195 protein-coding genes, 1 tRNA gene and 3 pseudogenes (2 of these 199 cut by a window edge) are annotated in these 230,686 nt (G+C 61.0%); 107 read left to right on the top strand and 92 right to left on the bottom strand.

The window, feature by feature from the left end; genetic code table 11:
• Positions 1 to 913 carry the 3' portion of a transporter gene (locus EGM97_RS04915; RefSeq protein ID WP_238961158.1) on the top strand. The gene continues 110 nt to the left of window position 1, outside the view, so the window shows 913 of its 1,023 coding nt (coding positions 111-1,023); its start codon lies beyond the left edge, outside the window; its stop codon occupies positions 911 to 913.
• Between the two features lie 30 nt (positions 914 to 943).
• Here EGM97_RS04915 and EGM97_RS04910 read toward each other — a convergent pair whose 3' ends face one another.
• Both EGM97_RS04910 and EGM97_RS04905 read right to left on the bottom strand, forming a co-directional pair.
• On the bottom strand, positions 944 to 1,648 hold the full coding sequence (locus EGM97_RS04910) for a methyl-accepting chemotaxis protein (protein ID WP_371259561.1): 705 nt from the start codon (positions 1,646 to 1,648) through the stop codon (positions 944 to 946).
• Positions 1,649 to 1,876: 228 nt separating this feature from the next.
• A pseudogene (locus EGM97_RS04905) lies at positions 1,877 to 1,987 on the bottom strand (hypothetical protein); the annotation flags it as partial.
• Between the two features lie 920 nt (positions 1,988 to 2,907).
• On the opposite strand from EGM97_RS04905, the gene EGM97_RS04900 reads away from it, so the two are divergent.
• The 3 genes from EGM97_RS04900 (at position 2,908) to EGM97_RS04890 (ending at position 4,616) form a co-directional block, all read left to right on the top strand.
• The gene (locus EGM97_RS04900) at positions 2,908 to 3,051 is read left to right on the top strand and encodes a hypothetical protein (protein WP_238961156.1); all 144 of its coding nucleotides are present in this window, start codon (positions 2,908 to 2,910) and stop codon (positions 3,049 to 3,051) included.
• A gap of 32 nt (positions 3,052 to 3,083) precedes the next feature.
• Complete coding sequence (locus EGM97_RS04895) at positions 3,084 to 3,314, top strand: hypothetical protein (protein ID WP_238961155.1); 231 nt, start codon at positions 3,084 to 3,086, stop codon at positions 3,312 to 3,314.
• A 102-nt stretch (positions 3,315 to 3,416) separates the two neighbouring features.
• Positions 3,417 to 4,616 (top strand): MFS transporter, encoded by a 1,200-nt coding sequence (locus tag EGM97_RS04890; RefSeq protein ID WP_238961154.1) that lies wholly within the window; start codon positions 3,417 to 3,419, stop codon positions 4,614 to 4,616.
• On the opposite strand, the gene arfB is transcribed toward EGM97_RS04890, so the two are convergent.
• Both arfB and EGM97_RS04880 read right to left on the bottom strand, forming a co-directional pair.
• Positions 4,613 to 5,026, bottom strand: a complete 414-nt coding sequence (gene arfB / locus EGM97_RS04885; protein WP_053147169.1) for an alternative ribosome rescue aminoacyl-tRNA hydrolase ArfB — start codon at positions 5,024 to 5,026, stop codon at positions 4,613 to 4,615. The two genes, EGM97_RS04890 and arfB, sit on opposite strands and share 4 nt — an antisense overlap.
• 260 nt (positions 5,027 to 5,286) lie before the next feature.
• On the bottom strand, positions 5,287 to 6,708 hold the full coding sequence (locus EGM97_RS04880; protein ID WP_238961153.1) for an amino acid permease: 1,422 nt from the start codon (positions 6,706 to 6,708) through the stop codon (positions 5,287 to 5,289).
• Positions 6,709 to 7,354: 646 nt separating this feature from the next.
• Between EGM97_RS04880 and EGM97_RS04875 the strand changes: the two genes are divergently transcribed.
• Both EGM97_RS04875 and EGM97_RS04870 read left to right on the top strand, forming a co-directional pair.
• Complete coding sequence (locus EGM97_RS04875; RefSeq protein WP_003178782.1) at positions 7,355 to 7,492, top strand: hypothetical protein; 138 nt, start codon at positions 7,355 to 7,357, stop codon at positions 7,490 to 7,492.
• Between the two features lie 91 nt (positions 7,493 to 7,583).
• Positions 7,584 to 8,549, top strand: a complete 966-nt coding sequence (locus tag EGM97_RS04870; RefSeq protein WP_238961152.1) for a M29 family metallopeptidase — start codon at positions 7,584 to 7,586, stop codon at positions 8,547 to 8,549.
• A 225-nt stretch (positions 8,550 to 8,774) separates the two neighbouring features.
• Here the strand turns inward: EGM97_RS04870 and rluB are convergent, their stop codons facing one another.
• From rluB to EGM97_RS04845, 5 genes are all read right to left on the bottom strand, one after another.
• A complete protein-coding gene (rluB, locus tag EGM97_RS04865; RefSeq protein ID WP_238961151.1) occupies positions 8,775 to 9,992 on the bottom strand; it encodes a 23S rRNA pseudouridine(2605) synthase RluB in 1,218 nt (405 codons plus the stop codon).
• Positions 9,993 to 10,268: 276 nt separating this feature from the next.
• Entirely contained in the window at positions 10,269 to 11,204 is a 936-nt protein-coding gene (gene scpB / locus EGM97_RS04860) for an SMC-Scp complex subunit ScpB (protein ID WP_238961150.1), read from the bottom strand.
• An 11-nt stretch (positions 11,205 to 11,215) separates the two neighbouring features.
• Positions 11,216 to 11,914: a segregation and condensation protein A gene (locus EGM97_RS04855; RefSeq protein WP_238961178.1), complete on the bottom strand. Its 699-nt coding sequence runs from the start codon at positions 11,912 to 11,914 to the stop codon at positions 11,216 to 11,218.
• Between the two features lie 132 nt (positions 11,915 to 12,046).
• On the bottom strand, positions 12,047 to 12,676 hold the full coding sequence (locus EGM97_RS04850; RefSeq protein WP_238961149.1) for an L-threonylcarbamoyladenylate synthase: 630 nt from the start codon (positions 12,674 to 12,676) through the stop codon (positions 12,047 to 12,049).
• Between the two features lie 13 nt (positions 12,677 to 12,689).
• Positions 12,690 to 13,553 (bottom strand): PHP domain-containing protein, encoded by an 864-nt coding sequence (locus tag EGM97_RS04845; RefSeq protein WP_238961148.1) that lies wholly within the window; start codon positions 13,551 to 13,553, stop codon positions 12,690 to 12,692.
• An 87-nt stretch (positions 13,554 to 13,640) separates the two neighbouring features.
• On the opposite strand from EGM97_RS04845, the gene EGM97_RS04840 reads away from it, so the two are divergent.
• From EGM97_RS04840 to EGM97_RS04815, 6 genes are all read left to right on the top strand, one after another.
• Complete coding sequence (locus tag EGM97_RS04840; protein WP_238961147.1) at positions 13,641 to 14,237, top strand: septation protein A; 597 nt, start codon at positions 13,641 to 13,643, stop codon at positions 14,235 to 14,237.
• Position 14,238: 1 nt separating this feature from the next.
• On the top strand, positions 14,239 to 14,538 hold the full coding sequence (locus EGM97_RS04835; RefSeq protein WP_053147152.1) for a YciI family protein: 300 nt from the start codon (positions 14,239 to 14,241) through the stop codon (positions 14,536 to 14,538).
• Between the two features lie 123 nt (positions 14,539 to 14,661).
• Positions 14,662 to 15,072, top strand: a complete 411-nt coding sequence (locus EGM97_RS04830; protein WP_238961146.1) for an SH3 domain-containing protein — start codon at positions 14,662 to 14,664, stop codon at positions 15,070 to 15,072.
• A 7-nt stretch (positions 15,073 to 15,079) separates the two neighbouring features.
• Positions 15,080 to 15,757: a response regulator transcription factor gene (locus tag EGM97_RS04825; protein WP_053147148.1), complete on the top strand. Its 678-nt coding sequence runs from the start codon at positions 15,080 to 15,082 to the stop codon at positions 15,755 to 15,757.
• Positions 15,758 to 16,021: 264 nt separating this feature from the next.
• A complete protein-coding gene (locus EGM97_RS04820; RefSeq protein WP_238961145.1) occupies positions 16,022 to 16,456 on the top strand; it encodes a Spy/CpxP family protein refolding chaperone in 435 nt (144 codons plus the stop codon).
• A gap of 65 nt (positions 16,457 to 16,521) precedes the next feature.
• A complete protein-coding gene (locus tag EGM97_RS04815; RefSeq protein ID WP_238961144.1) occupies positions 16,522 to 17,862 on the top strand; it encodes a sensor histidine kinase in 1,341 nt (446 codons plus the stop codon).
• 19 nt (positions 17,863 to 17,881) lie between these two features.
• Here EGM97_RS04815 and EGM97_RS04810 read toward each other — a convergent pair whose 3' ends face one another.
• The gene (locus tag EGM97_RS04810; protein ID WP_238961143.1) at positions 17,882 to 18,316 is read right to left on the bottom strand and encodes a multidrug/biocide efflux PACE transporter; all 435 of its coding nucleotides are present in this window, start codon (positions 18,314 to 18,316) and stop codon (positions 17,882 to 17,884) included.
• 91 nt (positions 18,317 to 18,407) lie between these two features.
• Here EGM97_RS04810 and EGM97_RS04805 point away from each other — a divergent pair, with 91 nt between their 5' ends.
• The 6 genes from EGM97_RS04805 to EGM97_RS04780 all read left to right on the top strand — a co-directional run bounded on the left by EGM97_RS04805 (position 18,408) and on the right by EGM97_RS04780 (position 27,330).
• Complete coding sequence (locus tag EGM97_RS04805) at positions 18,408 to 19,262, top strand: LysR family transcriptional regulator (RefSeq protein ID WP_238961142.1); 855 nt, start codon at positions 18,408 to 18,410, stop codon at positions 19,260 to 19,262.
• 100 nt (positions 19,263 to 19,362) lie between these two features.
• Positions 19,363 to 20,790: a di-heme oxidoreductase family protein gene (locus EGM97_RS04800; RefSeq protein ID WP_238961141.1), complete on the top strand. Its 1,428-nt coding sequence runs from the start codon at positions 19,363 to 19,365 to the stop codon at positions 20,788 to 20,790.
• Between the two features lie 29 nt (positions 20,791 to 20,819).
• Positions 20,820 to 21,884 carry an imelysin family protein gene (locus EGM97_RS04795; RefSeq protein WP_232776330.1) on the top strand — a complete coding sequence of 355 codons (1,065 nt, stop codon included), beginning with the start codon at positions 20,820 to 20,822 and terminating at the stop codon, positions 21,882 to 21,884.
• Between the two features lie 2 nt (positions 21,885 to 21,886).
• Entirely contained in the window at positions 21,887 to 22,984 is a 1,098-nt protein-coding gene (locus EGM97_RS04790) for a DUF1513 domain-containing protein (protein ID WP_238961140.1), read from the top strand.
• Between the two features lie 154 nt (positions 22,985 to 23,138).
• The gene (locus EGM97_RS04785) at positions 23,139 to 24,287 is read left to right on the top strand and encodes an efflux RND transporter periplasmic adaptor subunit (RefSeq protein WP_238961139.1); all 1,149 of its coding nucleotides are present in this window, start codon (positions 23,139 to 23,141) and stop codon (positions 24,285 to 24,287) included.
• A gap of 13 nt (positions 24,288 to 24,300) precedes the next feature.
• Positions 24,301 to 27,330 carry a multidrug efflux RND transporter permease subunit gene (locus tag EGM97_RS04780; RefSeq protein ID WP_238961138.1) on the top strand — a complete coding sequence of 1,010 codons (3,030 nt, stop codon included), beginning with the start codon at positions 24,301 to 24,303 and terminating at the stop codon, positions 27,328 to 27,330.
• A gap of 50 nt (positions 27,331 to 27,380) precedes the next feature.
• On the opposite strand, the gene EGM97_RS04775 is transcribed toward EGM97_RS04780, so the two are convergent.
• The 5 genes from EGM97_RS04775 to colR form a co-directional block, all read right to left on the bottom strand.
• On the bottom strand, positions 27,381 to 27,608 hold the full coding sequence (locus tag EGM97_RS04775; protein WP_238961137.1) for a hypothetical protein: 228 nt from the start codon (positions 27,606 to 27,608) through the stop codon (positions 27,381 to 27,383).
• Between the two features lie 2 nt (positions 27,609 to 27,610).
• Positions 27,611 to 28,321: a lipopolysaccharide kinase InaA family protein gene (locus EGM97_RS04770; RefSeq protein ID WP_238961136.1), complete on the bottom strand. Its 711-nt coding sequence runs from the start codon at positions 28,319 to 28,321 to the stop codon at positions 27,611 to 27,613.
• Between the two features lie 4 nt (positions 28,322 to 28,325).
• Positions 28,326 to 28,994 carry a class I SAM-dependent methyltransferase gene (locus tag EGM97_RS04765; RefSeq protein ID WP_238961135.1) on the bottom strand — a complete coding sequence of 223 codons (669 nt, stop codon included), beginning with the start codon at positions 28,992 to 28,994 and terminating at the stop codon, positions 28,326 to 28,328.
• A 141-nt stretch (positions 28,995 to 29,135) separates the two neighbouring features.
• The gene (locus EGM97_RS04760) at positions 29,136 to 30,413 is read right to left on the bottom strand and encodes a sensor histidine kinase (protein WP_238961134.1); all 1,278 of its coding nucleotides are present in this window, start codon (positions 30,411 to 30,413) and stop codon (positions 29,136 to 29,138) included.
• Complete coding sequence (colR, locus tag EGM97_RS04755; RefSeq protein WP_025215158.1) at positions 30,403 to 31,086, bottom strand: two-component system response regulator ColR; 684 nt, start codon at positions 31,084 to 31,086, stop codon at positions 30,403 to 30,405. The genes EGM97_RS04760 and colR overlap by 11 nt, the downstream gene beginning before the upstream one ends.
• A 199-nt stretch (positions 31,087 to 31,285) precedes the next feature.
• Between colR and EGM97_RS04750 the strand changes: the two genes are divergently transcribed.
• Entirely contained in the window at positions 31,286 to 32,029 is a 744-nt protein-coding gene (locus tag EGM97_RS04750; protein ID WP_238961177.1) for a phosphatase PAP2 family protein, read from the top strand.
• A 188-nt stretch (positions 32,030 to 32,217) separates the two neighbouring features.
• Here EGM97_RS04750 and groL read toward each other — a convergent pair whose 3' ends face one another.
• The 4 genes from groL to EGM97_RS04730 all read right to left on the bottom strand — a co-directional run bounded on the left by groL (position 32,218) and on the right by EGM97_RS04730 (position 35,724).
• Positions 32,218 to 33,864 carry a chaperonin GroEL gene (groL, locus tag EGM97_RS04745; protein WP_238961133.1) on the bottom strand — a complete coding sequence of 549 codons (1,647 nt, stop codon included), beginning with the start codon at positions 33,862 to 33,864 and terminating at the stop codon, positions 32,218 to 32,220.
• Positions 33,865 to 33,913: 49 nt separating this feature from the next.
• Positions 33,914 to 34,207 (bottom strand): co-chaperone GroES, encoded by a 294-nt coding sequence (locus tag EGM97_RS04740; RefSeq protein WP_053147119.1) that lies wholly within the window; start codon positions 34,205 to 34,207, stop codon positions 33,914 to 33,916.
• Between the two features lie 242 nt (positions 34,208 to 34,449).
• The gene (locus tag EGM97_RS04735) at positions 34,450 to 34,926 is read right to left on the bottom strand and encodes an FxsA family protein (RefSeq protein WP_053147117.1); all 477 of its coding nucleotides are present in this window, start codon (positions 34,924 to 34,926) and stop codon (positions 34,450 to 34,452) included.
• Positions 34,927 to 34,992: 66 nt separating this feature from the next.
• Positions 34,993 to 35,724 (bottom strand): HugZ family pyridoxamine 5'-phosphate oxidase, encoded by a 732-nt coding sequence (locus EGM97_RS04730; protein ID WP_238961132.1) that lies wholly within the window; start codon positions 35,722 to 35,724, stop codon positions 34,993 to 34,995.
• A gap of 75 nt (positions 35,725 to 35,799) precedes the next feature.
• Between EGM97_RS04730 and EGM97_RS04725 the strand changes: the two genes are divergently transcribed.
• Positions 35,800 to 36,558, top strand: coding sequence for an SDR family oxidoreductase (locus tag EGM97_RS04725; RefSeq protein ID WP_238961131.1), 759 nt, complete (start codon positions 35,800 to 35,802; stop codon positions 36,556 to 36,558).
• Between the two features lie 125 nt (positions 36,559 to 36,683).
• Here the strand turns inward: EGM97_RS04725 and apbC are convergent, their stop codons facing one another.
• Positions 36,684 to 37,778 (bottom strand): iron-sulfur cluster carrier protein ApbC, encoded by a 1,095-nt coding sequence (gene apbC, locus EGM97_RS04720; protein WP_238961130.1) that lies wholly within the window; start codon positions 37,776 to 37,778, stop codon positions 36,684 to 36,686.
• A 180-nt stretch (positions 37,779 to 37,958) separates the two neighbouring features.
• On the opposite strand from apbC, the gene metG reads away from it, so the two are divergent.
• The 8 genes from metG to EGM97_RS04680 all read left to right on the top strand — a co-directional run bounded on the left by metG (position 37,959) and on the right by EGM97_RS04680 (position 44,708).
• Positions 37,959 to 40,004 (top strand): methionine--tRNA ligase, encoded by a 2,046-nt coding sequence (gene metG, locus EGM97_RS04715; protein WP_238961129.1) that lies wholly within the window; start codon positions 37,959 to 37,961, stop codon positions 40,002 to 40,004.
• A gap of 121 nt (positions 40,005 to 40,125) precedes the next feature.
• On the top strand, positions 40,126 to 40,698 hold the full coding sequence (locus EGM97_RS04710) for an Rnf-Nqr domain containing protein (RefSeq protein WP_238961128.1): 573 nt from the start codon (positions 40,126 to 40,128) through the stop codon (positions 40,696 to 40,698).
• On the top strand, positions 40,695 to 41,690 hold the full coding sequence (rsxB, locus tag EGM97_RS04705) for an electron transport complex subunit RsxB (RefSeq protein ID WP_238961127.1): 996 nt from the start codon (positions 40,695 to 40,697) through the stop codon (positions 41,688 to 41,690). The genes EGM97_RS04710 and rsxB overlap by 4 nt, the downstream gene beginning before the upstream one ends.
• Positions 41,677 to 42,663 carry an RnfABCDGE type electron transport complex subunit D gene (locus EGM97_RS04700; protein WP_238961126.1) on the top strand — a complete coding sequence of 329 codons (987 nt, stop codon included), beginning with the start codon at positions 41,677 to 41,679 and terminating at the stop codon, positions 42,661 to 42,663. Before rsxB ends, EGM97_RS04700 begins: the two co-directional genes overlap by 14 nt.
• Complete coding sequence (locus tag EGM97_RS04695) at positions 42,660 to 43,262, top strand: RnfABCDGE type electron transport complex subunit G (protein ID WP_238961125.1); 603 nt, start codon at positions 42,660 to 42,662, stop codon at positions 43,260 to 43,262. The genes EGM97_RS04700 and EGM97_RS04695 overlap by 4 nt, the downstream gene beginning before the upstream one ends.
• Entirely contained in the window at positions 43,259 to 43,783 is a 525-nt protein-coding gene (locus EGM97_RS04690; protein ID WP_238961124.1) for an Rnf-Nqr domain containing protein, read from the top strand. The genes EGM97_RS04695 and EGM97_RS04690 overlap by 4 nt, the downstream gene beginning before the upstream one ends.
• Positions 43,780 to 44,418, top strand: coding sequence for an endonuclease III (gene nth, locus EGM97_RS04685; RefSeq protein ID WP_238961123.1), 639 nt, complete (start codon positions 43,780 to 43,782; stop codon positions 44,416 to 44,418). Before EGM97_RS04690 ends, nth begins: the two co-directional genes overlap by 4 nt.
• Before the next feature lie 107 nt (positions 44,419 to 44,525).
• Positions 44,526 to 44,708 (top strand): PA3496 family putative envelope integrity protein, encoded by a 183-nt coding sequence (locus EGM97_RS04680; protein WP_238961122.1) that lies wholly within the window; start codon positions 44,526 to 44,528, stop codon positions 44,706 to 44,708.
• Positions 44,709 to 44,763: 55 nt separating this feature from the next.
• On the opposite strand, the gene EGM97_RS04675 is transcribed toward EGM97_RS04680, so the two are convergent.
• Positions 44,764 to 45,390: a response regulator transcription factor gene (locus tag EGM97_RS04675; protein ID WP_053147095.1), complete on the bottom strand. Its 627-nt coding sequence runs from the start codon at positions 45,388 to 45,390 to the stop codon at positions 44,764 to 44,766.
• A gap of 473 nt (positions 45,391 to 45,863) precedes the next feature.
• Between EGM97_RS04675 and EGM97_RS04670 the strand changes: the two genes are divergently transcribed.
• Entirely contained in the window at positions 45,864 to 46,364 is a 501-nt protein-coding gene (locus tag EGM97_RS04670) for a hypothetical protein (RefSeq protein ID WP_238961121.1), read from the top strand.
• A 90-nt stretch (positions 46,365 to 46,454) separates the two neighbouring features.
• Here the strand turns inward: EGM97_RS04670 and EGM97_RS04665 are convergent, their stop codons facing one another.
• Positions 46,455 to 47,672 carry an argininosuccinate synthase gene (locus EGM97_RS04665; RefSeq protein ID WP_053147088.1) on the bottom strand — a complete coding sequence of 406 codons (1,218 nt, stop codon included), beginning with the start codon at positions 47,670 to 47,672 and terminating at the stop codon, positions 46,455 to 46,457.
• A 127-nt stretch (positions 47,673 to 47,799) separates the two neighbouring features.
• Positions 47,800 to 48,825: a flagellar protein MotY gene (locus EGM97_RS04660; RefSeq protein WP_238961120.1), complete on the bottom strand. Its 1,026-nt coding sequence runs from the start codon at positions 48,823 to 48,825 to the stop codon at positions 47,800 to 47,802.
• 187 nt (positions 48,826 to 49,012) lie between these two features.
• Here EGM97_RS04660 and pyrC point away from each other — a divergent pair, with 187 nt between their 5' ends.
• Both pyrC and rnt read left to right on the top strand, forming a co-directional pair.
• Positions 49,013 to 50,059 (top strand): dihydroorotase, encoded by a 1,047-nt coding sequence (gene pyrC / locus EGM97_RS04655; RefSeq protein ID WP_238961119.1) that lies wholly within the window; start codon positions 49,013 to 49,015, stop codon positions 50,057 to 50,059.
• Positions 50,056 to 50,733, top strand: a complete 678-nt coding sequence (rnt, locus tag EGM97_RS04650; RefSeq protein ID WP_238961118.1) for a ribonuclease T — start codon at positions 50,056 to 50,058, stop codon at positions 50,731 to 50,733. Before pyrC ends, rnt begins: the two co-directional genes overlap by 4 nt.
• 92 nt (positions 50,734 to 50,825) lie before the next feature.
• Here rnt and EGM97_RS04645 read toward each other — a convergent pair whose 3' ends face one another.
• Positions 50,826 to 51,428 (bottom strand): peroxiredoxin, encoded by a 603-nt coding sequence (locus tag EGM97_RS04645; protein ID WP_238961117.1) that lies wholly within the window; start codon positions 51,426 to 51,428, stop codon positions 50,826 to 50,828.
• A gap of 297 nt (positions 51,429 to 51,725) precedes the next feature.
• Between EGM97_RS04645 and EGM97_RS04640 the strand changes: the two genes are divergently transcribed.
• Positions 51,726 to 51,944, top strand: coding sequence for a bacterioferritin-associated ferredoxin (locus EGM97_RS04640; RefSeq protein WP_003178704.1), 219 nt, complete (start codon positions 51,726 to 51,728; stop codon positions 51,942 to 51,944).
• 198 nt (positions 51,945 to 52,142) lie between these two features.
• Positions 52,143 to 52,616: a bacterioferritin gene (gene bfr, locus EGM97_RS04635; RefSeq protein ID WP_041020241.1), complete on the top strand. Its 474-nt coding sequence runs from the start codon at positions 52,143 to 52,145 to the stop codon at positions 52,614 to 52,616.
• 142 nt (positions 52,617 to 52,758) lie between these two features.
• On the opposite strand, the gene grxD is transcribed toward bfr, so the two are convergent.
• The 3 genes from grxD to EGM97_RS04620 all read right to left on the bottom strand — a co-directional run bounded on the left by grxD (position 52,759) and on the right by EGM97_RS04620 (position 55,723).
• Positions 52,759 to 53,097, bottom strand: a complete 339-nt coding sequence (grxD, locus tag EGM97_RS04630) for a Grx4 family monothiol glutaredoxin (RefSeq protein WP_238961116.1) — start codon at positions 53,095 to 53,097, stop codon at positions 52,759 to 52,761.
• A 99-nt stretch (positions 53,098 to 53,196) separates the two neighbouring features.
• The gene (locus EGM97_RS04625) at positions 53,197 to 55,305 is read right to left on the bottom strand and encodes a molybdopterin oxidoreductase family protein (RefSeq protein WP_238961115.1); all 2,109 of its coding nucleotides are present in this window, start codon (positions 55,303 to 55,305) and stop codon (positions 53,197 to 53,199) included.
• Positions 55,306 to 55,435: 130 nt separating this feature from the next.
• Positions 55,436 to 55,723 (bottom strand): hypothetical protein, encoded by a 288-nt coding sequence (locus tag EGM97_RS04620; protein ID WP_238961114.1) that lies wholly within the window; start codon positions 55,721 to 55,723, stop codon positions 55,436 to 55,438.
• A 401-nt stretch (positions 55,724 to 56,124) separates the two neighbouring features.
• Between EGM97_RS04620 and argF the strand changes: the two genes are divergently transcribed.
• Positions 56,125 to 57,045: an ornithine carbamoyltransferase gene (gene argF, locus EGM97_RS04615; RefSeq protein ID WP_238961113.1), complete on the top strand. Its 921-nt coding sequence runs from the start codon at positions 56,125 to 56,127 to the stop codon at positions 57,043 to 57,045.
• The gene (locus EGM97_RS04610) at positions 57,042 to 58,151 is read left to right on the top strand and encodes an ABC transporter ATP-binding protein (protein WP_238961112.1); all 1,110 of its coding nucleotides are present in this window, start codon (positions 57,042 to 57,044) and stop codon (positions 58,149 to 58,151) included. The genes argF and EGM97_RS04610 overlap by 4 nt, the downstream gene beginning before the upstream one ends.
• Before the next feature lie 71 nt (positions 58,152 to 58,222).
• Here EGM97_RS04610 and EGM97_RS04605 read toward each other — a convergent pair whose 3' ends face one another.
• Entirely contained in the window at positions 58,223 to 59,005 is a 783-nt protein-coding gene (locus EGM97_RS04605; RefSeq protein WP_238961111.1) for a PhzF family phenazine biosynthesis protein, read from the bottom strand.
• A gap of 147 nt (positions 59,006 to 59,152) precedes the next feature.
• Positions 59,153 to 59,623, bottom strand: coding sequence for a Cys-tRNA(Pro) deacylase (gene ybaK, locus EGM97_RS04600; RefSeq protein WP_238961110.1), 471 nt, complete (start codon positions 59,621 to 59,623; stop codon positions 59,153 to 59,155).
• Between the two features lie 322 nt (positions 59,624 to 59,945).
• On the opposite strand from ybaK, the gene EGM97_RS04595 reads away from it, so the two are divergent.
• The 11 genes from EGM97_RS04595 to EGM97_RS04545 all read left to right on the top strand — a co-directional run bounded on the left by EGM97_RS04595 (position 59,946) and on the right by EGM97_RS04545 (position 72,352).
• Positions 59,946 to 60,797: an MIP/aquaporin family protein gene (locus EGM97_RS04595; protein WP_238961109.1), complete on the top strand. Its 852-nt coding sequence runs from the start codon at positions 59,946 to 59,948 to the stop codon at positions 60,795 to 60,797.
• 69 nt (positions 60,798 to 60,866) lie between these two features.
• The gene (gene glpK / locus EGM97_RS04590; RefSeq protein WP_238961108.1) at positions 60,867 to 62,372 is read left to right on the top strand and encodes a glycerol kinase GlpK; all 1,506 of its coding nucleotides are present in this window, start codon (positions 60,867 to 60,869) and stop codon (positions 62,370 to 62,372) included.
• Between the two features lie 83 nt (positions 62,373 to 62,455).
• Positions 62,456 to 63,211: a DeoR/GlpR family transcriptional regulator gene (locus tag EGM97_RS04585; RefSeq protein WP_238961107.1), complete on the top strand. Its 756-nt coding sequence runs from the start codon at positions 62,456 to 62,458 to the stop codon at positions 63,209 to 63,211.
• A 261-nt stretch (positions 63,212 to 63,472) separates the two neighbouring features.
• Complete coding sequence (glpD, locus tag EGM97_RS04580) at positions 63,473 to 65,011, top strand: glycerol-3-phosphate dehydrogenase (protein ID WP_238961176.1); 1,539 nt, start codon at positions 63,473 to 63,475, stop codon at positions 65,009 to 65,011.
• A gap of 343 nt (positions 65,012 to 65,354) precedes the next feature.
• Entirely contained in the window at positions 65,355 to 66,269 is a 915-nt protein-coding gene (locus EGM97_RS04575; RefSeq protein ID WP_238961106.1) for a glutamate/aspartate ABC transporter substrate-binding protein, read from the top strand.
• Between the two features lie 193 nt (positions 66,270 to 66,462).
• Entirely contained in the window at positions 66,463 to 67,209 is a 747-nt protein-coding gene (locus EGM97_RS04570; protein WP_238961105.1) for an amino acid ABC transporter permease, read from the top strand.
• Complete coding sequence (locus EGM97_RS04565; protein WP_238961175.1) at positions 67,209 to 67,880, top strand: amino acid ABC transporter permease; 672 nt, start codon at positions 67,209 to 67,211, stop codon at positions 67,878 to 67,880. The genes EGM97_RS04570 and EGM97_RS04565 overlap by 1 nt, the downstream gene beginning before the upstream one ends.
• The gene (locus tag EGM97_RS04560; RefSeq protein ID WP_053147048.1) at positions 67,877 to 68,611 is read left to right on the top strand and encodes an amino acid ABC transporter ATP-binding protein; all 735 of its coding nucleotides are present in this window, start codon (positions 67,877 to 67,879) and stop codon (positions 68,609 to 68,611) included. The genes EGM97_RS04565 and EGM97_RS04560 overlap by 4 nt, the downstream gene beginning before the upstream one ends.
• Before the next feature lie 158 nt (positions 68,612 to 68,769).
• The gene (aauS, locus tag EGM97_RS04555; RefSeq protein ID WP_238961104.1) at positions 68,770 to 70,671 is read left to right on the top strand and encodes a two-component sensor histidine kinase AauS; all 1,902 of its coding nucleotides are present in this window, start codon (positions 68,770 to 68,772) and stop codon (positions 70,669 to 70,671) included.
• Positions 70,668 to 71,996 (top strand): two-component response regulator AauR, encoded by a 1,329-nt coding sequence (gene aauR, locus EGM97_RS04550; RefSeq protein WP_275300514.1) that lies wholly within the window; start codon positions 70,668 to 70,670, stop codon positions 71,994 to 71,996. Before aauS ends, aauR begins: the two co-directional genes overlap by 4 nt.
• A 26-nt stretch (positions 71,997 to 72,022) precedes the next feature.
• Entirely contained in the window at positions 72,023 to 72,352 is a 330-nt protein-coding gene (locus tag EGM97_RS04545; RefSeq protein ID WP_238961173.1) for a GlpM family protein, read from the top strand.
• A gap of 173 nt (positions 72,353 to 72,525) precedes the next feature.
• Here the strand turns inward: EGM97_RS04545 and EGM97_RS04540 are convergent, their stop codons facing one another.
• A complete protein-coding gene (locus EGM97_RS04540; protein ID WP_238961103.1) occupies positions 72,526 to 73,140 on the bottom strand; it encodes an NAD(P)-dependent oxidoreductase in 615 nt (204 codons plus the stop codon).
• Between the two features lie 72 nt (positions 73,141 to 73,212).
• Positions 73,213 to 74,091 (bottom strand): MBL fold metallo-hydrolase, encoded by an 879-nt coding sequence (locus EGM97_RS04535; RefSeq protein ID WP_238961102.1) that lies wholly within the window; start codon positions 74,089 to 74,091, stop codon positions 73,213 to 73,215.
• 107 nt (positions 74,092 to 74,198) lie between these two features.
• Here EGM97_RS04535 and EGM97_RS04530 point away from each other — a divergent pair, with 107 nt between their 5' ends.
• From EGM97_RS04530 to EGM97_RS04495, 8 genes are all read left to right on the top strand, one after another.
• Positions 74,199 to 75,104 (top strand): LysR family transcriptional regulator, encoded by a 906-nt coding sequence (locus EGM97_RS04530; protein WP_238961101.1) that lies wholly within the window; start codon positions 74,199 to 74,201, stop codon positions 75,102 to 75,104.
• 204 nt (positions 75,105 to 75,308) lie between these two features.
• A complete protein-coding gene (locus EGM97_RS04525; RefSeq protein WP_238961100.1) occupies positions 75,309 to 76,817 on the top strand; it encodes a sigma-54-dependent transcriptional regulator in 1,509 nt (502 codons plus the stop codon).
• 338 nt (positions 76,818 to 77,155) lie between these two features.
• Entirely contained in the window at positions 77,156 to 77,539 is a 384-nt protein-coding gene (gene gcvH, locus EGM97_RS04520) for a glycine cleavage system protein GcvH (RefSeq protein WP_238961099.1), read from the top strand.
• A gap of 10 nt (positions 77,540 to 77,549) precedes the next feature.
• Entirely contained in the window at positions 77,550 to 80,399 is a 2,850-nt protein-coding gene (gene gcvP / locus EGM97_RS04515) for an aminomethyl-transferring glycine dehydrogenase (RefSeq protein ID WP_238961098.1), read from the top strand.
• A gap of 103 nt (positions 80,400 to 80,502) precedes the next feature.
• Complete coding sequence (locus EGM97_RS04510; protein ID WP_238961097.1) at positions 80,503 to 81,879, top strand: L-serine ammonia-lyase; 1,377 nt, start codon at positions 80,503 to 80,505, stop codon at positions 81,877 to 81,879.
• A 31-nt stretch (positions 81,880 to 81,910) separates the two neighbouring features.
• Complete coding sequence (gcvT, locus tag EGM97_RS04505; RefSeq protein WP_238961096.1) at positions 81,911 to 83,035, top strand: glycine cleavage system aminomethyltransferase GcvT; 1,125 nt, start codon at positions 81,911 to 81,913, stop codon at positions 83,033 to 83,035.
• A gap of 394 nt (positions 83,036 to 83,429) precedes the next feature.
• Positions 83,430 to 83,642 carry a cold-shock protein gene (locus EGM97_RS04500; protein WP_238961095.1) on the top strand — a complete coding sequence of 71 codons (213 nt, stop codon included), beginning with the start codon at positions 83,430 to 83,432 and terminating at the stop codon, positions 83,640 to 83,642.
• Between the two features lie 94 nt (positions 83,643 to 83,736).
• Entirely contained in the window at positions 83,737 to 84,225 is a 489-nt protein-coding gene (locus EGM97_RS04495; RefSeq protein ID WP_238961094.1) for an RDD family protein, read from the top strand.
• Positions 84,226 to 84,282: 57 nt separating this feature from the next.
• On the opposite strand, the gene nadA is transcribed toward EGM97_RS04495, so the two are convergent.
• Complete coding sequence (nadA, locus tag EGM97_RS04490) at positions 84,283 to 85,341, bottom strand: quinolinate synthase NadA (RefSeq protein WP_238961093.1); 1,059 nt, start codon at positions 85,339 to 85,341, stop codon at positions 84,283 to 84,285.
• A gap of 333 nt (positions 85,342 to 85,674) precedes the next feature.
• On the opposite strand from nadA, the gene EGM97_RS04485 reads away from it, so the two are divergent.
• The 6 genes from EGM97_RS04485 to EGM97_RS04460 all read left to right on the top strand — a co-directional run bounded on the left by EGM97_RS04485 (position 85,675) and on the right by EGM97_RS04460 (position 92,357).
• The gene (locus EGM97_RS04485; RefSeq protein WP_238961092.1) at positions 85,675 to 87,507 is read left to right on the top strand and encodes a copper resistance system multicopper oxidase; all 1,833 of its coding nucleotides are present in this window, start codon (positions 85,675 to 85,677) and stop codon (positions 87,505 to 87,507) included.
• A gap of 10 nt (positions 87,508 to 87,517) precedes the next feature.
• The gene (locus EGM97_RS04480; protein ID WP_238961091.1) at positions 87,518 to 88,429 is read left to right on the top strand and encodes a copper resistance protein B; all 912 of its coding nucleotides are present in this window, start codon (positions 87,518 to 87,520) and stop codon (positions 88,427 to 88,429) included.
• 57 nt (positions 88,430 to 88,486) lie between these two features.
• Positions 88,487 to 88,873, top strand: coding sequence for a copper homeostasis periplasmic binding protein CopC (copC, locus tag EGM97_RS04475; RefSeq protein ID WP_238961090.1), 387 nt, complete (start codon positions 88,487 to 88,489; stop codon positions 88,871 to 88,873).
• 1 nt (position 88,874) lies between these two features.
• Complete coding sequence (gene copD, locus EGM97_RS04470; RefSeq protein ID WP_238961089.1) at positions 88,875 to 89,786, top strand: copper homeostasis membrane protein CopD; 912 nt, start codon at positions 88,875 to 88,877, stop codon at positions 89,784 to 89,786.
• A gap of 341 nt (positions 89,787 to 90,127) precedes the next feature.
• Positions 90,128 to 91,315: a cyanate transporter gene (locus EGM97_RS04465; RefSeq protein ID WP_238961088.1), complete on the top strand. Its 1,188-nt coding sequence runs from the start codon at positions 90,128 to 90,130 to the stop codon at positions 91,313 to 91,315.
• A gap of 130 nt (positions 91,316 to 91,445) precedes the next feature.
• The gene (locus EGM97_RS04460; RefSeq protein WP_238961087.1) at positions 91,446 to 92,357 is read left to right on the top strand and encodes a DMT family transporter; all 912 of its coding nucleotides are present in this window, start codon (positions 91,446 to 91,448) and stop codon (positions 92,355 to 92,357) included.
• Between the two features lie 7 nt (positions 92,358 to 92,364).
• Here the strand turns inward: EGM97_RS04460 and EGM97_RS04455 are convergent, their stop codons facing one another.
• From EGM97_RS04455 to EGM97_RS04430, 6 genes are read right to left on the bottom strand one after another with little or no spacing between them, the layout of a single operon-like run.
• Entirely contained in the window at positions 92,365 to 93,780 is a 1,416-nt protein-coding gene (locus EGM97_RS04455) for an amidase (protein WP_238961172.1), read from the bottom strand.
• A 2-nt stretch (positions 93,781 to 93,782) separates the two neighbouring features.
• Positions 93,783 to 95,123: an aspartate aminotransferase family protein gene (locus tag EGM97_RS04450; protein ID WP_238961086.1), complete on the bottom strand. Its 1,341-nt coding sequence runs from the start codon at positions 95,121 to 95,123 to the stop codon at positions 93,783 to 93,785.
• On the bottom strand, positions 95,101 to 96,225 hold the full coding sequence (locus EGM97_RS04445; RefSeq protein WP_238961085.1) for an aminotransferase class III-fold pyridoxal phosphate-dependent enzyme: 1,125 nt from the start codon (positions 96,223 to 96,225) through the stop codon (positions 95,101 to 95,103). The genes EGM97_RS04450 and EGM97_RS04445 overlap by 23 nt, the downstream gene beginning before the upstream one ends.
• A gap of 8 nt (positions 96,226 to 96,233) precedes the next feature.
• Positions 96,234 to 97,115: a TauD/TfdA family dioxygenase gene (locus EGM97_RS04440; protein ID WP_238961084.1), complete on the bottom strand. Its 882-nt coding sequence runs from the start codon at positions 97,113 to 97,115 to the stop codon at positions 96,234 to 96,236.
• Positions 97,090 to 98,652 (bottom strand): AMP-binding protein, encoded by a 1,563-nt coding sequence (locus tag EGM97_RS04435; RefSeq protein WP_238961083.1) that lies wholly within the window; start codon positions 98,650 to 98,652, stop codon positions 97,090 to 97,092. The genes EGM97_RS04440 and EGM97_RS04435 overlap by 26 nt, the downstream gene beginning before the upstream one ends.
• The gene (locus EGM97_RS04430) at positions 98,649 to 99,266 is read right to left on the bottom strand and encodes a thermostable hemolysin (protein ID WP_238961082.1); all 618 of its coding nucleotides are present in this window, start codon (positions 99,264 to 99,266) and stop codon (positions 98,649 to 98,651) included. The genes EGM97_RS04435 and EGM97_RS04430 overlap by 4 nt, the downstream gene beginning before the upstream one ends.
• A 171-nt stretch (positions 99,267 to 99,437) precedes the next feature.
• On the opposite strand from EGM97_RS04430, the gene EGM97_RS04425 reads away from it, so the two are divergent.
• On the top strand, positions 99,438 to 100,373 hold the full coding sequence (locus tag EGM97_RS04425; RefSeq protein WP_238961081.1) for a LysR family transcriptional regulator: 936 nt from the start codon (positions 99,438 to 99,440) through the stop codon (positions 100,371 to 100,373).
• A gap of 119 nt (positions 100,374 to 100,492) precedes the next feature.
• Here the strand turns inward: EGM97_RS04425 and EGM97_RS04420 are convergent.
• From EGM97_RS04420 to EGM97_RS04335, 18 genes are all read right to left on the bottom strand, one after another.
• Positions 100,493 to 100,568: transfer RNA gene (locus EGM97_RS04420), tRNA-Lys, on the bottom strand.
• Positions 100,569 to 100,631: 63 nt separating this feature from the next.
• The gene (queC, locus tag EGM97_RS04415; RefSeq protein ID WP_238961080.1) at positions 100,632 to 101,324 is read right to left on the bottom strand and encodes a 7-cyano-7-deazaguanine synthase QueC; all 693 of its coding nucleotides are present in this window, start codon (positions 101,322 to 101,324) and stop codon (positions 100,632 to 100,634) included.
• A gap of 1 nt (position 101,325) precedes the next feature.
• A complete protein-coding gene (gene queE / locus EGM97_RS04410) occupies positions 101,326 to 101,973 on the bottom strand; it encodes a 7-carboxy-7-deazaguanine synthase QueE (protein ID WP_238961079.1) in 648 nt (215 codons plus the stop codon).
• 162 nt (positions 101,974 to 102,135) lie between these two features.
• Complete coding sequence (gene ybgF, locus EGM97_RS04405) at positions 102,136 to 102,969, bottom strand: tol-pal system protein YbgF (protein WP_238961078.1); 834 nt, start codon at positions 102,967 to 102,969, stop codon at positions 102,136 to 102,138.
• A 6-nt stretch (positions 102,970 to 102,975) separates the two neighbouring features.
• Entirely contained in the window at positions 102,976 to 103,476 is a 501-nt protein-coding gene (gene pal, locus EGM97_RS04400; protein WP_053146989.1) for a peptidoglycan-associated lipoprotein Pal, read from the bottom strand.
• A 52-nt stretch (positions 103,477 to 103,528) separates the two neighbouring features.
• A complete protein-coding gene (gene tolB, locus EGM97_RS04395) occupies positions 103,529 to 104,830 on the bottom strand; it encodes a Tol-Pal system beta propeller repeat protein TolB (protein WP_082339636.1) in 1,302 nt (433 codons plus the stop codon).
• Positions 104,827 to 105,888, bottom strand: coding sequence for a cell envelope integrity protein TolA (gene tolA / locus EGM97_RS04390; RefSeq protein WP_238961077.1), 1,062 nt, complete (start codon positions 105,886 to 105,888; stop codon positions 104,827 to 104,829). The genes tolB and tolA overlap by 4 nt, the downstream gene beginning before the upstream one ends.
• Positions 105,888 to 106,340 (bottom strand): protein TolR, encoded by a 453-nt coding sequence (gene tolR, locus EGM97_RS04385; protein ID WP_172679583.1) that lies wholly within the window; start codon positions 106,338 to 106,340, stop codon positions 105,888 to 105,890. The genes tolA and tolR overlap by 1 nt, the downstream gene beginning before the upstream one ends.
• Before the next feature lie 23 nt (positions 106,341 to 106,363).
• Complete coding sequence (gene tolQ / locus EGM97_RS04380) at positions 106,364 to 107,059, bottom strand: protein TolQ (RefSeq protein WP_053146980.1); 696 nt, start codon at positions 107,057 to 107,059, stop codon at positions 106,364 to 106,366.
• Complete coding sequence (gene ybgC, locus EGM97_RS04375) at positions 107,049 to 107,516, bottom strand: tol-pal system-associated acyl-CoA thioesterase (protein ID WP_238961076.1); 468 nt, start codon at positions 107,514 to 107,516, stop codon at positions 107,049 to 107,051. The genes tolQ and ybgC overlap by 11 nt, the downstream gene beginning before the upstream one ends.
• Before the next feature lie 128 nt (positions 107,517 to 107,644).
• Positions 107,645 to 108,706 carry a Holliday junction branch migration DNA helicase RuvB gene (gene ruvB / locus EGM97_RS04370; RefSeq protein WP_238961075.1) on the bottom strand — a complete coding sequence of 354 codons (1,062 nt, stop codon included), beginning with the start codon at positions 108,704 to 108,706 and terminating at the stop codon, positions 107,645 to 107,647.
• Positions 108,707 to 109,315 (bottom strand): Holliday junction branch migration protein RuvA, encoded by a 609-nt coding sequence (gene ruvA / locus EGM97_RS04365; RefSeq protein ID WP_238961074.1) that lies wholly within the window; start codon positions 109,313 to 109,315, stop codon positions 108,707 to 108,709. It lies immediately after the preceding gene.
• 114 nt (positions 109,316 to 109,429) lie between these two features.
• Positions 109,430 to 109,954, bottom strand: a complete 525-nt coding sequence (gene ruvC, locus EGM97_RS04360; protein WP_238961073.1) for a crossover junction endodeoxyribonuclease RuvC — start codon at positions 109,952 to 109,954, stop codon at positions 109,430 to 109,432.
• Between the two features lie 258 nt (positions 109,955 to 110,212).
• Positions 110,213 to 110,959: a YebC/PmpR family DNA-binding transcriptional regulator gene (locus EGM97_RS04355; RefSeq protein WP_039591693.1), complete on the bottom strand. Its 747-nt coding sequence runs from the start codon at positions 110,957 to 110,959 to the stop codon at positions 110,213 to 110,215.
• Positions 110,960 to 111,075: 116 nt separating this feature from the next.
• A complete protein-coding gene (gene aspS, locus EGM97_RS04350; RefSeq protein ID WP_053146967.1) occupies positions 111,076 to 112,851 on the bottom strand; it encodes an aspartate--tRNA ligase in 1,776 nt (591 codons plus the stop codon).
• Between the two features lie 75 nt (positions 112,852 to 112,926).
• Positions 112,927 to 113,148, bottom strand: a complete 222-nt coding sequence (locus tag EGM97_RS04345; RefSeq protein WP_042728755.1) for an FmdB family zinc ribbon protein — start codon at positions 113,146 to 113,148, stop codon at positions 112,927 to 112,929.
• 175 nt (positions 113,149 to 113,323) lie between these two features.
• Positions 113,324 to 113,695, bottom strand: coding sequence for a ribbon-helix-helix domain-containing protein (locus EGM97_RS04340; RefSeq protein ID WP_053146966.1), 372 nt, complete (start codon positions 113,693 to 113,695; stop codon positions 113,324 to 113,326).
• Positions 113,696 to 113,970: 275 nt separating this feature from the next.
• Positions 113,971 to 114,444, bottom strand: a complete 474-nt coding sequence (locus EGM97_RS04335; RefSeq protein WP_053146964.1) for a Dps family protein — start codon at positions 114,442 to 114,444, stop codon at positions 113,971 to 113,973.
• 376 nt (positions 114,445 to 114,820) lie between these two features.
• Between EGM97_RS04335 and EGM97_RS04330 the strand changes: the two genes are divergently transcribed.
• On the top strand, positions 114,821 to 115,426 hold the full coding sequence (locus EGM97_RS04330; RefSeq protein WP_275300511.1) for a cold-shock protein: 606 nt from the start codon (positions 114,821 to 114,823) through the stop codon (positions 115,424 to 115,426).
• Between the two features lie 74 nt (positions 115,427 to 115,500).
• Here EGM97_RS04330 and EGM97_RS04325 read toward each other — a convergent pair whose 3' ends face one another.
• Complete coding sequence (locus EGM97_RS04325) at positions 115,501 to 115,707, bottom strand: SlyX family protein (protein WP_053146960.1); 207 nt, start codon at positions 115,705 to 115,707, stop codon at positions 115,501 to 115,503.
• 3 nt (positions 115,708 to 115,710) lie between these two features.
• Positions 115,711 to 116,136, bottom strand: a complete 426-nt coding sequence (locus EGM97_RS04320) for an HIT domain-containing protein (protein ID WP_238961072.1) — start codon at positions 116,134 to 116,136, stop codon at positions 115,711 to 115,713.
• 865 nt (positions 116,137 to 117,001) lie between these two features.
• Between EGM97_RS04320 and EGM97_RS04315 the strand changes: the two genes are divergently transcribed.
• On the top strand, positions 117,002 to 118,348 hold the full coding sequence (locus EGM97_RS04315) for an OprD family porin (RefSeq protein ID WP_238961071.1): 1,347 nt from the start codon (positions 117,002 to 117,004) through the stop codon (positions 118,346 to 118,348).
• A gap of 71 nt (positions 118,349 to 118,419) precedes the next feature.
• On the opposite strand, the gene EGM97_RS04310 is transcribed toward EGM97_RS04315, so the two are convergent.
• Both EGM97_RS04310 and EGM97_RS04305 read right to left on the bottom strand, forming a co-directional pair.
• Entirely contained in the window at positions 118,420 to 119,262 is an 843-nt protein-coding gene (locus tag EGM97_RS04310; protein WP_238961070.1) for a mechanosensitive ion channel family protein, read from the bottom strand.
• 70 nt (positions 119,263 to 119,332) lie between these two features.
• Complete coding sequence (locus EGM97_RS04305) at positions 119,333 to 119,818, bottom strand: YajQ family cyclic di-GMP-binding protein (RefSeq protein ID WP_053146954.1); 486 nt, start codon at positions 119,816 to 119,818, stop codon at positions 119,333 to 119,335.
• 153 nt (positions 119,819 to 119,971) lie between these two features.
• Here EGM97_RS04305 and EGM97_RS04300 point away from each other — a divergent pair, with 153 nt between their 5' ends.
• Genes EGM97_RS04300 through EGM97_RS04290 form a run of 3 tightly spaced genes read left to right on the top strand, consistent with a single transcriptional unit; the run spans position 119,972 to position 123,555 of the window.
• Positions 119,972 to 120,889 (top strand): putative 2-dehydropantoate 2-reductase, encoded by a 918-nt coding sequence (locus EGM97_RS04300; protein ID WP_238961069.1) that lies wholly within the window; start codon positions 119,972 to 119,974, stop codon positions 120,887 to 120,889.
• A gap of 45 nt (positions 120,890 to 120,934) precedes the next feature.
• On the top strand, positions 120,935 to 122,971 hold the full coding sequence (locus tag EGM97_RS04295) for a sensor histidine kinase (RefSeq protein WP_238961068.1): 2,037 nt from the start codon (positions 120,935 to 120,937) through the stop codon (positions 122,969 to 122,971).
• 2 nt (positions 122,972 to 122,973) lie between these two features.
• A complete protein-coding gene (locus EGM97_RS04290; RefSeq protein ID WP_238961067.1) occupies positions 122,974 to 123,555 on the top strand; it encodes a cob(I)yrinic acid a,c-diamide adenosyltransferase in 582 nt (193 codons plus the stop codon).
• Positions 123,556 to 123,692: 137 nt separating this feature from the next.
• Here EGM97_RS04290 and EGM97_RS04285 read toward each other — a convergent pair whose 3' ends face one another.
• From EGM97_RS04285 to secA, 3 genes are all read right to left on the bottom strand, one after another.
• Positions 123,693 to 124,637 carry a Nudix family hydrolase gene (locus tag EGM97_RS04285; RefSeq protein WP_238961066.1) on the bottom strand — a complete coding sequence of 315 codons (945 nt, stop codon included), beginning with the start codon at positions 124,635 to 124,637 and terminating at the stop codon, positions 123,693 to 123,695.
• A 171-nt stretch (positions 124,638 to 124,808) separates the two neighbouring features.
• The gene (argJ, locus tag EGM97_RS04280) at positions 124,809 to 126,026 is read right to left on the bottom strand and encodes a bifunctional glutamate N-acetyltransferase/amino-acid acetyltransferase ArgJ (protein ID WP_053146943.1); all 1,218 of its coding nucleotides are present in this window, start codon (positions 126,024 to 126,026) and stop codon (positions 124,809 to 124,811) included.
• Between the two features lie 121 nt (positions 126,027 to 126,147).
• On the bottom strand, positions 126,148 to 128,889 hold the full coding sequence (gene secA, locus EGM97_RS04275; protein WP_238961065.1) for a preprotein translocase subunit SecA: 2,742 nt from the start codon (positions 128,887 to 128,889) through the stop codon (positions 126,148 to 126,150).
• A 306-nt stretch (positions 128,890 to 129,195) separates the two neighbouring features.
• Here secA and EGM97_RS04270 point away from each other — a divergent pair, with 306 nt between their 5' ends.
• Complete coding sequence (locus tag EGM97_RS04270) at positions 129,196 to 129,651, top strand: DUF721 domain-containing protein (RefSeq protein ID WP_238961064.1); 456 nt, start codon at positions 129,196 to 129,198, stop codon at positions 129,649 to 129,651.
• A 127-nt stretch (positions 129,652 to 129,778) separates the two neighbouring features.
• On the opposite strand, the gene EGM97_RS04265 is transcribed toward EGM97_RS04270, so the two are convergent.
• Positions 129,779 to 131,266, bottom strand: coding sequence for a helicase HerA-like domain-containing protein (locus EGM97_RS04265; RefSeq protein ID WP_238961063.1), 1,488 nt, complete (start codon positions 131,264 to 131,266; stop codon positions 129,779 to 129,781).
• A 186-nt stretch (positions 131,267 to 131,452) separates the two neighbouring features.
• On the opposite strand from EGM97_RS04265, the pseudogene EGM97_RS04260 reads away from it, so the two are divergent.
• From EGM97_RS04260 to EGM97_RS04240, 5 genes and pseudogenes are all read left to right on the top strand, one after another.
• Positions 131,453 to 132,484, top strand: a pseudogene (locus tag EGM97_RS04260) (HAMP domain-containing protein); the annotation flags it as partial.
• Between the two features lie 93 nt (positions 132,485 to 132,577).
• Positions 132,578 to 133,342, top strand: coding sequence for a methyl-accepting chemotaxis protein (locus tag EGM97_RS04255; RefSeq protein ID WP_371259560.1), 765 nt, complete (start codon positions 132,578 to 132,580; stop codon positions 133,340 to 133,342).
• Between the two features lie 215 nt (positions 133,343 to 133,557).
• Entirely contained in the window at positions 133,558 to 134,679 is a 1,122-nt protein-coding gene (locus tag EGM97_RS04250) for a glycosyltransferase family 4 protein (RefSeq protein ID WP_053146934.1), read from the top strand.
• A 15-nt stretch (positions 134,680 to 134,694) separates the two neighbouring features.
• On the top strand, positions 134,695 to 135,462 hold the full coding sequence (locus EGM97_RS04245) for a DUF2334 domain-containing protein (RefSeq protein ID WP_238961061.1): 768 nt from the start codon (positions 134,695 to 134,697) through the stop codon (positions 135,460 to 135,462).
• Positions 135,459 to 136,454, top strand: a complete 996-nt coding sequence (locus EGM97_RS04240) for a lysylphosphatidylglycerol synthase transmembrane domain-containing protein (protein WP_238961060.1) — start codon at positions 135,459 to 135,461, stop codon at positions 136,452 to 136,454. Before EGM97_RS04245 ends, EGM97_RS04240 begins: the two co-directional genes overlap by 4 nt.
• Before the next feature lie 12 nt (positions 136,455 to 136,466).
• Here the strand turns inward: EGM97_RS04240 and EGM97_RS04235 are convergent, their stop codons facing one another.
• A complete protein-coding gene (locus EGM97_RS04235) occupies positions 136,467 to 136,637 on the bottom strand; it encodes a hypothetical protein (RefSeq protein ID WP_238961059.1) in 171 nt (56 codons plus the stop codon).
• Between the two features lie 87 nt (positions 136,638 to 136,724).
• Positions 136,725 to 137,573: a formyltetrahydrofolate deformylase gene (gene purU / locus EGM97_RS04230; protein ID WP_238961058.1), complete on the bottom strand. Its 849-nt coding sequence runs from the start codon at positions 137,571 to 137,573 to the stop codon at positions 136,725 to 136,727.
• Between the two features lie 310 nt (positions 137,574 to 137,883).
• Between purU and mvaT the strand changes: the two genes are divergently transcribed.
• Complete coding sequence (mvaT, locus tag EGM97_RS04225; protein WP_477788777.1) at positions 137,884 to 138,258, top strand: histone-like nucleoid-structuring protein MvaT; 375 nt, start codon at positions 137,884 to 137,886, stop codon at positions 138,256 to 138,258.
• An 80-nt stretch (positions 138,259 to 138,338) separates the two neighbouring features.
• Here mvaT and sbcB read toward each other — a convergent pair whose 3' ends face one another.
• The gene (gene sbcB, locus EGM97_RS04220) at positions 138,339 to 139,766 is read right to left on the bottom strand and encodes an exodeoxyribonuclease I (RefSeq protein WP_238961056.1); all 1,428 of its coding nucleotides are present in this window, start codon (positions 139,764 to 139,766) and stop codon (positions 138,339 to 138,341) included.
• A 198-nt stretch (positions 139,767 to 139,964) separates the two neighbouring features.
• On the opposite strand from sbcB, the gene EGM97_RS04215 reads away from it, so the two are divergent.
• From EGM97_RS04215 to EGM97_RS04190, 6 genes are all read left to right on the top strand, one after another.
• Positions 139,965 to 140,690, top strand: coding sequence for an RDD family protein (locus EGM97_RS04215; RefSeq protein ID WP_238961055.1), 726 nt, complete (start codon positions 139,965 to 139,967; stop codon positions 140,688 to 140,690).
• Positions 140,687 to 141,661: a stage II sporulation protein M gene (locus tag EGM97_RS04210; protein ID WP_238961054.1), complete on the top strand. Its 975-nt coding sequence runs from the start codon at positions 140,687 to 140,689 to the stop codon at positions 141,659 to 141,661. Before EGM97_RS04215 ends, EGM97_RS04210 begins: the two co-directional genes overlap by 4 nt.
• Positions 141,648 to 143,186, top strand: coding sequence for a DUF4129 domain-containing protein (locus tag EGM97_RS04205; RefSeq protein WP_238961053.1), 1,539 nt, complete (start codon positions 141,648 to 141,650; stop codon positions 143,184 to 143,186). The genes EGM97_RS04210 and EGM97_RS04205 overlap by 14 nt, the downstream gene beginning before the upstream one ends.
• Positions 143,183 to 144,346, top strand: coding sequence for a DUF4350 domain-containing protein (locus EGM97_RS04200; RefSeq protein WP_238961052.1), 1,164 nt, complete (start codon positions 143,183 to 143,185; stop codon positions 144,344 to 144,346). Before EGM97_RS04205 ends, EGM97_RS04200 begins: the two co-directional genes overlap by 4 nt.
• A complete protein-coding gene (locus EGM97_RS04195) occupies positions 144,343 to 145,347 on the top strand; it encodes an AAA family ATPase (RefSeq protein WP_238961051.1) in 1,005 nt (334 codons plus the stop codon). The genes EGM97_RS04200 and EGM97_RS04195 overlap by 4 nt, the downstream gene beginning before the upstream one ends.
• Positions 145,348 to 145,516: 169 nt before the next feature.
• The gene (locus tag EGM97_RS04190; RefSeq protein WP_238961050.1) at positions 145,517 to 146,848 is read left to right on the top strand and encodes a DUF58 domain-containing protein; all 1,332 of its coding nucleotides are present in this window, start codon (positions 145,517 to 145,519) and stop codon (positions 146,846 to 146,848) included.
• Between the two features lie 18 nt (positions 146,849 to 146,866).
• Here EGM97_RS04190 and EGM97_RS04185 read toward each other — a convergent pair whose 3' ends face one another.
• The 4 genes from EGM97_RS04185 to EGM97_RS04170 form a co-directional block, all read right to left on the bottom strand.
• The gene (locus EGM97_RS04185; RefSeq protein WP_238961049.1) at positions 146,867 to 150,925 is read right to left on the bottom strand and encodes an Ig-like domain-containing protein; all 4,059 of its coding nucleotides are present in this window, start codon (positions 150,923 to 150,925) and stop codon (positions 146,867 to 146,869) included.
• Positions 150,922 to 155,028 carry a Tc toxin subunit A-related protein gene (locus EGM97_RS04180; protein WP_238961048.1) on the bottom strand — a complete coding sequence of 1,369 codons (4,107 nt, stop codon included), beginning with the start codon at positions 155,026 to 155,028 and terminating at the stop codon, positions 150,922 to 150,924. Before EGM97_RS04180 ends, EGM97_RS04185 begins: the two co-directional genes overlap by 4 nt.
• A 69-nt stretch (positions 155,029 to 155,097) precedes the next feature.
• Positions 155,098 to 158,682, bottom strand: coding sequence for a Tc toxin subunit A (locus tag EGM97_RS04175; protein WP_238961047.1), 3,585 nt, complete (start codon positions 158,680 to 158,682; stop codon positions 155,098 to 155,100).
• Positions 158,683 to 158,696: 14 nt separating this feature from the next.
• The gene (locus EGM97_RS04170) at positions 158,697 to 161,906 is read right to left on the bottom strand and encodes a hypothetical protein (RefSeq protein ID WP_238961046.1); all 3,210 of its coding nucleotides are present in this window, start codon (positions 161,904 to 161,906) and stop codon (positions 158,697 to 158,699) included.
• Between the two features lie 453 nt (positions 161,907 to 162,359).
• On the opposite strand from EGM97_RS04170, the gene EGM97_RS04165 reads away from it, so the two are divergent.
• A complete protein-coding gene (locus EGM97_RS04165; protein WP_238961045.1) occupies positions 162,360 to 162,704 on the top strand; it encodes a DUF6124 family protein in 345 nt (114 codons plus the stop codon).
• A 191-nt stretch (positions 162,705 to 162,895) separates the two neighbouring features.
• Here EGM97_RS04165 and EGM97_RS04160 read toward each other — a convergent pair whose 3' ends face one another.
• The 3 genes from EGM97_RS04160 to EGM97_RS04150 all read right to left on the bottom strand — a co-directional run bounded on the left by EGM97_RS04160 (position 162,896) and on the right by EGM97_RS04150 (position 164,657).
• A complete protein-coding gene (locus EGM97_RS04160; RefSeq protein WP_238961044.1) occupies positions 162,896 to 163,270 on the bottom strand; it encodes a hypothetical protein in 375 nt (124 codons plus the stop codon).
• Between the two features lie 358 nt (positions 163,271 to 163,628).
• Complete coding sequence (locus EGM97_RS04155) at positions 163,629 to 163,988, bottom strand: PilZ domain-containing protein (protein WP_238961043.1); 360 nt, start codon at positions 163,986 to 163,988, stop codon at positions 163,629 to 163,631.
• Between the two features lie 294 nt (positions 163,989 to 164,282).
• On the bottom strand, positions 164,283 to 164,657 hold the full coding sequence (locus EGM97_RS04150; RefSeq protein ID WP_238961042.1) for a tetratricopeptide repeat protein: 375 nt from the start codon (positions 164,655 to 164,657) through the stop codon (positions 164,283 to 164,285).
• A 257-nt stretch (positions 164,658 to 164,914) separates the two neighbouring features.
• Between EGM97_RS04150 and pyk the strand changes: the two genes are divergently transcribed.
• Positions 164,915 to 166,366, top strand: coding sequence for a pyruvate kinase (gene pyk, locus EGM97_RS04145; protein WP_238961041.1), 1,452 nt, complete (start codon positions 164,915 to 164,917; stop codon positions 166,364 to 166,366).
• 210 nt (positions 166,367 to 166,576) lie between these two features.
• On the opposite strand, the gene EGM97_RS04140 is transcribed toward pyk, so the two are convergent.
• Positions 166,577 to 167,512: an iron-sulfur-binding ferredoxin reductase gene (locus EGM97_RS04140; RefSeq protein WP_238961040.1), complete on the bottom strand. Its 936-nt coding sequence runs from the start codon at positions 167,510 to 167,512 to the stop codon at positions 166,577 to 166,579.
• Positions 167,505 to 168,611: a GGDEF domain-containing protein gene (locus EGM97_RS04135; protein WP_232776403.1), complete on the bottom strand. Its 1,107-nt coding sequence runs from the start codon at positions 168,609 to 168,611 to the stop codon at positions 167,505 to 167,507. Before EGM97_RS04135 ends, EGM97_RS04140 begins: the two co-directional genes overlap by 8 nt.
• 591 nt (positions 168,612 to 169,202) lie before the next feature.
• Here EGM97_RS04135 and EGM97_RS04130 point away from each other — a divergent pair.
• The 7 genes from EGM97_RS04130 to EGM97_RS04100 all read left to right on the top strand — a co-directional run bounded on the left by EGM97_RS04130 (position 169,203) and on the right by EGM97_RS04100 (position 187,222).
• Positions 169,203 to 170,726 carry a fumarate hydratase gene (locus tag EGM97_RS04130; RefSeq protein WP_053146885.1) on the top strand — a complete coding sequence of 508 codons (1,524 nt, stop codon included), beginning with the start codon at positions 169,203 to 169,205 and terminating at the stop codon, positions 170,724 to 170,726.
• A gap of 195 nt (positions 170,727 to 170,921) precedes the next feature.
• Complete coding sequence (locus EGM97_RS04125) at positions 170,922 to 175,379, top strand: SpvB/TcaC N-terminal domain-containing protein (RefSeq protein WP_238961039.1); 4,458 nt, start codon at positions 170,922 to 170,924, stop codon at positions 175,377 to 175,379.
• Between the two features lie 3 nt (positions 175,380 to 175,382).
• On the top strand, positions 175,383 to 178,223 hold the full coding sequence (locus tag EGM97_RS04120; RefSeq protein ID WP_238961038.1) for an RHS repeat-associated core domain-containing protein: 2,841 nt from the start codon (positions 175,383 to 175,385) through the stop codon (positions 178,221 to 178,223).
• A gap of 126 nt (positions 178,224 to 178,349) precedes the next feature.
• Complete coding sequence (locus tag EGM97_RS04115) at positions 178,350 to 181,079, top strand: RHS repeat-associated core domain-containing protein (RefSeq protein ID WP_238961037.1); 2,730 nt, start codon at positions 178,350 to 178,352, stop codon at positions 181,077 to 181,079.
• A gap of 146 nt (positions 181,080 to 181,225) precedes the next feature.
• Positions 181,226 to 184,033 carry an RHS repeat-associated core domain-containing protein gene (locus tag EGM97_RS04110; RefSeq protein WP_238961036.1) on the top strand — a complete coding sequence of 936 codons (2,808 nt, stop codon included), beginning with the start codon at positions 181,226 to 181,228 and terminating at the stop codon, positions 184,031 to 184,033.
• Positions 184,034 to 184,113: 80 nt separating this feature from the next.
• A complete protein-coding gene (locus tag EGM97_RS04105; RefSeq protein ID WP_238961171.1) occupies positions 184,114 to 185,880 on the top strand; it encodes a sensor histidine kinase in 1,767 nt (588 codons plus the stop codon).
• Positions 185,873 to 187,222, top strand: coding sequence for a sigma-54-dependent transcriptional regulator (locus tag EGM97_RS04100; RefSeq protein ID WP_238961035.1), 1,350 nt, complete (start codon positions 185,873 to 185,875; stop codon positions 187,220 to 187,222). Before EGM97_RS04105 ends, EGM97_RS04100 begins: the two co-directional genes overlap by 8 nt.
• 43 nt (positions 187,223 to 187,265) lie before the next feature.
• Here the strand turns inward: EGM97_RS04100 and EGM97_RS04095 are convergent, their stop codons facing one another.
• On the bottom strand, positions 187,266 to 187,598 hold the full coding sequence (locus tag EGM97_RS04095; protein ID WP_238961034.1) for a helix-turn-helix domain-containing protein: 333 nt from the start codon (positions 187,596 to 187,598) through the stop codon (positions 187,266 to 187,268).
• Between the two features lie 329 nt (positions 187,599 to 187,927).
• Between EGM97_RS04095 and EGM97_RS04090 the strand changes: the two genes are divergently transcribed.
• The 7 genes from EGM97_RS04090 to EGM97_RS04060 all read left to right on the top strand — a co-directional run bounded on the left by EGM97_RS04090 (position 187,928) and on the right by EGM97_RS04060 (position 196,215).
• Positions 187,928 to 188,680: a hypothetical protein gene (locus EGM97_RS04090; protein WP_238961033.1), complete on the top strand. Its 753-nt coding sequence runs from the start codon at positions 187,928 to 187,930 to the stop codon at positions 188,678 to 188,680.
• Positions 188,681 to 188,773: 93 nt separating this feature from the next.
• Positions 188,774 to 189,271, top strand: coding sequence for a CS1 type fimbrial major subunit (locus EGM97_RS04085; protein ID WP_238961032.1), 498 nt, complete (start codon positions 188,774 to 188,776; stop codon positions 189,269 to 189,271).
• A 71-nt stretch (positions 189,272 to 189,342) separates the two neighbouring features.
• Complete coding sequence (locus EGM97_RS04080; protein WP_238961031.1) at positions 189,343 to 192,030, top strand: TcfC E-set like domain-containing protein; 2,688 nt, start codon at positions 189,343 to 189,345, stop codon at positions 192,028 to 192,030.
• The gene (locus EGM97_RS04075; protein WP_238961030.1) at positions 192,027 to 193,172 is read left to right on the top strand and encodes a CfaE/CblD family pilus tip adhesin; all 1,146 of its coding nucleotides are present in this window, start codon (positions 192,027 to 192,029) and stop codon (positions 193,170 to 193,172) included. Before EGM97_RS04080 ends, EGM97_RS04075 begins: the two co-directional genes overlap by 4 nt.
• A 279-nt stretch (positions 193,173 to 193,451) precedes the next feature.
• Positions 193,452 to 194,771, top strand: a complete 1,320-nt coding sequence (locus EGM97_RS04070) for an MFS transporter (protein WP_238961029.1) — start codon at positions 193,452 to 193,454, stop codon at positions 194,769 to 194,771.
• 358 nt (positions 194,772 to 195,129) lie between these two features.
• Positions 195,130 to 195,447, top strand: a complete 318-nt coding sequence (locus EGM97_RS04065) for a hypothetical protein (RefSeq protein WP_238961028.1) — start codon at positions 195,130 to 195,132, stop codon at positions 195,445 to 195,447.
• Positions 195,448 to 195,594: 147 nt separating this feature from the next.
• A complete protein-coding gene (locus EGM97_RS04060) occupies positions 195,595 to 196,215 on the top strand; it encodes a flavin reductase family protein (protein WP_238961027.1) in 621 nt (206 codons plus the stop codon).
• Positions 196,216 to 196,224: 9 nt separating this feature from the next.
• Here EGM97_RS04060 and EGM97_RS04055 read toward each other — a convergent pair whose 3' ends face one another.
• A complete protein-coding gene (locus EGM97_RS04055) occupies positions 196,225 to 196,458 on the bottom strand; it encodes a hypothetical protein (protein ID WP_238961026.1) in 234 nt (77 codons plus the stop codon).
• 42 nt (positions 196,459 to 196,500) lie between these two features.
• A complete protein-coding gene (locus tag EGM97_RS04050; protein WP_238961025.1) occupies positions 196,501 to 196,854 on the bottom strand; it encodes a putative quinol monooxygenase in 354 nt (117 codons plus the stop codon).
• Positions 196,855 to 197,180: 326 nt separating this feature from the next.
• Here EGM97_RS04050 and EGM97_RS04045 point away from each other — a divergent pair, with 326 nt between their 5' ends.
• Positions 197,181 to 198,110: an AraC family transcriptional regulator gene (locus EGM97_RS04045; RefSeq protein WP_238961024.1), complete on the top strand. Its 930-nt coding sequence runs from the start codon at positions 197,181 to 197,183 to the stop codon at positions 198,108 to 198,110.
• Positions 198,111 to 198,252: 142 nt separating this feature from the next.
• On the opposite strand, the gene EGM97_RS04040 is transcribed toward EGM97_RS04045, so the two are convergent.
• Complete coding sequence (locus EGM97_RS04040; protein WP_238961023.1) at positions 198,253 to 199,884, bottom strand: 5-guanidino-2-oxopentanoate decarboxylase; 1,632 nt, start codon at positions 199,882 to 199,884, stop codon at positions 198,253 to 198,255.
• 115 nt (positions 199,885 to 199,999) lie between these two features.
• Here EGM97_RS04040 and EGM97_RS04035 point away from each other — a divergent pair, with 115 nt between their 5' ends.
• On the top strand, positions 200,000 to 200,881 hold the full coding sequence (locus EGM97_RS04035) for a LysR substrate-binding domain-containing protein (RefSeq protein ID WP_238961022.1): 882 nt from the start codon (positions 200,000 to 200,002) through the stop codon (positions 200,879 to 200,881).
• Positions 200,882 to 201,100: 219 nt separating this feature from the next.
• Here EGM97_RS04035 and EGM97_RS04030 read toward each other — a convergent pair whose 3' ends face one another.
• Positions 201,101 to 202,120 carry an alpha/beta fold hydrolase gene (locus tag EGM97_RS04030; protein ID WP_238961021.1) on the bottom strand — a complete coding sequence of 340 codons (1,020 nt, stop codon included), beginning with the start codon at positions 202,118 to 202,120 and terminating at the stop codon, positions 201,101 to 201,103.
• A gap of 242 nt (positions 202,121 to 202,362) precedes the next feature.
• Positions 202,363 to 204,675 carry a 5-methyltetrahydropteroyltriglutamate--homocysteine S-methyltransferase gene (metE, locus tag EGM97_RS04025; protein ID WP_238961020.1) on the bottom strand — a complete coding sequence of 771 codons (2,313 nt, stop codon included), beginning with the start codon at positions 204,673 to 204,675 and terminating at the stop codon, positions 202,363 to 202,365.
• 107 nt (positions 204,676 to 204,782) lie between these two features.
• Here metE and metR point away from each other — a divergent pair, with 107 nt between their 5' ends.
• Entirely contained in the window at positions 204,783 to 205,700 is a 918-nt protein-coding gene (metR, locus tag EGM97_RS04020) for a transcriptional regulator MetR (RefSeq protein WP_238961019.1), read from the top strand.
• A 108-nt stretch (positions 205,701 to 205,808) separates the two neighbouring features.
• Here the strand turns inward: metR and EGM97_RS04015 are convergent, their stop codons facing one another.
• The 4 genes from EGM97_RS04015 to nosR all read right to left on the bottom strand — a co-directional run bounded on the left by EGM97_RS04015 (position 205,809) and on the right by nosR (position 208,958).
• Positions 205,809 to 206,306, bottom strand: a complete 498-nt coding sequence (locus EGM97_RS04015) for a GNAT family N-acetyltransferase (protein WP_238961018.1) — start codon at positions 206,304 to 206,306, stop codon at positions 205,809 to 205,811.
• Positions 206,303 to 206,941, bottom strand: coding sequence for a LysE family translocator (locus EGM97_RS04010; protein ID WP_238961017.1), 639 nt, complete (start codon positions 206,939 to 206,941; stop codon positions 206,303 to 206,305). Before EGM97_RS04010 ends, EGM97_RS04015 begins: the two co-directional genes overlap by 4 nt.
• Positions 206,938 to 207,387 carry an NUDIX hydrolase gene (locus EGM97_RS04005; RefSeq protein WP_238961016.1) on the bottom strand — a complete coding sequence of 150 codons (450 nt, stop codon included), beginning with the start codon at positions 207,385 to 207,387 and terminating at the stop codon, positions 206,938 to 206,940. The genes EGM97_RS04010 and EGM97_RS04005 overlap by 4 nt, the downstream gene beginning before the upstream one ends.
• Positions 207,388 to 207,590: 203 nt before the next feature.
• Positions 207,591 to 208,958, bottom strand: a complete 1,368-nt coding sequence (gene nosR / locus EGM97_RS04000; RefSeq protein WP_238961015.1) for a response regulator c-di-GMP phosphodiesterase, NosR family — start codon at positions 208,956 to 208,958, stop codon at positions 207,591 to 207,593.
• 224 nt (positions 208,959 to 209,182) lie between these two features.
• On the opposite strand from nosR, the gene EGM97_RS03995 reads away from it, so the two are divergent.
• From EGM97_RS03995 to EGM97_RS03960, 8 genes and pseudogenes are all read left to right on the top strand, one after another.
• Positions 209,183 to 211,465 (top strand): GGDEF/EAL domain-containing response regulator, encoded by a 2,283-nt coding sequence (locus EGM97_RS03995; protein WP_238961014.1) that lies wholly within the window; start codon positions 209,183 to 209,185, stop codon positions 211,463 to 211,465.
• Positions 211,466 to 211,476: 11 nt separating this feature from the next.
• Positions 211,477 to 213,351, top strand: a complete 1,875-nt coding sequence (locus EGM97_RS03990) for a GGDEF and EAL domain-containing protein (RefSeq protein WP_238961013.1) — start codon at positions 211,477 to 211,479, stop codon at positions 213,349 to 213,351.
• A gap of 42 nt (positions 213,352 to 213,393) precedes the next feature.
• Entirely contained in the window at positions 213,394 to 214,353 is a 960-nt protein-coding gene (locus tag EGM97_RS03985) for a cytochrome-c peroxidase (RefSeq protein WP_238961012.1), read from the top strand.
• Positions 214,350 to 216,152: a DAHL domain-containing protein gene (locus EGM97_RS03980; RefSeq protein ID WP_238961011.1), complete on the top strand. Its 1,803-nt coding sequence runs from the start codon at positions 214,350 to 214,352 to the stop codon at positions 216,150 to 216,152. Before EGM97_RS03985 ends, EGM97_RS03980 begins: the two co-directional genes overlap by 4 nt.
• A gap of 590 nt (positions 216,153 to 216,742) precedes the next feature.
• Positions 216,743 to 216,829: pseudogene (locus EGM97_RS03975) on the top strand (hypothetical protein); the annotation flags it as partial.
• 57 nt (positions 216,830 to 216,886) lie between these two features.
• Positions 216,887 to 217,555, top strand: coding sequence for an ATP-binding protein (locus EGM97_RS03970; protein WP_477788776.1), 669 nt, complete (start codon positions 216,887 to 216,889; stop codon positions 217,553 to 217,555).
• Between the two features lie 169 nt (positions 217,556 to 217,724).
• Positions 217,725 to 219,377, top strand: coding sequence for an OpgD/OpgG family glucan biosynthesis protein (locus EGM97_RS03965; RefSeq protein WP_238961009.1), 1,653 nt, complete (start codon positions 217,725 to 217,727; stop codon positions 219,375 to 219,377).
• Between the two features lie 5 nt (positions 219,378 to 219,382).
• Positions 219,383 to 221,695 carry a glycoside hydrolase family 3 N-terminal domain-containing protein gene (locus EGM97_RS03960; RefSeq protein ID WP_238961008.1) on the top strand — a complete coding sequence of 771 codons (2,313 nt, stop codon included), beginning with the start codon at positions 219,383 to 219,385 and terminating at the stop codon, positions 221,693 to 221,695.
• A gap of 284 nt (positions 221,696 to 221,979) precedes the next feature.
• Here EGM97_RS03960 and EGM97_RS03955 read toward each other — a convergent pair whose 3' ends face one another.
• Entirely contained in the window at positions 221,980 to 223,401 is a 1,422-nt protein-coding gene (locus EGM97_RS03955; RefSeq protein ID WP_238961007.1) for an amino acid permease, read from the bottom strand.
• Positions 223,402 to 223,863: 462 nt separating this feature from the next.
• A complete protein-coding gene (locus tag EGM97_RS03950; RefSeq protein ID WP_238961006.1) occupies positions 223,864 to 224,322 on the bottom strand; it encodes an REP-associated tyrosine transposase in 459 nt (152 codons plus the stop codon).
• Positions 224,323 to 224,749: 427 nt separating this feature from the next.
• Here EGM97_RS03950 and EGM97_RS03945 point away from each other — a divergent pair, with 427 nt between their 5' ends.
• Positions 224,750 to 227,857 carry a transglycosylase domain-containing protein gene (locus EGM97_RS03945; RefSeq protein ID WP_238961005.1) on the top strand — a complete coding sequence of 1,036 codons (3,108 nt, stop codon included), beginning with the start codon at positions 224,750 to 224,752 and terminating at the stop codon, positions 227,855 to 227,857.
• A gap of 25 nt (positions 227,858 to 227,882) precedes the next feature.
• On the opposite strand, the gene EGM97_RS03940 is transcribed toward EGM97_RS03945, so the two are convergent.
• From EGM97_RS03940 to EGM97_RS03925, 4 genes are all read right to left on the bottom strand, one after another.
• A complete protein-coding gene (locus EGM97_RS03940; protein WP_238961004.1) occupies positions 227,883 to 229,151 on the bottom strand; it encodes a hypothetical protein in 1,269 nt (422 codons plus the stop codon).
• A gap of 18 nt (positions 229,152 to 229,169) precedes the next feature.
• The gene (locus tag EGM97_RS03935; protein WP_238961003.1) at positions 229,170 to 229,652 is read right to left on the bottom strand and encodes a CS1 type fimbrial major subunit; all 483 of its coding nucleotides are present in this window, start codon (positions 229,650 to 229,652) and stop codon (positions 229,170 to 229,172) included.
• A 34-nt stretch (positions 229,653 to 229,686) separates the two neighbouring features.
• Positions 229,687 to 230,430, bottom strand: a complete 744-nt coding sequence (locus tag EGM97_RS03930; RefSeq protein ID WP_238961002.1) for a molecular chaperone — start codon at positions 230,428 to 230,430, stop codon at positions 229,687 to 229,689.
• A gap of 73 nt (positions 230,431 to 230,503) precedes the next feature.
• Positions 230,504 to 230,686, bottom strand: partial view of a TcfC E-set like domain-containing protein gene (locus EGM97_RS03925; RefSeq protein WP_238961001.1) — the final stretch only. It continues 2,340 nt past the right edge of the window; 183 of the gene's 2,523 nt are visible here — the last part of the coding sequence; the start codon falls outside the window, past its right edge; its stop codon occupies positions 230,504 to 230,506.

Here is a 230,686-nt window from a genome sequence, read left to right as displayed (position 1 = left end):
CCTGCAATGCCTGGAACAACCGCAGGACAGCGAAGAATTCCTCTGGCTGCATCTGAACCTGGCCCATGCGGCGTGCGAGCGCTGGATGAAAACCCATCTACGCCTGCCACAGGAGTTCTTCGAAGCCTTGCATGAAGGCTCGCGCTCGACCCGCATCGAGCATGTGGATTCGGCGCTGCTGGCGGTGGTCAACGACGTCGTATTCAAGCTCAGCAGCATGGTTTCCTCGGATGTCTCCACCTTGTGGGTTTGTGTGCACAGCCGGCTGATCATCAGCGCACGCTCGCAACCCCTGCATTCAGTGGACAAGCTACGCTCATCGGTCAAGGCCGGTGAGCGCTTTCGCTCGCCGCTGGAATTGCTCGTGCATTTGCTGCGTGACCAAGGCGAAGTGCTGACCCAGATCGTGCGCAAGACCAGTCTCAGCGTCGATCAGGTCGAGGATGAGTTGCTGTCCTCCCGGCTGTCCACCAACCGCGCCGAGCTGGGCGCCAACCGTCGGGTGCTGGTTCGCCTGCAACGCTTGCTGGCCCTGGAACCGGGTTCGTTACTGCGCCTGCTCAACCGTCCGCCGCAATGGTTGCAGAAAGAGGACGTCAAGGAACTGCGCAAATCCACCGAGGAGTTCGCGCTGATCATCAACGACCTCACCGCATTGAGCGAGCGGATCAAACTGCTGCAGGAAGAAATCGCCGCCAATCTCAACGAACAGACCAACCGATCCCTGTTCACCCTGACAGTGGTGACGGTACTTGCCTTGCCCATCAACATCATCGCCGGTTTCTTCGGCATGAACGTCGGCGGCGTGCCCCTTGCCAGCGATCCGGAGGGTTTCTGGATCCTGGTGGCGCTGGTGGCAACGTTCACACTGATCGCCGGTCGGTGGGCGTTTCGCAAACGGCGCGACTACTGACCGTTCCACCTTCCGGCGAGCGAGTATTCGTCAGGCGCTCAAGCGCGCCGTCACCTCGTTCAACTGCCCCGACAAACCATGCAGATCCCGACTTGCCGTTTCGGTGCGTTGCACGTTGTCCAGGTTGGTACTGGCAATACAAGTGATCTCCGTGAGGTTGCGGGAAATGTCTTCGGCAACCGACGTCTGCTCTTCCGCGGCCGTGGCGATCTGTCGGTTCATGTCGCGGATCGCTTCGACAGCCTGAGTGATACGTTCGAGCATGGCCCCGGCCTGAGTCACCTGCTCGACGCTTTCCTCACTGCGCGACTGGCCGCTTTCGATGGCTTGGGCCGCGTCGACCGCACCGGTTTGCACAGTCTGGATGATCTGGTTGATCTCGATGATGGACGAAGCCGTGCGCTGGGCCAGGCTGCGTACTTCATCGGCGACCACTGCGAAACCGCGTCCGGCTTCACCGGCACGGGCGGCTTCGATGGCGGCATTGAGGGCCAACAGGTTGGTCTGCTCGGCAATCCCGCGGATCACTTCGAGCACCTTGCCGATACGACCGCTGTCGGTTTCCAGGCGACGAATAACCGTTGCGGTGTTGGCGATTTCACCGCGCATGCGGGTAATGGTGTGAATGGTCCCTTGCATGACCTTCTCACCCTGTTGGGCCGAATGATCGGCATCGTCGGCCGCACGCGCCGCGTCGGCGGCATGGCGGGCAACTTCCTGGGCCGTGGCGGACATCTCGTTCATCGCGGTCGCCACCTGGTCGGTACGTTCGAACTGCTCATTGGTGCCCTGGCTCATCAGGCCGGCGATGGCATTGAGCTCGCCACTGGCACTGTCCAGCTCCGAGGCACTGCGCTGCAAGCGCGTGAAGGTTTCGGCCAGGAAGTCGCGCAGGGTGTTGGCCGCCAGGGCCAGGTCGCCCAGCTCATCCTGACGCGTGCTGACCACACGTTCGGCGAAACGGCCTCGACTCAGTTGGGTCACGTATTCAATCAGGCTGCGGATCGGTTGCACCAGGCTGCGATTGACCAGCCACAGGCTGAACAAGCCGACCAACAGGCCGGAAACCAGCATCACCGCAACGCCCAGCATGATGGTGTGGTCAGCCCCGGCGCTGATCAGCGCCGATTGCTCGTTGCTCGACTTGCGCAGGTCGACTACCAGCTCACTCATCTGCTCGCTGGCCGCACGGTCCACGCCCTTGACCGCCGCATCACCCGCCGAAGGGTCGCCGCCTGCTGCGACAAAAGCATCCCGGCCCTTCTGGTAGGCCGCCCCCAACTGACGGTGTTCGTCTCGCAGACGTTCGATGCGCGACTTGATCTGCGTCGGTAGATCTTTTTGTCCGATCAGTTCCCCCAGAATGCCCTGAACATCTTGCTGACGCCCTTCGAACTGCTTCCAGTATTTATCCAGGTCAGCCGGCTGCTTACCGCGCAGCAAGACGTTCTTCCACTCCTGAACCTGCTCTTTGAACCGCAGATTGGCCTCGTCGATCAACTGCGACGCGCGCAATGGCCCGTCGATCAGGCTTCGATAGTTCTGGATGCCGTTGGACAGGAAATGAAAAGACGCCAGGGCGATCAGCAACATCGCCAACAGGCTACCGCTCAGCAGGGCGAGAATCTGGGCTCGCAGGGATTTTTTCAGGAACATCAAGGAAGCTCTCTAGGAGGTAAAAGCCAAGCCCACGGACTGACACGTCCAGACCTTCCCTGTCTCGCGCAAACGACTTCATGGCGTGAATGTGCGGCATATCACTTGCCATCGGCCCACAAGCCGCGTTCTTGAGCCCTGGTGGCCGCCGTTCGTCCGGTCACCAGCGCCTTGGCGGAGCCTCTCGATGTACTTGCCTGGACCTGTACGGACAACCCCTTTTGTCGGCGCAAAGGGATTTAAAAGTCTTTTTGTCATCTCTCCTGCGGTATCCTGCCCCGGCTTTGTACAAGCGAGGATCTACCAGATCTACCAACAGACTTTGCGAGGAGCGCGATATGCACGAGATTCCTAATCTCCCCTTCCCAAGCCTGCACGACACTGAGCAGACGACCACGCTACAAGCCGCAGGGCAATCCGAGGCCCGGCAACCAGAGCCCAAGCAAGACGCTGAACGCCGTCAGGCCGACAGCGAAGACTGAACGCAACACCAGACCGTGTGGAAAGCGCTAAGATGCGCTTCCCACACTGCCTGAACCCCGAGCCCGCCATGACCGATGACACGTCCCCTTTCAGCGATGCCCAGGCCAACGTATTGATCGGCGCTGCCGAGAAAATGGTCGACATCTGGACGCGTCTCTCTCCCGAAAAGCAGGCCGCCCTGCTGGCCCGTTTCGGCACTGAAGAAAATGCCATCGCTGCCCTGATCACTACCCAGTTGCTGGCCGCGCAAAACGACAACTAAATGGCCATTCGGCAAATAGTTTTACTTTCACGCGTCTTATTACTCCGTCCGCCGTTATCATAAGCAGCCTATCTATTTCGCTGTTCCGTGGACCCTTTCCCCATGTCAGATTCCCAGCGCCCCCTGACGGTCACGCTGCAAGTCGTTTCCATCGTCCTGTTCACCTTCATTGGTTATTTGAATATCGGCATCCCCCTGGCCGTGCTGCCCGGCTTCGTCCATGGTGAGCTGGGCTTCGGCGCCGTCATCGCGGGGCTGGTGATCAGCGTCCAGTACCTGGCCACTCTCCTCAGTCGTCCTTACGCGGGGCGGATCATCGATAACCTGGGTAGCAAACGCGCGGTTATCTTCGGCCTTGCCGGGTGCGGACTCAGTGGTGTGTTCATGCTCATCTCTGCCTGGACCCATGAGCTGCCGACCCTGAGCCTGATCAGCCTGCTCATTGGACGGCTGGTACTGGGCAGTGCCGAAAGCCTGGTGGGTTCGGGTTCGATTGGCTGGGGCATCGGCCGGGTCGGCGCCGCCAATACCGCCAAGGTGATTTCCTGGAACGGCATCGCCAGCTATGGCGCGCTGGCGATTGGCGCCCCCCTGGGGGTGTGGCTGGTCAAGGCCCTGGGGCTGTGGAGCATGGGCGTCAGCATCATGCTGCTGGCCGTGCTGGGGGTAGCGCTGGCCTGGCCGAAAACCGCCGCACCGATCGTCGCCGGCGAACGGCTGCCGTTCATGCATGTGCTGGGGCGCGTCCTTCCCCATGGCAGCGGCCTGGCCCTGGGCTCCATTGGTTTTGGCACCATCGCCACGTTCATCACGTTGTATTACGCGACGCAACACTGGGATAACGCGGTGTTGTGCCTGAGCCTGTTCGGCGCCTGCTTTATCGGGGCGCGCTTGCTGTTCGGCAATCTGATCAACCGCCTGGGCGGTTTCCGCGTGGCAATTGCCTGCTTGTCGGTGGAGACCCTGGGTCTGCTGCTGTTATGGCTGGCACCGGATGCCCACTGGGCACTGGCAGGCGCGGCATTGAGCGGTTTCGGTTTTTCCCTGGTATTCCCGGCCCTGGGGGTGGAAGCGGTCAACCTGGTGCCAGCCTCCAGTCGCGGCGCAGCGGTGGGTGCCTATTCGCTGTTCATCGATCTATCGCTGGGGATCACCGGACCGTTGGCCGGCGCGATTGCCGCGGGTTTTGGCTTTGCCTCGATCTTCCTGTTCGCCGCCCTGGCGGCCCTGGGCGGATTGGCCTTGAGTCTCTACTTGTACCGGCAGGCGCCGAGATACCGTGAGGAACGGGAAAGAACCTAGAAATCCACCTTGCCACGCCCGGCCTTGATCGAGCCACGTTTGCTCTTTGAGTCCAGGCGACGGGTTTTGGAACCCAGGGTTGGTTTGGTCGGACGGCGCTTCTTCTCGACCTTGATGGCTCCCAGGATCAGCGCAGTCAGACGCTCCAGCGCGTCGGCCCGGTTCTGTTCCTGCGTGCGGTACTGCTGGGCCTTTATGATCAACACGCCATCGCTGGTGATGCGGCTGTCACGCAGCGCCAGCAAACGTTCCTTGTAGAATTCAGGCAGGGACGAGGCCGGAATGTCGAAACGCAAGTGCACGGCGCTGGACACTTTGTTGACGTTCTGCCCCCCGGCGCCCTGGGCGCGGATGGCCGTCAGCTCGATCTCGGCGTCGGGGATGTGCACGTTGTTGGAAATCGCCAGCATAAGAAGTGTCCGCAAACAGGATCCACAGAATACCGCGAATCCCCCGGACAACACCTCACCCCTGTGGGGTGGTGTATGCAGTTCCACTGAACACCAACGATCAAATGTGGGAGCGAGCCTGCTCGCGATTGCAGTGTGCCAGTCCCCATGGCGTTACTGACCCGACGCCATCGCGAGCAGGCTCGCTCCCACAGGGTCATGCGTATATCTGGAAATAACAAACCCGGCACTTGGCCGGGTTTGTCGTTCATCAGCGAGGCTTACTTGGCAACCGCCGCCACGGGCATCCCATGCCGGGCGCTGCGCTTGTTCTTGATCACGTAGCAGACCCACATGAACACCACCCAGACCGGGATCGCGTACACCGATACCTGGATGCCCGGGATCAGCAGCATCACACCCAGGATGAAGACCACGAACGCGAGGCAGATGTAGTTGCCGTAGGGATACCACAGTGCCTTGAACAGCGGCGCCCGACGGGCCTGGTTCATGTGCTGGCGGAACTTGAAGTGCGAATAGCTGATCATCGCCCAGTTGATCACCAACGTCGCCACCACCAGAGACATCAGCAGCTCCAACGCATGCTGCGGGATCAGGTAGTTCAGCAGCACAGCCACCAGCGTGACCGCCGCCGAGGCGAGGATCGAAAGCACCGGCACGCCACGCTTGTCGATCTTCGCCAGGGCCCGTGGGGCATCGCCCTGCTCGGCCATGCCCAACAGCATCCGGCTGTTGCAGTAGGTGCCGCTGTTGTACACCGACAGCGCAGCGGTCAGTACCACGAAGTTGAGGATGTGCGCCGCGGTGTTGCTGCCCAGCATCGAGAACACCTGCACGAACGGACTGCCGCTATAGGCGTCACCGGCGGCATTGAGCGTGGTCAGCAGGCTGTCCCAGGGAGTCAGGGACAACAGCACCACCAGGGCACCGATGTAGAAGATCAGGATCCGGTAGATCACTTGGTTGATGGCTTTCGGAATCACGGTTTTCGGTTTGTCGGCCTCAGCCGCGGTGAAGCCGAGCATTTCCAGGCCACCGAACGAGAACATGATGATTGCCATCGCCATTACCAGCCCGCTCACGCCGTTCGGGAAGAATCCGCCGTGGGTCCACAGGTTGGTCAGCGAGGCTTGCGGCCCGCCATGACCGCTCACCAGCAGGTAGCTGCCCAAGGCGATCATGCCCACGATCGCCACGACCTTGATGATCGCGAACCAGAACTCGGCCTCGCCAAAGATTTTGACGTTGGCCAGGTTGATGGCGTTGATCAGGATGAAGAACGCTGCCGCCGAGGCCCAGGTCGGGATATCCGGCGCCCAGTAGTGGATGTACTTGCCCACCGCAGTCAGCTCGGACATGCCCACCAGGATGTAGAGGATCCAGCAGTTCCAGCCCGACAGGAAACCAGCGAAACCACCCCAGTATTTATGGGCAAAGTGGCTGAAGGAGCCGGCGACCGGCTCCTCGACGATCATCTCGCCCAGCTGGCGCATGATCATGAAGGCGATGAAGCCGCAAATGGCATAGCCAAGGATCATCGACGGACCGGCGGACTTCAGGACCCCGGCAGAGCCAAGGAAAAGACCGGTGCCGATTGCGCCGCCGAGGGCGATCAACTGGATGTGGCGATTTTTCAGGCCGCGTTTCAGCTCGCCTGAATGCGTATTTTCTACAACGGTCATGCGTCACCTATTTGTTTTTATCTGTGACGAAATCGAACCCGACACGCTCGTGGCGTGGCGGAGTGAACAAGGCGGATAACCTTGAAAGTGCGTGGGTACGCGAAGGGTCACAGTAAAACGCGGCGCATTGTACACCGCCATTCTGCTGCTACCAGACACCGCCGGATCAGCGTCGCCCCCTGCTTTTCAGGTCTGGCGGGCATCTGACCCTTCCTGACAGTTTGAAACAAGCGCTGCCAAGTGTCGGAAAACCGCTCAAGCCGGCTGATTCGGCAGCTTTTTCTTACACTCTTTCCAGACACCAAAACCCACCGCCTCGACAGGTCGAAATCGTCAGGATTTTTTTACAAGCCGTAACGCAGACTTGCCATGTACGAATTTTCTGAAAGCCGCCTGCAAATTGACGGTAGCTAGCTACCTAATGAAAAAATGCCCTAGACGGCTGTTTTTGAATGAGTAATTCCCCCTCTATAAAATGGAATAAAAAGTTCATACGCAAAAAATAAAAATTTTATTTTGCATTCCAAAAAACCCTCGACTAGGTTTTAGCGACTTGCCCAAGCATCCTGCCGGCAAGCCTTGCGAGGCCGTTTTCACTCACCGAAGCGCCCGCAACTTTCCGTAAAAGTCATCTAGGAGATTCACTATGCAAGCACTGGACAAAGACTTGGAAACCGAACTGCAACTGGACGAATGGTTTGAAGCGCCAACCCATGAAGCCGCCGTTGAAATGATGCAAGCCGACGCCGTCGTTCCGTTCGGCACGGCGATGTGGCCTCTGTAGGCATAATCCGGCGGAGGCGGTCCGGCCGGTCGACTCCGCCACTATTGCCCGTTGTCAGGGACGCAGATTCATTTGTCAGGGAAGAATAAGCATGGACACACAACGAGCCATCTCACATTTCCTTTACTACCTCGAACATCACCCCGCCCTGGCCGGTATCCAGCCCGCCAAGGTGCTGCTCGGCCACACCGCTGACTACGAAGCCCTGACCGGCGCCATTGCCGAACAGGCCGACAGCGGCTCGCCCTTCCGGTTCAGCGCCATGCGCCTGGACCTCGAACCCACGGAACGCCTGTCCCGGGCCATTGCCGACAGCGATCTGTACATTTTCTTCTATGATTCTTCCACCCTGCCCAACCCACGTCCCGACGGCCCGGACTTTGTCCGCGCGCTGCAAGGCGTGATGGCGGAAAACTGGAAGAAGTCGCTGCTGTTCAAAGACTACGGCGATTATTTCTACGACACCTTCAGTGTCATTCCCCAACGTATCGCAGGGCTCAACAGCCATCTGATCCGACGCATCTCCCAGGCCACCACATTGAGCTTCCAGGACGATCACGGCTCGTATTTCGACACGCCCCTGAGCAGTGTGAAGAAGTGGACCGACATCAATGGCGTCGGCAACTACGACCTGGCGCCGGGTGAGATCGCAACCCACAGCGACACGATCAATGGTCGCGTGAATTTCGTTGGCACGTTTCTCAGCACGATCCCGTTCGCTCGCAAATATGGCGTGCTGCAAGCGCCGCTGGAATTGTGGATCGAGGACTCCACCATCCAGAAAATCGCCACCGATGTGCCGGGCCTGGAACACGACTTCAACAAATATCTGGACGCCAACCCGTCCAATCGACGCATCGAGGAGCTGGGCATTGGCACCAACGAAGGGGTCAAGAGCCTCTATGCCCGCAACGCCGGTTTCGAAGAGCGCCATTGCGGCCTGCACCTGGGATTGGGTGGCGGAGCCAAGGGCAGTCACCACCTGGACCTGATTTTCGAAAGTGGTGTGCTGGCGCTGGACAATGAGCCGATGTTCGATGGGCGGTTTGTGCTTTAGGCCAGGATTGGCGGTGGGGCTACTGGCGCCTCGCGAGCAGGCTCGCTCCCACAGGGGACGGTGTTGAACACAGGTCATCCATTCACCGAAGATCCTTTGTGGGAGCGAGCCTGCTCGCGATGGCGGACTCATCTGCACTGCATCACTAAAGCCGGACAAAAAAAAACGCCAACCCAACGGTTGGCGCTTCTTCTTGCCGCTTGCCGCTAGCCACTCACAGCGGCCTCACTCCGGCTTACGTCGCCCAAATCCTGGACGCTGGCCCGATCCGGCCGGCGCGCCACGGCGCTTGCCCGACGGCGCGTCGCGATCTACCAGGGAAATGCCGGGGCGCTTCTTCGACGCTGGCTTGGCCGGACGCTTGACGTCAGCCGGGCGCTCGGCCACTGGCGTGCCACGCCCTTCACCGCGTTCAGTCCGACCATTGGCCGGACGTGGCGTACGTGGGCCGCGTTCGCCGTCCTGGCGAGGCGCAGGCTTGCGGGCCGGGCGTTCGCCTTCAAGCTGCGGCTCGCGAGGTGCACGTGGACCGGCCGCCGGGCCATCGACCGCAGGACGCAACGTACGCACACGCTCGGTCTTGCCCATTGGGCGCGAGGACTTGCGCTGCATCCGCTCCAGCTTGTCCTTGCTCTTGGCCGTCATCTGCGGCATGGCCACAGGCTTGAGGCCCACTTCGGCTGCCAGGATATCGACTTCCTGCTGGCTCATTTCGCGCCAGCGGCCCATCGGCAGGTCGGAGTTGAGGAACACCGGACCGAAACGCACGCGCTTCAGACGGCTGACCACCAGCCCCTGGGATTCCCACAACCGCCGCACTTCACGGTTACGGCCTTCCATCACCACGCAGTGGTACCAATGGTTGAAGCCTTCGCCACCCGGCGCCTGCTTGATGTCGGTGAAACGCGCCGGGCCGTCTTCCAGCACGACGCCGGCCTTCAAGCGCTCGATCATCTCATCGTCGACTTCACCGCGTACGCGCACGGCGTATTCACGGTCCATCTCGTAGGAGGGATGCATCAGGCGGTTGGCCAGCTCACCGTCGGTGGTGAACATCAACAGGCCGGTGGTGTTGATGTCCAGGCGACCGATGTTGATCCAGCGGCCTTCCTTGGGACGCGGCATCTTGTCGAACACGGTTGGGCGGCCTTCCGGGTCGTCACGGGTGCAGATTTCGCCGTCGGGCTTGTTGTACATGATCACGCGGCGCACCGTTTCGGCGGCCTCTTCGCGCTTGATCACCTTGCCATCGATGGTGATGGCATCGTGCAGGTCGACGCGCAGGCCCAGGGTGGCCTCTTTGCCGTTGACCTTGATGCGGCCCTGGGTGATCCAGGCTTCCACGTCGCGGCGCGAACCGACGCCGATGCGAGCGAGGACTTTTTGCAGCTTCTCGCCGGCTGGGCCGATTTCCTGGGTGTCGTTCTGGTCTTGGTCTTTCATGCTGGGCACCTCCCGGTGTGGTCTGAAAACAGGATTTGGCGAAGGGCTCGCCAAGGGGTCGCGAATCATACGCCCGTTGAGGCGTTTGCGCATCAGAGACTAGCTGAACGCCCGGGATTCAGTGTTTTTTTCCGCCGACTGGTGATTCGCCACCTCTCTTGTGGGAGCGGGCTTGCTCGCGAAAGCGGTGTATCAGTCGACATCCATTTTGGATGTCAGTGCGCATTCGCGAGCAAGCCCGCTCCCACAGGGGGCTGCGTGCCAATACAGGAGTGATCAATCGTCGAACTGACGCCGCTCGTTCTCGATCGCTTCGGCCAGGGCGCGGGCTTCGGCTTCTTCTTCGCTCAGTTCGGGCTCGGGCTCGCGTGGTTCGAGGGCGGCGACGGCGGCCAGCAGCTTTTCCCGGGCCTCGGCCACGCCGAGGATGTCATCCTCGGGTTCAGGTTCGGGTGCGGGCTCAGGCAATGCCTGCGCCTCGCCTTCAACTTCCGGACCGTCCCGCAGCAAGTCGTCGAAATCGGTCTTGAGACCTTCCTCCATGGTGTCCAGCTCCAGCAGCAGCGAGTGGAAGCTGGTTTCCTCCTTGGGCTCCTCCGGCTCGACGCTGGCATCGGCCAGATCCTGCAAGCCCTGGGGCACGGGGGCGTCGTCGAATTCGAGCATCGGCTCGGGCTCCAACTCCCGCAGCTCGGCCAGCGGCGGCAATTCGTCGAGGTTCTTCAAGTTGAAATGGTCGAGAAAGGCCTTGGTGGTGGCGAACATCGCCGGTTTGCCCGGCACGTCGCGATAACCCACCACCCGGATCCACTCGCGCTCCAGCAACGTCTTGACGATATTGCTGTTCACGGCCACACCCCGCACGTCCTCGATTTCGCCCCGGGTGATCGGCTGGCGATAGGCAATCAATGCCATGGTTTCGAGCATGGCACGGGAGTAGCGCTGCGGTCGCTCCTCCCACAGGCGACCGACCCAGGGCGCAAACTTTTCGCGGATCTGCAGGCGGTAACCGGAGGCCACTTCCTTGAGTTCGAAAGCCCGGCCTTCGCAGGATTTGCCCAGCAGCGCCAGGGCTTTCTTGAACACGGCCGGCTCGGGCCGCTCGCCTTCTTCGAAGAGTTCGAACAGGCGCTCCATCGATTGCGGCTTTCCCGAGGCCAACAGGAAAGCTTCAAGCAAGGGTGCCAGCTCGCGGGGTTCAGTCAGATTCATTGATTTGCTCGTTATTCGGCTCGGGCCCGCACGTGAATCACGGCGAACGGCTCATTTTGCACCAGCTCTACCAGGGATTCCTTGACCAATTCCAGGATCGCCATAAACGTCACCACCACTCCAAGGCGTCCTTCCTCGGCGGTGAACAGCTCGACGAAGGGCACGAAACCGCCGCCCTTGAGCCTGTCCAGCACCTCGCTCATGCGTTCTCGGGTGGACAACGCCTCACGGCTGACCTGGTGACTTTCGAACATATCGCCCCGGCGCAGCACCTCGGCCATGGACATCAGCAACTCCTCCAGACTCACGTCCGGCAATAACTTGCGGGCGCGGGCCTCGGGGGCATCGAGCTTGGGCACCACCACGTCGCGCCCGACCCGACTCAAGCCGTCGATGCCTTCGGCAGCGGCCTTGTAGCGCTCGTACTCCTGCAAGCGTCGGATCAGGTCGGCGCGGGGATCGTCCTCCTCTTCCTCGACCTCGGCCGAGCGCGGCAACAGCATCCGCGACTTGATCTCGGCCAGCATGGCCGCCATCACCAGGTATTCGGCCGCCAGCTCCAGGCGCACCGACTGCATCAACTCGACGTAGCCCATGTATTGGCGAGTGATCTCCGCCACCGGGATGTCGAGAATATTGATGTTCTGTTTGCGGATCAGGTACAGCAGCAGGTCGAGCGGCCCCTCGAAGGCTTCGAGGAACACTTCCAGAGCGTCCGGCGGAATGTAGAGGTCCAGGGGCATTTCCATGACCGCCTGGCCGTAGACCATGGCGAACGGCAGCTCCTGCTGAGCACCGGCCTGGCTGTCTGCAGGGTCCACCGCGGCTTCCACAGCGGTCATTCAGGCCTCGACCATGAACGGGGTCGGATCGCCGCAGCCGACGCGCACCACCTGCGGCTCGCCATCGGCGAGGTTGATCACGGTGGACGCTTTCATGCCGCCAAAACCGCCATCGATGATCAGGTCGACCTGATGTTCGAGCAACTGGCGAATCTCATAGGGATCGGTCATCGGCTCGATCTCGCCAGGCATGATCAGGCTCACGCTCATCAGCGGCTCGCCCAACTCCGCCAACAGCGCCAGGGAGATAGGGTGGCTGGGTACCCGCAGGCCGATGGTGCGTTTTTTCGGATGCAGCAACAGCCGTGGCACTTCACGGGTGGCGTTGAGAATGAAGGTATAGGGACCTGGCAGATGGGCCTTGAGCAAGCGGAAGGTGCCCGTGTCGATCTTGGCGAACAGCCCCAGTTGCGACAGATCGCTGCAGATCAGCGCGAAGTTGTGCTTGTCGTCCAGTTGACGCAGGCGTCTTACCCGCTCCACCGCGTTTTTGTCGCCGATCTGGCAGCCAATGGCGTAGGAAGAATCGGTGGGATAAACCACCACGCCACCGCCACGAATGATTTCCACAGCCTGTTTGATCAGGCGCGCTTGCGGGTTTTCCGGATGAATCTGGAAAAATTGACTCACGTGTTCTACCTGTTCAGACGGCGGCGGTAACGGGATCATGTTTGAATCTACACCAAAGCGGTGGCAGATCTTCGGGCAGCGGGCGGTACTCACCTATCTCGGACCAGCCTCCCGGGCCATGGAAATCACTGCCGGCGCTCACCAACAGCCCGAATTCCCGGGCCAGGATCGCCAGGCTACCGACCTGCTCGGCCGGTTGGTGACCGTTGACCACCTCGATGGCATGGCCCCCTGCTTGAATATAGTCGGCTATCAGACGACGACGTTTGCTGCGCGTGAAATCATAATGCCAGGGATGCGCCAGACTGACCCAGGCGCCGGCAGCCCGCAAGGTTCCGACAGTGTCCTCCAGCGTCGGCCAATGCTGCTTGACGTCTCCCAACTTGCCAGCCCCCAGCCATTTGCGGAACGCTTCGGCGCGATCCCGAACGAAACCGGCGCGCACCATCCAATCGGCAAAATGCGGTCGGGCCGGTGCGTTGCCGCTGTCACCCAACTCCTGCTGGATCTGCCGCGCCCCGTCCAAGGCGCCGGGCATGCCCTTGAGGGCGAGCTTGCGACTGATCTCTTCCGCCCGCAGCCAGCGCCCGTCGCGCAGTGCGGCAATGGCCTGGACCAGCGGCGGTGCATCGACATCGAAGCCGTAGCCCAGCACATGAATGGTCGCCCCGCCCCAAGTGCAGGACAACTCGACACCGTTGACCAACTGCATGCCCAGCGCCGTCGCCGCGCCACGGGCCTCGTCGAGGCCTTCGAGGGTGTCGTGATCGGTCAGGGCCAGGACTCGCACGCCGTGCTCGAACGCCCGCGCCACCAGAACCGCAGGCGCCAGGGCGCCATCGGAGGCCGTGCTATGGCAGTGCAAATCAACATTCACAGGGGGTCGCTACCTCAAATCAGCTGGCCCTATCGCGGCCAAGGATGTTTGTTATTATGCCGCCACATCCTGCTTCTGGCTGCCATTGTGAAACAATTCATCGACTTCATCCCGCTTCTGCTGTTTTTCATCGTCTACAAACTTGACCCACGCCCCCTCGATATTGCCGGTCATTCCTTGACCATAGGTGGTATCTACAGTGCCACGGCCGTGCTGATCATCAGTTCCCTGGTGGTCTACGGCGCCCTGTTCGTGTCCCAGCGCAAGCTGGAAAAAAGCCAGTGGCTGACCCTCATTGCCTGCCTCGTGTTCGGCAGCCTGACCCTGGCCTTCCACAGCGAAACCTTCCTGAAATGGAAAGCTCCGGTGGTCAACTGGCTGTTCGCCCTGGCTTTCATCGGTAGCCACTTCATCGGCGATCGCCTGTTGATCAAGCGCATCATGGGCCACGCGATAAGCCTGCCGGAGCTGATCTGGACCCGGCTGAACATCGCCTGGGTCGTTTTTTTCCTGTTCAGCGGTGCCGCCAACCTGTTCGTTGCGTTCACGTTCCAGGACTACTGGGTCGACTTCAAGGTGTTCGGCAGCCTGGGCATGACGCTGTTGTTCCTGATTGGTCAGGGCGTCTACCTGTCCCGTCATCTGCACGACGCCGATTCCACTACGCCAAAAACCGAGGACTGACATGCTCTACGCAATCATTGCCACCGATGTCGCCAACTCCCTGGAAAAACGCCTGGCCGCTCGCCCCGAGCATCTTGCGCGCCTGCAACAACTCAAGGCCGAAGGGCGGGTGGTACTGGCCGGTCCGCACCCGGCGGTCGATAGCAACGACCCGGGCGCCGCTGGCTTTAGCGGCAGCCTGATCGTGGCCGAGTTCCCGTCTTTGGCCGATGCCCAGGCTTGGGCCGAAGCCGATCCGTTCGTGACCGCCGGCGTCTATGCCAACGTCGTGGTCAAGCCGTTCAAGCAAGTCCTGCCGTAACCCGACACGCAATGGGCCTTCAGGGCTCATTGCGCTCAATTGCTCCCAATTGCTCATTGTTCTCGTTTGCCTGCCGACAACCTGTCTAATCTGTCTAATCTCGACTGGAATTCAGGAGTGACAATGCGCAAAGGTCCGTTGTGCCTGTTATGGGTCATGTTGGCGGTCGGGTCACCCGCCCATGGCGAAGAAAGCACCGAGGGCAGCCACTCGACGCCGTTGTCGCTGAGCGCAGGCAGCCAGATCACCGAACTGCAGCAACGCTTGAAAGAAAGCGAACGCCTGCGCGAAGAACTGACACAGCAATTACAGAACGCCAACAGCGAGCGCGAGAGCGCCTTGTTGGGCCGGTTGCGTCAGGAGAACCAGCGCTTGAAGCTGCAACTCAAGGAAGCCCAGGCCAGCCCCCTGCCGCGTCTGTTGACCGATCAACAGCAATGGTTCGTCATTGGTGCCGGGGTAGCGCTATTGGCCCTACTCTGCGGTATCTTTGCCAGCGGTGGACGTAGACAACGTCGGCAATGGCTAAATTGAGTGATTCATGAGCGAGCTGTTACTGATTGATGATGACCAGGAGCTGTGCGAGCTCCTCGGCAGCTGGTTGGGCCAGGAAGGTTTCCTGGTCCGGGCTTGCCACGATGGCCAAAGCGCCCGCAAGGCCCTGGCTGAAACGGCTCCGGCGGCGGTAGTGCTGGATGTGATGTTGCCCGACGGCAGCGGCCTGGAATTGCTCAAGCAGTTGCGCAGCGATCACCCGGAACTGCCGGTGCTGATGCTCTCGGCCCGTGGCGAACCGCTGGACCGCATCCTCGGCCTGGAACTGGGTGCCGACGATTACCTGGCCAAGCCCTGCGACCCACGGGAACTGACCGCCCGCCTGCGCGCCGTGTTGCGGCGCAGTCACCCCACGGCGGTGTCCAGCCAGATCGAACTGGGTGACCTGACGTTCAGCCCGGTACGAGGCGTGGTTTGCATCGACGAACAGGAACAAACCCTCACCGTTTCCGAAAGCCGTCTGCTGGAAGCGCTGCTCAAGCAACCGGGCGAACCGCTGGACAAACAGGAACTGGCGCAGCTCGCCCTGGGCCGCAAGCTGACCCTGTACGACCGTAGCCTGGACATGCACGTCAGCAACCTGCGCAAGAAAATCGGCCCCCACCCCGACGGCCGCCCGCGCATCGTGGCCCTGCGCAGCCGCGGTTACTACTACAGCCTCTGAACCGTTGCTCCCCCTGTGGCAAGACTGAACTGTGGGAGCAAAGCTTGCTCGCGATGCAAGCGCCTCGGTTTCCTGGGAGATCGCGTTATCTTCATCGCGGGCAAGCCTTGCTCCCACAGAGCCGGGTGCTTGGCATCTAGATTTGTAAGCCTTGCGCCAAAACCTCTTTACCCAAGCTTTACCCACCCCTGACCGCTGCTGACCTTGATCCTCGTAATCTGCACACATCCGGAACTGACCGGGAACGAGACAAGGAGATACACCATGCGCAAGACCCTCATCGCTCTGATGTTCGCTGCCGCCCTGCCCACGGTCGCCATGGCCATGCCTGAAGGCCCCGGCCCGATGGGCCCGATGGACGGCCCACGCCACGGCCAGATGCACGACAGAGGTCCGTACAGCCAACTGGACCTGACCCACGAGCAGCGCCAGCAGATCCGCCGGATCATGGGCGAACAGCGCCACGAGCGGCAGGAGTTGGTAGAGAAGTACCTGGCAAAACTGTCGCCGGCCGACCAGAAGGCCATGGAGGATGAAATGAAAGCCCGGCATGAAAAAGTCGATGCCCAGATCCGGGGCCTGCTCAAGCCTGAACAGCAAAAGGAATTCGACGCGATCCAGAAGAAACAGGCCGAACGTCGCGCCGAATGGGCCGAGTTCAAAGCATGGAAGGCGCAACAGCCGCAAAAAGCGCAATAATGCGCTGATGCGTCCCAGCCCAACGGTCGATGGCCGTTGGGCTTTCTTGTTTGCGAGGATTTACCGTGCGTTCATTGTTCTGGCGCATCCTGGCCAGTTTCTGGCTAGCGATTACCCTGGTTGCAGGGCTTTCGATTCTCATGGGCCACATGCTCAACCAGGACGCCTGGATCCTGAGCCGTCATCCGGGCCTCAACACCCTGGCCGAAGAATGGACGCAAACCTACGAAAGCCAGGGCGAAGACGCCGCCCAAGGCATCCTGCAACAACGCAAGCGTCAGTACCACATCGACGTTCAGGTCCTCAACGAAAGCGGCGACCCCGTGGTGCGGGGCACCTTTCCACATCGCGCCGCGGCCTTCGAGGCACGTCAGAACAACGATGATCGGCGCCTGCCCTGGCGGCGGCTGACCGATGAGTTCACCAGCGCCAAGACCGGCGACACCTACCTGTTCATCTACCGCATTCCCCATCCCGAACTGGATGCCTGGCACCGCGACAGCCTGCTCTGGCCCCTCAGCGCCCTGGGCATCGCATTGGTGGTGTTGACCTTGTTCAGTCTGCTGGTGACCTTCTCCATCACCCGCCCGCTGAACCGCCTGCGCGGTGCCGTGCACGATTTGGGACAAACCACCTATCAGCAGAACAGCCTCGCCAAGCTGGCCAACCGTCGAGACGAGTTCGGCGTACTGGCAACCGATTTCAACCGCATGGGCGCGCGCCTGCAAAGCCTGATCGGCAGTCAGCGCCAGTTGCTGCGGGACGTGTCCCACGAACTGCGCTCGCCCCTGGCCCGGCTGCGCATCGCCCTGGCGTTGGCGGAACGGGCCGGTCCTCGGGAGCGGGAAAACCTATGGCCACGCCTGACCCGCGAATGCGACCGCCTGGAAGCGTTGATCAGCGAAATCCTGGTACTGGCCCGGGTGGATGCCGACAACGCCAGCGCCGAAGAGGTGGACCTCAACGGTTTGTTGACCGGCCTGCAAAAAGATGCACAACTGACTTCACCGGAACAAAGCGTGCAACTGCATGCCGAGCCGAACCTGACCCTCAAGGGCTGGCCAACCATGATCGAACGGGCGGTGGACAACCTGCTGCGCAACGCCCAGCGCTTCAACCCGCCGGGGCAACCGATCGAGATGCGCGCGGTGCGCCAAGGGGAGCGGATCCTGATCAGCGTGCGTGACCATGGCCCTGGGGTGGAAGCCGAACACCTGGGGCAATTGGGCGAGCCGTTCTATCGCGCGCCGGGCCAGACCGCCGCCGGCCATGGCCTGGGCCTTGCCATCGCCCGCCGCGCCGCCGAACGCCATGGCGGCACGCTGGTGTTGGCCAATCATCCTGGCGGCGGGTTCATCCCGAGCCTGGAATTGCCGCTGGTGCCGGGCGCGGTCGTACAGCTGTGACGCGGCAAATCGAAGGTCATCAACGAAGCCCTCGGCTCACCAGCATTCGCTCGCGCACCAGGTCATAGACCCAGTGGTAGCCATAGGTGTACGGCAGGAAAAACAACAGCACTCCAATATCCAGCACAAATGCTTGCCATAGGCTGATCTTCAGCCACCACGCCACCAACGGCACCGCGACCGCCACCAGCCCTCCTTCAAACAGCAGCGCATGGACAACCCGTACCCAGGCGTTGCGCACGATCCCGAAGCGTTTGAGCAAACGGTCGAACGCACTGTTGAACAACACGTTCCACACCAGCGCCAGCACCGCAATTGCCACCGTTGCCACTCCCATGTCGAACAGCGGTTTATCCATGACCCAAGCCAGCAACGGGGTGCAAATGAAGATTGCCAACAGTTCAAAGCCAATGGCCTGGAGGACACGCTCGAATACGGTTTTCTGGACGTTCATCTCATCACCCCTGCAAAAGAAGATGTGGTGATCATCCTGCGCCGGAGCGATACTTCAAAACCATTAACCATCGATCAAGGCGATACTTGGAATGATTTCTCATGAGGTATTGACGGCGTTTGTACAGGCCGCCGCCCAAGGTTCGTTCTCGGCCGCCGCACGCAAGCTGGGCAAAAGCCAGTCGACCATCAGTGCCGCGGTCGCCAGCCTTGAAGACGAGCTGAACCTGGTCCTCTTCGACCGCAGCAGCCGTAAACCGACCCTGACCCCGGCAGGGCACGTGGTGTTGCAACGCGCCGAGGACATCCTTGCGGCCAGTCACCGTCTGGAAATGGCCGCCAGCCAGTTGTCCGAAGGCGTCGAAGCGAAATTCACCGTGGCGATCTCCGATACCTATCAATCCGATCGCTTCGAAGCGGTACTCGGCGCGTTCGAGCAACGCTATCCGGACCTGGAGCTCGAATGCCTGATCGCCGAATGCGACGATTTGATTGCGTTGGTACAACAGGGCCGGGCCCATCTCGGGCTGGCCGAAACACAGGCGGGGTATCCGCCGGATCTCACCAGCGCGACGGTGGATGAGCGCACGGAAATCGCCTTGTTCGTTTCAAGGCAACACCCACTGGCCAAACTGGAAGCGGTAGACGAACTGGCGTTGCAACGTCATCGCCAGTTGCGCCTGGCAACCATCATCAACCCTTACGAAACTCGAGCCCAGGGTCGGGTCTGGTCCGCTCCCAGTTACCTGATGCTGCTGGAAATGGCGCTGGGGGGCTTTGGTTGGACCCCGTTGCCACGTTGGCTGGCGGCACGTTTCGGCACCGGAAAATTGCAGGAGCTGAACGTACGTGGCTGGCCAAGGCTGGTATCGGTCGACGCGGTCTGGTCGAAACGATACCCACCGGGCCCGGCGGGAAGCTGGTTCCTGGGCAAGATGCTGGAATGAATAAGCACACCCGCTGAACCAAACGATAATTCCTCTTATTCAAACTGCCCCGCCCTGTTAGACTTTGCGCCCTCTTTTTTCCTATCTCCCAGGTCGCCCGATGTCGTCGTTGCCTCTTCGTTTATGCGTACTGTTCATGGCCTTGGGCCTGAGCGCCTGCGACGATGCCCCGCGCTTTACCCAGGCCGAACCGGGTGAAGCCCGGTCCGGTGGCGCCGCGACGGTACGCAAGGCCGACCAGAATGCCTTTTCCCTGCCCTCGGCCAACCTGCCACCTTCGCGGCGCGTGGACTTCAGTGTCGGCAACAGCTTCTTTCGCAGCCCCTGGGTGATCGCACCGTCGACCACCACCGCCCGGGACGGCCTTGGACCGTTGTTCAATACCAATGCCTGCCAGAACTGCCATATCAAGGACGGCCGCGGCCATCCACCGGCCCCGGACGCGACCAGCGCAGTGTCGATGCTGGTACGCCTGTCGATTCCTGATGCGCCGCCCTACGCCAAGGTCATCGAACAACTGGGCGTGGTCCCGGAGCCTGTCTACGGAGGGCAATTGCAGGACATGTCCGTGCCCGGTGTCATCCCGGAAGGCAAGGTGCGGGTCGATTACACGCCTGTCCCGGTGCGCTTCAAGGACGGCACGGTCGTGGAGCTGCGCAAGCCGAGCCTGCAGATCAGCCAGCTGGGTTATGGCCCGATGCACCCCGACACACGTTTTTCCGCCCGCGTCGCTCCACCCATGATCGGCCTGGGTCTGCTGGAGGCCATCCCCGATGCCGCAATCCTGGCGAACGCCGATGCCCAGGCAAAGGAGAAAAACGGCATCGCGGGTCGACCGAACCAGGTCTGGGACGATGTCCAGCAAAAAACCGTCCTGGGTCGTTTCGGCTGGAAGGCCGGTCAGCCCAATCTGAATCAGCAGAACGTCCACGCCTTCTCCGGAGACATGGGCCTGACGACGAGCCTGCGCCCCTTCGACGATTGCACCGAGGCCCAGGTCGATTGCAAACACGCGCCCAACGGCAACGGTCCGGATGGCGAGCCGGAAGTCAGCGACAACATCCTGCGATTGGTGCTGTTCTACAGTCGCAACCTCGCCGTGCCGGCCCGCCGCGAGGTGGACTCGCCCCAGGTGCTGGCTGGCAAGAATCTGTTTTTCCAGGCCGGTTGCCAATCGTGCCACACCCCCAAGTACACCACCTCCGCCAACGCCGCCGAGCCGGAGCTGGCGAGCCAGGTCATCCGTCCTTACACCGACCTGTTGTTGCACGACATGGGTGAAGGCCTGGCCGACAACCGCAGCGAATTCAAGGCCGGTGGCCGTGACTGGCGGACCCCGCCGCTATGGGGCATCGGCCTGACCGAGACCGTCAGCGGCCACACCCAGTTTCTGCACGACGGTCGCGCCCGCAACCTGCTCGAAGCCGTGCTCTGGCATGGCGGCGAAGCGCAAGCAGCGCAGCGTCAGGTCTTGGCGTTCAATGCCGAACAGCGCGCTGCGTTGCTGGCCTTTCTGAATTCCCTTTAAATGCCTTCTCCGAAAAACGGGAGCCCGACATGTTCCGTCCCAAGCTGTTGTTCACCAGCCTCGCCGCCCTCGCCCTCGGTGCCTGCTCGCCACAGGACCCGCAAGCGGTCACCTCGGCCGCCATCGCCAAGCAGGTGATCCTGCCGACCTACAGCCGCTGGGTCGAGGCCGACCGGCAATTGGCAACCAGCGCCCTGGCGTTCTGCCAAGGCAAGGAAAACCTGGAGACCGCCCGCGCCGACTTTCTCAAGGCGCAGAAAGCCTGGGCCGAGCTGCAACCGCTGCTGATCGGGCCGCTGGCCGAGGGCAATCGCGCCTGGCAGGTGCAGTTCTGGCCGGACAAGAAGAACCTGGTGGGCCGCCAGGTCGAACAACTGATCAACAGCGAGCCGCAGATCGACGCTGCCGGCCTGGCCAAGTCCAGCGTCGTGGTCCAGGGCCTGTCGGCTTATGAGTACCTGTTGTTCGACGCGAAAATCGACATGGCCGACAGTGCGCAGAAAGCCAAATACTGCCCGCTGCTGATCGCCATCGGCGAACGCCAGAAACAACTGGCCGAAGAGATCCTGTCGCGCTGGAACACCAATGACGGCATGCTCGCGCAGATGAGCAAGTTCCCGAACCAGCGCTACGCCGACTCCCACGAAGCCATCGCCGATCTGCTGCGGGTCCAGGTCACCGCACTGGACACGCTCAAGAAGAAACTCGGCACCCCGATGGGCCGCCAGAGCAAAGGCGTGCCCCAGCCTTTCCAGGCCGATGCCTGGCGTAGCCAGTCGTCGCTGCAAGGGCTGGAAGCCAGCCTGAGCGCGGCCAGGACGGTCTGGGTGGGTGTGGATAACAAAGGCCTGCGCGGTCTGTTGCCAAGCGAGCAAAAACCCTTGGCCGACAAGATCGACGCCGCCTACGATGCTTCGCTGAAACTGTTCGCCAGCTCCCAGCGTTCGCTGACCGAAATGCTCAACGACGACGCCGGACGCCAGCAGCTCAACGATTTGTATGACAGCCTCAACGTCGTCCACCGCCTGCACGAAGGCGAACTGGCCAAGGCGCTGGGCATTCAACTGGGCTTCAATGCCAACGACGGTGACTGATCATGTTTCGACGTCAGGTCCTGGCGCTGGGCAGCTTGCTGCTCGGTGCCGTCACCCTGGGCGGCTGGACGCTGTTCAAGCAAAAGGACAAGAGTCCGCTGCTGCTTTCGGCCCGAGACGATGGCGAGGGCAAGCATTACGCCGTGGGTTATCGACTGGATGGAACGCAAGTATTCGCCACCCGGGTCGGCCAACGCTGCCATGACATCATCAATCACCCGACACTGCCGATTGCGTTGTTCGTCGCACGCCGTCCTGGCACCGAAAGCTACCTGATCGACCTGCGCGACGGCGCCCTGCTGCAAACCGTCGCCTCGCAACCGAACCGGCATTTCTATGGCCACGCGGTGATCCACAAGAGCGGCGAATGGTTGTATGCCACCGAGAACGACACCTCCGATCCAGGACGTGGCCTGCTCGGGGTCTACCGTTTCGAAGGCGAGCGCCTGGTGCACAGCGGCGAGATTCCCACCCATGGCATCGGCCCTCACCAGGTGTCCTGGCTGCCCGACGGCGAGACCCTGGTGGTGGCGAACGGTGGCATCCGCACCGAAGCCGAAAGCCGGGTCGAGATGAACCTCGATGCCATGGAGCCGAGCCTGGTCCTGATGCAACGCGATGGCACCCTGCTGAGCAAGGAAACCCTCGCGCAATCGATGAACAGCGTGCGGCACATGGGGATCGCCAGTGACGGGACTATCGTGACCGGCCAGCAGTTCATGGGCGATGCCCACGAATCTTCGCAACTGCTGGCGATCAAGCGTCCGGGTCAGCCGTTCCAGGCGTTCCCGGTGGCAGACCACCAGTTGCAGGCCATGGCGCATTACACCGCCAGCGTCGCCGTACACAGCGACCTGCGCCTGGTGGCCTTGACCGCACCGCGGGGCAACCGCTTTTTCATCTGGGACCTGGACAGCGGCGAAGTGCGCCTGGATGCGCCTCTTCCAGACTGCGCCGGCGTGGGTGCGGTGGCCGACGGGTTCGTCGTGACGTCGGGCCAGGGTCGTTGCCGCTATTACGATTGCCGCCAGTCACAACTGGTTGCAAAACCGCTGGATCTGCCGGCAGGGCTCTGGGACAACCATTTGCACCTGGTGTAAACGCAAGAGTGAAACCGTCCGGGGCGATCTCCTTGAATTTCAGGACGAATCCTACGAGGCAACGACCCGACAGCATCTGGAATCCACCGCACACTCGGGGTAAGGTGCCCGCCTGACTGTATCTTTCTTTTAGGTCTTTCCAAGGAAGTGGAACATGCTGCGACGCCGCATGCTGATCATGTTGGGTGTTGTCCTGCTGGTGGTGCTGTTGCTGGCCGGCTACAAGGCCTTCTCCGTTTACCAGCAAATCCAGATGTTTTCTGCACCGAAACCGCCGATCAGCGTTGCGGTGGCTACCGCCATCGAACAACCGTGGCAGGCACGCCTGCCCACCATCGGCAGCCTCAAGGCCCTGCAAGGCGTGGACCTCAGCCTGGAGGTCGCCGGTACCGTGCAGAAGGTTCTTTTCCAGTCAGGGCAGAAGGTCAAGGCCGGCCAGCCGCTACTGCAACTGGACAGCGAGGTTGAAACCGCCTTGCTGGAAACCGCCGAGGCCGACCTTGGCCTGTCGCAGCTGGACTTCGGCCGAGGCCGGCAATTGGTGGGCAGCCAGGCGATCTCCAAGGGCGAGTTCGACCGGCTCGCGGCGCAGCTGAAAAAGAACCAGGCGACCGTCAACCAGTTGAAGGCTTCGCTGGCGAAGAAACAGATCCTCGCGCCATTCAACGGCACCATCGGCATTCGCCAGGTGGATGTCGGCGACTATCTGGCCAGCGGCACGGTGATCGCCACCCTGCAAGACCTAGGCAGCCTCTACGTGGACTTCTACGTACCCGAGCAGAGGATCCCCAGGCTCGCCATTGCCCAGCCCGTCAATGTCAACGTATCGGCCTACCCCGGCCAGACCTTCGTCGGCACCATCAGTGCCATCAACCCCAAGGTCGAGGACAGCACCCGCAACGTCCTGGTGCGCGCCACCCTGGCCAACCCCGACGGCAAGCTTCTGCCTGGCATGTTCGCCAACCTCCAGGTCATTCTGCCGGACATGGCCGCCGGCATCGTCGTGCCGGAAAGCGCCGTGACCTACACCCTTTACGGCGACTCAATGTACGTGGTGACCCAGAAGAAAGCCGCCGATGGCAGCATCGAAAAGGATGACAAGGGCCAGCCGGTCCTGATCGCCGAGCGACGCTTCATCGAAACCGGCGAGCGCCGTGACGGGCAGGTGCTGGTAACCAAGGGAGTGAACAGTGGTGAACAGGTCGTGATCGCAGGCCAGATCAAACTCGATAACGGTACCCCTGTCGCCATCGCCGATGACAAGACCCTGACCGAACAGAACAGTTCGCCGCGCGCGGACTGATCAAGGAACCCCAATGGCTTTTACCGATCCGTTCATCCGCCGTCCGGTGCTCGCCACCGTGGTCAGCCTGTTGATCGTACTGCTGGGCTTCCAGGCCTGGAGCAAGCTGCCCCTGCGGCAATACCCGCAGATGGAAAACGCCCTGATCACCGTGACCACCGCGTACCCAGGCGCCAATGCCGAAACCATCCAGGGCTACATCACCCAGCCGATGCAGCAGAGCCTGGCCAGCGCCGAAGGCATCGACTACATGACCTCGGTCAGCCGTCAGAATTTTTCGGTGATTTCGGTCTATGCCCGCATCGGTTCCAACAGCGACCGGCTGTTCACCGAACTGCTGGCCAAGGCCAACGAAGTCAAGAACGAGTTGCCCCAGGACGCAGAGGACCCGGTGCTCAGCCGTGAAGCCGCCGATGCCTCTGCACTGATGTACATCAGCTTCTTCAGCAAGGAGCTGAACAACCCGCAGATCACCGATTACCTGTCACGGGTGGTCCAACCCAAGCTGGCGACGCTTCCCGGCATGGCTGAAGCGGAAATCCTGGGCAACCAGGTCTTCGCCATGCGCCTGTGGCTGGATCCCGTCAAGCTCGCCGGCTTCGGCCTGACCGCCGCCGACGTGACCAATGCCGTGCGTCAGTACAACTTCCTCTCGGCAGCCGGCGAAGTGAAAGGTGAATACGTCGTCACCAGCATCAACGCCAACACCGAACTCAAATCCGCCGAGGCCTTTGCCGCGATCCCGCTCAAGACCGATGGCGACAGCCGCGTACTGCTGCGGGACGTGGCCCGGGTGGAGATGGGCGCGGAAAACTACGACACCATCAGTTCCTTCGGTGGCACGCCGTCCGTATACATCGGCATCAAGGCCACCCCCGGCGCGAACCCGCTGGATGTGATCAAGGAAGTGCGCAAGATCATGCCGGAGCTGGAGGCCCAACTGCCAACAAACCTCAACGCCGAGATCGCCTACGATGCGACGCTGTTCATCCAGGCTTCCATCGATGAAGTGGTGAAGACCCTTTTCGAAGCCGTGTTGATCGTCATCGTCGTGGTCTTTTTGTTCCTCGGCGCGCTGCGTTCGGTGGTCATCCCGGTGGTGACCATCCCGCTGTCGATGATCGGCGTGATGTTCTTCATGCAGTTGATGGGCTATTCGATGAACCTCCTGACACTGCTGGCCATGGTGCTCGCCATCGGTCTGGTGGTGGACGACGCCATCGTCGTGGTGGAGAACATCCATCGCCACATCGAGGAAGGCAAGAAACCGTTCGACGCTGCTCTGGAAGGTGCCCGGGAAATCGCCATGCCAGTGGTCTCGATGACCATTACGCTGGCGGCTGTGTATGCGCCGATCGGTCTGCTGGAAGGCCTGACGGGGGCACTGTTCAAGGAGTTCGCCCTGACGCTCGCCGGAGCGGTGGTGATCTCCGGCATCGTGGCCCTGACCCTGTCGCCCATGATGTGCGCCGTACTGCTGCGGCACGACGAGAACCCCTCGGGCCTGGCCCACCGCCTGGACGTGGTGTTCGAACGCTTGAAAAGCCGTTACCAGCGCATCCTCCACGGCACGCTCAATACCCGGCCGGTGGTACTGGTATTCGCCGTGATCGTATTACTGCTGATCCCGGTGCTGGTCATGTTCACCAAGTCCGAACTGGCCCCGGACGAAGACCAGGGCATCATCTTCATGATGGCCAACGCGCCACAGCACACCAACCTCAATTACCTGAACACCTATACCGATCACTTCCTCACGATTTTCAAGGAATTCCCCGAGTACTATTCCTCGTTCCAGATCAATGGCTACAACGGTGTCCAGTCCGGTATCGGCGGCTTCCTGCTCAAGCCCTGGAACGAACGCAACCGTACCCAGATGGAAATCCTCCCTGACGTCCAGGCGCGGCTGGAGTCGGTACCGGGCCTGCAGATATTCGGTTTCAACCTCCCCTCCCTGCCTGGCACTGGCGAGGGGTTGCCCTTTGCCTTCGTCATCAACGCGCCGAAAGACTACGCGACGCTATTGGAGATCGCCGAGCGCGTGAAGAAACGCGCGATGGAGTCCGGCAAGTTCGCCTTCATGGACATCGACCTGGCCTTCGACAAGCCAGAAGTCGTCGTGGATATCGACCGCGACAAAGCTGCCCAGATGGGTGTGTCGATGCAAGACCTGGGCGGTACGCTCGCCACGCTGCTGGGGGAATCTGAGATCAACCGCTTTACCATCGAAGGTCGCAGCTACAAGGTCATCGCTCAGGTCGAGCGCCCCTTCCGGGACAACCCGGACTGGCTGAACAACTACTATGTGAAGAACGCGCGCGGCGAATCCCTGCCCTTGTCGACCCTGATCAAGGTCAGTGACCGGGCCCGCCCCCGACAGTTGAATCAGTTCCAGCAGCTCAATGCCGTCACGATCTCGGGGTTTCCCATCGTAAGCATGGGCGAAGCGATCGAAACGGTTCGTCAGATCGCCCGGGAAGAAGCACCGACTGGGTTCGCCTTCGACTATGCAGGGGCTTCACGTCAGTTCGTCCAGGAAGGCAGTGCCTTGTGGGTCACCTTTACCCTGGCCCTGGCGATCATCTTCCTGGTGCTGGCCGCTCAGTTCGAGAGCTTCCGCGATCCACTGGTCATTCTGGTAACGGTGCCGCTGTCCATTTGCGGAGCACTGATTCCACTGTTCCTCGGTTGGTCGAGCATGAACATCTATACCCAGGTCGGGCTGGTGACGCTGATCGGCCTGATCAGCAAGCACGGTATCCTGATCGTCGAATTTGCCAACCAGTTGCGCAAGGAACAGGGCCTGACACCCAGAGAAGCAGTGGAGCAGGCCGCATCGATTCGTTTGCGGCCGGTGCTGATGACTACTGCGGCGATGGTGTTTGGCATGGTGCCGCTGATCCTGGCCACCGGAGCCGGAGCGGTCAGTCGCTTCGACATCGGCATGGTGATCGCCACCGGGATGTCCATTGGCACCTTGTTCACACTGTTCGTATTGCCCTGCATCTACACCCTGCTGGCCAAGCCAGACAAAGCCGCCTGAAACTCAAAGGCCTCGCACAAGCGAGGCCTTTGAGTTTCACCTTACGAGCTTCAGCTCTGCGGTCGCATACCCTGGGAAAGGCTGAACATGAACAGCAACAGATCATGATCCGGCCGGACAGCCTCGCTTGCCTTGGCCACCCGCGGCACAGGGCAATGAGCATCGGCGGAAGAGGCATTGAGGATCTGCGAGCGGGGCTGCTCCCAAACAGCTACCGCCATCGACGTTACTGCCAGGGCTCCCACCAGGAATACACCTCTAGCAATTTCCAGTTTCATCGTCATAAGCCTTTGATAGCGCTGCCAAACGCCGTTTCATAAAAGTAGACGAGTTTTTTCCAGTCACAATCGCTGAACGACGAGTGGCGACGCAGCTGCTTGAGGTCGTGGGAGGCTGCACTTCGGGCAGTCAGGCGCTGGCGGCTCTTCTCCAGATCCAGCAAGGCCACTTCGGCCTTGGCCGACTCGCTCTCTCCCGTCACACGCACAAACACGTGCTTGGCATAGAGGCAGCCGTGTTGCCAACGCCCCTTGTGCATCCGGGCCAGGTTTTCAGCCAATGCCTGGAGAATGCGGTCATGCAGTGCTTCGCCATGGCGCTCACGCTCGCCTGCGGCGTACCACTGTTCCAACTCTACGAAACCGTCCAACGCATGAGTAACCAGCAATGCGCGCCATTTATGAACCGGATCCCGTTGTGCGCCACAGAAGATAATCTGAGGGACGCCGACGTCCAGCCGGGTCAAGGCCAGGAGCGCGTCCTGCTCGCGCAATACGGTTGGCCGGCCAAACGGATGGAACAAGCTACGGTAGACATGGCCGATCTGACGCTTGGCATACAGCTGTTTGCCGTTGCCGCTGTCAATCCGCTGCACACCACTTTCACCCCCACGACGTACATTCGGAGCCTCTACCCACTCACCCTGCTGACTCCAGAAGTGATCGAAATTGCCCGGATGAACCGTCGACGCCTCTTCTGCCTGCATCACCATGCTGTTACCTCTTGCGTAATACATAAACTCGCCACATGGCATAGAGCGGTAAGAAATCCAATCGTTCTTGAATTCGGAACCCGGCCTGTCGAAACTCGTCTTCGACTGTAGCGACCGGTAACACAAATCGGTTCTGGTAGTCTTTTTGCCCACGGGTACGTTCCAGGCGCTTGCGTTTCCAGGCTTTGAAATTGCCATCAACCCACAATGAAACGATCACGCTGTCTCGGCTGACACGCTCGAATTCCCGCAGAATCGCCAGTCGGTGCGCGGACTCACCAATGTGGTGCAGCAAGCGCATGCAGAAAATGCTGTCGACGGCGTTATCGGGCAAGGCAATGTCGAACGCAGATGTGTGCAAAGGTTGTACCCGTTTGACGACATCGGCCGGTTGCGCCCTCAACGCCGTCATGAGCATCGCCTCGGAGTTGTCCGCGCCGATGATCACCCGATTCGTTTTTTCAGCCAGCAAGGGCCAGAAACGCCCGGCACCACAGGGCAAATCCAGCACGAGACCCGGATCTCCCGCAAGCGACAATGCCCGTCGGGCCAATTGCTCGTCACGAAGATGAGAAAGGCGTCGACTCAAGCCGCTGCGGTGTTTTTGCAGGTATTCCTGGGCGTGTTGCTCGTTGTACTTTTCAGAGAAGTCGAGCTTGATGGCGTTGGACATGGTGGGAACCTCCATAACTGAATGGCTCCCACCTTAGGGTTGGGCATGTCGGTACCAAGTCATCCCTTTGTGAAAACTTTGTCGTGTAAACGGACCAATGTTTTCAAGACTTTTCCATATCCAAAGGGCCGATTGTGGCATTCACGCCTTGGGATTCAAGTCCACTTCGAAATGGCAGCCGTTGGGCTCCATCGTGCTGAGGCTCACCGTCCAGCCCTGGTTTTCGCAAATCCGCTGCACCAACGACAGCCCCAACCCAAGCCCTTCGCCGCGCTTTTCGTTACCCCGCACGAACGGCTCGAACATCGCCTCGCGCTTTTCCTCGGGAATACCGACACCACTGTCCTCGACCACGAAGCCGCTGACGCCAAGAGTGAGCCGAATGAACCCCTGGTCCGTGTAGTGCAAGGCGTTGCGCAGCAAGTTGCCCATGACGGCGGTCAGGAATGTCGCGTTGTACAGCGTGTCGGTGGTTTGTCCCGGCTCGAAGATCAATTCCAGTCCTTTGGATTCGATCGGGGTTCGCCACAGTCCGATGAGGTTCTCGGCCACCTGGCCCAATGTCATTGTAGGGGACATGCCGCTGTCTTCGCGTTGAGTCCTGGCGAGCATCAGGAAAGTCTGCACCAGTTCACGCATCTCTTCACTGGCGCGGTTGATACGCTCGACCTGGGTACGGCCGCGTTGATCCAGTGCCGGGTTTTCCAGCAACAGCTCGCAGGAGGTCGCCAGGACCATCAACGGCGTACGCAATTCGTGGCTTACATCACTGGTGAACAACCGTTCGCGGGTCAACGCCTGGCGCAATCGCCCCAGTGTGGCATCGAACGCCACGGCCAGCTCGCCTACCTCATCGGCGGCATAATCGGGCGCCAGCGGCGGAGCGAGCCCGAGGAGCTGATCGCGATGACGTACTTGGCGTGCCAGGCGCACCACGGGCGCCATCACCCGACGAGCCAGGACCCAGCCCAGGAACACCGCCAGCGCCAGGCTGAGCACGAAGCCCACCAGCACCACGGCGAACAGCACCCGTTCGCGCTCTTCGAAATCGCTCTGGTCCTGCAGCAGTACGTAGTGCCGACCGTCTACGATTTCCACCATGGCGTGATAGGACAATTGTTCACGAAACACTTCATGGAAACCGCGCTCCAGATGGCGCAAGTCCTTGGGCAACTCGAAGTCGCCCGGCCCGCCACTGAAGTAGAACAACTGGTCAGGCTCCGGACGGTGGCTCCAGTCCGACACGCTGTCCATCAGTAACAGACGTTGCAGGTCGCCTCCCAGCCCGGCGGATATCAGCTTTTCTTCCACCAGATGGACCGTCGCCACGATTCCCATGGCGAACGCCCCGGCCACCAATGCGCTCATCAGCGCAAAAGCGATGATGATCCGTTGCGCAAGGCTCTGCTTAAACTCCATCTCTGCCCTCGGCCAGGCGATAACCGACGCCGTGCACAGTGTGCAGCAGCGGTTTGTCGAACGGTTTATCGATGACCTGGCGTAGCTGATGGACGTGGCTGCGCAGGCTGTCGCTGTCAGGGCAATCATCGCCCCACAACGCCTCTTCGAGGATTTCCCGGCGCAGCACATGGGGGCTTTTCTGCATCAGCACGGCCAACAGCTTCAGGCCGACCGGGTTGAGTTTGAGCAGCTTGCCTTCGCGGGTCACTTCGAGTGTGTCGAGATCGTAACTCAGGTCGCCGACCTGCAAGGCGCGCCGACCACCGCCCTGGGCCCGACGCATGACGGCTTCGATCCGTGCCGCCAGCTCCGACAGGGCGAAAGGTTTGATCAGGTAATCATCGGCCCCGGACTTGAAACCCTGCAAGCGATCATCCAGTTGATCCCGGGCAGTGAGCATGATCACCGGAGTATCGCGCCGCGCATCTTCGCGCAAGCGCTTGCACAAGGTGTAGCCGTCGATACCCGGCAGCATGATGTCCAGCACGATCAAGTCGTAGTGTTCAGTGGCGGCCAGATGCAACCCCGATAAACCGTCCTGGGCACAATCGACGGTGTAGCCTTTCAGGCCCAGGTAATCGGCCAGGTTAGCCAGGATATCGCGGTTGTCTTCGACCAATAGAATTCGCATCGGCATCTCCTCTGCTCACGGTAGACGGGCGTCGTGGCCCGCGCAGCTTAAGGCCAAGTGTGACTCACGGCTAGAGGCATGCGGCCCCCTTGGCAGGATGGAGCGCCGGACGTTGACGAGTTTTTCACCCGGCATTCACACCTCGCCAATGCAACGTAACGCACACTGCGCGCTGAAAACTCCCACCGAAGGTACCGCCATGGTCTCCACCGTCGTCCGTCCCGCTTCCAGGCCACTGAATTTCCGGATCGTCCTGGGCGTGCCCGCAGTTGTTGCGCTGGTCCTGGTGTTGCTGGAACTGACGACATTGGACATGACGCTGGCCAGGCTGTTCTACGACCCGGACGGCGGTGGTTTCATCGGTCGGCACAGTTTTTTTCTGGAAGACATCCTGCACGACCGGGCCAAACAAGTGGTCATTGGTTTTTCGGTGCTGGCGATCCTCGGCTTCATTGGCTCCTTCTCCGTCGCCCGGCTCAAACCGTTCAAGCGGGAACTGGGTTGCCTGGTGTTGTCCCTCGCACTGGCGACGTCATTCGTCACCCCGATGAAAGCCGTGACAGCGGTGCAATGCCCCTGGAGCCTGAAGGAATTTGGCGGCAAGGAAACCTACAGCGAACTGCTGAGTTCGCGCCCGACCACCGACAAGCCCGGCCGGTGCTGGCCCGGCGGCCATGCCGCGACCGGCTTCACCCTGTTTGCGCTGTTCTTCGTCCTGCGCGACCGACGCCCGCGTCTTGCTCGCCAGGCCCTGGTGTTCGCCTTCACCCTGGGAACGGTGTTTTCCCTCAGCCGAATGATGCAGGGGGCGCATTTCTTTTCCCACAACGTGTGGACCGCGGTGTTCTGCTGGCTGATTTGCCTGGGGTGTTACTACTTCATCCTGTATCGACCGGCCGCCACGACCGACCGCGTAGCCCTGCCCGACCCAGCCAGAGCCTGAGGCCATTTCAGGGGTGGGCGGGCCTGCAATAAAGATGTTGGAGCTGATGGCCCATCGCGAGCAGGCTCGCGCCCACAGTTGATCTTCAGTGGTCATTGGCCTTTGCGCCCACGACAGTCTCTGGAAACCAATAAAAAACCCCGCCTGCTTACGCAGGCGGGGTTTTTCAGTACAGGGGTAAGGCTGGCTTACATCATGCCGCCCATGCCACCCATGCCGCCCATGTCTGGCATACCGCCGCCAGCAGCACCTTCTTTCTTCGGTGCGTCAGCCACAGCGGCTTCGGTGGTCAGGATCAGACCGCCGATGGAAGCGGCAGCTTGCAGGGCCGAACGGGTGACCTTGGTTGGGTCCAGGATACCCATTTCGATCATGTCGCCGTATTCGCCAGTCGCGGCGTTGTAGCCGAAGCTGCCTTGGCCGTTCTTGACCTTGTCGACTACTACGCTTGGCTCGTCGCCGGAGTTGGCAACGATCTGACGCAGAGGCGCTTCAACAGCACGACGCAGCACAGCGATACCCACGTCCTGATCGGCGTTGTCGCCTTTGAGTTGGGTCAGGGCTTCCAGAGCGCGGATCAGCGCTACGCCACCGCCAGGTACCACGCCTTCTTCGACGGCTGCGCGGGTGGCGTGCAGGGCGTCTTCAACGCGGGCTTTCTTCTCTTTCATTTCAACTTCGGAGCCAGCGCCAACCTTGATCACTGCAACGCCGCCGGACAGCTTGGCCAGACGCTCTTGCAGTTTTTCACGGTCGTAGTCCGAGGAGGTGTCGGCAACCTGGGCACGGATCTGCGCGATACGCGCTTCGATGTCGCCTTGTACGCCAGCACCGTCGACGATGATGGTGTTTTCCTTGGACAGGGTCACGCGCTTGGCGTTACCCAGGTGCTCCAGGGTGGTGCTTTCCAGGCTCAGGCCGATCTCTTCGGAGATGACGGTACCGCCGGTCAGTACGGCGATGTCCTGCAGCATGGCCTTGCGACGGTCGCCGAAGCCTGGTGCCTTGACGGCTGCCACTTTGACGATACCGCGCATGTTGTTCACAACCAGGGTCGCCAGGGCTTCGCCTTCGACGTCCTCAGCCACGATCAGCAGTGGGCGGCCGGCTTTGGCAACGGCTTCCAGTACTGGCAGCATCTCGCGGATGTTGGAGATCTTCTTGTCGACCAGCAGGATCAGCGGGCTTTCCAGCTCGGCAACCATGGTGTCCGGCTTGTTGACGAAGTATGGGGACAGGTAGCCGCGGTCGAACTGCATGCCTTCAACAACCGACAGTTCGTTTTCCAGGCCCGAGCCTTCTTCAACGGTGATCACGCCTTCCTTGCCGACTTTTTCCATGGCTTCGGCAATGATGTCACCGATGGAGTTGTCGGAGTTGGCGGAAATGGTGCCTACCTGGGCGATGGCCTTGGAGTCGGCGCAAGGCTTGGACAGACCCTTGAGTTCCTTGACGATAGCGATGGTCGCTTTGTCGATACCGCGCTTGAGGTCCATCGGGTTCATGCCGGCAGCAACGGCCTTCAGGCCTTCGTTGACGATCGACTGAGCCAGAACGGTCGCGGTGGTGGTGCCGTCGCCTGCATCATCGTTGGCACGGGAGGCAACGTCCTTGACCAGCTGCGCGCCCATGTTTTCGAAACGGTCTTCCAGCTCGATTTCCTTGGCTACGGAAACGCCGTCCTTGGTGATGGTCGGAGCGCCAAAGCTCTTCTCGATGATCACGTTACGGCCTTTCGGGCCCAGGGTCGCTTTTACCGCGTCAGCCAGGACGTTGACACCGGTGAGCATTTTCTTACGGGCGGAATCGCCGAATTTAACTTCTTTAGCAGCCATGATCGATATTCCTTAAATACTGTGTAGTAGCGGGAAATTGAGCGGGGAATCAGCCTTCGATAACAGCGAGGATTTCGCTCTCGCCCATTACCAGCAGGTCTTCGCCGTCGACTTTTACAGTGTTGCTGCCGGAGTAAGGGCCGAACACAACCTTGTCACCCACTTTCACGGCCAGCGCACGTACTTCACCGTTTTCCAGTGCCTTGCCTGGACCTACAGCGAGAACTTCACCGTGGTTGGCTTTTTCAGCAGCCGAACCTGGCAGGACGATACCGCCAGCGGTTTTCTTCTCTTCTTCGCTGCGACGGATGACGACGCGGTCATGCAGAGGACGAAGCTTCATTGTCGATCTCTCCTAATTTTGGTTTTCATCGGCCGGTGTAGTCCCGGCGGGTTTAACAAAAGCCGGCAGAGCCGGGTGCGGTTCGTCAGTCGAACCGCGGAAGTCTGTCCGGTGTTGCCACCGGTAACCTTGCGGTGACCGATACATAAGGGCGCACAAGTGGATTACAAGGGCCGGGACGAAAAAAATTCTTCAGCCGCCCCACAAACGAACACGGCACCCGAAGGTGCCGTGCGGTGGTGTCATTTGGAGTCCCGGTGCTCGAACTCGCCTTCGATCACATTGGGCTCTCGGCCAAGCGGCTCTCGCGGGGCCGGGCCGCCACGAGGCTGGAGATCATCCGCGAAGGCCCGCTGGCGCATGGCCTGCTCTTCTGCACGCTGGCGCATCTTGTTGGCCAGCAAGCGGCGGGTGAACGGCAGCAGCATGACCAGCCCCAGCACATCGCTGATAAAGCCTGGCAGGATCAACAGACCGCCGCCCAGCGCCAGCATCAGGCCTTCGAGCATGGTCTGGGCAGGCAGCTCGCCACGGCTGAGGCTTTCACGGGCACGCAATGCCGTGGCGAGACCGGCGATGCGCAGCACGAACACGCCGAGCATGGAGCCAAGAATGATCAGCAGCAGGGCCGGGAAAAAACCGATCGCACCGCTGACCTTGACGAATACGAACAGCTCCAACACCGGAAACAGCAGAAAGAGCAACAAAAAAGGGCGCATCAAAGGGTTCCTCAACGCAAGAATGCCTTGCTATGAAACCCTAAATGACGTCGCCCTTTCGTGAATTCAAGCGCCGACCTCGGTATTTTTCGGCCATTGTTCGGCGTGGGCCAGGTAAACCAAGGCTTCGCGTACTTGTGTCGGAGTGTTGCAAGGCTCTTGGAACGCCAGCCAGTACAACCCCTGGCCGATGCGCAGGTGCATGCCTTCGCTGTCGATGCCCACCAATTGCGCCGGCTCGGTCCTGGGCAGGTCGGCCAACTCCACATAATGGGCGATGGCCTTGGCGTGATCGGCGTTCATGTGCTCGATCATGCTGGCCTCGGCCTTGCCGGCGAAGGGATTCGGCAGGGTGATCCGCTCGATCCAGTGAATCGCGCCGAAGCCACCGATATAGCGATGACGCACCGGGTCAAGCACCCAGAAATCGAAATCGTGGGCCTTGTGGTAGTTCCGGGATTCGGGGAAGTAGCGGTAATAACGTTCGGCGGCAGCCTCGATGGCGTCACTGTCTTCCAGCTTCCGCGCTTCGGCCAGGTAAGTAAGGCGGCCTACGGCTTGCACATCTTCGGCGCCCCGCTCCCCCACCAGCATCGAACACTTGGGATCTTTCTGCAGATTGTGGGTGTGCTGGGCGATACGGCTGATCAGGATCAGCGGCCGGCCCTGCTCGTCCAGGCAGTAAGGCACCACGGAACCGAATGGGAAACCGGGCATGGACTTGGAATGGGTGGAGAGCATCCCACGGTATTCCTTGAGCAGTAATTCTCGGGCATGCTTGGCAGCGTCAGCGCTCAATTTATGACTCCTTTGATGAGATCCGTCTAAAAAACGATCAAGCATCCTCAACCGTTCCGTCACCAGGACATGCGAATGCAACTCACCGACAAAGTAATCATTATCACCGGCGGTTGCCAGGGTCTGGGCCGCTCCATGGCCGAGTATTTCGCCGGCAAGGGCGCGAAGCTCGCCTTGGTCGACCTCAATCAGGAAAAACTCGACCAGGCGGTCGCCGCTTGCAACGCCAAGGGCGTCGAGGCTCGGGCGTACCTGTGTAACGTGGCCAATGAAGAACAAGTGAGCGATATGGTCGCCCGGGTAGCCGAGGACTTCGGGGCGATCCACGGTTTGATCAACAACGCCGGGATTCTGCGCGACGGCCTGCTGCTCAAGGTCAAGGACGGCGAGATGACCAAGATGAGCCTGGCCCAGTGGCAAGCGGTAATCGATGTCAACCTGACCGGCGTGTTCCTGTGCACCCGCGAAGTGGCCGCGAAGATGGTCGAGCTGAAAAACAGCGGTGCCATCATCAACATCTCCTCCATTTCCCGCGCCGGCAACATCGGCCAGACCAACTACTCGGCCGCCAAGGCCGGCGTGGCCGCCGCCACCGTGACCTGGGCCAAGGAACTGGCACGCTATGGCATCCGTGTCGCCGGCATCGCACCGGGCTTCATCGAAACCGAGATGACCCTGGGCATGAAACCCGAGGCCCTGGAGAGAATGACCTCCGCGATTCCGCTCAAGCGCATGGGCCGGGCCGAGGAGATCGCCCATTCGGCGGCTTATATTTTCGAGAACGACTACTACACCGGACGGATCCTGGAGATGGATGGCGGGTTGCGTATGTGAATATCGCTAAACCCAAATGTGGGAGCGGGCTTGCTCGCGAAAGCGGTGTGTCATTCAACTATCAAGTCGACTGATCTGCCGCATTCGCGAGCAAGCCCGCTCCCACATTAGCCGCAGTTCAGCGTTTAATCGTCGCTGATTGTGATGTTGGGCATCGCTGGCGCGGCGGCTTCCTGCAAGACGATCCGTGCGCCCACATGGCGGGCCAGTTCCTGGTAAACCATGGCGATCTGGCTTTCCGGCTCGGCGATGACCGTCGGCTTGCCGCCGTCGGATTGCTCGCGGATCAGCATGGACAGCGGCAGCGAAGCCAGCAGTTCGACGCCGTACTGGTTCGCCAGTTTTCCCCCGCCCCCCTCGCCAAACAGATGTTCCGCATGGCCACAGTTCGAGCAGATGTGAACGGCCATGTTTTCCACCACGCCCAATACCGGGATGTTCACCTTGCGGAACATCTCCACCCCCTTACGGGCGTCCAGCAGCGCCAGGTCCTGCGGCGTAGTGACGATCACCGCGCCGGCCACCGGGACCTTCTGCGCCAGGGTCAGTTGAATATCGCCGGTGCCGGGCGGCATGTCGATCACCAGGTAATCCAGGTCGCCCCAGGCAGTTTGCGTGACCAATTGCAACAAGGCGCCGGACACCATCGGCCCGCGCCAGACCATCGGCGTGTTGTCGTCGGTCAGGAACGCCATGGACATGACTTCCACGCCATGGGAACGGATCGGCACGAACCACTTCTGGTCCTTGACCTGAGGCCGGGTGCCCTCGGCAATGCCGAACATGATGCCCTGGCTCGGCCCGTAGATGTCCGCGTCGAGCATCCCGACCTTCGCGCCCTCGCGGGCCAGGGCCAGGGCCAGGTTCGCGGCGGTGGTGGACTTGCCCACGCCGCCCTTGCCCGACGCCACGCCGATTACGTTCTTCACGTTTGCCAGGCCGGGGACCTGCGCCTGGGCCTTGTGGGGGGCGATCACGCTGGTGATCTCGACTTTGGCGGCGCTCACTCCGTCCAGGGCTTCGATCGCCATTTGCAGCATCTGCGCCCAACCGCTCTTGAACAGGTCGGCGGCGTAGCCGATTTCCAGCTGGACGCTGACGCGCTCGCCCTGGATATCGATACCGCGCACGCATCCGGCACTGACCGGATCCTGGTTCAGGTAGGGGTCGGTATATTGACGAAGGACGGCTTCCACCGTTGCGCGATTGACGGCGCTCATGGGCAACTCCGATGACAGGACTTGAAAACAGGCCGCTATCCTAGACCCGATTACCCGCATGTGAATACTTTTGTGGCGAGGGGATTTATCCCCGCTGGGCCCGGAGCGCCCCAAAGGGTGAAAAAAAGCCGCTGGCGCTTTATAGTGGCCGACCTCCGTTTCATCAAGTAGCCGAGCCCCATGTCCGAGCCACGCAAGATTCTCGTCACCAGCGCCCTGCCCTATGCCAATGGTTCGATTCACCTCGGCCATATGCTGGAATACATCCAGACCGATATGTGGACGCGCTTCCAGAAACATCGCGGCAACCAGTGCATCTATGTCTGCGCCGACGACGCCCACGGTTCGGCCATCATGCTGCGCGCGGAAAAGGAAGGCATCACCCCGGAACAACTGATCGCCAACGTCCAGGCCGAACACAGCGCCGACTTTGCCGAGTTCCTGGTGGACTTCGACAACTTTCACTCCACTCACGCCGAAGAAAACCGTGAGCTGTCGAGCCAGATCTACCTGAAGCTGCGTGACGCCGGGCACATCGCCACCCGTTCGGTCACCCAGTATTTCGACCCGGAAAAGAACATGTTCCTGGCCGACCGCTTCATCAAGGGCACCTGCCCGAAATGCGGCACCGAAGACCAGTACGGCGACAACTGCGAAAAATGCGGTGCCACCTACGCACCGACCGACCTGAAAGACCCGAAATCGGCGATTTCCGGCGCCACCCCGGTGCTCAGGGACTCCCAGCATTTCTTCTTCAAGCTGCCGGATTTCCAGGAGATGCTGCAAACCTGGACCCGCAGTGGCACGTTGCACGACGCGGTGGCCAACAAGCTCGCCGAATGGCTCGACTCTGGCCTGCAAGAGTGGGACATTTCCCGCGATGCGCCGTACTTCGGTTTCGAAATCCCCGGCGAGCCCGGCAAGTATTTCTACGTGTGGCTGGATGCGCCCATCGGCTACATGGCGAGCTTCAAGAACCTTTGCGATCGCACGCCTGAGCTGGACTTCGACGCGTTCTGGGGCAAGGACTCCACGGCCGAGGTGTATCACTTCATCGGCAAGGACATCGTCAACTTCCATGCGCTGTTCTGGCCCGCCATGCTCGAAGGCGCCGGTTTCCGCAAGCCGACCGGCATCAACGTCCACGGCTACCTGACCGTCAATGGCCAGAAGATGTCCAAGTCCCGCGGCACCTTCATCAAGGCCCGGACCTACCTGGACCACCTGTCGCCGGAATACCTGCGCTACTACTATGCCTCCAAGCTGGGCCGTGGCGTCGACGACCTGGACCTGAACCTCGAAGACTTCGTGCAGAAGGTCAACTCCGACCTGGTGGGCAAGGTGGTCAACATCGCCAGCCGTTGCGCCGGGTTCATCCACAAGGGCAATGCCGGTGTGCTGGTGGCGGGTAATGCCGCGCCGGAACTGACCGACGCCTTCCTGGCAGCGGCGCCAAGCATCGCCGATGCCTACGAGAGCCGCGACTTTGCCCGTGCCATGCGCGAAATCATGGCCCTGGCCGACCGCGCCAATGCCTGGATCGCCGACAAGGCCCCGTGGTCGCTGGCCAAGCAGGAAGGCAAGCAGGACGAAGTCCAGGCCATCTGCGCTCTGGGCATCAACCTGTTCCGCCAGTTGGTGATCTTCCTCAAGCCGGTGCTGCCGCTGCTGGCCGCCGATGCCGAAGCGTTCCTGAACGTTGCGCCGTTGACCTGGAACGATCATCAGGCCCTGCTGAGCAACCATCAACTGAACGAATTCAAACCGTTGATGACCCGCATCGACGCCGCCAAGGTGCAAGCCATGATCGACGCCTCCAAGGAAGACCTGGCCGCCAGCCAGACCGACACCGGCGCTCCCGCCGGCAATGGCGAACTGGCCAAGGACCCGTTGTCGCCGGAAATCGACTTCGACACCTTTGCCGCCGTCGACCTGCGCGTCGCCCTGATCGTCAAGGCGGAAGCCGTCGAGGGTGCCGATAAGCTGCTGCGCCTGACCCTGGACATCGGCGATGAGCAACGCAACGTGTTCTCCGGCATCAAGAGTGCCTACCCGGACCCGGCGAAGCTCGAAGGCCGCTTGACGATGATGATCGCCAACCTCAAGCCTCGCAAAATGCGCTTCGGTGTCTCGGAAGGCATGGTGATGGCGGCCGGCCCGGGCGGCGAGGAAATCTACCTGCTGAGCCCCGACAGCGGCGCCAAGCCGGGTCAGCGAATCAAGTAACCGCGACGGCGCGCTGTAACCGATCCCACAGTCGCCTTGCCGGCGGCTGTGGGATTTTCGTATCCGGTCGCGTGCCGGATAATGCTCATACCTGTAACAGACTCCTTGTTCCTCACATACCATGTCTGACCTTTTCCTCACACTGCTCGGCACTGCCTTGATCAACAACTTGGTGTTGCATTGGTCGCTGGGCGTCGATCCGCTGTTGGCGGTGGAAGGAAGAAAACAGGTGCATGCCCTGGGCCTGGCGTCGACCTGCCTGATGCTGATGGTCGGCACCCTGGGTCATGCCATCGACCATTGGCTGCTGGTACCGGCCAACCTCACCTTCCTGCGCCTGTTCGTCTGGCTGCCCTTGAGCGTGCTGCTGATCGGGCCGTTGCTGCGCCTCTTGTCCGGCTGGTTGCCAGCGCTGTCGTTCGAGGGCCTTTGGCCGCTGCTGCTTGGTAACGCCGGTATACTGGGCGTCGCGCTGCTCAACAGCCAGGACGATCAAGGACTGCTCCACGCCATGGCTTTGAGCCTGGGCGCCGGGCTGGGTTTCTGGCTGGTGTTGAGCCTGTTCGAGGATTTGCGCCAGCGCACTATCGATAACGATATTCCCCTGCCCTTGCGTGGCCTGCCGATTCAGTTGATCGGTGCCGGACTGATGGCGGTGGCGTTCCTTGGATTGCGCGGGCTGGTCAAGACATGAACCTGATTCAACGTATCGACGCCCTGCTGCCACAGACCCAATGTGGCAAGTGCGGCCATCCGGGCTGCAAACCCTACGCCGAAGGCATCGCCGCCGGAGAGCCGATCAATAAATGCCCGCCCGGCGGAACCGAAACCATCTCGGCCCTGGCCGAACTGATGAAAGTGCCCGTGGTGGAGCTGGACACCAGTCGCGGCACGGCCCCTGCGCAAATCGCCTTCATTCGTGAGGCCGAGTGCATCGGCTGCACCAAGTGCATCCAGGCCTGTCCGGTGGATGCCATCGTCGGGGCGGCGAAACTGATGCACACCGTGCTCATCGATGAATGCACCGGCTGCGACCTTTGCGTGGCGCCTTGTCCGGTCGATTGCATCGAGATGCGACCGCTGCCGGCCGCGACCGTGCTGCCGATCATTGGTGGCCTGGCTTTCAGCGTCGAAGAACAGCGGGCGCGAACCGCCAAGCGCAATCACGCCAGGCACCGTTTCGAACAGCGCAACGCACGCCTGCGTCGCGAAGAAGAACAGCGTCAGGCCGAGCGTCTGGCCCGTAACCAGCGCGCGACAAAGGTGGCGGAGCAGACGCTTGACCCCGTACAAGCCGCACTTGAACGGGTGCGTGCACAAAAAGCCGCCAGTGCCGACGCTGCGTTGAAAAAAGCCAAGATCGACCTGGCGATGAGCCGGGCGCAGTTGAACAAGTCCCTGAAAGCGTTCGGTCATCCACCGACCTTTGAACAGCAGTCGCAGCTGATCCTGCTGCAACGCCAATTCGAAGCAGCGGAACAGGCCCTGGCGCAACTGGAGAACGCCGCGCCACCTGTGGCACCAGCACCAGATGCGGAGTTGAAACGGGCGAAGATTCAATTGGCGATGCGGCGTGCGGAGCTGAGCAAAGCCCGGGCGGCGGCCGTCGCGGATCAAGCGCTGGAGGTCCTGGAGAAAGCGGTGAAGGACGCCGAACACCTGGTGGACGCTCATGCCCGGTCCTGACGCCTCGCAGCATGCGCTGCGGCAAGCAATGAGGCGCGTGCTGCTGGCGACCCTGCCCGGGATACTGGCACTGATGTGGGTTTACGGTTGGGGCGTTGCGCTCAATCTGCTGTTATCCGGGCTCACCGCGATGGGCGTCGAAGCATTGGTCCTGCGCTTGCGACATCGGCCGCTCACCCCCGAACTCAACGACGGCAGCGCGCTGGTCAGCGCCACACTGCTCGCATTGGCCCTGCCGGCGTATTGCCCCTGGTGGCTGACCGTGACCGCGGCCACCTGCGCCCTGTTATTCGGCAAACACCTGTGGGGCGGCGTTGGCACCAATCCGTTCAACCCGGCAATGCTCGGGTATGCCCTGGTACTGGTGGCGTTTCCCTCCCATATGAGCCAATGGCCAACACCCTACGGCGTCGGTTTGCTCGAAGGCCTGCAACAGGTCTTCGGCATTCATCCACCAGCCGATGCGTGGGCCGGCGCGACAGCGCTGGACAGCCTGCGCATCAATAGCAGCCTGACCATAGACGAACTGTTCGCCAGCCACCCGGCGTTCGGACGCTTTGGTGGAAAAGGCATCGAATGGGTCAACCTGGCTTTCCTGGCAGGCGGCCTGTTTCTACTGCAGCAACGTGTGTTCAGCTGGCATGCGCCGGTTGGCATGCTGGCCAGCCTGTTCATCATCAGCCTGCTGTGCTGGAACGGTTCGGGCTCGCAATCCCATGGCTCACCGCTGTTTCACTTGCTCACCGGAGCGACTTTTCTGGGTGCGTTCTTTATCGTGACCGAACCCGTCTCGGGGGCCAAGGCTCCGCTTGCCCGCCTGCTGTTTGGCGTGGGCGTGGGGCTGCTGGTCTACTTGATCCGCACTTGGGGAGGCTACCCCGACGGCGTAGCCTTTGCAGTGTTGCTGATGAATCTTGGCGTGCCGGCGCTGGAGCGTTTCGCCGAGGCACGGCAAAGGCGGCAGGCGACATGAGCAATTCCCGTGGTATTACGATCCTGATCCTGTTGACCGTGCTGGGCGTCGGGGCTACCTACCTCATGCAGATCGGCACCGTCGAGCGCATCGAAGCCCGACGCCAGGCCAACGCCAACAGAACCTTGCTCGACGTACTACCAGCCGACCTTTACGACAATCAACCATTGGCGGTCTTGATGAAGCCCGTCCCCCTGGCGCATAGCACGTTGCTGAGCGGCTACCTTGCGACCCGTTCCGGCCAGCCCTCTGCCATCCTGTTTCGCACTCAGGCGTTGGGCTATGAAGGCACCCTCGAGCTGATGATCGCCATCGACACTTCGGGTCGGTTGCTGGGCGTCAAGACCCTCCATCAGTCTGAAACACCTGGTCTGGGCGCGGCGATTGCCGATTGGCCCAATGCCTGGCTGCGGACTTTCAACGGCAGATCGCTGCAGTCCACCCTCGACAGCGACTGGGCGTTGAAAAAAGAGCAGGGCCAGTTCGACCAATTGGCGGGCGCGACGGTAACGTCCCGGGCTGTCCTCCAGGCGGTACACGACACATTGCGTTATTTTGACGAGCACAAGGTTGCCTTGGCCGCAGGGGCTACACAATGACCGTCTCATCCCGACTGGCACGCGGCCTGTTACTGGTTCCCCTGATCGGTGCGAGCCATGCGTTGAAAAGTGCGCTGGGCCTGTGGCTGGCATGGACGTTGATCAGCATCGCCCACGGCTTGGCCATCACTCCTCTGCGACCTCGTCTGACGATCTGGCAGCGACGGCTGGCCTCCGTCGTGCTGGCCGCCACCCTCACCGCTTGCGCAAGCCTTGCCGCACAGGCTTGGGCGCCGGCGGCCTATCAACCATCAAGCCTGTACATCGGCTGGATAGCCCTGAGCTGCGTGGTGCTGGAACACGACCACGTCTTCGTCGAGTCTCGCTTGCCAGGCCATGCCCGACTCGCCGGACTGTTCGGCTTGTTGATGGTCGGCCTGGGTGCCCTGCGCGAATTGATCGGCCACGGCACGCCACTGGCCCAACTGGCCCCAGGCGGGTTCCTCCTGCTCGGCTTGCTGCTGGCGGCCCTGGAATCCGTGAAATCCCCACCATCGCCCAAGGAAATGCCGCGCCCATGAATGCCGCAAAGCGCCTGGAAATATTTCGCCGTTTTCACGAAGACAACCCGGAACCGAAAACCGAACTGGCCTACTCTTCGCCGTTCGAGTTGTTGATTGCGGTGATTCTGTCAGCCCAGTCCACCGATGTCGGTGTCAACAAGGCCACCGCCAAGCTGTTCCCCGTTGCCAATACCCCGGAGGCGATCTACGCCTTGGGCGTCGAAGGGTTGTCCGAATACATCAAGACCATCGGGCTGTTCAACAGCAAGGCAAAGAACGTGATTGAAACCTGCCGCCTGCTGATCGAACGCCATGGCAGCGTCGTTCCCCAGACCCGCGAAGCCCTGGAAGCCCTTCCGGGTGTCGGTCGCAAGACCGCCAACGTGGTACTCAACACAGCATTTCATCAGCTGACCATGGCGGTTGACACCCATATCTTCCGTGTCAGCAACCGGACCGGCCTGGCCCCCGGAAAAAACGTGGTGGAGGTGGAAAAGAAACTGATGAAGTTCGTGCCCAAGGAGTACCTGCTCGATTCCCATCATTGGCTGATCCTTCACGGGCGCTACGTCTGCCTGGCGCGTAAGCCCCGCTGCGGCAGTTGCAGGATCGAGGACTTATGCGAGTACAAGCACAAGACCTCCGACGATTGAAGCTCTATTACTTTTATTGATCCGCCGATTGAAAAAATCTTTTTTACCCGCTGGGTGTTTATCGATATAAGGAGCGCCAAAGGCAGCCTTAGCCTGGAGTCGAACCCATGAGTACTGGTAAAGAACAACTGGATGTAGAAGACGATTTCATCGCCGCTGAAGCCGAAGACATCGAACCGGTGGTGGTGGAGGTCCCCAAGACCAACCTGAGCAAACGCCGCACCATCGATAACCTGCTGGAAGAGCGTCGCCTGCAAAAGCAATTGGCCGACTACGACTTTGATCTCTGACACGTAAAAGCCTCCCTGATGGAGGCTTTTTACCGTGTACGCCTCACCGCAAGCCTCACACCAGCCCGTTACGTTGCGCCAGTTCGATCAGATCGACCAGCGAACGGGCATTGAGCTTCAACAACAAGCGGGTCTTGTAAGTACTGACGGTCTTGTTGCTCAAGAACATCCCATCTGCAATTTCCTTATTGGTTTTGCCACGCGCCAGTTGTTGCAGCACCATCATTTCCCGCCCGGACAGACGGTCCACCATATCCGACTCGCTGGCATTCCCCAGACTTGAACGAACCGTATGCAGTGCCTGGTTAGGGAAATAACTATAGCCGGACAATACCGCCTTGATTGCACTCAATAACTCGGTGAGATCCTGTTGCTTGCATACATAACCAGCCGCGCCCGTCTGCATGCAACGCATCGAAAAATGCCCGGGGGATTGGGAGGTCAATACCAATACTTTAAGGGGCGAAGGATTGGAGGCCAGCCGTGCAATCACCTCCAGTCCATCCAGTTTCGGAATGCCAATATCGAGAATAACGATATCCGGCGACTGCTCTCGGGCAAGTTGAAGGGCATCGACACCGTTATCCGTTTCGGCAACAACTTCATATCCATGACGCTCCATCAGCAAACGTACAGCAAGACGAATGACGGGATGATCATCCACGATCAGCACTTTATTCATGGGCAAATCCAACTTCGCTGTTCGAGTTTTTAGAGCACGCACAATAGCCTAGTCATTTCTACCTTGGCATGCTGCCCCCCCTGACCGCTCACACCGAAAGACGCAACCTACAAGCAACACAGAAAATTCCTACAAATTAGCCTGGAAATAATGTGCCAAGAATTTGTCCAGCGGGAGAGGATCGCTTTTCCGACAGCGCAAGCAACCCCAAGAACGGCAGAGCTTTGGTTCAGCGACACGCTTGACCGCTGACCACAACAGCCTGCGACTCATAAAAAGTTACTGAATTATTTATCAATAAATCAGCACCCATTACGCACCGATACATATGGATTTATATAAGAAGACCCGCCAAAGTCAATCCGACGAACATAACAAGAAACGCCCTTGTCCGGCCTCCCATACAACCCCGACGCTATTAAAACTTTATTAAACATCAATCACCGAGCCTAAATAATCCATGAGCCTCCACCATGAACAAACCCTTGAAGACCATTACCAACCCGATGACATTGATTGCCATATTCGCGACATTATCCGAAACCTCCGCAGCCATTTCCTTGCCGTTCCTGGATGATCAGGATCGCGAATATTATCTGTGGTTCCTGATCAGCTTTCCCTTTTATCTGCTGCTGCTCTTCTTCATTACACTCAACTTCAACTACCGCTCGTTATATTCACCGTCAGATTTCCGCAAGAACAAACACTTCGTCAAGACGATGGACGATTCGACAGGTCGACACAAACGCGTGTGGCATCAGCCACGCAAGACGAGGGTTTGGCTGATACATCTGCACCGGGAAAGCCATCCGACACAACGTGTGGTGTTCTTCCTGTGCAGCCATCCGGAACTTCGGGTCGAGGCTCGTCGGTCAAAACGACCCAAGCAAGCCACAAAGCCTGGGGAAATCACCCTGTACGTTGTCTACAGCCACGATAAGCCACCGCTCCGAGCAGGCGGACAGGAGGAATGAGAGACACGCAGAAGCATCTGCGACAGGCGCGCGACACGAACAGGGAGGAAAGGTCAAAAAAGGCCTGCACATGGCAGGCCTTTTTTTGGATCAGAACAGCTTGCGGCCCTTGTTTGCCGCAATGCGCATGCGCAAGGCATTGAGCTTGATGAAGCCGGCCGCGTCGGCCTGGTTGTAGGCCCCACCGTCTTCTTCGAAGGTCGCGATATTGGCATCGAACAGCGAGTCGTCGGACTTGCGCCCGGTGACGATCACGTTGCCCTTGTAGAGCTTCAGGCGCACGACACCGTTCACGTTGACTTGGGAGGCGTCGATCATCTGTTGCAACATCAGACGCTCCGGGCTCCACCAGTAGCCGGTGTAGATCAGGCTGGCGTACTTGGCCATCAGCTCGTCTTTCAGGTGAGCCACTTCACGGTCCAGGGTGATCGATTCGATTGCCCGGTGAGCGCGCAACATGATGGTACCGCCCGGGGTTTCGTAGCAACCACGGGATTTCATGCCGACATACCGGTTCTCGACGATGTCGAGTCGACCGATACCGTGTTCACCGCCGATGCGGTTCAGGGTCGCCAGCACGGTGGCCGGGCTCATTTCCACGCCGTCCAGCGCGACGATGTCACCGTTGCGATAGGTCAGTTCCAGGTACTGCGGGGTGTCGGGGGCCTTTTCCGGGGAAACGGTCCAGCGCCACATGTCTTCTTCGTGCTCGGTCCAGGTGTCTTCCAGCACGCCGCCTTCATAGGAGATGTGCAGCAGGTTCGCATCCATCGAGTACGGAGATTTTTTCTTGCCGTGACGCTCGATCGGAATCCCGTGCTTCTCGGCGTAGTCCATCAGTTTTTCACGGGACAGCAAGTCCCATTCGCGCCAAGGGGCGATGACTTTAACGCCGGGCTTGAGGGCGTAAGCGCCCAGCTCGAAACGCACCTGGTCGTTGCCTTTGCCGGTGGCACCGTGGGAAATGGCGTCGGCGCCGGTTTCGTTGGCGATTTCAATCAGACGCTTGGCGATCAGCGGACGGGCGATGGACGTACCGAGCAGGTACTCGCCTTCGTAGACGGTGTTGGCACGGAACATCGGGAACACGAAGTCGCGGACGAACTCTTCGCGCAGGTCATCGATGTAGATCTCTTTGACGCCCATGGCCTGAGCCTTGGCGCGTGCAGGTTCGACTTCTTCGCCCTGCCCCAGGTCAGCGGTGAAAGTCACCACTTCGCAGTTATAAGTGTCCTGCAGCCACTTGAGGATCACCGAAGTGTCCAGGCCGCCGGAATACGCCAGAACGACCTTGTTTACGTCCGCCATGCCATCACTCCACGGGTTGTACGGAAAGCCGTGAAGTCTAACGTCCGGCGCGGATAATTTACAGAGGCGCGACAGCTTATGACGACGAAGCGACAGATTATGTCGAACGCGCGACGACCCTATCGAGTCAGGAGGTTCGTGCAGTTGCCGGAACGGGCGTCGGTGCCGCGGTCTTGGCCGGAGCAGCGGCCGGTGCCGGAGCCTTGGCTGGAGCAGCCGTGGGAGCGGGTTTCTGGACAGGTGCGGCAGCAGGAACAGGGGGTGCAGGCTGAGCGGTCGGTTGGGGTGTCGGCGCTTCGGTAGGGGACACGCGCGACAACTGGACGACCACGCGGCGGTTCTTGGCGCGGTTAGCCGCATTGGTATTGGGGACCAGGGGGTAGCGCTCGCCATGAAAGCGCACGGTAATCTGCGACTCCTGGAAGCCATTGGCCTTGAAGAACTCCTGAACGGCCAGGGCCCTGCGGCGTGACAGCTCACGATTGGTCAAGCGGTTGCCACTGTTGTCGGAATGACCGTCAAGCTCGACGTGATTGACGCTCGGGTCGGCCTTGATGAAATCGATCATCACCTGCAATTGAGCCTTGGCACGCGCATCGAGTTCGACTTCTTCGCCAGGAAAGCCGATCTGGGTCTGCTTCACCTGCTCGAAATTCTTGGGCAACAGTTTCGCCACGCAGCCTTGATAGTCGCTGAAAGCCTTGTTGAAGCGTACCGGCAGCAACCGGACCTCCGACACCCGCCCGTCCTCGGTGTTGCGGCGCACCACCGGGCTACGGCCTTCCATCAACCCGCTGATCAGCCGACCCGCCTGGACCTGGGAACTGTTGAACAGCACATCGCCACTGCCGAGCCTGACCGAGCCGAGATTGATGTCGCCTCGTCCCGGTTGCCACGGCGCAGCGGCGGCCAGCAAGGTCGCGGATCCGCCACCGAGCATCGGGTTATAGACCTTGAGCCGGAACGTGGCCTGTTCACCGGCCCGGCGCACGAACTCGCCGCTGCCGAAATCGGTGATCGGCTGGCTGAGCCGGCACTCGAACTTGTCACCTTCGACCGTCCACTCAATGCTCTCCAGGCGGGTCTGGAAAGTGAGCGCCATGGCGGGAAGGCTGGCAAACACACTGAGCAAGGCTAGATAACGCTGGCGCACGGGAGGCTCCACTGGCTTTTATACAGAATCGATACACGCTAAGGGCATGGCCGGGCCGGCACGCTGCACGAATTAATGACATACCTGGAAGGGCTATCGGTAACTTGTGGCAAAACTTGATAGCGGGTGCCTGCATCTGTCTTTTCCGGTAGCATTCCCCACAGTTTGACCCGCCTGGAAGCCCCCCATGTCCGACCGCCTGACCCTGCTGCGTCCCGACGACTGGCATATTCATCTTCGCGATGGTGCTGTGTTGACCCATACCGTCGCCGATGTCGCGCGCACCTTCGGGCGCGCGATCATCATGCCTAACCTGGTTCCGCCCGTGCGCAACGCCACCGAGGCCGATGGCTATCGCCAGCGTATCCTCGCCGCGCGCCCGGCCGGCAGCCGCTTCGAGCCGTTGATGGTGCTCTACCTCACCGATCGTACCCAACCAGAGGAGATCCGCGACGCCAAGGCCAGCGGCTTCGTCCATGCCGCCAAGCTGTACCCTGCCGGCGCCACGACGAACTCGGATTCCGGTGTCACCAGCATCGACAAGATCTTCCCGGCACTGGAGGCCATGGCCGAAGTCGGGATGCCCTTGCTGATCCACGGCGAAGTCACTCGCGGCGAAGTCGACGTGTTCGATCGCGAGAAGATCTTCATCGATGAGCATATGCGCCGCGTTGTCGAGCGCTTCCCGACGCTCAAGGTGGTGTTCGAACACATCACCACCGGCGATGCCGTGCAGTTCGTCAACGAGGCCCCGGCCACTGTCGGCGCGACGATCACCGCCCATCACCTGCTGTACAACCGCAACCACATGCTGGTGGGTGGGATCCGGCCACATTTCTATTGCCTGCCGATCCTCAAGCGCAACACCCATCAAGAGGCCTTGCTCGACGCCGCCACCAGCGGCAGCGCCAAGTTTTTCCTCGGGACGGACTCGGCGCCCCACGCTCGCCATGCCAAGGAAGCCGCGTGCGGTTGTGCCGGTTGCTACACCGCTTACGCCGCTATCGAGATGTATGCCGAGGCGTTCGAGCAGCGCAATGCGCTGGACAAGCTTGAAGGCTTTGCCAGCCTGCACGGGCCGCGCTTCTACGGACTGCCGGTAAACACCGATCGTATTACCCTGGTTCGCGACGAGTGGACCGCCCCCGCCAGCCTGCCCTTCGGCGAGCAGACTGTCATTCCGCTGCGCGCCGGTGAAAAACTGCGCTGGCGCCTGTTGGAGGAAACCGCGTGAGTGAAGAGCATTTCGACGACGAACTGGAGGGCAACGCGGGTTCGGGCGGCGCCCGTCACCCCATGGCAGCTCGGTTCCGGGGTTACCTGCCGGTGGTCGTCGACGTAGAAACCGGCGGTTTCAACTCCGCCACCGATGCGTTGTTGGAAATCGCGGCGACCACCATCGGCATGGACGAAAAAGGCTTTGTGTTCCCCGATCACACCTACTTCTTCCGCGTCGAGCCGTTCGAAGGCGCCAATATCGAAGCGGCGGCCCTGGAGTTCACCGGGATCAAGCTCGACCACCCGTTGCGCATGGCGGTGAGTGAAGAAACCGCGCTGACCGACATCTTCCGTGGCGTGCGCAAGGCGCTCAAGGCCAACGGCTGCAAGCGTGCGATCCTGGTTGGCCACAACAGCAGCTTCGACCTGGGTTTCCTCAATGCCGCCGTCGCACGCCTGGACATGAAGCGCAACCCGTTCCACCCGTTCTCCAGCTTCGACACCGCGACGCTGGCCGGCCTGGCATACGGCCAGACCGTACTGGCCAAGGCCTGCCAGGCTGCGGACATCGATTTCGACGGCCGCGAAGCCCACTCGGCCCGCTACGACACCGAGAAAACCGCTGAGCTGTTTTGCGGCATCGTCAATCGGTGGAAGGAAATGGGCGGCTGGCAGGATTTCGACGACTGAAATCAATGCCACAGACACTGTATTTCAGTTTAAAACTCCCATAAAAAAAAACCGGCCCATCGAGGGGCCGGTTTTTTTTATGCCTGATTCGCTTACAGCTTGTCGCCGTGCTCACCCAGGTAGGCGGCAACGCCTTCCGGAGAAGCGGTCATGCCTTTATCGCCTTTTTTCCAGTTGGCAGGGCAGACTTCGCCGTGTTCTTCGTGGAATTGCAGCGCGTCGACCAGACGGATCAGCTCTTCCATGTTGCGGCCCAGTGGCAGGTCATTGACGATCTGCGAGCGGACCACGCCTTTGTCGTCGATCAGGAACGCGCCACGGAAAGCCACGCCGCCTTCGGACTCCACGTCGTAGGCCTTGGCGATTTCGTGCTTCATGTCGGCCGCCATGGTGTATTTCACCGGGCCGATGCCGCCGCCGTTGATCGGCGTGTTACGCCAGGCGTTGTGGGTGAAGTGCGAGTCGATCGAAACGGCAACCACTTCAACGTTGCGAGCCTTGAAGTCGTCCATGCGGTGATCCAGCGCGATCAGCTCGGACGGGCAGACAAAGGTGAAATCCAGTGGGTAGAAGAACACCAGGCCGTATTTGCCTTTGATGGCCGAGGACAGGGTGAAGCTGTCGACGATCTCGCCATTGCCGAGAACGGCAGGAACGGTGAAGTCAGGGGCTTGCTTGCCTACGAGTACGCTCATTGGATATCTCCTGGTGTAATAACGTGAAAAACTCAGGTTCGCGCCAGCCTGTCACCCTCAAGCGACAGCCCTGTGACACGAACCCACTTCGCAAGGACCGACCATCATACACCGCACGTTTGGCCTGTCCTCAACGGATTTTGGGCGTTATTGAAAAATCGCCAGAGTGCCACTAAAAAACCGTTCGTCAGCTCGGCACCGCTCTAGCCCGAGTACCTCGGAAACCACTTTGACAATCATTCTCGTTAACATTAAGATCCGTTGCACTTAAGCCACAACCAGCGACGGTTCTTACTTATGTATGTTTGCCTCTGCACTGGCGTCACCGACGGACAGATCCGCGAAGCGATCTATGAAGGTTGCTGCAGCTATCGCGAAGTCCGCCAGGCCACTGGCGTAGCCAGCCAATGCGGCAAATGCGCGTGCCTGGCCAAGGAAGTGGTACGTGAAACCCTCGCCAAGGTGCAAACAGCCCAGGCTTCGATCCCCTACCCGGTAGAATTTACCGCCGCCTGAACACGACTTTTTAAAGAACCGGACTCCATGTCCGGTTTTTTTATGCCTGAAAATCAAAAGCTTAGCTTCCAGACGCGGAACACAAACATTCTTATTCCGATTAATTTTCATTTATTATTCAATAACTTAGGTTTGACACTCGGAAATACGCAGCTCAAACTCTGCCTTATACACAGCTATTACAGGGCAGGCCTCATCATGAAAGGCGACGTTACAGTCATCCAGCATCTCAACAAGATCCTTGCCAATGAGCTGGTCGCGATCAACCAGTACTTTTTGCATGCACGCATGTACGAAGATTGGGGCCTGAACAAGCTGGGCAAGCACGAGTACCACGAATCCATCGACGAGATGAAGCACGCGGACAAGCTGATCAAACGCATCCTGTTCCTCGAAGGCCTGCCCAACGTCCAGGACCTTGGCAAGTTGCACATCGGCGAACATACCCGGGAAATGCTTGAGTGTGACCTGCGTATCGAACGAACCGGCCATGCCGACCTGAAAGCGGCCATCGCCCACTGCGAAAGCGTTGGCGACTTCGGCAGCCGCGAACTGCTCGAAGACATTCTCGAGTCCGAGGAAGAGCACATCGACTGGCTGGAAACCCAACTGGGCCTGATCGACAAAGTGGGTCTTGAGAATTACCTGCAATCGCAGATGGGCGAAGAATAACTTCCTCAAAAGCGAGCCACTAAAAAGCCCCGCCCCTCTTTCGAGAGGCGGGGCTTTTTATCGCCTGGATTTCAAGGACAACTCAAATCCATTGTGGTAGCGAGCCTGTTGCAGGCTCGCTACCACATGTGTTCGGGGTGAATCAGGCTTCGGTCTTGGCCGCTGCTTTGGCCACTGCTTCCTTGATCGTGGTCTGCAGGGAGCCATCGGCAGCCATCTCGACCATGATGTCGCTCCCGCCAATCAGCTCACCGGCAACCCACAGTTGTGGAAAGGTTGGCCAGTTGGCGTATTTGGGCAGGTTGGCACGGATTTCCGGGTTCTGCAGGATGTCCACGTAAGCGAACTTCTCGCCACATGCCATCACCGCCTGGGCAGCCTTGGCCGAGAAACCGCACTGTGGCGCATTCGGCGAGCCTTTCATGTAAAGCAGGACAGTGTTGTTGGCAATCTGGTCTTTAATGGTTTCGATGATATCCATGGAGCACCTCGGCTTAAACTTCGCGACTCAAGTCGTCGACACGGTGGCGCATTGTAACGGAAAGCCGAGCAAGGTGCTCGGTCTCCTCCAGGGACAAATTCACGCAGCCGCCACTGTCACCGGTACGCCATTGAGCGCCGCGTTGCCGGATAACTCATCGAGCTGACGATCATCGGTCAGGTCGTTGGCGCTCGTGCCAGGCTGAGCGCTGGCAATGCTCATCTGCACCCCTGGGCGGGCGTGCCCCCAACCATGGGGCAGGCTGACCACGCCTTTCATCATGTCGGGGCAGCCTTGCACCTCGACTTCAATCATGCCTACCCGCGAGCTGACTTTCACCCGCTGACCATCGCTCAGCCCACGACTGGCGAGATCATCCGGATGCATCAACAGCTGATGGCGCGGCTTGCCCTTCACCAACCGATGGAAATTGTGCATCCAGGAATTGTTGCTGCGCACATGCCGGCGACCGATCAGCAGCAGTTCATCCGGCTTGGGCGCCTGAAGCGCGGCGAAACGCCCAAGATCGGCGAGAATCACTGCCGGAGCGGCCTGTACCCGCCGATTTTCGGTTTTCAACCGCGAAACCAGGTTGGGCTTGAGCGCACCGAGATCAATGCCATGGGGATGGTCGAACAGGGTGGCCAGGGACAGTTTATGTGGCGAGGCGTCTCCGTATGGCCCTGCCCGCAAGCCGAGATCGATCATCTGCGCCGGTGGCAGGGTGGGTTTGAGTGGCTTGCCGGTCCTCGCGGCGAACGCTTCGGCCAGGCCGACAAAGATTTCCCAATCGTGCAGGGCCCCTTCAGGCTTGGGCAGGATCGCCCGGTTGAAGCGGGTCACATTACGCACCGCGAATAGATTGAACGTGGTGTCGTAGTGATCGTTTTCCAGTGCCGAGGTCGAAGGCAGGATGAGATCGGCGTAGCGTGTGGTTTCGTTGATGTAGAGGTCCACGCTGACCATGAATTCCAGGCCATTCAGCGCCTGCTCCAGTTGCCGTCCGTTAGGTGTGGACAACACCGGGTTGCCGGCCACGGTGACCAACGCACGAATCTGCCCTTCGCCGTCGGTGAGCATCTCTTCGGCCAATGTCGACACCGGTAACTCCCCGGCGTACTCGGGACGGCCGGACACGCGGCTTTGCCAGCGGTTGAAATGGCCGCCCGAAGTGGTGGCGACCAGATCCACCGCCGGCTCGGTGCACAGTGCGCCACCCACCCGGTCCAGATTGCCGGTCACCAGGTTGATCACCTGGATCAGCCAATGGCACAGCGTACCGAACGCTTGGGTTGAAACGCCCATCCGGCCATAGCACACAGCTGAAGGGGCTGCGGCAAAGTCTCGGGCCAACTGACGGATCTGCGGGGCGGGCACCGCACACAGCGGGCTCATGGCCTCGGCCGTGAAGGGGGCCACGGCCCGGCGCACATCCTCCAGGCCATCTACCGGCAAGTGGCTGTCACGGGTCAGATCCTCACTGAACAGTGTGTTGAGCAAGCCAAACAACAGTGCAGCGTCGCCGCCTGGGCGTACAAAGAGATGCTGGCTCGCCATGGCGGCCGTTTCGCTGCGACGCGGATCGACCACCACCACCTTGCCGCCACGGGCCTGGATGGCTTTCAGGCGCTTCTCCACGTCCGGCACGGTCATGATGCTGCCATTGGATGCCAACGGATTGCCGCCCAGGATCAGCATGAAATCGGTATGGTCGATATCCGGTATCGGCAGCAGCAGGCCATGGCCGTACATCAGGTGACTGGTCAGGTGATGGGGCAGTTGGTCCACGGACGTGGCAGAAAAGCGGCTGCGGGTCTTCAGCAGGCCCAGAAAATAATTACTGTGGGTCATCAGCCCATAGTTATGCACGCTGGGGTTGCCCTGATAGACCGCCACCGCATTCTGGCCATGCCGCGCCTGGATATCCGCCAGGCGTTCGGCCACCAGCGCGAAGGCATCCTCCCAGGCAATGGGGTGCCACTCACTGCCCACCCGTTGCATGGGTTGGCGCAGCCGGTCCGGATCGTTCTGGATATCCTGCAAGGCCACCGCCTTGGGGCAGATATGCCCCCGGCTGAAGCTGTCCAGCGGATCGCCCTTGATCGAGGTGATCGCCAGGCCTTGGCCGTCGGTTTCAGTGGTCTCCAGGGTCAAGCCACAAATGGCTTCACATAGATGGCATGCACGGTGATGAAGAGTCTTGGTCATGGCCAGCCTCTGTTTTATTCGTGGCGGGCACTTTGGCCGCGGGAACAAAACTATGGCCCTTGTCCCCCCACCGCGCCAGCGACGTTCGTCCCGTGAATTGCCGGGCATCAGGCTTGCCGATGAAGTGGCCTCACGGCTGCTCGACGGGAGCTTCCAGCAGCTGGATTTCCTCGATGGTTTCCACCTGTTCCTGGGCAATGGGTACGCCGGTCAACTCGCCGATCAAACGCCAATGCTCGTCGAGCCCGCCGCTGACGGTCGCCATGCGATCGATCATGCGACGTCCGGTGGCCTTGATGACCTCATCGTCGCTGCGCAACAGCTCGAACGACATGGAAGTTATCGCAGCGGTGAGGTGCGTCAGGGAGCGTGCTGTCAGCCCCAGCAATTCCATCAATTGTTGCTCTTTCGAATCCATTTCGACGCTCCTGCCTCTAGGAAGCCTTTTATAACCCAGCCCCTTGCGTTAGGAAATGCTACACGTCCGACAACCTGCAGCTTCCCCTTGCCGGTCGGGCCCAAAAACCAACCGACGCCAACGCCGTGCTCGTCCCGCTTGATTGCCAAGCCGTACAACGCCAGTGTACAAAGAGCTGGCTGCTGCCAGGAAACCGGCTTCAAAACGCCCTCGTACGGAAGCGCCGGCTCCGCTGAATGCCTCTGAAGCGTGGCACTATTGGTAATACGCGACATTTAATGTCAATATCGCGCCTCCCCCTATTTTCGTCGCCCCGTGCGGCTTTTGCCGCAGGTCTCGCCCGTTTTCTTGTTGAACAAGGCTTTGAGCATCTGCGGTCAGTTACAAAAAGGTAGTCAATAATGAGCGCAAGGCACTTTCTCTCCCTGATGGATTTCACGCCCGATGAGTTGCTTGGCGTGATCCGTCGAGGCGTGGAGCTCAAGGACCTGCGTAACCGCGGTGTACTGTTCGAGCCCTTGAAAAACCGTGTGCTGGGGATGATTTTCGAAAAATCGTCGACCCGCACCCGTATTTCGTTCGAAGCCGGCATGATCCAGCTCGGCGGCCAGGCGATTTTCCTGTCCCCCCGCGACACCCAGCTGGGCCGCGGCGAACCCATCAGCGATTGCGCCATCGTCATGTCGGGCATGCTCGATGCCGTGATGATCCGTACGTTCGCCCACAGCACCCTGACCGAGTTTGCCGCCCACTCCCGCGTGCCGGTGATCAACGGCCTGTCCGATGATCTGCACCCCTGCCAGTTGCTGGCTGACATGCAAACTTTTCTCGAGCATCGCGGCTCGATCCAGGGCAAGACCGTTGCCTGGATCGGCGATGGCAACAACATGTGCAACAGCTATATAGAAGCGGCGATCCAGTTCGATTTCCAACTGCGCATTGCCTGCCCCGAAGGCTACGATCCCAACGCCGGACTCCTCGCCCAGGCCGGGGATCGGGTGACCATCGTCCGCGATCCCAAACTGGCCGTGGCCGGAGCGCATCTGGTAAGCACCGACGTCTGGACCTCCATGGGCCAGGAAGAGGAAACCGCCAAGCGCCTCAAGCTGTTCGCGCCGCTGCAGGTCAACCGGGCACTGCTCGACCTGGCGGACCCTGAAGTGCTGTTCATGCACTGCCTGCCGGCTCACCGCGGCGAAGAGATCAGCTTCGATATCCTGGAAGATCCGCGCGCAGTCGCCTGGGATCAGGCTGAGAACCGTCTTCACGCGCAGAAGGCCCTGCTTGAGTTTCTCGTCGAGCCAGCGTACCGCCACGCATGAGCCATTCCTTGCTGCTGAACCTGCACAACCTGGCTTGCGGCTACCAGGACCAGCGGGTCGTCCAGAACCTCAACCTGCACCTCAACGCCGGTGATATCGGTTGCCTGCTCGGCTCGTCCGGGTGTGGCAAGACCACGACGTTGCGTGCGATTGCCGGCTTCGAGCCGGTGCACGAAGGGGAAATCCAGCTGGCGGGGGAAACCATTTCCCGTGCCGGCTTCACCCTCGCCCCGGAAAAACGCCGCATTGGCATGGTGTTTCAGGACTACGCCTTGTTTCCCCACCTGAGCGTGGCCGAGAACATAGCCTTCGGCATTCGCAAGCATCCGGACAAGGATCGTGTGGTCGGGGAGTTGCTGGAGCTGGTCAACCTGAAGAATCTGGGCAAGCGCTTTCCCCATGAACTGTCCGGCGGCCAGCAACAGCGTGTAGCGCTGGCCCGGGCGCTGGCACCGGAGCCGCAACTGCTGCTGCTCGACGAGCCGTTCTCCAATCTCGACGGCGAGCTGCGACGCAAGCTCAGCCATGAAGTACGGGACATTCTCAAGAGCCGAGGCACCAGCGCGATCCTGGTGACCCACGACCAGGAAGAAGCCTTCGCCGTGAGCGATCATGTCGGCGTATTCAAGGAGGGCCGGCTGGAACAGTGGGATACGCCCTACAACCTGTACCACGAACCACTGACCCCCTTCGTCGCCAGCTTCATCGGCCAGGGTTATTTCATTCGCGGCCAGCTCGAAAGTCCGGAGTCGGTCAAGACCGAGCTGGGCGTGCTGCGTGGCAATCGGGCGTATACCTGGCCCATCGGTGGCGCAGTGGACGTACTGCTACGGCCGGACGATATCGTCTATGCGCCAGACAGCCCGCTCACCGCCAGGATAGTCGGCAAGACCTTCCTGGGCGCGTCGACCCTGTATCGCCTGCAACTGCCTACGGGCGCGCAGCTGGAGTCGATCTTCCCGAGCCACGCCGATCATCGGGTCGGGGCCGATGTTGGCATCCGCGTGTCGGCCGAGCACCTGGTGCTGTTCCAGGCCTCGGGCAGCATAGCGGCGCATCTACCGCCGGTAGAAAGCGGTGTGCGGCGGTACAGCACGGCCAGCTGAAACCGCAGAATGCGAAGCCATTGTGGGAGCGAGCTTGCTCGCTTCCACGACGGCTCCATTGACTGGATGAGTCACCCCAGCGACAAGGTTCCACTGGCTACCAACGTCGCATTCCCACCGATCTTCACTCGCTCCCCTTCCAATCGGCAGAACAAAGTCCCACCCCGGGCCGAACATTGATAAGCCGTCAGCCCCAGCTTGCCCAGGCGCTTGGACCAGTAAGGAATCAGGCTGCAATGAGTCGACCCGGTTACCGGGTCTTCGTTGATGCCGATCGCCGGGGCGAAGTAACGCGAGACAAAATCATGCCGGCTGCCTGGCGCGGTAACGATGGCGCCGGGCCAGGGCAATTTCGCCAGCGCCGCCATGTCCGGCTTGCAATCGAGGACCGCCTGTTCCGATTCAAGCACCACGAACAGCTCGTTGAAACCCAACACATCCACCGCCTCGACGCCCAGGGCACTCTGGACCGCCAGGGAAGCTCCTACTTCGCCGGGCATCCTGGCAGGAAAATCCAGCCACAATCGATCACCCTCGCGGGTAACGCTCAACTGTCCGGATTTGCAGGTGAAATCCAGCCGCTCGACGGGTTCGTGATAGATTTCAAACAGTACATAAGCACTGGCCAACGTGGCGTGCCCGCACAACGGGACCTCGGTGGTCGGAGTAAACCAACGGATATGCCATTGCAGGCCCTCGCGCACCAGAAACGCGGTTTCGGCCAGGTTGTGTTCCGCAGCGATGTTCTGCATCAAGTCATCGGCCAACCAGGCATCGAGCCTGTAGACCATCGCCGGATTGCCGCCGAACGGACGGTCACTGAACGCATCGACCTGATGAAACGCAAGCTGCATGGCACTTCTCCTTTTTATAGAGACATCAGCATGAGGGGGAACGACGTCGGTCATCCAGAGACAGATCGGCGAATATTTCACCCTACAGAGGATGAAATATCTGACAACCACTCCCGCTCATTCGTGCCGAATAGCGTTCCGCCCACTTCAGGCCCTGCCGATTCCCGCAAATGCCGCCCCGGTATGCTCCGCCAATACCGAAGGCGCCAGCTCCACTTCCAACCCACGTCGCCCTGCACTGACAAATATGCTGGGGAACGGCTGGGCGGAACTGTCAATAAACGTGCGCAGGCGCTTCTTCTGGCCGAGCGGGCTGATACCGCCGAGCAGATAACCGGTTGAGCGTTGCGCGGCGGTCGGGTCGGCCATCTCGACTTTCTTTACGCCGGCGGCATGGGCCAGCGCTTTCAGATCCAGGGTGCCTGCCACCGGCACCACTGCCACCAGCAACTCACCTTTTTCGCTGGCCGCCAATAACGTCTTGAACACCCGTGCCGGATCCAGCGCCAGTTTTTCCGCCGCCTCCAGGCCATAGGAGGCGGCCTTCGGATCATGTTCATAGATATGAATACGATGCTCGGCGCGCACTTTTTTAAGCAGATCCAATGCGGGGGTCATGACCGCTCCTGACAAGAAATCAAAAAAGAGTGAGCAGGATTCTAAGTGATCGACAGCCAAAAGGCTTCGGGACGTGCCACCCGTTCATGCCAGAACCGGCCAGAGCAGGATTCATTCATGCCACGAATAGTACAAATGTGACCGGTGGTTCATTTTCGACCTTTGACAGCCGCGTTTCTTGTCTATATTTTTTCGAAACTGAAAGCAACAATTCATGTCTATACGCAACACCCCGAGTTCAGGATGGGGATCCTGCCTCGGTGAAAAACGCGTCATCGGAGTCTTCTCCAGGGCGCGGACAACAACAAGACCGAGGTTTTGCATGACCACCGATTTACAACAGCCGTCCCTTTCCAGCCAATGCCTGGCCGAATTCCTGGGGACTGCCTTACTGATCTTTTTCGGAACCGGCTGCGTTGCAGCGCTCAAGGTCGCGGGTGCCAGTTTTGGCCTTTGGGAGATCAGCATCATCTGGGGCGTCGGCGTCAGCATGGCGATCTACCTCAGCGCGGGCATTTCCGGCGCACATCTGAATCCCGCTGTCAGCATCGCACTGTGTATCTTCACTGACTTCGAAAAACGCAAACTGCCTCTTTATATGGTCAGCCAGGTGGGCGGCGCCTTTTGCGGCGCGTTCCTGGTCTACCTGCTGTACAGCAATCTGTTCTTCGATTTCGAACAATCGCGCCAGATGATCCGTGGCACGCAAACCAGCCTCGAACTGGCCTCGGTGTTCTCGACCTACCCGCATCCGGCACTGTCCACCGGCCAGGCATTCCTGGTGGAAACGATCATTACCGCCATCTTGATGGGGGTGATCATGTCCCTGACCGACGATAACAATGGCCTGCCTCGCGGCCCGCTGGCACCGCTGTTGATCGGCCTGCTGATCGCAGTGATCGGCAGCTCGATGGGGCCGCTGACCGGCTTCGCAATGAACCCGGCACGGGACTTCGGCCCCAAGTTGATGACTTTCTTCGCCGGCTGGGGTGAAATTTCCCTCACGGGCGGACGCGACATTCCGTACTTCCTGATTCCGATTTTTGCACCCATTGCCGGTGCATGCCTGGGCGCCGCGGCTTATCGCGGGCTCATTGCCCGACACCTGCCCAGCGCCACCCATGCTACAAAGGACGCAATCGCTGCCATTGACGGCAAGGCCAGAACCTCTTGAAACAGTCGGTGCACATCGCTTGCTGTGCACCGTGGGCTTTATCCCTATCTACGTCCCAAGGCAATCGACATGACCGATATCCAGAACAAGAACTACATCATTGCCCTCGATCAGGGTACGACCAGCTCGCGGGCGATCATCTTCGATCGTGACGCCAATGTGGTCGGCACCGCCCAGCGCGAATTCGTCCAGCATTACCCGCAGCCCGGCTGGGTCGAACACGACCCGATGGAAATCTTTGCCACCCAGAGCGCGGTCATGGTCGAAGCGCTGGCCCAGGCTGGCCTGCACCATGATCAGGTTGCCGCCATCGGCATCACTAACCAGCGTGAAACCACGGTGGTCTGGGACAAAACCACCGGCCGCCCGATCTACAATGCCATCGTCTGGCAGTGCCGGCGCAGCACCGAAATCTGCCAGCAGCTCAAGCGCGACGGCCATGAGCAGTACATCAGCGACACCACCGGCCTGGTGACCGACCCGTACTTTTCCGGCACCAAGCTCAAGTGGATCCTGGACAACGTCGAAGGCAGCCGCGAGCGTGCACGCAACGGCGAATTGCTGTTCGGTACCGTCGATAGCTGGTTGATCTGGAAATTTACCGGCGGCAAGGTGCATGTCACCGACTACACCAACGCTTCGCGCACCCTGCTGTTCAATATCCATTCACTGGAGTGGGATGCGAAGATGCTGGACATCCTCGACATTCCCCGGGAAATGTTGCCGGAAGTGAAGTCTTCGTCGGAAATCTATGGCCGCACCAAGAGTGGCATCGCCATTGGCGGCATCGCCGGAGACCAGCAGGCCGCTCTTTTCGGCCAGATGTGCGTAGAGCCTGGACAGGCGAAAAACACCTATGGCACAGGTTGTTTCCTGTTGATGAACACCGGCGACAAAGCCGTCAAATCCAGCCACGGCATGCTGACCACCATCGCCTGCGGTCCACGTGGCGAAGTGGCCTACGCCCTGGAAGGCGCGGTGTTCAATGGCGGTTCCACCGTGCAGTGGTTGCGCGATGAACTGAAGATCATCAACGACGCCCTCGATACCGAATACTTCGCCAACAAGGTCAAGGACAGCAACGGCGTTTACCTCGTGCCGGCCTTTACCGGGCTGGGGGCGCCCTATTGGGACCCCTATGCCCGCGGCGCGCTGTTCGGCCTGACCCGTGGCGTACGGGTCGATCACATCATTCGCGCGACACTGGAGTCGATCGCCTACCAGACCCGCGATGTGCTCGACGCCATGCAACAGGATGCAGGCGAACGTCTCAAGGCCTTGCGCGTTGACGGCGGCGCGGTGGCGAATAATTTCCTGATGCAATTCCAGGCCGACATCCTGGGTACTCAGGTCGAACGCCCGAAAATGCGCGAAACCACTGCCCTGGGCGCCGCCTACCTGGCCGGCCTGGCCTGCGGGTTCTGGGGCAGCCTGGAAGAGTTGCGCGGCAAAGCGATGATCGAGCGCGAATTCGAACCGCAACTGGACGAGCAGGCGAAGGAAGCACTCTACGCTGGCTGGAAAAAAGCGGTGAGCCGCACCCGTGACTGGGAGCCTCACGAAGACGCTGAGTGAGTCGCTGAGGGTCTGAAACTGGCCGGGAGTGGATTCCTGCGGCATCATGGGCAAATTTTGTATGGCAGCCCAAAGGACGCCCCATGAATCTGCCTCCCCGTCAGCAGCAAATCCTCGAACTCGTCCGCGAGCGCGGCTATGTCAGCATCGAGGAAATGGCGCAATTATTCGTCGTCACTCCGCAAACCATCCGCCGCGACATCAACCAATTGGCGGAGGCGAACCTGCTGCGCCGCTACCACGGTGGCGCCGCCTACGACTCAAGCGTCGAAAACACCGCCTACGCCATGCGCGCCGATCAGATGCGCGATGAGAAACAACGCATCGCCGAAGCCATTGCCGCCCAGATTCCCGACCACGCCTCGTTGTTCATCAACATCGGCACCACCACCGAGTCCATCGCCCGGGCACTGCTCAACCACAACCATCTCAAAGTCATTACCAACAACCTTCACGTGGCGTCGACCCTGAGCGCGAAGGACGATTTCGAAGTCCTGATCGCTGGCGGCAACGTACGGCGCGATGGCGGCGTCGTGGGCCAGGCCAGCGTCGACTTCATTAACCAATTCAAAGTGGATTTCGCCCTGGTGGGCATTAGCGGTATCGACGAAGACGGCAGCCTGCTGGATTTCGACTATCAGGAAGTGCGGGTTTCCCAGGCGATCATCGCCAACGCCCGGCAAGTGATCCTGGCGGCAGACTCCAGTAAATTCGGACGCAACGCCATGGTCCGTCTGGGCCCAATCAGCCTGATCGATTGCCTGGTGACCGACCAGCAACCGGTACCGGCCCTGGCGCAACTGTTGACCCAGCACAAGATTCGGCTGGAAGTGGTCTGACGCTCTCCCGGTCCCCTGTGGCGAGGGATTCTGTAATCCAGGGCTGCTGCGCAGCCCAGCGGGGATAAATCCCCTCGCCACAAAAGTACATCACGCCGCTCCCCCGCCTCTTCCCACGTTCGAAAATTTTCCTTTCAGTTTCCTTTGATCAGTATTTTCAATCGAAGTCGACTGGTCGCTGCCTCTTTTATGAGCTAGTATTTTCGCAAATGAACATAAATGTTCGAATTCAAATATTGCGAAAAGAACCGAGGCCAGCCGATGCCCACTTCCACCTTGCCTACGCCCCCTCTCGCCGAGATCTACGACATCGCCGTCATTGGCGGTGGCATCAATGGCGTGGGGATAGCCGCGGACGCTGCCGGTCGCGGCCTTTCGGTGTTCCTTTGTGAAAAGGACGACCTGGCCAGCCACACCTCTTCGGCCAGTAGCAAGCTGATCCACGGTGGCCTGCGCTACCTTGAACACTACGAATTCCGCCTGGTACGCGAAGCTTTGGCCGAGCGTGAGGTGTTGCTGACCAAGGCCCCGCACATCGTCAAGCAGATGCGCTTCGTACTGCCCCATCGTCCGCATCTGCGTCCGGCCTGGATGATCCGTGCCGGCCTGTTCCTCTACGATCACCTGGGCAAGCGCGAGCAGCTTGCCGGCTCGAAAAGCCTGAAATTCGGCGCCGACAGTGCGCTGAAAAGCGAGATCACCAAAGGCTTCGAATACTCCGATTGCTGGGTCGACGACGCGCGACTGGTGGTGCTCAACGCCATGGCAGCCCGGGAAAAAGGCGCCCATATCCACACCCGCACCCGTTGCGTGAATGCCCGCCGCAGCAAAGGCCTGTGGCACCTGCACCTGGAACGCGCCGACGGCAGCCTGTTTTCGATCCGCGCCAAGGCACTGGTGAACGCCGCCGGCCCGTGGGTTGCGAAGTTCATCCGCGACGATCTGAAGATGGAATCGCCCTACGGCATCCGCCTGATCCAGGGCAGCCACATCATCGTGCCAAGACTCTATGAAGGCGAACACGCGCATATTCTTCAAAACGAAGACCAGCGCATTGTGTTCACCATCCCTTATCTGAACCAGTTCACCCTGATCGGCACCACCGACCGTGAATACACCGGCGACCCGGCCAAAGTCGCGATCACCGACGGTGAAACCGATTACCTGCTGAAGGTGGTCAACGCTCACTTCAAGAAACAGATCAGCCGCGACGACATCCTGCACAGCTATTCCGGTGTCCGCCCGTTGTGCAACGACGAATCGGACAATCCGTCGGCGGTCACCCGGGATTACACACTGGCACTGTCCGCCGGCGGCGAAGAAGCTCCATTGCTGTCGGTATTTGGCGGCAAGCTGACCACCTACCGCAAACTGGCCGAATCGGCCATGGCGCAACTGGCGCCGTACTTTACCCAGATGCGCCCGAGCTGGACGGCTGTAGATCCGCTTCCCGGCGGCGAAAACATGACCACCCCGCAGGCGCTGTGCTCGGCGATCCGCGACAAGTTCGACTGGGTACCTACCGACCTCGCCCGCCGCTGGGCCACGACTTATGGCAGCCGCACCTGGCGCATGCTTGAAGGCGTGCATGGCCTGACCGACCTGGGCGAACACATCGGTGGCGGCCTTTACACCCGGGAAGTCGACTACTTGTGCAGCGACGAATGGGCCGTCAGCGCCCAGGACATCTTGTGGCGCCGCAGCAAACTGGGCTTGTTCACCACGCCGGCCGAGCAGGAAAAACTGCAGCAATACCTGGACAAGGTCGAGCACAATCGCCGCAAGATCGAAGCGGCCTGATCGTCAACCTGATCAACCAAAGCCCCTGGATCCATGGACCAGGGGCTTTTTACTGCCTCCCCCACAAGAGTCGACATGACGTTTTGTGTATTCGGTTTTCCGAACGCGACCCTACAGTCGATTCGGCAAACCGGATAAACAAGTTATACAAAATCCGAAACGAAACATTAATTCCCTTTAAAAACAAAGTGTTGAGCATACTGAACTGGCCTGGCACGAGTCATGCTCTACACTCGTGGAGACGTTTGCCCGGGCGCCAGCACAACAGGAGCTACCGGGCATTCCAAGTACTCAGGGCCGACGAACCGGCCGGAATAAAAAAAACAATGTCGAGGAAACATCGATGCGTATCGTTCCCCATCTCCTGGGCGCAGCCATTGCTGCCGCTCTGATCAGCACCCCAGCTTTTGCTGCCGAACTGACCGGCACGCTGAAAAAGATCAAAGAGTCCGGTGTCATCACACTCGGGCATCGCGACGCTTCCATTCCGTTTTCCTACATCGCGGACGCTTCCGGTAAACCGGTCGGCTATTCGCACGACATCCAGCTGAAAGTCGTCGAGGCCCTGAAAAAAGACCTGGACATGCCGAACCTGCAGGTCAAGTACAACCTGGTCACCTCGCAAACCCGTATCCCGCTGGTGCAGAACGGCACCGTGGACCTGGAGTGCGGCTCCACCACCAACAACGTGGAACGCCAGCAACAAGTTGATTTCTCCGTCGGCATCTTCGAGATCGGCACCCGCCTGCTCTCCAAGAAAGACTCCAAGTACAAGGACTTCGACGATCTGAAAGGCAAGAACGTCGTGACCACCGCCGGCACCACGTCCGAGCGCCTGCTCAAGGCGATGAACGCCGACAAGCAGATGGGCATGAACGTCATTTCCGCCAAAGACCACGGCGAATCCTTCCAGATGCTGGAATCGGGCCGTGCCGTCGCGTTCATGATGGACGACGCTCTGCTGGCCGGCGAAGCCGCCAAGGCCAAGAAGGCCGATGACTGGGCTGTTACCGGTACGCCTCAGTCGTACGAAATCTACGGCTGCATGATGCGCAAAGGCGATGCGCCGTTCAAAAAAGCCGTGGATGACGCCATCGTGGCGACCTACAAATCGGGCGAGATCAACAAGATCTACGAAAAATGGTTCATGCAGCCCATTCCACCTAAAAACCTGAACCTGAACTTCCCGATGAGCGACGAGCTCAAGGCACTGATCGCCAATCCGACCGACAAAGCGGCCGACGACAAGAAGTCCTGATTTCTGACTAACCTTATCTCCTGAAGGGGCCTGGCCCTTTCAGGGGGTTTGTCACTCCCTGCTGGCAACTTTAGGAAACACTCGAACCGGTGGTTGTCGAGCCGAACGCGTGTGCCTGGCCGTCATGGCTGGACGGGAACGGAGCTTCCCCAGGCGGGCATTTGTACATCGAACGATCTGAGGGGAGACCCTGATGAATTACAACTGGGACTGGGGCGTGTTCTTCAAGTCCACCGGCGTGGGCAGCGAGATTTATCTCGACTGGTACGTAGCCGGCCTGGGCTGGACCATTGCCATCGCCGTCGCCGCCTGGATCATCGCCCTGCTGCTGGGCTCGATCCTGGGCGTGATGCGCACCGTGCCGAACCGGCTGGTGTCGGGCATCGCCACCTGCTACGTAGAGCTCTTCCGTAACGTGCCACTGCTGGTTCAGCTGTTTATCTGGTACTTCCTGGTACCGGACCTGCTGCCGGAAAACCTGCAGAAGTGGTACAAACAAGACCTGAACCCGACCACCTCGGCCTACCTGAGCGTCGTCGTGTGCCTGGGCCTGTTCACCGCCGCCCGTGTCTGCGAACAAGTGCGCACCGGCATCCAGGCGCTGCCCCGCGGCCAGGAATCCGCTGCTCGTGCCATGGGCTTCAAGCTGCCGCAGATCTACTGGAATGTGCTGCTGCCCCAAGCCTATCGGATCATCATTCCGCCGCTCACGTCGGAATTCCTCAACGTCTTCAAGAACTCGTCCGTGGCCTCGCTGATCGGCCTGATGGAACTGCTCGCGCAGACCAAGCAGACCGCCGAGTTCTCCGCCAACCTGTTCGAAGCCTTCACCCTGGCGACCCTGATCTATTTCACCCTGAACATGAGCCTGATGCTGCTCATGCGCATGGTAGAGAAGAAAGTCGCGGTGCCCGGCCTGATCTCCGTGGGGGGTAAATGATGGAATTCGATTTCAGTGGCATCGTCCCGGCCATTCCCGGTTTGTGGAATGGCATGGTGATGACCCTCAAGCTGATGGCCCTGGGCGTCATCGGCGGGATCATCCTGGGGACTATCCTGGCGCTGATGCGTCTGTCCCATAACAAGCTGGTTTCCAATATCGCCGGCGCGTACGTCAACTATTTCCGCTCGATCCCACTGCTGCTGGTGATCACCTGGTTCTACCTGGCGGTGCCGTTCGTGCTGCGCTGGATCACCGGCGAAGACACCCCGATCGGTGCGTTCGGCTCCTGCGTCGTGGCGTTCATGATGTTCGAAGCGGCGTACTTCTGCGAAATCGTTCGGGCCGGCGTGCAGTCCATTCCCAAGGGCCAGATGGGCGCCGCCCAGGCACTGGGCATGAATTATGGCCAGACCATGCGCCTGATCATCCTGCCCCAAGCGTTTCGCAAGATGACGCCGCTGCTGCTGCAACAAAGCATCATCCTGTTCCAGGACACCTCGCTGGTCTACACCGTCGGCCTGGTGGATTTCCTCAATGCTTCGCGGGCCAGTGGCGACATCATCGGCCGCTCCAATGAGTTCCTGATCATCGCAGGTCTCGTGTACTTCACAATCAGCTTTGCCGCCTCGCTGCTGGTCAAGCGTCTGCAAAAAAGGTTCGCCGTATGATCTCTATCAAGAACATCAACAAGTGGTATGGGGACTTCCAGGTACTGACCAATTGCAGCACCGAGGTCAGCAAGGGTGAAGTGGTGGTGGTGTGCGGTCCGTCGGGTTCGGGCAAGTCCACGCTGATCAAATGCGTGAACGCCCTGGAGCCGTTCCAGAAAGGCGACATCGTGGTGGACGGCACCTCCATTGCCGACCCGAAGACCAACCTGCCGCAACTGCGTTCGCGGGTGGGCATGGTTTTCCAGCATTTCGAACTGTTCCCGCACCTGACCATCACCGAAAACCTGACCATCGCGCAGATCAAGGTGTTGGGCCGCAGCAAGGAAGAGGCCACCAAGAAAGGCCTGCAACTGCTGGATCGGGTCGGCCTCGCGGCCCACGCCCACAAGCATCCGGGCCAGCTCTCTGGCGGCCAGCAGCAGCGCGTGGCGATTGCCCGCGCATTGGCGATGGACCCGGTGGTGATGCTGTTCGACGAACCGACCTCGGCCCTCGACCCGGAAATGGTCAATGAAGTGCTCGACGTGATGGTGCAACTGGCCCACGAGGGCATGACCATGATGTGCGTGACCCACGAGATGGGCTTCGCCCGCAAAGTGGCGAACCGGGTGATCTTCATGGACCAGGGTCAGATCATCGAGGACTGCAAGAAGGAAGAGTTCTTCGGCGACATCAGCGCCCGCTCCGAACGTGCGCAGCATTTCCTTGAGAAAATCCTGCAGCACTAAACAACACCACTCCCCTGTGGGAGCGGGCTTGCTCGCGAATAGGACAGCACATTCACCCTCGATGTGACTGACACACCGCCTTCGCGAGCAAGCCCGCTCCCACAAGGGGCCGGAGTTGCTCTGTAGATTTGTGTTGTGGTTGACCCAAGGCAACTGTGATGAAATGCGACCCCACCCTCTATCGCGCCGCGCCGCCATCACTTGCCGTGAAACCCCGCCTGATCCGCCACCTGTTCCTGCCACCGCTGATTCTCGCCTTGACGATCGGCCTGGGTTACCTCGGCTTCTGGATCAGCGAGCACTACGGCATCCGTGGTCTTGCCGAAAACGGCGAGCGCCAGTTGGAGCTGCATGCCCGCGCGGTCGAGAGCGAAATCAGCAAGTACACGTACCTGCCCAGCCTGCTGGAGCTGGAGTCCAGCGTCTCGGCCCTGCTCGACGATCCGACGCCCGAACACCGCAAGACCGTCAACGAATACCTCGAAGGCCTCAACCGGCGCAGCCGCAGCCGGGCCATTTATGTGATGGACACCACCGGCCGGGTCATGGCCACCAGCAACTGGCGTGACGTCGACAGTTACCTGGGTGAAGACCTGTCGTTCCGCGCCTATTTCCAGAACGCCGTGCGCGGCCAGCCAGGGCGCTTCTATGGCATCGGCAGCACCAACGGCGAACCCGGCTATTACCTGGCCCATGGCCTGGAGCAACAGGGCAAGATCATTGGCGTGGCCGTGGTCAAGGTGCGCCTCGAAGCCATGGAGGAGCGCTGGCAGCGGGCGCGCCTGGAAGCCTTCGTCAGCGACGAAAACGGCGTCATCATCCTTTCCAGCGACCCGGCACGACGGCTCAAGTCCGTACGGCCGCTAAGCGATGAAACCAAGGAGCGCCTGGCCCGCAGCCTGCAATATTACTGGTTCCCGCTGAACGAGCTGGTGCCTCTGGCTCGGGAGCGGCTGGCCGAGGGCATGGAGAAACTGACCTTCCCCGCCAACACCGAAGTGGCGGCCGACAAGCAGGCCATCCGTTACCTGTCGCAAACCCGGCCCTTGAGCGATACACCCTGGAACTTCACCCTGCTCACCCCACTTGAAGACCTGCGTCGGCAAGCCATCAACCAGGGCATTCTGGTGGCCGTGGCGTTCGCCCTGGTGGCGTTCCTGCTGATTGCCTGGAACGAGCGGCGCAAGGTCATCGCCACTCGCCTCGCCGCTCGCGAAGCCCTGCAGGAAGCCAACAACCAGCTCGAGCGTCGGATTACCGAACGCACCAGCGACCTGCGGGCCAGCAACGAGCGGCTCAAGGGCCAGATCCGCGAACGCCGGCAGGCCGAGGAAACCTTGCGCCGCGCCCAGGACGAACTGGTCCAGGCCGGAAAACTGGCAGCCATCGGCCAGATGTCCACCAGCATCGCCCACGAGCTGAATCAGCCGCTGGCGGCTCTGCGCACTCTGTCCGGCAATACCGTGCGCTTTCTGGAACGCGGCCAACTGGACATTGCCAACGCCAACCTCAAGACCATCAATGAACTGATCGACCGCATGGGCCGGATCACCGCCAGCCTGCGCTCCTTCGCCCGACGCGGCGACGACCAGGGCCGGGCCAGTCTCGGCAAGGCTGTCGAGGCTGCTTTGCAGCTGTTGGGGGGGCGCCTTGAAAGCCTGTCTGTCCAGGTGCACAGCCGTTTCGATGACGTGCAGGTGCAAATCGACCAGACGCGCCTGGAACAGATCCTGGTGAACCTGTTCGGCAATGCCCTGGACGCCATGCAAACCCGGACCGAACCACGGTTGTGGCTCGAGGGCGAACCCCTGGAAGGCAAGTATCGCTTGCGAGTGCGGGACAACGGCCACGGCATCGATGAGCAGGCGCGCAAGCATTTGTTCGAACCATTCTTCACCACCAAACCCGGCGAACAGGGCCTCGGCCTGGGCCTGACCCTCTCGGCGAGCCTGGCCGCCGCCGCGGGCGGTTACCTGGGCGTGGAGCACCCCGAGGAAGGCGGCACCACGTTCATCCTCAGTTTGCCGTTGGTAAGCCCCTTACCTGCCGAGCCACTATGAACAATGACCTGAGCGTATTGATCGTCGAGGACGATCCCCATGTCTTGCTGGGCTGCCAGCAGGCCCTGGCCCTGGAAGACATTCCGTGCATCGGCGTAGGCAGCGCCGAAGAAGCCCTGGAGCGGGTTGGCGATGACTTTGCCGGCATCGTCATCAGCGACATCCGCCTGCCGGGCATCGATGGCCTGGAGCTGCTGACCCGTCTCAAGGCACGGGATCGCAGCCTGCCGGTGGTATTGATCACCGGCCACGGCGACATCTCCATGGCCGTGGGCGCCATGCAGAAAGGCGCCTACGACTTCATGGAAAAACCCTTTTCCCCCGAGCGCCTGGTGGACGTCGCCCGCCGTGCCCTGGAGCAACGCGGCCTGGCCCGGGAGGTTTCCTCGCTGCGCCGGCAACTGGCCGAACGCGACTCCCTGGAAGGCCGGATCATTGGCCGCTCTCCCGCCATGCAGCACCTTCGGGAGTTGATTGCCAACGTCGCCGACACCTCCGCCAACGTGTTGATCGAAGGCGAAACCGGCACGGGCAAAGAACTGGTCGCCCGCTGTCTGCACGACTTCAGCCGGCGCCATAACAAACAATTCGTTGCGCTGAACTGTGGCGGCTTGCCGGAAAACCTGTTCGAAAGCGAGATTTTCGGCCACGAGGCCAACGCTTTCACCGGCGCCGGCAAGCGCCGCATCGGCAAGATCGAGCACGCCGATGGCGGCACGCTGTTTCTCGACGAAGTGGAAAGCATGCCCCTGCCCTTGCAGATCAAATTATTGCGGGTGTTACAGGAACGCACCCTCGAACGCCTGGGTTCGAACCAGAGCGTGGCCGTGGATTGCCGGGTGATCGCGGCTACCAAATCCGACCTGGATGAACTGGGCCGGGCGGGACAGTTTCGCAGCGACCTGTATTACCGCCTCAACGTGGTGACCCTGGAACTGCCGCCCCTGCGCGAGCGCCGCGAAGACATCCTGCAATTGTTCGAGCACTTTCTCCAGCAATCCTCCCTGCGCTTCGACCGCACGGCACCGACACTGGACAACCAGACCCTGTCCAACCTGATGAGCCACGACTGGCCGGGCAACGTGCGGGAACTGCGCAACGTCGCCGAACGCTTCGCCCTGGGCCTGCCGGCCTTCAAGAAACCGGGCGCCAGCAGCGGCGGCCAAGGGCTGACGTTCGCCGAAGCAGTGGAAGCCTTCGAGCGCAACCTGCTCGCCGACGCCCTGCAACGCAGCGTTGGCAACCTGACCCAGGCCAGCCAGGAACTGGGCATGGCCAAGACCACATTGTTCGACAAAGTCAAAAAATATGGCCTGAGCCATTAACCGGAGGCGATGAACCTGTGGACCTGATTTTCAAGGCGGCGCTCGGGGCGGCCGTGGTGGTGATCCTGGCGATGCTCGCCAAGACCCGGAATTATTACATCGCCGGGCTGGTACCGCTGTTCCCGACCTTTGCCCTCATCGCCCATTACATCGTCGGCAAAGGCCGTTCGGTGGACGATCTGAAGGCCACCATCGTCTTTGGCATGTGGTCGATCATTCCGTATTTCGTGTACCTGGCGACGTTGTATGTGATGGTCGAGCGCATGCGACTGGAGGCGTCGTTGGCGGTGGCGGCAGTGGCGTGGTTGATGGCGGCGACGGTGCTGGTGAGCGTCTGGGTGAGGGTTCACGCCTGAGGTGAAAACCTTGTGGGAGCGGGCTTGCTCGCGAAGGCGGTGTGTCAGTCGACATTCACTTGGCTGACACGCCGCATTCGCGAGCAAGCCCGCTCCCACAGGTCTGGCGGTGATCAGACAACGGAGAACACCGCAACATCGTTGGGAGCGAGCCTGCTCGTGATGGCGTCGGGTCAGTAGCCGACGGTGAACCGGGTCCGTGAGAACCGTGGCGTTTCCACTTCATCGATCAGCGCAATGGCGTAATCGGCAAAGCTGATCCAACTGCGTCCCGCGTCGTCGAACAGCAAGTGATCCTTGCCGACACGGAAGCGGCCGGTGCGTTCGGTTTCGACAAATTCCGCCGACGGCGACAGGAAGGTCCAGTCCAGCTCCGGCTCCTTGCGCAGGACATCCAGGAACAACGCACCCGCCGTGGCTTCGGCGAGGTATTCCTCGGGGAAGCCGTCGCTGTCGATCACCCGGCTATTGTCCGGCAGCAACAACGAGCCGGCCCCGCCCACCACCAGCAAGCGCTTGACCCCGGCAGCCTTCACCGGAGCGATGATCTTGTCGGCCGGCACGGTGGAGAAATGCGCGGCGCTGATCACAACGTCGTGCCCGGTGATCGCCTCGATCAACGCTTCGCTGTCCAACACGTCCAGCTGCTTGCTGACCACCCCGATCCGGTCGCCGACTTTGGCGGTATTGCGAGCAATGGCCGTCACGCTGTGGCCGCGGCGCAGGGCTTCTTCCAACAGCTGGCTGCCGGCACGCCCGGTGGCGCCGATGATTGCGATTTTGCTCATGGTGTTCTCCTGTGATCATCAGTGTCTGAAAGCTTGCTTTTGTGGCGAGGGGATTCAGCTGGAAATCGGGCCTCACCACCTCATCTCACCCTTGGCGACCTTGGCACTGAGTTCCAGCGAGCTGTCTTCACCCAGGTTCGGGAAGCGTTGCTTCATGGCGGCGATCAAGGTGGCGGAATCCTTGGCACGGACGGTTTCTTCATCGAAGGCCTGGATGTAGGCAGCAGTGGATTTGACCGACGCCAGGGAGCGGTCGCTCTCGCCCAGGTAATGGCCTGGAATCACCGTACGCGGTTGCAGCCTCTCGATAGCCGCCAGGGTCGCCAGCCAATCCTGATGGGACTTCGGTGTCTGGGTGTCGGCCATCCACACGTGGATGTTCTCGGCCACCACCACGCCGCCCACAACAGCCTTGATCGATGGAATCCATACAAAACTGCGGTCCGGTTGCGGGCCGTCAAGACCGATGATCTGCAAGCGCTTGCCCTCCAGCGTCAGGCTGTCGCCCTTGAGCACGTCGGGCACGATGGCTTTGGCCGGCGCGTCGGTCTTCAAGACCGATCCCCAATATTTAAGCTTGCCGTCGACGGTGTGCTTGATGTGCTCGACGGTCGGTGCCGAGGCCAGGACCTTGGCCTCGGGAAACGCCGCGGTCAGGGTTTGCAGGCCAAAGTAGTAATCCGGATCGCCATGGCTGATGTAGATCGTGGTCAGGCGCTTGCCACTGGCGCGGATCTTTTCCACCACCTGATCGGCCTGGGATCTGCCGAACTGCGCGTCCACCAGGATCGCTTCCTTCTCGCCACTGACCAGCACCGAACTCACCGGGAACACCGCCGCCGCGCCAGGGTTATAGACGTCGAGGGTCAGCTCAGCCGCCCAGGTGTGCGCGGCGAAAGCCAGTGAGGCCGTCGCCAGCAGCAGGCGCTTGAAAGGGGTCAATCCGCTCATGGTGTGCTCCGTTGTGCAAAAGTCCGAATGCGATAGAGCTTAGTTACCTGATTGATTCCAAAAAATGCGATGCTCCGACATAGTTTGTTTCTGAAAGCGGGCAAATCATGGATCGTCTCCAAGCAATGCGGGTGTTCGTCACGGTGGTGGACCTGGGCAGCCAATCGGCGGCGGCCGAGCATCTGGACCTGTCCAGGCCGGTGGTGTCGCGCTACCTGGCGGAGTTGGAAGACTGGGTCGGCGCCCGGTTGATGCACCGCACTACGCGCAAGCTGAGCCTGACGGCCGCCGGTATGGAGATCCTGCCGCGTTGTCGACAGATGCTGGAGTTGTCCGGCGACATGCAAGCGGCGGTCAGCACGCGGGACGACGCACCACGGGGCATGCTGCGCATCAGTTCCAGCATTTCGTTCGGCCAGGCCCAACTGACGGCCGCCATCGCCGAATACGTCAAGCGTTACCCTGGCGTGACCATCGACCTGCAAATGCTCGATCGCACCGTGAACCTGGTAGACGAACGCATCGACCTGGCGATCCGCATGAGCAACGACCTGGACCCCAACCTGATCGCCCGCCGCCTCTCGGTCTGCCGTTCGGTAATCTGCGCATCGCCCGCCTACTTGCGTGACCATCCAACACCGCAGCAGGTGGAAGACCTGAGCCGGCATAACTGCCTGACCCACTCCTACGTCGGCAAGAACGTCTGGCATTTCGAGCAGGATGGCGAACAGGTTTCGGTGCCGGTGCAGGGCAACATCAGCGCCAACGAGGCCAGTACCCTTTTGCAGGCGACCATCGCCGGCGCTGGCGTGGCGATGCTACCCAGCTATCAGGCCGGCACCCACATCAGGAGCGGCGAGCTGATCCGGCTGTTGCCCCATGCCGAACCCAGGCGGATGAACATGTATGCAGTTTACGCCTCGCGCAAGCACATGCCGGCGGCGCTGCGCAGCCTGGTGGATTTCCTCGTGGTGAAATTTCCCGAAACGCCAGCGTGGGATATCGGGTTGTAAACCCATACCCTTCGTGGGAGCGAGCCTGCTCGCGATAGCGGAGTGTCAGGCACATCAAGGCCAACTGATCCACCGCTATCGCGAGCAAGCTCGCTCCCACAATGGGATTGTGCAAGTCCTCGAATACTGCGCCGGGATTTCACCAAAAGCCCGCCCCAAGGCATACTTGCCACCCTCCGTATCCCAGAATTCCGAAACCGCCCCATGCGTATCCACGTCAGCTTCATCGACCGCGTCGGTATCACCCAGGAAGTCCTGGCGTTGCTGGGGGGACGCAATCTCAATCTGGATGCGGTGGAGATGGTGCCGCCCAACGTCTACATCGACGCCCCGACCCTGAGCCCGCAAGTGCTGGATGAATTGCGCGAGGCGTTGTTCAGCGTGCGCGGCGTGCAAGCGGTCACCGTGGTGGACATTCTGCCGGGCCAGCGTCGGCATCTGCAGCTCGACGCCTTGCTGGCCGCCATGACCGACCCGGTGCTGGCGCTGGACAGTGCTGGCAACGTACTGCTCGCCAACCCGGCGCTGATCGCCCTGTACGGTCGTGAACCGACCGGTGAAAGCGTGGCCGGGCTGTTCGGCGACGACGCGCTGTTGAGCACCCTGTTGGAAAACGGTTTCCGCCTGCCGCTGCGGGAAGTCACCCTCAATGGCCAGACGTTGCTGCTGGACGCCACCCCCATCACCGATGCGGGTGCGTTGCTGACGCTCTATCAGCCCAACCGCATCGGCGAACGCCTGTCGGCGCTGCACCACGACCATGCCGAAGGGTTTGACGCGCTGCTGGGCGAATCCCCGGCGATCCGTACCCTCAAGGCCCGGGCCCAGCGGGTGGCGGCCCTCGACGCACCACTGTTGATCCAGGGCGAAACCGGTACCGGCAAGGAGCTGGTGGCTCGCGCTTGCCACGCCATCAGTGCTCGCCACGGCGCTCCGTTCCTGGCCCTGAACTGTGCCGCGCTGCCGGAAAACCTGGCCGAAAGCGAGCTGTTCGGCTATGCCCCCGGCGCTTTCACCGGGGCCCAACGGGGCGGCAAACCGGGGCTGATGGAACTGGCGAACCAGGGCACGGTGTTTCTGGATGAAATTGGCGAAATGTCGCCGTATCTGCAGGCCAAGTTGCTGCGGTTCCTGAACGACGGCAGTTTCCGTCGGGTCGGCGGCGACCGGGAAATCAAGGTCAACGTGCGGATCCTCAGCGCCACCCACCGCAACCTGGAGAAAATGGTCAGCGAAGGCTCCTTCCGCGAAGACCTGTTCTACCGCCTGAACGTGCTCAACGTCGAAGTCCCGCCGTTGCGTGAGCGCGGCCAGGACATCCTGTTGCTGGCGCGGTACTTCATGCAGCAGGCCTGTGCGCAGATCCAGCGCCCGGTCTGTCGCCTGGCCCCGGGCACCTACCCCGCGTTGCTGGGCAACCACTGGCCGGGCAACGTACGGCAATTGCAGAACGTGATCTTCCGCGCCGCAGCCATTTGCGAGAGCAGCCTGGTGGACATTGGCGACCTGGACATCGCCGGCACTGCCGTGGCTCGCCAGAGCGATGTGGAAGTCGAAAGCCTGGAACAGGCCGTGGAAGCCTTCGAGAAACAGCTGCTGGAAAGTCTCTACATCAACTACCCCTCCACCCGCCAGCTCGCCAGCCGACTGCAAACCTCCCACACCGCGATTGCCCACCGGTTGCGCAAGTATGGGATTCCCAACAAACCGTAAGCCCTGCGCAGTCCCCAGGGTTGTGCTGGGCTATAGAAACGCTTCAAAAACGACCTCCACCTGTACTGAAAGCGCTACAGCGTAACGATATCGCTACACACCATTCCAGACTGCGCCGGATAAGGCTTTGATCCCGCGATGGTTTTTTCCAGCCTCCTCTCTGTAGCGAATTCGCTACAGAGCACTTCGAACCAGCCCTTCATGACGTCAATAATTCATTGGTATTCAGTCACTTATCGATATTGGCCGCATTCTTGCTATGGATATAACCATTCGGCCGGGCCAAGCCCCGCGCCTTTCATCGCGTCCACCAGACGAGTCTGGCCCCAGGAGTTCCCATGAGCGAGTTGCGTTTCACTGAAGATCACGAATGGCTGCGTGCCGAAGCCGATGGCAGCGTTACCGTCGGCATTACCGCATTTGCACAGAACGCCTTGGGCGATGTGGTCTATGTTCAGTTACCGGAACTGCAAACCTACGCCAAGGGTGACGAAGCCTCTACCGTGGAATCGGTTAAAGCCGCCAGCGGTGTCTACATGCCACTGGATGGGGAAGTGATCGAAACCAACCCGGCCCTGGAGAGCAATCCCGAGCTGGTCAACGAAGATCCGTTGGGCGAAGGCTGGTTTTTCCGCTTCAAGCCCGCCGACGCCGCCGAAGTTGGCCAATTGCTGGATCAGGACGCCTACGACCGCCTGATCAAAGCCAACGCCGAAGCCTGAGGAGCGCCAAATGACCGTTAATCTGGGCACCGCCAACGAATTCATCGCCCGCCACATCGGCCCCCGTGCCAGCGACGAGCAGGCCATGCTCGAACGCCTGGGCTACGACTCTCTGGAAGCCTTGAGCGCCAGCGTCATCCCGGAAAGCATCAAGGGCACCAGCGTGCTGGACATGGGCGACGGCCAGAGCGAAGCCGATGCACTGGCCTCGATCAAGGCCATCGCCAGCAAAAACCAGCTGTTCAAGACCTACATCGGCCAGGGCTACTACAACTGCCATACCCCTGCTCCGATCCTGCGCAACCTGCTGGAAAACCCGGCCTGGTACACCGCCTACACCCCGTACCAGCCGGAAATCTCCCAGGGCCGTCTCGAAGCACTGCTGAACTTCCAGACCCTGATCAGCGACCTCACCGGCCTGCCGATCGCCAACGCCTCGCTGCTGGACGAAGCCACCGCCGCCGCAGAGGCCATGACCTTCTGTAAGCGCCTGAGCAAGAACAAGGGCAGCAATGCCTTCTTCGCTTCCCGTCACTGCCACCCGCAGACCCTCGACGTGCTGCGCACCCGTGCCGAGCCTCTGGGCATCGACGTGGTGGTGGGCGACGAGCGCGAACTGAGTGATGTCAGCGCCTTCTTCGGCGCGCTGTTGCAATACCCCGCCAGCAACGGTGACCTGTTCGACTACCGCGAGCTGACCGACCGCTTCCACGCCGCCAACGCCTTGGTGGCGGTCGCGGCCGACCTGCTGGCTCTGACCTTGCTGACCGCGCCAGGTGAATTCGGTGCCGACGTGGCCATCGGCAGCGCCCAGCGCTTTGGCGTGCCGCTGGGCTTCGGCGGCCCGCACGCGGCCTATTTCTCCACCAAGGACGCTTTCAAGCGCGATATGCCGGGCCGTCTGGTAGGCGTTTCCCTGGACCGCTTCGGCAAGCCGGCCCTGCGCCTTGCAATGCAGACCCGCGAGCAACACATCCGACGCGAGAAAGCCACGAGCAACATCTGCACCGCCCAAGTCCTGCTGGCCAACATCGCCAGCATGTACGCTGTTTATCACGGGCCCCAGGGCCTCGTGCAAATCGCCAACCGCATTCATCACCTGACCGCGATCCTCGCCAAGGGCCTGGGCGCGTTGGGCTTGAACGTCGAGCAAGACAGTTTCTTCGACACCCTGACCCTGCACACCGGCGCGCAAACCGCTGCCCTCCACGACAAGGCCCGCGCCCAGCGCATCAACCTGCGCGTGGTGGACGCTGAACGCCTGGGCCTGTCCCTGGACGAAACCACCGTCCAGGCCGACGTCGAAACCCTGTGGGCACTGTTGGCCGACGGCAAGCCCCTGCCGGACTTCGCCGCGCTCGCCGCCAGTGTGCAGACGCGCATTCCGGCCGCGCTGCAGCGCCAGTCGGCGATCCTCAGCCATCCGGTGTTCAACCGCTACCATTCCGAAACCGAGCTGATGCGCTACCTGCGCAAGCTCGCCGACAAGGACCTGGCCCTGGATCGCACCATGATCCCGCTGGGCTCCTGCACCATGAAGCTCAACGCCGCCAGCGAAATGATCCCGGTGACCTGGGCCGAGTTCGGCGCGCTGCACCCGTTCGCGCCCGCCGAGCAGAGCGCCGGCTACCAGCAATTGACCACTGAGCTTGAGGCCATGCTCTGCGCCGCCACCGGCTACGACGCGGTGTCGCTGCAACCCAACGCCGGTTCCCAGGGCGAATACGCCGGCCTGCTGGCGATCCGTGCCTACCACCAGAGCCGTGGCGAAGACCGTCGCGACATCTGCCTGATCCCGTCCTCGGCCCACGGCACCAACCCGGCCACCGCCAACATGGCCGGCATGCGTGTCGTCGTGACCGCCTGCGATGCCCGTGGCAACGTTGACATCGAAGACCTGCGGGCCAAGGCCATCGAGCACCGCGAACACCTCGCCGCGCTGATGATCACCTACCCGTCCACCCACGGCGTGTTCGAAGAAGGCATCCGCGAAATCTGCGGCATCATTCATGACAACGGCGGCCAGGTGTACATCGACGGCGCCAACATGAACGCCATGGTCGGCCTCTGCGCCCCGGGCAAGTTCGGCGGCGACGTGTCGCACCTGAACCTGCACAAGACCTTCTGCATTCCTCACGGCGGTGGCGGCCCGGGCGTCGGCCCGATTGGCGTCAAGTCGCACCTGGCGCCGTTCCTGCCCGGCCACGCCAACATGGAGCGCAAGGAAGGCGCGGTCTGCGCGGCGCCGTTCGGCAGCGCGAGCATCCTGCCGATCACCTGGATGTATATCCGCATGATGGGTGGCGCGGGCCTCAAGCGGGCTTCGCAGTTGGCAATCCTCAACGCCAACTACATCGCCCGTCGCCTGGAAGAGCATTACCCAGTGCTCTACACCGGCAGCAACGGCCTGGTGGCGCACGAGTGCATCCTTGACCTGCGCCCGCTCAAGGACAGCAGTGGCATCAGTGTCGATGACGTTGCCAAGCGTCTGATCGACTTCGGTTTCCACGCCCCGACCATGTCGTTCCCGGTGGCCGGTACGCTGATGATCGAACCGACCGAAAGCGAGTCCAAGGAAGAACTGGATCGCTTCTGCGACGCGATGATCTGCATCCGTGAAGAAATCCGCGCAGTGGAAAACGGCAGCCTGGACAAGGACGACAACCCGTTGAAAAACGCCCCGCACACCGCGGCGGAGCTCGTCGGCGACTGGACCCACCCCTACAGCCGCGAACAGGCTGTATACCCGGTGGCGTCGTTGATCGAAGGCAAGTACTGGCCGCCAGTGGGCCGGGTCGACAACGTGTTCGGTGACCGCAACCTGGTCTGCGCCTGCCCGTCGATCGAAAGCTATGCTTAAAAAGCAGTAACGAGCTCAAGCTACAAGCTGCAAGTAAGAGCCGCTCGGCTTTTACTTGTCGCTTGCAGCTTGCAGCTTGCAGCTGCTCCCCCTAGGAGCCCCTATGTCATTAAGCGTGTTCGACCTGTTCAAGATCGGTATCGGCCCTTCCAGCTCCCACACGGTCGGCCCGATGCGTGCCGCCGCCCGTTTCGTCGAAGGGCTGCGCCGTGATGAATTGCTCGAAACCATCACCAGCGTCAAGGTGGAGTTGTATGGCTCCCTCGGCGCCACCGGCAAGGGCCACGGCAGTGACAAGGCCGTGCTGCTGGGCCTGGAAGGTGAACACCCGGATACCGTCGACACCGAGACCGTGACCGCCCGCCTGCAGGACATTCGCAGCAATGGTCGCTTGAACCTGCTGGGCCAACACCCTATTGAATTCAATGAAAAACTGCACCTGGCGATGATTCGCAAGCCTCTGGCTTATCATCCCAATGGCATGATCTTCCGCGCTTTCGATGCCGCCGGCCTGCAAGTGCGCAGCCGCGAGTATTACTCGGTAGGCGGCGGTTTCGTCGTTGATGAAGACGCCGCCGGTGCCGACCGTATCGTCGAAGACGCCACGCCCCTGACCTTCCCGTTCAAGAGCGCCAAGGATCTGCTGGGCCATTGCAGCACCTATGGCTTGTCCATCAGCCAGGTCATGCTGACCAATGAAAGCGCCTGGCGCCCCGAAGCCGAAACCCGCGCCGGCCTGCTGAAGATCTGGCAAGTCATGCAGGATTGCGTAGCGGCCGGGTGCCGCAACGAAGGCATCCTGCCGGGCGGGCTGAAGGTCAAGCGACGGGCGGCAGCGCTGCATCGCCAGTTGTGCAAGAACCCGGAAGCCTCGTTGCGCGATCCGCTGTCGGTGCTGGACTGGGTCAACCTTTACGCCCTGGCCGTCAACGAAGAAAACGCCTTTGGCGGACGCGTGGTCACCGCCCCGACCAATGGCGCGGCGGGGATCATCCCGGCCGTGTTGCACTACTACATGCGCTTCATCCCCGGGGCCAACGAGGATGGCGTGGTGCGGTTCCTGCTGACCGCCGCGGCCATCGGCATCCTGTACAAGGAAAACGCCTCGATCTCCGGCGCCGAAGTCGGCTGTCAGGGTGAAGTCGGCGTGGCCTGCTCGATGGCGGCCGGTGCCCTGTGCGAAGTGTTGGGCGGTACCGTGCAGCAAGTGGAGAACGCCGCCGAAATCGGCATGGAACACAATCTCGGCCTGACCTGCGACCCCATCGGCGGCCTGGTCCAGGTGCCCTGCATCGAGCGCAACGCCATGGGCTCGGTGAAAGCCATCAACGCGGTACGCATGGCCATGCGTGGCGACGGGCATCACTTCGTCTCCCTCGACAAAGTCATCCGCACCATGCGCCAGACCGGCGCCGACATGAAAAGCAAATACAAGGAGACCGCCCGCGGCGGTCTGGCCGTCAACATCATCGAATGCTGATGCGCCTCTCTTCATTTTCTCAGGAGTCGATATGTCCACCGAACCACTGTTGAAGACCCCGCTGCACGCACTGCACCTCGAACTCGGTGCCCGCATGGTGCCGTTCGCCGGCTACGACATGCCCGTGCAGTACCCACTGGGCGTGATGAAGGAACACCAGCACACCCGTGACCAGGCCGGGCTGTTCGACGTGTCCCACATGGGCCAGATCCGCCTCACTGGCGCAGGCGCTGCGCAAGCCCTGGAAACCCTGGTGCCGGTGGACATCATTGATCTGCCGGTGGGCATGCAGCGTTACGCCATGTTCACCAACGAGAACGGCGGCATCCTCGACGACCTTATGGTCGCCAACCTGGGTAACGACGAGTTGTTCCTGGTGGTCAACGCGGCGTGCAAGGAGCAGGACCTGGCCCACTTGCGTGCCCACATCGGTGACCGGTGCAGCATCGAGCCGTTGTTCGAAGCCCGTGCCCTGCTCGCCCTGCAAGGACCTGCGGCCGTCACGGTACTGGCGCGCCTGGCGCCGGAAGTGACGAAGATGACTTTCATGCAATTCCAGCGCGTCACGTTGCTGGGCGTGGACTGCTTTGTCAGCCGTTCGGGCTACACCGGCGAGGACGGTTTTGAAATCTCCGTGCCTGCCACCGAATCGGAGAAACTCGCTCGCGCCCTGCTGGCCGAGCCGGAAGTGGCCGCCATCGGCCTCGGCGCCCGTGACTCCCTGCGCCTGGAAGCTGGCCTGTGCCTCTACGGCCACGACATGAACACCGAGACGACACCGGTCGAAGCCAGCCTGCTCTGGGCTGTTTCCAAGGTCCGGCGTGCCGATGGCGCTCGCGCCGGAGGCTTTCCGGGCGCGCAAACCGTGTTCGCCCAGCAGCAGAACGGCGTGAACCGCAAACGCGTCGGCCTGCTGCCCCAGGAACGCACACCGGTGCGCGAAGGGGCCGAGGTCGTCAACGAAGCGGGCGAGAATATCGGAACGGTATGCAGTGGCGGTTTCGGCCCGACTCTGGGCGGCCCGTTGGCAATGGGGTACCTGGACATCGCTTATACCGCACTGGACACGCCAGTCTGGGCCATGGTCCGTGGGAAAAAGGTGCCTATGCTTGTAAGCAAAATGCCATTTGTGCCACAGCGCTACTATCGTGGCTGATTGACTGTTTCTATAAGTAACGCGGTTGCGTTGTGCATGCACTAATGTGTAACGCAACCGCCATAAAAAGGTGCATTTATTCCTGAATGAACGGGTTTTATAACACGATAAACAATTGAACCAGCCTATCGATTAAGCCCAGGCCAGCGAAACGATTAAATGGCGGCAAGCTCAGGAAATACGGGCCTCTCAGAGGGGGTTGTTTTTTCATTGGTAGTTGGCGTAGAGTTTGGTCACTGTGTTTGCATGGGTCGCTTGGAATCGTGACCTGGGCAGTAGCTTATGAAGTTCGCTACATCCCGTTCGACGTCTCTTACTTTCCTGCAACCCAGCCCCAGTACTCTTTCATGTGAAAGAGGCTGTCATCAATTTTAGCGTCAAAGGAAATAAGAAAATGGCTGAGCGTCAGAACGGTACCGTCAAGTGGTTCAACGACGAAAAAGGTTTTGGTTTTATCACTCCTGAAAGCGGTCCGGATCTGTTCGTGCATTTCCGCGCCATTAAGGGCAACGGCTTCAAAAGCCTGAAAGAAGGCCAGAAAGTCAGTTTCGTCGCCGTGCAAGGCCAGAAAGGCATGCAGGCTGACGAAGTAGAAGCCGAAAGCTAAGTCTTTCGCAAACCAAAAAGCCCCTGATTGATATCAGGGGCTTTTTTATGGCCGTAAATCCGTAGAATGGCTTCTTTTTTCGTTCGAGGCCGTCATGGCGAAACACCTGCTCACCCCTCAGGGCGACTTCCCCCCCGTCGGTCTCGGCCGTCGCCTGGCCGCGATGTTCTACGACTTCCTGCTGTGCACTGCACTGCTGATCGTCACCAGCGGCATCTACAAGATGATCCAGATGAGCATCATCGGCGAAGAAAAAATGCGCGCCCTCACCGAAGCCGGTGCGCTGGATGGCGACCCGTTGCTGTCCACCGTGCTGCTGTTCGTGCTGTTTGGCTTCTTTGCCAAGTTCTGGACCCATAACGGCCAGACCCTGGGCATGCAGGTGTGGGGCGTTCGCGTACAGAACGCCGACGGCACCGCCATCAGCCTGTGGCAGGCCCTGTTGCGGTTCGTGGTGTCGATTGCATCGTGGTTGCTGCTGGGGCTGGGCTTTCTCTGGTCGCTATACGACAAGCGCAAGCGCAGCTGGCATGACATCTACTCGGAAACGCAGTTAGTGCGGATTCCCAAAGGGAAGAAATAAGCTTCAAGCTAAAGCAGGATCCGCTTGTAGCTTGAAGCTTGAAGCTTGAAGCTACCGTCAGGCATTGCCCGCCAGCTTCATCCGCGCCGCCTGGGTAAAGTCCAGCATGCGCTTGAGTGGGCGAATGGCCTGGGGAATCAACGCCGGATCGACGAAGATCTCGTTGGCGCCTTCCTGCAGGCTCTTGAGGGTACGTTCCAGGGTATTCATCGCCATCCACGGACAATGGGCGCAACTGCGGCAGGCCGCGCCATTACCGGCGGTAGGGGCCTCGATGAAGACCTTGTCCGGGCACAACTGCTGCATTTTGTAGAAGATGCCCCGGTCGGTCGCGACGATCAGCGTCTTGTTCGGCAGGCTTTGGGCGGCGGCAATCAACTGACTGGTGGACCCCACGGCGTCCGCCAACTCGATGACCGAGGACGGCGACTCCGGGTGCACCAGGATCGCGGCGTCCGGGTACAACGCCTTCATGTCCTCCAACTGCTTGGACTTGAATTCTTCATGGACGATGCAGGCACCGTCCCAGAGCAGCATATCGGCGCCGGTCTTGCGCTGGATGTAGGTTCCCAGGTGCTTGTCCGGGCCCCAGATGATCGTCTCGCCGTTGTCCATCAGGCTCTCGACGATTTCCAGCGCGCAGCTGGAGGTCACGACCCAGTCAGCCCGGGCCTTGACCGCCGCCGACGTGTTGGCATAGACCACCACGGTGCGCTCCGGGTGCTGGTCGCAGAACGCCGAGAATTCGTCTACCGGGCAGCCCAGGTCCAGGGAGCAGGTCGCCTCCAGTGTCGGCATCAGTACACGTTTTTCCGGGTTGAGGATCTTGGCAGTCTCGCCCATGAACCGGACCCCGGCCACCACCACGGTCTTGGCCGGATGAGCGTTGCCGAAGCGGGCCATTTCCAGGGAGTCGGACACGCAGCCCCCAGTCTCCTCGGCCAGGGCCTGGATGATCGGGTCACAGTAGAAGTGGGCAACCAGCACCGCGTCCTGAGCCTTGAGCTCGGCGGCGATGGCGGCGCGGTACCAGGCTTCTTGCTCGGCGCTCAGCGGCTTGGGCTGCTTGGCGTCGAGGTGGGCCTGGACCAGAAGGCGTTCGGAAATTTGCGTCATGTTCGCAAGACCTGCAGGCGCATTTGCGCGAAAGTCGAGTATACACCCGGCTCCGTACCACTCGGGTACCGCCGGGAAAGTGGATTCAATCAGGCACGGGACAGCATGAAGCCGGCAAGGCTACAGAATATCCCGTCGATGCAAAAGATCATTCTGATCGGCGTCCGGCCGGTGCGCTTCGACGCCCTCCAAACCTCTCGCCGTTGGCGGCCAACGGCGCCAGCAACCTGACTGAAATGTAATCACCTGCCGCGCTCGCGTATGTCATCGTACGTTCAAATCTGCACGGGAAATGCCCCTGTGTATGTGATGAATCGACGACGGACTTTATCGATGCAAACAAAAACCCTCCGGCGAACCTTCGTAAAGGGCCTGACCGCTGGCGGCATCCTGGGTGGCCTGGGTCTGTGGCGCGCGCCCGTCTGGGCGGTGACCGGCCCTGGCCAACCCCATGTATTGAGCGGCACCGAATTCGACCTGTCCATTGGCGAGAGCCCGGTCAATTTCACCGGTCATCCGCGTATCGCCCAGACCATCAATGGCGGTATCCCTGGCCCGCTGCTGCGCTGGCGCGAAGGCGACACGGTGACCCTGCGGGTACGCAACCGCTTGAAGGACACCACGTCCATCCACTGGCACGGCATCATCCTGCCGGCCAACATGGACGGCGTTCCAGGATTGAGCTTCAAGGGCATCGAACCCGACGGCATGTACGTCTATCAATTCAAGGTCCGCCAGAACGGCACTTACTGGTACCACAGCCACTCCGGTTTCCAGGAGCAATCCGGGGTCTACGGCCCCCTGGTCATCGATGCCCGGGAACCCGAGCCTTTCCAGTACGAACGGGACTACGTGGTGATGCTCACCGACTGGACCGACGAGGATCCCGCCGACGTCATCCGCAAGCTCAAGAAGCAGTCGGACTACTACAACTACAACAAACGCACCGTCGGCGATTTCATCGACGATGTGGCCAGCAAAGGCTGGGATGCCACCGTGGCCGATCGCAAGATGTGGGCCGAGATGAAGATGAATCCCACCGATCTGGCCGATGTCAGTGGCGCCACCTACACCTACCTGATGAACGGCCAGGCGCCGGACATGAACTGGACGGGCCTGTTCAAGCCCGGCGAGCGACTGCGCCTGCGCTTGATCAACGGCTCGTCGATGACGTACTTCGACCTGCGCATCCCCGGCCTGAAGATGACCGTGGTGGCCGCCGACGGCCAATACGTCCAACCGGTGAGCGTCGATGAACTGCGGATCGCCGTGGCCGAAACCTACGATGTCATCGTCGAGCCCACCGCGGAGGCCTACACCCTCTTCGCCCAGTCGATGGACCGCAGCGGATTCGCTCGTGGCACCCTCGCCGCAAGGACCGGCCTTTCGGCACCGGTGCCGGCGCTGGATCCCCGACCGCTGCTCACCATGGACGACATGGGCATGGGCGGTATGGACCATGGATCCATGTCGGGCATGTCGGGCATGGATCACAGTCAGATGCAGGGTATGGACCATAGCCAGATGCAGGGCATGGGCGACATGGCCGGCATGGATGGCATGGATGGCATGGATGGCATGGACGGTTCCATGCAAAGCATGTCCGGCATGGACCACAGTGCCATGCAAGGCATGTCCGCACCGTTGTCCCATCCCGATACAGAGCGGGATAACCCACTGGTGGACATGCAGGCCATGGGGGCCACTGCGAAGCTCGACGATCCGGGTATAGGACTGCGCAATAACGGTCGCAAGGTCCTGACGTACTCGGACCTGCACAGTACCTTCCCCGACCCGGACGGCCGCGAACCGGGCCGCACGATCGAGCTGCACCTGACCGGGCACATGGAGAAATTCGTCTGGTCGTTCAACGGCGTGAAGTTCTCCGACGCCGCGCCGCTGCTGCTCAAGTACGGCGAGCGCCTGCGCATCGTGCTGATCAACGACACCATGATGACCCACCCGATTCATCTGCACGGTATGTGGAGCGATCTGGAAGACGAGAATGGCCAGTTCATGGTGCGCAAACACACCATCGATATGCCCCCGGGCTCCCGGCGCAGCTACCGCGTCACCGCCGACGCCCTCGGGCGCTGGGCGTATCACTGCCATCTGCTCTTTCATATGGAGATGGGGATGTTCCGTGAAGTTCGGGTGCAGGAATAAGGAGCCGAGCATGACCACTACGACCAAGTACCGCGTTTTGTCTGGCGCCATCGTTGCCTCCCTCACCCTCGGCACCGCGGTTCCAGCCTGGGCCGCGGGCAGTGACATGCAAGGCATGGATCACAGCCAGATGCCCGGGATGGACCACAGCCAGATGCAAGGCATGGACTCGATGCAAGGCATGGAGCCCATGCAAACGGCACCGACCACCAGCCGTACGCCCATCCCGACACTAACCGACGCCGACCGCGCTGCCGTTTACGAAGACCATGGCGGCCATGCGGTACATGACAGCGCCATCCATTCGTTTTTTCTCATCGATCAATTGGAATGGCAGGACGCCGATGAGGGCAGCGCGCTGAGCTGGGATGCTTCAGGCTGGATCGGTGGGGACATCGATCGCTTGTGGCTGCGCAGCGAAGGCGAACGCACCAACGGCAAGACTGAAGAAGCCGAACTCCAGGCCCTTTGGGGCCATGCCATCAGTCCCTGGTGGGACGTGGTAACCGGCGTGCGCCAGGACTTCAAGCCGGGTGACCCGCAAACCTGGGCAGCCTTTGGTCTCCAGGGTATGGCGCTGTACAACTTCGAAGCCGAAGCCACGGCATTCATTGGCGAAGGTGGTCAGAGCGCGGCGCGTCTGGAAGGCGATTACGACATCCTGTTGACCAATCGCCTGATCCTTCAACCCACCGCAGAAGCCAACTTCTACGGCAGGAACGACCCTTCCCGCGGGATTGGCTCAGGGCTTTCGGATACCGAAATAGGTGTGCGGTTGCGGTATGAAATCCGCCGTGAATTCGCCCCCTATATCGGTGTCACCTGGAACCGCACCTATGGCAACACCGCCGACTATGCCCGTGAGGAAGATGAAGACCGCAGTGAGGCACGCCTGGTACTGGGCCTGCGGATGTGGTTCTGAACACGCTTGAAACCGATCGACCAAAAAAATCAAAAACCGTGCTGTAGGAGTCCTTGCATGTCATCCATCAAAAACGCTGTTGTCGCTGTTGCGCTGTCCACCGGTCTGTTGATCAGCGGGTTGGCCCAGGCGCATCCGAAACTGGTGTCCTCCACCCCCGCCGAAGGCGCGGAAGGTGCCGCGCCGGAAAAGATCGAACTGCATTTTTCCGAGAACCTGATGACCCAATTCTCCGGCGCCAAGCTGATGATGACGGCGATGCCCGGCATGGCGGCGCACTCACCGATGCCAATGTCGGCAAAGGTGTCGGGTAGCCAGGACCCCAAGACCATGGTCATCACCCCGAACGCCCCGCTCGCGGCCGGCACTTATCAGGTTCAGTGGCGCGCGGTATCGTCCGACACGCACCCGATCACCGGTAACGTCTCGTTCAAGGTGAAATGATTTGAGCGAGTCGATCAACGTTGCCCTGCGCCTGGCTCTGTATCTGGATTTGATGTTGCTGTTCGGCATCGCCGCCTTCGGTCTCTACGGCCTGCGGGGCCAGGAACGGATCTCCGGCGCGGTGCTGGACTTCAAGTCACTGTTGACGATCACCGCGCTGCTCGGCCTGGTGTTGTCGGTGGCCGCCATGGCGTGCATGGCCTGGGCCATGAGCGGTGCAGCCAGTTGGGAGGAGCTGTGGCCTCATGTTGAAATGATGGTGTCGGGTACCGATGTGGGTTGGAGCTGGAGCCTGCGGATCGTGGCGCTGACGGTGGCTGCCCTGGCCGTGACGCTCAATCATCGTTGGCCCGGCGCCAGCTTGTGGCTGATCGTGCTGAGCGGCCTCGCCGCGTTGGCTACCCTGGCCTGGACAGGACACGGTGCCATGGACGAAGGCGAACGCCGTACCTGGCACTTCACCACTGACTTCCTGCACTTGTGGGCAGCGGGTGCCTGGGTGGGTGCCTTGGCCGCGTTCGCCCTGCTGCTCTACCAGACCGCACCGCCACTGTCGGTCATGAGCCGGGCACTGACCGGCTTTGAAACCATCGGAGCAGTGATTGTGGTGCTGATCAGCGTGACGGGCGTGGTGAATTATCTGTTTATCGTCGGCCCAAACGTCGACGGGCTGCTCGACAGCACCTATGGTCAGTTGCTGGCCCTGAAACTTGCCCTGTTTGCGGCCATGCTGGTGTTCGCAGCGCTGAACCGCTTCCATCTGAGCCCATTGCTGGAACAGGCCAGCAAAACCGGCGAGCAAAGCATCGCCATCAAGGCCCTGCAGCGCAGCATGGTGCTCGAATTGTCGGTAGCGGTGCTCATTCTGGCGCTGGTGGCCTGGCTGGGAACATTGAGCCCGGCCATGGAGTAGCATCTGCAGGAGCGGGCTTGCTCGCGAAGACGGCGGTAGATCCAACATCATCGCCTCAGGCAGACCGCTATCGCGGGCAAGCCTTGCTCCCACAGGGACCGCGTTCTGCCAGATACACCGCGAACAACTGTGGGAGCGGGCTTGCTCGCGAAGACGGCGGTAAATCCAACATCATCGCCTCAGGCAGACCGCTATCGCGGGCAAGCCTTGCTCCCACACAGCCTTGCTCCCACGGCGGTTCCCGGCCCATTTAATCTTTCAATAGCCCCGCCAAGTTTTCAATTTGCCCCACTCCTCGTTTCCCGGCCTAAATGGCATTTTTATTCGGCCAAGGCTCTGTTATGGAAAACGTTCGAACTTCAAGTACCCACGCCGTCTGGCTGATGGTCAGCGTGGTATTGGTGGCGCTGAACCTGCGGCCCTCCATGGCTGCCGTCGGGCCATTGTTGTCAGCCATTCGTGGCGAGGTGCCGTTGAGCTTCAGCGCCGCTTCGCTGCTGACCATGCTGCCGGTCATGGCCATGGGCCTGGCGATGTTTTTGGGCATGCGCATCGCCTTGCGCATCGGCGAACACCGTACCATCGTGCTGTCGCTGTTGATCATCGGCCTCGCCACGGCGTCGCGCTTGTACCTGGATAGCGCCGTCGAGCTGATCGTCAGCGCGGTGGTGGCCGGGCTCGGGATCGCCCTGATCCAGGCGGTGATGCCGGCTCTGATCAAATCACGCTTCAGTGACAACGTCTCGCTGTTCATGGGGCTGTACGTCACATCGATCATGGGTGGCGCGGCGCTCGCGGCATCGTTCTCACCCTTCGTCCTGACCCAGACCGGTAGCTGGCGTATCGGCCTGGCCATCTGGGCGATCCTGGCGCTGATCGCCCTCGGTTGCTGGTACGCCCAGCGTTCGGCGGTCACGCCTTTGCCCGACGCTCCGAGCCGGCAGCAAGAGTCTTTCTTCGCCAATGGCCGGGCCTGGTTGCTGGCAATTTTCTTTGGCCTGGGCACTGCGTCCTATACCTGCGTGCTGGCCTGGCTGGCGCCGTACTACGTGGAAAAAGGCTGGAGCGAACAACACGCAGGCCTGTTGCTGGGCTTCCTCACGGCAATGGAAGTGCTGTCCGGCCTCGTCACCCCGGCGATTGCCAACCGTAGCCAGGATAAACGCCTGGTGCTGGCCGTCCTGCTGGCCTTGATCATGGCGGGGTTCTGCGGCCTGATCCTCAGCCCGGAACGCTTGAGCCTGCTGTGGCCTTGTTTGCTGGGATTGGGTATCGGCGGCCTGTTCCCGATGAGCCTGATCGTGTCCCTCGATCACCTGGACAACCCACGCCGGGCCGGTGGCCTGACGGCGTTCGTGCAAGGCATCGGCTATCTGATCGCCGGGCTCTCACCGCTGGTCGCCGGGATGATCCGTGACCAGTTGGGCAGCTTCGAATGGGCCTGGTGGTCGCTCACCGCAGTGATGGGGCTGATGATCCTGATGGTGTTGCGCTTCAATCCCAAGCAGTACGCCCGTCACATCAGCTAGTGGCTTGTTTGGCTCGTGTGCTTGAAGGGCTGCAATGATTGCAGCCCTGTTTTATTCAAACCTACCCATGACGGCCGACGGATTTGCCCATCATGACGTTCCGGTACTCAAACGCAGGAATCAGACCTTGATGAAAAACGTCGGTTTTGCAGCCGCTCACTGGGGCATGCTCATCTGGGCAATGCTGATTGCTTCGTCGTTCTTTGCTGCGGCTCAGGTCAGCCAGTCGATCGATCCGATTCTGCTCACGGGCTTGCGATTGCTGTTTTCCGCCTTGATGTTTCTTCCGCTACTGCTGCTGAAAAAAAGCTCGCCCATCTCCACCCAGGGACTGTTGGCGCACGCGGTCCTTGGCTTGTTACTGGCAACCTACTTCGGTTCGCTGTTCGAGGCCTTGCGCTATACCTCGGCGGTCAATACCGCGACGCTGTATACGCTGGTGCCCTTGATGACGCTGTTCTTCGAGGTTTTCCTGCTGCCCAGCCCGAATCTCAAGACCCGCCTGCTGCCCATGCTGATCGCCGCGGCCGGCGCCGTGCTGCTGACGCTCAAAGGTTCGGCGCCCGGGCAAATGCCTGCGCTCTATCCGGTGCTGGTATTCGGTGCCGGTTGCCTGGCGATGGCGCTGTATTCACCTCTCAGCCAGCGATTCAAGGCCAAGGCGCTCAAGGGACGGGATCCGGTGGCGATGACCTTCTGGAACATGCTGTTCGGTTCGCTGTTCCTGTTGGTGTTCTGCCTGTTCAGTGGTGGCTGGCGCAGCGCCCTGCAACTGTCGACGCTGGATATCGGTTGGCTGGTGTACCTGGCCTTGTTCGGTACCCTCGCCACATTCTGGCTATTGCATCGGGCAATTGGCGTGATCGCACCGTCCACGGTGATTTCCTATGTGTACCTCAACACACTCTTCGTGACGCTGCTCCACTGGTTCTGGTTCAGACAACAACCCCTGCCCCTGGAAATCACCGGCGCTGCGCTGGTGGGCGTGGGGATGCTGGCATTGGTGGTCTCAAGCCGTAACGCGAAGACCGTTACGGCCTGAGAGCCTATCAGCAAGTCGATACCGGGCGCGGGGCAACCGGACTCCAGCGCTCCAGTTCCCGCTCCAGGAAAGCCGCCACCGCCAGCAAGCGCTCTTCCTGCCAATGGGGCCCGACAATCTGGATGCCGACAGGCATCCCGGTGACGGGGTCGGTTCCGGCGCGGATCACCACCGCCGGCGAACCGCTGAGGCTGAACGGGAAGACGAAGGCATAGCGGTCGCGGTCTTCCAGGGACTCCCCATGACGGAAGGCGACGTCCGGGAACACCGGGCAGATGAGCAGATCATGCTGCTTGAAGAACTTCGCCAGTTGATAGCGGAAGGTGTCGATGGCGATCCAGTCGCGCTTGACTTCATCCACGGTCAACTCCACGGCCTCGCTCATGTCCATCAACTGAGCGATGGCCGGGGTGAAGCGGCGCTTGTTCATGGTCTCGAACATCTGCCGCCAGCCTCGCCCGGCATCAGCGCCGGTGATGAACACCCGCCACAACACATCGCAAGCCTCTTCGAGCATCGGCGGCGCCACCTGGCTCACCTGCGCCACCACCGACTCAAGGCACTGCTCGACCTGTTGCAATACCTGGCGCACCGCCGCACTGACCGGCGTGCGACTCGATTCCGAGAACAGCGCGATCCGCAGGTCGGCCAGCGGCTCGCTGTCGGCGAACGGTACGTCGACCGTGTCCGGATCGAGGCCGTCGGCACCGCTGATCAACGGCCCGAGCAGCGCCAGGTCATCGACATACCGCCCCATCACCCCAAACGCCGAGGTCAGGTGAAACAGCCCGGAACGGTCGTTGGGAAACTGGCCGGTCAAAGGCACCCGGCCCTGGGTCAGCTTGAGGCCGCAGATGCCGTTGAAATGCGCCGGTATACGCACGCTGCCGCAGGCATCGGAAGCCAGGCCCGCCGGCGAACAACCGGCGGCGATCGCGGCGGCCTCACCGCCACTGCTGCCGCCGGCCGAGCGCTGTAAGTCGTGGGGGTTGAGGGTACGGCCGTAGATCAGGTTTTCGGTCTCGAAGGCCATGCACAGTTCAGGCACATTGCTGATGCCCAGGATGATCGCGCCGGCCTGTCGGAGCCGGGCGACCGCCGTTGCGTCGTGCTGGCTGGTCTCGCCCAGCAGTTCCTCCAGCCCGCGGGACATTTTGAACCCACGGACATGGAGCACATCCTTGACGGTGATCGGGATGCCATGCAGCGGACCGCTGATTTGCCCGATGCGTGCCATCTCATCAGCCTCGCGGGCCTGGCGCCGCAGTTCCTCCACGGGCGCCAGCTGGATCAGTGCGTTGATCTGCCGATTTCGTTCGGCGATGCGCTGCAAGTAGAACTCCAGCAACGTGACACTGGTCAGCACGCCCCGCCGCAGCAGGCCGGCCATTTCCCGCAGGGTCAGGGTGTCGGGGTTGAACATACTCACGACGCCTCCTTGCTGCGCAGCCATTTGTTGGGCAACTGGTACATGTTGCGCACCACCAGGGAAAACGCCTTGACCGCCAGCTTCGGTCGCCGGTCGATGGCTTCCAGGGCTTCTTCGATCATCGTCAGGACATGGCGCAACGCATCGGGAGCAATGTTCAGCGGCGGATAAAAGCGCAACACCGGGCGTTCGGCCTTTTCATTCATCGAGTGCCCGGCATGAATGCCGCGCTTGCCCAACTCCATGCTCATCAAGGCCTCATAGACCGACCCGCGCAAGCGCAGGCCCGTCATCAGGCCCACCCCTGGCACGTCCTCGACGATGTGCGGATAGCGCAGCGCCAGGCGTTGCAAGCCATGGCGCAGCAATCCGCCGTTGATCCGCGACTGCTCCACCAGGTTGTGTTGCTCGATGTAGTCGATGGCGGCGAGCGCCGAGGCACACGCCACCGGATGACCGCCGTTGGTGCGTGTGTCGGGCTCGATTTCGCTGAGCGGGTACTGGCTGGTCAGGCGCTGGCTGTACATGGCGCAGGCAAACGATGTGTAGCCACCGGTCAGGCCCTTGGAGAGGATCATGATGTCGGGCACGACCTCGTCGTACTGTACGGCGAACCATTTGCCGCAGCGCCCGAAACCGGTCTGGATCTCATCCGCCACCAACAGGGTGCCAGTGGCATCGCACAAGGCCCGCAGGTTGGCCATATAGCCCACCGGCGGCACTTGCAGATGGGCACCGCCCAGGATCGGCTCGACGTAGACCGCGCATACGCCCTCGCCCACGGCTCTCTGCAAGGCGGCGAAATCGCCATAGGGCACGCAGGTGACCTCCGGGGAATCGATGCCGTAGCTGCTGTGGTTCTGGCGCTGACCGAGAATGCTCATCGCCGCCAGGGTCTTGCCATGGTAGGAGCCGCTCATCACCACGATGCCGCGCCGGTGCGGCTGGATCCGCAAGGCATAGCGCAGGCTCTGCTCCACCGCTTCGGCGCCGGACACCATGTATTGCACGTCGCCCCATTCGCCGGGTACCAATTGGCGCAGGCGCTCGGACAGTTTGTCCTGCAGCGGATGACGCCGACCTTCCGGCACCCAGGCCAATTGGTTCAGTTGCGCCTGCACCTGCTCGCGCACCATCGGGTTGCGATGCCCGACGATGAACACGCCATAGCTGCACGCGCAATCGATGAAACGCTTGCCGTTGTGGTCAGTGACGTGGATGCCATCGGCCTGTTGCTCGACGGTGGTCTTGCCCAGGCGATACAGCTTGGCTGCCGATGCGCTCCAATGCCGCTGGCAATCGTCCAGCAGTTGTTCATGCGGCCTGAGTAAGGACATGGCTCAGTGTCTCCTTGATGATAGTTGCGGCACGTTGGATCTGTTCGGCACGCGCAGTGATCGGGCAGCGCAGGACCAACGCACGGCCCCGCGGCGAGCTGACATAGACGCCTTGCTGGTACAGCGCTTCGCAGAGCGCACTGGGTTGCAGGTCATCGGGCAGCGGCAGGCTGACCCAGCCGCCTTCGGCCACCGCACCGAATGACGCCAGGGCCTGCGCCAGTCGCTGGCCGTTGTCCCGGCATTGCCGGGGCGAGTCGTTGACCTGCGCATAATCCAGCGCGGCCAGGGCTGCGACACAGGCCATCGGGTTACCAGCCGTGGTGCTGCCATGCTTGGCCGGACTGCTGCGGCCGTAGACCTGCCAGGCCATGCGTTCGCTGCAGGTGTAAGTACCGATGGGAATCGCGCTACCGCCCAGGGCTCCCCCCAACACGACGATATCCGGCACGGGGCGATAATGCTGGAAGCCGAACAGTGTGCCCAAGCTACCGAGGCACGTTTGCGTATCGACCGCGATGACCGGCACCGAAGCCTGCGCTGCGCGGGCGTGCAGGCGCTCGACCAGCGCGGGTTCGAGCATTTGCAACCGGCCATTGGCATCAAGACGGGTATTGCTGTGACACACCGCGAAGCAATCGTTCCAGTCCACCGTGTCCAGGTCGGCGAGATGACGAATCGCCGCCCGCTTGAAGCCGAGGAAAGCCTGCACACCCAGGTCGCCCTGGGTGGCATTGAGGCAACGCCCGTAAGTCAGCGAACCGTAATCGCCACCCTGCACAAACACGATGGTGTTGCCCTTTGGCTTGAGGCCCTTGCATAGCTTCAAGGCGCCTTCGAACGCCTCGTCACCCGAACTGCACACATAGGAGCTGACCAGCGGCGCTGGCAACACCTCCGCCAGGCGGCGGCACAAGGCAATCAGCGGTTCAGACATCAGTACCCGATTGGACAGGCCCATGATCTGCGCCTGGCGAGTGACCGCTTCGATCACCGCCGGCACCTGGAAGCCAAACCCGCCGGTCAGATCGATAATCTGCCGGCCATCGCCGTCGAGGTACGTCTCGTACTGCCCGCCAATAATATATTTGTCGTTATTCATGGGATCTCTCAGCGGTAGCTCAGGGCATTGAAAATGCGTCGACGCTCATCGACGATGGTTTCGCGGCCGTGCATGACCCGACGGTTGTCGATCATCACCATGTCATGGTCACGCCAGCCCACCGGAACGGTGTACTGGGCCGACACTTCAGCGATCTCGGCGAGGAATTCGGCGGGAATCGCCTGCCCGCTCACCGTGTCGATCACCGGCGCCTCATAGTTGTAGGAGGGCCCCAGGATGCTATTGGCAAACGCAGGGCGCTGACTGAAAGAGGAAGTGAGAATGGCCGACGTGCTGAAGGCGTAATGAATCGAATCGTCGGTCGGGTTGAAAGAGATGTGGGTATGCGGATCATCGCCGATGATCTGCAACAGATCCTCGATGACGACCGCCGCCGGATCCGACAAGGTGGTCGAGTAATGGCAAACCAGCCGGCGCCACTTCTCCCCGGCCACGGTACGGCTGTAGCGGATCGGATTCTCTTCGAAGAAGCTGCGGCAGGCCGGGGACAGCTTCGCCAGCACCTTCTCTCCGTCGCAGATCGTGGTTTGCGAGCCCTTGCGTGGTGCCTCCTGGCAATAGAACCAGGTGATGTCCGGCCAGAACGGCGAGTTGCCGTTTTCGCAATGCAGACCCACCGCCTGGTGGCCAGCATCCACCAACTGCGCGGCGCCGCCCACCATGATCCGGGCCGGGTCCAGGCTCAGCCGGGAACTGTTCTGCTTGACGTAGGCGCTGAACTGCTCGGCACTGTGGATGCAGTTGCGAAACAGCACGACTCCGTAATGTCCCAGCAGCTCATACAACTCAGCCTTGCCCAGGCTGGCGAAGTGGTGCGATTCGACGATGGAGACGTCCGGGTTTTCAAAGTGAAAGGCAGGTGTGCTCATTGGATGCGTTCCCTTGCAGAGTGGAAAAAACAGTGGCGATATCGGCGCGTTTGGGCCGACCGGTAACGGTGTAAAGCTGTTCGATCAGCGGATCGTCCTTGGCCAGCAACCAGAGCCGGCTCGGTCGTTCGATGTCGGAGAAGTGTCCGGTCGACCAGCTCACCAGCTCATCGCTGGCCGGAGTCGACTCGACGCACAACAACGCCACCAGACCGTGCTGCTCGTCGAAAAACACCGCGGCGTCGTTCACGCCCGGGTATTTGCGATACTCCAGCTCGACCTGCTCAGGGCTGACGTTGCGGCCGTTGGGCAGGCAGATCACGTTCTTCTTGCGCCCATGGACATAGAGGTAACCCTCTTCGTCGAGCATTCCCAGGTCGCCGGTGTCCATCCAGCCGTCGCCGGACATGGAACACGCGCTGGGGTCCGTCCCCGAATAGCCGCTGAACAGCGAGCTGCTCTTGACCTCAATGGTCTGGTCGGCACCGATCCGTACCTGGACATGGGGAAGCGGCTTGCCGACACTGCCCAGGCGCTGTTCCTGGGCCGTGTTCATGCTGACCACCGACGCGTTCTCGGAAAGCCCGTAGCCCTGAAACACCTCGATACCCTGCTGCGCCAACGCGTGCAGTGCATCGATGCTCACCGCCGCGCCTCCGCAGGTAATGTGCGCCCCGGACTTGAGATAACGGGCCAGACGCTCACCTGGCTCGCCACCTTCGTTCAATTGCTCCAGGAAGCGATTGATCATGACTGGCGGTACCGTCAGGGCTGTTGGCTGGACTTGCAGGATCCAGTCGACCAGCCGCTGTGGCGACGCCCCCGGCTCGCCGAGCAGCGCTTCACTCGGAGGGAGGAAATGCACAGTCCCGCCAGCCAGCAGCGGCAGGTAGGCGGCCGTCACCTGTTCGAGCAGCAGGCTCAAGGGCACCAACGAGAGGTAACGACGATGGGCATCGGCAGGCATGCGCTGGCGCAGGGACGTCAACACCGCACCGACGGCCCGGGTGCTCAAGCGCACACCTTTGGGCCGACTGGTTGTCCCCGAGGTGTGGATGATCTTGCAGATCCAGTCATCGTTACCGTTCGGCGCGTGCAGCAACGGCTGCTCGATCACGGGCTCGCTGATACGCCGCAGGCGGCTGTCGGGGAAATTCAGCTTCCAACGTTGAGCCAACGTTTGCTGCCCGGCGGCATCCACCAGAAACCCGTCGCAACGCTCGGCCAAGTGTTCGGCCTGGGATTGGCTGAACGCCAGCGGCAAAGGCAGCGCGGTGATCCCGGCGAACAGACAAGCCAGGTCGGCCACCAGCCAGTCGCTGCTATTGCGCGTGGCGATGCCCAACACCACCTGATCGCCGCTGGCCGGGCTTGCGAAACGCCGTTGCAGCTCCGCGGCCAGATTAATGGCCCGGTGCTCCAGCTCGCCGTAGGTCAGCTCTACCGACTCACTGTCCGACAACCAGACGACCGCGCAGACCGCCTGGCGGTTGTCCCGCAGCGCCTGTTGCAACTGATCGATGAACCCGCCACTCATGGTTGCGCCCTCGCCAGCGAATCGCTGGGTAGTTGAGTGAACGAGGTATTGAGGGTCATGGCCGCAAAGCGGGAACGCTTCGGATCGACCTGGATAAAACCGGTCACCGGCGCCTTGGAATAATAAGTTCCCCAGTTCTTGCCGCCATCGTCAGCCAGGCGAGTGGGATCTGCCGTCAACAACGGCTCGAAATGAATCTGGCAACTTTCCATCATTTGCCGGACTCGAGGCGTCACCGTACACAACAGGTAATGCCCACCCATGCACCACGACAACAATGGAATCATATTAACGAGAATCATTCCCGCTGTGAGGTGATGAGAAATAAGGTTCCCAATCTCGACAATGTTCGAACGCTCGATGGTTTTCTCGAAACGTTCGGACAAAATCTCATCGATCGACTGCGTCAGGTATTGCTCGGAAAACAGTGTGCGGTGGTCCGCAAATGTAATTCCGGCACACGCAAGAATACGATCCGCCTGATCCTGAGTAACTGCAAAGTATTGCGGGTTTGGTTCAACCGATGCCGAATAAGAACTTCGAAACTTCTCTTTCACTACTTCAGTGGCTTGTACCCATAACGGTGTTTGAGTTTCTGCGACACGTATTTGCATTTCGTCCTCCTCCGTCCTTGTGCAGGATTTCCAAAAAAAGCGAGGCGAGCATATTTAAGAAAATTCCTACAAGCCATTTAAAAAATAAATTGCTTCCGCTAATATATAAATAAACGTCTTTGTCATAAAAACAAGAGACGCTAGCCCATGGAATGCGCCTAGAAGGAACTTATGCTCAATAGTAATTTGCTTAGAAAGCTGGACATGCAGGACCTCATGGTGTTCGTAGCGGTGTACGAGCAGAGCAGCGTTACCGAGGTCTCCGAAGCCCTTTGTGTCAGCCAATCCACCGTCAGCTACTGCCTGAAAAAACTGCGTACCAGCTTCGAAGATGAATTATTCATTAACACTCGCAGCGGCATGCGGCCTACAAACAAAGCCAGTGCGATGTACAGCCATATCGTCAAGATTCTTCAGACGATCAACATCTGCCATTCAGGTATTCAAACATTCGACCCAACCCAGAAAGAGATTACTTTCAACATTTGCGCGCCCGAATACTTTGAACTGTTGATACTCCCAAAATTGATCAAGCGCTTTGTCGGCAGCCGTTTTCCTATCATCGTGAATATAACGAAATTCCATAAAGATATTCCGGTCGACGAATTGATGGATGGCCGTTTCGACTTGGTTGTTTGTTTTGGACCGAACTTCCACCGTGGCGCAAAGGGACTGCGCTCGCAAGTACTGCTGGAAGATGAATTAGTTTGTGTGGTCGACAAGCATGCCGACTTGCCGGACGAGGCGCTCAGCCTGGAGACGTTTGTCGCATGCCCGCATGTTTTTCCTACGCCCTGGACGTCCGACACCAACATGGTCGACGGCTGGCTCGCCCGCCAGGGCCATAGCCGCCAGATCGTGGCTCGGGCCAACAGTTACGTGGCGGCACTCAACATGATCCCCGGGACCGACTTCGTGCTGACGCTGCCACGACGCATCCAGGCCCTGACCTGCGACGAGGAGAGATTCAGCCATCGCAAACCGCCCACGGGACTACCGAATTTCACGCTGGATATGGTGTGGAGCGAGAAGCCCGGCCAAGACAACGCCAACATTTGGTTTCGCGAACAGATTGTGAAAGTCTGCGCCGAGGACGGCTTGCTGTAACCGCCGGGGAACCACGGGAATTCCTCGTGGTTCCCCGGCCGAGACTTTTCTACAGGCAAAAAAAAATCTGGAAATCCTCACTTTCGTGGGCCTTCCAGATTTTCAAAATCTTCTAAAAATGGTGGGTCGTGTAGGATTCGAACCTACGACCAATTGGTTAAAAGCCAACTGCTCTACCAACTGAGCTAACGACCCGCTTCGTGGTGGCGCGTATAATACTGATTTTTAAGGACTATTCAACACCCAATTTGAAAAAAATCAAAAATATGGGGTCGGATCGCCCACGCCCGCCGCTTTGAAGCCCTCGGCACGCAGGCGGCAGCTGTCGCATTTGCCGCATGCACGGCCCTGCTCATCCGCCTGATAGCAGGAAACAGTCAGTCCATAATCCACGCCCAGCTTCACACCAGCCGTGATGATCTGCGCCTTGCTGAGATTTTGCAGCGGCGCCTGGATACGAAAACCCTGGCCTTCCACGCCGGCCTTGGTCGCCAGGTTGGCCATGCGCTCGAAGGCTTCGACGAATTCCGGACGGCAGTCCGGGTAACCCGAATAATCCACGGCATTGACGCCGATGAAAATGTCCCGGGCGCCCAGCACCTCGGCCCAACCCAGCGCCAGAGACAGGAACACCGTATTGCGAGCCGGCACATAAGTCACCGGGATACCTTCGCTCGGGGCCTCTGGCACATCGATGGAACTGTCGGTCAAGGCCGAGCCGCCAATGCCGTTGAGGTTCAGGCCGATCACTTTATGCTCCACCACGCCCAGATCGCGGGCTACCCGCTCGGCGGCCTGCAGTTCAGCACGATGGCGCTGACCGTAGTCGAAGCTCATGGTGTAGCAACGGTAGCCTTCGGCGCGAGCCATGGCCACGACCGTTGCCGAATCCAGGCCGCCGGACAACAGGATGACCGCACGTTTTTCCACTGTGTTCGATTGCTCTGTCATATCAGCGCCCCGGCTCGTCGTTCCAAAGATATTTATGCAGTTGCAATTGCAGGCGGACCGGCAGGTTATCTGCCACCACCCAATCCGCCAGATCGCGAGCGTTCAAGTCGTGATGGCTCGGGGAAAACAATACCTCCCCCGCTCGCTGGTCGAGCCCGTACTGAATGAGCTTGGACACAGCCCAGTCGTAGTCCTCACGCGAGCAGATCACGAACTTGACCTGATCGTTGCGTGTCAGCAGCTCGATGTTTTCGTAACGGTTGCGATGCGCCTCCTTGGAGCCTGGGGTCTTCAGGTCCAGGACGCGACTGACCCGCGTATCGACCGCCGAGATATCCAATGCGCCGCTGGTTTCCAGCGAGACCTCGTAACCGGCATCACACAGCCGTTGGATCAAGGGAATGGCATTGGGCTGCGCCAGCGGCTCACCGCCCGTGACGCAGACATAGCGCGGACGATAACCGGCCACTTGTTCAAGGATATCGTCGAGGGTTCGCAGAGTGCCGCCGCTGAAAGCGTAGGCACTGTCGCAGTATTGACAACGCAACGGGCAGCCGGTCAGGCGCACGAATACCGTGGGCAGCCCGGCCGTTCGCGTTTCACCCTGCAAAGAGTAAAAAACTTCGGTGATTCTCAATGTGTCTTGCATAGTCGCCACGGGCGTAACAGCTAAACAGGCCGTCCGCCTCCGTCAGGCACTTCAAGGAACCCCGCCAACGCGCAGGCCCCAAGAAGCGTGTTTCATGAAAAGGGCGTGAATTCTAACGAAAAAACCCGCGACAGGCGCGGGTTTCTTCACAAACGGGTCGGTCTACATGCGCTGCAAGTCACGCTGAGCCAACTGAGCAGCGGATGTGCCCGGATACTGGGCCACGACTTGCTGCAGAATCCCCTTGACCTTATCGGTATGACCAAGACGACGCTCTACATCAGCAAGCTTGTACAGCGAATCCGGTACCTTGGCATGCTTTGGGTACAACTGGGAGACCTTGGCGAACGCCTGTCCGGCGCCTTGCAGGTCACCCTTTGCCAGGTTCACTTCGCCCAGCCAGTATTGGGCATTGCCCGCGTACTGACTGTTCGGGTATTTACGCAGGAAAGCGCCGAAGGCCTGGCTGGCCTTGTCGAAATCCTTGGCCTTGATCAGGTCGAAGGCGGCATCGTAATAGAGCTTTTCCTTCGCCGGGTCGGCCGGCTCGCCGCTGGCGGCAGGTGCTGCCGGAGCGGCTGCCCCTGCGCCCGCTGCGGCACCGGGGGCGTTCAAGTCGCCACCGGATGGAGAATTCTCAGGAGTCGCGGCGGGTGCAACGCCGGTTCCTATGCGCCGATCAAGATCCTGGTAACGTTCCAGGTTCTCCTGTTTCATGCGCGATACTTCGTTTTGCAGCACTTCAATCGCGCCTTGCTGGCGTGAAATCTGATCCTGCATTTGCTGCAGTTGGTTGAACAGCTCGCCCTGTGCCGAGACAGGAGCCGAAACTCCTCCCCCGGCATAGGCGCCGTTCGTACCGTAACCCGCAGGCGGATAGCTGCCCCCGCTATTGTTATAGCCGGAATCGTTATCGACCACAGGAACCGCAGCCCACGCCATGAATGGCGCGAGGCTGAGAGCCAGAACAGTTACAGCACGACGGCACGTTCGCATGACGAATCAGTTCTTACGCAGTTCGACGCGACGGTTTTGAGCCCAGGACTGCTCGTCGTTGCCAGTGGCAACTGGACGCTCTTCGCCGTAGGAAACCAGTTCCAGCTGAGCTGGGGAAACACCTTGCAGTACCAGGTAGCGCTGAACGGCTTTCGCACGACGCTCGCCCAGTGCCATGTTGTACTCACGAGTACCACGTTCGTCGGTGTTGCCTTCCAGAACAACGCGAGCGCCGTTTGCTTTCAGGTCTTTGGCGTGAACGTCCAGCGAGCGCATGGCTTCTGGCTTCAGGTCCGAACTGTCGTATTCGAAGTAGAAGGTGGTGATTGCGCGCAGAGCAGCTTCTTCGCTCAGGGAGCCGTCAACTGCACCAGTGTTAGCGCCGTAACCAGCGTTCGGATCAACAGCGCCTTCACCGGCGTTGTCGCCGCCTTTGGACGAGCAACCTACAGCTACGGCCATGGCCAGAGCCAGCGCAGCAAATTTACCAAACTTCAGCATTTCCATCGTGAAACTCCTAATGAACCCCAGTGTGTTAAGTAAAACGTATTGCGCCGCGTCAGTTCAGGTAAGGGGACCAGGACGGTTCTCTGACTTCGCCTTGTGCGGTAGGAAGCGGGAGCCTCACGCGTCCATTGATGGACACGAGCATCAGCACTCCCCGGCCCTGCTGGCGGGTGGCGTAGATTACCATGGTGCCGTTGGGCGCAACAGTAGGCGACTCGTCCAGAGTGCTATCAGTCAGGATTTTTACGCTGCCGCGCTGCAAATCCTGGGCCGCTACCTTGAAATTGGTGAAACCATCCTGGCGATGGATCATCACCAGGGTCTTTTCATCCGCCGACAGTTTCGGGTTGGCGTTGTAGTTACCGACGAACGTCACGCGTTCGGCACCGCCGCCACCGGCACTGGTCTTGTAGATCTGTGGCTTGCCACCACGGTCGGAGGTGAAGTAGATGGTCGAGCCATCCTTGCCCCAGAACGGCTCAGTGTTGATGCCCGGGCCGTTGGTGACGCGGGAGATCGAACGAGACGCCAGATTCATCACGTAGACGTCCGGGTTACCGTCCTTGGACAGTACGAACGCCAGGCGCGAACCGTCCGGCGACCAGGACGGCGCACCGTTCAGGCCTTCGAAGTTGGTGATCTGCTCACGACGACCGGTATCGATGTGCTGCACGAAGATACGCGGACGCTTCTGCTCGAACGACACATAGGCGATACGCTTGCCATCGGGGGCGAAACGTGGCGACAGGATCGGCTCACGGGATTGCAGCAGGGTTACCGCACGGGCGCCGTCGTAGTCAGAACGTTGCAGGGTGTAGCGGGTGTTGTTTTCCGAGAAGCGCTCGGCCGTCACATAGAGCATGCGGGTTGAGAACGCGCCCTTGATGCCAGTGAGCTTTTCGAACGACTGGTCGGAGATGTAGTGCGCCATGTCGCGCAGTTGGTCGACGCTGCCCGACACGCTTCCGGTCAGCACTTGCTGCTCGGTGGCGACGTTGAACAGGGCGTACTGCACTTGCAGGCGGCCACCGGCCGGAACGATGCTACCGACCATGATGTACTGGGCGCCCAGGGCCTTCCAGTCACGGTAGATGACTTCGCTGGCCTGGGTCGGCAGGCTGATCATGTTCTGCTTGGGAATCGGCGCGTAGTAACCCGAGTTACGCAGGTCGTTGCCGATGATTTCCGCCATGTCGTCCGGCAGGACGCTGCCGCCCTGCCAGCCGAACGGTACGACGGCGATCGGGGTGGCCCGGTCGCTGCCGCTGGTGACCAGAATGTTCTTTTCCTCTGCCACCGCTATCCCTGCCAGGCAGCAGATAACGACAAGCATTGATCGAAGAAGGTTTCTCACAAGGCTAGATCCTCAGGTGTGAATGTCATCTTGAATGAACGATAGGGAGCGAAATCGCTCGGCTTCATTCCTTGCATTTCCGTCAATCGTCCGATGTTCTTGACCGCTGCAACCGCCGAAGCATCGAAAGGTCCGTCGCCACTGGACTTGGCCACGCTGACCGAGGCCACCGTACCGTCCGGCAACATGCCGATCTGCAAGACCACCGTCATGCCTTGGCGCGCCGAAGGTGGACGAGCCCAGCCTTCTGCCGCACGGGCACGAATCAGGTCATCGAAGCTGCCGGCGACTTCATCGCCCTGCTCATCGGCCAAGGCCTGCTGGCGCTGCGGCGTGTCGGAAAGCAGGTCTGCCAGGGCCTGGGCCTTCTTCTCTTCGGCAGACTTGCGCGCGGCGTCCTGGGCCTTTTTCTTGGCGGCATCGGCAGCGGCTTTCTTCTTCGCGTCTTCGGCGATTTTCTTCTTCGCCTCGTCAGCTTCAGCTTTCTTCTTGGCGTCTTCAGCGGCTTTCTTCTTCGCGTCCTCGACGATCTTTTTCTTCGCCTCTTCCGCGGCCGCCTTCTTGGCCTCTTCTTCAGCGGCTTTCTTGGCTTCTTCTTCGGCTTTCTTCTTGGCTATATCAGCCAATTGTTTCTCTTCTGCCTTCTTGGCCTCGGCGGCTTTTTTCGCCTCATCGGCTTTGCGGGCCTCGTCAGCTTTCTTGGCCTCGTCGGCCTTCTTCGCTTCTTCGGCCTTTTGAGCAGCTTCCTCTTTCTTTTGTTCCGCGGCCTTTATCGCTTCCTGCTCGACCTTTTTCTGCTCCATCTGCTCGACTTCGGTCTGGCGTGCGGCGGACTTCTTCGCCTCACCGGCGATCTTCTGGTTGGTTTGTGTGGTGGCCTGGCTCTTGGATTTGAGCTGGTACAGGGTCGCCTGCACGATCGGTTTGGCCGGCGGCAGCTCCGGTGTCATGGAAAAACTGACGAAGAGCATGCCAAACACCAGCACATGCAAGCCAATTGCCCAAACACTGGGCCAGAAGTAGCTTTCCGAGGCGGACGGCTCTCGCTGTTGCTGCATCAGGGGGCCTCGGTGATCAAGCCAACATTACCGACCCCGGCTTTCTGCAGGCCACCCATGGCGCCCATCACGGCACCGTAGTCGACCGTCTTGTCACCTCGGATGAAGACCTGGGTGCGCTTGCCGTTCTGGTTGCCATTATTGATGATCTTGGTCACCGCATCGGTCATCTGCGGCAAGGTCATGGCCCGGTCCTGCTGCTTCTCGGTGTCGACTTCACTGCCAAGGTTCCAGTAGTAGGTCTTGTCAGCCTTGATCGAAATGGTCAGTACCTGGGTGTTGTTGTCCTGCGGCAAGGCTTCGCTGGAAACCTTGGGCAGATCGACCTTCACGCCCTGGTTGAGCATGGGCGCGGTCACCATGAAGATGACCAGCAGCACCAGCATCACGTCGATGTAGGGCACCACGTTCATCTCGGCGACCGGCTTGCGCTTGTTTCGGGCTCGAGCGATTAAAGCCATCGGGAAATACCTGCTTATTCTTCGCTGGTGTGCACTTTGCGGTGCAGGATCGCCTGGAACTCATCGGCGAAGGTGTAGTAGCGGCCGATCAGCGTTTCGCTGCGGGCAGCGAAACGGTTGTAGGCGATAACGGCCGGGATGGCCGCGAACAGACCAATGGCAGTCGCGACGAGTGCCTCGGCGATACCAGGCGCCACGGTGGCCAGAGTCGCTTGCTGGGCGGAAGCCAGGCCACGGAAGGAGTTCATGATCCCCCAGACGGTACCGAACAGACCGATGTACGGGCTGACCGAACCGACGGTGGCCAGGAATGGCAGGCTCTGTTCGAGCTTTTCTTCCTCGCGGGAAATGGCCACACGCATGGCGCGGGCCACGCCTTCCATCACGGCTTCAGGATCGACGCCCGGCTGCTGGCGCAAGCGGGAGAACTCCTTGAAGCCAGCGCGAAAGATCTGCTCGACGCCCGAGTCCGGATCCGGGTTGCTGCCCGCCTGGCGGTAGAGCTTGGACAGGTCGATACCGGACCAGAAGCGCTCCTCAAAGCTCTCCAGGGCACGGCGACCGGCGCGCAACAGGTTGCCACGCTGAAAAATCATGATCCATGAGGTCACCGATGCGGCTACCAGGGTCAGCATTACCAGTTGCACCACGACACTGGCATTGCTGACCAGGCTCCACATGGAGGTATGGTCGACGACGTTAGCTTCCACGCTTTATCTCCTGCTCTGAGTGTGTACCCGCGCCGCTCACGCCGGCAAAGGCCGTACGTAGAGCTTCGGGAATGGCCCGGGGTTTCAAACTATGGGTGCGCACACAGGCCACCAAAAACTGCCCTTCACAGAGCAGCGCATTATCCGTTGCCCGCCTCACTTGCTGCTTGAAGCGCAGGCTGACACGGTTCAATTCGATGACATCGGCCGTTACCAGAAGCTCATCGTCCAATCGCGCCGGCGCGTGATAACGCGCTTCGCTGGAATGCACGACGAATAACAGGTCCTCCCCTGCCAGCGCGGATTGGGCAAAACCCAGTTCCCGCAGCCGTTCGGTTCGAGCCCGTTCCATAAACTTGAGGTAATTGACGTAGTAAACGATACCGCCGGCATCGGTGTCCTCGTAATAAACGCGACAGCGATGTGCGAACGACTCCAGCCCGTTTTGCGCGCGCATACTCTAGTGCTTACTCCTCAGGTTGCCAATCCGGCCAGGCAACTGTTTTTTCATTCTCGAGTGCATTGACGCTCCGGGCGTGGTCTGGGACAGCACGAACCGCAAAAAAGTCGCTGCACGGAGGTCGGTCAATCGTCCACGGCATCGAGGAATTCGTCTACCGTCGGCATCTCACCCATTCGTGTCGGGATGTTTAAACCAAAGTGCAGATAGGCATGCCGCGTCACCACACGCCCGCGCGGGGTACGCATGATATAGCCTTGCTGGATCAGATAAGGTTCCAGCACATCCTCGATGGTATGGCGCTCTTCGCTGATGGCCGCGGCGAGGCTGTCCACGCCCACCGGCCCACCGTCGAATTTCTCGATCATGGTCAGCAGAAGGCGCCGGTCCTGGTGATCGAACCCCCGTTCGTCGATGTCCAGCAGGTTCAACGCCAGGCCGGCAATCGACTTGGTGATATGGCCCTTGGCACGGACCTCGGCAAAATCCCGCACCCGACGCAGCAGACGGTTGGCGATCCGCGGCGTCCCTCGGGCGCGACGGGCCACCTCATAGGCCCCCTCCGGGTCCAGCGGCAGCCCAAGGATGCCCGCCGAGCGACTGACAATCGTCGCCAGGTCCGCATTGCTGTAGAACTCCAGGCGCTGGACGATGCCGAAACGGTCGCGCAGGGGGTTGGTCAACATGCCGGCGCGGGTGGTAGCGCCCACCAGGGTGAAGGGTGGCAGGTCCAGCTTGATGGAACGCGCCGCCGGTCCCTCGCCGATCATGATGTCGAGTTGAAAATCCTCCATGGCCGGGTACAGCACTTCCTCGACGATGGGCGACAGCCGGTGGATTTCGTCGATGAACAGCACGTCATGAGGCTCGAGGTTGGTCAGCAATGCCGCCAAATCCCCCGGTCGTTCGAGGACCGGTCCCGACGTGCTCTTGATCGACACGCCCATTTCCTGAGCAATGATGTTCGCCAGGGTGGTCTTACCCAGGCCTGGCGGCCCGAAGATCAGGGTGTGGTCCAGCGATTCGCTGCGCCCACGGGCCGCCTGGATGAACAATTCCATCTGCTCGCGCACGGTCGGTTGGCCGATGTAATCGGCCAGGCTGACAGGGCGAATCGCACGGTCCTGGATTTCTTCGCGGTCACGGGGCCCACCCGTGGCGGCGATCAGACGATCGGCTTCAATCACTTAAATCATCCCCTTCAGGGCGCGACGAATCATTTCTTCGCTGCTCAGGCCCTTTTCCTTGATGGCGGAAACGGCCTTGCTGGCTTCCTGCGGCTTGTAGCCCAGGGAGATCAGCGCACTGACCGCATCGCTCTCGGCACTGATGACAGGCGCGGGCGCGTCCGGCTGGTTCGGCACCAGGGCGAACATGGCCGGCACAGTCTCCCAGGCCTTGAACCGATCCTTGAGCTCGACCAGCAGGCGTTCGGCGGTTTTCTTGCCCACGCCCGGCACCTTGGTCAATGCGGAGGTGTCCTGGGATTGAACGCAACGCACCAGCTCGTCGACTTCCAGGCTCGACATCAAGGCCAGGGCCAGTTTCGGCCCCACACCATTGAGACGGATCAGCTCACGAAAAAAGTCTCGCTCGCGCTTGCCGACGAAACCATACAGTAACTGCGCATCTTCTCGTACAACCAGATGGGTGTGCAGAGTCAGCGGCTCGCCGACCGGCGGCAGACGGTACAGCGTGGTCATGGGCACTTCCAGCTCATAGCCCAGCCCGTTTACATCCAGAATCAGGTGCGGCGGCTGCTTTTCAGCCAGAGTGCCGCGCAAGCGTCCAATCACGTTTCAGATCCTTGGGCGTTGGCCAGCCGCCGGCTGGCAAAGTGAAAACCTGGACAGAACACCCACAATACAGGTGTTCGATGCCCAGGCTCATGAATGATTGCGCCGATGCTATCAGAGACGCAGGCGCCCGCCACGACTGCGTGCGGCCCCCAAGCCGTGGGGCATGAGACTGGACCGCGTATGCGCATGACAAATGGCAATCGCCAGGGCATCGGAAGCGTCGATCTGCGGCTTGCTGACCAATTTCAGCAAATGCATCACCATCATCTGCACCTGCTCCTTGTTCGCCGCCCCCGTTCCGACGACTGCCTGCTTGACCTGGGTAGCGGTGTACTCGGCAATTTCCAGGCTTTCCTCGGCGCCGGCAACAATCGCCGCGCCCCGGGCCTGCCCCAGCTTCAGGGCCGAATCGGCATTGCGGGCCATGAAAACCTTTTCGATGCCCATGGTGACCGGGCCGTAGGTCTGGATGACTTCGCGTACGCCGCGATAAACAATCTGAAGGCGCTCATGCAATTCACCGGCGCCGGTGCGGATGCAGCCGGAGGCAACGTACACGCAACCGCGTCCGGTATCGCGAACCACGCCATAGCCGGTGATGCGCGAACCGGGGTCGATGCCAAGGATTAAAGTCATAGCGCCTGCGAAAGGTAATGCGGGTTACAAGAGGATACAGCAAGGGCTTAACCCCATGCCGGTCACGCACGATATGTAAAGTCGAACAATTCCTGTGGCGAGGGGATTTATCCCCGCTGGGCTGCGTAGCAGCCCCCAGAACAGTCAACTCACTCTGTCTGATACACCGAGCTGCCGGATTTGGGGCCGCTGCGCGACCCAGCGGGGATAAATCCCCTCGCCACAGGGTTACGCTTAACTGACCACACCGTGGAGGGATCAGCCAAGCTGTTCAGCCACAGACTCTGGAATATCGGCATTGGAATAAACGTTCTGCACGTCATCCAGGTCTTCCAGCATGTCGATCAGCTTGAGCACCTTTTCAGCGCCTTCCAGATCCAGTTCGGCGCTGGTGGTCGGCTGCATGACGATTTCCGCATCGGCCGGCTTGAACCCGGCAGCCTCCAGCGCGTTGCGCACGGCATAGAAGCTGGCGAATGAGGTGAACACGTCGAACGAGCCGTCTTCGTGGCCGACCACGTCGTCTGCGTCGGCTTCAAGGGCCGCCTCTGTCAGGGCGTCCTCATCGAGGCCTGGCGCGAAGCTGATCTGCCCCTTGCGCTCGAACAGATAGGCCACCGAACCGTCGGTGCCCAGGTTGCCGCCGCATTTGCTGAAGGCATGACGCACAGCCGCCGCGGTACGGTTCCGGTTGTCGGTCATGCATTCGACCATCACTGCCACACCGCCCGGACCGTAACCTTCGTAGGTCAGCTCTTCAACGTTGTCAGCCTCGGTCGCACCCGCTCCCCGGGCAATGGCCCGGTCGATGATGTCGCGGCTCATGTTCGCACCGAGCGCCTTGTCCAGGGCCAGGCGCAAGCGCGGGTTCGAGCCCGGATCACCGCCACCCTGGCGGGCCGCGACCGTCAGCTCACGGATCCACTTGGTAAAGATCTTGCCTCTCTTGGCATCCTGACGTTCTTTGCGGTGCTTGATGTTCGCCCACTTGGAATGACCTGCCATAACTCGCTCCGTTTTCTTGAAACATTGCCGGCCCTGCCCTTGCGCAGCCGCCGGCAATCGGAAATATCGACACCAATGAAAAGGCGCATCCGAAGATGCGCCCTCAGGTGCCAGCCTTACTCAGCCTTTGGCTGTTCACGCAGGCGAATGTGCAGCTCGCGCAGAGCCTTGGCATCCACCTCACCCGGCGCCTGGGTCATGACATCGGCCGCGCTCTGGGTTTTCGGGAATGCGATCACTTCACGGATCGACTGGGCGCCGGTCATCAGCATCACCAGGCGATCCAGGCCGAAGGCCAGGCCACCGTGGGGCGGTGCACCGTACTTCAGCGCATCGAGCAGGAAGCCGAATTTCTCTTCCTGTTCCGCTTCGTCGATACCCAGCAGACGGAAGACCGCCTGTTGCATTTCCTTGCGATGGATACGGATCGAACCGCCACCCAGCTCGGTGCCGTTCAGGACCATGTCGTATGCACGGGACAAAGCAGTCGCCGGACTGGCTTCCAGCTCTTCAGGCGAGCATTTCGGTGCGGTGAACGGATGATGCAGCGCGGAGAAGCTGCCGTCGTCATTTTCTTCGAACATCGGGAAGTCAACGACCCACATCGGCGCCCACTCGCAGGTCAGCAGCTCCAGGTCATGACCGACCTTGATACGCAGCGCGCCCAAGGCTTCGCTGACGATCTTGGCCTTGTCGGCACCGAAGAACACGATGTCGCCGTCGACCGCGCCGACGCGATCGAGGATCACGTTCAGATTGGCTTCGGGGATGTTCTTGACGATCGGCGACTGCAAGCCTTCGACGCCCTTGGCCCGTTCGTTGACCTTGATGTACGCCAGGCCCTTGGCACCGTAGATGCCGACGAACTTGGTGTAGTCGTCGATCTTGCTGCGCGGCATGCTCGCCCCGCCCGGCACGCGCAAGGCGGCCACGCGGCTTTTCGGATCGTTGGCCGGACCGCTGAAGACCTTGAATTCGACTTCCTTGAGCTGGTCGGCCACATCCACCAGTTCCAGCGGAATACGCAGGTCCGGCTTGTCGGAACCATAGCGGCGCATGGCCTCCTCGAAGGTCATGTGCGGGAACTCACCGAATTCCAGACCCAGCACTTCCTTGAACAGGTTACGGATCATGCCCTCGGTCAGGCCCATGATGTCTTTTTCGTCGAGGAAGCTGGTCTCGATGTCGATCTGAGTGAACTCAGGCTGACGGTCGGCACGCAGGTCTTCGTCGCGGAAGCACTTGGCGATCTGGTAGTAACGGTCGAAGCCAGCCACCATCAGCAGTTGCTTGAACAGCTGCGGCGATTGCGGCAAGGCGAAGAAGCTGCCGGGGTGGGTACGGCTCGGCACCAGGTAGTCACGGGCGCCTTCCGGCGTGGCGCGGGTCAGGATCGGCGTCTCGACGTCGAGGAAGCCGTTCTCGTCCAGGTAGCGGCGGATGCTGGTGGTCATGCGCGAACGCAGACGCAGCTTCTCGGCCATTTCCGGACGACGCAGGTCGATGAAGCGATAGCGCAGGCGGGTTTCCTCACCTACGTCGGAATATTCGTTGAGCGGGAACGGCGGGGTTTCCGCTTCGTTGAGCACCTGCAACTCATAACCCAGCACTTCGATCATGCCGGACGCCATGTTGGCGTTGCCAGCGCCAGCCGGGCGCAGACGCACCTTGCCGGTGATCTTGACGACGTACTCACTGCGCACGCGGTCGGCCGTGGCGAAGGTTTCAGCGCGGTCCGGGTCGAACACCACCTGGGCCAGGCCTTCACGATCACGGATATCGAGGAAAATCACCCCGCCATGGTCACGGCGACGATGAACCCATCCGCAAAGAGTAACTTCCTGACCTTCCAGGCTTTCGTTCAGTTGGCCGCAATAATGGCTGCGCATCATGGTAGTGGTTTCACTTCTCGTAATTCGACATTCGGTTGGAGGCCCTGCCAGCGCAGGGACCCGCGCGTGTTCAACTCAGTCAGCTTTGTCGCCACCGGCCAGATTCTTCTTGGCGCCGGTCTTGAAGTCGGTTTCATACCAGCCAGTACCGCCAAGGCGAAACCCCGGCATGGACAGCATCTTTTTCAGTTCCGGCGCCTGACAGGCAGGGCAGTCGACCAGCGGTGCCTCGCTGATCTTTTGAATGACTTCCATCTGATGACCACAGGAAGCACATTGATAGTCGTACATCGGCATGGGAGGTTTTCTCGGCGATCAGGTTACTCACGCAAAAACTGGGCTTTGCGGCAAAGAGCGGGATTATATCCATTAAATGCAGCCTGTGCAGCCGTAGGGGGCGTTCCCGATTCGTTTTCCTGGAAAGGGCAAACGAATCGGGAACACCCCCGCAAGCATTCATCTGCGCTCCTGCTCAGTCACCAGCGGGCGGTGTACCACGCCAGTGGCGCTCGACAACCTCCATCCCCGCCTCCTTCAGGCTGTGCACCACGCAGACTACACGCACCAATCCACTGAAATTGCGTACTCCGCCATGACGCAGGTGCACCTCCCTGTCCACATGGGATAACAGAGTACTGATCGAGCAATTGTTGAGCTGCGCCATATCCCGGAGGATGTCCCAGTAGACCTGCTCCAGCCGCAGGCAAGTGGCGAACCCGTTCAGGCGGATGGAGCGGGACAGAGGCCGGGCCAACTGCATGTCGAAACCGCTGACGAACGGGTCGACATGAATGGCCTGGTAGCGCCCCTGCGCGCCCTCCCTGGTTTCTTTTCCTTGAATCATACCGCTGACACTCCTTTGCCATACGAACCTCTCAGTCACAACAATCAATCTGTCAGCCCATGGAAGCTCAATGGGGGTCGCAAGATCCAGATGACTTTATGACCATCAACGTAGGACAAGCCAACAGCAAGCCGGCGACGATTTACGTCGTCCTACACACGATGGGTTAACCCAGAGGAAGCCTGTCGACTGATCGAAAAGCCTGATACGAAGGAAACCAGCAGCCACCCCAGGCGGACGATGATGCCAGAAGCTCATCATCGCCCGCGCAAGGCTCACCGTTCGTCCAGCAGCGAACGCAACATCCACGCCGTTTTTTCATGCACTTGCATACGCTGGGTCAACAGATCGGCGGTAGGCTCGTCGCTGACCTTGTCCAGCAAGGGGAAAATGCCGCGAGCCGTGCGTGTCACCGCTTCCTGGCCCTCCACCAGTTGGCGGATCATGTCTTCGGCGCTCGGCACGCCTTCCTCCTCCTTGATGGACGACAGGCGCGCATACACGGAATAGGCTCCCGGCGCGGGAAAGCCGAGGGCACGGATTCGCTCGGCAATGAGATCCACCGCCAGCGCCAGCTCGTTGTATTGCTCCTCGAACATCAAGTGCAGGGTCCGGAACATGGGCCCCGTGACATTCCAGTGAAAATTGTGAGTCTTCAGATACAGCACATAGGTGTCCGACAGCAGACGTGACAGTCCGTCGACAATGGACTTGCGATCTTCCTCACTGATACCGATATCTATTGCCATGTTGATTGATCTCCTGACGGGATAATAGGACAGCGGCTCTGTCACTTTAGCGGGTGTTACCGCCCGCCCCCTGCGACAAATCGCCTGCACTCCCTGAACTGACACGCCGGGGTACCGGGAAATTCAACGCCCTTTGACAGAGACCTTCAAGAACCCGCCCGGCTTTCGGGCCGACGAACAGCGCAGCCCCCGCCCGCAACGAGTTTGAGAAGGCCTCGGCTTTACTGTTAAATAGACGGTGTGTCGCCACGCTTATTTTCCCGGGTGTGGCGCATAGGCTGATTCGGGTACGTGTCCAACGCCTCTCATCGTTCCGAAGCGAACCGTCCCCGAGCAGCTCTTCCTTGTGATCTGTCTAAACCGTGAGCCAATCAAAATGTTGAAAATCGTCCACTTGCTAATGGGCGCAGCTGCCTTGCTGCTGTCCTTCATTCCTAGCCTGGGTTCCGAAGCCACACCCTACCTGCAACACCCTGACGCGCTTTACCTGGCCTTTTTCGGCCTGCTCAACCTGATCCTCGCACCTGTCATCCCTCATTGGCACAAAGGTCCACGCCATCAACTGCAAAACCTGGTCAGCGCATTGCTGGTACTGGCCGTCGCCGTGCAGACCCTGAGTCTGCTGGCCCCCCTGCCGGAAATCGCCGGTCATCCGGCCATTCTGTTCAGCCTCACCGCGGCGCTGCTCGCGGTGGCATTGCAACTGGCCGTCAGCTTCTACAAGAAGTCGTCGCCGGCTGCCGCGCCACAGCATTACGACATGTCGAACCGCGATACCGGCACCGTGAAATGGTTCAACACCTCCAAGGGGTTCGGCTTTATTTCCCGTGACTCCGGCGATGATATCTTCGTGCACTTCCGGGCCATTCGTGGCGAAGGTCACCGCGTCCTGGTCGAGGGCCAGCGCGTGGAGTTCTCCGTGATGCACCGCGACAAGGGCCTGCAGGCCGAAGATGTGATCGCAGCGCTACCGCGCCGCTGATTCCAGGCGTAAAAAAAACCGCGAAGCAGTCAGGCTGCTCGCGGTTTTTTTATTGCCTGCCATCAGGCCGGTCATCAATAGTGGGGCGGCGGGGCCTCTTCTTCGACGGATTCGAATTGCCCGGCCATTTCTTCCTGTCGCTTGAGCAAGGCCGCCATCTGCAGTTGCAGCCGCTCGACTACCCGCTGCTGCTCCACCAGCACATCATTCAGTGCCTGGATAGTGTCATCCTGAAACGCCAGGCGAGTTTCCAGATCGGTCACACGCTCTTCAAGATTCATGGTTCAGCCCTCCATAAACTTGAAATCATCGGTCAGAGCTACCCGCAAGCGTTCACGGATAGCGATCACCTGTTCTGCATTATAGGGCCGCGACGGGTGCTTGCCCCAGACTGGCGCCGGCCAGGCCGCATCATCCTTTTTTCGCACGATGACATGCATGTGCAACTGGCTGACGACATTACCCAGCGTCGCCACATTCAGTTTGTCGGCGTCAAAGCAATCCTTCAGGGTTTCAGCCAACCCCGTGGTCTCTTTCCACAGCTGCTGCTGATCAGTGTCATCCAACTGAAATAATTCACTGATATTTTCCCGTCGCGGCACGAGGATGAACCAGGGGTAGTTCGAATCGTTGGACAAAAGCAGCCGGCACAGTGGGAAATCGCCGATGGGCACCGTGTCTCGTTGCAATTGTGGATCTAAGGCAAACACCGCACGTACTCCTCGCTCGTTATCGATTCCGTCCGGTTCCACGGGGCAGGGGCCCTGGGTAGGACATATATTCGCAGCATACCCGCGAATGGCGGAACGTTCACCGCGTAACACCGGGAATCGCACACTGCTTGAAAGATTGAACATCTGATCGCCTGAGTAGCACCAAAACAGTGCATCAAATCCAAAAAAACACAGGGGAGCGCTTCATGAACCTTCCAAGCGCCGATCTTGAGCGATTCCATTGATTTTTTTTTGCACCAAAACCGCACAATGCGTCTACGCTCAGTGCACATAGCATCCGGGATTTACTCACCGATGGGGTGAACCGGTAACGTTTTTGGTTGTCGCGCGGAGTCTGAAGACCTGAAACACGAGAGCGCCCTGGCAGTCAACCCCATTTAAAACAAGGCCTTTGGAGCCCGTTTTCATGAGGTTTCACGGCACCGAGGCGCCGAATGTGAAAAAAATGTAAATAAAATTTGGATTTGTGCATGCTTGTTGCATTCACTCAACCATTGCCCGCAGGGGACCGTCGGAACGAAAACCTGTGGGCCGATGAATAACGTGGCAGGGTTGCCCATAAGGAGCTCCAAGCGCAGTAACCAAGGACTCTTTACACCGACGCCGAAGAAAAAGAAGCGACATTCAAGTTGCGATTCCGATCGCGTCGGAACAGCCCCATTGCGACATGGATCGAGCCATTGGCGACATGGTCGTAAAGAAGCTGAAAGGTTGAATGGGCAAGTATCGCCAATAGGGTCGGCGTGATATAAGTTTGCGCCGACACAAAAAGAAAGAGCCGCCCAGATAAAAAAACAGGTGGGACGGCAGTACTCTTCTAAAACCAAAGGAGCAAATCACGATGCGCGTGATGAAGTGGAGCATGATCGCACTGGCCGTTGCTGCAGCAGCCAGTACTCAAATGGCTACGGCCGCACCGTTTGTAAGTGACCAGGCTGAAGCCAAAGGCTTTGTTGAAGACGCTGACGCCAAACTGCTGTTGCGCAACTATTACTTCAACCGTGATCGGAAAGATGGCTCGACCGATCAGAAAGACTGGACCCAAGGCATCTGGGGTAACTTCAACTCCGGTTACACCCAAGGTACGGTTGGCGTTGGCATTGACGCATTCGGTTACCTGGCAGTCAAACTGGACGGTGGCGACGGCACCGGCGGCACTGGCAACATGAGCCGCGACCTTCCTGGCGACGGCGATGTCAACGACAGCCAGGGCAAAGCCGGCGCAGCCATCAAGTTCCGCGTATCCAAGACCGAGCTGAAGATCGGTGACCAACAGCCAAGCACTGCTCCGGTGTTCGCTATCGGCGGTTCCCGCGTCCTGCCTCAAACTGCCAGCGGTTTCCAACTGCAGAGCAGCGAAGTCAAAGACCTTGACCTCGAAGCCGGTCACTTCTACTCGGCAACCAGCCAGGACAGAAACGCCCGTAACGGCGGCCTGTACGCAACTTACGCTGGTGTAGAAGCCAATTCCATCGACTACGTTGGCGGTAAATATTCCTTCAACGACAACCTGAGCGCATCGTTGTACGGCGCCCAGCTGGAAGATATCTGGAACCAGTACTACGCCAACCTGAACTACACCATCCCAATGGGTGGCGATCAGTCGCTGAACCTGGACGGTAACATCTACCGCACCAGCGACACTGGCAGCGCCAAAGCCGGTGACATCAGCAACACTGCGTATTCCCTGGCTGCCGCTTTCTCGTTCCTGAAAGCGCACACCATTACCGTTGCCTTCCAGAAAATCAACGGTGACACTCCGTTTGACTACATCGGCGTAGGTGGTCACAGTGGTGCCTTTAACCGTGGTGGCGACTCGATCTTCCTCGCCAACTCCATCCAGTACTCCGACTTCAACGCACCTAACGAGAAGTCTGCCCAGGTTCGTTACGACCTGAAGATGGCCGAGTACGGCGTTCCTGGTCTGAGCTTCATGACCCGTTACGTTAAAGGTTGGGACATCGACGGTACCAACACTCCAACAGGCAGCCCTTACGCCGGCCTGTATGGCGAAGACGGCAAACACAACGAAACCAACTTGGAAGCCAAGTACGTTGTTCAGTCCGGTCCGGCCAAAGATCTTTCCTTCCGTATTCGTCAAGCCTGGCACTACGCTAACGCTGACGAAGGTGAAGGCGACATCAAAGAGTTCCGTCTGATCGTCGACTACCCGATTTCGGTTCTGTAATTGCCGAAAGTCAGTTTGCGGTAATCAAAGAAAGGCCCATCTTCGGATGGGCCTTTTTCATTGCGAGAGGATTATGCCTGTGGCCCGTCCTGAACCACGCGAATCACCCGTTGCGGAAACGGAATATCAATCCCTGCATCCTTCAAACGGTCCCGCGCCTGTTCATTGAGCATGAACATCACGTTCCAGTAATCCGCGGTCTTGACCCAAATACGCAACGACACCGTGATCGAACTGTCGCCCAGAGTGGAAATCACCGCCTCGGGCGCCGGGTCGGCCAATACGCGTTCATCCTTTGCGAGGTCCAGCAATACCTGACGGGCCTTTTGCAGGTCGGCCTGGTAGTCCACACCCACATCGAACACCACTTTGCGGGTCGGTTGGCGGTTGGTGTTGGTGATGATGCCGTTCGACAGATTGCCGTTGGGCACGATCACTGTCTTGTTGTCACCCGTGCGCAGCACAGTGTGGAAGATCTGGATGCTGTCCACCGTACCGGCAACGCCTTGGGCTTCGATCCAGTCACCGAGGCGGAACGGGCGGAACAACAGGATCAGCACGCCACCGGCGAAATTCGCCAGGCTGCCCTGCAAGGCCAGGCCGATCGCCAAGCCGGCGGCACCGATGGCAGCGACGAACGAGGTGGTCTCCACACCGATCATCGAAGCGACGCTGACGACCAGCAGTATCTTCAGAATGATATTCGCCAGGGTACTGATAAACCCCTGAAGCGCCAGGTCAGCATTACGCAGCGCCAGCAATGCGCCCAGTTTCTGTGTCACCTTGTTGATCAGCCACCAGCCGATGGCCAGGGTGATGATCGCCAGCAACACACGGCTGCCGTATTCCATGATCATCGGTATCCAGGCCTGGGAAACCTTCACCAGGTGGTCAACTTCAGCGTTCAAGTCCATCGTGTTCTCCTTTTCCCGTTCGTGGCGAGGGTGCACGCCCCCTCGCCACGGTCATGCGAACAATCTGATATCAGTCGCGGAAGTTGTTGAATTGCAACGGCATGCCGAACTCCTTGCCGCGCAAGGCAGCGATGGCTTCCTGCAAGTCGTCACGTTTCTTGCCGGTCACCCGCACCTGCTCGCCCTGGATGGCGGCCTGTACCTTGAGTTTGGCGTCTTTGATATGGGCGACGATTTTCTTCGCCAGTTCCTTGTCGATGCCTTCCTTGAGCACGGCTTCCTGCTTCATGACCTTGCCCGAAGCATAGGCGTCCTTGACCTCGAGGCACTGCACGTCGATCTTGCGCTTGACCAACGCAAGCTTGAGGATGTCGATCATTGCCTCGAGCTGGAACTCGGCTTCGGCGGTGAGGTTGACGGTCAATTCCTTGTCCTTGAACTCGAAGCTGCCCTTGCCCTTGAGGTCATAACGACGGTCGAGTTCCTTCACGGCGTTTTCCACCGCGTTGGTGACCTCGTGTTTGTCGAGTTCGGATACCACGTCGAATGACGGCATGTAGTGTTCTCCAATAAAAAAGGCGCGCCAGTAATCCGATAACAAAGACGGCGCGCGCTTGGCTTGTGGTTAAAATCGCGCTCATTATAACGAGTCTTTCAACCCATACCGCGAGCCCCCTCAGATGCCTTCGCCAAACCGAGTGAAAAACTGATGTCCACCACTTGGCATGTCCTGGGGGCCGGCAGCCTCGGTACGTTATGGGCGGCGCGCCTGGCTCGGGCCGGGCTGCCGGTGCGACTGGTGTTGCGCAATGAAGACCGATTGCAGGCCTATCGCGCCGCCGGAGGCCTGACATTGGTGGAACAGGGCCACTCACAGTGCTATCCGGTGCCGGGCGAAACGGCAGAGAGCCCCGAACCGATCAAGCGCCTGCTGCTGGCCTGCAAGGCCTATGACGCGGTGGAAGCCGTGGACTCGGTGGCCCGCCGCCTCGACGCAGACTCGGAGCTGATCCTGCTGCAGAACGGCCTCGGCAGCCAGGACGCGGTGGCAAACCGCGTCCCCCTGGCGCGTTGCATCAGCGCTTCCAGCACCGAGGGCGCCTTTCGTGACGGCGATTGGCGCGTCGTGTTCGCCGGTCATGGTTATACGTGGCTGGGGGACCCCACCCGCCCCGTCGCGCCGATCTGGCTGGAGGACCTGACCACAGCCGGCATTCCCCACGAATGGAGCGCCGATATCCTTACCCGACTTTGGCGCAAACTGGCACTCAACTGTGCGATCAATCCGCTGACGGTGCTGCATCAGTGCAGAAATGGCGGCTTGCAGGACCATCGCTGCGAAGTGGCGACCCTGTGCGCGGAACTGACCGATCTGCTCGAACGCTGCGGTCAGCCAGCCGCCGCCGAGGACCTGCAGCCGGAAGTCGAGCGAGTGATTCAGGCCACCGCCGCCAATTACTCGTCGATGTACCAGGACGTCGCCCGACAGCGCCGCACCGAAATCAGCTACCTGCTCGGCCACGCCTGCAAGGTCGCCCAACGACACCAGCTGGCCGTCCCCCATCTGGAACAACTGCGCCAGCGACTGGTCGCTTACCTGGATAACCTCGGATTGCCCAGCGACTGAGCAGCGGCTACGCTGGCCTCGTATTCCTTTTTAGCGACGAGTCTGATGCCATTGCGCCAACGTCTTGAAAACCTGCCGGTCGGCCAGAAACTGCTGGCCGCCCTGTTGGTGTTGCTGACCACCGTTCTGCTGGTGGCCAACCTGACCTTTATCAGCGCTGCCTACTACATTTCCCAGGAGAGCATGGCCCCTCAGGCCCTGCAGACCATTGGCCGGCTGATCGCCAACCCGAGCCTGATTTCCGATGCCCTGCAGTCGCCGCAAAGCGCCAAGCGCCTGCTCGATGAGCTCAACAGTTACGCACCCCTGCGGGCGGCAGCGCTGTATGACGGCGAGGGCGAGCGCCTGGCGCAACTGCAACAGGGCGAAAAGCTCAAGCTGCCGGACCATTTCCGCAATATGCAGGCCTGGCAGGCCGGCGAATTCCGCAGCAACCAGGTCATTACCCTGCCCCGCCCTGGCAAGGCGCCGGGGCACTTGCTGCTGGTCGCCAGCAGCGAATTGCCCACGGCGTTCTACACCGGCACCCTGACCGCAAGTCTGGGCATCCTCATTTTCAGCGTGCTGCTCTGGCTGGTCATCGCCCAGCAGATCAAACGCCTGATCACCCAGCCGATTCATCAACTTGAAGAACTGTCCCGACAGGTCACCCGCGAGGAAAACTATTCCCTGCGCGCCGCCCGGGGCAACCATGACGAAATCGGCAGCCTGGCCGAAGCGTTCAACACCATGCTGTCACGGATCGAGGCGCGGGAGCAGCAGCTCAAGCGCGCACGGGACGACTCCCAGGCCGCCTACGACCAGGCCCAGGGCCTTGCGGAAGAAACCCGGCACACCAATCGCAAGCTGGAACTGGAAGTCCAGGTACGCAGCAAGATCGAGAAAAAGCTCACGGGCTTCCAGAATTACCTCAACAGCATCATCGACTCCATGCCGTCGGCGCTGATCGCCCTGGACGAACAGCTCTACGTGACCCAGTGGAACCAGGAAGCCAGCGCCCTCTCCGGTACGCGGCTGGACGAAGCATTGAACCAACCGATCTTTCTCGCCTTCGAACCGCTCAAGCCCTACCTGCCGCAACTCAAGCAGACGGTCGAGCAGCACACGGTCGCCAAGATCGAACGCGTCACCTGGACCAAGGACGATGAAGCCCGACATTACGCCCTGACCTTCTATCCACTGATGGGTGGCGCCGGACGCGGGGTGGTGATCCGCATCGATGACATCACCCAGCGCCTGTCGTTGGAAGAAATGATGGTGCAATCGGAAAAAATGCTTTCCGTCGGCGGCCTTGCCGCCGGCATGGCCCATGAGATCAACAACCCGCTGGGGGCGATCCTGCACAACGTGCAGAACATTCGTCGCCGCCTGTCGCCAGAGCTGCCCAAGAACCTCGAACAGGCCGAACAATTGGGTATCGAACTGCAAGTGGTCAACCGCTACCTCGAAGGCCGAGACATCCCGCACCTGCTCGATGGCATCCAGCAGGCCGGTGCCCGGGCGGCGAAAATCGTCACCCATATGCTCAGTTTCAGCCGTCGCAGCACCCGGCAGATGGCCCCCTGCGACCTGCCGGCGCTGATTGACCAGGCGGTGGAGATCGCCGGGAATGATTTCGACCTGACCATCGGCTTCGACTTCAAGGGCCAGGCGATCATCCGCCAGTTCGACCCGAACCTGGGGCCTGTGCCCGGCACGGCCAACGAGCTGGAACAGGTACTGCTCAATCTGTTGAAAAATGCTGCCCAGGCGATCCATCAGCGCCAGGACAACAGCGAACCCGGGCGCATCATCCTGCGCACCCGGTTGAATCCGCCCTGGGCGGAAATCCAGGTCGAGGACAACGGCATCGGCATGAGCGAAAACGTGCGCAAGCGCACCTTCGAGCCGTTCTTCACCACCAAGGAAGTCGGCCAGGGCACCGGCCTGGGCTTGTCCGTGTCGTATTTCATCATCACCAACAACCACAAGGGCCAGATGGAAGTGCAGTCGGCGCCAGGCCAGGGCACTTGCTTCACCCTGCGCCTGCCCTTGGCGGGCACTTCGGTGGTGCCGCAAGAAAACAAGCAACTGGAGCGCTGAACATGGGGTTTCGCCTGTCGAAGATATACACCCGCACCGGCGACAAGGGTGAAACCGGGCTGGGCGATGGCCGTCGCGTGGCCAAGGACCATCCACGGATCGAGGCCATCGGCGAAGTGGATACGCTCAACAGTCAGTTGGGATTGTTGCTGGCCGGACTTGCCGCCGAATCAGCCCAATGCCCGGCACTGAATGAAGTCAGCGAAGTGCTCGCCCCCTGCCAGCACCGGCTGTTCGACCTGGGCGGTGAACTGGCCATGCCAGCCTATCAAGCCTTGAACACGACGGAGATCGAGCGCCTGGAAGCGGCGATCGATGCATGGAACGAGGAGCTGGGGCCGTTGGAGAACTTCATCCTGCCCGGCGGCTCAACCCTGGTGGCCCAGGCTCATGTCTGCCGCAGCCTGGCCCGCAGCGCCGAGCGCCGTTGTCAGCAATTGAATGCTGTCGAACCGCTGACGGGGCCGGGGCTGGCTTATATCAATCGGTTGTCGGACTTATTGTTCGTGGCGGCCAGGGTGATTGCCCGACGCCAGGGCGTTGCCGAGGTACTTTGGAAGGCGGCGGCCAAGCCTGGGGATTGATCACAGAAATCCATTGCCTGTCAGGCCGTCTTCGCGAGCAAGCCCGCTCCCACAGTTGAAGCGCGTTCTTCCTGAAGAAACTCAGTCAACTGTGGGAGCGGGCTTGCTCGCGAAGAGGCCATCAGCCACGCGCTAGATCATCCCTCAGGCCAAAACGCCCGAATCCCCGCCACCCCCTGAGCTCCGGCCTCCCAAGCCTTTTGCCGGTCGACAGACCCGACCCCACCCAGCAGATAAACCGGCTTGTTGAACCCCTCGATCAACCGCGAAGCCTCTTCCCACCCCAACGGCAGGGCCTCGGGATGGGTCTGCGTGGGCTGAACGGGCGAGAGCGTTACGAAGTCCACGTCCATCTGTTGCGCCAGGGACAGCTCCTCGGCGTTGTGGCAGGACGCCGCCAACCAGCGCTCCTTGCCGAAGGGGCGACCGGCCCCCGCGTGCTTGCGCAGTTGCGCGGCAGTGATGTGCCAACCGGCGGAGGGGAAATCCCCCAGCCATTCGAAGGGCCCCTTGAGCATCAGTTGGGCCTTGCCGGCACACAACCCCACCGCATCCACCGCCAGGTCGCGGTATTGCGGGTCGTAGCCGTTGGGCGCACGCAGTTGGACCAGTCTGATCCCGCCCGCGATCGCCTTCTGAATACCTCGCAATAGGGCCGGCGTTTCAAGACCTTCCGGCGTAATCAGATAATCGCCGGGCAAACGCGCCGCCGCGACGATCGGCTGGTTGGCCGTCGGGAATTCGTAGCTGGACAGGTCACGGGCCGTGACCCAGGCCAACGGTTGCCCCTCGGCGCCATGAGGCTCGCCGGTAAACGCCGATACTTCCCAGACATCCAGCAACACCTGCTTGTCCGGGTAATCGTGACGCACTTTGATCAGGGGACGGGCGGCAGTGACCAGGATGCCCAGTTCTTCCTGAAGCTCCCGAGCCAGGGCCGTCTGGACAGACTCATGCGCCTCCACCTTGCCACCGGGAAACTCCCATAGCCCCCCTTGGTGCTGAGTGTCGGCACGCCGGGCGATCAGGATCTTGCCGACAGCGTCGCGAATGACCGCTGCCGCTACATGTACTCGTTTCACCGCGCAGTGTCCTCCGGGCCGGCCGCCTGCCACACCTTGAGCGCCGGCCATTGATAACGGGTTTCGACTTGGGCCGCATTGAGCTTGGGCAGTTCCACCTGAAAAGTGTGCAACCGCCCCGCCGCCATCGCGAGCCTGCTCGCGATAGGCGCAACTCGGTCCCAAGCCCTGTTAAGTCCGATACTCAGCGTTGATCTTGACGTACTCGTGGGACAGGTCAGTGGTCCAGATCGTCTCGCTGCAATCACCCCGTCCCAACTCGATACGGATGGTGATTTCTTCCTGCTGCATCACCGCCGCGCCCTGGGCCTCGGTGTAGGTGGCCGCGCGCGCACCCTGGCTGGCAATGCAGACTTCCCCCAGGAACACGTCGATCTTGCTCACGTCCAGGTCCGGCACGCCGGCACGGCCGACGGCGGCGAGGATGCGGCCCCAGTTCGGGTCGGAGGCGAACAGTGCGGTCTTGATGAGCGGCGAGTGCGCCACGGTATAACCGACATCCAGGCATTCCTGGTGGTTACCCCCACCGTTGACCTGCACGGTGACGAACTTGGTCGCACCTTCACCGTCACGGACGATGGCCTGGGCCACTTCCATGCACACCTCGAACACGGCCTGCTTCAGGGCCGCGAACAGCGGACCGCTGGCTTCGGTGATTTCCGGCAGGTTGGCCTTGCCGGTGGCGATCAGCATGCAGCAGTCGTTGGTGGACGTGTCGCCATCGATGGTGATGCGGTTGAACGACTTGTTGGCGCCGTCGAGCATCAGGTCCTGCAACACCTGGCGGGACACCTTGGCGTCGGTGGCGATGTAGCCGAGCATGGTCGCCATATTCGGACGAATCATGCCGGCACCCTTGCTGATGCCCGTGACGGTTACGGTCACGCCATCGTGCTGGAACTGGCGGCTCGCGCCCTTGGGCAGGGTGTCGGTGGTCATGATGCCGGTAGCGGCAGCCGCCCAGTTGTTCTCCGACAGGTCATCGAGGGCGGCCTGCAATGCGCCTTCGATCTTCTCGACCGGCAGTGGCTCGCCGATCACTCCAGTGGAGTACGGCAGCACCTGAGCCGCGTCAACGCCGGTCAGCTCAGCCAGTTTGGCGCACGTACGCTCAGCGGCGGCCAGGCCTGGCGCACCGGTACCGGCGTTGGCATTGCCAGTGTTGGTCAGCAGGTAACGCACCGGCCCTTGCACACGTTGCTTGGCCAGGATGACCGGAGCGGCACAGAAGGCATTGAGGGTGAACACGCCGGCCACCGTCGAACCCTCGGCACAGCGCATGACCACCACATCCTTGCGTCCCGGACGCTTGATGCCCGCCGAGGCGATACCGAGTTCAAAACCGGCAACCGGGTGCAACGTTGGCAACGGACCAAGACCAACAGCCATGAATGCGCTCCTTAATAATTTATGTCTGAACCGTCTTCGTCGAGACGGAGAATCAAATGGCAAAACGCCGCGACGGTGTTAACCGGTCGCGGCGCGGGTCATTCAGCGTTTGAAACGGGCGTTATTGAATCTGCCCGTGGCAATGCTTGTATTTCTTGCCCGAACCGCAGTAGCACAGTTCGTTACGGCCCAGCTTCTGCTCGTTGCGCACCGGCGCGGTCGCCAGGGCGACATCCACGTCGACACCTTCTTCAGCAGCCTGGGTCGCTTCCAACCCTGGGGCTTCGGCGTGCTGGAACTGCATGCGCGCCGCCAGGGCCTCGGCTTCCTGACGCAGACGGGCTTCTTCTTCGGCCGGATCTTCGCGGCGAACCTGAACGTGGGACAGCACACGGATCGAATCGCGCTTGATCGAATCCAGCAACTCGGAGAACAGCGTATACGACTCGCGCTTGTATTCCTGCTTCGGGTTCTTCTGGGCGTAACCGCGCAGGTGAATACCGTGGCGCAGGTGATCCATGGTCGACAGGTGGTCTTTCCACAGGTCGTCCAGCACCCGCAGCACGATCTGTTTCTCGAAGGAGCGCAGTGCCTCGGCACCGGCCTGGTCTTCTTTCTCGTTGTACGCGGCGATCAACTCGGCCAGTAGCCGCTCGCGCAGGGTTTCTTCGTACAGGTGATCGTCTTCGTCCAGCCATTGCTGGACCGGCAACGACACACCAAAGTCGCTGCGCAACGAGGCTTCCAGACCGGCAATGTCCCATTGTTCGGGCAACGATTGCGGCGGAATGTGTGCGCTGACGGTGGCGTTGAGCACTTCCTGGCGGAAATCGGCAATGGTTTCGCCAATGTCGTCGGCAGCCAACAAACTGTTACGCATGTGATAGATCACTTTACGCTGTTCGTTGTTGACGTCGTCGAACTCCAGCAATTGCTTGCGGATGTCGAAGTTGCGACCTTCGACCTTGCGCTGGGCCTTCTCGATGGCGTTGGTCACCATGCGATGCTCGATCGCTTCGCCAGGCTGCATGCCCAGGGCCTTCATGAAGTTCTTCACCCGGTCAGAGGCGAAGATGCGCATCAGGCTGTCTTCCAGGGACAGGTAGAAACGGCTGGAACCGGCGTCGCCCTGACGACCGGCACGACCCCGCAACTGGTTGTCGATACGGCGCGATTCGTGACGCTCGGAAGCGATCACCTGCAAACCGCCGGACTCCAGGACCTGCTGGTGACGCTTCTGCCAGTCGGCCTTGATTTGCGCGATCTGCTCGGGCGTCGGGTTTTCCAGGGAGGCGACTTCCACTTCCCAGTTGCCGCCCAACAGGATGTCGGTACCACGACCGGCCATGTTGGTGGCGATGGTCAACGCCCCCGGGCGACCGGCCTGGGCGATGATCTCGGCTTCCTTCTCGTGGAACTTGGCGTTGAGGACCTTGTGCTCGATGCCTTCCTTGGTCAGCAACGCGGACATGTGCTCGGACGTCTCGATGGTGGCGGTACCCACCAGAATCGGACGGCCCTGGGCCATGCCTTCCTTGATGTCATTGATGATCGCCGCGTACTTCTCTTCGGCGGTCAGGAACACCAGGTCGTTGTAGTCCTTGCGCGCCAACGGCTTGTTGGTCGGAATCACCACCACTTGCAGGCCGTAGATCTGATGGAACTCGAAGGCCTCGGTGTCGGCGGTACCGGTCATGCCGGACAGCTTGTTGTACAGGCGGAAGTAGTTCTGGAAGGTGGTCGAGGCCAGGGTCTGGCTCTCGGCCTGGATGTTCAGGCCTTCCTTGGCTTCGATGGCCTGGTGCAGGCCTTCGGACAGGCGGCGGCCCGGCATGGTACGACCGGTGTGTTCGTCCACCAGCACGACCTGACCATCCTGCACGATGTATTCGACGTTGCGATGGAACAGTTTGTGGGCACGCAAGCCGGCATAGACGTGGGTCAACAGGCCCAGGTTATGGGCCGAGTACAGGCTCTCGCCTTCGGCCAGCAGGCCGACGCGGGTGAGCATTTCCTCAATGAACTGGTGACCGGCTTCGTTGAGCTCCACCTGGCGGGTCTTCTCGTCGACCGTGTAGTGCCCCGCCTGGGTCACTTCGCCTTCGACTTCCTCGACGTGCAACTTGAGCTGCGGGATCAGTTTGTTGATCTCGGTGTACAGCTTGGAGCTGTCCTCGGCCTGACCGGAAATGATCAGCGGAGTACGGGCTTCGTCGATGAGGATGGAGTCGACTTCGTCGATCACGGCGAAATTGAGTTCGCGCTGGAATTTTTCTTCCAGGCTGAACGCCATGTTGTCGCGCAGGTAATCGAAACCGAATTCGTTGTTGGTGCCGTAGGTGATGTCAGCGGCGTAGGCGGCGCGCTTCTCCTCCGGCGGCTGGAACGGCGTGACCACGCCGACGGACAGCCCGAGGAATTCGTAGAGCGGGCGCATCCAGTTGGCGTCGCGGCGGGCCAGGTAGTCGTTGACCGTCACCACGTGCACGCCCTTGCCGGACAGCGCGTTGAGGTACACAGCCAGGGTGGCCACGAGGGTCTTGCCCTCACCGGTGCGCATTTCGGCGATCTTGCCTTCGTGCAAGGTCATGCCGCCGATCAACTGAACGTCGAAGTGGCGCATGCCCATGATCCGCTTGCCGGCTTCGCGGGCGACCGCAAAGGCTTCAGGCAGCAGTTGGTCCAGGGTTTCCCCCTTGGCGATGCGTTCCTTGAATTCGGCAGTCTTGGCGCGTAACTGATCGTCCGAAAGGGCCACCATCTGCTCTTCGAAGGCATTGACGATCTGTACCGTCTTGAGCATGCGCTTGACTTCACGCTCGTTCTTGCTTCCAAAGAGTTTCTTTAACAAAGGCGCAAACATATCGGCAGGATCTTCCACACTAAAGGGATGGAGGGCGGCCCCGTGAGTCGCCCGTGCAGCCCTCATGGCCGCATGCGAACGAGCATTCTACCCGGAAACGATGGTGAGGAAAGTGGCGTTATTCCACGATGCTGGCACAGCGCTGTGACGGGGCCTTCATAAAATAAGGGCTTTTACACGAAGTTCAACCCACAAAAGTAGAAGTTATCAGGGTTTCGATCGGCAGGCGCCCACGGGGGACTGGACCAAGGCGCGCCGGACACTTTCTGCTACCATGGCGCCTCTGTCCCTTGTGGTATTGCATCCATGGCCTTTCGCCCCCTTCCAGCCAAGGCTCCCGCCGTTCTGCTGCGCGAAGCCAAACCGCTGAAAGCCATCTTTGGCCACGCCAGGCGCCTGGGTCATTTGCAGCGCCTGCTGGACAGCCAGTTGCAGCCGGCCGCACGAGAGCATTGCCACGTGGCGTCCTGGCGCGAAGGCTGTCTGCTGCTGATCGTCACCGATGGTCACTGGGCCACGCGCCTGCGCTACCAGCAAAAGCGCCTGCTGCGTCAATTGCAGGCATTCGATGAGTTTGCCGGGCTGACCCGGATTTTGTTCAAGGTCCAGCCGCCCACGGTCCAGGTAAGTACCAAGGGCCATATGCTGGACCTGTCCACCGACGCAGCCGCGACGATCCAGGCCACGGCGGACGGCATCAGCGACCCCAACCTGCGCGCGGCGCTGGAGCGGTTGGCGGCGCATGCCAGGACCAAGCCCTGAGATTTTCGTTGCCTGTTACATCGCCATCGCGAGCAGGCTCGCTCCCACAGGGACCGCATTGCATCAGAAACATCGCCCCCCTTGTGGGAGCGAGCCTGCTCGCGATGGCAGCGACTCGGTCCCCCGCCTAACGGCGCTTACTGCCCCCCAGCAACGACCCCATCAACCCGCGCACCAGTTGCCGTCCCAACTGATTGGCCGCCTGGCGCATCGCTGATTTAAGTGCCTGGCCGGCCGCGGTACCGAGGAATTCGCCAGCCTTATCGGCGAAGCTCGGCTCTTCTGCCGGCGGATTGCCCGGCGCCGCTTCGACCTGGGGTTCAAGCCCCTTGCGCCCCATCAGCACTTCATAGGCCGATTCACGGTCAATGGGTTTGTCATAGCGCCCCTGCAAGGGTGAAGCGGCGATCAGGCGGGCGCGTTCGGCTTCCGTCAACGGTCCGATGCGCGACTGTGGCGGGGCCACCAGCACGCGCCGGACCATTTCCGGCGTGCCTTTCTCCTGCAAGGTGCCCACCAGCGCTTCACCGATGCCCAGCTCGGTGAGCACCGTCAGGGCGTCGAACTGTGGGTTCGGCCGGAAACCGTCCGCCACCGCCCGCAGGGATTTCTGCTCCTTGGCCGTAAAGGCCCGCAGGCCATGCTGGATGCGCAACCCCAACTGGGCCAACACATCGTCCGGCAAGTCGCCCGGCGACTGGGTCACGAAATACACCCCGACGCCCTTGGAACGGATCAGCCGCACCACTTGCTCCAACCGCTCCTGCAACGCCTTGGGCGTGCCGGCGAACAACAAGTGCGCCTCGTCGAAGAACAGAGCCAGCAGCGGCTTTTCCGCATCGCCGCGCTCGGGCAGTTGCTCGAACAGTTCGGCCAACAACCACAAAAGGAACGTCGCGTAGACCTTTGGCGCCTCATGAACCAGACGGCTGGCGTCCAGCAAGTGAATACGGCCACGGCCGTCGCTACCGGGCTGCAGGATGTCTTCGAGCTGCAGGGCAGGCTCGCCGAACAGCGCATCTGCGCCCTGCTGCTCCAGCGTGGACAAGCGCCGCAGCAGCGCCTGACTGGAGCCGGTGGTCATCAAGGCCGCGTCGTCCCCCAGCAGTTCGGGGTTGTCCTTGAGGTGGTTGAGCAGGGCCTTCAGATCCTTCAGATCCAGCAGCAACAAGCCCTCGCGGTCGGCGACCTTGAACGCGGCATACAACGCCGATTGCTGGCTGTCCGTCAGCTCCAACAGGCTGCCAAGCAGCAACGGCCCCATTTCACTCAAGGTGGTACGCAGCGGATGACCGGACTGCCCGTGGATGTCCCACAGGGTGACTGGATAAGCCTGGGGCTTATGGTCGAGCCACGGCATGCTGGCAATGCGCTCGGCGATCTTGCCCTGGGGCGCACCGGCGGCACCGAGGCCGCACAGGTCGCCCTTGATGTCGGCTGCAAATACAGCCACGCCCGCATCGCTGAACGCCTCGGCCAGACGCTGCAGGGTGACGGTCTTGCCGGTACCGGTGGCCCCCGCCACCAAGCCATGACGGTTCGCCAGGCGCATGGCCTGGGCGATGGGCTGGCCGGCAAGATCGGCGCCGATAGTGAGTTGCATTGAGTCAGGCATTTGGTCACCTGTGATTAATATTTGATCGAGTAGGCCGATATATGAAACGACAGGCCCCACTGAAAACACGGTCGGATAATTCCCCAGGGAGAGAAGGAAATATCAGAACTTTCAATACGGCGTCTTTATTCGAACTTTCCTATAAAAGCATGCCCAGAGCTATAAGACCCAGCGGAACCCCGAGCCATGAAGAAAAACCTGCGTTTCAGCCACAAAATCCTCATCGCTGCCGCACTCATCGTGATGGCCGCCTTTGCTCTGTTCACGGCCTACAACGACTATTTGCAGCGCAACGCCATTCGTGACGACCTCGACAGCTACCTGCATGAAATGGGGGACGTCACCGCAAGCAACATCCAGACCTGGCTGAGCGGTCGCATCCTGCTGATCGAAAACCTGGCCCAGAACATCGCCGGCACCCCGGACCAGGCCAGTGTTGCCCGTTTGCTGGAACAGAAAGCGCTGACATCCACCTTCATGGCGTCCTACCTGGGCGATGCCCAGGGTCGCTTCACCATCCGCCCCGACACAAAAATGCCCGACGGCTTCGATCCACGCGTGCGGCCCTGGTACCAAGGCGCGCAAAGCAGCAGTACCGCGACCCTGACCGAGCCCTACATCGATGCCGCCAGCGGCGGGCTGATTATTTCCATCGCCACGGCCTCCCGGAACGCCGGGCAAAATGTCGGCGTGGTGGGCGGCGACCTGAGCCTGCAAACCATTATAGACACCCTGAAAACCGTGGACTTCGACGGTATGGGCTACGCCTACCTGGTCAGCGCCGACGGCAAGATCCTGGTGCATCCCGACAAGAACCTGGTCATGAAAACCCTGGCCGAAGCTTTTCCAAAGAGCACTCCGGCAATCAGTGACAAGATTTCGGAAGTCGATGTCGATGGCCACACGCGCATCGTCACCTTCACGCCGATCAAAGGCCTGCCGTCGGTGAACTGGTATGTCGGAGTGTCGGTGGATAAAGACATGGCCTACGCCATGCTCAGCGATTTCCGTACCTCGGCCGTTGTGGCAACGGTCATCGCCGTGGTGTTCATCATCGCCCTGCTGAGTATGCTGATCCGCCTGCTGATCCAGCCGTTGCACGTCATGACCCGTGCCATGGAAGACATCGCCGACGGCGAGGGTGACCTGACCAAACGTCTGGCGATCCAGAATCAGGATGAATTCGGCATCCTGGGGACCGCGTTCAACCGTTTCGTGGAGCGGATCCATGGTTCGATCCGTGAAGTGTCCTCCGCCACCGAGCATGTCAATGAAGTCGCCCTGCGCGTGGTGAGCGCGTCGAACTCGTCGATGGTCAACTCCGACGAACAGTCCAGCCGCACCAACAGCGTCGCCGCAGCGATCAATCAATTGGGTGCCGCCGCCCAGGAAATTGCCCGCAACGCCGCCCAGGCCTCCCATCAGGCCAGCGATGCCCGCGGCCTGGCCGAGGATGGCCAGCAAGTGGTGGAACGAAGCATTGCCGCGATGAACCGTTTGTCCGATCTGCTGAGCGCCTCCAGTACCAATGTCGAAACCCTGAACAGCAAAACCGTGAACATCGGGCAGATCCTGGAAGTGATCACCAGTATCTCCCAGCAGACCAATCTGCTGGCTCTCAACGCGGCCATCGAGGCAGCCCGGGCCGGCGAGGCCGGACGCGGGTTCGCCGTGGTGGCCGATGAAGTGCGCAACCTGGCCCATCGCACGCAGGAGTCGGCACAACAGGTGCAGACCATGATCGAGGAGTTGCAGGTCGGCGCCCGGGACTCGGTCACTACCATGAACGACAGCCAGCGCCATAGCCAGGAAAGTGTGGAGATCGCCAACCTGGCGGGCGAACGCCTGACCAGCGTGACCCAGCGCATCGGTGAGATCGACGGCATGAACCAGTCAGTGGCCACGGCCACGGAAGAACAGACTGCCGTGGTGGAATCGATCAACGTGGACATCAACGAGATCAATACCTTGAACCAGGAAGGCGTGGAGAACCTGCACGCCACATTGCGGGCCTGCTCCGACCTGGAGCGGCAGGCGGCGCGGTTGAAGCAGTTGGTGGGCAGTTTCAGGATTTAGCGCTATTTAGGGCCCTTTCGCGAGCAAGCCCGCTCCCACAGGGATTTTCGGCGGACGCACATTTTGTGTCCGAAGCAGATCCGGTGTGGGAGCGGGCTTGCTCGCGAAGAGGTCCATCTCACTCCGCATGACTCACTGACACCCCGCACCACCACAACCCCAACCGAACAACTATTCTTCATAAAGGTCAACAAGGGAGAACACAGACCGGAGGGATGTTCATCGTGCATATAGCGGACATAACCATGTTCTACGCCCCCGCCAGTGGAGGCGTGCGCACTTACCTGGATGCCAAGCACCGGCGCCTGGCGAACCGGCCCGGAATTCGCCACAGTCTGTTGATACCCGGTGCACACTTGAGCGAGCAGGACGGGATCTACAAGGTACCGGCCCCTCCTCTTCCCTTCGGCAAGGGCTACCGCTTTCCACTTCGCCTGGCGCCCTGGCGCAATGCGCTGCGCGATCTGCAGCCGGACCTGATCGAGGTCGGCGATCCCTACCTCACCGCCTGGGCCGCCCTGGATGCCCGGCGCCAGCTCGACGTGCCCGTCATCGGCTTCTATCACTCCGACTTGCCATTATTGGTGAGCAACCGCATGGGCAACTGGTTCACCCCCAACATCGAAGCCTATGTCAGCAAGTTGTACGGCAATTTCGACCGTGTCCTGGCGCCGAGTCAGGTCATGGCGGACAAACTGACCGGCCTGGGCGTCAGGAATGTCTTCGTACAGCCCCTGGGGGTCGACCTGCAAACCTTCAACCCGGCTGCCCGAGACCCGGAACTGCGCGCCGAGCTGGGAATCGCCGAAGACGCCCGTCTGCTGATCTTTGCCGGTCGCGGCTCCAAGGAAAAGAACCTGCCGGTGTTGCTCAAGTGCATGAAACGCCTGGGCGAGCGTTATCACCTGTTGTTGGTGGGCTCCTCGATGCCCGCCCTGGTCCCGGACAACGTCACCGTCATCGACGAGTTCTGCCCGGCCCCCCAGGTCGCACGGTTGATGGCCAGCGCCGACGCCCTGCTCCATGCCGGCGACCAGGAGACGTTCGGCCTGGTGATCCTCGAAGCCATGGCCAGCGGTATTCCCGTGGTGGCGGTCGCGGCCGGGGCCTTCACCGAAATCGTTCATGAAGACTGCGGCCTGCTGTGCATGCCCAATAATCCCCAAGCGATGGCCAACGCCGTGCGTCAGCTCTTCAGCGAAGGCTGCCAACGACGCGGGGCACTGGCACGTCGTCATGTGGAGCGTCACTACGCCTGGGATTGCGTGGTCGACAGCCTGCTGGGGCACTACTACGCCGTGCTTGGCGAGCAGATGCCGCTGCTGGCCAATGGTTAGAGTGAGGGTGTGTCCATGAATCACACGCCCAGCCTGCTACTGGTGTTGCACGACGTGGCGCCGCAAACCTGGCCTGACTATCGCCCCTTCGTCGAAGCCGTCGATGCCCTCGGCCAGATACCCATGACCTGGCTGGTGGTACCGGACTTCCACCACACCAATGCCCTGGACCACCATCCGGCCTTCAGGCGCCTGCTCGACCACCGGGTTGAACGCGGCGACGAACTCGTGCTGCACGGTTATTACCATTGCGACGACGGTCCACCGCCCCTCCACCCCAGGGACTGGTTCATGCGTCGGGTCTATACCCATGAAGGCGAGTTTTACCAACTGTCCGAGGAAGCAGCCCTCACCCGACTGCGAGCCGGTATCGAGCTCTTCCAGCGTTATCAATGGCCGCTGGAAGGTTTCGTCGCCCCGGCCTGGCTGATGAGCGAAGGCACCCGCCAAGCCTTGCGCCAATTGCCTCTGAGCTACACCAGTGACACGCAGCATCTATATCGCCTGCCGGACTTCTCGGCGATCGACGCCCCCGGCCTGGTCTGGAGCGCCCGTAGTGCCTGGCGCCGGGGGTTGTCGAAAGTTGTCAGCGAGCAGCGCGAACAGCGCTGGCGCAAGGCACAGGTAATTCGCCTGGGCCTGCATCCGGTGGACATGCGTCACGGTTTTTCCCGGGATTATTGGCTGCGCACCCTTGAGCGGTTGCTCAACGAGGGACGCGTGCCGATGACCAAGGCCGGTTGGCTGGCCGCCCGGGATCCGCGGGTCAGCAGCGCCGCATGAAGAGGCTGATCTGGCTGATCGCCGCACTGCTCACCGCATTGCTGGTGCCATTGTTGGTGGGGGGCGGGGAAATGTGGTCGCGTGTGCAACGTTTCCCGTTGTCCCTGCTGCTGGCCATGCTCGGCATGATCGGGCTTTGCTGGTGCCTGAACGCATTACGCCTGCGTTTGCTGCTGGGCGAACACCGGGCACGCCTGGGCAGGCTCAACAGCATCGGCGTGGTGATGTCCACCGAGTTCGCCATGTGCGCCACCCCCGGCGGCAGCGGCGGCCCCTTGACACTGATGGCGCTGCTGGCGCGTAACGGCGTTCGACCTGCCCACGCCAGTGCAGTGTTCGCCATGGATCAACTGAGCGACCTGCTGTTCTTCCTCTGCGCCTTGCTGGGGATCCTGCTGTACGCCGTGTTCCAGAACCTGAGCCAGCGCATGGAATGGATGCTGGCACTGAGCGCGATCTCCCTGTTTGGCGGGCTGTTCGGCTGTGTGCTGGCGGCCCGTTACCATCGCCGCCTGATCCTGCTGGGCGCGCGTCTGCTGCGGCATTTGCGGGTGAAAGCGACCACCCGCCGACGCTGGGGTCGCAAGATCCTGCATTTCCTCGCCGCGTTTACCGACACCCTGAAACTGCCACGCCAGACGCTTTTTCAGGTCTTCGGCCTGACGTGTGTGCATTGGGCTTTGCGCTACAGCGTGTTGTACCTGGCGCTGAAAGGATTGGGGGCGGATCTGCAATGGGCCTGGAGCTTCCTCATCCAGATGCTGTCCCTGAGCGCAGGGCAATTCAGTCTGCTGCCGGGGGGCGCCGGAGCGGCGGAGGTGACGTCGGCGGCGCTGCTGGCGCCCATGGTGGGCAAATCCACCGCGGCGGCGGCCATCCTGATCTGGCGGGCGGTGACCTACTACTTTTATCTGGTGGCCGGCGGGCCGGTGTTCTTCCTGATGGTGGGCCGGCCGCTGATCAAGAAGCTGATAAAACTCAGGCAAGCCTGAATTCCCGGTTTCCTACCGCGGTGCGGGCTCGTCCTCGGGATGGGTTTGTTTCCATAGCTCGGCGGCGTCGGGAAACTCCGTGCCGTCTTCCGGGCTCAGTTCTTCTGGGTCGTAGCGGCTCAAGCAACCTTCGCCGAGGGTCGCGGGTGCTTTGGAGGTGGCTTTGTCCAAGGGGTCGTTCATGGCGTGCCTCACAAAAAAGGGGCCGGACAGCCCCCATCTTGCCACAAATACCGTGGGAGCCGAGCGTGCTCGCTCCCACAGGGTGGATCAGAACACCACGGTCTTGTTGCCGTGTACCAGTACTCGGTCTTCAAGGTGATAACGCAGGCCACGCGCCAGCACCATCTTCTCGACGTCGCGGCCGAAACGCACCATGTCTTCGATGCTGTCGCTGTGGCTGACACGCACCACGTCCTGCTCGATGATCGGGCCGGCGTCCAGCTCTTCGGTCACGTAGTGGCAGGTCGCGCCAATCAGTTTCACCCCACGCATCGAGGCTTGGTGGTACGGCTTGGCCCCGACGAATGACGGCAGGAAACTGTGATGGATGTTGATCACCTTGTGAGCGTATTCGCTGCACAGGGACGGCGGCAGGATCTGCATGTAGCGGGCCAGTACCACCACCTCGGCGTCGTGCTGTTTGACCAGCCGCGACACTTCGGCAAACGCCGGTTGCTTGTCCTGCGGATTGACCGGTACGTGGTAATACGGAATGCCGTGCCATTCCACCATGCTGCGCAGATCATCATGGTTGGAAATGACGCAAGCGATGTCACAGTCGAGTTCATCGCTGTGCCAGCGGTGCAACAGATCAGCCAGACAGTGAGACTCGCGGCTGGCCATCAGCATCACGCGTTTTTTCTGCGCGGTGTCGGTGATGCGCCAGTCCATCGAGAACTCTTCGGCAATCGGTGCAAAGGCCTCGCGAAAGGCCTCGATGCCGAAGGGCAGCGAGTCGGCGCGGATCTCGTGACGCATGAAAAACCAGCCGCTTTGGTTGTCCGAATGATGGCTTGCTTCAGTGATCCAGCCGTTATGGGACGCCAGAAAGTTACTGACTTTAGCAACGATACCGACGCGGTCCGGGCAAGCGATCACCAGCCGAAAAGTGCGCATTAGGGAAACTCCAGAACTTCGCAAAGGCGGCCATTCTAGCCATTGCGCGGCAAAACTGCAGTATTGATGACGCACCTGGCCCCTCCGCCCCCCTCCCGGCAGCGCCGTACCGGGACGGGACCGCGCGCTATATGTGTGAACAGATGTGAAGAACCTGCCAGCGTATTTAACTGCAACCGCAGTTTCTGTGGTCGGGCACTAGTTAATTAAATAAAACCCGCTTAAATGTTTACTTGATGAAACTGTCTGATTACTATTGCCACACTGTCTCCTTGTCACCAGCGTCCTACATAAGGTAGTCCTCATGTCCATGATCCTCACCGAATACAACGCCACCAAACAAGCCATTGAAGAATTGCAACAACGTCTGGCCGACCTGTCCAAAGACGACAAACTGCAAAAAGAACTGGAATTCGAAGGCAAATTGCGTACTTTGATGGGCGAATACTCCAAGTCCCTGCGCGACATCATTGCCCTGTTGGATCCAGAAGCCAAGTCGGGCAAAGCAACTCGTGGCGCCGTGAAAACTACCGGCACCAAACGCGCTCGCAAAGTTAAGCAATACAAAAACCCGCACACCGGCGATGTCATCGAAACCAAAGGTGGCAACCACAAGACCCTGAAAGAGTGGAAAGCCAAGTGGGGCGGTGACGTGGTTGAAAGCTGGGCCAAGCTGCTGGGCTAAGCCCCGAGCCGCTCTTCCCGGGCAAAACAACGCCAGCGATCGCTGGCGTTTTTTATGGCGTTTACTTTAATAATGGCCGCTCAAAGGCTTAAACGCTTGCGCAATTGCTGACTATAGCCCTGCCATTCCACGAGGGCCTCTCGCTGCAAGGGTGTGGCCAGCGCCATCCACTCTCCCATCGCCCTGTCAAAAGTTTCCAGAGTGTTTGGCGCCCCCCATTGCGCAGATGACAGGCGTTGTCGACAGAACTGTCTCCAGCGTTCCTGCTCTTCGGGACTCAAGGTGTCCGGAAAGTTACGCGCACGATATCGAAACAGTAATTCCGGCAGGCGCTCATCATCGAATAGCCAACGCTCTCGCGCCAATTGCGTCGGGTCCGCCAAGCGGACTTGTTCGCATAAGCGACGATCACGATCGCCGAAAAAACCGCTGTACAACTGTTGTTCCGGATCTTCACTGGCCGTGAAATCCTCGCGGCCATAAATAGTCTGAAGTTTTGCCTGCCAGACCTGCTGTGCGTCATTTAGCCGCGATGCCCGCTGCCGCAGGCCATCCATATCCAGTTGCAACCGTTCCAGGTCTTCGGCGCGTAGCACCGACAGGGGCGCGACCACCGGGCATTTGTTGACATGGATGAGCTTCAGAGGCACCGGCAGCTCACTTTCGAGCAACTCTTCGCGGCGGGTATACAAACGTTGGCGCAACGTTTCAGCGTCGAGCTCCAGCAAGCCCTGAGGATCCAGATGCAGGTCGCAGACGATCAGGGCGTTACGGTTTTTTGGGTGCCAGGCCAGCGGCAGGACCACGCCGATGTAGTTTCGCGCAGCGGAGAAACGCCCGGAGACATGCACCAGCGGTTGCAACAGGCGGATCTGATCCAGCACTTTCTGCTTGGCACGCAATTGGAACAGCCAGTCGTAGAGTCGCGGCTGTTTCTGGCGGATCAGACGGGCCAGTGCAATGGTCGCCCGCACATCCGACAACGCATCGTGCGCCTGGCCGTGATCGATGCCATTGGCGGCGGTCAGGCGTTCGAGCTTGAGGCTGACGCGCCCCTCTTCCTGCGGCCAGACAATGCCTTGCGGGCGCAGTGCGTAGGCGGCGCGCACCAGGTCAATCAGGTCCCAGCGGCTGTTCCCCCCCTGCCATTCGCGGGCGTACGGGTCGAAAAAATTCCGATACAGGCTGTAGCGGGTCATTTCGTCATCAAAACGCAGTGTGTTGTAACCGGCCCCGCACGTGCCCGGCATGGCCAGTTGCGCGTGGACACGGGTCATGAAATCGGCTTCGCTCAACCCGTGCTCCGCGAGGCGCGCCGGGGTGATGCCGGTGATCGCACAAGCAGCCGGATGAGGCAGGATGTCATCGCTGGGCCGGCAATACAGATTCACCGGTTCGTCGATTTCGTTGAGTTCAAAATCGGTACGGATACCCGCCACCTGCAAGGGGCGATCGCTCCTCGGGTCGATACCGGTGGTTTCGTAGTCGTACCAGAAGATTGAGGTCACGGTTTGTTCCTGAATTGAAGACTGGCGAAGTCTAGGCCCCCTGACCCGGGCCCGACCAGTGTTCCTGCAACTTTTGAAATCCTTTTGCGCCCCCCGTGTGGGCAAAGCATTAAATGACAGGCATCGTCATATCGTTTGCGCGCACGAAGACTGCTAGCATCTGCGGACGTTCGAACCGGCCCATCACTCAGGTAGCCCATGCTCGAGACACCAGCACTGCAAAGGAACGCGTCGCTACCCCCTCCCCTGGACACGCGATATCAGGTCGAAACGCCCGAGGGCATCGACCTGCCGCTGCGCCCGGCGGGGCTGATGCCTCGTGCGCTGGCCTTCGCCATCGATCTGGGCATACGAGGCCTGGCCCTGGGGTGCCTGTTCTTCATCCTGGCATTTTTTGGCGAACTGGGGATCGGCCTGGGCGCCATCCTGTTGTTTGTGGTCAGCTGGTGGTACATGGTGCTGTTCGAAGTGCTGAGGCAAGGGCGTTCCCCCGGCAAGCAGATGATGGGTCTGCGTGTGGTCCAGGACGACGGCCGGCCGATCGGTTGGTCGGCCTCGCTGATCCGCAACCTGTTGCGCTTCGTCGACCTGCTGCCCTTTGGCTATGCCTTCGGCGCCGTCTGTTGCCTGCAGCATCCGGCCTTCAAGCGCCTGGGGGACCTGGCGGCCGGCACGCTGGTGGTGTATCGCGAGCAGCCGGTCAAGCGCCCCGCCCTGCCACAGGCGCCGGCCTTGCGCCCCCCTTTTGCCTTGAGTCTCAACGAACAGCGTGCCGTGCTGGGATTCGCCGAACGCCAGGCCGAACTTTCCGATGCCAGGGTCAATGAACTGGCGAGCATCCTCGCCGGGCCGCTGCACGTACCACCCGCCCGTGCCGTGGCCGAACTCAATGGCATCGCCCGCGGCCTGTTGGGGCCAACATGAAGCAGAGCCTGTTCGAAAACCGCCACCAGGGAGAATGGGAGCGCCTGTCCCGACTGCTCGATCAATTGGAGCGCAGCCGCAACGTCCCCCAGAGCAGCGACTTTCCCCACGCCTACCGCCGGCTCTGCCAGCACCTGGCATTGGCCCAGGCGCGAGGCTACAGCAGCCTGCTGGTCGATACGCTGCAGCAACTGGCGCTGCGTGGGCACCAGCAACTCTACCGCGACCACAGCAGGCCATCGGCCGGCCTCGCGATGTTTATCCTGGTCGGTTTCCCACAGTTGGTTCGAGAGCAATGGCGCTTCGTGCTGGCCGCCTGCGTGATGTTCCTTGGCAGCCTGGCCGGCATCGGGCTGCTGGTCTATCTGTTCCCCGAGCTGGTCTACAGCGTGCTGGGTGCCGAGGAAGTCAGCCAGATTCGCAGCATGTACGATCCGGCCGCCGGCCACCTGGGGCGCTCGATCGAACGGGCCGCCAGCGAGGACTGGGCCATGTTCGGCTATTACATCATGCATAACATCGGCATCGCCTTTCAGACGTTCGCCAGCGGCATGATGTTCGGCCTGGGCAGTGCATTCTTTCTTTTCTTCAACGGCCTGACCATCGGCGCGGTGGCCGGACACCTGACCCAGATTGGCTCGGGGGGGACGTTCTGGTCGTTCGTGATCGGTCACGGGGCCTTCGAACTCACCGCCATTACCCTGGCTGGCGCCGCTGGCCTGCAACTGGGCTGGGCATTGATCGCCCCAGGGCGCCTCACCCGGGGCGAAGCCCTGCGGCTCGCCGCACGCAAAAACATATCGATGATCGCGGGGGTGACGTTGTTCCTGCTCATTGCCGCCTTCATCGAAGCCTACTGGTCCTCCAGCACCGTGACGCCCGCCACCAAATACACAGTCGGCGCCTTGTTGTGGCTGCTGGTGTTGAGCTACCTGCTGTTTGCCGGACGGGTACGCCATGCGGCTGAGTGACGCCACCGTAGCCATCCGCCCGCGCACCACTTGGGAAGCCATGGACCTGGGCATTCTGATGAGCCAGCAGCACCGACGCCTGCTGATGCTCAGCTGGGCCATCGTCACGCTTCCGGTCTATGCGCTGCTGACCCTGCTGCTATGGGATTCGCCGTCCCTCGTGGTGCTGGTGTTCTGGTGGCTGAAGCCAGCCTTCGACCGCCTGCCGCTGTACATTCTTTCCAAGGCATTGTTTGGCGAAACGCCCACGCTGAAACAAGCCTTGCGCCAGTGGCCCGCGCTGCTCAAATCCCAATTGCTCGCCAGCCTGACCTGGCGACGACTGAGCCTGAGCCGCAGTTTCCTGATGCCGGTGGTGCAACTTGAAGGGCTTGCCGGTGAAGCACGGGCACAGCGCTTGCGGGTACTGCTGCAACGCAGCGGCGGCGCGGCGCAGTGGCTGACCGTGATCGGCGTGCATCTGGAGATGGCCCTGTGGTTCGGACTGATGGCCCTCTTCTACCTGTTCGTGCCGCAGCAGGTGGAACTGGAATGGGACTGGCAGGCATTGATCGCCGTCGCCGAGAACGACTGGCTGTGGTTCGAACATCTGATCAACTTCCTGTATCCCCTGCTGCTGATTCTCTGGGAACCGGTGTATGTCGCCTGCGGCTTCAGCCTGTACCTGAATCGGCGCACGATCCTGGAAGCCTGGGACATCGAGCTGGTGTTCCGCCGCCTGCGCCAGCGCCTGAGCGGCGTTGCCCCCGTGCTGATGCTGCTGGCCCTGACGTTGCTGCCACTGACGCCCGTGACCTGGGCCGCCGAAGACAACACCGCGCCCGACAGCCCCCGACTGCTCAATCAGCCCCTCACCAGCGAGGCGTCCCGAAACAGCATCGAAGCGATCCTTGAGGCTGCGCCGTTCAAGAATCCGGAAACCGTGACCCGTTACCGTTTTGGCGAGGACTCGGAAGAGTCCACCGAGGCCGACGAATCCTCGGGCTGGCTCAAGGCATTCTTCAAGTGGCTCGGTGGCCTGCACTTCGAGACCGCTGCCGCGACCATCCAGGTCCTGCTCTGGGCTTGCCTGGTGGGAGCGATCGTCTGGCTGGTCTGGCACTACCGTGATCGGTTCCAGGCCTTGCCCGGTCGCCGACGGACCAGGCGCCCGCCCACAGAACCACCGGTGCCGGCCCGCATGTTCGGCCTGGACATACGGGAAGAGAGCTTGCCGGACGATGTAGCGGCCAGCGCCGAGCAACTGTGGGCCACAGCTCCGCGTGACGCCCTGGGCCTGTTGTACCGGGCTCTGCTCAGCCGCCTGCACCATGAATTCGGTGTTGCCCTGAAAGCGGCCGATACCGAAGGCCAGGTACTGCATCGTATCGAACAGCTCCAGCAGGAGAACCTGCTGGCGTTCAGCAAGCTCCTGACCCTGCACTGGCAGAATGTCGCCTATGGACATCGCACGCCACCGCCTCCTCTGCAACAAGCGCTGTGCGACGGTTGGCGCGGGCTGTTCGGTCCGGGAGCGGCGCGATGAGCCGGCGCGTCGGACTGCTGGTCGGGGCGTTGGTGGCCGCGTTGGTGCTGGCCTTGTTCGCCTACGTGAACGCCAAGGCGGTGCCCTATCAGGAAACCATCGACCACGGCCCCTCCCCCGAAGCCCAGGCCAACCCTTACCTGGCCGCCGAGCATTTCCTGCGCCGGCAAGGCATCAATGTCGAACACGCCAATAGCCTGGACATCCTGCCCACCCTGGAACCGCGCCAGCACAGCCTGTTGTTGCTGGGGGAACGCACCGACATGACGCCGCGGGAAGTCGAGCAGGTAATGAACTGGACCCGGGCCGGCGGACGATTGCTGTTCGTTGCCGAAGCCCTGTGGGATGACCGCACCAACAGCAGCGGCGATCTGCTGCTGGACCGCGTGAGCCTGCACCAACTCCTGAGCGAAGACCTCAAGGACCCGGCGCCGGCTCCCACCGAGGACCGCTACCCCGAGCTGACCAAGTTGTACCTGGAGGATGAAGAGGCGCCTGCGTATGTCGGTTTCGACACCGACTTCCACCTCGAAGACCCCCACAACCTTGCCCAGGCCTGGGCCAACAGCGCCAAGGCCACCCACATGATGCAACTGAACCATGGCCTGGGTTCGATCACGGTGATCACCGATGCCGAGCTGTGGAAGAACGATCGGATCGACCAGTACGACAATGCCTGGCTGCTCTGGTACCTGAGCGCCGACACAGACGTCACGCTGCTGTTCAACATCGATCACGACAACCTGCTGACCCTGCTGTTGCGGTACTTCCCCCAGGCGCTTGTCGCGCTGGCGGCCTTGATTGCCCTGTGGCTGTGGCACTCGGCGGTACGTCATGGTCCGCTGCAAGCACCGGCCCCCAAGGCCCGACGCCAGCTGGAGGAGCACGTACAGGCCAGTGCCGTTTTCCATTTGCGTCACAGTGGTCAGCAACACTTGCTGCACACCTTGCAACAGGACGTGATGCGCCGGGCCCGCCATCGTCATCCAGGCTTCGAACAACTGGCCGTGGCCGAGCAATGGCAGGTGCTCTCGCGCCTGACGCGCCAACCCACCAGGTCCATCAGCCACGCCCTCGCCCCCCGGCCGAAACAGCGTCTGTCCAGCGCTGAGTTCTGCCGTCAGGTCGCCCATCTGCAAACCCTCAGGAATGCCTTATGACTGAACAGAACGAACCGGTCGACAGCCAGGCCCACGCCGCCCAACAGCGCCAGCGCGCCAGTCAGCTGGCCCAGGCCATCCGCACCGAGCTGCACAAGGCGGTGGTCGGCCAGGCCGCGGTGATCGACGATGTACTCACGGCGTTGATCGCCGGCGGTCACGTCCTGCTCGAAGGGGTTCCCGGGTTGGGCAAGACACTGCTGGTGCGCGCCATGGCCCGCTGTTTCAATGGCGAGTTCGCCCGTATCCAGTTCACCCCCGACCTGATGCCCAGCGACGTCACGGGCCATGCGGTGTATGACTTGCAGACCGAGCAGTTCAAGTTGCGCAAGGGTCCCGTCTTCACCCACCTGCTGCTGGCCGACGAGATCAACCGCGCACCGGCCAAGACCCAGGCCGCGCTGCTCGAAGCCATGCAGGAACGCCAGGTCACCCTCGAAGGCCGCGCCCTGCCCATCGCCCAGCCGTTCATGGTGCTCGCCACCCAGAACCCTATCGAACAGGAGGGCACCTACCCGCTGCCCGAAGCCGAGCTCGATCGCTTCATGCTCAAGGTGCGCATGGACTACCCGGACGCCGAACAGGAATTGAACATGGTGCGTCAGGTCAGCCGCTCGACCCGGGCCGACATGCTTGACGTACAACCCCTGCGCACGGTGTTGCAAGCCAAGGACGTCCAGGCGTTGCAGCGCATTGCCAGCGACCTGCCGATGGACGACCAGGTGCTCGACTACGCCGTACGTCTGGCCCGCACCACCCGCAGCTGGCCGGGCCTGACCCTGGGCGCCGGCCCTCGCGCCTCGATTGCGCTGGTGCGTTGCGCCCGGGCGCGCGCCTTGTTGCGCGGCGGCGAATTCGTCGTACCGGACGACATCAAGGGCTGCGCCCTGGCCGTGCTGCGCCATCGGGTGCGGCTGGCGCCGGAGCTGGACATCGAAGGGCTGACGGTGGATCAGGTGCTGGGCCAACTGCTCGATCAAGTGCCGGCGCCGCGGTTGTGAGCAGTACCAATATGCCGAGGATACCTTCCGTGGCGAGGGGATTTATCCCCACTGGCCGCGCAGCGGCCCCTTGCGGTGTTTCAGTCATGTCCTGGGGGCTGCTTCGCAGCCCAGCGGGGATGAATCCCCTCGCCACAATGGACGGTTCGACCTCCATGAGACCCCACCCATGAAGCCCTCGCGCCTGCTGCTGACCTGGCTCGCGATCCTGCTGGCCGTCGATATCGTGCTGGGAGCGTTGCGGGCGTTGGGCATTGCGTTGCCAGCATCGGCCCAGTCGATCAGTTGGGGCTTGCTGCTGGCCTTGCTGGCCCTGGCGATCCTCGACGCCATGCGCCTCAAGCGCCTGCCTTCGCCACGAGTGCAACGGCAGATGCCAGGAAGCCTGGCCTTGGGTCGCTGGAGCGAGGTCCAACTGGGGATCACCCACGACTATGCCCAGCCGCTGGGCGTTCAGGTCTTCGACCACGTCCCCGACGGCCTGGACTTCGAACACCTTGCGCTGTCAATCGAGCTCCAACCCGGCCAACACAGCGAGGTCGCTTATCGCCTGCGTCCACTCAAGCGCGGCCACTTCACTTTCGAGCGATGCGAAATCAACTTGCCGAGCCCGTTGGGCCTGTGGACCGACAGGCGCCTGCTGGAGGCAATCGATGAGATCCGCGTCTACCCCGACTTCGCCAGGCTCTACGACGGCCAGCTTCTGGCGGTGGACAACTGGCTCAGCCAGCTCGGCGTCCGCCAGCGCCAACGGCGAGGCCAGGGGCAGGACTTCCATCAACTGCGCGAGTTTCGCGAAGGCGACAGCCTGCGCCAGATCGACTGGAAGGCCACCGCTCGCCATCGCACGCCCATTGCTCGCGAATACGAAGACGAACGCGACCAACAAATCATTTTCTTGCTCGATTGTGGCCGACGCATGCGCAGCCAGGACGGCGAGCTGTCGCATTTCGATCAAGCGCTCAACGCTTGCCTGCTGCTCAGCTACACGGCCCTGCGCCAGGGCGATGCCGTGGGCCTGAGCGCGTTCGCCAGCGAGCAACCGCGCTACCTCGCTCCGGTCAAGGGCCCCGGCCAACTCAATGTGCTGCTCAACAGCGTGTACGACCTGGACAGCACTTCCCGCCCCGCCGACTACCAGGCCGCCGTCACCGAACTGCTGGCCCGGCAAAAACGTCGGGCTCTCGTGGTGCTGGTGACCAACCTGCGCGATGAAGACGACGAAGACCTGCTGACGGCCGTCAAACGACTGGGCCAGCAGCATCGGGTGCTGGTGGCCAGCCTGCGGGAAGAGGCACTGGACCGACTGCGCGAAGCGCCGGTGCAGACCTTGCCCGAGGCCCTGGCCTATTGCGGGGCCGTCGAGTATTTGAATGCACGCAATGAGCTGCACGAGCGCCTGAACGCCCATGGCGTGGCGGTGCTGCAAGCCCGGCCCGGGGAGCTGGGGGCCGAGCTGGTGACGTTGTACCTGGGGTGGAAGAAGGCAGGGAATCTATAGATGCCCGACATCCGGGCATCAAACGTTCACCTCGGCAGGTAAAGGCCTGGAAGGCAGATCCGGACTGCTCAGGTTCACGACAAACTCACCGTAGGCCTGGGGCTGCGTCACAATGGTCCAGCGTAAGGGAGTTGCCGTTACCGGTCGTTGTACGTGCAATTGAGGATCGAACTGCAATCCCAACGATATCGGCGGGACGCCGGACAGGGACACTTGCGTCTCGTTGATCAAGCTGCTGTCGTTCTTGGCGCTCAGCTCCAGGACATGGCTTCTTCCATGGGTCAAATACAGTCTCCTGATGGGTAAATAGTCCATATCGACCAGGTCTCCGTTCAGCCGAAGGGTAAACTCCTGCACCCAGCTCTCCTCCGTTCCGGACACCCTTGACGCCAACCGGGCCGACTCCCACCCCTGCTCCCCTCTGACCGATGCACTCAGGACATAGCGCCCGATTCTGGGCGGCAGCTCGAAGGTAATGCGCGCCTTGCCATTCGCATCGGTAGCGACCGGTTCGAGTACAACGCCTTTGTAAAACCAATGTACCCGCACCCCTTGCACCGGCTCACCGCTGGCGGCGCTGACCACCGTGGCCTCGGCACTGACCGCTTCTCCCGGAACATTCTCCAGGCCCGGGCTGGTCAGGCTTTGAATCACGCAGGCCTCGTGGACGAGGTAAGCGAATTCCACGACTTCGGTTCCACCCACGGCGCGAGCAGTCACGGTGCCCGGGCCGGGAACCGTCGCCGTGAAATCGAACCGCGCAACGCCGTAAAAATCGGTGAATGTCGTTGCCTCCTCCACGGCCTCGTCGGTGCTGTTCCAGGACACCTGAACATTTCGGGCGGGTTGACCGGACAGGGCGTTGGTCAAGGTGATTTCAAAGAACAACCCTTCGCCCCAGTCGACCACCGTCGGCTCCTGGTTCGTTGCGGCCATGACATCCACCGGCAGGTGGCTTCCCAGGGAAAACGCATTCAGCGGCGAGCGGGCCAACAGCCGCGAAGCGGACAATTGCAGATAAAACGCCGCATCGGTCCGGTCACCGGCCAACAGGCTGAGCGGCAGGCCAGCAGCGCCCAATGGGCGCGATACGCCCAGCCCGACCGGCCCGAACGACAATCCCGCGTCCAATTCATAGGCGCCATCGAGCCCCAGCGTCAGCGCCTGGTTGAGCAACGGACTGTCCGAAGGAGCCGAGAGTGTCAAGTCCAACCGGCCTTCGCGCCGGGGAAAGAAAGTACGCTCGCCCCAGCGCTGTCCTGCGCCGGTACCGACGCTGACGTGCAGGTCGAGCCAGGGATCTTCCTGATAGGCAAACACCGAAAATGAATGTTCCACCTGGGTCGCATCATAGGGATTGATGACGGACGCCTGGACCTCCTGGCTTCCCGCACTCGTCGGCTGGTAGCTGCGTTGAGCGATACCGTCCGCGGCGCTCAAGGACATCTCCCCGTCGTCCCATTCCACGCTGACATCGTTTGCCGGCCTGCCGGTGAACGCCGACAGGTATCGCACGGCCAACCGTACGCTTTCGCCCTTGCTCAACACCGGATCGGTCGCCACGTCGTACGGCGTACCGATCACCACTTTGTTGTGGGCCAGCTTGAAACCGAAGGCCGACGGCTGGGTAAAGCCATCGACATCCCGGAAAGCGGCATTCCACCGACGCTCCGCGGTTTCGGTCGTTGCCGTCAGATCACAGCGATAGCGAACGCCACCCGCCGTCATGGCAGCAGGTTGCGCCAAGGACGGGGTGATGACCCATTGCGGCGGCAGGTCCGGCGCCATGACGGTTTCCAGCAGCAGCCCATGCAAGCCGCCGAGGTTGTTCGTCGGTTGGACCGTCAGCTCGTGGGTCGCGCCGATGCACGGGTACAACGCGACATCGTCCGTCCAGGGCTTCTGCACCTGGTCGAAGACCAACCCGATCTCGGAGGACAGATCCTGGGGCAACGAACGAAACGCCAGGTCGCGTGCCTCCATCCCCGTCGAGATCACCTGCAGGTCGAACACACCGCTGGTATCGACCGCCAGTGCGTCGACATTCCATTGCACGCCGCTGGCGGTGATTGTGACCGGGGATTCCATGTTGGCGATGACGATTGAACGGACGGCGGCCGGATCACGCCAGCGCAGAGAAACCTCCTTGCCGATCAACGGGCTGCCGGATGCCACCGCGAGCCGAAACGCATACGTCTGCCCCATGCGGCACACCGCACCCGCCCCCACCCGATCAACCGCTGCTTCATCCAAGGTAAAACTGCCCGTCTTCCAGACGCTGGTGGGCAATGTCTGGATCTCGAAGTCGTGCTTGAGCTGCGGTGCACCTTCCCGAGGGTTGACCCGCGCCGCGAGGGTGTAATCCCCATGCACGGTGGGCCGGTCGATCACGCTGGCCCAGCCGTCCACGCCGGTGAAGGTTCGCTGAAGCCCCCCGGAGGCGTCCCACTCCACCGGCACTCCGGCAACCGGCTGGTCACCTGCCTGGGTCACCACCCGCAACATGCACCAGACATAATCCCCCTCGTCCACCACCGGCACCCGGTTAGGCCCACGCACCTCGCCAATCTTGAGACTGTGGCGGGCCAGCGACATGGGGTTGACCACGGTCGGCCTCAACAGATCGGCGCTCCCCAAGCGCAAGTTGAACTGGCCATCGTCCCGGTCCTGGCAATCGAGGCGCCAGACCAAAGGGGTAGTGGTGACTGGCACCGGCTGCATCAAGGCCGGCTGGACCGTCACGCCCAGCTCTTCGGGAGCCTTGCCTTCCCAGGCCAGCCAGACATGCCGGTTGAGCAACGGGCTGTCGGCGGCAAAGGACACTTCCAGCCGATACGACGCGCCGCGATCGGGATAGCCGGTTTTCTCCCCCCACGGCGCAGCGTCCATGTTGGGAAACTTGACTCGTACCGTCTTCAACGGGTCCGTGGCATGGGCCTTGACGTCGAAGGTATGCGCCGTGTTGCCCTGTGCATAAAAAGGACTCTCGACCCGGGCTTGCACCGCGAGCGGGCCATCGCGCTCGGGGGTGAAATCAAACCACGCCTCGCCGCCTTCGTCGGTCTTGTCGACGGCAAGCACGTCCTCGCCGAGCAGCCAGGTCACTTCGCGATCGCGCATCGGCAGGTCCAGGTAATAAGACTTCACCCGGACGCCCAGTCTGACCGATTGAGCGTACTCGACCACCGGTTGGTAAGCCGGGTCCAGAATGGTTTCGACCACGAGTCGATGATGCCCGAGCGAAACGGCAATCGGATAAACCTGCGCGTGGTACTTGCTGTAGATGGACAGGTTGAACTGTTGAGTGTCATCCGAGACCGGTTCAGGGCAATCCACCTGCCATGCCGTTTCGATCGTTTGGTTCTCTCCCCATTCGGGCAAGATCACCACCGCCTCCAGCGGGTTGTCCTGGCTCCACAACAAGGCGTCGGTGCCGGTCCAGGGGCTGTCCGGCGCGGGCTGGAAGGACACTTGGTGGCGTTGGCTGCCGGTGGCTCCATGGCATAGATAGAGCAAGGGTTCGCCGGTCGGGGTGAACGCCTGGCCGTCATTGACGATGCGCGCCAGCACCAGCGGCTCCAGCTCGAGATGGAAATCGATCCGGGCGACAATGACGTCCTCGTCCGTCGAGGCTTGGGTCGGGCTGAGTATGACGAACTCGAAAAGATCCTCGCGCTCGACATCGAACTCGATCGGCGCGGTGATGAGTGTCAGGCTCAACGCCTGGGTTTCAGGGTCGGTCCCCCTGTTCCCCGTGGCAGGCAAGGGTATTTCCAGCATATCTTCGGTGCCGCGCCGGCGCAGGATGAAAACCCCGGGATCTTCATGACGGTTATCGTAGAGGAAGCTCAAGCGATAACCCGCCCCGGCTGATTGCGGTGCCGGCGCAGGCACTGTCTGGGTAATCCCCGAACCTTTGTAAAGAGACATGTAGTAGATGGGCTGCCCTTCCCATTGGCCCTGATTCCTGTGGTAGTGGCCTCCGGGCGTACCGGCGTCGTTCCAGTAGAAATAACCCAGGTCGAAATGACCGTTGGGGACGATATTGGTCCTGGTGTTGACGGGTTCTCTGTTCATCGTTGCGACCCCTTGAACGCTGTGCTGCTGGCTGTTCGCACTTTGTCCTGGACATACCGGGAAAACGCCGGGCCTCCCACCTTGGCGGTGTAGCGCACTTTGACGATGACGTCGTTCAGGGCTTGCAGTTGCTTCTTCTTCCGGTCGGTGTGGTCGAACCAGGGAAAGGTCAATGTCCAGCGGGACACGGCACCGGTGTTCTCGAAGGTGTTTCGCAAGCCTTCGTCGGGTTTCAGCGCCGCCACGCCAAAATCGTCCAGGCCAATGGAAATGGCCATCTGTTCGCCGCTGCTGATATTGAGCAGCACATCGGCCGGAGGCAGGGCGCTTGCGCCGTACAGGTAGTCCAGCGACTCACGGGAGGCCTTGATCGCGGTGGCGCTGCTGACCTGCGTCAGCGTTGCACAGATGTTTTCATAAGGGCCGAGCAGGGTCGGCAACGTGACATCCACGGCGCTGATCTGGCGGCAGTAGTGGTTGTGGTAATCGCGATCGAACAGCAGTTGGGACAGTTGAAAATTCAGGGTGCCGGTGTTTATCAAGTCATCTCGCGCTTCGGCCCAGCTCGGGTAATCCGGCTCTGTATCGATGCCCTCATCGAACAACTGACGCAGGGATACGGTCTTGACCATTTCCAGGCGTCGCTCGTACCGCAGCAGGTAATCGGCTTCCATGCGCAACAGATCGAGGCGCAACGCGTCTCCGGCGGTCAGGCCGTAATAATTGTCCAGCCACGCATCGGTGCGTATGTGGGTGAGATCGAATTCGGCGGTTTCCAGTTGCAAGGCGCTCTGGGCGCTCAGGCATAGGCTGACGACTTGATCATAGGCCTGGTAGTGCAGAGTCTTGCATTGCCCCAGATACCAGCGGTACAGCTCGACACGGGTGGCGCGGGTGAGCAGGAAATCATAGAGCGCCTGGCTCTGCGCATTCATCCTGAGGGTCTGCTCCAGACTGGCCTCGGCGGCATAGACCGCATGTTCCTGGGCCTTGATTTGTTCATCGATCATCGCCAGCTCCGCGGTGGCCTGATCGCGAACCAATCCCCAGTCCTGACGGCGCCGCCGATAGCTTTCGGAGGTGGCATCCTTCTCGGCATCGTTGCGCACGACCTCGGCCGCGACCTGGAATCCATAGCCGATGGCTCTTGGCAGGCTGCCCGGCTGATGTCCGCCGTTGGCCAGGCCGAACACATTGGGGAAGGCGTCAATAACAGCGCCGGCCACTTGCATCGACGTGCTCAGCGACGTCAGCAGTTTAGTGGTGTCGAGAGCCGCCATGACCTTGTATTCACTGTTGGAAATGTTCTCGACATACAGTCTCGCGAAATGGGTTTGCCGCTCCTCGGTCAAGGTGCGACTGCTCTGCAGGGCCGCCAGTGTTTCTCGCAGTTGGGCGAGATTTTCTTCCTGCACCGTCCTGACGAAGGTACTGAGCTCGGTCAGATGGCGCTGCTGCAGCAATTCCTGCTCGCCCCGGTCTTGCTGCTCCAGCAGGCGCATCACCTGATTGCCGCAATCCTGCAAGTATTGGGTGGCCCGGATGGCCGTGTCGAACAACGGGCGCCAACGAAACGCCGCGACCCGCAAGGGCCCGCCCAGGGGACGTACGGGACCGCCACCGCCGGCCGCCAGATTGTTGAGCAGATCCGAAGGGTTGATCGTGCTGAACATTTCGATGGAGAGCGGTTTGCCGTCGATGGTCAGGTTATTTCGCAGGTTGTACAGGCGCTGGGCCGGTAACTCATACAGCTGCAACAGCCGCTGGCTGACCGGCAGGCGGAAACGTCCGGTGCCGATGACGCCGGGGTCTTCGAAAAAACGGGTCCTGACCGGCAGCGATCCCGACTCCAGCACCAGCGCCTGCTCGAATGCCTTGAGTGCGGCGCTGTCTTCCAGTTCCTCCACCAGTTCCGCCAGCGTGGCGGGCGTCCACTGGCTGAGGGTCTGCATGTCGGGTGCGGCGCCCATCAGGTTCTTGGCCCGCAGGTATTGCAGCTTGGCCGCCGCCAGGCTGTCCCGTGTCAGTTGCCGGTAGAGCCAGTCCCCCCACGCCACGAGGTTGGCGGCGTAGTCGAGGAAGATCAGCATCTGGTAATGCCGGGGCGTCGAGTACGCTATCGCGTCGGGATCGGTCGGACTGTCGGCTTCGCATCCCACGTCGCCTTCGGCACTGGACACATTCAGCGGTCGGCAACGCCAATAGCGCGGCTTCGGATTCGCCCTGCCGGCATCCGCATCGGCGGGCGCCTGGGGATCGAAGATGAAATGCAACCATTGCTGGGCTTCGACAAAACGCTCTTCATCCTTGAGTCGCGTCGCCACCAGGTGGGGCAGATGAAAGAACAGCTCCCAGAAAAACAGCCCGTTGGCCCCGTCGAACGGTCCATTGGGCTCGGCCGCTCCCTCGGGCAGCGGAGGCTCGTCGGGAAACTGGGTGTCCCAATCGAGTACGGCATCGGTCGACACATTGGCGCGCGTCACCAGCTCAGCACCGATCAGGGTATTCAGGCGAGCGTACTTGAGGGTCAGGGCCGGGTCGTTGAGGTGCAGGAATTGGGCGCCCCGTGCGTTGGTCTTGTGCAGCGAGGGCAGTTTCGGCGCTGGGGGTACACCCTTCAGTTCCAGCGTAAAGGTCTTGCTGCCAAGATCTTCGCTTGACAGAACGAATATCGCTGTCAGGCCGGCGAAGCTGGCCCGGGTATATTGTCGCCATACGAATGACCAGCCTCCGTTGTCCGAATGTCTCTCGGTGATGGTTTCCGGCTCGCCACCCGAAGCGTATTCCAACTTCAATGTGAAGGTCGCTTGCGTTTCGGCCGCCCCTGGTGTGCCCAACGCACAGTGGGGTTGTACATGCAGGATTTCCTGACCGCCGGCCACGGTGATGAACGCCTTGAGCGAGTATTTTTCCGCCAGGGGTCCCCCTTCGGAAACGATCTCCCTCATCCGGGAGAATTCCGTCGGCGCCACCCGTTGCTGAAGCGTCGTGGAATCTGCGAACCGGACCATGGCCAAGTGGTCCATGATCGACTTTTCATCGTCCACTTTGCGGAACAACGCGTCGCGTGTTTCGTAGATCTCCACGGGCCTGGGTCGCGTCCATATGGGAATGGTCGTCGCATTGGTCAAATGCACCGCCAACCGCCCCTTGGGGTACAACGGGTCCACATCATCGCGCAGCATCACCGCCACCAGCCGGCAGTTCGGGCTGACGTCCTTGTCGAACTCCGACAGGTTCAGCCGTATCGGCGGCGACCACTTGCCGTCCAGCGTAATAAAAGCGACCTTCAGTTCTAGCTCATAGGGCTTCTGCAGCCCGCCTTCGCCGTCAAACAGCGCCTGGCGCCATTCGGCCCAGACCATGCACAAGCGCCCTCCCCAGAAGACGAGCCGGCTGTCGAGCACCTGCACATCGGCGGGAATATCGACGGGCTGCCATTCACTCCAGGCCGCCGGATTGATCGCTCGGGTGTCGGCGTCCAGCTGGACGTCGGCCTTGCGCCAGAAGTAACGATAGGGCGCTATCCGCTCCCGCCCGACCAGGTAATAGTCGGCACGACGGGCATCGGCGCCGTCGACATAACCGTTGAGCACATCCAGGTTGCACACTTCTTCAAAGGCACGCAGGTACTGCTGGATGCCCGCCTGCACCGAATCGGTCGTCAGCCGGGTCTGGTTGAGGTTGTTTTCCAGCGCCCTGAACAGGCTGGTCTTGCGGATGCGCGCATAAGGGGTGATGTAGTCCTCGGGCATGCACTTGAGTAACTGGCTGGCAGCCCATAGCGGGTATTGGCTGGCGATGTCCCAGTCTTTCAAGTCCTTGCTGTCGAATTCCCGCTGGGTATAGCCCGGTTCGAGCTTCTGGTAGACGGCATGGATGTACTGCTGGAAACAGCTGACCGCCTCGGCGACCCAGGTGGTCTTGACCTGATGGTTATCCAGGGGATCGGTACGCAGCCACTCCAGCAAATCGTCCGCGGTTTGAATCGTCGGGTATCCCTTGTTGTCGTCCTGGTCCTCGATCTGCTTGATACCCAAGGCACATTCGATCAACGCGTCTCGGCGCAGGGCGGTCGCCCGGGTGATGTCTTGCGTAGCCATTGCCCTCTCCTGTGGGTTGGGTATCGTCGCCATGCGGACAAGCAGCGTGGCGCGCGATGAAACGTCGCTTCATGGGATGAATTCGATGGCCCTGAACAGATGTTCGGCGTCGTCTTTGATGACCTTCGGCTCCGGGATTTGCGTTTCTTCCAAGCTGGTGAACGTCACCTGCGCCATCCCCTCGGCATTGATCGCGCCCAGGACAGGAATGGGGAACAGCGGTTTGAGCTCCCAACTCACCGCTTCATCGGCAGCCGGGTTGCCGTATCGGTCACGCATGAGCACCCGTAGCGTGACGTCGGTGCCGACTTTTTCCTTCTCGACGCGGAACTCGCCGTCCACGGGCAAAAACCTGAACGTGGAAGGGTCGTTACCCAGAGTGATCATCACCGCCGGCTGCGGCTCGCGGGCGTCGAGCCGGTAGCTGATCAGGTCACGCCCCATCGTGGCGCCGGCATGCACGGTGACCGTGGCCTCACCGTGCTCAGTGGTCGTGGATTTTGGCGGATCGATACGACACGACCTGGATGTCCAGTACACATTGACGTTCTTCTGCGGCACCCCCGCCAGGGTGACCGTGACGGTCAGTTGCGCCGTTTGATTGCTGTTGGCGACCAGTTCGGTGCGATCTATTGTGGTTTGAACCTCGACCCGATCACCGGCGGCATGCAGCCCATACAGGGGTGACGTCCGGTGAGGGTCCGCCAACTGAGCCGTGACCTGATCGGCCAGGGCCTGGTAGGCACTGAAGGACGCATCGGGAGTCAACAGGCCCATCTTCAGGATCGTCGACGCGTCCAGTGTGCTTTGCAACGAAAAACCACGCAGGCGCGTGAGCAGATCCAGGTGCTGCAGGCTGCGGATGTAACCTTGCCCCGGATTGACCCGGTCGGCGCAGGCGCGCACTTCCTCGGCGCTCCAGTCGAAGAGCTCGGCCAGCAGCTCGGCGGTGTGGGCCTGCACCAGTCTCAGCCCGTCGCCGGACAGGTCATTGGGCAGTCCGTTGACCACCCGCAGGTAATCGAGCAACTGCGACTCGGGTTTCTGGCTGAGGGCCACGGCACGGTTGTAGACCGTCAGGTAGTACAACGCGCTTGGCGTGAAGGGCGCGTTGGCGGGCGCCGCCTCGACACCGTCACCGATGGCGAGGTAAAGCGCCAGGAACTCCGCGCTCAGCTTGAGGGTTTTCACCACGTCGCTGCGGTAGCTGAACCCCATCAGCATGCCCAGGAACGGGTCGCCAGGCTCGTCGTCCCGCCGATCATCCCTGGTCGATTCGACCGTCGTCGGACCGCCCGCTACGTAGGAAAGCACCTCATGGACCGTACTGCCTGACCAGGTCAGCACTGGCAACGCCAAGGGGGAAGACAGCTCGCCGTACACGCCCAGGCTTTCCTGGACCACGCTGCGCTGGCTGGCACGGCTGCTCAGCAATACGCCGACGATCTGCTCGACGGTCTGTGGATCATCCCGATCGGTCGCTTGCCGCACAATGCGCTCGACCATTTCCCGCGCATAGTTCTCGTAAGGCAGGTCGACGGATTCGCTGCGGTGGATCACCAGCCCGTGCAGGTCGGCCAGCTCGTACAACTGCTGGGTCCATTGCCGGTCGTTGGACAATGGCGCGACACCGGCCATCCGCAACGCCGCCTCGGTAAACAACGCGGGCGCAAGCTGCGAACGGAGCTGATCGAAGAGCCGGATCTGTGCCTGGGAAGGCTCGGTGGGAGCGGACACGGACTGGGTGTGTTCCACGGTCCAGGCCACGTCCAGTTTATTGTCGGCGCACCAACGAACCCAACCCTCCAGGCGTTGGATCGCCGCCAGGACGTCCGCTGCCTGGCCGTCCGCGCTGATCACTGGCTGGCCGAGCAACGCAACGAGCCCTGACGCTCCACTCAACCGCTTGAGAATCTCCACCGCCACATTCGGCGCGACTCCCAGTAGCTGCGGCAACCTGGCCATGCGGTAGAAACCGGACAGCACCGGCAGGCTGCGTTTGAGTTCGGTCAGCTCCTGGGCGCTGGCAATCAGCGGGGCCAGGTTGAAATAAGTTGCCAGGTCGATGTTCAGGCCGCCGCAAATCTGCGCCACCGTCAATGCATCGGCTTCGGTTTCCGGCACCAGCGCGAACGCACCGTCGTCCATCAGCAACGCAGGGGTCGAGAGTGTGTCGCGGTTGAACACCCGGTCGAATTGCGAAAGCTCGCTGCCACGACCGAACACCGAAATATCGCCCACGAAGACCGCGAACGCCTCTGCCGTGCACTGATAATCCTCCTGGAGCATCCGGAACAGCCCCAATGCCCGGACGGTACTGCCCGTCATCCAATAATCCGGCGGTTGCGTTTGCGACGAGCCACTGGCCAACGCAGCGGCGTTCAGTTCGGCACCGATGATCGCGCTCAGCAGCGCATCGGTTTCGTGGCTGGGCAGCCCCAGTGCGTTGTCCAGACGGATCTTGCGGTTGAGGCGGTCGATTCGGTCGGTTCTGAACATGCCGCCGTCGATAAGCTCGGTAATGTTGTTGGTGAAAGGCCGTCCGCCGTACCTGATGCGCATCGAAGGAGCCGTCAGCCCATTGTTGACGAACACCGAGCCCGAATGCCCGGGCGTGATTTGGGCATCGAGCATCAGCGCATGCTCGGACAGCGTCGGGGCAAACAATTCAACCGAGAGCAAGGCTTCCAGTCCGGACTGAGTCAGTTGGGTTCGCAGGTTGAAAAAGAACGTCTGATTCAGGTTCTGCGACTCAATGTCCGTACGTGTCGCAAAGTTCTCCTTGAAATAGCTGTCTTGATCGCCGTCGGGGAATGGCGACACCTCCAGCATGAGCTGTCGCAAAGCGGGACTGAGCCGGGCCGCCTGGGTGAGTGCGTGAGCGCTGGTTTCTCCCCAGGGCAACGTACGCAGGAAATAGGGAAATGCCGGATCGCACCAGCGCACCACAGTACCCACGGAGATCCCCAGGTCCCGGGTCAACTCATTCAGCGTGGTCCAGGGATGATGGTAAGGCAACCCGTTGGGATAACGCCGCCGGCTCAGTTTCTCGTCCAGGTTGCCGCCCCCGCCGAGGGAGTCCGCGATGGATTTCTCCAGCACGGCGCTGACCACCTCGACCGATGACACCACGCGATGGGTCGTCACCGGGTCGATGCGCAGCAGGTCCAGGTCCTTGCGTCGCAAGGTCAGCGCATAAGCGTCGTTGGCTTCGGAAGGCACGAGACGCCGTTGCGACCAGTGCTTGAGCCACACCGCGTAGGCCACCGGTGAATGGATGGCTTCGATTGCGTCCGATGGGCATTTATTGCCGAAATTGGGTTTGAACAGCCCTTCATAAGTGGGCCCGTCAACCAACGCCAGCACGCCTTGGCGCAGGTACGAGGGCAGCGGCTCGTGGCGGGTCAGTTGGTCCTCGATGAAGCTCCTGAGCACCCTCGTCGCCAGCCCGTTGAGACGCAAGGCGAGCGCCTCGGCGTCTTCGCGTTCCAACTCGTACTCGCTCACCAGCCCGGCCACGCCTTTGCGTGCCAGCGCACAGACCGAGCCACCCGCTGCAAAATACTGCTCAAGGTCGGACAGTGGTTCGGACTGTCGCCCAGCCAGCAATTGTTCGCAAAAACGACTGGCGATTCGAGCCGGAGAATCTTTCATCACAGTGCTCCGCTTTAACGATTGGAGACGGCAGGAGCCGTGGGGCTTTCCTCTACCTGGGCCACTTCAAAACGCGGGCTATCGCCCCAGCCCGTTGCACTCTGCCGTGCCTTCGCCCAGTGCGAACCGGGCGCCAACGGCTCTTCAGGCGAGCCGGTCCAGGCGCCGCCGGACACCGGACGGTCCCGTGCGATCAACTGCCGGGCATCGAACCAGTGGGACACATCCACGCCTTTGCCGGTCTCGCCGGTGCCTTCGAACAGCACCTGGCCTGCAAACCAGCGCCCGGCATCCGGGGTAGTGAACGTCGGTGCTGGCGAAAGCAACAACACTTCATGGGCAGCGCTCCAGCCGGAGCGATAGCCATCGCATTCCTGTTGCACCATCAATGAATGGCTGCCGGCCGGGCGTGCGATATCCAGGGGGATCGACCAGGTGCGGTTCGCTTGTACCTGCGCCCTGCCCAACAGCGTGTCGGGCGCGTCGCTCCAGGCCACTTCCACCCAATCGCCGACATAACCATGGCCGGAGATCGTGGCCCTCGCGCCGAGGTGCTGTTGCAGTGCCGGCGACTCGATGAGCGGGATGGCCGGCACGGCAGTGAATTCGTGGTCGGGACCGAAATCGGAGTACTTGCCCTGGAAGACCTGTCTGGCCCGCAGTGTGTAGTCGCCCACCGGCAAGTGGGTTTCATAGGACCAGTAGCCATCGACGCCCCTGGCCCGCACTGTGGCCAACGGCTCGTCCGCGCCGTCGAGCCACAACTCGACCGTCGCCGTGTCCACCCCGGACGCTTTGCGGGCATGGCCGTCGATGATCGAGACACGAGCCAGGGCATCGCCCGGCTGAGGACGGTCGATGGTGGGGGGAAACAGGATCACCTTGAAACTGGCCGGATCGCTTTTCTCGGACGGAAATTCGCCATATTGCTGGACGGCGTAAACCTTGTGATCGCCGAACGAGAGGTCCTCCAGAATCGGCACCGACCATTCATCCCCCGTGACCGGTGCTTCGCCGAGGAACCCTTCCGAGACGAACTCATGCACCCGCATCGTCGCCCGCGGAATGCCGCCGGTGCCCCGGATGATTGGATTGTGATCCACGTCTTCATCGACGGGATAAGTGATGAGCGGCTTCAACACCACGATGTCGAACCGCTGGGGCACCTCGTCCGAAGTCTGGCCGCCGAATGACTGTTTCACCCTGGCGGTATATGCGCCCGGCATGAACGGCGCGTCTCGGGTGAAGGTCCAGGTGGTACCGCTCACCACCGCGTCATAAGGTGAATCGGAGTCGCCGTCGAACCAAAGCTGCACCTGCCCACCGTCCAGGCAGGTGCCGGAAAAGTGCGGCGTCAAGCCGTCGTGGCGGAACTCCACGGTGGGCACCGGGGCGCGAATGGTGAATTCCCGCGATGGAGTCGGCTCAGACCGCAGGTCACTGCTCTCCCCTGCCGGCCTGAACAGTTGGCAGGCTTCGACGAAGTAGATCCCTGGGTTCCAGGCTTCGGTCGCGATGGTTGACCAAGTGTTGTTATTGACACTGGCAATGGGCGCGGCAGGCGTCGACTCCCCTACTCGCCGCACCTCGATCCGCGCGGCCGGCTGGTCGGTCCAGCTGTGGCCGGTGCCAGAGAAAACCGGTTTGCGGTCGGGGCCGACGTCCACCGTAAGGGTGGGAATCGGGACAGGGATGGTGACAGTGAAATTGTCGCTGCGATCAGAGTAAATCCAGCCTCCACCATCGGCTACACCCTGCTGGGCGTTCATCTGCCGCGCCGATGCTGGAGGTTGATCGGGCCAGTCGACGGACCACGAGCGGTCAACCACATTGGTGGAAACCTGAAGCGCACCATTGGTGACAAAAATTTCCACCCGGGTACCGCTTTCATATCCGGCCCCCGAAAATCTCACAACACCGGGGCTGGGGTAGGTCACTTGAATATTGGTCAGTTTCGGGGGTTTGATCTTGAAGGCTCGGGCGACGCTGCGTTGCGAGGTAACGCCTTGATAAGTCTGTTCGGCCACTAAAGAGGTTGGTCCGGCTTTTGGCATTTGTACCCTGGCACTCCAGGCACCGCCCGCTCCTACCTCGCCGTCACCGACGCGGGTGTTATCGAAATCAACTTTTACATCGACGCTGGCGCCCGTCAGTCCATTGTTTCCGGATACGGTGAAGCTCATATCCTGATTGTCTGAGGGGCCGGTGATGGATAGTTTGTCCAAGACAGTGAATGGACGATGCTCTTCGGTATATTTAATTGGCGCGGTCCCGATTTGATAAGCGGCCTGCGCCAAGTGGACTCCATTGGAGAGAGGCTCGCCCCGAGCCTCCCAGGTTTTACTCGTTGGTACTGTAACTTTTTCGGACAACTCAGTGCCGTAATTCGGAACAACTGCCCAAACTTTGGCACCGGGAAATCCTGCCCCTTTGAACACAAGCTGATCGGCACGCACTACGGCGTTAAGTGCCGGCACTACAAGGGTCGTCGGCGCCAAAGTGATTGTCATAAGATTCGATTTAGCTGACGTCAGGTTTCCTATCTTCTGTAGCGCATAAAATGTCAGCGTAGATACCCCACTCGGTATATCGAAGATTGCCCTCCAACTGCCATTGGTTTGAATCTCGGCGGCGCGCAAAAGGCCATCGCCGTTAGCATTATGAACGGTTATTGCACCGGTACCATGCACACCGCCAGTCCCTGTAACAGTGATTGATATAGTACTAGCCTCACCCGATGGGCCTGTGATAATGGGTGCTCCGGGAGTAAACCTATAGGTTTTGTCAGCGTAAAGGTGCGGATCTCCAAAATCCTTGTCGTAGGTGTATTTAAAATACACCTCTACAAAACTAGCATTCCCTGCCACTGTCATCGTTGTATTAATTTCATGCCACTGCCCATCTTGAATCGCGTCATCGTTCGTCAGCTCACGCATACCCGTTTCGACTGCTGATATAAGGTTTATACGAACGTTACCTTTCCTGCTGCCGTTGTTTTTTGCACTGTATTTTGGCCTCGTCAGTTCTAACGATCTGCCATCCGGGGACCATGTATACAAAGCTGTGAAGTTCGCCCAAAGATTGCCATCCACAGCCTCCAAAAAAATCTCACCTTTTAAAGAAGTCACATCCGAATCAAGGGGACCATCAATATTCCCAACAGAACGCCCCTCCCCTGATGTCTTTTCAGGTTCGCTTTCCGCAACGTCGTCGCCAGCGCTCATAACCAAGTCCTCAACTCCATCGGAACCAGAAACATTGCCAAAGGATTCAGGGGCTCAGTGAATGTCACCGCACCAGCTCAAACACCTGCTAGTTCTGACAGTCCCGACGAGCGGTGCAACTGAATCTGAAAAAGCCCAACTGACTACACCGCCTTGCGCAACGGACTACAGATCCGCCAGAATCCGCCGGCTTGTGCGCCTTGGCGTTGCCCCGTAACTTGATTCGCGTCGCTGATAATCAGCGGTCGGGTTTAGTCGCCCGGAGGTAATACGAAACGCATGAGCATCATCCAGTCGGGCATCCCTATCCCCGCACTAAATGGTGGCTGTGCGCAGGGCGCCCTCGGGCGCGCCGGTTTTTTTCGCTATTCCTCCGGTCGACTAACCTGCGTTCAGCCGCCACCTCTCGTTTAGTCGCGAGTCGGTGGCAGCTCCATACAAAGGAATACGATTATGTTCAAGGCCACACCCAATCCCCCGCAAGCCGAACCGCTACTCTCCCCGAAAAAACTCGACAAAGCCGCCAAAAAAGCCCTGGACCATTACCTCAAGCCCGACACGCCGGCCAAACCCGAAAGGCACCTGGATTACTTCATCGTCGCGCCCGATGCCGATCCCGAAGGGTTGCTGGTGCACAGTTACGAAACCTTCTGCTCGGTGAGCACATTGCTGCTGGATTTGTCGGAAGACCTGGAAGGCGCCCCGCGCAATATGGCGCTCGCGATTCACCAGATGGGCGAGATGGGGGTGTTGCTGCTGGAGCGGTTGCTGGATAACGAAGCGAAGGTTCAGCGCTGACTTACAGAACCAAAGAACGATGACGGACCTGTGGAGGCGAGCCTGCTCCGGGCGGCGATCCGACGATGACGGTGGATCAGCTTGCATCGATGCTGAATGTGCCACCGCCTCGCGAGCAGGTTCGCTTCCACAAGGGTTTATCTGTGACAGCCAATCCAGGTACGGAGATTGGTAGACCCATTTTCAAGAATCTAAGGGAAAGGCACAGTCGCTTGCCCCGTCATATTGGGATCGGTGTAGCCCTGGACATCGTATATCCAATTGAAATGTATGATTGCAGAGCTGGCGTTTCCCTGCACAGTAAGCTGCTTGGCAAGAACATGCCATTTGCCATCCTGCACCCCATCATCATTATTCAGGACCATCCAATCAGTATCTCCTTTTGAAATAAGCTTAACCTTGATATTGCCTTTTGATCTGCCATTGTTCCTGGCCCTGTAACGTTTGGTATCCACATAAAATACATTGCCACTCGAAGTCCACCCGCACTCCACTTCGAGGTCTGCGTAATCGCTGCCTATTGCAGCCCTTATCGTAATCAGTTTTCCGCTCTTTTCTGTGTTCATGGGCGTACCTTCCATCCTGACAGGCGCTCCGGTTGGTGACGCCTTCGATAGTGTCGTCAATACAGTAAGCGACAAGCTCTCGGCTCAAACCTGTAGTCTGACGGTGCCGACAACCGGCGACAGCGAATGCGGAGATAGCGGTGTTTGCTGGATAAGCGAAGGTTCAGCGCTGACTCACAGAACCAGAGAACGATGACGGACCTGTGGGAGCGAACCTGCTCCGGGCGGCGATCCGATGGCAGTGGAACCCACTTGCATCGATGCTGAATGTGCCACCCCTCGCGAGCAGGCTCGCTCCCACAAGGGTTCATCTGTGACAGCCAAATCCATGACATTCCATGGTTGGCTGAGGCATGGATCAGGCAGATTCCGGCAACGAATGAAAACTGAAATATTGCCGCAGTGCGCTCACCAGTTGCGCGTATTCCGGCGGCGCCGTTTTCAGGCTGAAGCCAGCGTCGAAGTGTAGCGGCGTCACGTCTTCGTGGCACCACAGACAGGTGGCCTTCAGCTTGATGTCCATTTGCGGACCTTCATCGGCGGGGATTTTCAGGTGCAGGTCGAAGTCCGCACCGACCATCAACGGCAACGTGCTGATCAACATCAGGCCATCGGCCGATACGTTGCCCAGATAGCCAATAAGCCGGTCATTGACCCCATTGAACACTTTCAAGAAGCACGGCAGCTCCTGCCGCTCGATCCGACGCTTTTTGTACATGTCCTGTATCGCTTTTTCCAGGTTCCCAACAGGGAGCCAACACAGTATTTCGGAACGAGCCCAAGCCAGCCCGCTCTCCCCGATCCCGGTGCCAGAGGCCTCCAAGCCTCTTGGCCGTACTTCTGCCGGTCACAGGTGACGCCTCGTCATTAGAGACTCAGCTCTAACCACGAGTTGTACAAATATAGCTGACGATTCAGGGACGGCTAGCGGATAAATGATCTTTCATTTGGCAGCGAAGCCAAGCTGATGGATGGTCGATGGCTTCCCCATGACCACCCTTTTGACGAACGGTCAGAAAGCCGTCGGACGGGCTGCCGAAGCACTTCGAGTCGGGTAATGCCCCAGGCTCTGCAGGGTTTCCAGGCGGGCGCGGGCGCGGAAGGCGTATTCGCTGGTGGGGTATTGCGTGATGATGAACTGGTAGGTTTGCGCGGCATCGATGAACAGCTTCTGGCGTTCCAGGCACTGGCCACGCAGCATCGACACTTCCGGCTGCATGTAGCGGCGGGCGCGGCTGGCGCGGTCGACCTGGGACAGTTCGAGCATCACCTGCTCGCAATTGCCACGGTCATAGGCCTTGTAGGCCAGGTTCATGTGATGGTTCATCGACCAACGGGTGCAGCCCGTGATGCTCAGGGCCAGGGCAACAAAAAGCACGAATCGCATGGGAGGTTCTCCTGTCTTGAGTCCTGTATCGACCTGGCCGGCAAAATCTTCAGCCTGAAAATGGAGCCGGGCTTGCGCTTGTGGCAAGGAGGGTCCCCTTGCCACAAAAGCAATGTTCGGCTTTCGGACTTAACAGGTGTGAAAATCTTCGGGAATGTTCATTTCGAAAAAGAAACGAATAAGTAGTGCATATGAACAATGACTACACCCAAAGACCATAGTAGCCTTCGCTGGCGCTTGAACTTGAGGAGTCTTGCATGTCCGTCCGTCGCACCAAAATCGTTGCTACCCTAGGCCCGGCCAGTCACTCGCCGGAAGTTCTCGAACAGCTGATTCTGGCTGGCCTGGACGTCGCCCGCCTGAACTTTTCCCATGGCACGCCCGAAGAACACAAGGCTCGCGCCAAGCTGGTGCGCGACCTCGCGGCCAAGCACGGCCGCTTCGTAGCCCTGCTGGGCGACTTGCAAGGCCCGAAGATCCGTATCGCCAAATTCGCCAACAAGCGCATCGAACTGAAGATTGGTGACAAATTCACCTTCTCCACCAGCCATCCGCTGACCGAAGGCAACCAGCAGGTGGTGGGGATCGACTACCCGGACCTGGTCAAGGATTGCGGCGTGGGCGACGAGCTGCTGCTCGACGACGGCCGCGTGGTGATGCGCGTCGAAACCGCCAGCGCCACGGAACTGAACTGTGTCGTGACCATCGGCGGCCCGCTGTCGGACCACAAGGGTATCAACCGTCGCGGCGGCGGCCTGACGGCACCGGCCCTGACTGACAAGGACAAGGCTGATATCAAGCTGGCTGCCGAGATGGAAGTCGACTACCTCGCGGTGTCCTTCCCTCGCGATGCCGCCGACATGGAATACGCCCGTCAACTGCGCGACGAAGCCGGCGGTACCGCCTGGCTGGTGGCGAAGATCGAACGCGCCGAAGCCGTGGCCGACGACGAAACCCTGGACGGCCTGATCAAGGCGTCCGACGCGGTGATGGTGGCCCGCGGCGACCTGGGCGTGGAAATCGGCGATGCCGAGCTGGTGGGTATCCAGAAGAAGATCATCCTGCACGCACGTCGCCACAATAAGGCGGTGATCGTTGCGACCCAGATGATGGAGTCGATGATCCAGAACCCCATGCCGACCCGCGCCGAAGTGTCCGACGTAGCCAACGCCGTACTCGACTACACCGACGCGGTGATGCTCTCGGCCGAAAGCGCCGCCGGCCTCTACCCGCTCGAAGCGGTGCAGGCCATGGCACGCATTTGCATCGGCGCTGAAAAGCACCCCACCAGCAAGACCTCCAGCCACCGCATCGGCAAAACCTTCGAGCGCTGCGACGAGAGCATCGCGCTGGCGACGATGTACACCGCCAACCACTTCCCCGGTGTGAAGGCGATCATCGCCCTGACCGAAAGTGGCTACACGCCGCTGATCATGTCGCGCATCCGTTCCTCGGTGCCGATCTACGCGTTCTCCCCGCACCGTGAAACCCAGGCCCGCGCGGCGCTGTTCCGCGGCGTCTACACCGTGCCGTTCGACCCGGCCGCCCTGCAACCGGGCGAAGTCAGCCAGGCGGCGGTGGATGAACTGGTCAAGCGTGGCGTGGTGCAGACCGGCGACTGGGTCATCCTGACCAAGGGCGACAGCTACCACACCATCGGCGGCACCAACGGGATGAAAATCCTGCACGTGGGCGACCCGATGGTCTGAGTGACCGGTTGCTGAAATACAAAAAGCCCTGCCATGTAGATGGTGGGGCTTTTTTGTTTCTGCTGCTTCACGGTGGGTGCCTGTTCGGGCCTCTTCGCGGGCAAGCCCGCTCCCACAGCGGGTTGAGGTGTTCGTTAAGCTTGGGTTCGACACAAAATTTTGTGGGAGCGGGCTTGCCCGCGAAGAGGCCCGAACGGCCACCACACAAACTCAACCCCGGGTAAGGAACACATCCGCCAACAGTTGATTACGCGGCAACCCCGCCAGGTACAAACGCTTGGCAAAAGCCTCGACCCGCTCGGGATGGCCGCAGGCCAGGGCCAGGGTCTGCCGGGACGCCAGTCGCAGTTTAGCCAGTGCAGACGGCGCTTGAGCCGAGGTCAGTAACTCGACGGTGAGGTTCCGGTGCTTGGCCGCCAGCGCCGCCAAGGGCTTGTCCAGGTAATGCCCGGCCGCGTCATGAGCCACATGAACGAGATGAATCGGCCCTTGATGCTGCTGGCGCAGCGCTTCGCGCAGGATGCCGAACAACGGTCCCAGCCCGGTACCGGCGGCCAGCAGCCAGAGCGGTCGGTCGTGCCAGTCGGGGTCGTAATGCAACGCGCCGCCGCGCAGCTCGCCCAGGCGGATGGGGTCGCCTACGCTCAAGGACCGCGCTGCATCGACGAATTGACCGGCCTGGCGACAATCCAGATGAAATTCCAGGAACCGGTCTTCCTCGGGCAGGCTCGCCAGGGAATACGGTCGAGCGACCTCGCCCAGCCACAGCACCATGTGTTGGCCGGCCCGGTAACGCAGTGCCCGTTCCGGGGTGATGCGCAGGCGCAGTACGTTGGGCCCCAGCCAGTCCACCGCGGCGACCCGGGCCGCCTGGCCGTCGCGCTGCGGGTCGAACGTGTGGATCCGTACATCCTCGACCACCTGGCATTGGCAAGCCAGGCGCCAGCCCTGGTCACGCTGCGTCGGGCTCAGGGCGTCGGGCCGGCTGTCGCGCACATCGCCGGCCACGCATTGCACCAGGCACGCATGGCAACTACCGGCACGGCAACTGTAGGGCACCGCTACGCCGGACTGATTCAACGCGTCCAGCAGGTTGCTGCCCACCGCCACCGTAAAATGCCGGTCGGCGACTGTCACTTCAGGCATCGACATTCTCCCAGGCCGCCGCGCATCGGTTACGCCCGTCGCGCTTGGCACGGTACAAGGCCTGGTCGGCACGCTGCAAGGCGCCGTCCAGGTCGTCGTCGATTTCCAGCAGGGTCATGCCCACCGACAGGCTGAGCGATCCTAGCCGCAAGCCTGCCAGCTCGACCTCGCTGAACGCCCGTCGCAGTCGTTCGCAACAGGCGGTCAGGCGCGCGGGGTCGCAGTCAGGCAGCAGCATCACGAATTCTTCACCGCCATAACGGGCCAGCACATCCCCTTCCCGCAGGCAGGCCGTGGCGACGCCGGCAAACGCCTGAAGCACCTGATCGCCGGCGGCATGGCCGTGCAGATCGTTGATGCGCTTGAAATGATCGAGGTCGATCAAGGCCAGGCCGTGGGCGACACCGGGCTTGAGAGCATTGAGTTCCCGGGTCGCCAGGCGAAGGAAGTGCCGACGGTTGAACAGCCCGGTCAGCTCATCGGTGGCCACCAGGTCTTCGAGCTGGCGCATCATGCCGCGCAGGGTGTCCTGGTGCGCCTGCAGGGCGAACCGTCGCTGACGCATGCGTTGGCGTGAGGTCTGGACATAACGGGCATAGAACACCAGCCACACCAACACGATAAACAGCACACACACCTGCAAGCCGGCCAGCGTCGGATCGGACAGCCGAAAGAAGTAGGCATCCCAGAGGGTTATGCCGGTGAAGCTGATGAACACCAGCGCCGCACACCGCACGAAGGCCCGCCGGGACAGGTGAAACAGCCCGAACAGCAGGATCAGCATATAGAACACCAGGAACACACCTCGGGCCTGATCCAGGTGCATCATCATCCAGGTTTGCCAGCCCAGGCCGATCAGAACCTGTATTTCGGTGAGGCTGGGGTCGGCGAAACGCAGGTTGCGATCCGTGATGAACAGCACGAAGAGCGCCCCCTGGCACAGCACCACCAATGCGCTGCCGACGATGACGTTGCGCAACGAATCGAGGTAATGACCACTTAGATAGGCCAGCCACAACAACACCAGCGCCAGCGCGTAGGTCGCAGCCGCCAGGGCGAAGCGTTTGAGCAGGAGACGTTGAATGGCGTTATGGGTCAATCGTTGACTCACCGTTGGAAATGAAACTGAAAAATCAGTCCTACACTGCAGGCCAGACGCCACTTTAGTGGCGTGTTCGACAAATGACCATTCAATTCTGGAGCAGAAAAATGGCGTCAAAGCAATGGCCAATATTGCCGCAGTGTTGAGTGCGGGCAGATGCCCATTGTGGCGAGGGGATTTATCCCCGCTGGGCTGCGAAGCAGACCTGAAAGCGGCTACTGCGGTGTGTCAGGTTAATGTCCTCCTGTCTTTTTGGGTCTGCTTCGCAGCCCAGCGGGGATAAATCCCCTCGCCACAGATAAATTCCCTTCACAGATAAATTTCCTCCATAGATAAATTCCCTCCACAGATAAATCTCTCCACTAAGGCAGCTCGCTCCCACAGGGTGCCCGCCTGCGATATACTGCCGCGCCTTTTTAACGTCGCGCCAACATGCCCGGCGTGTCTTGACCCTGCGGGTCAGCTTCGAGCTACAAGCCTCAAGCGACAAGTTCGGAGCAGTACGCAAACTGCTTCAGCTTGCCGCTCGGAACTTGCAGCTTGAAGCTGCCCTATAGAATGTTCCCGTTTTAGAGAGGAGCGCGACTCATGACCGTGATCAAGCAAGACGACCTGATTCAGAGCGTTGCCGACGCCCTGCAGTTCATTTCCTATTACCACCCCGTGGATTTCATCCAGGCGATGCACGAGGCCTACCTGCGCGAAGAATCGCCAGCGGCCCGTGACTCCATGGCACAGATCCTGATCAACTCGCGCATGTGCGCCACCGGCCACCGGCCGATCTGCCAGGACACCGGCATCGTGACCGTGTTCGTGCGCGTGGGCATGGACGTACGCTGGGATGGCGCGACCATGAGCCTGGACGACATGATCAACGAGGGCGTGCGTCGCGCCTACAATCTGCCGGAGAACGTCCTGCGTGCATCGATCCTCGCCGACCCGGCAGGTGCGCGTAAAAACACCAAGGACAACACCCCGGCAGTCATCCACTATTCCATCGTCCCGGGCAACACCGTGGAAGTGGACGTGGCGGCCAAGGGTGGCGGCTCCGAAAACAAGTCGAAGATGGCGATGCTCAACCCGTCCGACTCCATCGTCGACTGGGTACTCAAGACCGTTCCGACCATGGGTGCCGGCTGGTGCCCACCGGGCATGCTCGGCATCGGCATCGGCGGTACCGCCGAGAAAGCGGCCGTCATGGCGAAAGAAGTGTTGATGGAATCCATCGACATTCATGAGCTCAAGGCCCGCGGCCCGCAGAACCGTATCGAAGAGATGCGCCTGGAGCTGTTCGAGAAGGTCAACCAACTGGGCATCGGCGCCCAGGGCCTGGGCGGCCTGACCACCGTGCTCGACGTGAAGATCATGGATTACCCGACCCACGCCGCTTCGTTGCCGGTGTGCATGATCCCCAACTGCGCCGCCACCCGCCACGCCCACTTCGTGCTGGATGGTAGCGGCCCGGCTTCGCTGGAAGCGCCGCCCCTGGACGCCTACCCGGAAATCGTCTGGGAAGCCGGCCCATCGGCCCGCCGCGTGAACCTCGACACCCTGACCCCGGAAGAAGTCCAGAGCTGGAAACCGGGCGAAACCGTACTGCTCAACGGCAAGATGCTCACCGGCCGCGACGCGGCGCACAAGCGCATGGTCGAGATGCTGAACAAGGGTGAAACCCTGCCGGTGGACCTCAAGGGTCGCTTCATCTACTACGTCGGCCCGGTCGATCCGGTCGGTGACGAAGTGGTCGGCCCGGCCGGACCGACCACCGCCACGCGGATGGACAAGTTCACCCGCCAGATCCTGGAGCAGACCGGCCTGCTGGGCATGATCGGCAAGTCCGAGCGCGGCCCGACCGCCATCGAAGCGATCAAGGACAATAAGGCGGTGTACCTGATGGCCGTGGGGGGAGCTGCCTATCTGGTGGCCCAGGCGATCCGTAAATCCAAGGTCCTGGCGTTCGCCGAACTGGGCATGGAAGCGATCTACGAGTTCGAGGTCAAGGACATGCCGGTGACCGTTGCGGTCGACAGCAAAGGCGAGTCGGTGCACATCACCGGCCCGGCGATCTGGCAGAAGAAGATCAGCGAAAACCTGGCGGTAGAAGTGCAGTAACAGCACTTTGAATCGCAAGAAAGGCCGGTGGGCGACAAACCCACCGGCCTTTTTTCATGTCCGCAGCCGGCACCTACCACTTATCGGCCTCCCTGCGCACCTGTCGGATCTGACAGGTTACCCATCGGCTATCTCTTGGCATCCTCATGTTTTGCCAGGCAGTGGCCCTGGCGTTGCCTAACGAGATGATCCCCGATGGCAGAGCACACGCCCCTCCAGATTGTGACCCCCACCATCGCCAATAGCGCATCCATTGCCACGATTGGCCACCGGATCGGCCCTGTCGGCACCCGAGGTGCCGCCTCCTTCGAATTGCCCCTGCCTCTGTCCAGCGCTCGCCACCTGACGCCGGCACTGGCGCTGCACTACGACAGCCAGAGTGGCAATGGCACCTTCGGCATCGGCATGCGGTTGTCCGTCGCCAGCATCGCCCGCCGCACCAGCGATGGCGTGCCCCGCTACGACAATGAGGATGTGATGATCGATGCCGACGGGGTGGAACGTTGGCCGGAGCTGAACGAGGATGTGCCGGTCATTCACGCCTTGCCAGGACCCGGCAACGTCACCTGCTCGGTGGTGCGTTATTACCCCAGGGTCGAAAGTGCTTTCGATGTGTATGAACTCTGGACGCCCAGCGACGGGCGGGCGCCGTTCTGGCGCGTCCAGGGCAGCAACGGTCATGTGTATTGCTACGGCTACAGCGAAGCGTCGCGTATCGCCGAACCCAAGTCCGATGCCGACCCCGCAAGCCCCATACGCATCGCTGAATGGCTGTTGCTGGAAGAAGTCAGCCCCTTGGGCGAACACATCTATTATGAATACGCGGCCGATCCCGGCCCGTTCGACGGTCCTCACGATTATCGTGCCCAGCGCTACTTGCGCCGGGTGTGCTATGGCAACGCCACGGCCAGCGAGACCCTGTACTGTTTCGAAGACGAAGACCCGGCCAACCGGAACTGGCATTTCCACCTGCTGTTCGACTACGGTCAACGCACTCTCGATCTCGCGCAAAAACCTTCCTGGCAGGCATCCGACGACACGTCCTGGCCGCTGCGCAGCGATCCCCTCCACACTTACCGGTATGGCTTCGAAGTCGGCACGCGGCGCTTGTGTCATCAGGTGCTGATGTTCCATCACTTCCCCGCCGAAGCCGGCACCGAACCCGCCCTGGTACAGCGGCTTTTGCTGGAATACACCGCTACCGCGCTGGGCTACAGCCTGCTGACCGCTGCCCATTACCAGGCCTGGGATGCCGAGGACCGAATCCAATACCGCCCTCCCGTCGAGCTGCAATACAGCGGTTTTGAACCCAATCTCAGCCCCGCTACCTTCTTCGAACTGGAAACCATGCCCGCCCTCGAAGACGGCCGGCGCTATCAATGTGTCGACCTCTACGGTGAAGGGGTGCCGGGCTTTCTGTGCCGCTACACCGATGGCTGGTATTACCGCGAACCCGAACGCGGCGCCGACGGTGACGAGATCGCTTACGGCCCGTGGTCGCTGCTGGAGAACCTGCCGGTCGCCACCGACAATCCGACAGTGATGCAAGTGCTGACCGACCTGACCGGCAGAGGTCGCCTCAACTGGATCGTCAGCCAGCCCGGCATGAGTGGCTTCTACACCCTCAACCCGGACCGCACTTGGTCAGGCTTCACGAGCTTCGAACAGTACCCGACGGAGTTCCTGCACCCGGCCGCGCAGCTGGGCGACCTGACCGGCGACGGCTCGCGTTCCCTGGCCATGATCGGCCCCAGAAGCGTCCGGCTGTACGCCAACCTTCGCGAGCAGGGTTTCGCCCCCGGCGTCGATGTGCCCCATGAACCGGACAGCGACCTGCCCTTGTTCAGCGACCTGCGCAGCGAGTTGGTGCTGTTCGGCAACCTGCTGGGCAGCGACAGTACCGAGCTGTGCCGCATCCGCTTCGATGAAATCAAATGTTGGCCGAACCTCGGCCATGGGCGTTTCGGCGAAGGTTTCGTCATGAGCGCCCTGCCTTTCGGCTATGGCCAGTTCGATGCCGACCGGGTGCGGATCGCCGACCTGGATGGGTCCGGGGCGCCCGCGCTGATCTACCTCAACAGCGACTGTTTCGAGATCTACCTCAACCGCGGCGGCAATGGCCTTGAGCAAACCCCTGTCCGGGTGCCCTGGCCCACGGGCGTGCGCTACGACAACGTGTGCCAGGTCACCCTGGCCGATCTGCAAGGCCTGGGCTGTGCCAGCCTGATCCTGAGCACGCCGCACATGACGCCGGAGATGGAAAAACCCGGGCACTGGCGCTATGACTTCGTCGCGATGCGGCCCTATCTGCTCAACGGCACGAACAACAACATGGGCTGCAGCACCGCCCTGGCGTACCGCAGCAGCGCGCAATTCTGGCTGGATGAAAAGCAGCAGCGGGTGGCGAAAGAGGAAAAGCCGACCTGCTACCTGCCCCTGGCCTTGCCGCTGTTGGCACGGCAACAGCAACTGGATGAAATCACCGGCAATTGCCTGACCCAATGCTTCACCTATTTCGAAGGCAACTATGACGGCTATCACCGTGAATTCCGGGGGTTCGGCCGCTTGTACCAGGTGGACAGCGAGGTGCCCGACGGCGAGACACCTGGCGGTTTCACCGCGCCGGTGCTGGTCAAGACCTGGTTCCACACCGGCCGCTCCGTCGATCAACCGCTAAAGGACTGTTTCGAAGGCGACACCGACGCGGTGCCGTTGGGCCCGACGCTGCTGACCCGCTTCCACGAAAGCGACGAAGCCAACGAAATCATCACCCCCGACCCGGACACCGCACGGGACATGGCCTACGCCCTGGGCGGCCGCGTATTACGCAGTGAAACCCACCCCGTCGAGCCGGCCGAGACACCCACCAAGCCCTACACGGTGACGCAACAACGCTACCTGCTGCGCCATCCCCATGCCCATCACAAAAGCCTGTTGGTGCTGGCGCTGGAAACCCTCAGCCACCAATACGACGGTTTTACCGACGACCCGCAAACCGAACACGGCATCAACCTGAAATGGAACCGCTTCGGCCAGCTTACCCACAGTTTTGCCGTTCACTACGCCCGGCGTCTTACCGCGCTCGATACGCCGCCCTTCGACGATGAAGTCGAAAACGGCTGGTGGCGCGATGCCCATGACGATCAGCAACAGGTGTTCCACATCATCGAGAAACGGGACGAGTACCTGCACCTGATCGACGATACGGGGCTGCGCCAGCGCCTGGGCCTGCCATGGCGTTCCAGGGCCAACGGCCTGCAACGCCCCAAAGGCGAATTGCCACAGGGGCTCACGCCCCGACAGGTCAACTATGAAACCTTCCTCGAACATCAGGACTCCCCGCAATGGACAGCGGCCCGACAGTTGATCGCACTTCAGGAGCAGAGCTACCTGCTGGACGAACACGACGACATCGCCTTCCAGGCCCTGCGCGGCCCGCTGGAGGTGGCTGAATTCGACCAACAGGCGCTTGACGCCTACGACGCCGTACCGCCCCCCTTCGACATTCGCGAACAACTGGAGACCATTGGCTTCGAGCCCATGAGGCTGTTCCTGCCGGATGACCCGGACGAAGACGAAGCCGAAAATCTCTGGTCGAAAAAAGTCGGTTTTGCCACCTATCTGCCCCTTTCGGGGTTCTTCCAGCTAAGCGCACTGCAAGAAACCCAGAGCCATGGCGAAACCACCGTCGGGTACGACCCCTATCACTTCATGACTACCACGGTGACCCTGCCGGATGGCTGCACCACGCGGCTCGACTACGACTATCACTGGCTGTTGCCACGGCAGATCATCGACGCCAACGACAACCCCCAACAGGCAGCGTACGGTCCGGGCGGCGTTCCGTTGGGCGTCACCTTTCATGGCACTGAAAACGGCGTCCCTGCCGGCTTCGATGACATCGCCACGTATCGGCCGCCCGAAGACCTGACACCCGGTCACGCTATCGAGCATCCGCAGGAAACCCTGGGCAGGATCGCCAGCGCGGTACGCACCGACATGCTCAGTTGGATGGGCGCCATCGATGTCACCCTGGTGCTCTCTACCCAGCGCGACGAATGGATTGGCGCACGCTACGTGCTGCCCGACGGCCATGTCCGCGCTTCGGCCCGCGCTCGCCTGGCAAGCCTGGGCCAGCGCTCTGTCGCCCAGGAATTGCTGTGGATGCTGATACAGGCCACGGTCCGAGAGCCTGTCCACAGTGTCGTACTGAGCGCCGATCGTTACCCGGACGATCCGCTGCAACAGATCCGCATCGCCCTCAGCGCCGTCGACGGATTCGGCCGTCCTCTGCAAACCAAGCAGCGGGTCGAAGCCGGGCAAGCCTATGCCGTGGCCGAGGACGGCTCGCTGGTGGTGGAGGACGGCAAGCCGCTCCAGCATCACGCGGAACAGCGCTGGCGGGTGAGCGAACGGGTCGAGTACGACAACAAGGGTTTGGTCACGCGGGTCTATCGGCCTTATTTCGCCGATGCCTGGCGCTACATCAACGACGCGTCGTTGCGGGTGCACGGCTATCACGACCAACAGTTCTACGACCCGCCGGGACGCTTGATCAAGGTCATCAATGCCAAGGGGCACGAGGCCTGGCATGTCCACCATCCCTGGTATCAATGCGACTTCGATTACAACGATACGGATCCAGGGGCCTGACAGGTGAGCAGGCAGGCCCATGCAAACACGCCGCGCCTGGCGGTGTTCGACGGGCGTGGCGGGCCGGTCCGGCGCGTGGATTACCTGCGCGGCTCCACCGGTGACGAGATAGAACGGATGGTCACGGCCCAGGCGTTCGACGTGGCCGGCCGCATCATCTTCCAATGGGACCCTCGGTTGCACGGCACGGAAACGGCCAATCTGTACAGTGTCTACAGCCTGTCGGGAACACCGCTGCTCACCGAGAACGTCGACGGTGGAATGCGCCGGGAGCTCTTCGGCGTAGCCGGGCAACGACTACAGGGTTGGGAGGGTCGCGGCAGCGAGCAGCGAATCGACTACGACAACCAGTTACGTCCCCTGGTCATCCGTGAACGAAGCCAGGACCAGGCATGGGCCACCGTCGAATACCTGCACTACGGCGAAAACACCAGCGACCGCGCCCGGCACAATCAATGCGGCCGGTTGGTGGCGCACTACGACACGGCCGGACGGTTGACGACAGATGACTATTCAATGGCCGGGGCACCGTTGCATCAGTCCAGGCGCTTTCCCGATACGCTGGCGCCGCCGGATTGGCCCGCCGATGAGGGCGGACGCGACACCCTGCTCGAGCCCACTGGCTACGACACGCGCTGGCATTACGGCGCAATGGCGCAGATGCTCGGTCAGACCGATGCCGGAGGCCACCTGCAACACGTGGACCTGGACATCGCCGGCCAGCTCAAGGCCTGTCGCCTGCAATGGGCGGGCAGCCCGACCTCGCAGGTCATTGTCGAGCGGATGCAGTACAACGCCGACGGCAACCTCCAGGAGTACACCGCCGGTAACGGCGTCATGATCGCCTACAGCCACGACCCCGCCGATGGCCGACTGTGCGAATGCAACGCCGTGAAAGGCGATGACATTCACCAGCATTTCAGCTACCGATACGATCGGGTGGGCAACCTGACGTCCCTGACCGATCACACCCATGTCACCCGCTACCATGCCAACCTGCGTATCGACGGCGAGCGTCGGTTTACCCATGACAGCCTGTATCGCCTGGAAAGCGCCACGGGCCTGGAAGTTCGCGGCGCCAGTACCCAACCCCAACTGCCGGGGCTGATCCCACCGGTAGACCTTTCGCTGCGCACGCCTTATACCCAGCATTACCACTACGACCGGGGCGGTAATCTGCACACCCTGGTCCACAGCAGCGCGACACCGGGCCAGGCCCATACGCTGCACCTGACGATGGACCCGACGAGCAATCGCTGCATCCAGTGGCGCAAGGGAGATGCCACGCCTGGCGACGACCTGGGTTTCGATGCCGCCGGCAACCTGATGACACTGCCGGGTTCGGGGAAGCAACTGAGTTGGAACCTGCGTAACCAGTTGCACAGTGTCACGCTGGTGCATCGCCAGGACACCGACGACGATGTGGAACAGTACGTCTACGACGCCCAGGGCATCCGCGCGCGCAAATGCCAGCGTACCCGGGCGGCTTCCGTCAGCCATGTACGTGACGTGCGCTATTTGCCCGGCCTGGAAATCCGCACCCTGGACGACAGCGAAGCGCTGCACGTCTGCACACTGCAAGGCCCGGGTTTCAATGTGCGCGGGCTCTACTGGGAAAAAGGCCGGCCGGATGAAATCGACCAGGGCCAGTTGCGCTACAGCCTGGATGATCACTTGGGTTCTCTGGTGAAGGAACTGGACCAGGACGCAAGGCTCATCAGCCATGAGGGTTATTACCCTTTCGGCGGCACCGCATGGTGGGCCGCCGACTCCGCGTTACAGGCCAGCTACAAGACCGTCCGTTATTCCGGCAAGGAGCGCGACGCGAATGGCCTTTATTACTATGGCCTGCGCTATTACGCGCCGTGGACGATGCGCTGGATCAACCCGGACCCGGCGGGGCCGGCGGACGGTTTGAACCTCTATGCAATGGTGGCGAACAATCCGATGCGATTCTCGGACCCTCTGGGCCTGAACAAAAGCAACAAGACGCTGGCCGAAGGCAACGGGCTCACGGCCCTGATGAGCGACCGCACACGCCTCATCCTGCAGGGCGGCGCCAACCCGCTGCCGGCCATTTCCGGTTCGCCCGCCAAAGTGAAGAAAATGCGGGAAATGCACTTCAGCGGAAATCCGGAAGCCGAGCTGTTTCTCAAGAAGAACCGGGACGAAAACCTGGTCGCCCACGCGGGCTTCGAAATACCGGGCGCAACACCTGAAGAAACGATCCGTCTCACCGACTTCTTCAACATTGCGCTGCCTGCCCAGTTGACGGTCGAGCGCCATGGCGTCGAGGAGTACCGACCCGCCGATCAAGGGCTGGAAAAAGACAATCCTGTCTCGGGCGGTATCTTCAAGTTCGGCGACATCGACCGTTACGAAGGTTTCCTGAAAGAGAAACTCATCGCCATGTACCAGGACACGCAACGCCCCATCAAGGTCTACAAGGGCACGAACCCTGAGCCGATCAATCTGGCCGGCCTGGAATACGAGGTGCCCACGCTGCAGCCCCTTCTCCAGAGACGGCTCAAGGCGCACATCGTCGCCAGTGATCACTACTTGCCCAAGTCCGCCGGCCTTCCGGGGATGCATGCCGAGAGTGCCGGCGGGCACGTTGCGCTGGCGTTTCAAAAAGCCATGACGGGTGAAACCGATCCGTCGCAGATTCTCGTGGTGACGCAAAAGCTCAAGGGTGTCAGGGACGCGTCGGCTTTTCCCGCCTGCTTCAACTGCGCCAACATCCTGATGGAATCCCAGGATGGCTCCGCGCCCTTCAATGTGTTGACCGGCAGGGTGAACATGACTCATCGGCAGTGGAACAGCGCGGTCCAGGCCTACCTTTGACTGCACGGAAGGTCACCGGGCCTGTCAGACCTGACAGGTTCGGCGCGGTCTTTTCACCGGTATATTGCCGTCTCAGTATCCGACCTCGATTAAGGATCGAAGCGACACCCTGGAGGTCTTCGACCCATGAGTACCGTCCATTTCCGTACTCCAAACGTCGTCGCCATCGATGGCCGAGGCCTGCCGGTACGCCAAAGTGTTTATCTACGCAGCCAGGTCGCAACCGCCGCCACCGTACTGATATCGCGCCAGCACTACAGTACCGCCGGCCGCCTGGTCGAGCAGTGGGACCCGCGCCTTTTCAGCCAGGGCCCCAGACCCAACCAGGCCGCCCTCTTTACACTCAGTGGCAGTTCATTGCGCTACGACAGCGTCGATGCCGGCTGGCGCCTGATATTGCCGGGTCTGGTGGGTGAGATCCGACAGCGCTGGGATGAGCGCGGCAGTCACTGGCGAATGGCCTACGATGAGCAACTGCGTCCGGTGGCTGTGGAGGAAAACGGGCAGGCCGGGATCGATACGTTCCTCTACGCCGACGCCACGGCCGACGTCGGTCATAACCTGCGCGGACAGTTGCTCCAGCAAACCGACCCCTCGGGCAGCTTGCGCCCGGACAGCTACGGCCTGCTGCGCCTGCCGTTATGCGAAACGCGCACCTTCGAGGATGGCCAGGCCTTCACCAGTCGATACCTCTACGGTCCGCTGGGAACTCTTCTGGAGCGGACCGACGCTGGTCTGCATTGGCAACAGTTGCGCTACGACCAGACCGGGCAACTGACGCAGGCCCGGTTGCAGATCAATGGGCAGACCCAATGGCTATCGGTTCTGGAAAGCGCCCGGTACAACGCCGCCGGGCAGATTATCGAACAACGGCTCGGTAATGGCCTGGTCAGCCACTGGCTTTATGACCCGGCCAATGCCGGCTTGCAGCGTCAATGGGCGCAGAGCGACCAGACTGTCCTACAGGATTTCGAATACGAATATGACCCTGTGGGTAACATGACCCGCATGCTCGATCATGCCTTCACGCCCCGTTACTTCGCCAACCAGCGGGTCGATGGGCATCGCGGTTTCAGCTACGACTCGTTGTATCGTCTGCTCAGCGCCAGCGGTTATGACGATAGTCCGCCCTCGGACACTCCCGCCCTCCCACAGCCGAGCGATCCCAACGACCGGCGCAACTATCTTCAAACCTATGAATATGATCATGGCGGCAATCTGATCAAACTCAGCCATACACGCGACGGAGCCTGCCACACCCGCCAGATGTTCATCGACCCGCACAGCAACCGGGGCACGCGTTGGGCACCGGGGGATCCGACCCCGTCATTCGATGAGTTGTACGACCGTCACGGCAACCTGCAGGTACTGCAACCTGGCCGGGACCTCAAGTGGAACGCCCGTGACCAATTGGCATCGGTGACATTGGTCAAGCGTGATACCGCCCCCGATGACGAAGAGCATTACCACTACAGCCAGGGCCGACGGGTTTATAAACGCCACGACGCCTACACTGCGACAACCCACCATTTCCACGCGGTGCATTACCTGCCTGGCCTGGAAATCCGCACCCGCGACGGCGGCGAACAATTACACGTCATTCTTCTCGCCGCCGGCCCCGTCAGCATACGTTGCCTGCACTGGGTTACCGGCAAACCGGAGGGGATCCCCGCCAACCAGCTGCGCTACAGCCTGCCGGATCATCTGGGTTCGAGCGTGATGGAGCTCGACCAACACGCCCGGTTGATCAGTCACGAAGGTTATTACCCGTACGGGGCCACGGCCTGGATGACCGCGCGATCAGCCCTGGAGGTCGGGTACAAGACCGTGCGTTACTCGGGCCGTGAGATGGATATCAGTGGCTTGTACACCTACAGCGAGCGCTACTACGCACCGTGGCTGCAACGTTGGATCGGCGCCGATCCGGCAGGGGATGTGGATGGGTTGAACCTGTACGGGTTCGTGGGGAATAACCCGTTGCGCTATGTGGACAGCGGGACGAACAGGACCGAGTGGCGGATCATGAACTACTCGGACTTCATTTCCGAACTCGGCACGGAATCCGCGACGGCGCTGGCGCAGATCGACAACATCATCCACAAGACGAACATCGTGAACGAGCTGCTGAAAAACCTGGTGGGTGAAACCATTGGCGCCATGGTCGGTTTTGCGGGTGGCTACATGGGCGCGGAGACGTTCGGCTCGGTGGCGCCACGACTCAATGAAATCCCTTATCTGGGTGGCCTCGCCGGTGGAAACATAGGCGCCGACATGGCCAGCGCGACAGCCGATGCCAGCCTGCCGACCGCTCGCCTGCTTCGGCCGCTCATCCCACAGACATCGGCCATGTCGATCAGGGCGATCGACAGCAGGCTGGGGCTCGCCTGGGACACCTCCATGAGCACCTCGGTCCAGGCGTTTTCGAGTTCTTTCCTGAATCGAGTCGTAGGCTCGGTGGTCCCCGGCATCAACCTGTTGAACCTGGGCTCCCGGGCGCAGGAAGCCGAAGACATCAAGACGGGGCTGACGCCCGTAAAGATCCAGAAGATCGATGCAATGCTCGCCGAATGGAAAAGCACCGTGCAGCAGCGTTGGGCCGAGACGGATGCCACCTTCAAAGCCCTGGGCAAATCCGCTATCTATCCAGGCGACGTGCTGCCCAACGTCAACTACATGACGACGCAGCAAACCCTGGCACCGATCCACCGGTCGGTCTTGCACAGAAAAACCGTGGTCACGCTGGACTACATCGATCGGGCACAAAAAGGCATGGCCTGGTACAAAAAGATGAGCACCACGGACCGTCGGTTCCTGATGAAGCAATCCCAACCCATGTCTAACGTCTCGCGAAGATGACGCAATGACCGGTTTGCACCCTCACGAGCCGGTCGCCCTGTCAGACATGACAGGTTCGGCGCCGTTTCCCGGCTGCTATATTGCCCCCTCGGTACCCGACCTCGATCAAGGATCAAAGCGGCGAATCCCCTGGAGGCCGTCCAGCGATGAACAACGTTCACTTTGGCACGCCGACGACGGTCGCCCGGGATCCACGAGGCCAGGCGGTACGACAGGTCCACTACCTGCGATCTGCGCTCGATCAGCCAATCCGCAGCCTCATCACCCGGTACCACCATGATCTCGCCGGTCGCGTGACACAACAGTGGGATGCCCGGTTGACGGTTGCGGCCCAGACCGATGTCTACTCGCTGTCGGGTGCCTCCCTGTCCAGCCGTCATGTCGATGCGGGCCGTCGCGTTCAATTGATCGGTCTCGTGGGTGAGAGACTTCTGACATGGGACGGACGCGGCACGCGGCTGCGCAACGAATACGACTCGCAGCGGCGATTGATCGCCGTGTACGAACGGGCCGAAGGTGCCGGCGAACAGGCTACCGAACGGCTGTTCCGTGCAGACTCATCCTCCGAAGCCGCCGCCCGCAATGCCTGTGGTCGGATCATCGAACACCTCGACCCCGCCGGCCAACTCACCCTTGGCGATTACAACCTCAACGGCCAACCCTTGGTCGAAACCCGACGATTCATCAATACAACGAACTCACCGGACTGGTCCCAAGAGGAGGCGGACAACGAGCCGCAGCTCGAGCCCGAACGGTTGACCACACGCCGCACCTACGACAGCACCGGCAACCTGATCAGCCAACTCGACGCACGCCAGCATCTTCAGACCTTCTCCTACAACATTGCAGGTCAACTGGACGGCATTGCCTTGAAACCTGCGGGCCGGCCCGAGGCCGTGCTTTATCACAGCCTTCTCTATAACGCCGACAACCAGCTGGAACGTCAGGCAGGCGGTAACGGCGTGGTTGACACGGCCGCTTACGATCCAGCCGACGGGCGTGTGGTCGAGCTCAAGACGCAAACCCGGACCGGCGATACGCTGCGCCACACCCGCTACCGCTACGACCCGATGGGTCACGTACTGAACATCGTCGACCCGGCCTTTACCGTCCGCTACTTCGCCAATCGACGCGTCACGGCGGACCAGGCGTTCACCTACGACAGCCTGTATCGGCTGACGGGTGCCACCGGATGCGAAGCGCAAGTGGACCCTGGTCACCCCGGGCTGCCGGAACTGAGCCCGATCGATGACAGCCTGCTGCTCAATTACTCACAGGCGATGGCCTATAACGACAGCAGCGGCCTGCTCAGCCTGATCCACCGCAGCGACCATGCAGGCCAGTCCAGGACGCTGGAAATGGAGATTGCTCCTCAGAGTAACCGGGCACTGCCCAGGGACGGGAGCGAACCCGACTTTGCCGGCAGTTTCGATGCCTGCGGCAACCAGCGCTTGTTGCAGCGCGGCGGCCAGCCGTTGTTGTACAACTTGCGCAATCAGCTCGAACGCTGCACGACCGTGGCCCGTCCGCTCCCCGCCGCCAGTGATCATGAACACTTTGTCTACGCCGCCGATGGCAAGCGGCTGAGAACGACCCGCACGACCCAGGCAAACAAAACCGTCCTGATCGATCAGCGCCGATATCTGCCAGGGTTGGAGCTGCACGACAATACCGACCGGAACCTGGAAGTCATCGTGATCGAAGGGGCGCCGGGTCCTGTCCGTTGTCTGCACTGGGCAAGCGGCAACCCCGGGATAGAGGATTATCAGGTGCGCTACGGCCATGGTGATCACCTGGGCTCCTGCACACTGGAAACCGATGGTCAGGGCCTGCTGATCAGCCGCGAACGATTCCATCCATTTGGGACCACCGCTTCGTGGGCAAGCCGTTCGATCGTGGAGGCCGACTACAAGAGCATCCGCTATTGTGCCCGGCCGATGGATGCCAGCGGCCTTTACTACTATGGCCTGCGCTATTACGCGCCGTGGCTGCGGCACTGGATCGGCCCGGACCCGCTGGGCAATGTGGATGGGCTGAATCGATACGCAATGGTCGGCAATAACCCGGTCAGCTTCATCGATGTGCAAGGAACGACAAAACAACCACCGCCTTCGACGGCGGCACAATCAGCACAATTGGCACAAACAGCCATCCAGATCACCCCGGCTTCGGCACCTGCTGCAAGCCCCGTCAGCCAAGCGGAAAGTGCGGCCGCCCCCACACAGGTCACCGATCCACGCAACAATCCTCCACCGTTGCCCAAGCCCACACAGACGTGGCAGGCCTGGGCCAGGCAGTTGGCTCTGGATGCGGTGAACTCAAGGGTCGGGCTCGCGTTGCTTCCAGTTGGCACATCGAGCCCCGCCAATGCCGCCATCGTATCGACACTGATTACCGCCGCCGCACAACTGACGATACACGCCACCCTGTTCAACCCCGGCTGGTCGCCGCCCGGTTCCTGGGATCCCTCGGGCGGAGGTTCGCTGCCGCCCGTGGACGTCACCCAGGGCGCCAACCGTATGTTCAGCATGACCACCGCCGCCATCAGTACCACTGGAGCGATAACCGGCGCCATTCTCGGACCGGTCGTGGGTGGTTACGTCGACGAGCTCAGGGATACCAAGGGCAAGGCCGAGCGAAAGGCCCTGGCCGGCAAATGGATCGACACCGTGGACAGGCTCATCGCCGAACAGCGATTGCTGGAAGAGGTGCCGGAAAGGGTTCAGGGTTCGTTGCGCGATCAGGTATTGGAAATAGAAGCGCTGATTGGCATTACCTGGCAGACGATGAACATGCTCGAAAAGATCAGCCTGCTGAGGCCAGGAAAACCCGACACCCATGAGGCGGTATCGAGGCGTGAATCTGTGACATCCATGAGTTCCCTGGGTGATGGCGTGTTCTACAGAAAAGGCCCGAGTCGGACTCCGGTACCCCGGAAAATCCCCGCTGTCTGATGCGCAGGCGGCCGCCCTTGGCCCTGACAGCGGACGGCATGCTATGGTGCCCGCCCGACTTGCTACCGGTTTGCGCCAGCATGCTGCCGACCTCCCGTACCTTGCGTCTGTCGTTGTACACCTTGCTGATCCTCGCCGGTGCCGTCGTCGCCGCGACGCTGGCCGTGCGCCACGCCGAACGCGAGGCACTGGAGGAAGACGCCAGCCGTGCGAACCAGCAATTGGCGCTATACGCCAATTCCCTGCATACCCTGATCGACCGCTACCGTGCCCTGCCCGCCGTGCTGGCCCTGGACCCTGAGTTGCGCGCAGCCCTCCAGGGCCCGATCAGCGCAGCGCAACAGGATGCGCTGAATCACAAGCTGGAGAAGATCAACGGCGCGGCGCAGTCGTCCACCCTGGAATTGCTCGACCACACCGGACTGGCCGTGGCCGCCAGTAACTGGCGACTGCCCAGCAGTTACGTCGGCCATAACTATGGGTTTCGCCCCTATTTCCTCCAGACCCGAACCCAGGGCACCGGGCGCTTTTATGCAGTGGGCGTGACCAGCGGAATTCCAGGTTACTTCCTGTCCAGCGCGGTGACCGGTGACAACGGCGAATTCCTTGGGGCGATGGTGGTGAAGCTGGAATTTCCCGAGCTTGAGCGTGAGTGGCGCCAGGGCAGTGACACCCTGCTGGTCAGCGATGCCCGGGGCATTATCTTCATTGCCAACCGACCGGGCTGGCGCTATCGCCATCTGCGACCGCTGACCGACAGCGATCGCGCCGAACTCAAGGCCACCCGCCAATACGACAAGCAGCCGCTGCAACCGCTGTCCTTCGAGCCGTTGCGGCGCTTTGACGACAACAGCCATCTGAACCGGGTCGAAGCCCCCGAGGGCGCTGCGGAGTATTTGTGGGAATCCCTGCCACTGCCTGCCGAAGGCTGGACACTGCACCTGCTGCGTCCGCCTCAGATCGCCTTCGAAGACCGCCGCAATGCCGGGCTCGCCGCCGCCGGATCGTGGCTGGCGCTGGTGTTCCTGTTGTTGTTTCTCAACCAGCGCTGGCGCCTGGCAAAACTGCGCCAACGCAGCCGCGCCGAACTCGAACGCCTGGTGGAAGAACGCACCCGGGAATTGCGCACCGCCCAGGAAGGGTTGGTGCAATCGGCCAAACTGGCGGCCCTGGGGCAGATGTCGGCGGCCCTGGCCCATGAAATCAACCAGCCGCTGACCGCCCAGCGCATGCAACTGGCGACCCTGCGCCTGCTGCTGGAGCACGGCCGGGTCGATGACGCCTACAAGGCCCTCAAACCGGTGGATGACATGCTGACCCGCATGGCTGCCCTCACCGGCCACTTGAAAACCTTCGCCCGCAAAAGCCCCAGCGGCCTGCGCGAGCGCCTGGACCTGGCGGCGGTGGTGGACCAGGCACTGCAATTGCTGGACACGCGCCTGCGGGACGAACAGGTCGACACCGTGCTGCACCTCACCCGCCCGGCATGGGTGCGCGGCGATGCGATCCGCCTCGAACAGGTGTTGATCAATCTGCTGCGCAACGCCCTCGATGCCATGGCCGGACAACCCGCCAAGCGCCTGGAAATACGCCTGGAAGCCGACGAGCTATTGTGGTGCCTGACGGTGCGCGACAGCGGCACGGGGATCGCCGAAGAACACCTGGCCCAGGTGTTCGATCCTTTCTTCACCACCAAGGCAGTGGGCGACGGCCTGGGCCTCGGGCTGGCGGTTTCGTTCGCCATCATCCATGAATCCGGCGGGCGGCTGAGCGCGGACAACCATGAAAGCGGCGCGGTATTCTGTGTGACCTTGCCCATCGACCAGGAGGCGCAGTTGCATGCCTAGCCAATCCCAGCTCAAGCGTGTGATGGTGGTGGATGACGAAGCCAGCATCTGCAGCGCCGTCGAGCAATGGCTGAGCCTGTCGGGCTTCGAGGTGCAATTGTTCAACCGTGCCGAAGAATGCCTGGCCAGACTGCCCGAACATTTTGCCGGTGTGATCCTCAGTGACGTGCGCATGCCCGGGCTCAGCGGCCTGGAACTGCTGGCCGAAGTGCGACGGCGCGATCCGGACCTGCCGGTGATCCTGTTGACCGGTCACGGCGACGTGCCGATGGCGGTGGAAGCCATGCGCGACGGCGCCTATGACTTCCTGGAAAAACCCTTCAGCCCCGAAGCCCTGCTCGGCAGCCTGCGCCGCGCTCTGGACAAGCGCTCCCTGATCCTGGAAAACCGCCGGCTGCACGAGCAGGCCGACGCCAGGGCCCGGCTCGACGGCACGCTGCTGGGGGTATCCCGGGCGCTGCAAAACCTGCGACGCCAGGTGTTGGACCTGGCGACACTGCCGGTCAACGTGTTGATCCGCGGCGAAACCGGCAGCGGCAAGGAGTTGGTTGCCCGCTGCCTGCATGACTTCGGGCCTCGGGCGAACAAGCCGTTCGTGGCCCTGAACTGCGCGGCCATCCCCGAACCGCTGTTCGAGGCGGAACTGTTCGGCCATGAAAGCGGCGCGTTCACCGGCGCCCAGGGCAAGCGCATCGGCAAGCTCGAATATGCCGACGGTGGCACGCTGTTTCTCGATGAGATCGAAAGCATGCCCCTGGCCCAGCAGGTCAAGCTGTTGCGGGTATTGCAGGAGCAGAAGCTCGAACGCCTGGGCTCGAACCAGAGCATTGCCGTGGACTTGCGTATCGTCGCCGCCACCAAACCGGACCTGCTGGACGAAGCCCGGGCCGGGCGCTTTCGCGAAGACCTGGCTTATCGCCTGAACATTGCCGAGCTGCGCCTGCCGCCATTGCGTGAGCGGCGCGAGGACATTCCGCTGTTGTTCGAACACTTCACCCACCGCGCCGCCGAACGCCTCGGCCGCCCCGCCGCCCCTCTGAGCGGCCCGCAACTGAGCCACCTGCTGAGCCACGACTGGCCGGGCAATGTGCGCGAACTGGCGAATGTCGCCGAACGCCAGCTATTGGGACTGGACCAACCCCACGCCTTGCAGACGGAGCCCGGTCAATCCCTGGCCGCCCAGCAAGAAGCGTTCGAAGCCCAATGCCTGCGCGCCGCCCTGACGCGGCACAAAGGCGATGTGAAGGCGGTGCTCGAAGAACTGCAGCTGCCGCGCCGCACCTTCAATGAAAAAATGCAGCGCCATGGGTTGAGTCGGGAGATGTTCTTGCAGGACAGTTGATGCCGGGGAGCCTGGACTGGCCTGCTCGCGATGAATACACCACCTAGCCCGAGATCAGACTGGCAAGCACCCTTTTCTTGCTCGCCGCATCCAGGGCGCGATAGCCATCCAGCAACAATTCCTCATCGGGCGCCAAGGACGGCGACCTTGCGCCTTGCGCGCGCTCGCCAATCAGGACGTACTGTGCGTCCACCCCAATAACCGCCAGTTTCGCCACCAGATCGGCCGGACATTTCTGCCGTCCCGACACCACTTCCTTCAAGCGCTGCGGGCTGGATTCCCCCGCGGCACGGGACGCCGCCGCCAATGACATGCCGCAGCGATCAATCTCTTCGCGCAGACGAACGTGGATATAATCCACCAAATCTATTGACATGGTGTAACTATCCCACCAAAATATTTTGGACAAACAGCGATCATCTATGCCTCACAGGAATTGCCACCATGCTCGTGTCAACGCTGAACGTCCGAGAAGTCACCTCATTGACGGTCATCAACGTGTCGGGAGCGTTGGATCTGAATTTACTTTGGAAATTTCCTACACGAAATAGGGAAGCATCTGTAGCACAAAAGGAAGTATCACAAATATAGCTCGCCCCAGGACGAAGGTTTTCTCTTCATCGCCACCGGTCCAGGGGTTGAGGCCAGGCACTTCACCAAGCGTACTGAAAACGTTGAGGTTTTCTCACTTACTTGAGGTCGGACATGCATTTGTATCAAACATTTACCACCCGCTGGGTTGTCTTGAGCAAGCTTGTACTCTTGACGCTGGTCCTGGGTACGTCGACCCCAGCGGCCGCCAACATGGTGGTGTACCCGATGACCAGTACCATCGGCGCCGAGCAGGACGGTGTGGGCCAGATCCAATTGCATTCCAAGTCGGACAAGGTCCAGTACATCAAGGTCAGCGTGACCCGGATTCAGCGCCCCGGCACACCGGACGAACACGAAAGCCCCCTGTCCCCCACCGACACCCAGGGCATCGTCGTGTCGCCACAACGCACGGTACTCGCTCCCGGTGCCAGTCGCACAGTTCGTATTATCGCCCAGGCGATCCCCAGCGAGGAAACTGTCTACCGCGTCTATTTCGAGCCAGTGGCCGCACCGGACCTGGTGGACGAAACCGCTTCGGACCAAGGCGTGCAACCCAGGATCGGTGTCAACCTGATCTGGGGCGCGCTGGTGCGCCTGCTGCCGGACGAACGACGCACCAGCATCAGCCTGCAACAAAACGGCGGGGTTCTGCGCAACGACGGCACCCTGCGCGTCGGTGTGCTGCAAGTCGGCCGCTGCGCCGATGTCAAGGGCGAGAAGGACTGCGTCTGGAATGACGTCAATCGCAGCCTGTACCCCGGCAACACTCTTCCCGTCTCGGCTCCCGGCGTCAGCGGCAATGTCCTGATGCGCTTCGTGACCAGCGACGACAAGCAGCCCCGCACCCTCGCCGTGCTGCCTTAAAGCCCGACGTCCCAACGAATTTTTTTGACCTGAGCTACGTGCCCCGGCACGTGGTTGGGCCCCCGTTCATCCATAGCAAAGAGGCAACACCCCATGAAACTGCTCCAACTCGCACCCCTGGCACTGGCTGCCTTGGTCTCACTGCCCGCCGTGGCGGTGGAAAAAAGCATTCTGGTCTATGCCGATGTCGATCCAACGATCGAACTGCTCCAGTCCGACGGCAGCCCGCTGCCAGCGTCCATGGAGATGGCCTACCTGCCGGGTGCCGGCCTGCAACCCACTCGCCTGGGCACGCGGATCTTCAGCAACGACACGGACAAGGACATGACCCTGCGGCTGATCACCAACCCGGTGTTGGCCAACATGACCAATCCCGCCGCCACTGGCGTACCGCTGTCCATCAGCTTCGGCGGACGGGCGTTGAACACCACCGGCGTGTCCCTGTCGGCGGCCGACCTGTTCCCCGGCGGTGACCCGACCAGCGGCTCCATCGAGCAGATGCTGGACATCCGCCAGACCACTGTCGGCGCCATTACCAACGCCGGTCGTTACGAAGGCATCGTCAGCCTGGTCCTGACCCAGCAGCCGTAAACCGCCGGTTCTCCCCGGAAGGGGGGGTACGGCGCTGTCGTACCTCCCCTTTTTCTTCGTCAAGGCCACGTATGAAACTCCATTTCACCGCACTCTCCATCTGCCTTGCGTGGGCGCTGGCCGATGCCGTATCGGCCGCGCCCGCCGACCTGACCCGGGTACCGGCCGGTTTCGAAGCCCTGGTCGAGGGTCAGGTGGAACAACTCGAACTGCACCTGTTCAATCGCAATCTCGGCCTGCACCCGGTGCTGGTGCGACCCGGCCGGATCGAATTCCAGCAACCCGAGCGTATCGCTACCTTGTTGGTCGAGGCTGGTGCGTTGGTGTCTGCCCAGGAACTGTTGCCCTTGCTGTCACAACCCTTGCCCAGCAACAGCCAACTGGCCTGCTCCTATGGTTTGGCCAGCGAGGCAAGTTGCGGCTATCTGGAAACCGAGGCGGTGGCCGTGATCCTCGATGAGGCAGGCGCTCGTCTGCAGGTGCTCTTGCGCAAGGACTGGCTGCCGGAAAACGAGGCCTCGGCCCCTCGACTGCACACGCCGAGCGAGGCCCGGAACGCCCTCGTCCATCGACAGAACATCAACATCGCCCAGTCCGACAGCTACCGCGCCCTGGGAGCCAGCGGCCTCGGCGCACTCGGCCTGGGGGAAAGCAGTCACCTGGGGCTCACCTGGATCTACCAGGCCAACCAGAACAGGCGCGGCAGCGACAGCAACCTGGAATTCAACAACGCTTATTACCGGCAGGACGTTGACCGGGAGCACTACGCCCAGGCGGGACGCATGGACATGAGCAACCTGTCCAGCGCCGAGGGCGGCAACTTCAATTTCAGCCTGTTGCCCCTGGGCCGCATCGACGGCGCCCGCGTAGGCACCACCCTGGCCTACCTCAATCGCGACGTCGTCGGGCAGGGCACCCCCGTCTCCCTGATTCTGACCCAACGCGCCCGCGTCGATGCCTTTCGCGGCGAAGAATTACTGTCCACTTCGTACCTCGATGCCGGCGTGCAGAACGTCGACACCCGGACCTTCCCCAACGGCAGCTATCCGGTGACCCTGCGGGTGATCGAAAACGGCCAGGTGACCCGCACCGAAACCGTGCCCTTCAGCCGCACCGACGGCAATGGCCTGGGCGATGACACCGTGCAGTGGTTCTTGCAGGGTGGACGCACGGCCGAGCACTCCCTTTACGATCAGGACCCGGCGGCCGTGGCCCAGACCGGCCTGCGGATTCCCCTGCTGGACAACCTGGCGCTGACCAGCGGCATCACCTGGCTCGACACGGCGTTCTTCAACGAAAGCCGCCTGGATTGGGCCGGCACGCTGGGTGCCAGCAGCTGGTCGCTGTCGGCCGCCCTCCTGGAGGGCAATGACGGGGCGAGCGGCAACAGCCAGCAATTTACCTTCAATCATGGCCTGACCTGGAACCTCTATCGCTACTCGCTGCGCAGCCCGTCCTGCGAACACACCCGTCGCGCCTACCGGCAGAGTGGCTGCAACGAGTCCTTGAGTGCCAGTGCTTCCCTGCCCCTGGCCGGCGGCGCCCTGAGCGCCGGCTACAGCTACAACCGCTACGCCCAGGTGAGTCCCTCGTACTACTGGAATACATTACCCGGCGAGCCGGACCTGACCGAAGACCTGACGACCGCCACTTGGGCCCGCACCCTGCAAGTGGGTTTCTCCCGCGGGCATTCCCTGGGTCCGCTCCACCTCATCCACCGCGTGGGTGCGTTTCGTAATCAGAGCGGCAACCGACCGACCGATCACGGCGTGTACTTGAGCCTCAGCCTGTCCGAGAACGAGCGCTCGACCTCCGGCGGCTTCCACCACACCAGCGTCGGCCTGGATGCGCGCCGCGAACAGAATGCCAGCGACAGCGTAAGGACCAGCCTGGCCCACACCCGGGTCTGGGAAGGCGAACACGGACGCAACGAAATGAACACCGGGGTTGGCTACGATGATCTTGGCCGCTGGGATGCTGAACTGGCCGGGCGCCTGGAGCGCAACTGGGGCGAGACAAGCCTGGCCGTGTCGCAGCGCGGCGGTGACCGCCAGCATTCACGTCCTGGGCTGAGCGGCAGTCACTCTTCCTCCCTGGCACTGGGAGACGAAGGCTTCTTCTGGGGCCCGGGCCAGGGTGGCACCGGCCCGGGCGCCGCTGTCGGCATCGTCGCGGCACCGGCGGAAAACGCCAGCGGCGCGGCCGCCAAGGTCAGCGGTGGCTACGGCGCCCAGACCAGCATCGGCTTCGGCGAGAAACGGCTGATTCCCATCAATGGCTTCCAGGCCTCGCAAACCCGCATCAGCGATGCCGATGCCTCGCGCCAGAACCTGAGCTCGGTGAACGTCGGCAACGGCAGCCGCGACTGGTTCCTGCCCCCTGGCAAACTGGCGGTACAACGCATCGAATCCAGCGTCAGCTACACCTACGTCGGCCGTCTGGTGGATGCCCGGGGAAAACCGCTGGCACAAGCAGCCATCCTCAACGCCGCGATGCTCGAAACGGGCGCAGACGGCAGCTTTGTCGTCGACCTCGACCACCACCCCGCCCCGCTGTTCGCCCTGGACCTCAACGGCGTGCATGCCTGCGCCGTGCAATCGGCGACCGCTCGCAGCAGCCTGCGACGGGTCGGCACGCTCACCTGCCAGAGCACCACCCTGGACGCGCTGCCGAAAAATCTCCATGACCCCGACCGCCTCGGACGCTGGACGGCGCGCCGCAGCGCCGCGTTATCGCCAGACAAGGGAAACCAGCCATGACTACAATCCTTCACCGTTGGGCTCGCCGCCTGGGCGCAATGATTGGCGCGTTAGCGGCGCTCCCCGCGCTTGGGGACATCCATCCCGGCAATCACTATCAATCCGAGGCGCTCACTTTCGACCGCTCGGCCCCGCCCGCCGATCATTACATCTGGACGCGGATGACCCACGGCTGGCACGAACAGCCGGTGGAAGGCGCAGGCTACAAGACAATGCATTTTGTCTGTCTGTCAAACACCGATCCTGCGACAGGCCAATGCCTGACCACCGCCGGAGGCAGATATGGCACCACCGAGATAAAGTTACGTTTCACGGAGAAACGCAGCCGACTGTCCGTGGTTCTGACCGTCAACGGCAACATTACGCGCAGACTCCCGATCCACAGCCCCTGTGGAGTGTGGGGGTCCAGCACTTGGATGCTGACCTCGACCTCGCATGGTAACTGCGAAGGAGTGGATGCGACGGGCACGGCCTCCACCCTCTGGATTCCTCGCTCGGAACTCGCCAAATTGCCCGCCGGTGGCGTCTGGACGGCGCAATTGGTCATGAAGCTAAGAAGGTATTACTCGCAACCTATCGGAGCCGCCCATACCTACACCATCGACTTCAAACTGGACGTCACCGACCACAATAACGTGCAGATCTACCTGCCCGCCTACGGTATCAGCACCCCGCAAGTGGACCTGAACCTGCGCACCCGCCCCTTGAGCAACAGGCCCGGCGGCGTGGTTTCCGGCCAGTCCGTGGTCGATGCCTGTCTCTACGACGGCTATAACGCCAACAGTCAGCGCTATGAGGTTCGCATCACAGGCACCAATCCCGTTCCCGGCATGGAGGGTCGCTTCTTCGTGCACCATGCCTCGGGCGGCACGGGTGAGCGCAACCGCATCGAATACCAGGTGCGCACCCGCACCGCCAACCTGGGCGAAACCCAGCATGCGTCGGGGCAGACGGTGACCCATACCGGCATCCACAACGCCGACATCCGCGCCGTGCGCCTACCCAACGTGCCCTTCCCGGTGGTGTGCACGCCGTGGCCCATCACCCTGGACACACCGGCCTTCAACCAGATCGACAAGAACGTCGGGCAGTACCGGGGGGAACTGAAGCTGGAGTTCACACCTTCGACGACTTCGCCCTGAGTTTTTGTGGTGCCTGGACAGGCCTCATCGCGAGCAGGGTTAGCGCAAATCCCTGTGGGAGCGAGCCCTGCTCGCGATGAGGCCAGCACACACAACACATCCCCCATTGATAAGCGGATTCCTGCTTACCCCCATGGCAACAATAAGCGGATTTCCGCTCACCCAACCCCGTCCCCCCCTCTAAACCGGCCCTCCACCGCCTGGCACAGCTCCTGCTATAGCCCTGTCAGGCCGCGTTCCCACGCGCTTCACAAAAACAATTAAACGAAGGATCCTTCAATGGATAACTCCAACGCCCTGCCCCTCGGGTCGGCTGCCGCGCCCGCCCGTGAAAGAAGCACCGCCAGCCGGATCAAATCGATCTTCAGCGGTTCGGTCGGCAACATGGTCGAGTGGTACGACTGGTACGTCTACGCCGCATTCTCGCTGTACTTCGCCAAGGTTTTCTTCCCCAAGGGCGACACCACCGCCCAACTGCTCAACACCGCCGCGATCTTCGCCGTGGGCTTTTTGATGCGCCCCATCGGTGGCTGGTTGATGGGCCTCTATGCCGACCGCGCCGGGCGCAAACGTGCGTTGATGGCCTCGGTCTACCTGATGTGCTTCGGCTCGCTGATCATCGCCCTGAGCCCCGGTTACGAAACCATCGGCGTCGGCGCACCGATCCTGCTGGTGCTGGCCCGCTTGCTCCAAGGCCTGTCGGTGGGTGGCGAGTACGGCACCTCGGCGACCTACCTGAGCGAGATGGCCACCAAGGAACGCCGTGGCTTCTACTCCAGCTTTCAGTACGTGACCCTGATCTCCGGCCAACTCATCGCCCTCGGTGTGCTGATCGTGTTGCAACAGTTCCTCACCAGTGACCAGCTGTACGCCTGGGGCTGGCGCATTCCGTTCGCCATCGGCGCGTTGTGCGCAATCGTGGCGCTGTACCTGCGTCGCGGCATGGAAGAAACCGAGTCGTTCACCAAGAAGGAAAAGTCCAAGGAAAGCACCATGCGCACCCTGCTGCGCCATCCCAAGGAATTGATGACGGTGGTCGGCCTGACCATGGGCGGCACGCTGGCGTTCTACACCTATACCACCTACATGCAGAAATACCTGGTGAACACGGTCGGCATGAGCATTTCCGACTCCACCACGATATCCGCCGCCACGCTGTTTCTGTTCATGTGCCTGCAACCGGTGATCGGCGGGCTGTCGGACAAGGTCGGACGCCGGCCGATCCTGATTGCCTTCGGCATTCTGGGCACGCTGTTCACCGTACCGATCCTGACCACGCTGCACACCATCCAGACCTGGTGGGGCGCGTTCTTCCTGATCATGGCGGCACTGATCATCGTCAGCGGCTACACCTCGATCAACGCCGTGGTGAAAGCCGAACTGTTCCCCACCGAAATCCGCGCCCTGGGCGTCGGCCTGCCTTATGCCTTGACCGTATCGATCTTCGGCGGCACTGCCGAATACATCGCCCTGTGGTTCAAGAGCATCGGCATGGAAACCGGCTACTACTGGTACGTGACAGCCTGCATCGCCGTGTCGCTGCTGGTGTACATCACCATGAAAGACACCCGCAAACATTCGCGGATTGTGACTGACTGATTGATGTACTTGCAGTCACTGCAATGGTGACTGTGATGACCCCATCGCGAGCAGGGCTCGCTCCCACAGGGTTGACGCAAGTCCCTGTGGGAGCGAGCCCTGCCCGCGATTGAAGGCAACTGGTCTCAAGCCTCCAAACAGCGATTAATCACCCGTTAATCCCTGCCCTGCACCCTGACTCTACCTGATCGATTACCCCGCGCGACGTTCGCTCCCACTCGCGAAGCGTCTAATGCGTCGCCCTTAATATCTACTTAATCGATCATAATCAGCACTATTTTGAGATTTTCAATCAATTTAATTGGCGTAACATTCAACCCATGCAAGACACATCGCCAACGAACCTGGAGTACACACCATGAAAACCAAACTGATCCTCGCTCTGACCCTGTCCGTACTGGCTGCCAACACCTTCGCCGCCGACGGTTACGACAAAACCGGCTCTGGCGCCTTTGGCTCCGAGGCCAGCGCTGCCATCGAGCGCAACCATTCCGGTAGCTATGCCGCCGACGGTTTCGACAAGACGGGCACCGCTGATGCCATAGCAGCCGATGGGTTCGACAAAACCGGCACCGCCGACGCCATTGCAGCCGATGGTTTCGACAAAACCGGTACCGCCGACGCCATTGCAGCCGATGGCTTTGACAAAACCGGCACCGCCGAAGCGATCAGTTGATTGATAACGAAAAGATCGCAGCCCTCGCAGCGCCTGACGGAATGACCGTGGCGCTGCCGAGGGCTGCGATCTTTTGCTTCTCTGGAAATAAAAACCGCGGCCTAGCACTATGAGCGGCCTATCAATGCCTTCAGGGAACACCCGCTAATGCCCGATGACATCCATTTCTATGAGCCCGCCCACGGCCACGGCCTGCCCCACGATCCGTTCAACGCTATCGTCGGCCCGCGTCCCATTGGCTGGATTTCTTCCCAGGACGCCGAGGGCCGCCTGAACCTGGCACCCTACAGTTTCTTCAATGCGTTCAATTACGTCCCGCCAATCATCGGTTTCTCCAGCGTCGGCCGCAAAGACAGCCTGAACAACATCGAACAGACCGGCGAATTCGCCTGGAACCTGGCCACCCGCCCGCTGGCCGAGCAGATGAACCAGAGCTGCGCGATGGTTGCGCCTGAGGTCAACGAGTTCGAACTGGCGGGGCTGAAAACCGTAGCCTCGCGGGTCATCCAGGTACCGCGGGTAGCCGAAAGCCCGGTGTCCTTCGAATGCAAGGTCACCCAGATCATTCAGTTGCAGCGTGCGGACAAGGCACCGGTGCCGAGCTGGCTGATCCTCGGCGAAGTGGTTGCCGTGCACATCGCCAAATGGCTATTGAAAGACGGGGTCTACGACACGGCGGCCGCCGAGCCGATTCTGCGCGGCGGTGGGCCGGCGGATTATTTCCAGTTGGGACCAGAAGCACTGTTCAGGATGCACCGCCCCAAATAACGGTGGGAGTTACCAGAGCAGCCCGCCCTCGTCGTCGACGCCCTTGAGATGAGTCAGTTGCACCGCTGCCGCCTCATCGGCCTTGGCTGCGGTTTCGAAAGTCTGTTCTTCAAGCACCTTGTTGAAGCGCGGTGCACCTGAGCCGCCAATGGCCTTGGTGGCAATAGCGGCGTAATAGCCACCTCCTTCCTTGGGAACAACAGCGGAAACAGCTTCGAAGGTTTCAAAGGCTTTACGTGCCATGTCTGCGCATCCGGGCGATGAAAAATGACCGCCATTAAACCTTCATCCGGCCAGTTTGTGTACCGTCGCCAGGCTCCCTTCGGTCGCCTGGGCGGCGGACACGTCCTTGAAGGTGTGGAAATCCAGGCTGCTGACCACAAGGTCCTGCACCAGCTCGGAAAAAATACCCATGGCCGGCGAGTTGAAGTACGCCTCCATCGATTGTTGGTTGGCCCACAGCCCGGACACCAGCCACAAATCGGCATCGCATTGTGATTGTTGCAAGGCAAAGTGCATGCAACCGGGGGCCTGGCGCGATGGCGCGATCAGTGTGCTCAAGCGCGCCCCCAGCGGTTTGGAGCAACCGGCGCGGGCCCGCACGAAAGCCATGTGACTGACGGGGATCTGTGTAGACATGTTCAACCTCCCAGGTAGTCCGTTGTGCAGCCCGGGACAGGCTGCGACAGGATCAAAGGTTAAGCGCCGCGAGACCAGGGTCGTTAGTCGATTTCTGCCGACCGCTTGCACGATCCTGCGCGCCAGGCACTCACAAGAAGGCCAGGGGCTCTCCGTCAGCCGGCAATTTGAGACAAAAGGTTTCAAGCAAGTTTCCGCGCCATTCGATGTTCCAGCACAGCGAGCCGTGCAGGATCAGGCAAGCTTTCAACAGAATGTGACTACCGCTACGCATTGCACAAACATAAGCTTTGCCCATGGCTTCCCTATCGCCCGAGGATTCCGGCATGTCACCACTTGACCACGCCCACGTCCCGCTGGACACCTATCTGGAACAGCAGCGCGCTGAACTGGCGTCGATCATCGATCGAAATACCGGTGAAGATGGCAATTACTCCACGGCCATCGATTCATTGAACCTGTCACGCCACACCCGCCCCCGCGACTTCGCTCCGGTGCTGGCCCAACCGGCGCTGTGCATCATGGCCCAGGGCAGCAAGCAGGTACGGTTGGCGGATGAACTGTTCAACTACGATCCGCTTCATTACCTGGTGGTTTCGGTGTCGATGCCATTGAGTGGCTGCATGGCCGACGTCTCGCCCGAGCATCCGGTCCTGGCCCTGCGCATTGACATCGACCCGGCGGAGATCACTGCGTTGATCGCCGATGCCGGCCCCATGGGCGTGCCGACCCGTCCCGCCGGCCGTGCCTTGTATGTCGAACGCCTGGACACGCCGATGCTCGATGCCGTACTGCGGCTGGCGCGATTACTGGATACGCCGAAAGACATCGCCATGCTCGCGCCGTTGGTACGCCGTGAGATTCTCTACCGTCTGCTGCGCAGTCCCCAGGGCTACCGTCTATATGAAATCGCCATCGCCAATAGCCAGAGCCATCGCATCAGCCAGGCGATCAAATGGCTCAACAGCCATTTCGAACAACCCTTGCGCATCGATGACCTGGCCCGGGAAGTGAACCTCAGCGTCTCGACCCTGCATCACCGCTTCAAGGCCATGACGGCCATGAGCCCGCTGCAATATCAGAAACAACTGCGACTGCAAGAGGCCCGGCGGCTGATGCTGGCCGAAGGACTGGAAGCCTCGGCGGCCGGATATCGGGTGGGTTATGAAAGCCCTTCGCAGTTCAGCCGCGAGTACAGTCGGTTGTTCGGGGCCCCACCACTACGGGATCTGGCGCGGTTGCGGTTGACGGTTTGATCTGGCTTGTTGCGATGGCCGGGCCGACCTCATCGCGAGCGGGCTCGCTCCCACAGGGAATCTGCAGTGACTACAAGATCCAGGCTCACAGCCAATCAACTGTGGGAACGAGCCTGCTCGCGATGAGGCCCGCTCAGCCCCTCTACAATGCCGCCATCCATTTCCCCTGATCGATCTCAATCAAGGTCGGCCCCTGGCGGTCGCTGGCGGCAAGTAGGGCAACGCGCAGGTGCTCTGCGTCGTCAACGGCTTCGGCCGCGCATCCCAGGGCTTTCGCCACGCCAATGAAATCCGGGGTGTAGATGTCCACACCGACCGGTTCGATGGCGCGGTTGACCATGTATTTCCGGATTTCTTCGTAGCCCTGGTTATTCCACAGCAACACGATCACCGACGTGCGTGCCTCCACGGCACTGGCCAGTTCCGGCAGGGTGAATTGCAGGCCGCCGTCGCCGATCAGGCACACGACTGGGGGCCGCCCCCGGCCCTGGTCCGTGCCGCCGAGCCAGGCACCGATGGCGGCTGGCAACGCGTAGCCCAAGGTGCCGTAGCCGGTTGACGCATTGAACCAGCGGCGGGGCCGCTCAAGGTTGAAAGTCAGGTTGCCGGTGTACACCGGCTGGGTGGAATCACCGACAAATACGGCGTCGGGCAGCGTTTGTAGAACGGTGTCGAGCAACAGGGTCTGGGCCTGGGTCGGAGCATCCCAATTCCGTTCGAGCCCGGTGCGCAATCGCGCCACGCGAGTGCTTCCCCAATCGCCCTGGCGCTCCGGCAATGGCAGACGATTCAGCTCGACCAGCAAGGCCTGGACGGCCGCCCGGGAATCCGCCACCAGCGCCAGGCGCGGTGGATAATTGCGCACGGTCTGGTCCGGGTCGATGTCGATGCGCAGCAGCGCGCCGGGAATCTCGAAGCCACCGGCGAAGGTGACGTCATAGTCCGTCTCGGCCAGCTCGGTGCCGATGGCCAGCACCACGTCGGCCTCGGCCACCAGCGCGCGGGTGGCGGCCAGGCTTTGGCTGGAGCCGATCAATAGCGGATGACGGGATGGCAACAGGCCCTTGGCGTTGATGGTCAGGGCCACCGGTGCGCCCAGGTGTTCGGCCAGTCGGGTCAGTTCAGCCGCCGCGTCGATGGCGCCGCCGCCGGCCAGGATCAACGGACGCCGGGCGCTTGCCAGCAGGTTGGCCATGGATGCGACGGCAGCCGGCGCGGCACCGGCACGACTGATGGTCACCGGCGTACTGGCAAGCAAGGCATCTGCCGTTTCAACCAGTACGTCGAGCGGAATCTCGATATGCACCGGCCGCGGCCGCCCGGCCTGGAACAAGGCGAACGCCCTGGCCAACACAACCGGCAGTTCGGCGGCAGACATCAGGGTGTGGGAAAAAGCCGCGACGCCCCCCACCAACGCGCTCTGGTTCGGCAGTTCATGCAACTTGCCCCGACCGCCGCCCAATTGACTGCGCGATTGAACACTGGAGATCACCAGCATCGGAATCGAATCGGCATAGGCCTGGCCCATCGCGGTGGCAATGTTGGTCATGCCAGGACCGGTGATGATGAAACACACACCCGGTTTGCCGCTGACCCGGGCGTATCCGTCGGCCATGAAACCGGCGCCCTGCTCATGGCGCGGTGTCACGTGACGGATGCTGGAGCGGGCCAGCCCCCGGTACAACTCGACCGTGTGCACACCGGGAATGCCGAATACCTGCTCGACGCCATAACCTTCGAGTAACTTGACCAACACTTCGCCGCACGTTGACATTTGTGATTGCCTTTTCCTGCCTCGGATCGGCTTTATTGGAACGGGCGGGCCATAGCCGCAACAATCGATAAAAAGTCATACTTGCCATGTCTTCACGTCATGGCTCGACTGCACAATGAAACGCCTTCCCCCACTGCCGGCGCTGCATACCTTCCTGATTACGGCCCAGTGCTGCAGTTTCACTCGGGCGGCTGAACATTTGCACATCACCCAGGGCGCGGTAAGCCGGCAAATCGCCGGGCTGGAGGCTCATCTGGGCTATACGCTGTTCCAGCGTCACGCACGGGGCTTGAGCCTGACGGCGGAGGGCCAGGCATGGCTGCCACGGGTCCAGCAGGTGTTCGGTTTGATCGACGAGGCGGTGCAACAGATCGGTGAGAAACGTCAGGTGCTGCAACTCAAGGCCCCGACCTGTGTGCTGCGCTGGTTGCTGCCACGCCTGGTGCAATGGCAGAAGGAACGGCCGGATGTGCCCGTGGCGCTGACCACCACGATCAGGCATGGGGTCGACTTCCAACGCGAAACCTTCGACGCCGCGGTGGTCTATGGGCCGCCGCCGGACGCGTCCCTGGGGTCGGTGCATCTGTTCGATGAACAACTCACGCCCGTCTGCTCCCGTCCTTATCTGGAAGGCCCCGTGCCGCTGCGCTCAGCCGCCGATCTGCAACAGCACCTGCTGCTGCACCCCACGACGGATGAGCGTGACTGGAATACCTGGCTGGACGCTGCCCAAGTGAAATTGACGAACATCAGCAAGGGTCAGCACTTCGAAACCCTGGACCTGGCGATGTCCATGGCGTCCCAGGGCATGGGCGTGGCGATTGGCGACTGGTCACTGATCGGCGAAGACCTGAACGCCGGACGGCTGGTGATGCCGTTCGAGCTGAAGGTTCGGACCGGGATGGGCTATCACTTGGTGTACCCGCGTAAGCCTCAGGCGTCAGGACCGCTGCAGAAATTGATGGGGTGGTTGGCGGAGCAGGCCCAAGCGCGGTAGCTGTCTTGGGAAGAGGAATTTACCTGTGGCGAGGGGATTTATCCCCGCTGGACTGCGCAGCAGGCCCATGACTTTTAAATTGCTCAGCCTGACACCGCGAGACGTCAGGTTTTGGGGTTGCTCCGCAACCCAGCGGGGATAAATCCCCTCGCCACAGATGATCCCTCTGCCACAGATGATCCCCTTGCTACAGATAATTCTTTTTGCCGCAGGAAATAGCTAGAGCAGATTAGGCACTTGCGCCGGCTCGACTTGCGCCCAGTGCGACGTGTCTTCGCGATGCTCGCGCAAATAGGGCAGCACCGCCCCCAACAAGGGTTCCTTGAACGCTTCCTGGAATCGATGGGCCAGGCCCGGTATCAGTTTCAACCGGCTGCCACGGATATGCGCAGCCAGATGCACGCCGTGCATGACCGGCAATAAAGGGTCGGCGGTGCCATGGACCACGAGGGTCGGCACTTGTAGTTGGTTGAGCAACGCCACCCGGCTCGGCTCCGCCATGATCGCCATGATCTGCCGCTTCACACCCTCTGGATTGAAAGCCCGATCATAGGCCACGGCGGCCTGATGCAGCAGCGCCTGGCGGTCGTCGACCACCATGGGGCTGCCCAGGGCGGCCAACAGGTCGGCCTGCTGCTCCAGGGCCATTTCACGATTCGGCGCGCTGCGACGGGACAACAATTGCACCAGCGCTTCGCTGGGCGCCGGCAAGCCTTGGGCGCTGGAGCTGGTCATGATCAGGGTCAGGCTCTCGATCCGCTGCGGCGCCATGGCCGCCATGTGCTGGGCAATCATGCCGCCCATGCTCGCCCCCAGCACATGAAAGCGTTGCACCTGCAATGCGTCCATCAATCCCAGTCCATCGTCGGCCATGTCGGTCAAGGTGTAAGGCGCCGCCACGGGCAAGCCCAACTTGTAGCGCAAGGCTTCGAACGTCAGGTTGGCGCTGCCGGGCGCCTGGCGCCAGGTGGACAAGCCCACGTCCCGATTGTCATAGCGAATCACCCGGAAGCCCTGCTCGCACAGGGCAACCACCACCTCGTCGGGCCAATGGATCAATTGCCCGCCCAAGCCCATCACCAGCAACAACGCCGGATCGGAGGCACGCCCAATGCTCTGGTACGCCAGGCTCACCTGCTCCAGATCGACCCGTTGGGTCGCGACATTCACATCACAACGAGACGCCGCCAGGGACGGCAGGCCGAACATCAAGACGGCCAGGAAAATGAACACACGCATGAAGAAACACCAAAACGCAGAACCCCAGTAGAGCGCGAGTCTGATGAAATTCGTTCAAGCGCGCTGCCACAGTTGCGTGACAGTTTGATGAAGATTGCCGAATGGTTTCCCGATGGAGGCGGTAGGAGCAAAGCTTGCTCGCGATGGCGGTGGATCAGCTTGCAAATCTGTTGAAAGTGCCACCCTCTTCGCGAGCAAGCCCGCTCCCACACCCAGATCCAGATCCAAGCTCAGATGCAGGCTCAGGCCAGTTGAGCCCGCAACTGCCTTGCCGCCGCCACCATGTTCACCAGCGCCGCCTCGGTCTCCGGCCAGCCACGGGTCTTCAATCCACAGTCGGGGTTGACCCACAACTGGTCGGCAGGAATCCGTTTCACCGCCTTGCTCATCAACGCGACCATCTCGGCCGTGTCCGGTACCCGCGGCGAGTGGATGTCGTAGACGCCCGGGCCGATGTCGTTGGGGTAGTCGAACGCCTCGAAGGCATCGAGCAGTTCCATGTCCGAACGGGAGGTTTCGATGGTGATGACATCGGCGTCCATGTCGGCAATGGCCTGGATTACGTCGTTGAACTCGCTGTAGCACATGTGGGTGTGGATCTGGGTTTCGTCGCGTACCCCCGATGCGCTCAGGCGGAAGGCTTGCACCGCCCAGTCCAGGTATTCCTGCCATTGCCCGCGACGCAGCGGCAGCCCTTCGCGGAATGCAGCCTCGTCGATCTGCACGATGCCGATTCCAGCGGCCTCCAGGTCCAGCACTTCGTCGCGCAGGGCCAGGGCCAGTTGCAGCGCCTGGACCCGGCGCGGCACGTCTTCACGGGGGAACGACCACATCAGCATGGTCACGGGACCGGTGAGCATGCCTTTCATGACCTTGTCGGTCTGGCTTTGGGCGTAGCGGATCCAGTCGACGGTCATGGCTTTCGGCCGACTGATATCGCCGTAGATGATCGCCGGCTTCACGCACCGTGAACCGTAGCTCTGGACCCAACCGAAACGGGTGAAGGCGTAGCCGTCCAGTTGTTCGGCGAAGTATTCCACCATGTCATTGCGCTCGGCTTCGCCATGGACCAGCACATCCAGGCCCAGACGCTCCTGGATCTGCACGGCGTGGCGAATCTCGGTGTGCATGGCGTCCTGGTAGTCATTGGCCGACAGCTTGCCCTGCTTGTAAGCCTGGCGCGCCAGGCGAATGGCTGGCGTCTGTGGGAAGGAGCCGATGGTGGTGGTGGGAAAGGCCGGCAGTTTCAGCCGGGCGCGCTGCTGTTCGATGCGTTGGGCAAATGGCGAGTGCCGCTGGGTGTCCTGGGGGCCGATCGCCGCGAGGCGGGCCTGGACCTCGGGTTTATGAATCCGCGCCGAACCGGCGCGACGGGTCTGTATGTCGCGACTGTCGGCCAGGGCCTGGCGCACACCGGGGGCCTGCGGATCGTTCAGCGCATCGCGCAGCACCGCCACTTCGCCGCACTTCTGCACGGCGAAGGCCAGCCAGCTCTTGAGTTCGGGGTCGAGGCTATCTTCGCGCTCCAGGTCCACCGGGCTGTGCAGCAACGAACAAGAGGTGCTGACCCAGAGGTTATCGCCAAAACGCTCCTGGGCCGGGCGCAACTGCGCCAGCGCCTGCTCCAGCTCGCAGCGCCAGACGTTGCGGCCATTGACCAGGCCCACCGAGAGGATTTTGTAGGTCGGCAGGCGATCCAGCACTTGGCCCAGTTGCTCTGGCGCACGCACGGCGTCGATGTGCAAACCGTCCACCGGCAGGCCCACAGCCAGGCCGAGGTTGTCTTGCAGGCCACTGAAATACGTCGCCACGAGTTTTTTCAGCGGCGAATACTGCAGGATGTGATAAGCCCGCTCGAAGGCGTTTTTCCAGGCCTGGGGCAGATCAAGGGTGAGGATCGGCTCGTCGATCTGCACCCACTCCACGCCTTGGGCCTTCAGGCGATTGAGGATTTCGCCATAGACCGGCAACAGGCGCTCCAGCAGGTCGAGCTTGTCGAAATCCTGCCCCTTGGCCTTGCCCAGCCACAAGTAGGTCAGCGGACCGATGATCACCGGTTTGACCTGATGCCCCAGGGCATGGGCTTCATCCACTTCGTCGAACAACTGCTCCCAGCTCAGGGCAAAGGTCTGACCGGCGGAAAACTCGGGGACCAGGTAGTGGTAGTTGGTGTCGAACCACTTGGTCAGTTCCTGGGCGTGCCGGGTCTGGCCGTGATCGGCGTTGCAGCAGGCGACCGTGGCGCCACGGGCCATGGCGAACAGGGTTTCAAGGGTCGGTTGGCCGTGGGCATTCAACGTCGTGCGAAAGCGCTCGGGGACGGCACCCAGGGCCAGCGTATGGCTGAGCACCTGGTCGTACCAGGCGAAATCCCCCACCGGCAGCAGGTCGATGCCGGCGTCTTTCTGCAATTGCCAGTGCCGGGCCCGCAGCTCGCGGCCCACCGCTTGTAACGCGGTCGCCGACAGATCGCCCTTCCAATAGGCTTCGAGGGCTTTTTTCAGTTCGCGGTCGGCGCCGATGCGGGGAAAACCGAGGGTGTGGGCCAGGGCCATGGTGTGCGTCCTCCTGTAAAAGATGACGCCATTGTCGACAGCCTGCACCACATGAGACAAACTCAACCTTTTCGTGTTGATCACAAGTTTTGTTCATGGAGACTCCGGTGCTTGAACTCCGTCACCTCAAGACCCTGCACGCCCTGCGCGAAGCCGACAGCCTGGTCGAAGCCGCCGAACGGCTGCACCTGACCCAGTCCGCACTCTCTCACCAGTTCAAGGAACTGGAAGAACGCCTGGGCATGCCGTTGTTCGTGCGCAAGACCAAGCCGGTACGGTTCACCAGCGCCGGCCTGCGCCTGTTGCAACTGGCCGACGCCACCCTGCCGCTGCTGCGCAGCGCCGAGCGTGATATTGCGCGGCTGGCCGGCGGCACCGCCGGACGCTTGCACATGGCAATCGAATGCCACAGTTGCTTCCAATGGCTGATGCCCACCATCGACCAGTTTCGCGATGCGTGGCCGGAAGTCGAACTGGACCTGGCGTCGGGGTTCGCCTTCGCCCCGCTGCCGGCCCTGGCCCGTGGCGACCTGGATCTGGTGGTGACGTCCGATCCACTGGACCTGGCGGGCATCACTTACGTGCCGCTGTTCACTTACGAAGCCATGCTCGCCGTCGCCAACCAGCATCGGCTGGCGGGCAAACCGTACATCGTGCCCGAAGACCTGGTCAGCGAAACCCTGATCACCTATCCGGTGGAACGGGATCGACTGGACATCTTCACTCGCTTCCTGGAACCGGCCGACATCGAACCGGCCCAGGTCCGCACGTCCGAGCTGACGGTGATGATGATGCAGTTGGTGGCCAGCGGCCGTGGCGTCTGCGGCATGCCTCACTGGGCCCTGCATGAATACAGCTCACGCGGTTATGTAAAGGCCAAGCGGCTGGGGGAGAAAGGTTTGTTCGCCACGCTGTACGCGGCGGTACGGACCGACATGCTCGACGCGCCGTATATGCGCGACTTTCTGCTCACGGCCAAGGACACGTCGTTTTCGACGCTCGATGGGGTCAGTGCCGTTCGGTAAGACTGTGGGAGCGGGCTTGCTCGCGAAGAGGGCGTGTCAGTCGATGTAAATGCCACTGACCCACCGCCTTCGCGAGCAAGCCCGCTCCCACAGAGTACGGCGCAAGGATTAAAGTTCGCGCCACATGAGGACCTTGTCGAAGTATTCCTCCCCCACGCGAATCGCCTGGGGTTCCAGGCCGTAGAGTGCGAAGCCACAGCGCTGGTAGAGCCTGATGGCCGGGTCGTTGCCGGCGGTGACGGTCAGTTGCACCAATCGCAGGAAAGCATGGCGCCGGGCTTCGGTCAGCGCGGCCTCCAGCAATCGGCAGCCAAGCCCACGGTGACGATGGGCATCGACGACATACATGCCGAACAATGTCGCTTTGTGCCGGGCCTTTTCCCGAGGTTCCAGGGCCAGGCCGACGATACCAGCCAGTTGATTCGCCTCGAATGCGCCCAATACCACGTCGAGCCGGCTGGTCAGGCGAGATTCCCACCAGTTCATGGGCATGACCGCACGCTCCCTGACGCTGGACGTGAAGGCCTGCGGATGATGCTCATACGCCTGCAGCATCAACTCACGATAGGCCTGCGCATCGCCAGCGCGCAGCCGTCGGATATTCACGCGGCCCGCCGTTGTTCAAACATCAGCCGCAACGCCAGCCCACCGAGCACGAACCCCATGAAATAACGCTGGGCCGCCAGCCAGGTGGGGTTATGCACGAACCACGAGGCGATGCCGGCGGCAAACAGGGCAATCAGCAGATTGACGCTGAAACTGACGCTGATCTGGGTCAGCCCCAGGATGATGCTCTGGGTGAACAGTGAGCCGTGCTCCGGGCTGATGAACTGCGGAAACACCGACAGGTAGAACACCGCGATCTTCGGGTTAAGGGCGCTGGTGAGAAAGCCCATGGTGATCAGCTTGCGTGTCGAGTCCGCGGGCAACTGTTGGGCCTGGAACGGCGAGCGTGCGCCGGGCTTCACCGCTTGCCATGCCAGCCACAACAAATACAGCGCACCGGCCCACTTGAGGATTTCATAAGCCATGGGCACCGCCAGGAACACCGCCGTCAGCCCCGCGGCGGCGGCGAACATATGCACGAAGAACCCCGCCACCACCCCCAGCAGGGACGTGACCCCGGCCTTGCGGCCCTGGCAGATCGAACGGGAGATCAGGTAGATCATGTTCGGGCCGGGCGTGAGCACCATCAACAACGCGGCGGCGGCGAAAATCAGCAGGTCCGGCAATGGAATCATGGGCAACAGTCCTTGAGCCTTGAATCGAGACAGGTGGCTCGATAGAACGGCAGGATCACCTCGCCTGTCAACGGCGCCAGGAAAAGATCGCCGTCACCGCTCGGGTCGATCCAACGGACTTCTTCGATTTCAGCGGCGGGCGATACCGGGGCATCGATGTCCAGCAGAAACACTTCAGCCTGCACGACAAACCCCGGCTCGTTGGCGGCCGGGGCGCTGAATGCGCCCAGATAGCGGGCCTGGGTTGGATCGATCGACAGCCCGAGTTCTTCGTCCAGTTCACGGGCCAGGGCCTGCACCGGTTGTTCATGGGGCTCGATCTTGCCACCCGGTTGCATGAAAGCCCGGGTGCCGCGCTTGCGCACCAGCAGGGTCCGGCCGTCCGGCCCGATCAACAGGGCGGCGGCGATGTGGATAAGGGAAGTGGTCATGGGGCTCGACGTCATGCTGGAAATGCCGGGCAGATTACAGGCCGGACAGCCTTGCGCAAAGCCTCAAGACCCGCACAACCCCAATGTGGGAGCGGGCCTGGTGGGAGCAAAGCTTGCTCGCGATACACGCGACTCGGTTTCAAGAAGACCGCATTGTATTCATCGCGGGCAAGCCGTGCTCCCACCAGGCTCGCTTGCGTTGTCCGTTGGTGCGAACGTCACCCCAGCATCGGCTTCGGCGCCGTAGGGTCCAACTCCTCCTCGGGAATCTTGACGAACACGCTGTACCGCCCCCCCTCCATCGCTTCGAAGGCAATGAGTTTTTCCACCAGCGGACCGTTCAGGATCTTGCCGGCGTTGAGCAGCAGCATGCCGTTGTCGGCGTTGAGGTTGCGGGCCAGGACCATGCCGGCCGCCAGTTCGCGGGTGTTCATGACCTTCACCGTCGGGTCGGACAGGGTCACGTCTTCCAGGTATTCGGCGCAGGCCTTGATGAAGTCTTCCACCATGTCCGGGTCGTACAGCTTGCCGGCGTACTTGCGGATATAGACCAATGCTTCGTCGCTGTTCATCTGCCGTTCGAGGATCAAACCACGCTGCAGCTCGATGAAATCCACTGCCAGCTTCAACAGCCGCGACCCGAACGGAATGGCCTCGCCCTTGAGGTGGTCGGGGAAACCGCTGCCGTCCCAGCGTTCCTGGTGATGGAGAATGATGCGCGCCGCGTCTTTCATCGGGTCCAGGGTCATCAGCAGCGATTCGCTCTGCTTCGGATAGGCGCGATACAGATCGAGTTCGTTGTGATGCAGCAGGTCGGCCGGCGTGATCATCATGTTGTCGGTCCAGCTCAACTTGCCGATGTTGTACAGCGCCGCCGCCATGGTCAGGTCGCGGTCGGTGGACTCGTCGAGGAAATGCAGCCGGCTGTAGACCCGGATCAGCTCGATGATCTGCCGGTTGGTCTGCTTGGCCTTGGGCAGGCGCAGGTTGGCGATCAGCGAGAACACCTCGGTACCGGTCACATAACTGCGCTTGAGCTCTTCATAGGCCAGGTCGAGCATGTCGGCGGTCTGCTGCAACTCGGCGGTACGCGATGCCACGCGTTTTTCCAGGGTCGCATTCAGTGTCTTGAGCTGTTGGTTCTGCTCGCGGTTGAGCGCTTCGAGGCGCTGACGCTCGCTTTCCGAATGCTGGTGGGCCAGGGCCTGGCGCAGCGCCTGTACCAGTTCTTCGTCGTTCCAGGGTTTGCTGAGGTAGCGATAAAGCTGCCCCTCGTTGATGGCCTTGGTCATCATATCCACATCGGCGTAACCGGTGAGCAGGATGCGCAGGGTCGACGGATACAGCTTGCGAATCTGTGCCAGCAGCGTGGCGCCGTCCATGTTGGGCATGCGCGCATCGGTCATCACCAGGTCGACCGGCCGTTCCTTGAGGATTTCCAGGGCCTTGGCCCCGCTGTCGGCCACCAGGATTTCATAAGGCTGGCTGCGTAACAAACGACGCAGGCTGTTGAGAATCGGTTCCTCGTCGTCGACCAGCAGCACCGTCGGCTTGGTGACCGGAACGTCCGGCGTTTGATCTTCCATTACTACCCCCTCCTATAAACGACACCGTTCTACCCCCGTAAAGGACAGGCTAGTAGATCGCGAACATTTAGGCACGATTTGCCATCATTGGCCGAGCGCATCCCGATGAGACGACTATGCTGTACCCCATGAAGGGCCAAGTACAGGCCAGAATACTCATGCCAGCGAAAGGGATATCAGATGTACCCACGGTTGCGTAGTCAGCATCGCTCCGGTGCACGGCCATGAGCCTGCCCCTGGACAAAGCCAATCGGCGAATTCTGATCGTCGACGACACCCAGACGATCCACGAGGATTTTCGTAAGATCCTCAGCCCCCAGTCGCCCCCCGAAGACAGCCTGAGCAGCGCGGAAGAGGCCCTGTTCGGTGCACCGGTGGCCGTTGCCAGCAGCAGTTTCGTACTCGACTCGGCCTTCCAGGGCATGGAAGCCCTGAACAAGGTGGAGACGGCGCTGGAACAGGGGCAACCCTATGCGATGGCCTTTATCGACATGCGCATGCCCCCCGGCTGGGATGGCCTGGAAACCATCGAACGGCTATGGCGCGTCGATCCCAAGCTGCAAGTGGCGCTGTGCACCGCCTATTCGGATTACTCCTGGGAGGACATCGCCGATCGCCTCGAACTGGCCGATCGCCTGCTGATCCTGAAAAAACCCTTCGATGCCATCGAGATCCGTCAGATGGCCAGTACCCTGACCGTCAAGTGGCAGATGACCGAAGATGCCGCGCTGAAGATGGACATGCTCGAACAGGCGGTGGAAGAACGCACCCGGGAGCTGGCGGACGCCAACATCATCGTGCAGAACAGCCCGACGATCCTGTATCGCCTGCGGGGCGAGCCACCGTTCCCGCTGATGTACATCTCCCACAACATCACCAAGTTCGGTCATGTTGCGGCAGAACTGGTCAATTCGCCGGACTGGGCACAAGCGCTGATCCACCCCGACGACCAGCCCAAGGTCGACGAGGCGATGATTCGCGTGCTGGACCGCGACATGGCGGGGGCGTCCATCGAGTTTCGCATGCGCACCGGCGACGGTTCGTTCCGTTGGGTGGAGAACCGCTACATTCCGGTGCGCAACGAGCACGGACTGCTGCTGGAGGTGGAAGGCATCATCCTGGACATCACCGAACGCAAGCTGGCCGAGGAGAAGATCGCCCAACTGGCCCGCACCGACGGTCTGACCGGGCTGGCCAACCGCGCTACCGTGATCGAGCGCCTGCACCAGGCATTCGCCGCTGCGCGCCGGGGGGCGGCGCCCTTCGCGATGTTTTACCTGGACCTGGACCACTTCAAGCGGATCAACGACACCCTGGGCCATCCCATCGGTGATCTTTTGTTGCAGGAGGTCGCTGCGCGCATCAAGGGCTGCACCCGGGAAAACGACGTGGTGGCGCGCCTGGGCGGCGACGAGTTCGCCATCCTGCAACTGGACGTCCACGAGCCGACCCATTGCGCCGCGCTGGCGGCCAAGATCCGCGACACCCTCGTGGCGCCCTACTCACTGGACGGCAATGACGTAAGGATCTCGGTGAGCATTGGCATTGCTCTGTATACCCCGCAGAGCCAGAGTGCCGACAGCCTGATGGCGCAATCGGACATGGCCCTGTACCGGTCGAAGGAAAAAGGCCGTAACCAGTACCATTTCCACAATGAGGAGATCAACCAGGAGGTCACGGACCGGGTCGCCCTCACCAACGACCTGCGCCAGGCCATCGAAAACAATGAGCTGAAATTGCACTACTTGCCGGAGGTCGACCTCAGCACCGGCAAGATCCTGGGCATGAATGTACAGGTGCGCTGGAAGCATCCCGAACGAGGATGGCTGGAGCCTTCGGCGTTCATGCCCGCGGCCGAGAAGAGCGGGATCATCGTTGCCCTCGGCCACTGGGTGCTCGACCAGGCCTGCCAGCAGATGCGCCAATGGCGCGACCAGGGCATGGCGCCCCCGGTGATCGCCATCGACCTGTCCCTGACCCAGCTCAAGACCGGGCCGGAACTGATCTATGACGTCTTGCGCACCACCGCCCGCTATGAACTGGCCCCCTGGGACCTGCGCTTCGACGTGACCGAAGCCACCCTGGCCCAGACCAAATGGACCCACAACGACGTGCTGCCACGCCTGTGTGAACTGGGCGTCCAGGTCGCCATCGACGATTTCGGAACCGAATATTCCTCGTTCGATTACCTCAAGACCTATCGGGTCAACCACCTCAAGCTCGCCCAGCGTCTGCTCGACAGCGCCAACGACGACCCCGACAACGCCACGACCCTGCGGGCGATCATCAACTTTGCCCGGGACGTGGGCATCGGCATCATCGCCGAAGGGGTCGAGACCCATGAGCAGCGCACCACACTGATGTCCAGCGGCAGCGGCACACCGATATTGGCCCAGGGACATTACTTCAGCACGGCGGTCGATAGCGGCCAGGCCGCCGAACTGCTCAAGGTCGGGACCATCGTACCCGTGACGGATCACTGGACCCGCCCCGCGAGCCAGCTATAGGAGAGCAACCCATGAACCCCATGTCGGTACCTGCCAACCGAAGAATCCTGGTGGTGGACGACACGCCGGCGATCCACCAGGATTTTCGCAAGATTCTCAGCCCCGGTGCAGGCAACGATGACTCGCTGGACGACACCGAAAGCCTGCTGTTCGGCACCCCGCAGGTCAACCGGCTGCAGTTCCAGATCGATTCGGCCTATCAGGGCGAAGAAGCGTTGGAACTGGTCAAGCGCGCCCAGGCCGAAGGCCAGCCCTATGCGATGGTGTTCGCCGATATGCGCATGCCGCCGGGCTGGGACGGCCTGCAAACCATCGAGCGGCTTTGGGAGGTCGATCCGCGGCTGCAAATCGCCTTGTGCACGGCTTTCTCGGACTACACCTGGGAAACCATGTCCGAACGCATCGAGTTCGACGACCAGTTGCTGATCCTCAAGAAACCGTTCGATACCCTGGAAATCCGCCAGATGGCCAGCGCCATGACCTGGAAATGGCAACTGGCCCAGGACGCGGCGAGGAAAATGCGCAGCCTGGAGCGCACGATCGAAGAGCGGGTGCAGGAGCTGCTCAAGGTGTCCCACCTGTTGCAGTACGACGTGCTCACCGAACTGCCCAACAGCATGTTGCTGGGTGATCGCCTGACCCAGGCCATGGCCCAGTGTCGTCGGCATGATCGGCAGCTGGCGGTGATGTTCCTCGGCCTGGACCGCTTCAAGCGCATCAACAACGCACTGGGCCACCCGGTCGGCGATGAAATGCTCAAGCGGGTGGCCCGGGCATTGGCGACGGTGGTGCGAGAATCCGACTCGGTATTTCGTTATGGTTCCGATGAGTTCGTGGTCGTGCTCGGGGACATCACCGACCCGCAGCAAACCAAAGGCGTGGCGGAAAAACTGCTGGCAGCCGTCAGCTCGCCCCAACCGATCGATGGCCATGACCTGACCGTTACCGCCAGCCTGGGCGTGAGCATGTATCCGACCGACGGTTTCGACGCGGTGGCGCTGATCAAGAAAGCCGAGACGGCAATGCGCAACGTCAAGGACAACGGCCCCAACGATTACCGTTTCTTCACCGAAGACATGAACCGGCGGGCCCGCCAGCAACAGACCATCGAGTCCGGCCTGCGCCTGGCCCTGCAACGCAAGGAATTCGTGCTGCATTACCAGCCCAAGCTGGACCTGCGCAGCGGCAAAGTGGTCGGCGTCGAGGCGCTGGTGCGCTGGGATCGGCCCGGTCACGGGATGGTCTATCCCTCGGACTTCATCCCCGTGGCCGAAGACAGCGGTCTGATCGTGCCGCTGAGCCAATGGGTGCTCCAGGAAGCCTGTCAGCAGGCCCGCAGCTGGCAGTCCCAGGGCATGCGACCGCTGTACTTGTCCGTGAACATCTCAGCCATCGACTTCCGTCAACGCGGCTTCGTCGAAGGCATCGCCCGCACCCTCAAGGAAACCGGGCTGGACCCGACACAGTTAGAACTGGAGATCACCGAAAGCGTGCTGATGCAGAACATCGACACCACCGTCGCAGTCCTCAGGGCCATCAAGCAACTGGGGATACGCCTGGCCATCGACGACTTCGGCACCGGTTATTCGAGTTTGAGTTACTTGCAGAAATTTCCAGTGGATGTCCTGAAGATCGATCAGTCGTTCGTCGGTGACCTGAGCATCGACAGCAACGACGCCAAACTGGTGAGCACCATCATCAGCCTGGGCAAGAGCCTGAACCTGCATATCATCGCCGAAGGTGTGGAAACCCTTGAGCAGCTGGAATTCCTCAAGCTTCATCAATGCGAGGAGGCCCAGGGGTATTACTTCAGCAAGGCCGTGGAGCCGCAGGCCTTTGTGCAATGGATGACCGAGTGGGAACAACGTCCAAACCCGTTTTCGTGAACTGCCAAGCTCCATCAACCAAAAGATTCAAGGAAGCATCCGATGGCGTCATCAGGACTGTTATTGGCTCTAGGCCTGTTCATCGGGTTAAGCGTGACCGCTCACGCCGCGCCACTGGACGAACCCCTCAAACCACTGCCACCCGTTCCGGCCCTGGACCCCAAGCGTGTCCAGCTGGGTCAGCGGCTGTTCTTCGACCCACGGCTGTCGGTCAATAACACCCTGTCCTGCGCCAGTTGCCATCGCCTGGACAAGGGCGGTGCCGACGACAAAGCGTTTTCCCTGGGCTTCGATGGCAAGCCGGTCGAAGTGAACACGCCCACCGTATTCAATGCCAGCCTGAACTTCCATCAGTTCTGGGACGGCCGCGTGGACACCCTGGAAGAACAAGTGCATGTGGTCGTCACCAGCCCCACGGAGATGGGCAGCACCTGGGAAACCGTGGTCAAGCGCATCGCCGATGATCCGGGTTATGCCAAGGACTTTTCCGCCGCCTACCCCGACGGGGTCACCAAGCCCAACATCCAGGGCGCCCTGGCCGATTTCGAACGCACCCTGCTGACGCCCAACTCGCGCTTCGACCAATACCTGCTGGGCAACACCGACATCCTCACCCCGCGGGAAAAATTCGGTTACCAGCGCTTCAAGGAGTACGGCTGTATCGCTTGCCACCAGGGGGTGAACATCGGCGGCAACATGTTCCAGAAATTCGGCGTCATGGGGGATTACATCGCGGACCGGGGCAACCCGACCCGGGCCGACGAAGGCCGCTTCAACGTTACGGGCGATGAGGCCGACCGCCAGGTCTTCAAGGTGCCTAGCCTGCGCAACGTGGCCCTCACCGCACCGTATTTCCATGGCGGGTCGGCGCCGACCCTGGAGCGCGCGGTGGAAGTGATGTTCAAGTACCAATTAGGGCGTGAGCCCGTGAAGAACGACACAGAGCTGATCGTCGAATTCCTCAAGACCCTCACCGGCGAATGGGAGGGCAAGCCATTATGAAAGTCCTTCGTCGCTTCGGCCTGCTGCTCGTTGGCCTCCTGCTCGCCTCGGTCCTGCTGTTCATGTACGTCAACTCCAGCCAGCAGCAGGCAGCCTCGTACATTGAATCCCGGGACCTGATCCGCCTGCTCAAGCAGCAGGACGCCATCTGGGACAACGAAGTGCTCAAGTCGCGGGTTGCCCTGAGCCACAACTATGACCCGCTGGTTTCCCCGCTGCATGAAATGGCGCGCCTGTGGCAGCGCCTGGACGCCATTGAGTCGGAGCCAGGCCGCCACGCGCCCACGCTCTGGGAGGGTCTGCGTGACCAATACCTCAAGGCGATCAAGGAAAAGACCCGCCTGGTGGAACAGTTCAAGTCCCACAACGCAATCTTGCGCAACTCCCTGGCATTCCTGCCCACCGCCGAGGACGACATCCAGGCACAGTTCGCTCTGTTGCCCGATACCGAAAAACTGGAGCTGCAAAACGTTGCCATCGACACCTACGACCTGATGCTCAGCGGCATGGAGTTTTCCCACCTCACCACCCGTGAAATAGCCGCCGAAGTGCTGCTGGGCCTGAACCGGCTCGATATGGACAAGGAACGCCTGCCGGCGGGGCTTCAGAATTCGATCGACATCCTGAGCCGGCACATCGCCCTGATTCTGCGAGAACAACCGAGGGTCAATGAGCTACTGGAGGGGATCCAGGCCGTCCCGGTTTCCAATCATCTGGACACCATCACCACCCTGTTGGAAAAAGACCAGGCAAAAGCGGCCAGCAAATACCAGCGCAATCATATCTACCTGCTGGTATTCGCAACGTTCCTGATGCTGATACTGATCTGGCTGGCGATCCGGCTGGTGCGCAGCTTCGCCGAGATCAAGCGTGTCAACAACGCCCTGCAAACCGCCAACGACGAACTGGAACAACGGGTCGAGGAGCGTACCCGTCAGCTCAAGGACACCCAGAGCGAATTGATGGACACCGCCCGCCAGGCCGGCATGGCGGAAATCGCCACCAACGTGCTGCACAACGTCGGCAACGTGCTCAACAGCGTGAACATCTCCGCCGATCTGGTCAGCCGTAAACTGCGTAGCAGCAAGAGCCAGGGGTTGGGCAAGGCGATGCAATTGATCAACGAACACGCCAGCGACCTGGGGCGTTTCCTCATCGAGGACGAAAAAGGCAAGCTGCTACCCGGCTATCTCAACCAACTCGTGGACGCCATGGCAGTCGAGCAACAGGGCCTGATCGACGAGTTGGCGCAGTTGAGCAAGAGCGTGGACCACATCAAGGACATCGTTTCCACGCAACAATCCTATGCCGGCGCCAACACCCTGATGGAGCCGCTGGTGGTCAGCGAGCTGCTCGAAGACGCCCTGCGCATGAACTCCGGTGCCCTGACCCGTCACCATGTGACGGTGATCAAGAACTACGGCGATATACCCAGGATCATGGGCGACAAGCACCGCCTGCTGCTGATCCTGATCAACCTGATCAGCAACGCCAAGTACGCCATGGCCGGCGTGTCCAACCATGCACGGAACATGACCCTCAGCGCCGCGGTCGTAGATGACGAGACCCTGCAGATCAGCGTCAAGGACGAAGGTGAAGGCATCCCGGCGGAAAACATGACCCGCATCTTCGCCCACGGTTTTACCACCCGCAAGGAAGGTCATGGGTTCGGCCTGCACAGCTGCGCACTGGCCGCCATTGAAATGAACGGCCACCTCACCGCTCACAGTGACGGGCCAGGCACGGGGGCAACGTTCGTGTTGCAAGTGCCGTTGAAACTTGCAGAAGGTGAGCCATGAACAACCTGAGTAACCGGCGCATCTTATTGATCGACGATACGCCCGCCATTCATGAAGATTTCCGCAAGATCCTCACCCCCGAGGACGAAAGCAACGCCGACCTGGAAGACATGGAAAGCGCCCTGTTCGGCGAGGCACCGAAGCCTTCCGGGCCGGTGTTCGAGCTCGACTCGGCCTATGGTGGCCAGGAAGGCCTGAGCAAATTGCTTGAAGCCCTCGACAAGGACCGTCCTTATGCCCTGGCCTTCGTCGACATGCGCATGCCCGAGGGTTGGGACGGCGCCAAGACCATCGAAGAACTCTGGAAGCGCGATCCGCAGCTACAGGTGGTGGTCTGCACCGCCTATTCGGATTATTCCTGGGATGAATTGCTGGACCGCTTGAAGGGTCATGACCGGCTGCTGATCCTGAAGAAGCCCTTCGACAATATCGAAGTCCAGCAAATGGCCAATACTCTGACCACCAAATGGGAAATGACCTCTCGCGCCCAGCTGAAGATGAACAAGCTCGAAGAGCTGGTGGAACAACGGACCCAGGCGTTCAAGCAGGCCAGCTCCCTGCTGCAGATGGAAATCGACGAACGCAAGATGTTGGAAACCCAGTTGGTGCAATCGGAAAAACTCGCCTCTCTGGGCCAGCTGGCAGCCGGGGTCGCCCATGAAATCAATAACCCGATCGGTTTCATTTCTTCCAACCTGGGGGCGCTGGACGGCTATTTCGGGAAACTTGGAGAAATGCTCGAGGCTTACGGCAGTGCCGAACAAGCCATCGCCTCGCCAGAAACGGTGGTGCGCCTGACGAAGCTGCGCGAACAGGTCGAACTGGATTTCCTGGTCGAGGACATTCCCGTGCTGATCAAGGAATCCAAGGACGGCATCGCACGGGTCGGGCAGATCGTCAAGGATCTGAAGGACTTCTCCCGCGTCGACTCCAACCAGGAATGGCAGATGGCGAATTTGCAACAGGGCATGGATTCGACCCTGAACATCGTCGCCAACGAGATCAAGTACAAGGCCGATGTGATCAAGGAATACACGCCGCTGCCGGAAGTCGAATGCCTGCCCTCGCAGATCAACCAGGTGATCATGAACCTGATCGTCAATGCCGCCCAGGCCATTGGCCCGGAGCGCGGCACCATCACCCTGCGCAACGGTGTCGAGGGTGACCGGGTGTGGATCGAAGTCGCCGACACCGGCTCGGGCATTCCACCGGAAACGCTGCAGAAAATCTTCGACCCGTTCTTCACCACCAAGCCCATCGGCCAGGGCACGGGGCTTGGGCTTTCGCTGTCTTATGGGATCGTGAAGAAGCATAACGGCGAGATCACCGTGCGCAGCGAAGTGGGCGTGGGGACGACGTTCCGAGTCGAGTTGCCGATTCGGCAGATGAAATTGGCGGGGTGAGCGATCCGGACAGGATTGCCTGTTCCGTGAGGACGCCTCGCCTGCTGCCACTGGATCATTGGCCCTAACCTTAGGGTACCTGCCCATACCTGTCAGGTTTGACAGTAGACGAGTGCTCCCTGTCGATTGAACATCCCTGCATCGATGTTCACTCTCAGGGAAGGTCACCATGCTGAACCGGCGAGATCTGGTGAAGTTCACCTCACTCTGTGCGGCATTCACCTCGTTGAAGCCCCCCCTGGCGGCTGGCGGTGACGCTCCCAAAATCGATGACACAGCTCGTTTCACTTATGAAAAACTGATCACACTCGCCGAAAAAAAAGCGCTGAAACCGTACGTACGGCCCGCCACTCCCGCTGAATCCGTTCTATCGAAAATCGATTACAACGCGCGAGGCCTTATCCGATTCGATACCAATCGCGCGCTGTTCGCCAAGGGTCCCGGCCAATATCCACTGACGTTTTTCCACCTGGGCGACCTTTTTCGCGTCCCGGTCAAGATGCATGTCATCACCAACGGCATCACCCACCCCATCAATTACGACAAGACGCTGTTCAGCATGCCTGCCGACAGCCCGGCCCAGGCACTCGGAGCCGACAGCGGGTTTGCCGGTTTTCGATTCCAGGAAAGCCGTCTGGGGGACCAGAAGAAACTCGATTGGAAACAACACGACTGGGTGGCTTTTTTGGGAGCCTCGTATTTCCGAGCCATTGGTGAACAGAATCAGTATGGAATTTCAGCACGGGGGATAGCAGTGGACGTTGCCTCGGCGAGCAACGCTGAAGAGTTTCCAGACTTCACCCACTTCTGGTTCGAGACGCCGATAGATGACCGGCAGTCGACCATGACGGTCTACGCATTGCTCGACAGCAACAGTCTGTGTGGCGCTTATCGTTTTATGATCAGTCGCACCCAGGGGGTGCTGATGGACGTCGAGGCCGCGCTGTTCCTGCGTCAGAACGTCGATCGCTTCGGCATCGCCCCGCTGACCTCAATGTTCTGGTTCGGTGAAACGGTCAAGCAGACGGCCATCGACTGGCGCCCGGAGATCCACGATTCTGATGGCCTGGCGCTTTGGACGGGAACGGGTGAACGCATCTGGCGCCCACTCAACAACCCTGCACGCACCATGACTTCAGCCTTTTCAGACAACAATCCCCGAGGATTCGGACTGCTTCAACGGGACCGATCTTTCGCCAATTACCTGGACAAGGTGCACTACCAGCGTCGACCCAGCGTATGGGTAGAACCTCTGGAGGGTTGGGGCGAAGGAAGCGTACAGCTGGTAGAAATCCCGACCGACGGTGAAATCCACGACAACATCGTCGCGATGTGGGTCCCCAAGGAACCCGCCGAAGCCGGCGACCACTATCACTTGAAGTATCGATTGCATTGGCTTTCCGATGAGCCATATCCCGGCAATCTGGCACGCTGCGTGGCGACACGCCTGGGAACGGGGGGTGTTCCAGGCTCCCCGCGTCGCGAGGGTGTGCGCAAATTCGTTGTTGAATTCGTGGGAGCACCGCTTGCAAAGCTGGCCCCCGGCGTGAAGCCAGAAGCCGTGCTCTGGGCGTCCAGAGGCTCTTTTTCCAACGTGGTCATCGAGTCCATGCAAAGCAGCGGACTGCCGGGGCACTGGAACGCTCAATTTGATCTGACTGTCGAGGGCAGCGAGCCGGTCGAGATGCGTTTGTATTTGCGGCTGGGGAAAGAAACAGCCTCCGAGACCTGGCTCTACCAGTACCACCCCTTCAACTCAAAACCCCAGATACTGGGCCAGCAAACGCCCCTTCGCCCATCACCCGTCACACCCAAGGCCTGAGCCCCATGGACACGACACGAGTGATCACGATGATTCTGGTGGCTATCTTGATCGTCACTGTCTGGTTTCATCCCGCGTCCCGAGCCGAGGAGCGAGCCGGGAAACAGCAGCAGGACGCGTTTTTTATCGAACGCTTGATCGACCAGATGACCCTGGAGGAAAAAGCCGGTCAATTGACCCAACTGGCCATGCACATCACCCCGACGGGAGCCACCATCGACGTCAAGGATGGACCAACCATCGGGGTCGCTGAAGCGGGCTCCCTGATAGGTGCTTATGGCGCCGGGCACACGGCGGCGCTGCAACGCGAAGCCATCCAGAATGCGCGTCTGCACATTCCGCTACTGTTCGCCTTCGATGTGATTCACGGCTTCCGTACTGTATTCCCCGTACCGCTGGCCGAGGCGTCGGCCTGGGACCCGGAGCTGTCTCGACGAACCGCCCGGGCAGCAGCCGTCGAAGCCACGGCGAGCGGCTTGCATTGGACGTATGCGCCGATGGTGGATATCGCACGGGACCCCCGCTGGGGAAGAGTCGTCGAGGGCGCCGGCGAAGATCCTTTCCTGGGCGCAGCCTTGGCGGCCTCTCGAGTGGCCGGCTTCCGCGGCAAGGGCGCTCCCGACACATCGGCAATTCTGACCACCGCAAAGCATTTTGTCGGCTACGGCGCCGCCGAGGGAGGGCGTGATTACAACATCTCGGAGATGTCCGAGCGAACGCTCGAGGAAGTCTACCTCCCCCCCTTTCGTGCCGCCGTACAGGCCGGGGTCGATTCGGTCATGCCCGGCTACAACGAGATGGACAGCACGCCGATGCATGCCAGTCAAAGACTGATCAATGACAAGCTGCGTAGGGAGTGGGGATTCAAAGGGATAGTCATCAGTGATTACCAGGCCATCGGTGACCTGATACAGCATGGCGTCGCCTCGACAAAGCAAGAAGCAGCCCGACTGGCACTCGGCGCGACAGTCGACATCGCCATGGTCAGCGGCAACTATGCCACGGAGCTACCTGCTCTGGTACGTAGCGGTCGACTCCCCCCCACCTTGGTCGATGATGCGGTGCGACGCGTGCTCCAGGCCAAACAACGGCTGGGCCTGTTCGACGACCCTTATCGATACAGCGACCCGGCCCGCGAAAAAGCGCTGACGATGACACCTCAAACGCGCGCGCTGGCACGAGAGGCGGCACAGAAATCCATTGTGCTGCTGAAAAATGACGGTGCCTTGCTACCGTTGTCGAAAAACCTACGAAAGATTCTCGTGGTCGGCACCTTGGCGAACGACGCCCAGTCCACCCTGGGCCCTTGGTTCGGCGTCGGTCGAGCCGAAGAATCGATAACGGTACTAGAGGGCATAAAACGTGCGGTTTCGCCTGGAACCAAGGTTGTCTATGTCACTGGTGCCTCTCCCGATAACCTCGACACGTCCGGTCTCGAAGAGGCTCGGCAAGCCGCCGGCGACGCCGATGCGATTGTTGCGGTGCTCGGCGAGACGGCCAACATGAGTGGAGAGGCCCGCAGCCGCACCTCCCTTGATTTGCCCGGGGCGCAAAACACGCTTTGGGCGCAATTGCAAAGCACCGGCATACCCATGGCCGTCGTTCTCATGAACGGCCGCCCGTTGGCCATACCGGCCATGGACAAACAAGTGCCGGCCATCATCGAGGCCTGGTTCCTGGGATCCGAAATGGGCAATGCCGTGGCCGATGTGCTGTTTGGCGATGTAAACCCCAGCGGCAAACTTCCTGTCACCTTTCCGCGCACCGTCGGCCAGATTCCTCTTTACCATGCGCATAAAAACACCGGACGACCACCGGACAAAGCCAATCTCTTCACTTCCAGATACGCGGATGAAGAATGGACCCCTCTTTACCCCTTTGGTCACGGCCTGAGCTACACCACGTTCAGCTACGGATCGCCCAAGCTCAGCAAGCGGCAACTGGCCTTCGATGAGACACTCGGCGTTCAGGTGGATGTGCGTAATAGCGGCCAACGAGCCGGTGAGGAAATCATCCAGTTGTACTTACGGCAGAACATCGCCAGCTTCACGCGCCCAGTGCGGACCTTGCGTGGCTTTACCAAGGTCCGACTGGCTCCGGGTGAAACCAGGACCGTCGAGTTCCTGCTGGATCAGAACGACTTCGCGTTACTGGGCAAGGACCTCTTGCGGTTCGTCGAAATGGGGACTTTCCAGGTGTTCGTCGGAGGCAGCTCCACTACCACCAATGGGGCAAGCTTCGAAGTCACAACCAGTGCCCAACTGCCCGTCCAGCACTCTGCGATTCCACGTCTACCGCGCGAAAATGTCTCGCGTTGAGCCCTTTCTCACCCGGATCAGACAACCAGACCGGTTCCTGGGCCAGCGTATTGCCGTTCACTTAAGACTTGCCCGGTTCATTGTGGCGAGGGGATTTATCCCCGCTGGGCTGCGAAGCAGCCCCAATACAGGCGACTCAATCTGCCTGATGCACCGAGTAGCAGGGCTTTGGGACTGCTGCGCAGCCCAGCGGGGATAAATCCCCTCGCCACAGGTGCATCGTTTTTCTTAAGTGAACAGAATTACGATCAACTGATCGAGGCTTGCGGTTTCATCCCAGGCAACTACGAAGCGACGCCTACCGAACCTTGAGCAATACCCTTCGGTTGCAACTTGAACGCGTAGAACAGCACCGTCAGCAGCACCAGGAACGCAGGGCCTACATAAAGCGCCACCCGGGTATCCGGGAAGTACGCCATCAGCCCCACCACCAGAACCAGGAATGCCAGCGCCAGGTACGAGCTGACCGGGTACAGCCACATGCGGTATTTCAGCGCGGCACGCTCGGAAGTACTCAGGCCCCTGCGAAATTTGAGCTGGGCCAGCAGGATCATCGCCCAGGTCCAGATCGCACCGAAGGTGGCGATGGAGGTCACCCAGACGAAGACTTTTTCCGGCACCAGGTAGTTGAGCAGCACGCCCAACAGCAAGGCGGCGATGGACAGCAACAACGCGCGGCGCGGGACGCCGTTGGCCGAGGTCCTGGCGAAACCGGCCGGGGCCTGGCCGTTCTGTGCCAGGCTGTAGAGCATCCGCCCGGTGCTGAAGATACCGCCGTTGCAGGAAGACAGCGCAGCGGTGATCACCACGAAGTTGATGATGCCGGCGGCGGTCTTGATACCCAGACGCTCGAAGGTCATCACGAAGGGGCTGCCCTGGGTGCCGATCTCGTTCCATGGATAGATCGACAGGATCACGAACAACGCGCCAACGTAGAACAGCAGGATCCGCCAGAACACCGAACCGATGGCGTCGGGGATGGTTTTCTGCGGGTTCTTCGCCTCACCGGCGGTCAGGCCGATCATCTCCACGCCCAGGTAAGCGAACATCACCATTTGCAGCGACATCAACACGCCCGTCACGCCGTTGGGCATGAAACCGCCCTGGGTCCAGAGGTTGGAAATGCCCAACGCCACGCCATCGTTACCGAACCCGAAGGCGATGATGCCCACGCCGCCGATGACCATGGCGATGATGGTCACGATCTTGATCAGGGCGAACCAGAATTCGAATTCACCGAAGGCCTTGACCGCGATCAGGTTGATCGAGCCCATGCTGACCAGTGCGGCCAGGGCCCAGATCCAGCGGGGCACATCGGGAAACCAGATGCCCATGTACACCGCCACCGCGGTGATCTCCGCCACGCAGGTCACCAGCCACAGGAACCAATAGTTCCAGCCGGTCAGGAAGCCGGCCAGCGGGCCGAGATAGTCCTGGGCATAACGGCTGAACGAACCGGCCACTGGATTGTGCACAGCCATCTCGCCGAGGGCGCGCATGATCACCAGGATCGCCAGGCCACCAATGATGTAGGACAGCATGATCGCCGGGCCGGCCATTTCGATGGCCTTGGCCGAACCGAGGAACAACCCGACACCGATGCAGGCGCCAAGCGCCATCAGGCGGATATGTCGCTCGCCGAGTTCACGTTTGAGCGGACCACCCTGAGCGGTCTCGCCATGGGGCAGATGATTGCCGACAGGCATAGGGATACAACCTCGTTTTGTTATTGGATTGGCCACCGGGCTTCCAAGGCCACAGGCCGATAAGCCTGTTGCCTTGCCGAAACCGGGTCTGCGTCGTGGGCAGACCGTCCTGGAGACCGGAGCCTCAAGATCGGTGGGTCGTGCAGTATAAAAAGCCGGGTATAGAGAGATTCACTGTAAAAACAGAGAAATTCAGGATAAGCCTCAGACAAGACCGGGTTTTTGGAGATGCATTATCTGGATGAGAGACGTTTCTGAAAGCGCTGCGGAGTATTGCATAGAGAGGATGCAGCGTCATGCCTGGGCACCGGGCAATGGCTCTGGCACAAGACTTTCGGAGCCACTGCCGACTGGGGCGGGAGGAATTATCTGTGGGAGGGGATTTATCCCCTCTTGCCACAGATAAATCCCCTCGCCACGGATAAATCCATGCTCCCGGTCGAGACAGGGAACAAGAGGGCTTCAAAGCCATGCAGTATCCCAGAGAGGGTAATCGCCAATACATTCCACCAGCCCAGCCCGAAGCGGATTGGCAATGATGTAGTCGGCGGTGGGTCGCAGCTCTTCATTGTCGCGAATCGCGCGGTCATGGAAGCCGCTTTGCCAAAGCGGACCAGAGGTTTCGGTCATGCTATTGATGCGATGGGTGCATCGAGCTTTGGTGGCACCGATGACACGACTCAGATGGCCGTCGTGGAGTTGCAGCAACCAGTGAAAATGATCCGGCATCACCACCCAGGCTAAAGAATTCACCAGACCAGAGTCATGAGCGCGTTTGAATTCGGCAACCAACAATCTTCCAACCTTCCAATTGGCAAAAACAGGACGACGCTTATGGGTAACGGCCGTCACCAGATAGGCGCGTCCTTGCTCCGAATAACGTCCTCGACGCAAGCGATGTGATTTGGGGCGTGGATGCATTCCTTGCTTCCTTTGAGAGGGTTTGGATGCAGCGTAGCCATGCTGTTGTTTGATCGGCGCTGAGAAGATCGAGCGAATAGTCCGAAGCTTGTGTAGTACTTGTGATGTTGGGGCTTATTCTGTGGCGAGGGGATTTATCCCCGCTGGGCTGCGAAGCAGTCCCCCCCAATGGCACCCCGGTGTATCTGGCGATTGAGTTATCTGCATTGGGGGCTGCTTCGCAGCCCAACGGGGATAAATCCCCTCGCCACAGATGAATCCCCTTGCAACAGACAAATCCCCTTGCCACGGATAGATCCCCTCGCCGCAAAGAGCGGCTAGTGGAAGTCATGACAGACCGTTGCCCATCAATTTCCCCTCCCCCCGCGCCAACCACCGTCTAAGCTTCAAGCAAGTCCGATCAATCTGCGTGAGTGGATCAGTGACTATGGGCGCTTTGTGGCAAACCGATTCGAGTAAACCTGTGGTCCCGACTGAACGTATGGAAGAAGCGCCTTCACCCCAAAAAAATCGCCGTGCCCGGCATGGCTGGCGGGCTTTCTGGTTGTTGCTGCTGATTATCGTGGTGGTGGTCGGGCTGGCGGCCGCCAAGGAAATGCGCACCTCACGCTTCCAGGCCAGGGAAATCAGTCGGTATGCCGAGTCCTTGAACTATTCGGTGCAGCCAGGCCCCAGCGATGCCATCGTTTATCCCGGAGACGGGCCGTTCGACCGGCGGTTGGGCTACAGCGCCCTGGGGGAGTTTCTGCCGCGCTTGCTCAAGCGTAATTACGTGATCCAGGCCCAGGCCCGGTTTTCGCCGGCGCTGATGGACTACGTCAATAAAGGGTTGTTCGTTCCCTATCCGGAAAAAATCCAGGCCGGCCTGACCATCACCGATTGCCGCGCCGCGCCGCTGTATCAATTCAAGTACCCGCAACAGCTGTATGCGAGTTTCGATGCCATCCCCCCCGTGGTGGTGCAAAGCCTGTTGTTCATTGAAAACCGTTTCCTGCTGGATCCAAGGTACCCACAGGCCAATCCGGCGGTGGACTGGCCACGCTTCGGCATGGCGGCGTGGTCACAAGTGGCCAAGATGTTGAGCCTGCCGGGGCAATCCGCGGGGGGCAGTACGTTGGCGACTCAGCTGGAGAAGTACCGTCATTCCCCCGATGGACTGACCGTTTCGGGCGCGGAGAAAATCCGCCAGATGGTGTCCGCCAGCGTGCGCGCCTACCAGGCCGGCCCGCAAACCCTTGAGGCGCGGCAACGGATCGTTCGCGACTACCTCAACAGCGTGCCGCTCTCCGCCGTTCCTGGCCATGGCGAAGTGCACGGCATGGCTGAAGGCTTGCGAGTCTGGTACGGCGCCGACTTCAAACGCGCCAACGAACGACTGTTCAGCGATGCCACCGATCCACGGAGCCTGGCTGAAAAAGGCCTGGCCCTGAGGGAGATGCTGTCGCTGATGATCGCCCAGCGTCGCCCTTCCCATTACCTGTCCAAGGGCCGCGACGAGCTGGCGAGCCTGACCGATAGCCATCTCCGGCTGTTGGCACAGAACGGCGTGATCGATGGGGCTCTGGCCGATGCGGCCCTGGCGAGCAAGGTCAGTTACCGGGACTGGGTCCAGGACCCGACAATCCAACCCATCGAAACCAATAAAGGTATCAGCGCGGCTCGCAGTCGCCTCGCCACATTGCTCAACCGCCCGCTGTATGATCTCGACCGCCTGGACCTCTCGGCCACCAGCACATTGCAAAACGACTTGCAGGCCCAGGCCACCGAGTACCTCAAGCGCCTGGCGGACCCGGCCTTCGCAACCGAGATCGGCCTGATGGGCGAACGCCTGCTGACCCCGACCAGCACCACCCAGGTACGCTACAGCTTTACCCTGCTGGAACTGACCCCGGACGGCTCGCGGGTACGGGTACAGACCGACAGCACCGACCAGCCCTTCGATATCAACGAAGGCAGCAAGCTGGAACTGGGCTCTACCGCCAAGTTGAGGGTGCTCACCACCTACCTGCAGATCATCGCCGAATTGCATGAGCGCTATGGCCAGCAAACGCCGGCCGAGCTGAAGAAAGCCGACATCGCCGACCAGGACCGTCTGTCCCGCTGGGCCGTCGACTACCTGATCCAGAACAGCGACCGCAGTCTGCCGAAGATGCTTGAAGCGGCCCTGGACCGCACCTACTCCGCCAGCCCCGGCGAGGCGTTCTTCACCGGCGGCGGGCTGCACACCTTCCACAACTTCCGCAACGAAGACAACGGCCGCAACCCTACCCTGCGCGACTCCCTGCGCGAATCGATCAACCTGCCGTTCATCCGCCTGATGCGCGACCTGGTGCGCTATGCGACCTACGCGGGCCCCAGCAACAGCGCCGAACTGCTCAAGGACGACAAGGATCCGCGGCGCCAGGAATACCTGGCCCAGTTCGCCGACCGCGAAGGCACTTCGTTCCTGCTCAAGTTCTGGAAGAAGTACCAGAAGAAGGACACCAGCCAGCGTCTCGAGACGTTTCTCGACAGCATGCATCCCACCGCAATCCGTCTGGCCGCAGTGCACCGCTATTTCTTCCCCAACGACAGCCAGGAAAGCTTCAACCGCTTCGTGCGCTCGCATCTGAAATCGGCCAAAAGCGTCGAAAAACTCACCGATGAACGTCTGGAGCGGCTCTACCAGAGCTACGGCCCGGGCGCTTACGACCTGCCGGACCAGGGCTTCATTGCCAAAGTCCATCCGCTGGACTTGTGGTTGATGGGGTATTTATTGAACAACCCCGACGCCAAATTCAGTGAAATCGTCAAGGCCAGCCAGTTCGAACGCCAGGAGGTCTACAGCTGGCTGTTCAAAAGCCGGCACAAAAGCGCACGGGACAGTCGCATCCGTACCATGCTGGAGATCGAAGCCTTTCTGGACATCCACCAGCGCTGGCAGAAAGTCGGCTATCCGTTCGACCATCTCGTACCGTCGCTGGCTACCGCTATCGGCAGCTCCGGCGACCGCCCCGCGGCGCTGGCGGAACTGGTGGGCACGATTCTCAACGACGGGGTCCGGCAGCCGGCCCTGCGAATCGACAGCCTGCACTTCGCCGCCAACACCCCCTATGAAACGCAATTGATCAATGACCCGGACAACGGCAAGCGGGTGATGCCCGTCGAAGTGGCGCGGGCCTTGCGCGGGGCGTTGTCCCAAGTGGTCGATGCCGGTACCGCGAAACGGGTGGCCGGAAGTTTCAAACTGGCGGACGACACGCCATTACCAATGGGCGGCAAGACCGGCACCGGCGACAACCGCATCGAAGCCGTCGGGCCCGGCGGACGGGTGATCAGTTCCAAGTCGATCAACCGCACCGCCACCTTCGTGTTCTTCATTGGCGACAGCCATTTCGGCACCCTCACCGCCTACGTCCCGGGGGCCTCGGCGCAGAATTTCAAATTCACCTCGGCCCTGCCGGTGCAAGTGCTCAAGGGCATGGCGCCCATACTCTCCCCTTACCTGCAACCAGGCAGCCATACCCAGTGCCAGCCATTGGTGGCTCGCCAGTAGGGCCCGTGGGAGCGGCGCAAACCGGTTACACCTCCGAGTCCCATATCACCGTCACCGTGCCGCCGTATTGCTTGGCGTCCCCGCCCAGCATTTGCTCCACCTGGGCGCGGCCGACTTCAAAATGCAGGGTACCCGGCTTGCGGTCGATGAAAATCCCCGGCTGGAACAGCTCGGTGCCGCTGCCGTCCAGATAGAGCCGACGGCGGTTGACCGGTTGCCCGGTGGCGTCGGTCACGCCGCCGGGCAGGGTCACACTGATACTGACCGGCACCAGAAAACCGGAACTGGGTGCCCAGAGCATGCAGGTGTTGTCGCTGGCATCGGCGAACTGGCAATGCAGGTTCATCTTGAAACGCGACGAAGCCCAGAGATGGAAGGTCTGGTCACGAAACAACCGCGTCGGTTTTTGCCCTTGGTTCAGCCAGGCTTGCCAGCCACCCTGGGGTTCGAGCACGACCTTGTTCCCGCCAGGAGGGACTTCGACCCTGAGCGTGTGTTCGACCTCCAGATCGAAATTGAGCGTGAGCAAGGAGTCGTTCGCGACCATGACATCGCCGAAATCAAAGTCCCCGCCCGGCCCGATGGAATAAGACATCGTGCCGGTGTAGCGACCCGCAGACATCTTCAAGGGATTGGGGGTACGCAATTCATAGGAAAAACTGACGTCGTCATAACGAAACGAAGGGATCAGGTATCTGGCCTGTTTTGCACAGGTACCTGTTTGTGGAAAATGCCAGAAAAAAGAATAAGTCACCGCGGAGATCCCCGCCCCGAGGCCCGAACTGCGGCACGGCGAAGGGGCCTCATTCCAGGCGGAACCCCATAACAAGCCGTGAGCGACAGTGGCATTTCCCACTCCCGTCAGAGCGGTGACATCCAGATCCCGATAGCGTGCGCCAATACCCGCAACGCGCATCTCCACAACGCTACTTTCGCCCGTGGTGGCATGAGTAACCGTGACCGAGCGCCAGTCGGCCGGCACGTTGAACATCGCGCCTTGCCGAATGTTGCCGTGATTGTCCTGGATAGGACCGGAGGACCTGACATCGATGGGGAAAAAAACGCTGGAAATACCCAGGGCGTTGCATTGCGCTGCATGAACAAAACAATACCCACCCAGCGGCGTGGTATTGACGAATTTATTCTCCCTGGGCTTCAAGGGGTCTGGACGGAAACGCGCAGTGATGTCCATGGTCACCGCGCTGGCCGTCGACGTGCCGGCCAACAGCAGGACCAGAGTCATGGCAACGCGACACAATGAACGCCCGCGTCCGAAGGTGTTTGAAGGACTCATACTCTCTCCAATAATTAGCTACGGGGCCACCGCGTCGAACACCATGTGTACGGTGCCGTGGTAATTGCCGGGCGCATAATCTTCATCCGTCCTGACGGCGGAAATCTCCAGGCCAACGCGCCGACCGGGCCGGGCCTCGGCGGCCGAGACCACCCGATTCGAATCGAGACTCAATGCAACGTTGTTGAACAGGACAAGCAGGTCGATGCGATCACGGCCGTTGGACAAATACGCCTCCTCGGCCAGGCGGGCATTGATGGCGCCGTTGGCGTTCTTGACTTCGTAGTTGGCCCGTAACGGCAGGAGCCCGGAGGTCAAGGTGTTGAACTGCATCGGCTGCTCGCGTTCGACCAGTTGCGGGTCTACCGGCAGGACGTGGAAGTCGACGGTCGGCAGGGTGACGAGCACTTCGAATGTTTCCCGCTCCACGGTTCCCCATGCCGGGAGAAGCGGGAGTGTGAGCGTGCTGAACAGGAGGGAGCGGACCAGTGTCTTGAACATGATGGATACCTTTGGCGTCAGCGACGGCAAGTCGTCAGCCTTTGATTTCGACGGCTTTCTTCCCTGGGCCTTCGATCAGGTCGAAACGGTATTCCCGCCCCGGCTCCTTATCGAACGCAAAGGCACGACCGGCCATGACGTGGTGCTTTGTCGTCGGCCGGCAATCGTTTTCTTTTTGCGCGGAACAATCCTTGAACTCATCGATCACCACCACGCTGTTACCGTTGTTGCGCACCTGGTAGCGTCCGGCGCTGTCGTCGATGACGGTCTCGAAACGGGTGTCCCTGGGTCTTACGAAAAACACCGTGCCGAAACCGGCCAGCACTTTCACTCCAGCTGCGATGCGCTCCTTCTTGTAATCCTCGCGTTCCTCGGCGCTGACCGCGAACTCATCCTCGGCCTCCGGCACCACCGGCACGAAGCGAACCCTGAAGTAGCGCTCCTTGTCGCGATCACCCATGAACAGCAGTCGAGTGCCCTGCACGCCATTGGCCGGCACGATCAGGCGCGCCGGACTCGCCATCAGGCCGTTTTTGGTCATGGCGTCGACCTGGTCCTGCAGCGGCACCTCCTGGTAGCTGCCGTCCGCGGCGTAGAGGATTTCCATGATCTCGATCTTCACGAACGCCGTGGACGTGCCGCCGTTGAAGACCCTCTTCATGTAGGTGCTTTTGTCGCCGTCAAGGTAGTCGTAGACCACGCCGACATTAATCTGCGGCCCGGCCTGGGCCATCATGGAAAACAGCGAAAAACCACACAAAGCCAATAAGCGTTTCATTACCAAACCTCATGGATTGACGTCGGTCGATGACGACCGTTTCACGGAATACGTCTTGAAAGTGGAGTCAGGCTCAACCCGCCGTCTGGCGCACAGGATCGTTGCCGGCCAGCGTGTCCGGCGTGCAACGCAGATCGCCGATCATCAACACGTCGCCCTCGCGGCTGGCGCTGTCCGGATCGAGTCGGAACTGGCAGAGCAAGTCATTGCCATAGCGAACCTCCAGCGTCGGCGAGTTGGCGGTCATCTCCATGGA

Source organism: Pseudomonas sp. AF32 (assembly GCF_022342325.2).
GTDB classification, from domain to species: Bacteria; Pseudomonadota; Gammaproteobacteria; order Pseudomonadales; family Pseudomonadaceae; genus Aquipseudomonas; species Aquipseudomonas uvaldensis.
This window is presented reverse-complemented; position numbering and strand designations above follow the sequence as displayed.

Coding starts and splice junctions, on each gene's coding strand:
- EGM97_RS04910 (WP_371259561.1), bottom strand. CDS start 1,648: ATGTCCGCCACGGCCCAGGAAGTTGCCCGCCATGCCGCCGACGCGGCG.
- EGM97_RS04900 (WP_238961156.1), top strand. CDS start 2,908: ATGCACGAGATTCCTAATCTCCCCTTCCCAAGCCTGCACGACACTGAG.
- EGM97_RS04895 (WP_238961155.1), top strand. CDS start 3,084: ATGCGCTTCCCACACTGCCTGAACCCCGAGCCCGCCATGACCGATGAC.
- EGM97_RS04890 (WP_238961154.1), top strand. CDS start 3,417: ATGTCAGATTCCCAGCGCCCCCTGACGGTCACGCTGCAAGTCGTTTCC.
- arfB (WP_053147169.1), bottom strand. CDS start 5,026: ATGCTGGCGATTTCCAACAACGTGCACATCCCCGACGCCGAGATCGAG.
- EGM97_RS04880 (WP_238961153.1), bottom strand. CDS start 6,708: ATGACCGTTGTAGAAAATACGCATTCAGGCGAGCTGAAACGCGGCCTG.
- EGM97_RS04875 (WP_003178782.1), top strand. CDS start 7,355: ATGCAAGCACTGGACAAAGACTTGGAAACCGAACTGCAACTGGACGAA.
- EGM97_RS04870 (WP_238961152.1), top strand. CDS start 7,584: ATGGACACACAACGAGCCATCTCACATTTCCTTTACTACCTCGAACAT.
- rluB (WP_238961151.1), bottom strand. CDS start 9,992: ATGAAAGACCAAGACCAGAACGACACCCAGGAAATCGGCCCAGCCGGC.
- scpB (WP_238961150.1), bottom strand. CDS start 11,204: ATGAATCTGACTGAACCCCGCGAGCTGGCACCCTTGCTTGAAGCTTTC.
- EGM97_RS04835 (WP_053147152.1), top strand. CDS start 14,239: ATGCTCTACGCAATCATTGCCACCGATGTCGCCAACTCCCTGGAAAAA.
- EGM97_RS04830 (WP_238961146.1), top strand. CDS start 14,662: ATGCGCAAAGGTCCGTTGTGCCTGTTATGGGTCATGTTGGCGGTCGGG.
- EGM97_RS04825 (WP_053147148.1), top strand. CDS start 15,080: ATGAGCGAGCTGTTACTGATTGATGATGACCAGGAGCTGTGCGAGCTC.
- EGM97_RS04820 (WP_238961145.1), top strand. CDS start 16,022: ATGCGCAAGACCCTCATCGCTCTGATGTTCGCTGCCGCCCTGCCCACG.
- EGM97_RS04810 (WP_238961143.1), bottom strand. CDS start 18,316: ATGAACGTCCAGAAAACCGTATTCGAGCGTGTCCTCCAGGCCATTGGC.
- EGM97_RS04805 (WP_238961142.1), top strand. CDS start 18,408: ATGATTTCTCATGAGGTATTGACGGCGTTTGTACAGGCCGCCGCCCAA.
- EGM97_RS04800 (WP_238961141.1), top strand. CDS start 19,363: ATGTCGTCGTTGCCTCTTCGTTTATGCGTACTGTTCATGGCCTTGGGC.
- EGM97_RS04795 (WP_232776330.1), top strand. CDS start 20,820: ATGTTCCGTCCCAAGCTGTTGTTCACCAGCCTCGCCGCCCTCGCCCTC.
- EGM97_RS04790 (WP_238961140.1), top strand. CDS start 21,887: ATGTTTCGACGTCAGGTCCTGGCGCTGGGCAGCTTGCTGCTCGGTGCC.
- EGM97_RS04785 (WP_238961139.1), top strand. CDS start 23,139: ATGCTGCGACGCCGCATGCTGATCATGTTGGGTGTTGTCCTGCTGGTG.
- EGM97_RS04780 (WP_238961138.1), top strand. CDS start 24,301: ATGGCTTTTACCGATCCGTTCATCCGCCGTCCGGTGCTCGCCACCGTG.
- EGM97_RS04775 (WP_238961137.1), bottom strand. CDS start 27,608: ATGAAACTGGAAATTGCTAGAGGTGTATTCCTGGTGGGAGCCCTGGCA.
- EGM97_RS04770 (WP_238961136.1), bottom strand. CDS start 28,321: ATGGTGATGCAGGCAGAAGAGGCGTCGACGGTTCATCCGGGCAATTTC.
- EGM97_RS04765 (WP_238961135.1), bottom strand. CDS start 28,994: ATGTCCAACGCCATCAAGCTCGACTTCTCTGAAAAGTACAACGAGCAA.
- EGM97_RS04760 (WP_238961134.1), bottom strand. CDS start 30,413: ATGGAGTTTAAGCAGAGCCTTGCGCAACGGATCATCATCGCTTTTGCG.
- colR (WP_025215158.1), bottom strand. CDS start 31,086: ATGCGAATTCTATTGGTCGAAGACAACCGCGATATCCTGGCTAACCTG.
- EGM97_RS04750 (WP_238961177.1), top strand. CDS start 31,286: ATGGTCTCCACCGTCGTCCGTCCCGCTTCCAGGCCACTGAATTTCCGG.
- groL (WP_238961133.1), bottom strand. CDS start 33,864: ATGGCTGCTAAAGAAGTTAAATTCGGCGATTCCGCCCGTAAGAAAATG.
- EGM97_RS04740 (WP_053147119.1), bottom strand. CDS start 34,207: ATGAAGCTTCGTCCTCTGCATGACCGCGTCGTCATCCGTCGCAGCGAA.
- EGM97_RS04735 (WP_053147117.1), bottom strand. CDS start 34,926: ATGCGCCCTTTTTTGTTGCTCTTTCTGCTGTTTCCGGTGTTGGAGCTG.
- EGM97_RS04725 (WP_238961131.1), top strand. CDS start 35,800: ATGCAACTCACCGACAAAGTAATCATTATCACCGGCGGTTGCCAGGGT.
- apbC (WP_238961130.1), bottom strand. CDS start 37,778: ATGAGCGCCGTCAATCGCGCAACGGTGGAAGCCGTCCTTCGTCAATAT.
- metG (WP_238961129.1), top strand. CDS start 37,959: ATGTCCGAGCCACGCAAGATTCTCGTCACCAGCGCCCTGCCCTATGCC.
- EGM97_RS04710 (WP_238961128.1), top strand. CDS start 40,126: ATGTCTGACCTTTTCCTCACACTGCTCGGCACTGCCTTGATCAACAAC.
- rsxB (WP_238961127.1), top strand. CDS start 40,695: ATGAACCTGATTCAACGTATCGACGCCCTGCTGCCACAGACCCAATGT.
- EGM97_RS04700 (WP_238961126.1), top strand. CDS start 41,677: ATGCCCGGTCCTGACGCCTCGCAGCATGCGCTGCGGCAAGCAATGAGG.
- EGM97_RS04695 (WP_238961125.1), top strand. CDS start 42,660: ATGAGCAATTCCCGTGGTATTACGATCCTGATCCTGTTGACCGTGCTG.
- EGM97_RS04690 (WP_238961124.1), top strand. CDS start 43,259: ATGACCGTCTCATCCCGACTGGCACGCGGCCTGTTACTGGTTCCCCTG.
- nth (WP_238961123.1), top strand. CDS start 43,780: ATGAATGCCGCAAAGCGCCTGGAAATATTTCGCCGTTTTCACGAAGAC.
- EGM97_RS04680 (WP_238961122.1), top strand. CDS start 44,526: ATGAGTACTGGTAAAGAACAACTGGATGTAGAAGACGATTTCATCGCC.
- EGM97_RS04675 (WP_053147095.1), bottom strand. CDS start 45,390: ATGAATAAAGTGCTGATCGTGGATGATCATCCCGTCATTCGTCTTGCT.
- EGM97_RS04670 (WP_238961121.1), top strand. CDS start 45,864: ATGAACAAACCCTTGAAGACCATTACCAACCCGATGACATTGATTGCC.
- EGM97_RS04665 (WP_053147088.1), bottom strand. CDS start 47,672: ATGGCGGACGTAAACAAGGTCGTTCTGGCGTATTCCGGCGGCCTGGAC.
- pyrC (WP_238961119.1), top strand. CDS start 49,013: ATGTCCGACCGCCTGACCCTGCTGCGTCCCGACGACTGGCATATTCAT.
- EGM97_RS04645 (WP_238961117.1), bottom strand. CDS start 51,428: ATGAGCGTACTCGTAGGCAAGCAAGCCCCTGACTTCACCGTTCCTGCC.
- EGM97_RS04640 (WP_003178704.1), top strand. CDS start 51,726: ATGTATGTTTGCCTCTGCACTGGCGTCACCGACGGACAGATCCGCGAA.
- bfr (WP_041020241.1), top strand. CDS start 52,143: ATGAAAGGCGACGTTACAGTCATCCAGCATCTCAACAAGATCCTTGCC.
- grxD (WP_238961116.1), bottom strand. CDS start 53,097: ATGGATATCATCGAAACCATTAAAGACCAGATTGCCAACAACACTGTC.
- EGM97_RS04625 (WP_238961115.1), bottom strand. CDS start 55,305: ATGACCAAGACTCTTCATCACCGTGCATGCCATCTATGTGAAGCCATT.
- EGM97_RS04620 (WP_238961114.1), bottom strand. CDS start 55,723: ATGGATTCGAAAGAGCAACAATTGATGGAATTGCTGGGGCTGACAGCA.
- argF (WP_238961113.1), top strand. CDS start 56,125: ATGAGCGCAAGGCACTTTCTCTCCCTGATGGATTTCACGCCCGATGAG.
- EGM97_RS04610 (WP_238961112.1), top strand. CDS start 57,042: ATGAGCCATTCCTTGCTGCTGAACCTGCACAACCTGGCTTGCGGCTAC.
- EGM97_RS04605 (WP_238961111.1), bottom strand. CDS start 59,005: ATGCAGCTTGCGTTTCATCAGGTCGATGCGTTCAGTGACCGTCCGTTC.
- ybaK (WP_238961110.1), bottom strand. CDS start 59,623: ATGACCCCCGCATTGGATCTGCTTAAAAAAGTGCGCGCCGAGCATCGT.
- EGM97_RS04595 (WP_238961109.1), top strand. CDS start 59,946: ATGACCACCGATTTACAACAGCCGTCCCTTTCCAGCCAATGCCTGGCC.
- glpK (WP_238961108.1), top strand. CDS start 60,867: ATGACCGATATCCAGAACAAGAACTACATCATTGCCCTCGATCAGGGT.
- EGM97_RS04585 (WP_238961107.1), top strand. CDS start 62,456: ATGAATCTGCCTCCCCGTCAGCAGCAAATCCTCGAACTCGTCCGCGAG.
- glpD (WP_238961176.1), top strand. CDS start 63,473: ATGCCCACTTCCACCTTGCCTACGCCCCCTCTCGCCGAGATCTACGAC.
- EGM97_RS04575 (WP_238961106.1), top strand. CDS start 65,355: ATGCGTATCGTTCCCCATCTCCTGGGCGCAGCCATTGCTGCCGCTCTG.
- EGM97_RS04570 (WP_238961105.1), top strand. CDS start 66,463: ATGAATTACAACTGGGACTGGGGCGTGTTCTTCAAGTCCACCGGCGTG.
- EGM97_RS04565 (WP_238961175.1), top strand. CDS start 67,209: ATGGAATTCGATTTCAGTGGCATCGTCCCGGCCATTCCCGGTTTGTGG.
- EGM97_RS04560 (WP_053147048.1), top strand. CDS start 67,877: ATGATCTCTATCAAGAACATCAACAAGTGGTATGGGGACTTCCAGGTA.
- aauS (WP_238961104.1), top strand. CDS start 68,770: ATGAAATGCGACCCCACCCTCTATCGCGCCGCGCCGCCATCACTTGCC.
- aauR (WP_275300514.1), top strand. CDS start 70,668: ATGAACAATGACCTGAGCGTATTGATCGTCGAGGACGATCCCCATGTC.
- EGM97_RS04540 (WP_238961103.1), bottom strand. CDS start 73,140: ATGAGCAAAATCGCAATCATCGGCGCCACCGGGCGTGCCGGCAGCCAG.
- EGM97_RS04535 (WP_238961102.1), bottom strand. CDS start 74,091: ATGAGCGGATTGACCCCTTTCAAGCGCCTGCTGCTGGCGACGGCCTCA.
- EGM97_RS04530 (WP_238961101.1), top strand. CDS start 74,199: ATGGATCGTCTCCAAGCAATGCGGGTGTTCGTCACGGTGGTGGACCTG.
- EGM97_RS04525 (WP_238961100.1), top strand. CDS start 75,309: ATGCGTATCCACGTCAGCTTCATCGACCGCGTCGGTATCACCCAGGAA.
- gcvH (WP_238961099.1), top strand. CDS start 77,156: ATGAGCGAGTTGCGTTTCACTGAAGATCACGAATGGCTGCGTGCCGAA.
- gcvP (WP_238961098.1), top strand. CDS start 77,550: ATGACCGTTAATCTGGGCACCGCCAACGAATTCATCGCCCGCCACATC.
- EGM97_RS04510 (WP_238961097.1), top strand. CDS start 80,503: ATGTCATTAAGCGTGTTCGACCTGTTCAAGATCGGTATCGGCCCTTCC.
- gcvT (WP_238961096.1), top strand. CDS start 81,911: ATGTCCACCGAACCACTGTTGAAGACCCCGCTGCACGCACTGCACCTC.
- EGM97_RS04500 (WP_238961095.1), top strand. CDS start 83,430: ATGGCTGAGCGTCAGAACGGTACCGTCAAGTGGTTCAACGACGAAAAA.
- EGM97_RS04495 (WP_238961094.1), top strand. CDS start 83,737: ATGGCGAAACACCTGCTCACCCCTCAGGGCGACTTCCCCCCCGTCGGT.
- nadA (WP_238961093.1), bottom strand. CDS start 85,341: ATGACGCAAATTTCCGAACGCCTTCTGGTCCAGGCCCACCTCGACGCC.
- EGM97_RS04485 (WP_238961092.1), top strand. CDS start 85,675: ATGCAAACAAAAACCCTCCGGCGAACCTTCGTAAAGGGCCTGACCGCT.
- EGM97_RS04480 (WP_238961091.1), top strand. CDS start 87,518: ATGACCACTACGACCAAGTACCGCGTTTTGTCTGGCGCCATCGTTGCC.
- copC (WP_238961090.1), top strand. CDS start 88,487: ATGTCATCCATCAAAAACGCTGTTGTCGCTGTTGCGCTGTCCACCGGT.
- EGM97_RS04465 (WP_238961088.1), top strand. CDS start 90,128: ATGGAAAACGTTCGAACTTCAAGTACCCACGCCGTCTGGCTGATGGTC.
- EGM97_RS04460 (WP_238961087.1), top strand. CDS start 91,446: ATGAAAAACGTCGGTTTTGCAGCCGCTCACTGGGGCATGCTCATCTGG.
- EGM97_RS04455 (WP_238961172.1), bottom strand. CDS start 93,780: ATGTTCAACCCCGACACCCTGACCCTGCGGGAAATGGCCGGCCTGCTG.
- EGM97_RS04450 (WP_238961086.1), bottom strand. CDS start 95,123: ATGTCCTTACTCAGGCCGCATGAACAACTGCTGGACGATTGCCAGCGG.
- EGM97_RS04445 (WP_238961085.1), bottom strand. CDS start 96,225: ATGAATAACGACAAATATATTATTGGCGGGCAGTACGAGACGTACCTC.
- EGM97_RS04440 (WP_238961084.1), bottom strand. CDS start 97,115: ATGAGCACACCTGCCTTTCACTTTGAAAACCCGGACGTCTCCATCGTC.
- EGM97_RS04435 (WP_238961083.1), bottom strand. CDS start 98,652: ATGAGTGGCGGGTTCATCGATCAGTTGCAACAGGCGCTGCGGGACAAC.
- EGM97_RS04430 (WP_238961082.1), bottom strand. CDS start 99,266: ATGCAAATACGTGTCGCAGAAACTCAAACACCGTTATGGGTACAAGCC.
- EGM97_RS04425 (WP_238961081.1), top strand. CDS start 99,438: ATGCTCAATAGTAATTTGCTTAGAAAGCTGGACATGCAGGACCTCATG.
- queC (WP_238961080.1), bottom strand. CDS start 101,324: ATGACAGAGCAATCGAACACAGTGGAAAAACGTGCGGTCATCCTGTTG.
- queE (WP_238961079.1), bottom strand. CDS start 101,973: ATGCAAGACACATTGAGAATCACCGAAGTTTTTTACTCTTTGCAGGGT.
- ybgF (WP_238961078.1), bottom strand. CDS start 102,969: ATGCGAACGTGCCGTCGTGCTGTAACTGTTCTGGCTCTCAGCCTCGCG.
- pal (WP_053146989.1), bottom strand. CDS start 103,476: ATGGAAATGCTGAAGTTTGGTAAATTTGCTGCGCTGGCTCTGGCCATG.
- tolA (WP_238961077.1), bottom strand. CDS start 105,888: ATGCAGCAACAGCGAGAGCCGTCCGCCTCGGAAAGCTACTTCTGGCCC.
- ybgC (WP_238961076.1), bottom strand. CDS start 107,516: ATGCGCGCGCAAAACGGGCTGGAGTCGTTCGCACATCGCTGTCGCGTT.
- ruvC (WP_238961073.1), bottom strand. CDS start 109,954: ATGACTTTAATCCTTGGCATCGACCCCGGTTCGCGCATCACCGGCTAT.
- EGM97_RS04355 (WP_039591693.1), bottom strand. CDS start 110,959: ATGGCAGGTCATTCCAAGTGGGCGAACATCAAGCACCGCAAAGAACGT.
- aspS (WP_053146967.1), bottom strand. CDS start 112,851: ATGATGCGCAGCCATTATTGCGGCCAACTGAACGAAAGCCTGGAAGGT.
- EGM97_RS04345 (WP_042728755.1), bottom strand. CDS start 113,148: ATGCCGATGTACGACTATCAATGTGCTTCCTGTGGTCATCAGATGGAA.
- EGM97_RS04340 (WP_053146966.1), bottom strand. CDS start 113,695: ATGATTCAAGGAAAAGAAACCAGGGAGGGCGCGCAGGGGCGCTACCAG.
- EGM97_RS04335 (WP_053146964.1), bottom strand. CDS start 114,444: ATGGCAATAGATATCGGTATCAGTGAGGAAGATCGCAAGTCCATTGTC.
- EGM97_RS04330 (WP_275300511.1), top strand. CDS start 114,821: ATGTTGAAAATCGTCCACTTGCTAATGGGCGCAGCTGCCTTGCTGCTG.
- EGM97_RS04325 (WP_053146960.1), bottom strand. CDS start 115,707: ATGAATCTTGAAGAGCGTGTGACCGATCTGGAAACTCGCCTGGCGTTT.
- EGM97_RS04315 (WP_238961071.1), top strand. CDS start 117,002: ATGCGCGTGATGAAGTGGAGCATGATCGCACTGGCCGTTGCTGCAGCA.
- EGM97_RS04310 (WP_238961070.1), bottom strand. CDS start 119,262: ATGGACTTGAACGCTGAAGTTGACCACCTGGTGAAGGTTTCCCAGGCC.
- EGM97_RS04305 (WP_053146954.1), bottom strand. CDS start 119,818: ATGCCGTCATTCGACGTGGTATCCGAACTCGACAAACACGAGGTCACC.
- EGM97_RS04300 (WP_238961069.1), top strand. CDS start 119,972: ATGTCCACCACTTGGCATGTCCTGGGGGCCGGCAGCCTCGGTACGTTA.
- EGM97_RS04295 (WP_238961068.1), top strand. CDS start 120,935: ATGCCATTGCGCCAACGTCTTGAAAACCTGCCGGTCGGCCAGAAACTG.
- EGM97_RS04290 (WP_238961067.1), top strand. CDS start 122,974: ATGGGGTTTCGCCTGTCGAAGATATACACCCGCACCGGCGACAAGGGT.
- argJ (WP_053146943.1), bottom strand. CDS start 126,026: ATGGCTGTTGGTCTTGGTCCGTTGCCAACGTTGCACCCGGTTGCCGGT.
- secA (WP_238961065.1), bottom strand. CDS start 128,889: ATGTTTGCGCCTTTGTTAAAGAAACTCTTTGGAAGCAAGAACGAGCGT.
- EGM97_RS04270 (WP_238961064.1), top strand. CDS start 129,196: ATGGCCTTTCGCCCCCTTCCAGCCAAGGCTCCCGCCGTTCTGCTGCGC.
- EGM97_RS04265 (WP_238961063.1), bottom strand. CDS start 131,266: ATGCCTGACTCAATGCAACTCACTATCGGCGCCGATCTTGCCGGCCAG.
- EGM97_RS04255 (WP_371259560.1), top strand. CDS start 132,578: ATGGTCAACTCCGACGAACAGTCCAGCCGCACCAACAGCGTCGCCGCA.
- EGM97_RS04250 (WP_053146934.1), top strand. CDS start 133,558: ATGTTCATCGTGCATATAGCGGACATAACCATGTTCTACGCCCCCGCC.
- EGM97_RS04245 (WP_238961061.1), top strand. CDS start 134,695: ATGAATCACACGCCCAGCCTGCTACTGGTGTTGCACGACGTGGCGCCG.
- EGM97_RS04240 (WP_238961060.1), top strand. CDS start 135,459: ATGAAGAGGCTGATCTGGCTGATCGCCGCACTGCTCACCGCATTGCTG.
- EGM97_RS04235 (WP_238961059.1), bottom strand. CDS start 136,637: ATGAACGACCCCTTGGACAAAGCCACCTCCAAAGCACCCGCGACCCTC.
- purU (WP_238961058.1), bottom strand. CDS start 137,573: ATGCGCACTTTTCGGCTGGTGATCGCTTGCCCGGACCGCGTCGGTATC.
- mvaT (WP_477788777.1), top strand. CDS start 137,884: ATGATCCTCACCGAATACAACGCCACCAAACAAGCCATTGAAGAATTG.
- EGM97_RS04215 (WP_238961055.1), top strand. CDS start 139,965: ATGCTCGAGACACCAGCACTGCAAAGGAACGCGTCGCTACCCCCTCCC.
- EGM97_RS04210 (WP_238961054.1), top strand. CDS start 140,687: ATGAAGCAGAGCCTGTTCGAAAACCGCCACCAGGGAGAATGGGAGCGC.
- EGM97_RS04205 (WP_238961053.1), top strand. CDS start 141,648: ATGCGGCTGAGTGACGCCACCGTAGCCATCCGCCCGCGCACCACTTGG.
- EGM97_RS04200 (WP_238961052.1), top strand. CDS start 143,183: ATGAGCCGGCGCGTCGGACTGCTGGTCGGGGCGTTGGTGGCCGCGTTG.
- EGM97_RS04195 (WP_238961051.1), top strand. CDS start 144,343: ATGACTGAACAGAACGAACCGGTCGACAGCCAGGCCCACGCCGCCCAA.
- EGM97_RS04190 (WP_238961050.1), top strand. CDS start 145,517: ATGAAGCCCTCGCGCCTGCTGCTGACCTGGCTCGCGATCCTGCTGGCC.
- EGM97_RS04185 (WP_238961049.1), bottom strand. CDS start 150,925: ATGAACAGAGAACCCGTCAACACCAGGACCAATATCGTCCCCAACGGT.
- EGM97_RS04180 (WP_238961048.1), bottom strand. CDS start 155,028: ATGGCTACGCAAGACATCACCCGGGCGACCGCCCTGCGCCGAGACGCG.
- EGM97_RS04175 (WP_238961047.1), bottom strand. CDS start 158,682: ATGAAAGATTCTCCGGCTCGAATCGCCAGTCGTTTTTGCGAACAATTG.
- EGM97_RS04170 (WP_238961046.1), bottom strand. CDS start 161,906: ATGAGCGCTGGCGACGACGTTGCGGAAAGCGAACCTGAAAAGACATCA.
- EGM97_RS04165 (WP_238961045.1), top strand. CDS start 162,360: ATGTTCAAGGCCACACCCAATCCCCCGCAAGCCGAACCGCTACTCTCC.
- EGM97_RS04160 (WP_238961044.1), bottom strand. CDS start 163,270: ATGAACACAGAAAAGAGCGGAAAACTGATTACGATAAGGGCTGCAATA.
- EGM97_RS04155 (WP_238961043.1), bottom strand. CDS start 163,988: ATGTACAAAAAGCGTCGGATCGAGCGGCAGGAGCTGCCGTGCTTCTTG.
- EGM97_RS04150 (WP_238961042.1), bottom strand. CDS start 164,657: ATGCGATTCGTGCTTTTTGTTGCCCTGGCCCTGAGCATCACGGGCTGC.
- pyk (WP_238961041.1), top strand. CDS start 164,915: ATGTCCGTCCGTCGCACCAAAATCGTTGCTACCCTAGGCCCGGCCAGT.
- EGM97_RS04140 (WP_238961040.1), bottom strand. CDS start 167,512: ATGCCTGAAGTGACAGTCGCCGACCGGCATTTTACGGTGGCGGTGGGC.
- EGM97_RS04130 (WP_053146885.1), top strand. CDS start 169,203: ATGACCGTGATCAAGCAAGACGACCTGATTCAGAGCGTTGCCGACGCC.
- EGM97_RS04125 (WP_238961039.1), top strand. CDS start 170,922: ATGGCAGAGCACACGCCCCTCCAGATTGTGACCCCCACCATCGCCAAT.
- EGM97_RS04115 (WP_238961037.1), top strand. CDS start 178,350: ATGAGTACCGTCCATTTCCGTACTCCAAACGTCGTCGCCATCGATGGC.
- EGM97_RS04110 (WP_238961036.1), top strand. CDS start 181,226: ATGAACAACGTTCACTTTGGCACGCCGACGACGGTCGCCCGGGATCCA.
- EGM97_RS04105 (WP_238961171.1), top strand. CDS start 184,114: ATGCTGCCGACCTCCCGTACCTTGCGTCTGTCGTTGTACACCTTGCTG.
- EGM97_RS04100 (WP_238961035.1), top strand. CDS start 185,873: ATGCCTAGCCAATCCCAGCTCAAGCGTGTGATGGTGGTGGATGACGAA.
- EGM97_RS04095 (WP_238961034.1), bottom strand. CDS start 187,598: ATGTCAATAGATTTGGTGGATTATATCCACGTTCGTCTGCGCGAAGAG.
- EGM97_RS04090 (WP_238961033.1), top strand. CDS start 187,928: ATGCATTTGTATCAAACATTTACCACCCGCTGGGTTGTCTTGAGCAAG.
- EGM97_RS04085 (WP_238961032.1), top strand. CDS start 188,774: ATGAAACTGCTCCAACTCGCACCCCTGGCACTGGCTGCCTTGGTCTCA.
- EGM97_RS04080 (WP_238961031.1), top strand. CDS start 189,343: ATGAAACTCCATTTCACCGCACTCTCCATCTGCCTTGCGTGGGCGCTG.
- EGM97_RS04075 (WP_238961030.1), top strand. CDS start 192,027: ATGACTACAATCCTTCACCGTTGGGCTCGCCGCCTGGGCGCAATGATT.
- EGM97_RS04070 (WP_238961029.1), top strand. CDS start 193,452: ATGGATAACTCCAACGCCCTGCCCCTCGGGTCGGCTGCCGCGCCCGCC.
- EGM97_RS04065 (WP_238961028.1), top strand. CDS start 195,130: ATGAAAACCAAACTGATCCTCGCTCTGACCCTGTCCGTACTGGCTGCC.
- EGM97_RS04060 (WP_238961027.1), top strand. CDS start 195,595: ATGCCCGATGACATCCATTTCTATGAGCCCGCCCACGGCCACGGCCTG.
- EGM97_RS04055 (WP_238961026.1), bottom strand. CDS start 196,458: ATGGCACGTAAAGCCTTTGAAACCTTCGAAGCTGTTTCCGCTGTTGTT.
- EGM97_RS04050 (WP_238961025.1), bottom strand. CDS start 196,854: ATGTCTACACAGATCCCCGTCAGTCACATGGCTTTCGTGCGGGCCCGC.
- EGM97_RS04045 (WP_238961024.1), top strand. CDS start 197,181: ATGTCACCACTTGACCACGCCCACGTCCCGCTGGACACCTATCTGGAA.
- EGM97_RS04040 (WP_238961023.1), bottom strand. CDS start 199,884: ATGTCAACGTGCGGCGAAGTGTTGGTCAAGTTACTCGAAGGTTATGGC.
- EGM97_RS04035 (WP_238961022.1), top strand. CDS start 200,000: ATGAAACGCCTTCCCCCACTGCCGGCGCTGCATACCTTCCTGATTACG.
- EGM97_RS04030 (WP_238961021.1), bottom strand. CDS start 202,120: ATGCGTGTGTTCATTTTCCTGGCCGTCTTGATGTTCGGCCTGCCGTCC.
- metE (WP_238961020.1), bottom strand. CDS start 204,675: ATGGCCCTGGCCCACACCCTCGGTTTTCCCCGCATCGGCGCCGACCGC.
- EGM97_RS04010 (WP_238961017.1), bottom strand. CDS start 206,941: ATGATTCCATTGCCGGACCTGCTGATTTTCGCCGCCGCCGCGTTGTTG.
- EGM97_RS04005 (WP_238961016.1), bottom strand. CDS start 207,387: ATGACGTCGAGCCCCATGACCACTTCCCTTATCCACATCGCCGCCGCC.
- nosR (WP_238961015.1), bottom strand. CDS start 208,958: ATGGAAGATCAAACGCCGGACGTTCCGGTCACCAAGCCGACGGTGCTG.
- EGM97_RS03995 (WP_238961014.1), top strand. CDS start 209,183: ATGAGCCTGCCCCTGGACAAAGCCAATCGGCGAATTCTGATCGTCGAC.
- EGM97_RS03990 (WP_238961013.1), top strand. CDS start 211,477: ATGAACCCCATGTCGGTACCTGCCAACCGAAGAATCCTGGTGGTGGAC.
- EGM97_RS03985 (WP_238961012.1), top strand. CDS start 213,394: ATGGCGTCATCAGGACTGTTATTGGCTCTAGGCCTGTTCATCGGGTTA.
- EGM97_RS03980 (WP_238961011.1), top strand. CDS start 214,350: ATGAAAGTCCTTCGTCGCTTCGGCCTGCTGCTCGTTGGCCTCCTGCTC.
- EGM97_RS03970 (WP_477788776.1), top strand. CDS start 216,887: ATGCTCGAGGCTTACGGCAGTGCCGAACAAGCCATCGCCTCGCCAGAA.
- EGM97_RS03965 (WP_238961009.1), top strand. CDS start 217,725: ATGCTGAACCGGCGAGATCTGGTGAAGTTCACCTCACTCTGTGCGGCA.
- EGM97_RS03960 (WP_238961008.1), top strand. CDS start 219,383: ATGGACACGACACGAGTGATCACGATGATTCTGGTGGCTATCTTGATC.
- EGM97_RS03955 (WP_238961007.1), bottom strand. CDS start 223,401: ATGCCTGTCGGCAATCATCTGCCCCATGGCGAGACCGCTCAGGGTGGT.
- EGM97_RS03950 (WP_238961006.1), bottom strand. CDS start 224,322: ATGCATCCACGCCCCAAATCACATCGCTTGCGTCGAGGACGTTATTCG.
- EGM97_RS03945 (WP_238961005.1), top strand. CDS start 224,750: ATGGGCGCTTTGTGGCAAACCGATTCGAGTAAACCTGTGGTCCCGACT.
- EGM97_RS03940 (WP_238961004.1), bottom strand. CDS start 229,151: ATGAGTCCTTCAAACACCTTCGGACGCGGGCGTTCATTGTGTCGCGTT.
- EGM97_RS03935 (WP_238961003.1), bottom strand. CDS start 229,652: ATGTTCAAGACACTGGTCCGCTCCCTCCTGTTCAGCACGCTCACACTC.
- EGM97_RS03930 (WP_238961002.1), bottom strand. CDS start 230,430: ATGAAACGCTTATTGGCTTTGTGTGGTTTTTCGCTGTTTTCCATGATG.